185 protein-coding genes, 1 tRNA gene, 1 pseudogene and 1 riboswitch (2 of these 188 running past the window's edge) are annotated in these 230,686 nt (G+C 33.9%); of the genes and pseudogenes, 82 read left to right on the forward strand and 105 right to left on the reverse strand.

The window, feature by feature from the left end; translation table 11 throughout:
- On the forward strand, nucleotides 1-353 hold the final stretch of the coding sequence (gene fmt, locus ACT3CE_RS01405) for a methionyl-tRNA formyltransferase (RefSeq protein WP_444707979.1). The gene continues 604 nt to the left of window position 1, outside the view; only the last 353 of its 957 coding nucleotides appear in the window; its start codon lies off the left edge, out of view; it ends in the stop codon at nucleotides 351-353.
- Nucleotides 354-412: 59 nt separating this feature from the next.
- Here fmt and ACT3CE_RS01410 read toward each other — a convergent pair whose 3' ends face one another.
- Complete coding sequence (locus ACT3CE_RS01410) at nucleotides 413-3,709, reverse strand: WD40/YVTN/BNR-like repeat-containing protein (RefSeq protein ID WP_444707980.1); 3,297 nt, start codon at nucleotides 3,707-3,709, stop codon at nucleotides 413-415.
- A 305-nt stretch (nucleotides 3,710-4,014) separates the two neighbouring features.
- A complete protein-coding gene (locus ACT3CE_RS01415; protein WP_444707981.1) occupies nucleotides 4,015-4,950 on the reverse strand; it encodes a glucosaminidase domain-containing protein in 936 nt (311 codons plus the stop codon).
- Between the two features lie 283 nt (nucleotides 4,951-5,233).
- Here ACT3CE_RS01415 and ACT3CE_RS01420 point away from each other — a divergent pair, with 283 nt between their 5' ends.
- Nucleotides 5,234-5,719: a cytidine deaminase gene (locus ACT3CE_RS01420; protein WP_444707982.1), complete on the forward strand. Its 486-nt coding sequence runs from the start codon at nucleotides 5,234-5,236 to the stop codon at nucleotides 5,717-5,719.
- A 94-nt stretch (nucleotides 5,720-5,813) separates the two neighbouring features.
- Here ACT3CE_RS01420 and ACT3CE_RS01425 read toward each other — a convergent pair whose 3' ends face one another.
- Both ACT3CE_RS01425 and panB read right to left on the reverse strand, forming a co-directional pair.
- Entirely contained in the window at nucleotides 5,814-6,518 is a 705-nt protein-coding gene (locus ACT3CE_RS01425; RefSeq protein WP_444707983.1) for an RluA family pseudouridine synthase, read from the reverse strand.
- 66 nt (nucleotides 6,519-6,584) lie between these two features.
- Entirely contained in the window at nucleotides 6,585-7,403 is an 819-nt protein-coding gene (panB, locus tag ACT3CE_RS01430; RefSeq protein ID WP_444707984.1) for a 3-methyl-2-oxobutanoate hydroxymethyltransferase, read from the reverse strand.
- 453 nt (nucleotides 7,404-7,856) lie between these two features.
- On the opposite strand from panB, the gene dnaK reads away from it, so the two are divergent.
- Nucleotides 7,857-9,767: a molecular chaperone DnaK gene (gene dnaK, locus ACT3CE_RS01435; RefSeq protein WP_444707985.1), complete on the forward strand. Its 1,911-nt coding sequence runs from the start codon at nucleotides 7,857-7,859 to the stop codon at nucleotides 9,765-9,767.
- 530 nt (nucleotides 9,768-10,297) lie between these two features.
- Here dnaK and ACT3CE_RS01440 read toward each other — a convergent pair.
- From ACT3CE_RS01440 to ACT3CE_RS01505, 14 genes are all read right to left on the reverse strand, one after another.
- Nucleotides 10,298-11,068 (reverse strand): hypothetical protein, encoded by a 771-nt coding sequence (locus tag ACT3CE_RS01440; protein WP_444707986.1) that lies wholly within the window; start codon nucleotides 11,066-11,068, stop codon nucleotides 10,298-10,300.
- Between the two features lie 484 nt (nucleotides 11,069-11,552).
- Entirely contained in the window at nucleotides 11,553-12,830 is a 1,278-nt protein-coding gene (locus ACT3CE_RS01445) for a glycoside hydrolase 5 family protein (RefSeq protein WP_444707987.1), read from the reverse strand.
- Between the two features lie 56 nt (nucleotides 12,831-12,886).
- The gene (locus ACT3CE_RS01450) at nucleotides 12,887-15,487 is read right to left on the reverse strand and encodes a beta-mannosidase (protein WP_444707988.1); all 2,601 of its coding nucleotides are present in this window, start codon (nucleotides 15,485-15,487) and stop codon (nucleotides 12,887-12,889) included.
- 38 nt (nucleotides 15,488-15,525) lie between these two features.
- On the reverse strand, nucleotides 15,526-16,767 hold the full coding sequence (locus tag ACT3CE_RS01455) for an AGE family epimerase/isomerase (RefSeq protein ID WP_444707989.1): 1,242 nt from the start codon (nucleotides 16,765-16,767) through the stop codon (nucleotides 15,526-15,528).
- 6 nt (nucleotides 16,768-16,773) lie between these two features.
- On the reverse strand, nucleotides 16,774-18,549 hold the full coding sequence (locus tag ACT3CE_RS01460) for an arylsulfatase (RefSeq protein ID WP_444707990.1): 1,776 nt from the start codon (nucleotides 18,547-18,549) through the stop codon (nucleotides 16,774-16,776).
- Between the two features lie 26 nt (nucleotides 18,550-18,575).
- Nucleotides 18,576-20,408 carry a hypothetical protein gene (locus tag ACT3CE_RS01465; RefSeq protein WP_444707991.1) on the reverse strand — a complete coding sequence of 611 codons (1,833 nt, stop codon included), beginning with the start codon at nucleotides 20,406-20,408 and terminating at the stop codon, nucleotides 18,576-18,578.
- A gap of 736 nt (nucleotides 20,409-21,144) precedes the next feature.
- Entirely contained in the window at nucleotides 21,145-22,521 is a 1,377-nt protein-coding gene (locus ACT3CE_RS01470) for an MFS transporter (protein WP_444707992.1), read from the reverse strand.
- A gap of 5 nt (nucleotides 22,522-22,526) precedes the next feature.
- On the reverse strand, nucleotides 22,527-23,765 hold the full coding sequence (locus ACT3CE_RS01475; RefSeq protein WP_444707993.1) for an AGE family epimerase/isomerase: 1,239 nt from the start codon (nucleotides 23,763-23,765) through the stop codon (nucleotides 22,527-22,529).
- A 5-nt stretch (nucleotides 23,766-23,770) separates the two neighbouring features.
- On the reverse strand, nucleotides 23,771-24,964 hold the full coding sequence (locus tag ACT3CE_RS01480; protein WP_444707994.1) for a glycoside hydrolase family 130 protein: 1,194 nt from the start codon (nucleotides 24,962-24,964) through the stop codon (nucleotides 23,771-23,773).
- An 11-nt stretch (nucleotides 24,965-24,975) separates the two neighbouring features.
- Nucleotides 24,976-26,091, reverse strand: a complete 1,116-nt coding sequence (locus ACT3CE_RS01485) for a glycoside hydrolase family 26 protein (RefSeq protein WP_444707995.1) — start codon at nucleotides 26,089-26,091, stop codon at nucleotides 24,976-24,978.
- 27 nt (nucleotides 26,092-26,118) lie between these two features.
- Entirely contained in the window at nucleotides 26,119-28,056 is a 1,938-nt protein-coding gene (locus ACT3CE_RS01490) for a glycosyl hydrolase (RefSeq protein ID WP_444707996.1), read from the reverse strand.
- Nucleotides 28,057-28,141: 85 nt separating this feature from the next.
- Entirely contained in the window at nucleotides 28,142-29,830 is a 1,689-nt protein-coding gene (locus ACT3CE_RS01495) for a hypothetical protein (protein ID WP_444707997.1), read from the reverse strand.
- 21 nt (nucleotides 29,831-29,851) lie between these two features.
- Complete coding sequence (locus ACT3CE_RS01500; protein ID WP_444707998.1) at nucleotides 29,852-31,444, reverse strand: RagB/SusD family nutrient uptake outer membrane protein; 1,593 nt, start codon at nucleotides 31,442-31,444, stop codon at nucleotides 29,852-29,854.
- A gap of 21 nt (nucleotides 31,445-31,465) precedes the next feature.
- Nucleotides 31,466-34,564, reverse strand: coding sequence for a SusC/RagA family TonB-linked outer membrane protein (locus tag ACT3CE_RS01505; RefSeq protein WP_444707999.1), 3,099 nt, complete (start codon nucleotides 34,562-34,564; stop codon nucleotides 31,466-31,468).
- Between the two features lie 466 nt (nucleotides 34,565-35,030).
- Here ACT3CE_RS01505 and ACT3CE_RS01510 point away from each other — a divergent pair, with 466 nt between their 5' ends.
- Nucleotides 35,031-35,909, forward strand: coding sequence for an AraC family transcriptional regulator (locus ACT3CE_RS01510; protein WP_444708000.1), 879 nt, complete (start codon nucleotides 35,031-35,033; stop codon nucleotides 35,907-35,909).
- A 776-nt stretch (nucleotides 35,910-36,685) separates the two neighbouring features.
- Here the strand turns inward: ACT3CE_RS01510 and ACT3CE_RS01515 are convergent.
- The 6 genes from ACT3CE_RS01515 to ACT3CE_RS01540 form a co-directional block, all read right to left on the reverse strand.
- The gene (locus tag ACT3CE_RS01515) at nucleotides 36,686-37,618 is read right to left on the reverse strand and encodes a CorA family divalent cation transporter (RefSeq protein WP_444708001.1); all 933 of its coding nucleotides are present in this window, start codon (nucleotides 37,616-37,618) and stop codon (nucleotides 36,686-36,688) included.
- 207 nt (nucleotides 37,619-37,825) lie between these two features.
- Nucleotides 37,826-38,014, reverse strand: coding sequence for a hypothetical protein (locus ACT3CE_RS01520; RefSeq protein ID WP_444708002.1), 189 nt, complete (start codon nucleotides 38,012-38,014; stop codon nucleotides 37,826-37,828).
- Between the two features lie 23 nt (nucleotides 38,015-38,037).
- Nucleotides 38,038-39,120, reverse strand: coding sequence for an alanine racemase (locus ACT3CE_RS01525; protein WP_444708003.1), 1,083 nt, complete (start codon nucleotides 39,118-39,120; stop codon nucleotides 38,038-38,040).
- Between the two features lie 7 nt (nucleotides 39,121-39,127).
- A complete protein-coding gene (locus ACT3CE_RS01530; protein ID WP_444708004.1) occupies nucleotides 39,128-39,568 on the reverse strand; it encodes a GNAT family N-acetyltransferase in 441 nt (146 codons plus the stop codon).
- A gap of 869 nt (nucleotides 39,569-40,437) precedes the next feature.
- On the reverse strand, nucleotides 40,438-40,770 hold the full coding sequence (locus tag ACT3CE_RS01535; RefSeq protein WP_444708533.1) for a MarR family winged helix-turn-helix transcriptional regulator: 333 nt from the start codon (nucleotides 40,768-40,770) through the stop codon (nucleotides 40,438-40,440).
- Between the two features lie 78 nt (nucleotides 40,771-40,848).
- On the reverse strand, nucleotides 40,849-41,538 hold the full coding sequence (locus ACT3CE_RS01540) for a hypothetical protein (RefSeq protein WP_444708005.1): 690 nt from the start codon (nucleotides 41,536-41,538) through the stop codon (nucleotides 40,849-40,851).
- A 438-nt stretch (nucleotides 41,539-41,976) separates the two neighbouring features.
- Here ACT3CE_RS01540 and ACT3CE_RS01545 point away from each other — a divergent pair, with 438 nt between their 5' ends.
- Genes ACT3CE_RS01545 through ACT3CE_RS01565 form a run of 5 tightly spaced genes read left to right on the forward strand, consistent with a single transcriptional unit; the run spans nucleotide 41,977 to nucleotide 47,747 of the window.
- Nucleotides 41,977-42,822 carry a toxin-antitoxin system YwqK family antitoxin gene (locus ACT3CE_RS01545; RefSeq protein ID WP_444708006.1) on the forward strand — a complete coding sequence of 282 codons (846 nt, stop codon included), beginning with the start codon at nucleotides 41,977-41,979 and terminating at the stop codon, nucleotides 42,820-42,822.
- Nucleotides 42,823-42,844: 22 nt separating this feature from the next.
- Nucleotides 42,845-44,230 (forward strand): exodeoxyribonuclease VII large subunit, encoded by a 1,386-nt coding sequence (gene xseA / locus ACT3CE_RS01550; protein WP_444708007.1) that lies wholly within the window; start codon nucleotides 42,845-42,847, stop codon nucleotides 44,228-44,230.
- A 6-nt stretch (nucleotides 44,231-44,236) separates the two neighbouring features.
- Nucleotides 44,237-44,437: an exodeoxyribonuclease VII small subunit gene (gene xseB / locus ACT3CE_RS01555; protein WP_444708008.1), complete on the forward strand. Its 201-nt coding sequence runs from the start codon at nucleotides 44,237-44,239 to the stop codon at nucleotides 44,435-44,437.
- Complete coding sequence (gene dacB / locus ACT3CE_RS01560; protein WP_444708009.1) at nucleotides 44,430-45,851, forward strand: D-alanyl-D-alanine carboxypeptidase/D-alanyl-D-alanine endopeptidase; 1,422 nt, start codon at nucleotides 44,430-44,432, stop codon at nucleotides 45,849-45,851. The genes xseB and dacB overlap by 8 nt, the downstream gene beginning before the upstream one ends.
- A gap of 33 nt (nucleotides 45,852-45,884) precedes the next feature.
- Nucleotides 45,885-47,747 carry a sensor histidine kinase gene (locus tag ACT3CE_RS01565; protein ID WP_444708010.1) on the forward strand — a complete coding sequence of 621 codons (1,863 nt, stop codon included), beginning with the start codon at nucleotides 45,885-45,887 and terminating at the stop codon, nucleotides 47,745-47,747.
- A gap of 59 nt (nucleotides 47,748-47,806) precedes the next feature.
- On the opposite strand, the gene ACT3CE_RS01570 is transcribed toward ACT3CE_RS01565, so the two are convergent.
- From ACT3CE_RS01570 to trxA (ACT3CE_RS01595), 6 genes are all read right to left on the reverse strand, one after another.
- The gene (locus ACT3CE_RS01570) at nucleotides 47,807-49,069 is read right to left on the reverse strand and encodes a DcaP family trimeric outer membrane transporter (RefSeq protein ID WP_444708011.1); all 1,263 of its coding nucleotides are present in this window, start codon (nucleotides 49,067-49,069) and stop codon (nucleotides 47,807-47,809) included.
- Nucleotides 49,070-49,180: 111 nt separating this feature from the next.
- Complete coding sequence (locus ACT3CE_RS01575) at nucleotides 49,181-49,798, reverse strand: thiamine diphosphokinase (RefSeq protein WP_444708012.1); 618 nt, start codon at nucleotides 49,796-49,798, stop codon at nucleotides 49,181-49,183.
- 52 nt (nucleotides 49,799-49,850) lie between these two features.
- Entirely contained in the window at nucleotides 49,851-50,447 is a 597-nt protein-coding gene (gene pnuC / locus ACT3CE_RS01580) for a nicotinamide riboside transporter PnuC (protein ID WP_444708013.1), read from the reverse strand.
- Nucleotides 50,448-50,512: 65 nt separating this feature from the next.
- Nucleotides 50,513-52,975 carry a TonB-dependent receptor gene (locus tag ACT3CE_RS01585; RefSeq protein WP_444708014.1) on the reverse strand — a complete coding sequence of 821 codons (2,463 nt, stop codon included), beginning with the start codon at nucleotides 52,973-52,975 and terminating at the stop codon, nucleotides 50,513-50,515.
- 63 nt (nucleotides 52,976-53,038) lie between these two features.
- Nucleotides 53,039-53,133: riboswitch (TPP riboswitch) on the reverse strand.
- A 90-nt stretch (nucleotides 53,134-53,223) separates the two neighbouring features.
- The gene (trxA, locus tag ACT3CE_RS01590; protein WP_444708015.1) at nucleotides 53,224-53,673 is read right to left on the reverse strand and encodes a thioredoxin; all 450 of its coding nucleotides are present in this window, start codon (nucleotides 53,671-53,673) and stop codon (nucleotides 53,224-53,226) included.
- Nucleotides 53,674-53,777: 104 nt separating this feature from the next.
- Nucleotides 53,778-54,140 carry a thioredoxin gene (trxA, locus tag ACT3CE_RS01595; RefSeq protein ID WP_444708016.1) on the reverse strand — a complete coding sequence of 121 codons (363 nt, stop codon included), beginning with the start codon at nucleotides 54,138-54,140 and terminating at the stop codon, nucleotides 53,778-53,780.
- A gap of 163 nt (nucleotides 54,141-54,303) precedes the next feature.
- Here trxA (ACT3CE_RS01595) and ACT3CE_RS01600 point away from each other — a divergent pair, with 163 nt between their 5' ends.
- Both ACT3CE_RS01600 and ACT3CE_RS01605 read left to right on the forward strand, forming a co-directional pair.
- Entirely contained in the window at nucleotides 54,304-55,764 is a 1,461-nt protein-coding gene (locus ACT3CE_RS01600) for a CCA tRNA nucleotidyltransferase (RefSeq protein WP_444708017.1), read from the forward strand.
- Between the two features lie 135 nt (nucleotides 55,765-55,899).
- Nucleotides 55,900-57,354 (forward strand): monomeric [FeFe] hydrogenase, encoded by a 1,455-nt coding sequence (locus tag ACT3CE_RS01605; protein ID WP_444708018.1) that lies wholly within the window; start codon nucleotides 55,900-55,902, stop codon nucleotides 57,352-57,354.
- A 52-nt stretch (nucleotides 57,355-57,406) separates the two neighbouring features.
- Here ACT3CE_RS01605 and ACT3CE_RS01610 read toward each other — a convergent pair whose 3' ends face one another.
- The 9 genes from ACT3CE_RS01610 to ACT3CE_RS01650 all read right to left on the reverse strand — a co-directional run bounded on the left by ACT3CE_RS01610 (nucleotide 57,407) and on the right by ACT3CE_RS01650 (nucleotide 78,741).
- Nucleotides 57,407-58,456: an endonuclease/exonuclease/phosphatase family protein gene (locus tag ACT3CE_RS01610; protein ID WP_444708019.1), complete on the reverse strand. Its 1,050-nt coding sequence runs from the start codon at nucleotides 58,454-58,456 to the stop codon at nucleotides 57,407-57,409.
- A gap of 8 nt (nucleotides 58,457-58,464) precedes the next feature.
- Nucleotides 58,465-59,817: a choice-of-anchor Q domain-containing protein gene (locus tag ACT3CE_RS01615; protein ID WP_444708020.1), complete on the reverse strand. Its 1,353-nt coding sequence runs from the start codon at nucleotides 59,815-59,817 to the stop codon at nucleotides 58,465-58,467.
- A gap of 81 nt (nucleotides 59,818-59,898) precedes the next feature.
- Nucleotides 59,899-60,960, reverse strand: coding sequence for a PorP/SprF family type IX secretion system membrane protein (locus ACT3CE_RS01620; protein WP_444708021.1), 1,062 nt, complete (start codon nucleotides 60,958-60,960; stop codon nucleotides 59,899-59,901).
- Nucleotides 60,961-60,995: 35 nt separating this feature from the next.
- Nucleotides 60,996-70,526, reverse strand: coding sequence for a T9SS type B sorting domain-containing protein (locus ACT3CE_RS01625; protein WP_444708022.1), 9,531 nt, complete (start codon nucleotides 70,524-70,526; stop codon nucleotides 60,996-60,998).
- A 338-nt stretch (nucleotides 70,527-70,864) separates the two neighbouring features.
- Complete coding sequence (locus tag ACT3CE_RS01630) at nucleotides 70,865-72,094, reverse strand: hypothetical protein (protein WP_444708023.1); 1,230 nt, start codon at nucleotides 72,092-72,094, stop codon at nucleotides 70,865-70,867.
- A gap of 393 nt (nucleotides 72,095-72,487) precedes the next feature.
- Nucleotides 72,488-74,917 carry an ABC transporter permease gene (locus tag ACT3CE_RS01635; protein WP_444708024.1) on the reverse strand — a complete coding sequence of 810 codons (2,430 nt, stop codon included), beginning with the start codon at nucleotides 74,915-74,917 and terminating at the stop codon, nucleotides 72,488-72,490.
- A gap of 63 nt (nucleotides 74,918-74,980) precedes the next feature.
- The gene (locus ACT3CE_RS01640; protein ID WP_444708025.1) at nucleotides 74,981-75,664 is read right to left on the reverse strand and encodes an ABC transporter ATP-binding protein; all 684 of its coding nucleotides are present in this window, start codon (nucleotides 75,662-75,664) and stop codon (nucleotides 74,981-74,983) included.
- Between the two features lie 10 nt (nucleotides 75,665-75,674).
- Nucleotides 75,675-78,023 carry an ABC transporter permease gene (locus ACT3CE_RS01645; RefSeq protein WP_444708026.1) on the reverse strand — a complete coding sequence of 783 codons (2,349 nt, stop codon included), beginning with the start codon at nucleotides 78,021-78,023 and terminating at the stop codon, nucleotides 75,675-75,677.
- Between the two features lie 4 nt (nucleotides 78,024-78,027).
- Nucleotides 78,028-78,741 (reverse strand): hypothetical protein, encoded by a 714-nt coding sequence (locus tag ACT3CE_RS01650; protein ID WP_444708027.1) that lies wholly within the window; start codon nucleotides 78,739-78,741, stop codon nucleotides 78,028-78,030.
- A gap of 248 nt (nucleotides 78,742-78,989) precedes the next feature.
- On the opposite strand from ACT3CE_RS01650, the gene ACT3CE_RS01655 reads away from it, so the two are divergent.
- The 3 genes from ACT3CE_RS01655 (at nucleotide 78,990) to ACT3CE_RS01665 (ending at nucleotide 82,068) form a co-directional block, all read left to right on the forward strand.
- Complete coding sequence (locus ACT3CE_RS01655; protein WP_444708028.1) at nucleotides 78,990-80,369, forward strand: sigma-54-dependent transcriptional regulator; 1,380 nt, start codon at nucleotides 78,990-78,992, stop codon at nucleotides 80,367-80,369.
- The gene (locus ACT3CE_RS01660; protein WP_444708029.1) at nucleotides 80,359-81,717 is read left to right on the forward strand and encodes a sensor histidine kinase; all 1,359 of its coding nucleotides are present in this window, start codon (nucleotides 80,359-80,361) and stop codon (nucleotides 81,715-81,717) included. The genes ACT3CE_RS01655 and ACT3CE_RS01660 overlap by 11 nt, the downstream gene beginning before the upstream one ends.
- 102 nt (nucleotides 81,718-81,819) lie before the next feature.
- Complete coding sequence (locus ACT3CE_RS01665) at nucleotides 81,820-82,068, forward strand: DNA-binding protein (RefSeq protein WP_444708030.1); 249 nt, start codon at nucleotides 81,820-81,822, stop codon at nucleotides 82,066-82,068.
- Between the two features lie 81 nt (nucleotides 82,069-82,149).
- Here ACT3CE_RS01665 and ACT3CE_RS01670 read toward each other — a convergent pair whose 3' ends face one another.
- The 3 genes from ACT3CE_RS01670 to ACT3CE_RS01680 all read right to left on the reverse strand — a co-directional run bounded on the left by ACT3CE_RS01670 (nucleotide 82,150) and on the right by ACT3CE_RS01680 (nucleotide 84,374).
- The gene (locus ACT3CE_RS01670; protein WP_444708031.1) at nucleotides 82,150-82,803 is read right to left on the reverse strand and encodes a redox-sensing transcriptional repressor Rex; all 654 of its coding nucleotides are present in this window, start codon (nucleotides 82,801-82,803) and stop codon (nucleotides 82,150-82,152) included.
- A 152-nt stretch (nucleotides 82,804-82,955) separates the two neighbouring features.
- Nucleotides 82,956-83,030 (reverse strand) — tRNA-Val (locus tag ACT3CE_RS01675).
- A 57-nt stretch (nucleotides 83,031-83,087) separates the two neighbouring features.
- The gene (locus ACT3CE_RS01680) at nucleotides 83,088-84,374 is read right to left on the reverse strand and encodes a bifunctional folylpolyglutamate synthase/dihydrofolate synthase (RefSeq protein ID WP_444708032.1); all 1,287 of its coding nucleotides are present in this window, start codon (nucleotides 84,372-84,374) and stop codon (nucleotides 83,088-83,090) included.
- 259 nt (nucleotides 84,375-84,633) lie between these two features.
- On the opposite strand from ACT3CE_RS01680, the gene ACT3CE_RS01685 reads away from it, so the two are divergent.
- The 6 genes from ACT3CE_RS01685 to ACT3CE_RS01710 all read left to right on the forward strand — a co-directional run bounded on the left by ACT3CE_RS01685 (nucleotide 84,634) and on the right by ACT3CE_RS01710 (nucleotide 91,200).
- Nucleotides 84,634-85,962, forward strand: coding sequence for a PhoH family protein (locus ACT3CE_RS01685; protein WP_444708033.1), 1,329 nt, complete (start codon nucleotides 84,634-84,636; stop codon nucleotides 85,960-85,962).
- 95 nt (nucleotides 85,963-86,057) lie between these two features.
- Nucleotides 86,058-86,963 carry a Ppx/GppA phosphatase family protein gene (locus ACT3CE_RS01690; protein WP_444708034.1) on the forward strand — a complete coding sequence of 302 codons (906 nt, stop codon included), beginning with the start codon at nucleotides 86,058-86,060 and terminating at the stop codon, nucleotides 86,961-86,963.
- Between the two features lie 114 nt (nucleotides 86,964-87,077).
- A complete protein-coding gene (gene mtaB, locus ACT3CE_RS01695; protein ID WP_444708035.1) occupies nucleotides 87,078-88,412 on the forward strand; it encodes a tRNA (N(6)-L-threonylcarbamoyladenosine(37)-C(2))-methylthiotransferase MtaB in 1,335 nt (444 codons plus the stop codon).
- Nucleotides 88,381-89,214: an inositol monophosphatase family protein gene (locus tag ACT3CE_RS01700; protein WP_444708036.1), complete on the forward strand. Its 834-nt coding sequence runs from the start codon at nucleotides 88,381-88,383 to the stop codon at nucleotides 89,212-89,214. The genes mtaB and ACT3CE_RS01700 overlap by 32 nt, the downstream gene beginning before the upstream one ends.
- Nucleotides 89,215-89,263: 49 nt before the next feature.
- The gene (locus ACT3CE_RS01705) at nucleotides 89,264-90,139 is read left to right on the forward strand and encodes a lysophospholipid acyltransferase family protein (RefSeq protein WP_444708037.1); all 876 of its coding nucleotides are present in this window, start codon (nucleotides 89,264-89,266) and stop codon (nucleotides 90,137-90,139) included.
- Nucleotides 90,140-90,177: 38 nt separating this feature from the next.
- The gene (locus ACT3CE_RS01710) at nucleotides 90,178-91,200 is read left to right on the forward strand and encodes a glycosyltransferase family 2 protein (protein WP_444708038.1); all 1,023 of its coding nucleotides are present in this window, start codon (nucleotides 90,178-90,180) and stop codon (nucleotides 91,198-91,200) included.
- Here the strand turns inward: ACT3CE_RS01710 and sugE are convergent, their stop codons facing one another.
- The 3 genes from sugE to gldJ form a co-directional block, all read right to left on the reverse strand.
- Complete coding sequence (gene sugE, locus ACT3CE_RS01715; RefSeq protein WP_444708039.1) at nucleotides 91,201-91,527, reverse strand: quaternary ammonium compound efflux SMR transporter SugE; 327 nt, start codon at nucleotides 91,525-91,527, stop codon at nucleotides 91,201-91,203. It lies immediately after the preceding gene.
- Nucleotides 91,528-91,529: 2 nt separating this feature from the next.
- Nucleotides 91,530-92,819: a UDP-N-acetylmuramoyl-tripeptide--D-alanyl-D-alanine ligase gene (locus tag ACT3CE_RS01720; protein ID WP_444708040.1), complete on the reverse strand. Its 1,290-nt coding sequence runs from the start codon at nucleotides 92,817-92,819 to the stop codon at nucleotides 91,530-91,532.
- A 101-nt stretch (nucleotides 92,820-92,920) separates the two neighbouring features.
- Entirely contained in the window at nucleotides 92,921-94,435 is a 1,515-nt protein-coding gene (gene gldJ / locus ACT3CE_RS01725; RefSeq protein ID WP_444708041.1) for a gliding motility lipoprotein GldJ, read from the reverse strand.
- A 339-nt stretch (nucleotides 94,436-94,774) separates the two neighbouring features.
- On the opposite strand from gldJ, the gene porU reads away from it, so the two are divergent.
- The 4 genes from porU to ACT3CE_RS01745 all read left to right on the forward strand — a co-directional run bounded on the left by porU (nucleotide 94,775) and on the right by ACT3CE_RS01745 (nucleotide 100,863).
- Nucleotides 94,775-98,554 carry a type IX secretion system sortase PorU gene (porU, locus tag ACT3CE_RS01730; RefSeq protein WP_444708042.1) on the forward strand — a complete coding sequence of 1,260 codons (3,780 nt, stop codon included), beginning with the start codon at nucleotides 94,775-94,777 and terminating at the stop codon, nucleotides 98,552-98,554.
- A 59-nt stretch (nucleotides 98,555-98,613) separates the two neighbouring features.
- Entirely contained in the window at nucleotides 98,614-99,786 is a 1,173-nt protein-coding gene (gene porV / locus ACT3CE_RS01735; protein WP_444708043.1) for a type IX secretion system outer membrane channel protein PorV, read from the forward strand.
- Nucleotides 99,786-100,262 carry a 2-C-methyl-D-erythritol 2,4-cyclodiphosphate synthase gene (gene ispF, locus ACT3CE_RS01740; RefSeq protein WP_444708044.1) on the forward strand — a complete coding sequence of 159 codons (477 nt, stop codon included), beginning with the start codon at nucleotides 99,786-99,788 and terminating at the stop codon, nucleotides 100,260-100,262. Before porV ends, ispF begins: the two co-directional genes overlap by 1 nt.
- Nucleotides 100,263-100,494: 232 nt before the next feature.
- On the forward strand, nucleotides 100,495-100,863 hold the full coding sequence (locus ACT3CE_RS01745) for a CoA-binding protein (RefSeq protein ID WP_444708045.1): 369 nt from the start codon (nucleotides 100,495-100,497) through the stop codon (nucleotides 100,861-100,863).
- 48 nt (nucleotides 100,864-100,911) lie between these two features.
- Here ACT3CE_RS01745 and ACT3CE_RS01750 read toward each other — a convergent pair whose 3' ends face one another.
- From ACT3CE_RS01750 to ACT3CE_RS01775, 6 genes are all read right to left on the reverse strand, one after another.
- Nucleotides 100,912-101,241, reverse strand: coding sequence for a thioredoxin family protein (locus tag ACT3CE_RS01750; RefSeq protein WP_444708046.1), 330 nt, complete (start codon nucleotides 101,239-101,241; stop codon nucleotides 100,912-100,914).
- Nucleotides 101,242-101,325: 84 nt separating this feature from the next.
- Entirely contained in the window at nucleotides 101,326-103,338 is a 2,013-nt protein-coding gene (locus tag ACT3CE_RS01755; protein ID WP_444708047.1) for a urocanate hydratase, read from the reverse strand.
- Nucleotides 103,339-103,831: 493 nt separating this feature from the next.
- Nucleotides 103,832-104,668 (reverse strand): zinc ribbon domain-containing protein, encoded by an 837-nt coding sequence (locus tag ACT3CE_RS01760; protein WP_444708048.1) that lies wholly within the window; start codon nucleotides 104,666-104,668, stop codon nucleotides 103,832-103,834.
- A gap of 4 nt (nucleotides 104,669-104,672) precedes the next feature.
- The gene (locus ACT3CE_RS01765; RefSeq protein WP_444708049.1) at nucleotides 104,673-105,767 is read right to left on the reverse strand and encodes a Nif3-like dinuclear metal center hexameric protein; all 1,095 of its coding nucleotides are present in this window, start codon (nucleotides 105,765-105,767) and stop codon (nucleotides 104,673-104,675) included.
- A 20-nt stretch (nucleotides 105,768-105,787) separates the two neighbouring features.
- The gene (locus tag ACT3CE_RS01770; RefSeq protein WP_444708050.1) at nucleotides 105,788-106,123 is read right to left on the reverse strand and encodes a MerR family transcriptional regulator; all 336 of its coding nucleotides are present in this window, start codon (nucleotides 106,121-106,123) and stop codon (nucleotides 105,788-105,790) included.
- Between the two features lie 149 nt (nucleotides 106,124-106,272).
- Entirely contained in the window at nucleotides 106,273-107,241 is a 969-nt protein-coding gene (locus tag ACT3CE_RS01775) for a peptidoglycan DD-metalloendopeptidase family protein (RefSeq protein ID WP_444708051.1), read from the reverse strand.
- Between the two features lie 130 nt (nucleotides 107,242-107,371).
- Between ACT3CE_RS01775 and alaS the strand changes: the two genes are divergently transcribed.
- A complete protein-coding gene (gene alaS, locus ACT3CE_RS01780) occupies nucleotides 107,372-110,005 on the forward strand; it encodes an alanine--tRNA ligase (RefSeq protein ID WP_444708052.1) in 2,634 nt (877 codons plus the stop codon).
- 65 nt (nucleotides 110,006-110,070) lie between these two features.
- On the opposite strand, the gene ccsA (ACT3CE_RS01785) is transcribed toward alaS, so the two are convergent.
- From ccsA (ACT3CE_RS01785) to ACT3CE_RS01805, 5 genes are all read right to left on the reverse strand, one after another.
- The gene (ccsA, locus tag ACT3CE_RS01785; RefSeq protein WP_444708053.1) at nucleotides 110,071-110,880 is read right to left on the reverse strand and encodes a cytochrome c biogenesis protein CcsA; all 810 of its coding nucleotides are present in this window, start codon (nucleotides 110,878-110,880) and stop codon (nucleotides 110,071-110,073) included.
- A 15-nt stretch (nucleotides 110,881-110,895) separates the two neighbouring features.
- Nucleotides 110,896-112,131 carry a hypothetical protein gene (locus ACT3CE_RS01790; protein ID WP_444708054.1) on the reverse strand — a complete coding sequence of 412 codons (1,236 nt, stop codon included), beginning with the start codon at nucleotides 112,129-112,131 and terminating at the stop codon, nucleotides 110,896-110,898.
- 248 nt (nucleotides 112,132-112,379) lie between these two features.
- Nucleotides 112,380-113,891 (reverse strand): ammonia-forming cytochrome c nitrite reductase, encoded by a 1,512-nt coding sequence (nrfA, locus tag ACT3CE_RS01795; protein WP_444708055.1) that lies wholly within the window; start codon nucleotides 113,889-113,891, stop codon nucleotides 112,380-112,382.
- A 19-nt stretch (nucleotides 113,892-113,910) separates the two neighbouring features.
- Nucleotides 113,911-114,510, reverse strand: a complete 600-nt coding sequence (gene nrfH, locus ACT3CE_RS01800; RefSeq protein ID WP_320118407.1) for a cytochrome c nitrite reductase small subunit — start codon at nucleotides 114,508-114,510, stop codon at nucleotides 113,911-113,913.
- 32 nt (nucleotides 114,511-114,542) lie between these two features.
- Nucleotides 114,543-115,817 carry an alginate export family protein gene (locus ACT3CE_RS01805; RefSeq protein WP_444708056.1) on the reverse strand — a complete coding sequence of 425 codons (1,275 nt, stop codon included), beginning with the start codon at nucleotides 115,815-115,817 and terminating at the stop codon, nucleotides 114,543-114,545.
- 562 nt (nucleotides 115,818-116,379) lie between these two features.
- Between ACT3CE_RS01805 and ccsA (ACT3CE_RS01810) the strand changes: the two genes are divergently transcribed.
- Nucleotides 116,380-119,445, forward strand: coding sequence for a cytochrome c biogenesis protein CcsA (gene ccsA, locus ACT3CE_RS01810; RefSeq protein ID WP_444708057.1), 3,066 nt, complete (start codon nucleotides 116,380-116,382; stop codon nucleotides 119,443-119,445).
- Nucleotides 119,446-119,526: 81 nt separating this feature from the next.
- Here the strand turns inward: ccsA (ACT3CE_RS01810) and ACT3CE_RS01815 are convergent, their stop codons facing one another.
- The 4 genes from ACT3CE_RS01815 to ACT3CE_RS01830 all read right to left on the reverse strand — a co-directional run bounded on the left by ACT3CE_RS01815 (nucleotide 119,527) and on the right by ACT3CE_RS01830 (nucleotide 122,909).
- Nucleotides 119,527-119,985, reverse strand: a complete 459-nt coding sequence (locus ACT3CE_RS01815; RefSeq protein WP_444708058.1) for a hypothetical protein — start codon at nucleotides 119,983-119,985, stop codon at nucleotides 119,527-119,529.
- Between the two features lie 30 nt (nucleotides 119,986-120,015).
- A complete protein-coding gene (locus ACT3CE_RS01820) occupies nucleotides 120,016-120,495 on the reverse strand; it encodes an FKBP-type peptidyl-prolyl cis-trans isomerase (RefSeq protein WP_444708059.1) in 480 nt (159 codons plus the stop codon).
- 75 nt (nucleotides 120,496-120,570) lie between these two features.
- Nucleotides 120,571-121,428 carry a ChaN family lipoprotein gene (locus ACT3CE_RS01825; protein ID WP_444708060.1) on the reverse strand — a complete coding sequence of 286 codons (858 nt, stop codon included), beginning with the start codon at nucleotides 121,426-121,428 and terminating at the stop codon, nucleotides 120,571-120,573.
- 35 nt (nucleotides 121,429-121,463) lie between these two features.
- Nucleotides 121,464-122,909 carry a sodium:solute symporter gene (locus ACT3CE_RS01830; RefSeq protein WP_444708061.1) on the reverse strand — a complete coding sequence of 482 codons (1,446 nt, stop codon included), beginning with the start codon at nucleotides 122,907-122,909 and terminating at the stop codon, nucleotides 121,464-121,466.
- 145 nt (nucleotides 122,910-123,054) lie between these two features.
- Here ACT3CE_RS01830 and recR point away from each other — a divergent pair, with 145 nt between their 5' ends.
- From recR to ACT3CE_RS01850, 4 genes are all read left to right on the forward strand, one after another.
- Nucleotides 123,055-123,678: a recombination mediator RecR gene (recR, locus tag ACT3CE_RS01835; RefSeq protein ID WP_444708062.1), complete on the forward strand. Its 624-nt coding sequence runs from the start codon at nucleotides 123,055-123,057 to the stop codon at nucleotides 123,676-123,678.
- A 268-nt stretch (nucleotides 123,679-123,946) separates the two neighbouring features.
- On the forward strand, nucleotides 123,947-125,248 hold the full coding sequence (locus ACT3CE_RS01840; RefSeq protein ID WP_444708063.1) for a dihydrolipoamide acetyltransferase family protein: 1,302 nt from the start codon (nucleotides 123,947-123,949) through the stop codon (nucleotides 125,246-125,248).
- Nucleotides 125,249-125,571: 323 nt separating this feature from the next.
- Nucleotides 125,572-128,502, forward strand: coding sequence for a hypothetical protein (locus ACT3CE_RS01845; RefSeq protein WP_444708064.1), 2,931 nt, complete (start codon nucleotides 125,572-125,574; stop codon nucleotides 128,500-128,502).
- 1 nt (nucleotide 128,503) lies between these two features.
- The gene (locus tag ACT3CE_RS01850; RefSeq protein ID WP_444708065.1) at nucleotides 128,504-129,040 is read left to right on the forward strand and encodes a GNAT family N-acetyltransferase; all 537 of its coding nucleotides are present in this window, start codon (nucleotides 128,504-128,506) and stop codon (nucleotides 129,038-129,040) included.
- Here ACT3CE_RS01850 and ACT3CE_RS01855 read toward each other — a convergent pair.
- Entirely contained in the window at nucleotides 129,027-129,485 is a 459-nt protein-coding gene (locus ACT3CE_RS01855) for a type I restriction enzyme HsdR N-terminal domain-containing protein (RefSeq protein ID WP_444708066.1), read from the reverse strand. The two genes, ACT3CE_RS01850 and ACT3CE_RS01855, sit on opposite strands and share 14 nt — an antisense overlap.
- Nucleotides 129,486-129,542: 57 nt before the next feature.
- Here ACT3CE_RS01855 and ACT3CE_RS01860 point away from each other — a divergent pair, with 57 nt between their 5' ends.
- Genes ACT3CE_RS01860 through ACT3CE_RS01895 form a run of 8 tightly spaced genes read left to right on the forward strand, consistent with a single transcriptional unit; the run spans nucleotide 129,543 to nucleotide 137,060 of the window.
- Nucleotides 129,543-130,313 carry an AMP nucleosidase gene (locus tag ACT3CE_RS01860; protein ID WP_444708067.1) on the forward strand — a complete coding sequence of 257 codons (771 nt, stop codon included), beginning with the start codon at nucleotides 129,543-129,545 and terminating at the stop codon, nucleotides 130,311-130,313.
- A 10-nt stretch (nucleotides 130,314-130,323) separates the two neighbouring features.
- Nucleotides 130,324-131,325: a DNA polymerase III subunit delta gene (gene holA / locus ACT3CE_RS01865; RefSeq protein ID WP_444708068.1), complete on the forward strand. Its 1,002-nt coding sequence runs from the start codon at nucleotides 130,324-130,326 to the stop codon at nucleotides 131,323-131,325.
- Nucleotides 131,326-131,375: 50 nt separating this feature from the next.
- The gene (locus ACT3CE_RS01870; protein ID WP_444708069.1) at nucleotides 131,376-132,044 is read left to right on the forward strand and encodes a gliding motility-associated C-terminal domain-containing protein; all 669 of its coding nucleotides are present in this window, start codon (nucleotides 131,376-131,378) and stop codon (nucleotides 132,042-132,044) included.
- 2 nt (nucleotides 132,045-132,046) lie between these two features.
- On the forward strand, nucleotides 132,047-133,000 hold the full coding sequence (locus ACT3CE_RS01875; RefSeq protein ID WP_444708070.1) for a PorP/SprF family type IX secretion system membrane protein: 954 nt from the start codon (nucleotides 132,047-132,049) through the stop codon (nucleotides 132,998-133,000).
- 5 nt (nucleotides 133,001-133,005) lie between these two features.
- Nucleotides 133,006-135,087, forward strand: a complete 2,082-nt coding sequence (locus ACT3CE_RS01880; protein WP_444708071.1) for an OmpA family protein — start codon at nucleotides 133,006-133,008, stop codon at nucleotides 135,085-135,087.
- An 11-nt stretch (nucleotides 135,088-135,098) separates the two neighbouring features.
- A complete protein-coding gene (locus ACT3CE_RS01885) occupies nucleotides 135,099-135,704 on the forward strand; it encodes a rhomboid family intramembrane serine protease (RefSeq protein WP_444708072.1) in 606 nt (201 codons plus the stop codon).
- Nucleotides 135,705-135,707: 3 nt separating this feature from the next.
- The gene (locus ACT3CE_RS01890) at nucleotides 135,708-136,205 is read left to right on the forward strand and encodes a D-glycero-alpha-D-manno-heptose-1,7-bisphosphate 7-phosphatase (protein WP_444708073.1); all 498 of its coding nucleotides are present in this window, start codon (nucleotides 135,708-135,710) and stop codon (nucleotides 136,203-136,205) included.
- Nucleotides 136,206-137,060 carry an aminotransferase class IV gene (locus tag ACT3CE_RS01895; RefSeq protein ID WP_444708074.1) on the forward strand — a complete coding sequence of 285 codons (855 nt, stop codon included), beginning with the start codon at nucleotides 136,206-136,208 and terminating at the stop codon, nucleotides 137,058-137,060.
- A 4-nt stretch (nucleotides 137,061-137,064) separates the two neighbouring features.
- On the opposite strand, the gene ACT3CE_RS01900 is transcribed toward ACT3CE_RS01895, so the two are convergent.
- Nucleotides 137,065-137,682, reverse strand: coding sequence for a YqgE/AlgH family protein (locus tag ACT3CE_RS01900; protein WP_444708075.1), 618 nt, complete (start codon nucleotides 137,680-137,682; stop codon nucleotides 137,065-137,067).
- A 123-nt stretch (nucleotides 137,683-137,805) separates the two neighbouring features.
- Here ACT3CE_RS01900 and ACT3CE_RS01905 point away from each other — a divergent pair, with 123 nt between their 5' ends.
- Nucleotides 137,806-139,752, forward strand: coding sequence for a Na+/H+ antiporter NhaC family protein (locus ACT3CE_RS01905; protein ID WP_444708076.1), 1,947 nt, complete (start codon nucleotides 137,806-137,808; stop codon nucleotides 139,750-139,752).
- A gap of 351 nt (nucleotides 139,753-140,103) precedes the next feature.
- Here the strand turns inward: ACT3CE_RS01905 and ACT3CE_RS01910 are convergent, their stop codons facing one another.
- Together ACT3CE_RS01910 and ACT3CE_RS01915 are read right to left on the reverse strand one after the other, a co-directional pair.
- Nucleotides 140,104-140,586 carry a GNAT family N-acetyltransferase gene (locus ACT3CE_RS01910; protein WP_444708077.1) on the reverse strand — a complete coding sequence of 161 codons (483 nt, stop codon included), beginning with the start codon at nucleotides 140,584-140,586 and terminating at the stop codon, nucleotides 140,104-140,106.
- Between the two features lie 526 nt (nucleotides 140,587-141,112).
- The gene (locus tag ACT3CE_RS01915; protein ID WP_444708078.1) at nucleotides 141,113-143,554 is read right to left on the reverse strand and encodes an alpha-ketoacid dehydrogenase subunit alpha/beta; all 2,442 of its coding nucleotides are present in this window, start codon (nucleotides 143,552-143,554) and stop codon (nucleotides 141,113-141,115) included.
- Between the two features lie 230 nt (nucleotides 143,555-143,784).
- Between ACT3CE_RS01915 and ACT3CE_RS01920 the strand changes: the two genes are divergently transcribed.
- Entirely contained in the window at nucleotides 143,785-144,030 is a 246-nt protein-coding gene (locus ACT3CE_RS01920) for a hypothetical protein (protein ID WP_444708079.1), read from the forward strand.
- 103 nt (nucleotides 144,031-144,133) lie between these two features.
- Nucleotides 144,134-144,301: a hypothetical protein gene (locus ACT3CE_RS01925; protein WP_444708080.1), complete on the forward strand. Its 168-nt coding sequence runs from the start codon at nucleotides 144,134-144,136 to the stop codon at nucleotides 144,299-144,301.
- A gap of 101 nt (nucleotides 144,302-144,402) precedes the next feature.
- Here the strand turns inward: ACT3CE_RS01925 and ACT3CE_RS01930 are convergent, their stop codons facing one another.
- The 7 genes from ACT3CE_RS01930 to ACT3CE_RS01960 form a co-directional block, all read right to left on the reverse strand.
- Nucleotides 144,403-145,407, reverse strand: coding sequence for an FAD:protein FMN transferase (locus tag ACT3CE_RS01930; RefSeq protein ID WP_444708081.1), 1,005 nt, complete (start codon nucleotides 145,405-145,407; stop codon nucleotides 144,403-144,405).
- 123 nt (nucleotides 145,408-145,530) lie between these two features.
- Nucleotides 145,531-146,790 carry an NADH:ubiquinone reductase (Na(+)-transporting) subunit F gene (gene nqrF / locus ACT3CE_RS01935; protein ID WP_444708082.1) on the reverse strand — a complete coding sequence of 420 codons (1,260 nt, stop codon included), beginning with the start codon at nucleotides 146,788-146,790 and terminating at the stop codon, nucleotides 145,531-145,533.
- Nucleotides 146,791-146,900: 110 nt separating this feature from the next.
- Nucleotides 146,901-147,518, reverse strand: a complete 618-nt coding sequence (gene nqrE / locus ACT3CE_RS01940) for an NADH:ubiquinone reductase (Na(+)-transporting) subunit E (RefSeq protein ID WP_444708083.1) — start codon at nucleotides 147,516-147,518, stop codon at nucleotides 146,901-146,903.
- Nucleotides 147,519-147,537: 19 nt separating this feature from the next.
- Nucleotides 147,538-148,182, reverse strand: a complete 645-nt coding sequence (locus ACT3CE_RS01945) for an NADH:ubiquinone reductase (Na(+)-transporting) subunit D (protein WP_444708084.1) — start codon at nucleotides 148,180-148,182, stop codon at nucleotides 147,538-147,540.
- A 7-nt stretch (nucleotides 148,183-148,189) separates the two neighbouring features.
- Complete coding sequence (gene nqrC, locus ACT3CE_RS01950) at nucleotides 148,190-148,894, reverse strand: NADH:ubiquinone reductase (Na(+)-transporting) subunit C (RefSeq protein ID WP_444708085.1); 705 nt, start codon at nucleotides 148,892-148,894, stop codon at nucleotides 148,190-148,192.
- 20 nt (nucleotides 148,895-148,914) lie between these two features.
- The gene (locus ACT3CE_RS01955; protein WP_444708086.1) at nucleotides 148,915-150,105 is read right to left on the reverse strand and encodes an NADH:ubiquinone reductase (Na(+)-transporting) subunit B; all 1,191 of its coding nucleotides are present in this window, start codon (nucleotides 150,103-150,105) and stop codon (nucleotides 148,915-148,917) included.
- 23 nt (nucleotides 150,106-150,128) lie between these two features.
- Nucleotides 150,129-151,484 (reverse strand): Na(+)-translocating NADH-quinone reductase subunit A, encoded by a 1,356-nt coding sequence (locus ACT3CE_RS01960; protein ID WP_444708087.1) that lies wholly within the window; start codon nucleotides 151,482-151,484, stop codon nucleotides 150,129-150,131.
- A gap of 203 nt (nucleotides 151,485-151,687) precedes the next feature.
- Between ACT3CE_RS01960 and ACT3CE_RS01965 the strand changes: the two genes are divergently transcribed.
- From ACT3CE_RS01965 to bioB, 3 genes are all read left to right on the forward strand, one after another.
- A complete protein-coding gene (locus ACT3CE_RS01965; protein ID WP_444708088.1) occupies nucleotides 151,688-152,977 on the forward strand; it encodes a type IX secretion system plug protein in 1,290 nt (429 codons plus the stop codon).
- A gap of 132 nt (nucleotides 152,978-153,109) precedes the next feature.
- Complete coding sequence (locus ACT3CE_RS01970) at nucleotides 153,110-153,469, forward strand: hypothetical protein (RefSeq protein ID WP_444708089.1); 360 nt, start codon at nucleotides 153,110-153,112, stop codon at nucleotides 153,467-153,469.
- An 11-nt stretch (nucleotides 153,470-153,480) separates the two neighbouring features.
- The gene (gene bioB, locus ACT3CE_RS01975) at nucleotides 153,481-154,449 is read left to right on the forward strand and encodes a biotin synthase BioB (protein WP_444708090.1); all 969 of its coding nucleotides are present in this window, start codon (nucleotides 153,481-153,483) and stop codon (nucleotides 154,447-154,449) included.
- A gap of 44 nt (nucleotides 154,450-154,493) precedes the next feature.
- Here the strand turns inward: bioB and ACT3CE_RS01980 are convergent, their stop codons facing one another.
- Genes ACT3CE_RS01980 through ACT3CE_RS01990 form a run of 3 tightly spaced genes read right to left on the reverse strand, consistent with a single transcriptional unit; the run spans nucleotide 154,494 to nucleotide 157,198 of the window.
- Nucleotides 154,494-155,186 (reverse strand): LytR/AlgR family response regulator transcription factor, encoded by a 693-nt coding sequence (locus ACT3CE_RS01980; RefSeq protein ID WP_444708091.1) that lies wholly within the window; start codon nucleotides 155,184-155,186, stop codon nucleotides 154,494-154,496.
- Nucleotides 155,183-156,244 (reverse strand): sensor histidine kinase, encoded by a 1,062-nt coding sequence (locus ACT3CE_RS01985; RefSeq protein WP_444708092.1) that lies wholly within the window; start codon nucleotides 156,242-156,244, stop codon nucleotides 155,183-155,185. The genes ACT3CE_RS01980 and ACT3CE_RS01985 overlap by 4 nt, the downstream gene beginning before the upstream one ends.
- Before the next feature lie 39 nt (nucleotides 156,245-156,283).
- On the reverse strand, nucleotides 156,284-157,198 hold the full coding sequence (locus ACT3CE_RS01990) for a hypothetical protein (protein ID WP_444708093.1): 915 nt from the start codon (nucleotides 157,196-157,198) through the stop codon (nucleotides 156,284-156,286).
- 274 nt (nucleotides 157,199-157,472) lie between these two features.
- Between ACT3CE_RS01990 and pruA the strand changes: the two genes are divergently transcribed.
- Nucleotides 157,473-159,104, forward strand: coding sequence for an L-glutamate gamma-semialdehyde dehydrogenase (gene pruA, locus ACT3CE_RS01995; protein ID WP_444708094.1), 1,632 nt, complete (start codon nucleotides 157,473-157,475; stop codon nucleotides 159,102-159,104).
- A 311-nt stretch (nucleotides 159,105-159,415) separates the two neighbouring features.
- The gene (locus ACT3CE_RS02000) at nucleotides 159,416-159,721 is read left to right on the forward strand and encodes an FtsB family cell division protein (RefSeq protein ID WP_444708095.1); all 306 of its coding nucleotides are present in this window, start codon (nucleotides 159,416-159,418) and stop codon (nucleotides 159,719-159,721) included.
- A 48-nt stretch (nucleotides 159,722-159,769) separates the two neighbouring features.
- Here the strand turns inward: ACT3CE_RS02000 and ACT3CE_RS02005 are convergent, their stop codons facing one another.
- Entirely contained in the window at nucleotides 159,770-161,035 is a 1,266-nt protein-coding gene (locus ACT3CE_RS02005) for a glycosyltransferase (RefSeq protein ID WP_444708096.1), read from the reverse strand.
- Between the two features lie 170 nt (nucleotides 161,036-161,205).
- On the reverse strand, nucleotides 161,206-161,793 hold the full coding sequence (locus tag ACT3CE_RS02010; RefSeq protein WP_444708097.1) for an OmpH family outer membrane protein: 588 nt from the start codon (nucleotides 161,791-161,793) through the stop codon (nucleotides 161,206-161,208).
- A 265-nt stretch (nucleotides 161,794-162,058) separates the two neighbouring features.
- Between ACT3CE_RS02010 and ACT3CE_RS02015 the strand changes: the two genes are divergently transcribed.
- Nucleotides 162,059-162,970: a proline dehydrogenase family protein gene (locus ACT3CE_RS02015; RefSeq protein WP_444708098.1), complete on the forward strand. Its 912-nt coding sequence runs from the start codon at nucleotides 162,059-162,061 to the stop codon at nucleotides 162,968-162,970.
- Between the two features lie 39 nt (nucleotides 162,971-163,009).
- Here the strand turns inward: ACT3CE_RS02015 and ACT3CE_RS02020 are convergent, their stop codons facing one another.
- Nucleotides 163,010-163,726 carry a carboxypeptidase-like regulatory domain-containing protein gene (locus ACT3CE_RS02020; protein ID WP_444708099.1) on the reverse strand — a complete coding sequence of 239 codons (717 nt, stop codon included), beginning with the start codon at nucleotides 163,724-163,726 and terminating at the stop codon, nucleotides 163,010-163,012.
- A gap of 47 nt (nucleotides 163,727-163,773) precedes the next feature.
- The gene (locus tag ACT3CE_RS02025) at nucleotides 163,774-164,346 is read right to left on the reverse strand and encodes a nitroreductase family protein (RefSeq protein WP_444708100.1); all 573 of its coding nucleotides are present in this window, start codon (nucleotides 164,344-164,346) and stop codon (nucleotides 163,774-163,776) included.
- A 267-nt stretch (nucleotides 164,347-164,613) separates the two neighbouring features.
- Between ACT3CE_RS02025 and ACT3CE_RS02030 the strand changes: the two genes are divergently transcribed.
- The 5 genes from ACT3CE_RS02030 (at nucleotide 164,614) to ACT3CE_RS02050 (ending at nucleotide 169,239) form a co-directional block, all read left to right on the forward strand.
- Complete coding sequence (locus tag ACT3CE_RS02030) at nucleotides 164,614-165,615, forward strand: adenylate/guanylate cyclase domain-containing protein (RefSeq protein WP_444708101.1); 1,002 nt, start codon at nucleotides 164,614-164,616, stop codon at nucleotides 165,613-165,615.
- Nucleotides 165,616-165,636: 21 nt separating this feature from the next.
- Complete coding sequence (locus ACT3CE_RS02035; RefSeq protein ID WP_444708102.1) at nucleotides 165,637-166,521, forward strand: DUF6268 family outer membrane beta-barrel protein; 885 nt, start codon at nucleotides 165,637-165,639, stop codon at nucleotides 166,519-166,521.
- Nucleotides 166,522-166,844: 323 nt separating this feature from the next.
- Complete coding sequence (locus ACT3CE_RS02040; RefSeq protein ID WP_444708103.1) at nucleotides 166,845-167,807, forward strand: hypothetical protein; 963 nt, start codon at nucleotides 166,845-166,847, stop codon at nucleotides 167,805-167,807.
- Nucleotides 167,808-167,819: 12 nt separating this feature from the next.
- A complete protein-coding gene (locus tag ACT3CE_RS02045) occupies nucleotides 167,820-168,770 on the forward strand; it encodes a hypothetical protein (protein WP_444708104.1) in 951 nt (316 codons plus the stop codon).
- A 31-nt stretch (nucleotides 168,771-168,801) separates the two neighbouring features.
- On the forward strand, nucleotides 168,802-169,239 hold the full coding sequence (locus ACT3CE_RS02050; RefSeq protein WP_444708105.1) for a GNAT family N-acetyltransferase: 438 nt from the start codon (nucleotides 168,802-168,804) through the stop codon (nucleotides 169,237-169,239).
- 63 nt (nucleotides 169,240-169,302) lie between these two features.
- Here ACT3CE_RS02050 and ACT3CE_RS02055 read toward each other — a convergent pair whose 3' ends face one another.
- Nucleotides 169,303-169,884 (reverse strand): superoxide dismutase, encoded by a 582-nt coding sequence (locus ACT3CE_RS02055; protein WP_444708106.1) that lies wholly within the window; start codon nucleotides 169,882-169,884, stop codon nucleotides 169,303-169,305.
- 388 nt (nucleotides 169,885-170,272) lie between these two features.
- Between ACT3CE_RS02055 and ACT3CE_RS02060 the strand changes: the two genes are divergently transcribed.
- On the forward strand, nucleotides 170,273-171,574 hold the full coding sequence (locus ACT3CE_RS02060; protein ID WP_444708107.1) for an MATE family efflux transporter: 1,302 nt from the start codon (nucleotides 170,273-170,275) through the stop codon (nucleotides 171,572-171,574).
- Here the strand turns inward: ACT3CE_RS02060 and ACT3CE_RS02065 are convergent.
- Nucleotides 171,567-172,214 carry a hypothetical protein gene (locus ACT3CE_RS02065; protein WP_444708108.1) on the reverse strand — a complete coding sequence of 216 codons (648 nt, stop codon included), beginning with the start codon at nucleotides 172,212-172,214 and terminating at the stop codon, nucleotides 171,567-171,569. The genes ACT3CE_RS02060 and ACT3CE_RS02065 overlap by 8 nt on opposite strands.
- Before the next feature lie 158 nt (nucleotides 172,215-172,372).
- Here ACT3CE_RS02065 and folE point away from each other — a divergent pair, with 158 nt between their 5' ends.
- A complete protein-coding gene (gene folE / locus ACT3CE_RS02070) occupies nucleotides 172,373-172,999 on the forward strand; it encodes a GTP cyclohydrolase I FolE (protein WP_444708109.1) in 627 nt (208 codons plus the stop codon).
- A 262-nt stretch (nucleotides 173,000-173,261) separates the two neighbouring features.
- Entirely contained in the window at nucleotides 173,262-174,152 is an 891-nt protein-coding gene (gene fabD, locus ACT3CE_RS02075) for an ACP S-malonyltransferase (RefSeq protein ID WP_444708110.1), read from the forward strand.
- 97 nt (nucleotides 174,153-174,249) lie between these two features.
- Here fabD and ACT3CE_RS02080 read toward each other — a convergent pair whose 3' ends face one another.
- From ACT3CE_RS02080 to ACT3CE_RS02090, 3 genes are all read right to left on the reverse strand, one after another.
- Nucleotides 174,250-177,225, reverse strand: coding sequence for a PEP/pyruvate-binding domain-containing protein (locus ACT3CE_RS02080; protein ID WP_444708111.1), 2,976 nt, complete (start codon nucleotides 177,223-177,225; stop codon nucleotides 174,250-174,252).
- 248 nt (nucleotides 177,226-177,473) lie between these two features.
- Nucleotides 177,474-178,514, reverse strand: coding sequence for a 2-oxoacid:ferredoxin oxidoreductase subunit beta (locus tag ACT3CE_RS02085; RefSeq protein WP_444708112.1), 1,041 nt, complete (start codon nucleotides 178,512-178,514; stop codon nucleotides 177,474-177,476).
- A gap of 2 nt (nucleotides 178,515-178,516) precedes the next feature.
- The gene (locus ACT3CE_RS02090; RefSeq protein ID WP_444708113.1) at nucleotides 178,517-180,361 is read right to left on the reverse strand and encodes a 2-oxoacid:acceptor oxidoreductase subunit alpha; all 1,845 of its coding nucleotides are present in this window, start codon (nucleotides 180,359-180,361) and stop codon (nucleotides 178,517-178,519) included.
- 611 nt (nucleotides 180,362-180,972) lie between these two features.
- Here ACT3CE_RS02090 and ACT3CE_RS02095 point away from each other — a divergent pair.
- The 3 genes and pseudogenes from ACT3CE_RS02095 to ACT3CE_RS02105 all read left to right on the forward strand — a co-directional run bounded on the left by ACT3CE_RS02095 (nucleotide 180,973) and on the right by ACT3CE_RS02105 (nucleotide 183,261).
- Entirely contained in the window at nucleotides 180,973-181,671 is a 699-nt protein-coding gene (locus ACT3CE_RS02095; RefSeq protein ID WP_444708114.1) for a hypothetical protein, read from the forward strand.
- A 343-nt stretch (nucleotides 181,672-182,014) separates the two neighbouring features.
- A complete protein-coding gene (locus ACT3CE_RS02100; RefSeq protein WP_444708115.1) occupies nucleotides 182,015-182,272 on the forward strand; it encodes an ISAon1 family transposase N-terminal region protein in 258 nt (85 codons plus the stop codon).
- 101 nt (nucleotides 182,273-182,373) lie between these two features.
- Nucleotides 182,374-183,261, forward strand: a pseudogene (locus tag ACT3CE_RS02105) (ISAon1 family transposase).
- Between the two features lie 394 nt (nucleotides 183,262-183,655).
- Here the strand turns inward: ACT3CE_RS02105 and ACT3CE_RS02110 are convergent.
- A complete protein-coding gene (locus ACT3CE_RS02110) occupies nucleotides 183,656-185,053 on the reverse strand; it encodes a RagB/SusD family nutrient uptake outer membrane protein (protein WP_444708116.1) in 1,398 nt (465 codons plus the stop codon).
- An 18-nt stretch (nucleotides 185,054-185,071) separates the two neighbouring features.
- A complete protein-coding gene (locus ACT3CE_RS02115) occupies nucleotides 185,072-188,137 on the reverse strand; it encodes a SusC/RagA family TonB-linked outer membrane protein (protein WP_444708117.1) in 3,066 nt (1,021 codons plus the stop codon).
- Between the two features lie 439 nt (nucleotides 188,138-188,576).
- Between ACT3CE_RS02115 and ACT3CE_RS02120 the strand changes: the two genes are divergently transcribed.
- Nucleotides 188,577-189,110 (forward strand): gamma carbonic anhydrase family protein, encoded by a 534-nt coding sequence (locus ACT3CE_RS02120; protein ID WP_444708118.1) that lies wholly within the window; start codon nucleotides 188,577-188,579, stop codon nucleotides 189,108-189,110.
- 54 nt (nucleotides 189,111-189,164) lie between these two features.
- Here ACT3CE_RS02120 and murI read toward each other — a convergent pair whose 3' ends face one another.
- The 8 genes from murI to ACT3CE_RS02160 form a co-directional block, all read right to left on the reverse strand.
- Complete coding sequence (murI, locus tag ACT3CE_RS02125; protein ID WP_444708119.1) at nucleotides 189,165-189,986, reverse strand: glutamate racemase; 822 nt, start codon at nucleotides 189,984-189,986, stop codon at nucleotides 189,165-189,167.
- An 89-nt stretch (nucleotides 189,987-190,075) separates the two neighbouring features.
- Entirely contained in the window at nucleotides 190,076-190,591 is a 516-nt protein-coding gene (locus tag ACT3CE_RS02130; protein WP_444708120.1) for an OmpH family outer membrane protein, read from the reverse strand.
- A 31-nt stretch (nucleotides 190,592-190,622) separates the two neighbouring features.
- On the reverse strand, nucleotides 190,623-191,144 hold the full coding sequence (locus ACT3CE_RS02135) for an OmpH family outer membrane protein (protein ID WP_444708121.1): 522 nt from the start codon (nucleotides 191,142-191,144) through the stop codon (nucleotides 190,623-190,625).
- Between the two features lie 74 nt (nucleotides 191,145-191,218).
- Complete coding sequence (bamA, locus tag ACT3CE_RS02140; RefSeq protein ID WP_444708122.1) at nucleotides 191,219-193,726, reverse strand: outer membrane protein assembly factor BamA; 2,508 nt, start codon at nucleotides 193,724-193,726, stop codon at nucleotides 191,219-191,221.
- Nucleotides 193,727-193,750: 24 nt separating this feature from the next.
- Complete coding sequence (locus ACT3CE_RS02145) at nucleotides 193,751-194,497, reverse strand: isoprenyl transferase (protein WP_444708123.1); 747 nt, start codon at nucleotides 194,495-194,497, stop codon at nucleotides 193,751-193,753.
- A gap of 3 nt (nucleotides 194,498-194,500) precedes the next feature.
- Nucleotides 194,501-195,166: a type IX secretion system protein PorG gene (porG, locus tag ACT3CE_RS02150; protein WP_444708124.1), complete on the reverse strand. Its 666-nt coding sequence runs from the start codon at nucleotides 195,164-195,166 to the stop codon at nucleotides 194,501-194,503.
- 211 nt (nucleotides 195,167-195,377) lie between these two features.
- Complete coding sequence (locus tag ACT3CE_RS02155) at nucleotides 195,378-196,262, reverse strand: NAD kinase (protein ID WP_444708125.1); 885 nt, start codon at nucleotides 196,260-196,262, stop codon at nucleotides 195,378-195,380.
- A gap of 131 nt (nucleotides 196,263-196,393) precedes the next feature.
- A complete protein-coding gene (locus ACT3CE_RS02160) occupies nucleotides 196,394-197,098 on the reverse strand; it encodes a CBS domain-containing protein (RefSeq protein WP_444708126.1) in 705 nt (234 codons plus the stop codon).
- Nucleotides 197,099-197,169: 71 nt separating this feature from the next.
- Here ACT3CE_RS02160 and ACT3CE_RS02165 point away from each other — a divergent pair, with 71 nt between their 5' ends.
- Both ACT3CE_RS02165 and ACT3CE_RS02170 read left to right on the forward strand, forming a co-directional pair.
- Complete coding sequence (locus tag ACT3CE_RS02165) at nucleotides 197,170-197,883, forward strand: pyridoxine 5'-phosphate synthase (RefSeq protein WP_444708127.1); 714 nt, start codon at nucleotides 197,170-197,172, stop codon at nucleotides 197,881-197,883.
- 95 nt (nucleotides 197,884-197,978) lie between these two features.
- On the forward strand, nucleotides 197,979-198,788 hold the full coding sequence (locus ACT3CE_RS02170; protein ID WP_444708128.1) for an alpha/beta fold hydrolase: 810 nt from the start codon (nucleotides 197,979-197,981) through the stop codon (nucleotides 198,786-198,788).
- Between the two features lie 405 nt (nucleotides 198,789-199,193).
- Here the strand turns inward: ACT3CE_RS02170 and ACT3CE_RS02175 are convergent, their stop codons facing one another.
- The 3 genes from ACT3CE_RS02175 to udk all read right to left on the reverse strand — a co-directional run bounded on the left by ACT3CE_RS02175 (nucleotide 199,194) and on the right by udk (nucleotide 201,823).
- Complete coding sequence (locus ACT3CE_RS02175) at nucleotides 199,194-200,297, reverse strand: hypothetical protein (protein WP_444708129.1); 1,104 nt, start codon at nucleotides 200,295-200,297, stop codon at nucleotides 199,194-199,196.
- A 101-nt stretch (nucleotides 200,298-200,398) separates the two neighbouring features.
- Nucleotides 200,399-201,121 carry a 3'-5' exonuclease gene (locus tag ACT3CE_RS02180; RefSeq protein WP_444708130.1) on the reverse strand — a complete coding sequence of 241 codons (723 nt, stop codon included), beginning with the start codon at nucleotides 201,119-201,121 and terminating at the stop codon, nucleotides 200,399-200,401.
- A gap of 84 nt (nucleotides 201,122-201,205) precedes the next feature.
- Nucleotides 201,206-201,823, reverse strand: coding sequence for a uridine kinase (gene udk / locus ACT3CE_RS02185; RefSeq protein ID WP_444708131.1), 618 nt, complete (start codon nucleotides 201,821-201,823; stop codon nucleotides 201,206-201,208).
- Nucleotides 201,824-201,913: 90 nt separating this feature from the next.
- Here udk and ACT3CE_RS02190 point away from each other — a divergent pair, with 90 nt between their 5' ends.
- The 14 genes from ACT3CE_RS02190 to ACT3CE_RS02255 all read left to right on the forward strand — a co-directional run bounded on the left by ACT3CE_RS02190 (nucleotide 201,914) and on the right by ACT3CE_RS02255 (nucleotide 213,540).
- Complete coding sequence (locus ACT3CE_RS02190; protein ID WP_444708132.1) at nucleotides 201,914-202,216, forward strand: Dabb family protein; 303 nt, start codon at nucleotides 201,914-201,916, stop codon at nucleotides 202,214-202,216.
- Between the two features lie 43 nt (nucleotides 202,217-202,259).
- On the forward strand, nucleotides 202,260-203,240 hold the full coding sequence (locus ACT3CE_RS02195) for a type I phosphomannose isomerase catalytic subunit (RefSeq protein WP_444708133.1): 981 nt from the start codon (nucleotides 202,260-202,262) through the stop codon (nucleotides 203,238-203,240).
- A 154-nt stretch (nucleotides 203,241-203,394) separates the two neighbouring features.
- Nucleotides 203,395-203,997, forward strand: coding sequence for a ribosome biogenesis GTP-binding protein YihA/YsxC (gene yihA / locus ACT3CE_RS02200; RefSeq protein ID WP_444708134.1), 603 nt, complete (start codon nucleotides 203,395-203,397; stop codon nucleotides 203,995-203,997).
- Between the two features lie 180 nt (nucleotides 203,998-204,177).
- A complete protein-coding gene (locus ACT3CE_RS02205) occupies nucleotides 204,178-205,110 on the forward strand; it encodes a ribose-phosphate pyrophosphokinase (RefSeq protein ID WP_444708135.1) in 933 nt (310 codons plus the stop codon).
- 116 nt (nucleotides 205,111-205,226) lie between these two features.
- A complete protein-coding gene (locus ACT3CE_RS02210; protein ID WP_444708136.1) occupies nucleotides 205,227-205,805 on the forward strand; it encodes a 50S ribosomal protein L25/general stress protein Ctc in 579 nt (192 codons plus the stop codon).
- A gap of 181 nt (nucleotides 205,806-205,986) precedes the next feature.
- Entirely contained in the window at nucleotides 205,987-206,562 is a 576-nt protein-coding gene (gene pth, locus ACT3CE_RS02215) for an aminoacyl-tRNA hydrolase (RefSeq protein WP_444708137.1), read from the forward strand.
- Nucleotides 206,563-206,580: 18 nt separating this feature from the next.
- Complete coding sequence (locus ACT3CE_RS02220) at nucleotides 206,581-206,955, forward strand: RNA-binding S4 domain-containing protein (protein ID WP_444708138.1); 375 nt, start codon at nucleotides 206,581-206,583, stop codon at nucleotides 206,953-206,955.
- A gap of 59 nt (nucleotides 206,956-207,014) precedes the next feature.
- On the forward strand, nucleotides 207,015-207,554 hold the full coding sequence (locus ACT3CE_RS02225; protein WP_444708139.1) for a DUF4924 family protein: 540 nt from the start codon (nucleotides 207,015-207,017) through the stop codon (nucleotides 207,552-207,554).
- 100 nt (nucleotides 207,555-207,654) lie between these two features.
- Nucleotides 207,655-208,521, forward strand: coding sequence for a DMT family transporter (locus ACT3CE_RS02230; protein WP_444708140.1), 867 nt, complete (start codon nucleotides 207,655-207,657; stop codon nucleotides 208,519-208,521).
- Between the two features lies 1 nt (nucleotide 208,522).
- Nucleotides 208,523-210,028, forward strand: coding sequence for an apolipoprotein N-acyltransferase (lnt, locus tag ACT3CE_RS02235; RefSeq protein ID WP_444708141.1), 1,506 nt, complete (start codon nucleotides 208,523-208,525; stop codon nucleotides 210,026-210,028).
- A gap of 131 nt (nucleotides 210,029-210,159) precedes the next feature.
- Nucleotides 210,160-211,203, forward strand: a complete 1,044-nt coding sequence (locus ACT3CE_RS02240; RefSeq protein ID WP_444708142.1) for a hypothetical protein — start codon at nucleotides 210,160-210,162, stop codon at nucleotides 211,201-211,203.
- A 240-nt stretch (nucleotides 211,204-211,443) separates the two neighbouring features.
- Nucleotides 211,444-212,013, forward strand: coding sequence for a hypothetical protein (locus ACT3CE_RS02245; RefSeq protein WP_444708143.1), 570 nt, complete (start codon nucleotides 211,444-211,446; stop codon nucleotides 212,011-212,013).
- 154 nt (nucleotides 212,014-212,167) lie between these two features.
- Entirely contained in the window at nucleotides 212,168-213,145 is a 978-nt protein-coding gene (locus ACT3CE_RS02250; RefSeq protein WP_444708144.1) for a DUF4269 domain-containing protein, read from the forward strand.
- Between the two features lie 92 nt (nucleotides 213,146-213,237).
- On the forward strand, nucleotides 213,238-213,540 hold the full coding sequence (locus tag ACT3CE_RS02255) for a two-CW domain-containing protein (RefSeq protein WP_444708145.1): 303 nt from the start codon (nucleotides 213,238-213,240) through the stop codon (nucleotides 213,538-213,540).
- A 26-nt stretch (nucleotides 213,541-213,566) separates the two neighbouring features.
- Here ACT3CE_RS02255 and ACT3CE_RS02260 read toward each other — a convergent pair whose 3' ends face one another.
- The 4 genes from ACT3CE_RS02260 to ACT3CE_RS02275 all read right to left on the reverse strand — a co-directional run bounded on the left by ACT3CE_RS02260 (nucleotide 213,567) and on the right by ACT3CE_RS02275 (nucleotide 219,323).
- Entirely contained in the window at nucleotides 213,567-214,958 is a 1,392-nt protein-coding gene (locus ACT3CE_RS02260) for an NAD(P)/FAD-dependent oxidoreductase (protein WP_444708146.1), read from the reverse strand.
- A 179-nt stretch (nucleotides 214,959-215,137) separates the two neighbouring features.
- On the reverse strand, nucleotides 215,138-217,120 hold the full coding sequence (locus ACT3CE_RS02265) for a cytochrome c biogenesis protein CcdA (RefSeq protein WP_444708147.1): 1,983 nt from the start codon (nucleotides 217,118-217,120) through the stop codon (nucleotides 215,138-215,140).
- Between the two features lie 120 nt (nucleotides 217,121-217,240).
- On the reverse strand, nucleotides 217,241-218,794 hold the full coding sequence (locus tag ACT3CE_RS02270; RefSeq protein ID WP_444708148.1) for an Rne/Rng family ribonuclease: 1,554 nt from the start codon (nucleotides 218,792-218,794) through the stop codon (nucleotides 217,241-217,243).
- Nucleotides 218,795-219,038: 244 nt separating this feature from the next.
- On the reverse strand, nucleotides 219,039-219,323 hold the full coding sequence (locus ACT3CE_RS02275; protein WP_054714163.1) for an HU family DNA-binding protein: 285 nt from the start codon (nucleotides 219,321-219,323) through the stop codon (nucleotides 219,039-219,041).
- A 150-nt stretch (nucleotides 219,324-219,473) separates the two neighbouring features.
- Here ACT3CE_RS02275 and mutY point away from each other — a divergent pair, with 150 nt between their 5' ends.
- From mutY to ACT3CE_RS02300, 5 genes are all read left to right on the forward strand, one after another.
- Nucleotides 219,474-220,520 carry an A/G-specific adenine glycosylase gene (gene mutY / locus ACT3CE_RS02280; protein WP_444708149.1) on the forward strand — a complete coding sequence of 349 codons (1,047 nt, stop codon included), beginning with the start codon at nucleotides 219,474-219,476 and terminating at the stop codon, nucleotides 220,518-220,520.
- Between the two features lie 76 nt (nucleotides 220,521-220,596).
- Nucleotides 220,597-221,028, forward strand: coding sequence for a single-stranded DNA-binding protein (locus ACT3CE_RS02285; RefSeq protein ID WP_444708150.1), 432 nt, complete (start codon nucleotides 220,597-220,599; stop codon nucleotides 221,026-221,028).
- Between the two features lie 125 nt (nucleotides 221,029-221,153).
- Nucleotides 221,154-222,392, forward strand: coding sequence for a gliding motility-associated protein GldE (gldE, locus tag ACT3CE_RS02290; protein ID WP_444708151.1), 1,239 nt, complete (start codon nucleotides 221,154-221,156; stop codon nucleotides 222,390-222,392).
- 54 nt (nucleotides 222,393-222,446) lie between these two features.
- Nucleotides 222,447-223,028 (forward strand): gliding motility lipoprotein GldD, encoded by a 582-nt coding sequence (gene gldD / locus ACT3CE_RS02295; protein ID WP_444708152.1) that lies wholly within the window; start codon nucleotides 222,447-222,449, stop codon nucleotides 223,026-223,028.
- 7 nt (nucleotides 223,029-223,035) lie between these two features.
- Nucleotides 223,036-223,665: a 4'-phosphopantetheinyl transferase family protein gene (locus ACT3CE_RS02300; protein ID WP_444708153.1), complete on the forward strand. Its 630-nt coding sequence runs from the start codon at nucleotides 223,036-223,038 to the stop codon at nucleotides 223,663-223,665.
- Between the two features lie 405 nt (nucleotides 223,666-224,070).
- On the opposite strand, the gene ACT3CE_RS02305 is transcribed toward ACT3CE_RS02300, so the two are convergent.
- From ACT3CE_RS02305 to ychF, 4 genes are all read right to left on the reverse strand, one after another.
- Nucleotides 224,071-225,699, reverse strand: a complete 1,629-nt coding sequence (locus ACT3CE_RS02305; RefSeq protein ID WP_444708154.1) for an alkaline phosphatase family protein — start codon at nucleotides 225,697-225,699, stop codon at nucleotides 224,071-224,073.
- A 106-nt stretch (nucleotides 225,700-225,805) separates the two neighbouring features.
- Complete coding sequence (locus tag ACT3CE_RS02310) at nucleotides 225,806-226,156, reverse strand: DUF190 domain-containing protein (protein ID WP_444708155.1); 351 nt, start codon at nucleotides 226,154-226,156, stop codon at nucleotides 225,806-225,808.
- A 45-nt stretch (nucleotides 226,157-226,201) separates the two neighbouring features.
- On the reverse strand, nucleotides 226,202-226,579 hold the full coding sequence (gene crcB, locus ACT3CE_RS02315) for a fluoride efflux transporter CrcB (RefSeq protein ID WP_444708156.1): 378 nt from the start codon (nucleotides 226,577-226,579) through the stop codon (nucleotides 226,202-226,204).
- Between the two features lie 145 nt (nucleotides 226,580-226,724).
- Entirely contained in the window at nucleotides 226,725-227,825 is a 1,101-nt protein-coding gene (gene ychF, locus ACT3CE_RS02320) for a redox-regulated ATPase YchF (RefSeq protein WP_444708157.1), read from the reverse strand.
- Nucleotides 227,826-228,288: 463 nt separating this feature from the next.
- Here ychF and ACT3CE_RS02325 point away from each other — a divergent pair, with 463 nt between their 5' ends.
- Nucleotides 228,289-228,675 carry a hypothetical protein gene (locus tag ACT3CE_RS02325; RefSeq protein ID WP_444708158.1) on the forward strand — a complete coding sequence of 129 codons (387 nt, stop codon included), beginning with the start codon at nucleotides 228,289-228,291 and terminating at the stop codon, nucleotides 228,673-228,675.
- A gap of 364 nt (nucleotides 228,676-229,039) precedes the next feature.
- On the opposite strand, the gene ACT3CE_RS02330 is transcribed toward ACT3CE_RS02325, so the two are convergent.
- On the reverse strand, nucleotides 229,040-229,834 hold the full coding sequence (locus tag ACT3CE_RS02330) for a DUF4412 domain-containing protein (RefSeq protein WP_444708159.1): 795 nt from the start codon (nucleotides 229,832-229,834) through the stop codon (nucleotides 229,040-229,042).
- Nucleotides 229,835-229,975: 141 nt separating this feature from the next.
- Between ACT3CE_RS02330 and ACT3CE_RS02335 the strand changes: the two genes are divergently transcribed.
- On the forward strand, nucleotides 229,976-230,686 hold the 5' portion of the coding sequence (locus ACT3CE_RS02335) for a vWA domain-containing protein (RefSeq protein WP_444708160.1). Its footprint extends 666 nt past the window's final position; 711 of the gene's 1,377 nt are visible here — the first part of the coding sequence; the start codon lies at nucleotides 229,976-229,978; its stop codon lies beyond the right edge, outside the window.

The raw sequence follows: 230,686 nt of genomic DNA on the forward strand, positions 1-230,686 counted from the left end.
TAAAATCGGCTCCAAAAATCTTTAAAGAAGACTGTAAAATTGATTGGACAAAAGATATCGATACAATTCACAATTTAATTCGAGGTTTAAGTCCCTACCCAGCAGCATGGACCGAACTTATTCCTACTACCGAAGGCAAAAAAATTGGTTTAAAAATATTTGCCACAACAAAAGAAAGTGTTTCTCATCAGGAAGATATTGGAAGCCTGCACTCCGATGGTAAAACATACCTAAAAATAGCTGTTAATGGTGGTTTTATATCTGTTAACATGTTACAACAAGCCGGAAAAAAACGAATGAAAGTTGAAGATTTACTTCGCGGATTTCAACAAATATCCAATTATCACTTATAATTCAAACGGGGCAATCAAAATTGATTGCCCCGTTTGAATTTTAAAATCTTTAATTGTCTTTATTCCATCTTATAAGTCGGTACTCTTCCGGGAGTCCAGGGAGCTCCTTCTTTCTCCAACTCAGCTTCAATCGCTTTAATATTGGCAGATAATTGTTTTAATCGCTCTAAAGCTGCAGGAAATTCCACTTTTAGAATCTCGAACTGATCTTTCTGTGTTTTCGTTACCCCCGAAGTACTTGCCCAATGCACACCAACAATATTGTTAATTCGATTAGATATTGGAACCTGAGCAGGAGGAATTTCTTCCCAGCTTGCCCTGGCTTCCACTCCATTAAACAGGAAGTCGATCTCGATTAAATCGCGATACAACTGCTCTGCTTTCTGACTAAGGCCTGCATTAATTCCTGGTGTATTGGTTAGTGCTGTTCTTATGGCTGCCAATTTAGATTTATACGATTCTGTTAATTGCATACTTCCCTGAATGGCTTTCGACATGCGAGCCACTTTTTGTTGGAATGCAACCAATTCGTCTCTGTTTTCAGCAGGAAGCGTTGTATTGTTCAATGGCACAGCCTTAAATTCTAACGGACCAGCCAATTGCCTGTATTCTCCATTGGCAACAATTCCCATTTCCACCTGATACTCTCCCGGCATTACAAACATGCCCGACGAAACCTTAGCTGTAGGCTTAAACTCACTGTTTTTAAGTGGTCGAAGCGATGGAAAACGCAAATCCCAATTGGCTCTGTTAATTCCTTTTTTAGCACTGGTATTAATTCTGCGAATCTCCTCGCCATCCTTATCTTTAATGCTAAAAACCAAATAAGGAGCAAGCTCTTTTGCCTCCTCATCTAAACTTTTCCAACTTGGCTGTGGAATATAGCTACCCGCTTTTGCCAGTTCTTTTTCTTTCTCTTTACGAATTTGCTTGGCTGTTTTTGGTACTTCCTTTAAGTAATAGGTAAAAGTTGCCCCAAACTCAGGATTAGGAGCTGTAAAATAAGTTGCTCCCATACTTCCCTTTCCGCCTTTCTGAATGTACATTAAAGCATCTTTTACAGGAAATAATCTGGCCTCTGATTTTACCATTTCAGCATCCACATCTCTTAAAGGAGAATAATCATCCAAAATAAAAAATCCACGACCAAAACTAGCAGCAACCAAATCGTTTTCACGCTCTTGTATCGTTAAATCGCGAATGGCAATAGTAGGAATTCCTGCTTTTAGCTGCACCCAATTTTCACCATCATCTTTGGTAAAAAAGACTCCAAACTCGGTTCCAACAAATAATAAATCAGGATTGATATGATCCTGCTCAATGGTATGAACAGTTCCATTTTTAGGTAAATTACCGGCAATATTCACCCAGCTTTTACCTTTATCGGTACTCTTTAAAATGTATGGCTTAAAATCATCGCGTTTGCGATTATCAAAAGATGCATACACTACATTTTCGTTGTGCTTAGATGGCAACAAATCGCTCACATAAGTATATTGAGGAACTCCCGGGAAACTCGCCTGTTTACTCCAGCTATTTCCTCCCTTGTCGCTTACCTGAATTAATCCATCGTCGGTTCCAACATACAATACATTCTCGTTTAGCGGAGATTCTGCCAGGGAAACAATAGTTCCAAACTGTGAGGTTGACACATGCTTTTTCACTGCATCAGCGCTCCAGTATTGTCCCATTACTTTAAAGGAATCTCTATCTCTTCCGGTGGTTAAATCTTCGCTAATTACTTCCCAGGAATTTCCCCTATCCTCACTTCGGAACAATTTGTTTGCAGCCACATACAAACGAGTATGCTGGTGTGCCGATACAATCATTGGTGCATTCCAGTTCCACTTATATGCCAACTCATCTTTACGTTCGCGGGGTTTTATGCTTATTTTTTCTCCACTTCTCTTATCGTAACGATACGAATTTCCATACTGATATTCACAATACACAATATTTGGATCTTTAGGGTCTACCTGTGCCCAAAAACCATCTCCTCCTAAAAGTGGTTCCCATTCGGCATTGGTTACGCCTTTTCGGCTGATATTTCTCGAAGGACCGCCCAAACTATTATTATCCTGAGTTCCGCCATATACATTATAAAACGGCTTGGCATTATCGACCTGCACACGGTAAAACTGCGTTACCGAAAGGTTACTTTTAAAAATATAAGTTGCTCCGGCATCGAAACTTTCGTAGATACCGCCATCGCCACCAATCATAAAATGCTTGGTATCGTCAGGATCAATCCAAATTGCATGATCATCAACATGGCGATTTTTTAAGCCCAAACGAGTCCAGGTTTTTCCTCCATCTTCGGTAAAATGAGTAAATGTTTCAACCGAGTACACTTTATCTGCATCAATTGGATCACAATAAATCTCATTATAATATTGGCCGCTACTGGCATGATTACTCATCTTTGTCCAGGACTCTCCTCTGTCGGTTGAGCGGAAAAAACCACTTTTCCCTTCTGCAGCTTCAATAATGGCATACACATAGTTATGATTTACCGGCGAAACAGCAATTCCCATTCCTCCTTTATCAACTGCAGGCAAACCTGATTTTAACTTCCTCCAATTTTCACCTCCATCAGTCGATTTATAAATTGCAGATTCTGGTCCACCATTAATTTTTGCATACACATGTCTGCGTCGTTGTTCCGAAGTGGCATACATCACATCCGGATCAACAGGATCCATAATTACATTGTTAACACCTGTATTTTCACTGATATTCAAAACTTTTTTCCAGCTTTCGCCACCATTTGTAGTTTTGTACAAACCACGATCACCACCCGGTCCCCAGGCCGAACCTTCGGCTGCTACAAACACAATATTTGAATTTCGGGGATCGATAACAATGCCACCAATATGGCGCGATTCTTTCAAGCCCATGTTTTTCCAGCTTTTTCCGCCATCCATGGTTTTGTAAACTCCATCGCCATAGCCTAAAGCTCTCTGGTGATTGTTCTCTCCTGTTCCGGTCCAAACCACATTGCTATTGTTAGGATCCATTTTAACTACACCAATAGAATACGAACCATATTTATCAAATACCGGTTTCCAAGTAGTACCATTGTTTATGGTTTTAAAAATATTACCACTGGCTACACCTACATAATATTCGCTATGATTCTTCGGATTCACTGCAAAATCGGCAATACGTCCCGAGGTTGTAGCTGGACCAATTCCACGGAATTTTAATCCGCTAACTAAGCTTGAATTAATTAAGGAATCTTTTATAGGTTCTGTAGTTTTTTTCTTTGCAGAAGAAATTTGCGGAGTAAATATAATTCCTGCCAAAGCAAGAACACATGCAAATCTCCTCAAGCCAATAGTCAAGGTGTTCATCATGGTTAGTTTTTTAGGGTAATAAAGTTCAGGATCAACACTTCCTGAATTTTAATTTGTGTATAAACTTCTGAATGCTGAATTTACAGGTTTTCAGTTTAAATTCCTAAGCTTGAATGTTGACATTATACTTAAAACAATAAAATACACTTACAAACTACTGCATACTGATCAGCGAAAATCATAAAAATCTTACACAATCTGCGTCTCAATAATTTCAAAAAAAATCCGATTCATTACGAACCGGATTAATCAAATATCCTTTTTATTGGTAACCCGACTTGAAATCAGGATACCAAAAATAAAATCTATCTTTTCTTACGGCGAAGCCAAATACGCTCTCCAACTTCAACTTTATAATCTTTCTTCACACCATTATACTTACAAAGCTTTTTAAGTTTTACTCCATACTCTTGTGAAATTTCATACAATGAATCACCCTCTTTCACACGGTGGAAATTGTATCCGCGGGCAGCTTTGTTACGTTTGTTGTGTAAATACAATCGCTGATCGATTTGCAAAACATAATCTCTCGAAAGATCGTTGTAACGAAGTAATTTTTTCTTCTTTACGCCCAAATTTTTCTCAATACTGTAGAATGTATCTCCCTTTTTTGTGATGATATAATGAACCCCATTGGCCTCTTCTAATCTGGCACCAAACGGATCGATACTTAAATCACCATCGATATCGGCCAACTCGGTAGGATCTGGTTTTTCGATATAAAAATCGCCACCAGCACCTTTCCTATCCAATTTATGAAGTTGTTCGTCTTCAATAATTTTAATCAGCTTATGCGGATATCTAGGATCGGTTGCATAACCTGCTTTTTTAAGCCCATGTGCCCAGCGCTTGTAATCATCGGAACGATACTTAAACAAAAAAGCATAACGCGAACGAGTAGTTAAAAATTTAGAATGATCTTTATATGAATCGTAAGGCCTTGAATATTTACGAAAACACTCCCCCTTTTTATCATCATCAAACTTCATACTCGGACCTACCCAATCGTGACACTTAATCCCAAAATGATTATTCCCCTTACGTGCCAAATCGGAATTCCCATTACGCGATTCCAATATTCCCTGCGCCATTGTAATACTTGCCGGAATTCCTGTTCGCTCCATTTCCCGAACTGCCAAGTCTTTATATCTCTGAATATATTGTTTTCGAGTATAGTTTTTCGCAAAAACATTAGTACTTACTGATATAAAAAGTATGGCGTAAAGAATAATTTTCCTCATAAGCTGAATTATTTGTAAAAATGGGAAATCTATAATTTTATGTCTATATTAGTCTCGATTTCCTAAGCAACCATAAAAATATAACAATCCTGTTATTCATTGTTATTTATTAACAATTTTTTATTCACAGATTATTCCGTTGATAAGCTAACGATGATACTATAGTAGATAGTATCGAAAGTATTGTATATTTATTAAGGGACTAAAAACAATGACCTTTTCATCACTCGTTGCCAGCAGTAACAACAGGTGACTAATCAATTGTTTATTAATGACTATAAAGATGAAACAGACACAAATCATAACAACAGTTTACGAATACGATTCAATAGAAGAACTTTCGCAGGAAGATCAATTACTGGTAAATAGTGCAAAAGAAGCCGCTCATCGTTCGTATGCACCCTATTCTAAATTTAATGTTGGGGCTGCTTTGCAACTGGGAAATGGTGAAATTATTCAGGGAAACAATCAGGAAAACTCAGCTTATCCATCGGGTTTGTGTGCCGAACGCGTTGCTATTTTTTATGCCAATGCACAATATCCGGATATCCCTGTAAAAGCAATTGCAATTACAGCCCGTAGCAATGGATCTTTTTCAGAAAGTCCTATTCCTCCTTGCGGATCGTGTCGCCAGGTTTTACTGGAAACCGAAGATCGATACAAACAACCAATAAAAGTTATTCTTTACGGAGAAAATAGAATTCGAATTGTTGAAAATATCAAACAATTAATGCCTTTGTATTTCGATAAGGATATGCTGGATGAGTAGATATTTATTATCAGCACCCATTAGATGCGCCTGCTCCTGCTGTCGGCAAGCGATAAAACAAAACCGATGAACTAGCATCGGTTTTGTGTATTATTTAAGCGTTAACTAAAGCATCGAGCTCACGCCATAAATTGTCTTTTTGCGGAACAGGAGCTGTTATTTTAATTGGCTCTTGCTTTACCGGATGGATAAATGAAATTTCACGAGCGTGTAATCCAATTCCTCCTCCAGACTTAGAGCGTTGTGCTCCATATTTTAAATCGCCACGAATTGGCACCCCAATTTTCGACAGCTGAGCTCTAATTTGATGATGACGACCGGTATGTAATTTTACTTCGAGCAAAAAATACTTCTGCGAACGAGTTATCAGCTTGTAATCCAACACTGCTTCTTTTGCACCTTTCTTTTGTTTATCGAAAACATTGGTACGATTCTTCTCCTGATTTTTCAGAACATAGTGCGTTAGTCTCTCCTCCTCCAATCTTGGGCAGGTTTGCACAATTGCCCAGTAAATCTTACTGATCTCCTCACCTTTTTCCTGAAACATTTTATTCAGGCGGGTTAGAGCCTTACTTGTTTTTGCAAAAATAACCACACCACTTACCGGACGATCGATTCGGTGAGGTACTCCCAAATAAACATCTCCTGGCTTATCGTACTTTTTCTTGATATAGGCTTTTACCTTTTCGCTTAAAGGTTCGTCGCCCGATTTATCACCCTGTACAATATCGCCACAACGCTTGTTTATTGCAATCAGATGATTGTCTTCAAATAATATTTCTAGTCTTTCTTTTGCCATTTTTCTTTGTCGTTAGTAACTAGTCATATAATTGACCTGTCCACTTTAAACTTTCTACTTTGAACTTTAATACTGCTCTCTCTCGTTCGGGAAATCCTGCGATTTCACATCGCCAATATAGGTTTCAACTGCTCCTTTAATCTCTGCAAAAAGGTTATGATACCTTCGTAAAAATCGAGGTGAAAATTCCTGAGTAATTCCCAACATATCATGAATGACCAACACTTGCCCGTCCACACCATTGCCAGCACCAATACCAATAACCGGAATACTTACACTTACAGCTACTTTTGTTGCCAAACTAGCAGGAATTTTTTCCAAAACAATGGCAAAACATCCGGCTTCTTCCAACATTTTAGCATCTTCCACTAATTTTTGAGCTTCCTCTTCCTCTTTGGCACGAACTGCGTAAGTTCCAAATTTATGAATCGATTGTGGAGTTAAGCCTAAATGCCCCATTACTGGAATTCCTGCCGATAAAATACGAGTTACCGACTCTAACACTTCACGTCCACCCTCCAACTTTACTGCATCAGCACTTGCTTCCTTCATAATACGAATAGAAGAATTTAAAGCTTCTTTCGAATTTCCCTGATAAGTTCCGAAAGGAAGATCAACCACAACCAATGCTCTGTGCACTGCTCTTACCACCGATGCTCCATGATAAATCATATGATCCAAAGTAATTGGCAAGGTTGTCTCATGTCCTGCCATTACATTCGAGGCCGAATCTCCAACAAGAATAACATCTATACCTGCTTTATCAACAATACTTGCCATTGAATAATCGTAGGAAGTAAGCATGGAGATCTTTTCCCCTTTTAATTTCATTTCTGAGAGAACATGCGTGGTTACTCTCTTTACCGATTCTTTATGAATTGACATCTCTATAAAATTTTGGACAATAGTAAAGTAAGGATCAAATTGTCCTAACTATTCTAATTTAATATGCAAAGGTATAAAAAAGGAGAAAGTAACAAGGAGAAAGGAGAAAGTAACAAGTAAAAAGTAAGAAGGAACAAGTAAGAAGGCAAAAGGAACAGGTAAAAAGGAGTAAAGTAAGAAGGAGAAAGTAAAAAGGTAAAAGGAAACAGAACGAGAGTAAATCAATAAGAATAATATGAGTTGTGAATTTGTAATTCTTCATTCGTAATTAATTGTTTCTGTCTTTTTGTCAGCAATTATGTCATGAATTAAAATTATTTTTCTGCTTTCGGTGTCAGATTTGCATTAAGAACCGTAAATTTTCGAATGGCACAGGCTTTGATTACTACCTGACGAATCTGAAAATGATTTGTAAAATTATTGAAAAAATAAGAACATTAAATAAATACTAAAATGGGTAAAATTATTGGAATCGACTTAGGAACTACCAACTCTTGTGTATCTGTAATGGAAGGTAACGAGCCTGTAGTAATTCCTAACAGTGAAGGAAAAAGAACAACTCCATCTATTGTGGCGTTTGTTGAAGGTGGTGAAAGAAAAGTTGGAGATCCTGCAAAACGTCAGGCAATCACAAATCCAACTAAAACTATTTTCTCTATTAAGAGATTTATGGGTGAGAGTCACGATAAAGTTTCCACAGAAATCGGACGTGTTCCTTACAAAGTAATTAAAGGTGATAACAACACTCCTCGTGTTGAAATCGACGACAGAAAATATTCTCCACAAGAAATTTCAGCTATGACACTTCAGAAAATGAAGAAAACTGCTGAAGATTATTTGGGACAAGAAGTAACTGAGGCAGTAATTACTGTTCCTGCTTACTTTAACGATGCACAGCGTCAGGCAACTAAAGAAGCTGGAGAAATCGCTGGTTTAGCTGTTAAGCGTATCATCAACGAACCGACTGCTGCATCATTGGCTTATGGTCTTGATAAAAAAGATAAGGACATGCAAATTGCAGTGTTCGACCTTGGTGGTGGTACTTTCGATATCTCAGTATTAGAATTGGGTGACGGTGTATTCGAAGTAAAATCTACTAATGGTGATACTCACCTTGGTGGTGATGATTTTGATCAGGTAATTATCGATTGGTTAGCTGACGAATTTAACAAAGATGAAGGAATTGACTTGCGTCAGGATCCTATGGCTCTTCAGCGTTTGAAAGAAGCTGCTGAAAAAGCAAAAGTTGAGCTTTCCAGTTCTACTAGCACTGAAATCAACTTGCCATATATTATGCCAGTAAATGGTATTCCAAAACACCTTGTTAAGTCTCTTTCCCGTGCACAATTCGAGCAATTAGCTGATAGATTAATTCAAGCGGTAATCGAGCCATGTAAACTTGCGTTAAAAGATGCTGGTATTTCTACTTCTGATATTGACGAAGTCATCTTAGTAGGAGGATCTACTCGTATTCCTGCTATTCAAAATAAAGTACAGGAATTTTTCGGTAAAGCTCCATCGAAAGGTGTTAACCCTGATGAAGTAGTAGCTGTTGGTGCCGCAATCCAAGGTGGTGTACTAACCGGAGAAGTAAAAGACGTTCTTCTTTTAGATGTTACTCCTCTTTCTTTAGGTATTGAAACCATGGGTGGTGTAATGACTAAATTAATTGAGTCAAATACTACTATTCCAACTAAGAAAACTGAAACATTTACAACTGCTGCCGATAATCAGCCATCTGTAGAAATTCATATCCTACAAGGTGAAAGACCAATGGCTCAGGGAAACAAAACGATTGGTCGTTTCCACTTAGATAGCATTCCACCAGCACCACGTGGTATTCCACAAATCGAGGTGACTTTTGATATCGATGCAAATGGTATTTTGAACGTATCTGCAAAAGATAAAGGAACTGGTAAAGAGCAAAACATTCGTATCGAAGCATCTTCAGGATTATCTGATGCTGAAATCGAAAGAATGCGCGAAGAAGCTAAGGCTAACGAAGATGCTGATAACGCTGCCAAAGAAAAAATCGATACTTTAAACAAGGCTGACGGTATGATTTTCCAGACTGAAAAGCAACTGAAAGAGATCGGTGATAAATTACCAGCTGACAAAAAGCAGCCTATCGAAGATGCTTTAAACAAATTGAAAGAAGCTCACAAAGCTCAAGATGTTGATGCATGTAATAAAGCTATTGAAGAATTAAACACTGTATTCCAGGCAGCTTCTCAAGATATGTATAATGCACAGGCACAAGACCCTCAAGCAGGTCAGCCAGGTCCTGATGCAGGAGCTCAGGCAGGCGGTCAGGCTAAGTCTGATGATGAAGTAACTGATGTTGACTTTGAGGAAGTCAAGTAATCTGACTTCAAATATATAGAAAATGGCGATCGAAATTCGGTCGCCATTTTTTTTATATACTTTAGGGAAACGAAATTAAACAAATCTTGAATGGTAGTGTTGAACACGGTTTGCAAACATCAAAAATTGAAGAAAAGAATAATTTTTTTGATATTGAGATTGTACAAGCAACTCTAAACAATTAATACAGTCTGCAAAAGAAATGTCCAGTTTTTAATAATAAACTAGACATTTTATTTTTTTAAGTAAAACAAACGTGAAAACATCTGAATACATAAGGATTAAGATCGATAAGTTCCTTAAGAGATATGTTTTCACCTACAATTATTTAATCACAGGGGTGAATAAAAAAAAAGCAATCCTAAAAAGCTTAAACAGAATGGCTGCTTCAGGTAAAATAATAAAACAAGCAAAAGGTAAATTTTACAAACCGGAAACAAGTGTATTCGGTACTCTTGCTCCAGATCAGTACCAAATTGCAAAAGATCTACTAGAAAAAAATGATAAACTAATTGGCATTTTATTCTTCTTTATCGAAAGTCTTTTAATGCTTCTTGTACAATTTTCAGATCACTTTCTTCTTTGCGAATAATCTTATTTCTATCATCGTATTCAAAATCAGAATAAGAAATAACAACCAATGAAATTTCATTCTCTGGAAGAACTTTGGCTCTTCTCTCATCATAAATTCTTCGTTGTTCTTCTCTCGACAAGGTCTTTGTGCTTTCCTCATCCTCATCTTCCTCTTCTTGTATTTTTGAAATGGCAAGAGGTCGGTAATTCTGTATTTCTTTGTACTCTACCACTAATTGCAATTCTTCGTAGTAAGCATCTACAGGAAGTAAAGTCTGAGTTTTTCCATTCTTATGAAGATCACCCAATAAAAAATCAAACCTTTTTTGTCGATTTGCTTTCAATCCTAAAACTTTATCACATAAAGAAATCACATAGGTTTCATCGCTATTTAAACGAATGGCGATTGGATCGTTCTCAGGCTTCTTTTTTTCTTGTTTGTAGGGTGTCTCAGGAGCTGATGCGGTAGCTGGAACAAAGTACCAATATGTATGTTCTCCATGTCTTTCAGCATAAAGAGTAGGAATTAAATTCAACTCATTACTTGCATCTAGTTCTCTTAAAACCAGTCGAATTGGCAACCCTTTTTTTATGTCTTTTGTAAATATTCCTGCCTTAATAAAAGCTGGCATCAACGCTTTTACGGGTGCTATTTCAAGTGAAGAATTCTCTTTAAAATATTCCTCAACAACTTTGTTTATCTTTTCTATTTTGGAAAGATCTTTCATAAATTTTATATTTTTGCCATATGTAACTTACCATATAATCATCTCTCAGTGTGTAGAAAGCTTTATACATGGACGTTTCATATTCATGTGACTTAATTGTGTATCTAGTATTTGTGCATATCCTTAAAAAGACATCCACATTATCCATGAACCATAACTTTAGCAGGTATTGAATGGAACTGCAAAGATAGATTTTAATTCACTGATAAAGGCTATCCACTTTTCCTATTGTTAGAATTGTTTTGTTGATAAAGTTTCTTATTTCATCACTGACACCTATCAAAAACACCATTTACTCATTTTACAGATGCCCAAATTGCACATCTTTCTCCATTTTACAGACGTGTTAAATCGCGTCTCTACAGATTTACATGACGAACCAATTTACTAAAAAAAAGAGATGCTTCAAAAACAATGAAGCATCCCTTATCACTAAAACTAACTAATCATTTTCTATAGATCTTTACAGAATAAAAGAATATCATTATAAATTGTATTTTCTTATTATTCCCAAGGTAGAAGAATCGGTATCGTAAACTCCATACCAGCCCTGTAATTCGTGAGGAGGATCACCCAAGAAAGTATCCCCTTGCAACCAGAATTCTCCCGGACGTGGCGGTCTACCTTCTCCAGAATAGGACCAAAAGTTCAATCCTCTCACAACTCCTTTATTCTTAATGGATTCATCGACCTTACTAAATATATATTCGAAAAATTGATCCCGAGAAGTGGTCGTAGTATCCGGAGAAAAAGAAGATGCATCACGAGCAATTCCAAACTCCTCTAAAACCATTGGTTTTTTCAATTTTTTAGCGGCTTGCACATGAACATCCCAATAAGCATTTACCTTTTTCATTGCTTCTTGATAAATCGAATCGCTTTGTCCGGGCTTGTACCAGCCCCAATTTTGCGCCCAAATGTGCATAGTTATGTAGTCAATGTTTGGATCATCATTGTCAATCAGCACATTAACACCAGAATTTACACTGGCGGTATTTCCTTCGGTTCCCAAACAAACCAAATGATTTTCATCCAAGCTTTTGATGTAGGCAGAAGTTGCTCTTGTCCATTTTTGCAATTGTTTTGGCACATCGTAACCGCGTGGTTCGTTCGCCAATTGCCAAGCCATAATAACCGCATCCTCCTTATAAGCTTTTCCGTTCACCGAATTGATTCTTCCTATGGTGGTTTTAATGTGATTCTTCATCATCTGTTGAGCCAAATCGTTGCTATAAAACTGTTTGGAGTAATCGGTAAACTCTTGCCACGAAGTAGGCAGTTCCTGAGGATAAGGAACATCGCCCATACCTGCCCATCGTAAATACTGAGGAAATCCCCCACTCCAGGTCCAGAAATTTCCAAGCACCATAATCGCTTTCATCTCTCTTTTTCCCATTTCGGCAAGTAGGAAATCCAATCCCTGCCAAATATCTTCATTGTACACTCCTGGTGCAATTTGCAAAGCCGGATGAATGCAATAGCGCATTGCCGAATCGGCTTCGCTGGCTGCCAATATGCGTAAATTGGTTATTCCCAATGTTTGCATCTGATCCAATTCCCGAATTAATCGTTCCCGATCTCCCGATTTGGGTGCTCCCAGATTCATGCCCTGCCAATAATTAGCTCCTTTATAATTGTAATCTTTTCCGTTTATCGTAAAAGCCATGTCTTCAACCTTCACAAAATTCGTTTCTTTTTCTTGCTGACAAGATGAAAATATCATACTCGCAAAAAGAATTAGTAATCCTAAAAGTTTATTCATTGTTCAACTATTAAAAGCGACGATAAAAATAAATTCTCATCCTCGCTATGGATTTTTTATTCTGTAATTTGTTGCAAATGCATTAATTGTAAGTCGCTCTGCTTTGGAATATCTGATCCTGACAATTCAAGAGTTCGTCTCTCTCCCGGTAACAAATCAAAATAGTTATCGGAACATCTTAAATCTGAATCTTTAAAATTCAAATACAGATCGCGCACCAATTTATCGGTAGAGACTTCTGCAAAGTACTTACCTTCTTTTTCACTAATCTGCACCTGAATATTTACTTCGGGCAAGAGTAGCTCTTTTGGCTTGGCAAAATAGTAGTTGTTGTCTGCTAGCAAGTCATCTCCTGCTTTCAACTCCATTTGCAAAACAACAGCATTTTTATCGTAATCTCCGAGAAGCGTTTCAATACTCGAATCGTACAAAACACGACTTGTATTGGCTACTAAATCGACAGCTATTTCTTTTGTAAACAACTGCTTACCATCAAAATCAATCAAGCGAAGACTTAAACTTGCATTTTTACTTTCCAGCAAATCGGAAACTCCATATATTTTTAATTGCCCTTCGCTTGCAAAAGCAGACAATAAAACTGGTTGATAGGCTTTACGAACTATATAATGCATGGCTTTCCATTTGTGATAATAATCGGTACTACTCCAACTTGCTACTGGCCAGCAATCGTTTATTTGCCAATAAAGAGTTCCCATACAATAAGGCATTGCTCTTCGATGTGCCTCAATGGCGGCTTTTATTCCTCTTGCTTGCAACACATGACTCATGTATAAAAATTGCTCAAAATCGGCAGGTACTTTGTAATCCCAGCTCATGTATTCTTTAATGCGAAGATTCCCAATACCACTGCGCTGATGCGATGCCATTACTTCCGATTCGATGTTGTAATCTTCCGGCAACGTATACTTCTTTACCGTTTCGAAATCGGGAAAGGATTGAAAACCATATTCACTCATAAAACGAGCTTTGTATTGATCGAAAGCTTCGAAAGGATGCAATCCGTGCCAAACACCCCAATAGTGCATATCGCCACTTGCGGTTTCGTATCCCGCATGTTTTTCCACTTCAAAACCTGCTTGTGGCGACGATGGCCAATAAGCATCCCCATCGGTATATTTACTCACCGCATCGGGTAAAATTCCATGAAAAATATCCATATAGGCTTTCTGAATTTCTTCTCTCTGTTCTTCGGTATACAGCTCTTTCCAACCCCAACCATCTTTCGAAAAATAGCTCCAAGCGGTATTCATTTCGTTATTTCCACACCATAATGCAATAGAAGGATGATTGCGCAAACGAATCACATTATCTTTGGCCTCCTCTTTTATGGAGTTCAACATTTTTTCGTTTCCGGGATACATGGAACAAGCAAACATAAAATCCTGCCAAACCAGAATACCGTTTTTATCACATAAATCATAAAAAATATCATTCTCGTAAATACCACCGCCCCACACTCGAAGCATGTTCATATTGGCATCTTTTGCGTCGGCAATTACTTTTTCGTAATCCGCTTGGCTTACTCGTGGTAAAAAATTATCATTTGGAATGTAATTGGCTCCTTTGGCAAATACAGCCACACCATTCAATTCAAAATAAAACGATTCTCCGGCCTCGTCTTTTTCGCGAATCAATTTTAAGCTTCGCAATCCAGTTGACAACTCATAATTGGCAACAATTTCCTTGTCTTTTATCACCTTAGCTTCAAACTGATACAAGTTTGGTGCTCCCAAACCGTTCGACCACCACAATTTTGGATTTGTAATCGTAAAAGGAATCGAAATTAGATTACTTCCTTTTTCAACATCTACCTGCTTACTCAACATTAGCTTTCCGGTTGATTTATCGGTCAATAGCACCTTTCCCGAAAAGGCCTCATTTGCTTCCAAATTAAAATCAGCCAACAATTGCGCTTCCTCTTTCTTTACAGATTTTTGTTGAATAAAAACATCTTTAATGCGAAGCGCATCCCAAATTTCCAGATTGATTGGTCGCCAAACACCCGAAGTTACAAATCGTGGCCCCCAGTCCCAACCATAATGATAACCGGCCTTACGGGTAAACACAGATACTTTTTGATCGCCTAACTCTCCATTTTCCGATTGATCGTTTACCGCTGGATAAGTATATGGCGATGCTTTGAACAATTCCAATCCTTTGTTAATGGGTGAATGAAAGTAGATACGAAGCTCATTCTCTCCCGCTTTTGCTATGTTTTTAACATCAATTTCCCACTCGCGAAACATGTTATCGGCTTGCAAAACCAAGCTATCGTTCACGTAAACATCGGCATAAGTATCCAAACCTGCACAATGTAGAATGATATTTTGCTTTGCCACTTCCTTTTCGGATAAATGAAATAGAGTAGCGTATTCCCAATCTTCCTTATCAATCCACTGCTGACTCTTTTCATTGATGCGATAAAATGGATCTTCTATTTGCTTGTTGGCCAATAAATCGGTGTGAATCGTTCCTGGCACCGTTGCTGTTCCCGAAATAGATCCATTCACCTGTCGGTAAGTCCAGTTTGCATTCAATTCCCTCGTTTCCATATTTTGGATTTCTTTAGGTTGACATGAGGATAGAAAAGTTGTGGCAACTATCCAAAAAGTTAAATAATACAGGTAGTTTTTCATTCTAGTTCATTTAATTTCAGATACAAGTATCAAGAATTCTATAATCTGATTTTATTCTCATTTAATATTCTTAACATTTCAATATGATGATAAATCGATTTTCCTTTTTGCCCTTTCGCTTCAATAATTGGCTTTCCATTGATATCAATATTCGCAATTTCTCCTCCATTCTTAGCATCTACAAAGGAATCGAAATAGAATTTTTTAAGTAATTCAAATTCATCTGTCAACTCAGGACAAAAAGACAAGGCAATCAGTGCCTCACAATGTTGCCACCAAGAACGATTCTTATCCAACACTTCATTTGTTAATGGATTTATTCCTCCATAAAATCCATTGGCTATGGATTCATCTATCCAAATATCTTTTTTCAATGTTTCTTTAAGAATCCTTTTGCCAAGCTTTACATATTTCTCTTGTTTTTTATTTGAAATAAAAGGCCATTCGGCACTCCTAAGTAGTAGAGTTGCAAACTGAAAATTATGTCCTGGACTTACCCATACTTTTTCTTTGGATTCAATGATCGGATTCCACCTGTCGTCAAACTTTGTATTTACCCAGCCCAAAGAATCGTTCCAAACTTTACTGTAAGCAATAGATAAATGCTCTTTTATGATTTCTTCGTACTCGGAACGATTCTTATCATCTGCTAAGCATAAGTTAGCCATGTAGGCAGTTATAGGATACATTAATGATTGAATGGTTTTAGTTCCTGCAATTCCACCAGAATTACAAGCATATTCGCCATAAAAACCACCATTTTCCTCGTCTTTAAAACGTTCTACGAAGGCCTTACTGAGATGATGAATTTGAGTTAATAATTGTTCATCTGAATTTGAACGATAAAGCTCTGTAAGACCGCACAATCCATAAGCTTGTTGCCAAATATCTAAACGTTCAGACCGTCTAATTTTTCCTTCTCCCACTTCTGGTATAAAGTAGAATCCAAGTGAATCTTCTCCTAACATTTTTGTCAATTGAAACCTAGCCAAATGTTCGGCACGTTTTAAGTTCTCGGGAAAGTATTTTGAAGAGTAGGCTAATCCATAAATTAATCGGCTTAATGCAACTGTATAAACTTTAGAAGAGGTAGTATCTCCGTAAAAATCAAGCTCAGAAAAACACACACCACTTTTGGCATCAAATGCTTTATCGAAAAAAGAAATCGAACTTTTAATGGAAGACTGATATCTATTCTGGTTTTGCTCTTTTGATTCTGCACAGGAAAACAAGATAAAACCAATTAGAAATAACAAGCAATATTTATTTTTTAACATCATATAAACCTATTGAGCTCTATTTTTAATCAAATGAATTTCTTTCAATTCAATCGTTTTTTTACCGGATATATCTAATGCTTGAATCGTAAGATTGTATTTCCCTTCTTTTAGATTCACATTTCCCACATCTAGTTTACCCCAATCCGTTTCCGGTGCTTCCTGCTCTCTCTTCACTCTATCGTAATCTTTTAATTCACTATGAATAAATGCTTTGTCTACTTTAAAAACAACATGCTCATCTCCAATTGTGATTTTTAATTTAGTGCCAACATCCTCATCTGCAAGAGCATAATATATCTCCAATTTATAATTCGCTTCTTCAACAACATCTATTTGCCACTGTGCATAAGCGTCGGTTTTGGTCCAGAAGTCAATCCAATCGTGTGCCCATCCATACAAACTGTGATAAGCAATTCCCGTTTGTCTTCTGTCTTTTCTAAACTCGAAAGGAGGAAATAGGTTTGCTTCATGCGCAGGAAGTTTACAAATAGGATATTCCTTATAACCTACCGGAATGGCTTTGCTTTCTTGCTCCTCAACTGCTAAATCAGCGTACCATTTTTTGTAATCTGCTTGTAAGGAATCAAACAAGTTGGTATGTTGTCTTCGGATATTCACCAGTTGCTCAGGATCTTTCTGAATATCGAAAAGTTCCTCATCAATCATTAAATAAGGATCTGAAAGAACTCGCTTTCTTCCCGACCATTCACCGTACAACTTTCTTTTTTTCAGCTGTGCTTCCTCTTTTAGTAAGCTCGCAAAACTTAGCCCATCCAAAGGCTTTTCAAATTCATACTCCTTACCTATTAGATCCAACAAAGTGGGCAATAAATCGATGTGTGCCAAAGGAGTAGAAATGGTTTTCCCGACAGTGGTTTTTCCTTTCCAACTGATGATGAAAGGAACTCTTACACCTCCCTCATCTTCCATTCCCTTGCGACCTTTTAAACCTTTGTTAAACCGAAAATTTAAAGGCCCATTATCCGATAAAAAAACAATAATGGTATTCTCTTTCAAATCTTGTTCATCCAGTTGTTTTAGCAAACGTCCAACATTATCATCTAAATTCTCGCACATGCCGTAAATACACGCATCGAAATCGTCCAAGCCCTTTTCTTTGTATTTATTAAAATACCGATCGGGAACCTGCAAGGGCGTGTGCGGAGTTTGAAAAGGAAGATAGCAAAAGAAGGATTTCTCTTTCTCTTTACTTTCTGATATAAAACGAATTGCCTCATCGGTTAACACATCTGGCAAATATCCTTTTGTAGGAAAGTCTGCTCCATTTTTCTCGATGGTGGTATCAAAATAATTGCTCCAGTGTCCTGATGTGAAACCAACAAATTCATCGAAGCCTCTGCCTAGTGGGTGATAAGGATAATGCGCTCCATTGTGCCATTTTCCAAATATTCCTGTGGCATAATCAAAAGACTTTAAAACATTAGCCATGGTAGTTTCATCCAAACGCATGTCTTCTCTGCCCCGAGTTACGCCACTAACACCCGTTTTTTGATGATACCTACCTGTTAGTAAACTCGCTCGGGTTGGTGCACAAACCGGACTTACGTAAAAATGATCGGCAAATACTCCTTCCTTTGCCATTTGATCCAAAACTGGAGTTTCCAGATAAGGATTCTCAGTTAAAGACAAATCACCATAAGCCTGATCATCAGCAACTATTAATAAAATATTAGGTGATTGAATACGCGTCTTATTACTACAAGATGAAAAAAAGAGCAAGAAAATTAAAATGAATGAAAAAATTGATTTTATTAGTCTCATATCTATAGCTTATATGTACTGCAAAATTACTTATACATCAACTCAACTCGTCCTATTTGTGCTTTATGATGGTAAGTTATCTTCAAAAATTCATTAGCTCCTGAAAGCTCTGAAACCTGATATTTAATACCATCCCAATAATCATAATCACCTGTACCGGTTCTATTACCAAGAATCTCGGGATCAATATCATTATAGGTCTTACCATCTATAGATACCTGAAGTTTCAAACCGACCTCTTTTTCCTGTTCAAAAGAATATATGTTTAAACTAGAAAGAGTTCCTTGCACATGATAGATAATTTCACTTCCATAGTCGCCTACCATTCGCTCCATATCCTCCTTAAACTTACGATCAAATTCGGTATCAAAAGTGACACCTTTTGCCATGTAAACAGTCATCATATTTCCCATTTTATCAACTAGAGCCTTTTCTTGCACTAATACAGGACCTACTACATTCGATTTAGGAGAAATTCCACTTGCATTGGTCGCCTCTATTCTATAAAAATAAGATTTACCAATTTTTGCTGTTTTATCATTAAACAAATCAAAATACGGAACATCGGCATCCGAAACATGATAAGCAATCTGTTTCCACTCACCATTTTTTGATTCTGCTCTTTCGATATTATAGCCAGATGCACCAACAGAACCTTGCCAGTTAATCTTATAAACCTTATCTATTGGTAATAACTTTGGTGCCTTGGGCTTAGGCAATGCAGGTGGTTCTTCACCATCAATTTTATAAGCCATTTCTCTTATTAATGTCAATAAACCAATTTCATCATACTGATAACCACTTACGAAACCAGGCCAATGATAAGCTTTATACAAATTATGACCAACAGGTTCTGAGTGCCAGTAGAAACCACCTTCCCTTCTGTGAGAACGAATACTCCAATTTAGGGTACCTGCAATGTCTTTATTATCAATTATCATATTGTAAATACGGTTGTGTGCAGTTGTGCTTTCAAACCCCAATTCACCAAGTACGTAAGGCTTTCTACCTTTAATTATATCAAGATTCTTTTGGATATTAACGACCTGTTCAAAAGGGTTTTGCTCATAATGATGTGATGACAAAATATCAATATTGGGATCATTTACAGACTCCTCATATACATATCTAAAATGATCAATAGCATGATAACCATCCATTAAAAGGTGATTTTGATCTAGAGATTTTACGTATGCAGCAATTTCTTTGACCCAACTGTATGGGCAAACCAATTCATTTCCAGTTTCCCAACACATAATAGATTTATCATCTCTATATTTTACACCAGTTAGCGTATTGGTTCTATTAATGGTGAATTCAATGGTTTTCTTAAAGTCTTCTATAAGCTGAGGATCTACCCAAAAATCATCAAATTTTTTGCCTCGAAAACCTGAATACTGAGGAACTCCACCCATCCATTTCCAGTTATTAAGAAATGAAAAAATAATACGAACACCAGTTTCATTTGCTATTTTCAACATTAAATCATTAACCACAAAGGCTTTTTCAACGAACTTACCTGGACCAGTTACAAATGCCGGAACATTATCTGATTCATCAGAACGTTTTACTGGAAGCGTATAAATACGTATTACTTTCCCGCCCATTTGTTTAACAGTTTCAAATGCGTCACGAATTTCAAATTCATTAGGATAACGATATGGATGTTCACGATTAAAAGTCATTTCATCTTCCACATAATTAAGATTGGGTATATTCATAGAAACAAAGCGATAGACCTTATCTCCATCCATTAGATCTTTTCCTTTTGTTGTAACAAAGTTGTCAAACCCCTGTTGTTGAGCTGATATCGTTAATACAATCAGCACCAATGTAAATGTTGCAAATATTTTTTTCATTATACTATTTTAAATATTAAACTCTTATACAATACATAAAGACTTACTTGATTTCAAAAATTTTATAGTTTTTAAAAATTTCTCCTTTTTCTTCATAAGCAGTTACCTCTTCTTTATGGGTTCCTTTTAGTGTATATCCAGATTTTCATCTGTAATATCTCTTTGTACTATATAGAAATCTGCTTTATTTAAGCATATCAATAACACTACCATTCCTAAGGTAAATCAATCGTTGTTCATCTCTAGTTTGAGAATCACCAACTGCTAGTACCTTAAACACTTTGTCTTCATAATTTGGATATAAAGAAAAGTCCAATTATCAGGGAGCTTTTCCTGTTGGTTTTTCGCCTAAATATTTAACGAAGCTCCATTGAAATGATGATGATAATAAAACTTAGGAAAATGCAATAAATACTACTTTAACTGATAGCCTGTAGATTTTATCAGACAATCAAAGGCGATATCCCTCATTAATATGGCATATTCGCCATTAGAATCAGTTGCCACCACATCTTTTTAATTTAATATGGCAACATCTGAAAGTGATTGTCCTTCATTTATATACCCAATCATAATTTTCATCAATAAACACAATGCCATTAACTTTTTTGAGCAACAACATTAGAAATAAACCTATCAATATAAATCACAGAAGAACTCACATGAAAAATATTAAACTTACAACAACTATGATCTACTAAAATTTGAAGAAACTTCACCTTTTCACATAAATAATTTAATCTTTTCTTCTATCAGAAAGCTCGTTAGTGACTTTCACCATATACTTATCTGTAAGTTTATACATAAGCAAGAATACTCCTGATAATGCTGCAGTAATACCTGGGTAAATACTAATCATTAAACGAATACCTTCAAGCGATGTGGCTGTCTGCTCAGTATTAGCTTCAAATCCATAAGATGACAGTATATATAAAGGAAGAACTCCTCCTGCCATCAGTCCTAACTTCTGGGACATTGAAGATGATGAAAAGAGTAGTCCTGTTGCACGACGACCTGTTTTCCATTCCGAATAGTCGGCAATATCTGCATACATAGACCAGACAATTGGCAAAACGATTCCAGCACTTATACCATTAATAATGTTTACAATAAAAATCAGGAATACCTCTTGCGGATTAAGCCAGTAAAGCAAAAAGCTGAGTATAGCCGATAAAAACATCGCTAGAATAAAAGTATATTTCTTTCCAAATCTGTTTGATACAGGAATAGCTAAAAGAACTCCAAGCATATTAGCTACCAACCACATAGTCATATATGCACCAGACAATTTACCCCATGAAACATCTCCAAATAAAGGCAAGCTTTGATCTTGTACAAAATATTTGAAATAATACATGATGCTAGACTCACGAAAAGTTAAAAAGACCAACATTAGTATCCCAGCTCCCAACATTATAAACCATTGGGCATTCTTGGCTAAATCCTTTAAATCTCTCAAGATAGAATTCGTTTCCTTAATGGCCTTCACTCGTTCTTTGGTCCACAGATAAGTCATGACAAAGAAAAAAGCTGCAATTATAGCATAAATGGTAACCATGTATTGATAACTCTTTGCATCATTAGCTCCTGCATTCGTAAAGAAATCAAGAAGATAAGGTGCTGAAGCTGTCATAACAATACCTCCAGAATAAGCTCCAATAAAACGGAAAGAAGCTAATGATGTTCTCTCTTTTGGATTTTCGGTCATCACAGCCATCAATGAACCATAAGGTACGTTAATTGCAGTATATACCATCATCATTAAGGTGTATGTTATATAAGCATATATTAACTTGCCCGAAGGACCAATTTCTGGAACCGAGAAAGTAAGCACACCAATTACACCAAATGGTATCGCTACCCATAGCAAAAATGGGCGAAATTTCCCTTTAGACGTATTGGTACGATCGGCAATTATACCCATCAATGGGTCGTTTAATCCATCCCAAAGACGAACCATAATAAACATCATAGCTACTGATTCAGGTGATAGTTCGACCACATCGGTGTAGAAGAAGGTTAAATACATTGCAAAAATCTTCCAAAACATAGAAGATGCAAAATCACCAAAACCGTAACCAATTTTTTCTTTTAAACCTATTTTATGATCCATGATCTCTACGAAATTTTATCAATACGTTCAATTACCTCCATTAATGCGCGAGTGTTGTGATAAGAACACTTCCAAAAACCTAGCTTATCATCGCTTGTATTAGGCTCTCCATTTTGATCTACCCGCCAAAACCATTCTCCATTTGTTTTATCGATTAAATGCTTTTTAATAAATTCCCAGGTTCGATTTAAACCAATTAAATAATTCGGATTTGTGTCGACCTCCCAAGCATCTATCATTCCAACCATAGCTTCGGCCTGAGGCCACCAATGCTTATCGGTATCCAAGTGATTTTCCTCTTTTTCATAGAATAGTGATCCATCCATATCAGTTCCTTCATTTAAACTGATATCCACCAACTTAAGCGATAACTTCTGAATTTCTTCGATCAGTAAACGATCTTTTAATTCAATTGCTGCCTCATTCAGTAACCAAGCCCCTTCAATATCATGACCAAAAGAAATAATACTCGATTCCACTTTCCATTCCATATCGAAAAACAGATTGAAATGCCCAGTATTCGGATCAATTATTTGATTCTGAAAAATAGTTAAAAGATGACGAATACTCTGCTCTAATTTTAAATCAGGCCAAACTTTTAGAAGATTGGTATATGGCTCTAAAATGTGCAAATGAGTATTCATGGATTTCGGACTGTTGGCATCTTTCTCACTTAATCGCATGTCTTTTTGACTCGTCCAATCACGTTGCAAGGCTTCAATATATCCGCCGTTCTTTTTATCCAAAAACTTATCTTCAAGAATAGAATATAGCTTTTTAGCATAGTCCAAGCTCTGACTATCCTTGCTTATCCTGTAATATTCTGAAAAAGCATATATCCCAAACCCTTGAGCATAAGCTTGTTTTCTTGAATTAAGAATTGTGCCTGAATTGTCTACTGACCAAACCAATCCACCAAAGTCATGATCCCAAAAATATTCAGTTAAATAATGATATGCCCGATCGGCATTCTCCTTGTATTTTTGTTTTTTCGTTACTCGATAAGCAGCCGAAAAAGTCCAAAGTATTCTTGCATTCAATACCGCGCCTTTCGGCGATTGAATATTTTTGACGCCAAAATGATCAATACGACTAATAAAACCTCCATTTTCCAAATCTATAGCTTCAGTACTCCAAAAGTCCAACAGATTCGTTAGTTCTGCAGACATTTCGGACTTGATCGTAAGCAAATCCAAGCCTGCATATCCTTCTGAAGTAAAATCAACCTTTTCTTTTCCTCTCATATAATTCAATCAATCAGATTAGTAGCTTCTTTTATATTTTTATCAATTAATTGATTAATTGTCTCGACAGAAAGATGCGAATGCAATTTATCTTGAGGTGAATTGATACAATAATCGACCAACTGATTAATTGTTGATGTTGCAACATGCATTCTAGTATCGGATGATGCATAATAAATGTATACTGTACCATCTTCATCGGTGATCCATCCATTCGAAAAAACTACATTGGAAACATCCCCCACACGTTCCTCCTTTAAAGGTGCCAAAAAATGACCATGAGGTTTGTAAGTAATCACCCAAGGTTTTTCAAGATCCGTCATGAACATGTATAGTGTGTACCGTAAACCTGCGGCTGTATTTCGAACACCATGCGCCAAATGCAACCATCCATGTGTCGTGCGAATTGGAGCGGGGCCCAAACCATTTTTCACTTCGTAAATGGTGTGATATGTTTTTGCATCTACAATTACTTCCTCTTTTACTTCTGCATTTTCCATAGAATCGGACAAGCCAAAACCAATTCCTCCTCCTTTTCCGGTATCGATAAAACCATCTTGCGGACGAGTGAATAAAGCGTATTTACCTTCTACTAAATGAGGAAATAAAACCACATTGCGTTGCTGACCAGTAGTCGATTTTAAATCCGGCAAACGCTCCCAACTAATTAAGTCTTTTGTTCTGGCAATACCAGCAGCCGCTACGGCACTCGAAGTATCTCCCTCCGGAACATTTGGATCTTTTCTTTCGGTGCAAAATATCCCGTAAATCCAACCATCATCGTGCTTAGTTAAACGCATGTCGTAGACATTTGTATCTGCCTTTTCGGTTTGAGGCATGCTAATTGGACGATCCCAGAATTTGAAATTATCGATTCCATTAGGACTCTCGGCAATTGCAAATATTGATTTTCGATCGTTTCCTTCTACCCGAACCACCAAAAGGTATTTTCCATTTAACTTTATTGCTCCCGAATTTAGAGTTGCATTAAAGCCAATGCGCTCCATAAAAAATGGATTGGTCTCCTCGTTAAAATCAAATCGCCATTGCAAGGGCACATGATCTCTCGTCAAAATTGGATTTTCATATCGATTGTATATTCCATTGGTACTAAACGTCTTTATATTCTTTCTTCTCAACAATTCTTCGTGTCCTTCACTTATCAGCTTCACTCGTTCTGTAAACAGATCCTTCTTCATACCAGAAAGTTTTAATTATTTGTTTTGATGTTTTTTAGTTTGTTAAAATCCTTCAGCAAAAGTATTTCAGGTCGATCTAAAAACCTTTTTGCATCGCTTGCTGCGGGATGATTTTCGTATGGAAAAAAGAAATGAACCTTTGGATCGTTTCTCCACACCATTGCATAACTTAGCTCGTTTCTAACTAAAGAATCGCTAAGCACTTTGCCAAGTTTTTGTGTAAACCACAACGAATCGCTTACATTTTCGAATCCTGTTTCGGTGAGTGCTACTAATTTATTTTTCTCCTTAGCATAGTCTATCAACATGTGCAATTTTTTAACGACTTCCTGTTCACCATTTGGTATTTTAAAATCGTAATAATCGTCTAAACCAATAATATCAATCACATCATCTCCAGGATACCAAGTGAGGTATTCCTCTAAATTTGTAAAATTTCTATCGGGAGAATAGGCAACTAGCATTTGTGTTAAACCTTTTTTATTTTTTAGATAATCAATGGTAAATCGAAAAAGTTCTTTCACTTCAATTGGAGTACAGGCTTTACTTCCCCACCAGAACCAAGTGCCATCCATTTCGTGCCAAGGGCGAAAAATAAATGGAATTGGCGTCGCGTTTTTATCTTTCAAATTTTGAAAAAATGTTGCGAGCTTATCCAACTGATTTTTAAATTGCTCGTGATAAGAACCACCAGGAATCAAATATTTCACTACTTCAGCATCTCCACTCCAAGAGCTAATACTATCAATTGGCGAATACGGATGCCAGCTAAAAGTATTGATATCTCCCATCTCGTATCCTTTCACAGCTAATCGATTCATTTCCTGAAATGGCACGCTATCCAAATTATGAGTGTGATCCAATTCTATTCCACCCAATTCCCAGCCAAACAAGGCAGGATAATCACCAGCTACTCGTTTCACATCCGATTCTCCATCTACGTAGGCCCAATTTACTCCGTAAGCCAAATCATCTTGATGACCAAAGAGAATTCCTTTTCCTTTCACCAAGTCTAATTCTGCAACAATAGGATTTATCGTTTTCTCTATGCTTTTTTGATTCTGTTTGGAAGAACAAGATATCAACATGGCTAGCCCTAAAATGGCTGTTACGTTTACTTTTATCATTCTATTCTATATTTTACGAACTCTTTTTTACTGATAGATATTCAAAGCTTTTGCATCGGTTTGGAAAAGGGTCTGTGCATCTTTTTCAAAAGTGACAAAATCGTCTTTCGACTCCGTTGAACTATTGCTATTGGGAATAAATAAGTCATCTTGAGAAGAAGACCATGGAGCATTGAACCAAGCTAAAACCCATGCAATTCGAACCTCACTTCCTCCTTCTTTAATTGCTGCAAGAACCTTCGATGTCCAAAAGTCAGGATCGTTTGTGGTGTATGCATTACGATCACCCGTCTCTGCTAAAATGGCCACTTTATTGTGCTCGTAAGCAAAATTGCTTAAATCAATTAATTTCGATTTTAAATCTGTTTTAGAAGGCTCATACAAATCGAAACCCACAACATCCACATAAGCATCTCCTGGATAGTAAGATTCATTCACTTGGGCATTTGGTGACCATGCAAACAGTACCAAATTCGTTTTCCCTTTGATGTAATCTGCGGCTAACTGATAAAATTCTTTGTACAATTCGGGTGAATGATTTTTTGTTGAAGTTCCCCACCAAAACCAGTTGCCATCCATTTCATGAAACAATCGAAAAACTACAGGAAAACCCAAATCGTTGTTGATGATGTTTAAAATTTCGTCCAATTCAGCATAGAACCATTCGCGTGTTCCGTTCTTATCATTCACAATGTCGTAAACCAATTCCTTATCGGATTGTGTTGATAAATCGGAAAAATAAATGGAATGATCGGTTCTGCTTTGCTGGTGAAAATCGAAGGTAACCACACTTCCATTTTGGTAAGCATGTTTGGCTTCGTTGATATGCGTTTCTTTTTCCTGATCTGTTTTGTAGAGCATGTAGTGAGGATCTATTCCATAAACTGCAGGATGATCTCCGGTTACCTCTTTACAATCGGAGGTACTTAAATCGTGACGGATACTGCCCAACTGAAAAGAAAGTGGGTGCTCCTGACCAAATAGAAACTGTTCACTATTGGCAATTTTGCCTAAGCTCTTATACAAATTGATTGTTTCTTGCGAAGCATCCGCATCTACCGGTTGATAATTTCCAACCAAACGAACTTCAACTAACAAATCGTCGCTTGCACTTAGTCCTTTACTATCGGTAACTTTTAATTGAATGTTATGAATGCCAATTGCAAATTCATGTTCTACACTTGCTGTGCTGGCAAATATCTCTCCATTTTCCAGCCACTCAAACTTAGCAATATCTCCCTCAATATCAGAAGATAAAGATCCATCTAAAGAAACCATTGCTGTTCCAACGCCCTCTTCTACTAAAACTAATTTATCTGCTCCTGCAATTGCTACTGGTGCATTGTTTGAGGCTTCGGTAATGGTAAGTGTGTACTCCTTTTCACTTTCAGAAGCTCCAATAAGCGTATAATTGAAAGGCTCTTGAAAATTATTTTTACTCTCCCCGGAAACTTGCAATTCCTCTCCTACCAGCAGTCTAGCATTTTCGGTTAAGGAAAATACTGCTGTTAAATCAGACAAATCGGTTCCATTTAATACTTCGCCTTCAATTTTCTGATCAGTAATCGTAAATACCACATTCGGAAGCTCCTGAATTCCAAATGACTTTATTTTTGGATCCTTATAGATGGTCACCGTATAACTTGTTTTGCTTCCATCTTCGGCTTCTACCAAATAAACCACTGGTTTTGTAAAATCATTTTGCGTATAACCCGAAGTTTGTATGGTTGTTCCAACAAATACTCGAGCCTTATCAGAAACTTTAAAAACAGCCTTCAATTTACTTAAATCAAACTCATCTGGAGCCATTGCTTCTACACTATAATCTGCACCAATAATAAAATCAGCAGACAAACCATCGATCGAAAAACTTTCTAATTCTGAAAAATGACTTTTCGCCTCATCTTCACTGCACGAAACACTTAGACTTACAATGAGCAATAAAAAACACATAAACCTGATCATACTCTTGTATTTAAATGGATTCCCTTTTTCTTTCAATTAAAAGACAGGACATGCCACTCTCGTGACAGTCCTGTATTCTTACTTTTTATTCACTATATCTTGGTCCTTCGGTAATTACCATTTCGTCTATACTAACTTCAATAGGATTGTCTCCATTCTTGCCAACAATAATTTCAATTCTATCAATTGCCACATCAGGATTTAATCTTTTTAATGAAGCATAGTGAGCACCCAATTCGGTACTTCCATCGCTCCAGTTTTCCATATCGGTGTTGAATAAGCTAAACTCGAAAGTTGCCCATTTCCCATTTGTATTTGGGAAAAATTTCTGAACTACCACCAAAGCCTCATCGTACTGATACATTCTAACGATTACATATTGTGAGTTTTCTGATGTATTCAATGCAAAAGACAAATAAGGATCATCAAAACTTGTTAGATCCATTGCTTTTGTGTCTTTAGAAATCGTCTGATTCCAATAAGCTCCCCAAGCACCTTGTGAACCATCATCCACGTAAGTGAAAAATTCATTCCCTATAAATGGTTCTATTTCATCTTTTCGGAAATCTAGTGAAGCAATTACATTATCTCCATTCATAAGATCTGGCCATTCACTTTCTACCTCAAAATCCATAACTGTGATTTTTGGTAATTTTGTTGATCCACCAATAGCATCACCAATTTCCTGACTGCCATCAAATTTTCCTTCGGTAATTTTCACGTAAGCAATATCTAAATCTTGATGAACACCAGCATTACCCGCTTTGAATCCTAATTTAGGCATGAAAGAACTACTATTAAATTCTCCGCCTTCCCAGCCTTCTCCTAGAGGTTGCGAAATAATAATCCACTCACCATCAGTATCGAAACCATAACCAAAGTGTCTCCAATTTCCTGCTTGATCTTCCATCTGAAAATAACCTGCGCTTCCCGATGGTGTTCTCACACAGAATGTAAGGTATGGATTCACCAACTTACTTACATCAGGCACTTCAGAAAAGGCCATTTCGCCTGTTAACTTATCCCAGCTATAACCTGGTGCACGCAAGGAAAAGTACTTCTCTTCATTTCCTAAAACATCACCCGTTTCAACACTTGCTGTTCCTTCTCCAACATAAGCGTGCTCACCATTGGAAAAATCCCAAATCACAACTTCCTCGTAGCTGATAAATGGATAAATTACATTCACTTTAGAAACTGCAGGAACTTCGTTTTTCGCTAAACTCTTAAAAGCTACTTCAGCCAATGTGCCTGCTCTTAAGTTAAGACCTGCCACCGACACTACAATTGAATTAATACTACCCGAGATAACTGTCGCTGGATCTCCATTGACTGTAATCTCAGTTAATAAATCAACGTTTTCACCTTCAATGGTAAAAGTCAATTCTGTTTGAATATCACTTACCTTACTCACCGTTGTTGCTGGAATAATAGGCACAAATAATTCAGCCGTTTGATAAGATTGACGGTATTCATTAGTTACCACTATAGGTGCACCATCTACCATCATTTTTCTTGGAACATTTACCGTTAATGATTTTTCATCTGATGCCAACTGAACATTCGTTCCATCCACATCACCAAAATACACCTTATTCACTTTCGTGAAGTTTCCCTCTAAAGTTATGGTACTCGAAATTAGTCCTGAATAGGAGCTAACTTCCGAAATTACCGGAACTGGCCAATCAATGTCGTATTCAGTATCATAATCACAGGATGTAAACATTCCCAGAAATAGAATAGACAGTAATGTATATATGAAATACTTTTTCATCTGTTTTAAATTTATTAATTACTAATAACCTTTGTTCTGCTCTAGTCCAAACGTATTCACATCACCTACAGGTAGAGGTAATAAGCCAGCATGTGCTTCGTAATTCGCCTTTGCTGGCAATAAATCTGTTCTTCCAGTCCTCACCAAATCAAAATAACGAATACCTTCCATAGCCAATTCCATTCTTCTCTCTTTCCAAATAGCACTTAGTAGATCAGCACCAGTATCAGTAATTGGTGCAACAGAAGCTCCAGGATAAACGTCGTAAGTAAAAGCAGTGGTCTGTCCAATAGTAGATCCCAAAGGATAAGTTGAAGATTCAGCACGACTGCGAACCTTGTTCACATAAGTTCTTGCTTCAGCCTCTAAACCTTTATAGTAAGCCGCTTCGGCATGCATTAAAAGAACATCAGCATAACGTATCACCCGTTTGTTGTTTGGCTGATTGTTATGATTTCCATGACGATTTTCAGTAGCCAAAGCATATTTCCGATTCAGTCTGCATGCTGAAACCAAATCTTTTGTGCTTTCGTGCGACAAAGTCCATTCTTGTTTGTCCCAAATTTGTTCAACACCATAAAGAACATTAAATTCCTGTCCGTAAATAGCACATTCTCTTCTAGGATCAGCACTACCAAACGTATTATACAAAGCATCGGTTGGCAAATCAAAACACCATCCCCAATCGTCGCGGTTTCCCATTTGTACAATGGTTGTGTTTCCTACACTTTCGCCCCAATCATTATTTGTTGTTTTGTGCTGAATCTCAAAAATTGATTCCTCATTATTTTCCCCTTCCTCTTCGAAAATAGTTGCAAAATTAGAAGCCAAAGTGTACTCACCCGATTCAATCACATCTTTAGTTAGCTCATAAACTTCATCCCATATTTCGGCTGTACTAACAGGATATCCGCTTACCTCAAGAGCTGAATTGTAATGATACGATGATTCCTGCATCAACACTCGTGCTTTTAAAGCTCTGGCAGCACCTTTAGTGGCACGTCCCAAATCATTTGCAGCATATCTACTCGCCTCAGGCAAAGCCACAATTGCCTCACTCAAATCAGTTTTTATAAATTCATAAATGGCAGCTTCAGAACTACGAGGTTCTACCAAATTATCAACTGAGTAATCCGCTTTCACAAGAGGTACCGGACCAAATAAAGCAACCAACTTAGAGTAAGAATAAGCTCTTAAAAACTTAGCCTCACCAATAATTCGGTTCTTTAGTTCTTCATCGAAAGTTGCTGTAGGCAATGAATTCACAATCTCATTGCAACGAACAATTGCAGTGTACAGTAAAGACCATGTTCCTGAACTTACGCTATTTCCCGAATTGGCGGTAAACATTCTTATGTACTCCCGATCTACCCAATCGAATAAGTCACTACCTCCTTTTAATGCATCATCCGACATAATATCTCCGTATACAAAATATTCATCTTTCGATACTGAAGAATAGCATGCATTTAGTCCGGCTAAGGCATTTTCGGGATCATTAAAATATATTTCCGAAGTCTGAGTTCCCAAATTATCCAGCTCCAAAACACTATCTCCACAAGAACCCATTGCAAAGACAGCTACAACCAGAGACATATACTTGATTAATTTCATATCTTTTATTTTTTGTCTTGTTTAAAATGTAACATTCACCCCAAAATAAATCACTCTAGGTTGTGGGTAATTACCCAAATCAACTCCAACACCTAAACTTGAAGCATCAGAATCTGCATCAAAAGTTAAATCGCCAATTTCTGGATCGTAACCACTATAATCAGTAAAAGTGATCAGATTCTGTCCTGATACATAAACACGAAGTTTATCAATCTTGTATTTTTCGGTCAATGATTTTGGAAATGTATATCCCAGTTGAACATTTTTCAATCTCAAATAAGAACCATCCTCCACATATCGATCAGAAAACTGGGTGTTGTTATTATTATCCGACAAGGTTACTCGTGGTTGAGAACCATTTGGATTGTTTACAGGGTGAAAACGATCCATTCGATTTGAATAAGCATTTGAATAATCTTTCACTTCAAGAGCAAAAATATTCATCCCATTCACGATTTCGCTACCATAAACGCCATACAAATTACCCGAAAAATCGAAACCTTTGTACTCCATACTGAAATTCATTCCATAAACAAAATCAGGAGTTCCCGAACCTAAATAAGCTCTATCATCAGCATCAATAGTTCCGTTTCCATTTCGATCTACAAATTTAACATCACCTACTTTAGCGCTTGGCTGAATCGCTGTACCTGCGACTGAATGTGCATTTAATTCCTCTTCACTTCTAAAAATACCATCTGTTTGATATCCATAAAAATAAGCGATCTCTCTTCCTGCTTCCGTTCTGGTAGTATTCCCCAACTTATCAATGTAACCTCCATCGATAAATGCTTCTGGATCGGAGTTCAGTTTTTTAATTTCATTGGTAATATAGGAGAAGTTTCCACCGATATTAAAACGTACATCGCCAATTGTTTTTCCATAATTCGCTGAAAATTCGAAACCTTCATTTCGCATGGTTCCAATGTTCGCATTAGGTCGATCTTTTGGATAGTAACCAGGCAATGCAACACGTGTAATCATGTCTTTTGTATCTTTAATAAAATAGTCAGCTGTTACATTCAAATCTCCATCAAGGAATCCCATATCCAGACCAAAATTCGAAGTCTCAACAATCTCCCATTTTAAATCAGGAGTCGGAATATTAGTAGTTGTTCCGCCTTTATAAGCGATATCATTAAACACATAATACATTCCATAGTTGCTAATGTTCGCAACATCCGATCCTGCCTGAGCACTTGCTTCATTACCTACACGCCCCCAACCAGCTCTCACTTTTAAATTCGAAAATAGGTTCAAATCTTGAATAAAATCCTCTTCGCTTGCTCTCCACGAAGCACCAACAGATGGGAAAAATCCCCATTTGTTATCTCCAGTAAATTTATTTGATCCATCGTAACGAGCTGTTCCTGTGATCATATACTTATCGGCAAACGAATAAAAAGCTCTGGCAAAAAATGATTCTGTTCCTCCTTCACCCTGATAGGCTCCTAATTGTTCTTTGTATTCTTTTGCAAGATTCAAATATCGAAGAGCTTCCTCTTCTGGAACATTGATTCCTGTTCCACTAAAAGCAGAATTCTCATTAAATGAAGACTCATGTCCTAGAGTCGCAATAACCTTGTGTTTCTCAGAAAATGTTTTGGTATAGTTCAGTAAATTAATCCATGTCCAACTGTACCATTCACCTCTTTGCTCATACAATTCGCTGTCAGTGCGATAAAAATTTTCACTCAAGTAGTAGCTTGGGCGATAGTCTTTATTATGAGTAAATCCTCGCGACATATTAATTGTTGTCTTAAAAGTAAGACCTTCAGTAAGGTTAATATCTAACCATCCTTTTACTCCGTATGAATTGGTTGTATTTTCAGCATATTTCATATGATCGATTGCCAAAGATGGATTTTGTCCAAAAAATGTCTTTGTTGCAATAAAATTACCATCAGCATCAACTCCAGTATCCATAGGGCTTGTTGTTAAAGCCAAAGGAATTGGACCGCTGTAAAGTCCTTGCTGAAAATTGCCATTTTTCTTGCGGAATAAATCCAATTGCACACCAGCTTTAATGCGACTATTGAATTGATATTCTGTTTTAGAATTCAGCATCATTTTATTAAAATCGGTATTCTTCACCACTCCTTTTTCGTCGTAATAAGAACTACTTACCGAATAAGTCAATCTTCTATCAGCTTGATTTTCGGATTGAAAACCACCACGAACACTGAAATTATAATTTTGTTGCACACCAGTTTGAAAAATTTCATCCTGCCAGTCAGTTCCCGTATAGTTGTTAGCTAAAACGTAGTTAATTCTGGTTTCTAAATCAGAAGGAATTGAAATTCCATCGTTTGCAGCTGCTTCCAATATTAATCCACCTTGCTCATTAGCATTTAATAAGTTCACTGGATTAGCAACTTGTCCCACTCCATAATATGAATTAAATGAAAATACCGGTTTATCTGTTAAAGAACCAGATTTGGTAGTTACAATAATAACTCCATTCGCCCCTTTATTTCCATAAATTGCAGTAGCCGAAGCATCTTTTAACACCTCTATACTTTCAATATCTTCAGGTGCAATATGTTCCATATCAGTTCCAGAAGGTATTCCGTCAATAACATAAAGCGGATCGGAATTATTTGTACTACCAACTCCACGAATCCGAACTTTCATGCCAGCTCCTGGATTACCCGAACTTTTTGTAATACTAACACCGGCCACTCGCCCCTGCATGGCTTCCACTGGACGATTTGATGCTGCTTTTTGAAGTGCATCACCAGAAACCGACGCAACAGAACCAGTTAAATCGCTCTTTTTCATGGTACCATAACCAACAACTACCACTTCATCCAATCCAACCATATCTGTTTTTAACACCACATCAATTATCGATTTATCGAGAGCATCAACCTCCTGATCAACAAAACCAATAAATGAGTAGACAAGTACATTTTGGCTCCCCGAGAGAGCAATCTCATATTCTCCATTAATATTTGTTACAGTTCCATTCGTTGTTCCTTTAACAACAACCGTAACACCTACTAATGGCAATTTACTTTCATCAACTACCTTACCGGTAAGCATTCTGCTTTGTCCAAAGACGGTCCAATGGCAGGAAAGAAAGAAAATCAATAAAATAAATCGCAGATTCCTTTTCATAGATTTTAAATTTTAGTTTTAGGCCATTCAATTTTGATCCTTAGAATCGCAACTATTTTTTGTTGAAAGTAAATGATCAAAAACCTCTTTCGCCTATTTTTTTTGTGCATTAGCACTTGTTATTTTTACTAATAGTAAATTTCCGGAAATATTTACACCTCAAAATTATATCGATTGCAAATCTCTAACAAGTATTTTTAGATCGTTGACCGATACTTTTTTATCATTATCACTAAAAAGAACGATTTTTTTCGAAGAGTACACTAACACACTTTCCTACAGTAGCTTTAATAGTGCCTATCTACACAAGCACTACTACAGGCCTTAAAAATAAAGCCAAATAGATTCTTAAAGCTTACAAAATTCACATTATTTAATTCAATTCTTCCCCTTAATTGATACTAATAATCATTCTCTCATTGTACTATTTTATCATTTTGTGTATTATTGTGAAAAATTAGCACCCATGAAAGATCAAATACACAGGGAGATTACACCCTTAAAAGAGAACGATTGTTTTTTAATCTTTGATCGTGAAAGAAACGCATTTACGTTTCCAATTCACTTTCATCCAGAATTTGAGATCAATTATATCTCTAATGCACGAGGAGGTAAACGTATTGTTGGTGATCACATTGAAGAGATCAACGAAAGAGAATTGGTAATGGTTGGCCCTAACTTGTATCATGGTTGGGAAAACTACAAAAACGACAGTAATGAACTCCTGCATGAAATCACAATACAATTTCCCAGGGAATTATTCGACGAGAATACCTTAAACAGAAACATGCTTAAACCAATTCGAGAATTACTCAACAATGCCAATAGAGGTATTTTATTTTCGAAGGAAACTACAAAAATGGTAGAAGCTAAGCTTATTGCTCTTAGTCAGAAAAGAGGTTTTGACAGCTACTTGGCTTTCCAATCATTGTTATATGATCTCGCTATTTCTAGAGAACAAAAATTGCTAACAAATATGTCATTTCACCGTCAGAGTGATTTTCACAATAGTGAAAGAATTGAAACCATTTACAAGTACATACAAGAGAATTACCAACAAAAGATTAAACTTGAAGATGCCGCATCACTCGTAAACATGTCGTCAATATCCTTTAGTCGCTTGATTAAGCAACGAACAGGGAAATCTTTTGTGGAATTTGTAATTGAAATTCGATTGGGCTACGCCACTCGTTTATTAATAGAAAGCAATAAAAGTATTGCTGAAATTTGCTTTGAATGCGGTTTCAACAATATCTCTAACTTCAATCGTATTTTTAAAAAGAAGCAAGCTTGTACTCCTACTGATTTCAGACTAAATTTTAATGGGATAAAAAATGTTTTATAAATCCCATTAAACAATACCACCACGAACTAATTCCCAGCCACTTAACATCAAACCCTGACTCACCCTCTTATTCTACTTAACATGAAGATATTCACCTAATATAAAGATCGTTTTTTTGCATCCAAAAATTTTATGAATTAATCTATCGGAAAACAAGATATAAACAACTAATCACTAAATAAATAAAAGCTATGCGGAAGGACTTAAAATAATATTTGTGGAGCTTCATATTTTCAAATTTGAATATTCAATATTAATTTATAAAATTGATCTAGATAAAACAATATAATAATTGCAATAAGCTGAAAATACCAGCAAAATAGAAATGACTTATTATTAGATAGAATATTAATGCTTATAAAGAACAAACTTTTACTTCGGGATAACCATAAATTTGCAAAAGAGAAGGAATCATACTGCACTATGATTTGTATGGTAATCGTTTGCTGCATCTAAAGAGAAAATCTTATCTATAAATAAAGCAAGTGACTTTTGAATACGAATATATTTCTTAATATATTTGTTCTATAGAAACATTTAAGTAACACAAATTATCACCACATTGTGTTTAAGTTCTCAATCGAACTTTTGAGATGAATTAAATTGTTTGGGTTTGTCATACCTATAAAGCTATCATCAGCATTAAGCCTGCTGATGATAGCTTTCTTTTTATACTTCACTCAGAAAAGAAACAATAAGCTTGATCTCATACTCTTAAATATGAGCACTAAAATTAAATTTATTATTCAAAAAAATAATTGAGCGATTGTAAAGTACTACAACCAACTCTTCCAACGGAAAAATAGGAAAATCAATACAGAAGAAACCAGCATGGCCAAAATGGAATATGGATATCCGTAGGCCATTTTAAGTTCTGGCATTACATCAAAATTCATCCCATAAATACTTGCAATAAGAGCGGGAGGCATAAATATAAGCGTAACAATAGTTAGCATTTTAATTGTCTTATTTTGTTCCATACCAACAAGTCCGATAAAGGTATTTTGCATAAACTCTAAACGATCAAAATTAAAACCAGAATGTTGCAATAAAGACGCAATATCTTTATTCATAACCAGAAATCTTTGTCTATCAAGCGATGGAAAAAAACTACTTTTCAAAATAGAAAAAACAATTCTTTGCTTTTCCATTAGCGTCTCTCGAATCAACACACTTGATTTTCGAACCTCTGATATCTGCAAAAGAAATGAACGTTCAAGCTTTTGCTCTTTAGCTATTTTTCTGTTTAAGGTATTAATATCATCTGTTATTCCTTCAATTAGGTCTGCATCAAAATCAATTCTTGTTTCCAATAAGTTTAAAAACAGATCTACCCCACTAAACAACTTCAATTTATTTATTTTTTCAATGAGCTCAATAAAGCTCTTGTAATCTTTTTCTCTTTGGGTTATTAATACTTTATCAAGCAAAATAAAAGACACTGAAGATTTCTGATAACCATCATCCTCAACACCAACAAAATTCAAGTTAATACCAACCATACTTTCATTCTCGATATATTTTGAACTGGTTTCAATTTCTTTTCTTTCATGCTCTGTAAATAATTTCACCTTCAATTTTTTTTCAAGCTTTTCAGATTCTAAAACATCAGCCTTATAAAGATCTACCCATACCAAAACACTATCATCCCGCCTAAAATCCGATTCACATGAAATTAAATCATTATCCAAATAATAACACTTAATCATAAAATATTCATTAAAATTTGCAATTAACCTTTTGTAAATTAATAATATTTTAATTTAAGTATGCACAATTCAGCACAAAAAAAACACCGCTATAAAAATAGCGGCGGTAAACATTTAAACGGCATATTACTAGCCTTACAAAACAGCTATTCTCTGCTAGCAACACATCTCTTAAAAAAACACTTTTGTGTGAAAATTAATTAGCTTTTACTGTACAACAATCTTTTTACCTGGACTTAAATAGTTGAGTTTATTTTCTTTAATCAGATTAAGAACAACTCTAGCACCAGAGAAATGCGATAAATTTAACCCCGCAAGAATTTCACCTAAGCCCACTGGTTGATTTTCATTAACAAAATCATAAATCTCTTCCCTTAAAACTTCTCTATCTTCCATATAGTATATATATTTATTTAAAATTACGATTGACCATTAAAAACTCGTTTCTCTATATATTTAGAACTCATTATCCGCAACACTCCCATATAGTCGAGATTAAACTCAATCAAACCTCCTACCTTATAATTGCCTTTATTCTCGCCTAAATCAATCACTAACATATCTGAGCTAGCGCCAATTAAATTTATAGAACTATCTTTAGGTATGATATGATTACTATCAACATCCAGTAAGCCTAGATCAATAATTGCCCTATTAGAAGTAGCCCCATGATTTTCCAACTCTACCTCTAATGATTCTCCTTCCAGGTTGGTTCCAAATTCACCTACCGGCACCATTGGCTTTTCAATCAATTCAATAATTTCAGCGTATAATTTAAAAACATCAGTATTTAATCCATTCAAAGGCTTATCATTATAAACATCCGTTCCCATAAAAAGTGATTCACCAATTCTAAAATGATTCACCCCACTAGGAAGAACTTCATTAAAAATTAAAGGAATTGTTACCGAAGATCCGCCAGACACCATTGGAATTTCCTTAGTAAATTTAGCTTCAATCAATTGTCTATAGAGACTTAATTGTATCAATTTATCTTCACTAGGCAGTACTCCGTTCAAACACGTTAGGTTAGTTCCAATACCAACAACTTCAATATTTGGCAGCTCAAAAACCTTCCTATAGAAACTAACAAAATCTTCACGCATCACCCCCTCTCTCAACTCACCTAATTCAATCATAATAATAATTTTGTGAGTTTTATTTTGTTTTAGAGCTTCCTTCGAAAGCCAATTAATGGTTTTTAATTCAGTATTAACACTAATATCCGCAAATTCCACAACATCTTTTACCGATTGTTTAGGAGGAGGTTTAATATAAATTGTTTCAATATTACAATTCAGGGTTTTAATCATTTTTAAATTGGTTACACGAGAATCGCACAAGCTTTTCACTCCTAAACCAACAAGCTTTTCAAGAAACATTTTATTGCCACACAACAATTTTGAAACAACTGACCACCCTATCTTTCTTTCACTTAACAAGTCATCTAAAAATTTAAAATTAGCCTGCAACTTATCAACATCAAGAGTTATATATGCCATGGTAATCTCATTTTTTATATCTCATTTCAAAATACTTATTCTCAAATCCCAATTTTTCATATAAATTTCGTGCAGGATTTTCCGGCTCCACATGTAATGCAATATCCCCTTTACTTAATTTAATTGTCTTCTGCATAAGATGCTTTCCAATACCTTGGCCTCTACACCTTTTATGAGTAGCTATATAAACCAGAATATTTTCAGGAATATATCCCTCCATTCCTGTTCTATTCACTACTACCACCCCAACAGTTTCATTAGCTTTTTTAGCCTCAAGAACAAAACCACCCATCGAGGCACGTTCTTTTAATGCATAAGCAACTGCTTTATCAATATCTTGTTTCTCGTCACCATATTCTTCCAAATTCTTATACAGAAAATCTACAATTTCTTCTCTCTGATAGTTATCTGGTTTTAAAAAAGACGTGAATATTTTACATTCTACCATATTTATTTTTTTAGTTTCTACACGACAAATATAGCAAAGAATACATATTTTACAAACCAACAAACACTACTATATCATATCTAAAACAAGATACAAACACCACTAGGAGCTTATTAGTAGCTACTTACATAAAAACTCCTAAGCGCTGATTTTATTTCTTATTTAAATTGATTTTCTATATTTTTGTCGCATAGAACTTTTTATTCTAACAAAATACATTCAAAATGAGCTATCACTTAGGATTAATATTTAAAGAATATATTGAAAAGAAAGAAAAATCAAATGGCAAACCTCAGAGCAAAAAAAACAACACCTTAACAACATAATATATTATTAATTTGTAATGTTCAAGGATACACCATAAATTCACACACACAATTCCTGAAAAACACCTATTACAATTCACCACATTGGATATTCTTACAAAAAACTATATTTTCGACCTATAATCATGTTTATATTATGAGTTTGATAAATTTTTCAGATCAACTTTAAAACTGTATTTAATTATTATCAACTGCACTCCTATTTTTTATAACACAACATCTTTTTTATTCATATCATTGTAGATAGGCAAAATAAGACTAATAATTATCTTACACCCCCTCTAATAAAACTGATTAAATTTATTTTTAAGTTTCAATAGTATTGATATTAAAATATCAGAAATTGAGCGATCAGAGAAAGAAAAGTTCTATTAGCTTGTAATTCAAAAAAAAAATAGAATTATACATTGAAAAAACGAACTTTTAAAAAACAAAAACCTGGAAATATTAATTACATACAATGAGCTATAGTGAAGACAAATACTAATCAATCAAGAGTTGACTAATCCCCACTTATCTCTTTTTTAATTACATCTTCAGCGGTTAACAGGGAGAAGCATCAATATCCTCGATCTCCAACATTTCAACTAATAAATCCAATGAATCATCAATAATCTGCAATTTATCAGCTGGTATTCTCTTTAGTTTAAGAGCTAATCTTTGCTGCAGAAGATCTGGAGTTGAACTTAGCACTTCATCTCCAATTGAGGTAAGAGTAATCGTAGTAACTCTTCGATCTCCTGATTTAGGGAAACGAGCCAATAATCCTTTCTTTTCCAACCTACTAATGATACTAGTTACTGCACTTGAATTAAGATTCGGATGATCACTTATCCTCTTTTGCGTTGCCTGATAATTTATTGACTTTATTAAAATTTGTGTTGAAACTTATCCTATAAAAACAGTAAATATTAATTAGTATCAGTAAACTTTAAAATATCAGGTAATATATCCTTAGACATCAACAACTGCATCGGATAATGAATACATCCAAAAGGTTTTTACCTTCATTTTAATATAATTTAGTTCGTACTCAACACATTTAGGTGGATCAGTTTTTCTATATAAACTCTGACCAATTTCCATCACATCTTGCAATGTTGCCCAAAGATGATTCAAACATCGGAAAACCTCTTCATTCATCATTCCTCTGGAATTAAGAGAACGATGCAACTCTATTCTATCTAATTTAAGAACCTGATAAATAGAATGAATACCATCAATAATTGATTTTGCGATATCCTCATTTTGCTGTGGTATGTTCAACTCTAATTCTTCTAATAGATTAGGCACCATAGGCAATACTGAACTTAAATTTTTCCTCTCCACAACTTCCAAAATAAAATCAAATTCTTTAATTCTTGCAACCGGAAAATAATCTTGCACCTCAAGTAGTAAGGTATTTAAACTTTCAATTCGTCCAGCAATGCCAATTCTGATATTTTTAATATTCACCCCTTCAGTCCCGCAACAAACGGTATCTTTTGCATTTTTAATTTGTTCTTTAAATCTACTTCTAAAAGCATCATCGAATACGGGGTAAATTTTTGAGAAGTCTTCAATATCTCTTGAAAAACTATCGAAAATAAATTTTGCCGCAATGGGCATTTCATCGAAATTAAAAGGAAAATCCATTGTTTCCATAGTACCAAATTTGTTAGTTATGCTTTTTTATATTTCTCACCATTAATCAGCAAAAATCAAACAATACACTGCTGACATAAAATGTATTATCTAAAAAAGATAAGGCTGTTTCTCACCAAAAACATATAATCTTGTAATCATATTAAACACATCATTACACTCCCCCTTATAATTTTCAATTCATAAAATACGAAATATCAATACGATGAAAAAAATATGAGTAATGATCTACAACATATTTTTTTTAAAAGGACACATAGGCCCTGATTTTTGCAGGAAAAATCCTCTGTTTATTTTTCGGCCTGTATTCTTTTATTAGTTTTGTATACACTCAATAAAAGTCAGTAAATAACTTTCTTAATTATTGATAAAAATGAGTACTACTTGTTCTTAAACTAAGTTGATTTTTAAAATACTTAAAATCCAAAATCTCTTTGTATGTCAGGAATACTCTCAACATTAAAAAATCGAAAAATGACTCAAAAAATTATCCTTCTCATACTTCTTATTCTACCAACTCTTTCTAATGCTCAAAATATCAATAAAGTCGATAAAAATGGGAACAAACAAGGACTTTGGGAAAAACAAGATCCTAAAGGCAGAATCATATACCGGGGAATTTTCAAAGACAATTATCCTATTGGCAAAATGAAGCGTTTTCACAAAAACGGCACTTTAAAAGCAATTCTTTTATTCTCCGATAAGGGTAAAAAAACAAAGGCATCTCTTTATAACGAATCAGGAATTTTAAAGGCCAAAGGAAATTTTATTGACTCAAAAAAAGATAGTATCTGGGATTATTTTGACACCAAAGGAAATCTGAGAATGAGTGAAACTTACCAACTCGGACGTAAACATGGAGAGTGTATTTATAGATTTAAAAATGGAACTATTTCGGAATCGATTAATTACAAAAACGACAAAAAAGAAGGTTTCTGGATTCGTTATTTTCAGAATGGAGAGCCTTATATCGAGGCAACGTATACAAATGGAATTTTACATGGCAATTTTCAGATCCATTATCTTAATGGTATTATTGAATACGGAGGAAAATACCTAAACAATAAAAAAGAAGGCGAATGGAAACACTTTTCTAAGAAAGGAGAACTTCTTTTTATAATAAAATATAAAAACGGAATTGCAAATAATCAGGATGAACTGGATAAGTACCAGCAAGATCAATTGCGAAACATGGAGGCTCAAAAAGATAAATTAATGAATCAGGATCCAGAAAAATTTGTAAATGACCCAGACGCATTTCTACGAACAAAAATGAGACAATAACAGTATAAATTCAGTTTTTTACATGAGTACAAAAGGAATTAGTCTCTTCAACTTAAATACAGGAATCAAAAATATTTTAAAAAATGCTTTTGATTCAAACGTATGGGTAGTGGCCGAAATTAGCGAGTTGCGATATAAACCAAATGGGCATTGCTATTTGGAGTTAATTGAGAAAGATAAAGATACAGACCAAATAATTGCCAAAGCCCGAGCTACAATATGGTCGTACACATTTCGAATGCTAAAGCCCTATTTTGAAACTAGTACGGGTCAGAAATTTACTGCCGGAATAAAAATTTTGATCAATGTAAGTGTCGAGTTTCAGGAGGTTTATTCTTACTCGTTAAACATTAAAGATATTGATCCCACCTATACATTAGGCGATATTGCACGCAAAAGAAAAGAGATTATAACTCGCCTGAATGAGGAAGGAGTTCTGGAAATGAATAAGGAACTTAAATTTCCTGAAATCCCAAAAAATGTAGCGATCATATCCTCTCCCACAGCTGCTGGATTTGAAGATTTTATAAAACAATTGGAAAATAATTCTGCCGGTTACAAATTTCATCACAAACTATTTGCAGCTGTAATGCAAGGAGAAAAAGCCGAAGAATCGATTATTTTAGCTTTAGATCGAATAAATGAATATGAAGATATTTTTGATCTTGTTGTAATAATTAGAGGAGGGGGATCGCAGGCCGATTTAAATTGTTTCGACAACTATTGGCTGGCCTTTAATATTGCACAGTTTCCTTTGCCCGTAATTTCGGGAATTGGCCACGAACGAGATGAAACTATTGTTGATATTGTTGCCAACGTAAGAGTAAAAACTCCTACTGCAGCAGCAGAATTTTTAATTGATTGTTTTGATGAGAGACAAAGTTATCATGAGAATTTACAAGAGGAATTCGTGTCTTCGATTAATGAAATTTTACTAAGCTCGTCAGAAAACTTACAATACTTAAGCAGGCAATTTTCGCCCATGGTTAAACGAATTCTGGAAAGTAAATCGGACCAGTTACTACTGGCAAATGAAAAACTGGTAAGCTCGACAAAACAACTTAACCGGAGTGAAATGTATTTGCTAAATAACTTTAAGAATAGAATAAAGTATACCACAGAACAACATTTAAACCTGGAAGAGCAAAAAGTACAAAATTTGCAGAGTAAAATAAGAATTCGCATGAGACGATTAATGGAAAATCAGCATCATAAAATATCCCTGTTCGAGCAATCAATAAGATATTTGAATCCTGAAAATATACTGCAAAAAGGCTATACTCTGAGTTTGAAAAATGGAAAAATCATTAAAGACATAAAATCATTATCCGAAAAAGATAGAATTGAAACCAGATTTAAAGATGGATCAGTTGAAAGTGAAATTGTAAAGATAAATTCTAAAAAATAAATACAAATGGCTAAAAAGAAAATCAGCTATAAAGATGCTATAAGCGAAATTGAAGAGACAATTGCCTTAATTGAAAACGAAGAACTTGATGTGGATGAATTATCGGACAAAGTAAAACGTGTTTCGGAACTATTGGCAATTTGCAAATCCAAGCTAAATAATACAGAAAAAGAAGTTGAAAAAATTTTAAACGAAATGGATGAATAGATTATTTCTGATATTTATTTTGCTTAGTTTGGGCATATCTTGTTCATCGCAAAAGCCTGCACCCAATAAAATTAAAAAAGCGGTTGCACAGTTTACCGCCGACTCTTGCTTTAAAGCAGCAGGAATTAGCCTGATAATTTCCGATACCAAAAATAATAAAGTATTATCTGAATTTAATTCGGATATGGTTTTAAGCCCGGCTTCCTGTCAAAAGCTAATAACGACTGCTAGTGCATTGGAAATTTTAGGTCCAGATTATAAATTTAAAACGGTAATTTTAATCGATGGAAAAATAGAAAATGGTCTGTTAAACGGTAATTTAATTGTTAAAGCCTACGGCGATCCTAGCTTAAACTCAAAGTATTTTCCCGAGCAAAAAAACATCTGTAAACAAATTTTGGCAAAGCTAAAAACTCATAACATTAAAAGCATTCAGGGTAAAATTATTACGAACACCGATTACTTTACAGCAAGTATCCCTGCAACATGGATATGGGAAGATATAGGAAATTATTACGGCACTGTTCCGCACGCACTTACTTATAACGATAATATGTACAGTCTGTTTTTTGAATCGGGAAAAGCAGGTACACTAACTAAAATAAAAAATAGTAAACCCCTAAGAACAGGTTTAACATTCGAAAATAAAGTACTTAGCTCGAATGTTAATCGCGATTTAGCATATATTTTTGGAGGAAACACCAGCACGAAACGAAGAATTGAAGGAAGCATACCTCAAAATAAGAAAAACTTTAGCGTAAAAGGAGCACTTCAATCGCCCGAAATAAGTTTCTTATCCGATTTACAAGAAGAATTAGAAAAGAATAATATATCAGTACTAAATGCCATACTTAAAACTGAGAAAACTCATGAAATATTCTCTATTCTATCTCCTCCTCTAAAGGACATTATATTCCAAACCAATCAAAAAAGCATAAATCTTTTTGCTGATCATATTTTATTTGAAATTGGACAAAAACAAAATGGAATAGCCAGCTGGAAATCGGGAACAAAAGCAATAAAAGAATATTGGAATCAAAAAAATACTTCTGCAAAATACATTAGCTTGTACGACGGAAGTGGTCTGTCGCATTTTAATTCTGTTTCGGCAGGTTTCTTCAATCAGCTATTGGAATATATGTACAATAGTTCTAATAAAAATACATTTATCCAGTCGCTTCCTGTGGCAGGAAAATCGGGTACTCTAAAATCATTTGGCAAAAATACAGTAATAGAATATAATTGGAAAGCCAAAACTGGATCTATGACAGGAGTAAGATCCTACTGTGGTTATCTAAAAAGTTCTTCAGGTAAAACTTACACAATTAGCCTCATTATTAACAACTACAATTGTTCCTCATCAAACTTAAAGAATAAAGTTCTAAATCTTTTAATTAACATTTATAATTCTTAAATTACTTAAAATCTTAACCTAAAGCCAATATTTATGAGAATTAAGCAAAAACTTATTCTTTTATCTCTTCTGATATTTACTTGTCTTTCGGCTTACTCTGCAAAAAACAAAAACATTCTTGTATTAGTCTCCTATCATAATGGTTTAAGCTGGACCGATTCTGTTGTAAACAGCATTAAAAATGAGTTTCTTCCAGATCACGAATGCTCCGTATATATAGAATATATGGATACCAAAAGATACTTTTCGGAATCCTACTTAACTCAATTAAAAGATCATTATAAAAAGAAATTTCTAAATACTAAATTCGACGTAATTATTTCGACCGATAATAATGCTTACAATTTTTTAAAAGATAACAGAGACGATATTTTCGGACCTGTTCCTGTGCTATTTTCTGGTTTAAATTCTATTATTGATCCTCCTAAAGGCTACAGTGGTGTTTTTGAAAATTTCAGTTTCTGTGCCACCCTTAGTCTAATTAATAATTTTCACCCTAATCATTCCAAAATTGTTGTAATTAGCGATTACAGTACCACAGGAGAAACCCTGATAGATGCTTTAAACAAAGATCTCAAGCAAATGTCGGAACCAATACGTTATGATATTGTTTGCCCAAAAAGCATAGAAGATCTTAAAAATAAAATGTCGAAATTAGATTCCAATTCAGTCGTTTTGTATTTAGTTTACAATCGCGATATTAATGGAAATTACTGTACTTATGAGAGTGGTTTTAAACAAGCAAAACCTTATTGTAAAGTACCCATATATTGTGTATGGGATTTTTACATAGATAAAGGCGCTATTGGTGGATCATTAATAACCGGCCGAATTCACGGAAAGCAAGTTAGCGATATGGCTAAAAAAGTTCTTTCTGGAACCTCTATCGATGATATTCCTCCTCTGAAAGCAGAATACAAATACATTTTCGATTACAAGGAAATGAGTAAATTTGGGATTAAAAAAAGAGATCTTCCTAAAAACTCAAGAATATTAAATGTTCCCTACAGTTTTGTTCGCGAAAATAAAGAAATTGTAGTTTTAACAATTACAGTTTTGGTGCTTCTTACTGTCATAATTATTGTATTAATGATAAATATGCACCTAAGAAAACTAAGAGCACAAAAAGAAAAAGCCCATTTAACTGAAATAAAAGCAAGCAATAAAAAACTAGCTAAAGCAAAAATAATTGCTGAAGAATCAAGTAGGTTAAAATCGGCATTTTTAGCCAATATGTCGCACGAAATACGCACGCCAATGAATGCTATTTTAGGATTTACCGAATTACTTTCCGGCGATAATGTTGAAGATAGTAAAAGGAAAAGATTTATATCTATCATTCAAAAAAATACAAACAGCTTATTACGACTGATAAGTGATATTCTTGATATTTCTAAAATTGAAACCAACCAATTAAAAATAATTATTGATACATATAAAATTTCAGATTTATTTGAATCGATAAAATCGAACTACGAATCAATGCTTGATCAAAATGGAAATAAAAAGCTTGATTTTAAACTTAGCCTTCCCGAAACAAACGAAATCATAGAAATATCTACTGATATAATTCGATTGCAGCAAGTATTTTCTAACCTTCTCGAAAATTCATTAAAATTCACAAACGAAGGCGAAATTGAAATTGGATATACCGTGAAAGGTAAATATTTAGAATTTTTTGTTCGAGATACAGGAATTGGTGTCGAAGAAAATAAACAAGCTATTATTTTCGATAGATTTAGACAAGCCGAATTAGATGCTAATACCCGTAAATATGGAGGTACAGGCTTGGGGCTTGCAATTTGTAAAAGTCTAATCGAATTACTGGGAGGAACAATTAGAATGAAATCGAAATTGAATAAAGGAACAATTTTTTATTTTACAATTCCCATTTAATTGCCAATACATTAAGAATAAAGGCGAGCTTAAAACTCGCCTTTTATTCTGTTACTAAATTAGAACAAATAATACACACCTAAAGAATATCTGGTATTTTCTACCCATTCTGCATCAGCAACTTTAGCTTTTTCGGCAACTCGTCCATAAGCTGCTGCTGTATATTCTGCTTCAAATTCGAATTTTAAATTCTTATATGTTTTACATACTCGAGGAGCGAACCTGTATAGTTTGCCAATATCCTTTCCCCTACTATAGATTAGATCGGGAGAAACAATATGATCATCGGCTCCCATATTTTCTGAATAGCCAGCAAGAAAAGCCCATTGCCAGTTATTTTTCGAATACGACAACTCGGCCCAGCTTGCCAATACCTTTATTCCGGTATAGGAAGCCTCGTTTGTTAATGAATTTATCTCTTTAACGGCATAACCACCCAGCATTAAAACATCTGTAAGATTTGTTCCATAAGTTGTTTGAGCCTTAAAAGTGATCGGCTCCAAGTTCAGCTTAAAATATCCCATTAAGGCCCAGGATGAAATAGTTTCATCATTTTTCCAAATGCGCAAATCGCCCGTTTCTTCAGATCCGGTAGAACTCATTAAGGAGGGTTGAATATTCTTGTACTCACCACTAATTCCCAACAAATGTTTGCCTGCATAATAATGCACCTGAGCTTGTACAATTGGCAATCCGGCATTTCTCAGGTATTTATTGCTTGCGCCATCGGGTCCTGTACTTGTATAATCTCTTTCGGATGCAATTGCAGCTACAAATTTCCAGTCTTTGGTTTTATGTGTACATCTTACCTGCGGATTACGGGCAAATGGTTTAAATGGCAAGCCTGCATTGGCTCCTACGGTTGCCGGAAAAACTTCGGCCACAAATAAAGGCGACCAGGTTTGCCCTATAATTAATGAAGTATTACCCCAATCCAAGTTTATAAAAGCATGACGCAATCGCAAACCATTCACATCCGATTCTCCATTACCAATAAATTCAGCTTCGAGTAATCCCGATGTTTTTGCACCTAAAATTTCGGGTCCTGTCAATTTAGCCTTTACTCTAGACTGAATAACGGCCATATTATAAACAGTTTCTTTGTTAATATCTTTACCCGCGGCATCTATTATTTTATTTTTAGGATAAAGTAGAATATGCCCTTCACGAGCAGATACAGTTTGCCTTGTATCGTAAGTAAACAGAGAATGTACATATCCCCCAAACTTCACCCTGATCGGGGATTCCTTTTTTTGTGCTTTAAGTACTGATATTCCCATTAATACAGCACATAGCAATATCACTAATTTTAGATTTTTCATCGATTTTGTTAGGTTTTATTCGGCTGCAAATATAATCAGCTTTTAAAAATATCGTAAGTTCCTATAGCAAAAGAACCTAAAAATTTATCGAAGAAAAAATACACCAAAAATCTAATATTCCTGATAGATAATCAATGGGCCACCTTCAAATTCTATTCTAAAACTATCTCCCATCGATTCATTTAAGGTTCCTTGCCACATCATATCAAGCTTTTGACTTGTTAATGCATAGCGAAGGTTAGCTGTTGTAATTGAAGTATTAGAATTGGGCGAAAAAATAGAAACTTGTTGGCGAGTATAGCTCTCAAAATTTTTCGATCGAAGTATTGGTGTGAAAATTCCATAACTGGTAAGCATTCTAACTCTTATTTTTTTAGCATACAAAGGCAACAAAAAGATATTCCCAATCATGTGATCATCTCTTTTTCCGGTTGCTCCAACAATTACTACTTCGTTAAAATTATTTTCTAAGCACCAATTTACAGCTTTGGTTAAATCATTATTATCCTGATTCGAAAAGTGGTAAATAATATCGCGATATTTCCATTTTAAATCCGGATCGAGCGAATCTAAATCTCCCACAATAGCATAAGGTTCTATTTTTGCTTCTTCTAAATTGTTAATTGCTCCATCACAGCAAACAATATGTTTTGAATTTTTTAACTCCTTTAAAGGAATTTCGTGAGTAGGAAAGGCTCCATTTGCCAAAATAACCGCTTTTTTTTGCATTCTTTTCGCTTATTTAAAGAGGTGATAATAATGAAATGTCGTACAAAATTAATTAATTGCCCGACATAGCTCTAGAAACAAGCATATCTTTTTTCCATTGTAAATAACCTATGATAGCCAATACGGTATAAAAAAAGAATAATATTGAAGTAGGATAAAGACCTTTATAGATATACAGTCCTAGCGAAACAGCATTTACAATTACCCAAACCAACCATTGCTCCAATATTTTTCGGGCTAGCATCCAGGTAGCAACTATACTTAAAGCTGTTGTAAATGCGTCCCAATAAGGAAGTGAAGCATCGGTAAAATTTACCAAAACGTAAGAAATAACAACATAAATTGCCATACTTACAGTAAATAAAGTAACAAATAATTTACGGCTTAAATGTGTTACGGGTAATTCTTCTTTAATTTGATTTGAACCATGAGACCAAATTATCCATCCGTAAATACTTATGAATACATAATAAAATTGCAGCGACATATCGGCATATAATTTTGCCACAAAAAACACATAGATATACATCACAGAAGTTAACAGTCCGACTGGCCACAACCATTTATTTTGCTTAATTTCCAGATAGAGAAATATTAATCCGGAAAGGGTTCCAATAATCTCTATGATGTTATCAACAATCCAATTCATATACAAATATTATAAAAACACTGGATTTTATGCAAGCTAAAATCCAGTGTTCTATTTTTCAAATATTAAAATCTTACTGTTACGCCTGCCAGAAAATTAATTCCTGCCTGTGGAAAGTAACCATCCATAGCAAAACGCTCACCTCCAATAATATATGAATAAACCCATGCATTCGATTCATATTCAGCATCGAATACATTGTTAACCAAGAAATTAATTTTTAAACTCTCGGCAAAACCAGGTTTAAACTCATACGAAAAATTCATATTCGATACAGTGTAAGCATCTAAACTTCTGTCCTTACTCGAAGAATTATCGATATATTGCTCTCCCACATATTGTGATATAAATTGTACTCCAAAACCTGATTTATCATACGAAAAAATAGAATTCGCAGTCACATTTGGCGAAAAAGCCAAATCAGTGGTTCCCAGGTTCGTAATATTCTGTTCTCCTGTTTCCCAATTATCAACATGCTCAACAAAATTCTTCACCTTATTTTTACTTAATGATAAATTACCTTTCCAGGAAAAATATTTGGTGATATTTGTAGCTGCACTTAACTCAATACCTGCACGGTACGATTTATCAACATTCATCATTACGGCACTACCAACATCATTTATCTCACCAGTTAAAACCAATTGATCTTTGTAGTTCATATAAAACATATTTGCTTCAAATAAGAAATTAGCCTTTGACATTTTATAGGTCAACTCATAATCAAATAAGCGCTCACTTGTTGGAGCTTCTCCTGGTTTAGCATCGGTATAATTACTTCTGTTTGGCTCTCGGTTGGCAATAGAAAAAGAAGCAAAAACACGATGATTTTCATCTATTTCATAATTTAAACCCAGCTTAGGATTGAAAAATAAGAAATCATGCTTTTGGCTCACATCCCTTAAGTCTGAGTCTATTCCTTTAATTTTATAATCAATTCCTCTTAGTTGCATATCGGCATAAAGACCAAATTGCTGATTAAGAGCAATGTTTGCTTTTGTATAAACATTGTACTCTTCCTTTGTTCCGTTATTATCGTAATACTTATCACCTAAGAAAGCATCTCCCGCATTTTTCATCCAACGAATTTCTCCAAAGTGGTCACCATCATATTTGTTCCATCCACCACCTGCAACAAAGTCTACAGAATTCATCTTTTTAGAGAATGAAAATACAGTTCCATAAAAGTCATTATCCAACCATTTACGACGAATAACATCCGTTTTTTCTATGCTTTCACCACCAATTACAATCGGAGCTAAACCATATTTCTTTAGTTTGTCATTTTTCTTGAACTGCTCATAATAACCTTCTCCCTGAGTATAATGAAAAGCCATATTGAACTTTGTATTATCATCAAATAAATGTGTTAAAAACAAGCGATAATGCTTTTGCCAGTAATTATCAGTTTCATTTTTATAAGTATACTGATTGTATGTTCTGCTATCTGAAGCCATCATATGATCTACCACATCTTGGCTCACTAGCCAATGATCTGCATAACGCTGCATACCAGCTTCATCATTTTCCAACCGAACTTTTGGAACACCATTCCATGCCTGATAAGTTTTTTCTTTACCCACAATAATATTGGCCTTTACACTTGTTTTATCGCCATAATATCCTCCCGAAAAATAGGCTGACTGCAAGTTAGAACTTGCTCTGTCAATAAATCCATCCGAAGTAATTTTGGATAAACGAACATCAAAAGCGAATCCTTTTTTCAAGCCAGTACCCAATTTCACTGTATTCTTAAAAGTATTGAAAGAACCGGCTGAACTTGAAATTTCAGCGTACGATTTAGCATTAACATTTTGTGTTTGCATATTTATACTTGCACCAAAAGCTCCTGCTCCACTTGTTGATGTTCCAACTCCACGCTGAATTTGAATATCATCTAATGACGAGGTGAAATCTGGCATATTTACCCAATAAACACCATGCGATTCTGAATCATTCAATGGAATTCCATCAATTGTTACATTGATACGATTTGCATCTGATCCACGAATTCGAAAACCAGTATAACCAACTCCTGCACCTGCATCTGTTGTTGTTACAAATGATGGCGTAATGGATAAAAGAGATGGAATATCTTGTCCTAAATTCCTCTTCGATAACTCTTTGTTACTTACATTGGTAATTACAACCGGAGTTTTTGAATCTGCACGAGTTGCAGCAACTAGCACTTCATCAGCCATTATAGCAGATGCTTCTAAGCTAAAATCAATAGTAGCTGATTTTCTTAGTTGAATTTCTTTTTGAGCAGTTTGATAACCCAAAAATGAGACTACTAAATTGTAATCGCCTTCTTTTAAATTCTGAAACTTGTATTCGCCATTAGAATTAGCTATTGTTCCTAAATAAGTTCCTTTTACTACTATTGTGGCACCCTGAAGTGTTTTTCCTGCTTTATCGGTAATCTTTCCTGTAAGATTAAGTTGAGAGAATCCGATAAAACAAACAAATTGCAATAGCATTAACACGCTTGCTCTGAGCAATACAGAGTTCATCTTTCTTGAAAACATTGTTTAAAAGTTAAAAACGTTAAAAATATATTGCAATGAGGTTTAAATAAGATCAGGTTGGCGAAAAGTTAATTCGCAATTTTCCTACGCCGGCATTACCCGGATCAGGTTTAAGGGTATGATCTCAGCCTGTAATTTTAGGCACCCCACTGTGATTTCGCTGCAAAGGTAATTGGAAAATTAGCAAAAACAAAAAAGCCGGCCAAAAGCCGACTTTTAAAAACCTAAACTATAATTAATATTCAAACCTATTTTAATGATTCAGGTGCTTCTACACCTAAGACATCTTTTATGGCTTTCACCATAGTTTCCTGTGGTAAAGCTCCTTGTGCCATTGTTGGTTTTCCTTTCATAGGAATAAACAATAAACTCGGAATACTTCTAATTCCAAATGCCGCAGAAACTTTAGGTGATTTATCGGTATCCACTTTGTAAATCTGGATATCGTCACCATATTCCTTCTGTAATTTTTTTAATACAGGAGCAATTTTCTTACAAGGTCCACACCAGGTTGCATAAAAGTCAACGATTACAGGTTTATCACCTTTAAATACCCAATCTTTACTATTCTCAAAATCGTAAACCTTTTCCTTAAAACTGGTATCATTCAAATGAATTACATCATAATCGGAACTTGCCTGAGCAAAAATATTAGTACCTACAAACGTGACTAACACAAGTAATATCAACTTCTTCATAACTTTCTTTTTTTGTTGGTAAATTGAATATTGAAAGCCAGTTTCAATATCGTGCTAAAGCTACAAATGATTTAGTTACACAGCTGTTAACGAAAACCTAATTCTTATTTTTTAGCAACTCCTAAAACCTCAGAAAATGCCTGTTCAAATGATTCTTTCGATAATGCTCCCTGAGCCATTTGTGGTTGACCATTCTCTGGAATAAACAACAATGAAGGTATACTTTGAATTCCAAACATAGATGCCAACTCTTGCTCTTGCTCAGTATTTATTTTATAAATGTTAAGATCCTCACCATATTCTGCTTTTAGTTCTTCCAAAATAGGAGCTACCGTTTTACAAGGTCCACACCACTCTGCATAAAAATCTACTAAACAAGGTTTATCTCCTTCAAATTTCCAGTCTTTATTCTTATCAAAATCAAATACTTTAGCTTTAAAAGTCTCTTTTGTTAAATGTTCTACCATAACAACTCCTTAATTAATTTAAAATTCTACTTATCTACAAATATATATATTTTTATTTTACAATTTGTATGCCAAAGCAAATATTCTTAGTTTTTTCAATTTCAGCTTAAATAATTGTAATTTTGTCAGCGAAAGATCCCGTCGATTTGTCATAAATGCGATAATGGGAATTAATAACGACCTATGCGGGTCATCTGACAATATAAAAGTGAAAGAGCATTTAAAACATCCTATATTTTCAATCATATCAGAAATAGTAAGCAAAGAAAATTTGGAAAGCTATGTGATTGGAGGATTTGTAAGAGATATATTTTTACAACGAGAATCGAAAGACATTGATGTTGTAGTAATAGGTAGCGGAATTGAACTTGCCCAGCAAGTTGCTGCAAAAGCAGGTAAGCCTAAGGTTTCTATTTTTAAGAATTTTGGCACAGCCATGCTAAAATTTAAAGATCTTGAAATTGAATTTGTAGGCGCAAGAAAAGAATCGTACAATAGAGATTCAAGAAATCCAATTGTTGAAAATGGCAGTTTGGAAGATGATCAAAAACGAAGAGACTTTACCATTAACGCACTAGCCTTAAGCTTGCATAATGATAATTTTGGGGAACTTCTCGATCCTTTTGGTGGAATTAATGATTTAAACAGCAAAATTATTAAAACGCCCATGGATCCAATGATCACCTTTTCGGATGATCCTTTAAGAATGATGCGGGCAATTCGTTTTGCCACTCAGCTAAATTTTAAAATATCAGACGAGACATTTGCTGCAATAAAAGAAAACCGGGAGCGAATTCATATCATTTCAAAAGAAAGAATTATTGATGAGCTAAATAAAATTGTAATGTCTGAGAAGCCATCAACTGGCTTTAAATTACTGGAAGAATGCGGTTTATTAAAAATAATTTTCCCAGAATTTCAAAAACTAAAAGGCCGGGAAACCAGAAATGGAATAAGTCATAAAGACAATTTCTATCACACACTTGAAGTTCTAGATCAATTGGCTCCAAAATCAGATAAGCTTTGGTTAAGATGGTCTGCTTTGCTTCATGACATTGCCAAACCAAATACAAAGAAATTTGTAAAAGGCATTGGCTGGACTTTTCATGCTCACAATTTTATAGGAGAAAAAATGATTCCCCGCATTTTTAAGAATATGAAATTGCCGCTGAACGAAAAAATGAAATTCGTACAAAAAATGGTTCTTCTTCACATGCGCCCCATAGTATTAGCACAGGAAGAAGTTACCGACTCAGCAATTCGACGTTTGCTTTTCGATGCAGGAGATGATATTGACGATCTTATGAAATTATGCGAGGCCGATATTACCTCGAAAAACGAAGAAAAAGTAAAGCGTTTTCTTGATAATTTTCAGTTGGTGCGCACCAAATTAAAGGAAGTAGAAGAAAAAGATGCAGTTCGCAATTTTCAGCCTCCCATTGATGGTCAGGAAATAATAGAGACATTTAATTTGTCGCCCTGCCGAATGATAGGTGATATTAAAGTAGCCATAAAAGATGCAATTTTAGATGGAATAATTCCTAACGAAAGAGAAGCTGCTTATCAATATATGATAAAAAAAGGAAAAGAACTTGGGCTAAAACCCGTTAAAAACAGCAAATAAAAATAAGCCAGGATAATTCCTGGCTTATTTTTTACACTTGCAAACTTTTGCATGCTGTACAACACATCTCATACCATATCTAATGTATATTTTTGCCGGCTGAAAAACTAACTAACCTATTTAAAATAATATTTAATGGCCTACGTCGACAATACTATGATTATCAGAAGAGATCTGCTATCCAGAATGGCAGAACTTTTTAATGAAGGTAATTTCACGGAACAATTGGATCGAATCCCATTGGAAATGGCTCCTCGCCGCAAACAAGATCTTGATCGTTGTTGTGTTTTTAAAGAACGTGTAATTATTAAAGAAAAAATAATTCCTCTTTTGGGTTTCGATTTAGAAGATGACAGAGACGAATTAAAAACTTTATCTTCCTATGCAAAGGAAGCTCTTGAAAGAAAAAATCCAATAAATAAAATTCTTACTGTTGTAGATGAAGCGTGTACTTCCTGTGTAAAAAATTCCTACATAGTAACCAACCTTTGTAAGGGTTGTGTTGCGCATCCATGTATGATGAACTGCCCGAAAGAAGCCATTAGCTGGAATGCAAATGGTCAAGCTCAAATTAATCCAAAAACCTGTATTAACTGCGGTATTTGTATGAGCATTTGTCCATATCACTCCATAATTTTTATGCCAGTACCTTGCGAAAATGCCTGTCCTGTGGGAGCCATTTCAAAAGACGAATACGGTATTGAGCAAATTGATGAAGAAAAATGTATCGACTGTGGAAAATGTATCACAGCCTGTCCTTTCGGATCGATTATGGAAAATTCACAGATTGTAGATGTGATGAAATCGCTTAAAGATGAAGAAACAGAAATTGTTGCAATAACTGCACCTGCAGTTATTGGGCAGTTTAAATCATCTACCGAATCGGTTCTTGGTGCCATAAAAAAATTAGGTTTTACTGATGTGCTGGAAGTTGCCAAAGGTGCAAACACAACAACCATGAACGAAGCAGACGAATTATTGGAACGATTGGAAAGAAAAGATCCATTCATGACAACTTCGTGCTGCCCTGCATATATTTCTGCCGTTGAAAAACACATTCCGGAAATCGCAAAATATGTGTCGGAAACAAAAAGTCCGATGTATTATTCGGCCGAGCAGGCTCGAGAACAATATCCTAATGCAAAAATTGTATTTATAGGGCCATGTATTGCCAAGCGTCGCGAAGGAATGAAAGATCCAAATGTTGATTACGTAATGACTTTTGAAGAACTTTCTGCTCTTTTTACCGGCTGGAAAGTTGAAGTTACACAAGAGAATCCTATTTCTCTTGATAAATCAATTTTAAATCATGGAAGAGCTTATGCTGCCAGTGGTGGAGTAGCTCAATCAGTGCTTGAGGTAAAACCTTACGTAAACATTAAACCTGTAATTGTTAATGGTTTGGATAAGAAAAAGATTAAAATGCTTAAAGCTTTTGGTAAAACTGGAAAAACCAGTGGTAACTTTATTGAGGTAATGGCTTGCGAAGGTGGCTGTATTGCTGGGCCTAGTTCTAATTTCGATGCTAAAACCGGTAGTAAACTATATGAAAAAAATCTGGCTTCATTGATTGAAAGCCTCGAAGATTAATTAAATTATAAAGCAGGCGGTAATTTTTATTATCGCCTGTTTTTTATCAGTATTATTGGCTCCAAAAATCAAGGATTATTGGCAAATGATCGCTATATCCTCCATGAAACTTATATCCTGTAAAGGTTCTGAATGGTTTTATTCCATAGTAGCTTTCATCCGCTTCCAATAAAAAATCGGGAGCAAAAATACTCATCCCCTCAACATCGCAATATAAAATTGACTTTCTGTTAAGAAGGGTTCCCGATACCATAAATTGATCGAGCATCCCCCATTTCCCCTGATACTTATGACTGGCAATACCTCCTTTATTCTCGAACTGAAAAGCCAGGTTATACAAGTTATTATCAGATAAAATTCCCTCGGGAGCTTCTGCTTTTAATATATTTTTAATGGACACGTTTCCGGGATAATCATTAAAATCGCCCATAATAAGCAAATTGGCTTTGGTATTAGTTTGTAGAATTGAGTCGAGCTTATTTCGCAGCAAACGAGCTGCTGAAATGCGTTTATTTTCCGACTCTAATTGTCCTCCCCAGCGCGAAGGCCAGTGATTTACAAATACATGAATGGTATCGGAAGATCGTAATTTACCTTTCACATATAAAATTTCACGTGTTGTTGATTTATTTTCTCTCCTATAAATTAAGGGTATAAAAGTGGTATCAATAGGACTAAAAACCTCAGGCTGATAAATGAGAGCTACATCAATTCCTCTTCTATCGGGCGATTCTCTATGAATAATCTGATAATCAATATTTTTTAATGGGGTATTTTTAAAAATCCCATTTAATGCAAAGCGATTTTCTATCTCACACAAGCCAATTAAATCGGGAAACTGCCATCCTCCCGCTGCCATTATCACTTTAGCTATTTTATTTGTTTTTTGCTTGTACTTCTTCCAGGTCCAGTTCCTAATCCCATGAGGGAGGAATTCATTGTCTATTTTAAGGCTATCATCGAAACAATCGAAGCAATTCTCTACATTATAAAAAAGAACTCTTAAATCGCCTCTTTTATACTCTTCTGTTCCTTCTAAAATCGATTGAGAAAAAACAAATTGGCTTGATATTACTAAAAACAGAAAAAATAAAAATCTCATGAATTACTTTATTCAGAAAATTCATAGACACCCATATCAGGCGTACTGCTTATTCTTGAAACTCCCAATAAATCTAAAGGGAATAAGTTTCCGTATTCTGATTTTCCTTTGTCTATGCATGGAGATTCAGAAGTGAGAGTAAAATTAAAGTTTTCGGCATCGGTAAAAAGCGGATCTTCATTAAAAATGCAATCTGAAAAAACAGAAGCATAACTGGTAATTTCGGAAGAAGGTAACTTTAGCAGGCTATTCTCAATTTTTAAATCTGAAGAATTTAGCAAACTAATTTCGTTGTTGCGTGTTCCCCAAACAATAGAATTGCCAATTTTAGAACTACTGTCCTCATCATTGGCAATAGTAAAGGACGAATTGGTTCGAACCCCATAGTACCAGGAATTAAATATGGTAGAATGATACAATTCCACATTCCCATTTCCCACAACATGTAAACATTCCTGGCCACAATTAGCCAATATCATATCGTGAGCTACAAGATCGACATTCGTAAGAGAAAGTCCTTTTTGTGTAAAATTCTTAATTACCCCATACTCTAGGTGAAGAGTATTTGCAGACTCACCACTACCTAAATATATCAAACCATTTTTTCCATTTTCGATGGTAAAATGTTTTAAGTCACAATTCTCACTACTTTCCGACACGTAAATACCATCCCACTGCCCGGGCACATTTTTATAAAGATCTTCGAAACGAGAACTTCCAAAATAAACCGGTTTTCCGTAGCTTCCCTCTACTTTTAAATTTCCATTAATATACAAAGCTGCATTTTTTTTGAAATAGATTTTTGCCCCTTCCTCGATACTAAGAGTGCTTTCTTCGGCCACAGAAATACTCTTCTCGATTAAATAGGGCCTTTTTCCCGACAGGTTTCGTGAACTTACTATATCTAAACTCAACAAAATAACATCTTGCGCATAAGTCTCTAAAATGACTCCCTGTAACTTTTCATTAATTTCGAAAACAAGAATATCTTCCAGACTTCTTGGTTCATCAATATCTGCAACTTGCAAATCTACTTCAACAAAAACAAACAAGCTATCGTTTGCCGGGATATCAATATCTACATAATTATTATTGCGAATACCATTTACGTTTAAACGATATGGGGAATTTTCATTGTATAAAAATATTCTGGAAAGCTTAACTTTCGAAGATGACTGATTATAAACTTTAAATTGCTTTGTTGTTGATCCAAATCCGGTAAATAAAGTATCAAAAGAGAGAGTATCTGCAGAAAAGCTAAGTCTAAAATCAGGATCTAAATTATATCCTTCCTCTTTATCGCAGGATACTGATATTACAATAAGTAGTAAAACGATTATATATAATCCGCTTTTTCTCATACAAAAGTTATTTGAGAATTGAAGGTAAAAAAAATCCGGTATTAAATATTATACCGGACTTAAAAAATATGTTTCTATCCATTAAAAGAATATATAACTCTTACTTTGTCTTTTAAAACGTTGGGTTTTTGTTTTGCTAAAATTTCTATCGGCAGCACGTCTTTCACGCAAACGAGATTCCCGTTTCATCTTATTTGGAATATCAAAGTTAATTCCAATCGTAATTTCATGGGTTCCATCGCTACTATCGGCAATCAGGTTATTAGAATAATGATCGTAAGAATATCCAATGTAATATTGATTATAGCTAACTCCAATCATACCCACTATTTGATCGTTGGTACGATAGGATGCCGACATCCAGAAATGGTTAATATACAATTTCATGGAAATATCATAATAAGCATCAGAATCTAGTGTTTTTCGAACAATTACTGAAGGTTCAAGATCCACCAAATCCATTAAATGAAAAGTATAACCAGCTGTGGCATAAAAATGTCGCATCATAAGGTCATCAGCAATATGATTATCGCCCAGTTTTACCGCCGATTGAAACAAGTGTACAGCCGAAACACCTACAAAGTAATCATCGTTATACAAATAAGCTCCAAAATTAGCATCGGGAACGTAAGAAACTTCATCTGTTCCCGTATATAAGGGATCGTTTACCGGAATATCTTTCCCATCGAAACGATATTGATAAAACAATCCACCTAAACCAAAGGATAATTTTGTAGCCGATCGGCCTAGTTTTCGTTTTGTTAGCTGTAAATGGTAGGCATAAGAAAGCTCTAAACCTGTGCGGGAAACAGCTCCATACTTATCGTTAAAAAAGTAACCTCCTATACCTACTCCACGCTGTTTATTCCTTCTTGCCAAAGGATTACCCATTACGTTACAAGTTATACATTTATCGCCAAAGTTCTTATTAAAACTTAAGGCTTGCGTTTCTGGCGCTCCTTCAACTCCCGCCCACTGCTGTCTTATACTTAGGCGTAATGGGGAATACATTCTACTCCCAGCCATTGCTGGATTAAGTAAAAAACCATTCTCCACATATTGACTATACAGTGGCATTTGTTGGGCTTTTCCTTGAGAAAAGACCAATAAGAGGACTCCTAAAACAAGTAATGTTTTTCTCATTAGAATTTATGGCTCAGGTTAAAATGTTGTGTTAATTATCTTAAAATGGTAACTGTACCAATTATTGGTTTCTCTTCATCAGCCGTAACTGCATAATAGTAAGATCCGATTGGTAATTTCTGACTTCCATCCACTCCTGTCCACGGCTCTCCCTTATATTCATTACCAGTACCACTGAACACATAAACAGCTTTCCCCCATCTATCATAAATTATAATTTTAAGATCTTGAATAAATTCGATTCGCTCAATATCCCAGTTATCATTGTATCCATCGGCATTTGGTGTAAAGGCCTTTGGTATCTTTATTCTTCGTTCGAACAGATATTCGAGGGTAATTGTTGAATCCAGAACACAATTATTTTGGTCTGTAATTGTTAGTTCATAAACCCCTCTTTCCAGATCTTCCAGCTTATCACCATTGTAAAAATTAAGATCCTGATCTACCCAATTAATCACATAATCGGGAACACCACCTTCAACCTCTATCGTTAATGCTCCATCTAATGATTCATAAGTTGTTGGTCTAATCGCCTCAACACCCAAATTAAGTGGGTCAGGTTCAAATATCTCCACACTCGAGGTATCTTTACAACCATGAGCATCGGTAACCTTAACTTCGTATCTGCCGGCAAACATGTTCGAAAGCTCTTGTCCATCGTGTCCGTCGGACCATAAAATATCATAATCAGCAGTTCCTCCTGATATATCAACATAGGCACGCCCAGAAGATTCTCCTGCACATTTTACATCTTCATAATCAAGAATTTCTGCTATTAAGCTATCTGGTTCAGTTAGTTCAACTTCATTACTTTCAACACAGCCATTAGCATCAATAATATTATAATGATAAATGCCATCTTCCAATTCATCAATACGCTGAGTAACACTACCATAATTATCCCATTCGACAATATAAGGTTCTGTTCCATTCGAAATATCTAGCTGTATCCAACCATCTTCATCACCATAACAAGTAGGCTCTCCCATACCCGAAGCTGTTACATTTAACTTAGGTGGTTCTGTAATTTCTATATCTATAGGTTCGGAAATACAGCCATTTACATCTGACATATAAACTGAATAAATACCGGGTTCAAGATTATTTTGATCCTCATTAGTAGGCTCAACACCTGTTCCTGTCCAATAAAAACTATAACCAGGCGTTCCTCCTTGTGCCTGAATATTAATATATCCATCAGTCATTCCCGGGCAGGAAATATTCTCGGTATTATAATCAATAGATAACACATCAGGTTCCTCAACAATAACAATAATAGTTTGTTCTTCATATCCGGGATCTCCTCCCGAATCGTACACTGTTAATCGATAGGTTCCAGCTTTTAAATTACTAATATCCTTATCATTACTTCTAAAATAATTATCTGCCTCCCACGAGAAAGATAAATTCGCAGGATCACTCTCATCATCCACACCAATACTTATGGCACCATCGTTGCCACCCGGACATGTTACATGGGTAATACTTGTTGTATATACCAGTAACTTAAGTGGTTCGTGTACTTTTTTAGCATCTTCAATTCTACAACCATTGGCATCAATAACAACAACTTCGTAAATCCCCATTTCTAAACCATCTATAGAAATGCTACCACTAGTATTTCCTTCTTCGGAAAAGGAATAGCCGTTAGGACCAGAAACCAAAACAGTATATGGCGAAGTTCCATCTCCAAAACTGGCACTCAACTCTCCATCACGCTCACCTTCTGTACTAATATCAGTTGGTATTACAGATAAATTAAGTGGCAAAGGCTCTGTAATATTCTGGCTACCAGAAACACTACATCCGGCAACTGTAGTTACAACATAATTATAAGTACCTGGTTCTAAATCTAAGACATGCTTAGCTGATGATAAAAATCCATTGTCACTAGTCCATTCTATGGTATAATCAACATCACCAACATCAACCGAAAGTTCTATTTCACCATCGGCAGCCTGATAACACGAAACATTTTTAACACTATTTACATTAACTATAATTGGATCGGCAGGCAATAAGTCAAAACTAGCGCTTGCTGAATTTCCATCTCCGCTTACTACAACATTATAAGTTCCTGCAGTTAAGCCAGATATACTTTCACCACTACCAGTATAACCTCCTGATCCAGTCCACGAATAAGTATAAGTTCCTGAACCACCACCAACTACAGCTTTAAGTTCACCATCGGCACCTCCAGCACAGCCTACAGGCCTAACCTCTTTAATGTAAGCAAATAAAGAATTTGGTTCTTCTATAATTACTGATTTTTCTACAGTTGCACATCCCGAAATATCAGTTGCAATGATGGTATAAACACCTGCACTTAAATTTTCTATTAAATAATAATTATCTTCAACTAAATCGGGACTACTTACTACACCGGTTGGTCCGTTTAGAGTAAAGGTATATGGAGGTTTTCCTTCGATTAATTCTATGGCCAAAATTCCATCGTTCCCACCTGCCACTTTAACATGTTGTTCCACAACCAAGCCCACCTGAAGAGTCAAACCTAAATCCAAATTAACAGAATCAATTGAAGTACAATTTTTCTTATCTGTAATTTGTAAGGCATATTTACCAGCAAGTAAATTTTCTATATTTTGCTGATAAGATTTATAATCGTTTGGTCCTGTCCAAGTAAATGAATAACCTTCGTTTCCACCATAAGGTGTAATATGAATAATTCCATCTTCATTTTTTTCACAAGAAGGTAAAACTTTATCATCGAGTAAAAATCCTACTTCGTTAGGCTCCGACACTTCAATATCCTTGTCGTATATACACCCATGGGCATCAACGATTCGTAATGCGTAATTCTCAGGGGCTAAACTATCGAATATTCCAGTAATATCTTCCTTACCATCAAGCAGATACCTGTATGGTTGAGTACCCTGTCCTCCCACTACAAATATTTCACCAGTAGACTCACCATGACAATTAGCCGGTTCCACAACTAACTCTGAAGCAATAAGTTCCATTGGCTCTTCGATTTCCTGCTCTCCCAGAGTTGTACAACCAACACTATCGGTAACTGTAAGTTCATACAATCCACCAGATAATCCTGTAAGATTAGAATTGTTTGATGAAAAGCCACCCGGTCCTTTCCATGAATAGGTATAATCTGGAACACCTCCACTTACAATAGGATCTATTTCTCCATTAGTATCACCAAAACATAAAATATTCGATCCACTTAAAGAAAGTTCCATTTCTGGTTCTGAATCAAGAGTTACATCTATAGTATCAGTTTTACAATTATTTTCATCTTGGACATAAACTTTGTAATCTCCGGAATATAATCCACTAATATTTCCATCAACCTGTAATTCCTCATTCAAATAATAAGACAAATTTCCAGTTCCTCCCGAGGCATTAATATTTATTTCCCCTGTTGGAATAGTATAGCAAGTCAAACCTGTAGTATCGATACTATCTATTAACATTTCATAAGCATCGAAAATATTTACTATTGTATCAAACTCACATTTTTTAAAATCGGCAACAGTAACGTAATATTTACCAGGAGCCAGATTGAGAGCAGTACTGGTCCAATTATCAGTATCCCTTGTAATTTTATCAGGAATGTTTCCATCTTCATCTTCCCAGGAAAAAGTAAAATCGGGATAATTTCCATTGGCATTATTTTTAACCTTAGCAATTACACGTCCATTCTCCTGTCCAAAACATTTTACATTATGAGATGTGATTTCCAAAGAAACGGTAGATGGAGTTTCCAAAATAACTTCAACAATTGATTCAATAATACATTCAGTATCGCCAGCATAAATAACTTCTACTTTATAAAAACCATCTTTGGTAACTTCGATTACCGCATTGGTTTCTTCTAACAATTTTTCATAAGTAACACCATCATCATCACTAAAATACCATTGAAAAGTTGTTTTACTATTTATTGGAAACCCCTCAACATTATCAATTACAGCAATATTACTACACCACTCTTGTTTCTCAAAAGTCTCTTTGAAAGCTGGTGGATTTTCATCATCTTCACCATCACCATCGGCATCTTCGGTGAATAATTTGAAACCTGTAGTATTAGAAAAATCGAAATGATATTTAACAGGATGATTGATTGCTCCGGAACCGGTAGATCCCTGAATATCTTCGAAAGAAGCATTGTAAATTTTTCCGAATAGTCCTGTTGGTTTATGAATATATGCAATATCTCCAGGAGTACTTGCTTTCAGAAAAACATAAGAACAACGAACCCCTTCCATTGTTAAGTCGTAGTCAATAGTAATTGTTTTTCCAGATTCTATGGTATTATCTTCATATCCGAGTGTAAACTCGAGATTTGTAAAATCATTGGTTCCAAAAACCTTACCTTGCTCATGAAATTTAACCGCTCCAAAATATCCATGTTCAGAATCGGAATCACTATTAATATTAAGAATACCATTATCATAGAAATCAACAAATCCGAAAGTTACATCTCCATCGGTGGTACAAAAAAGTTCACCCCCATTTTCAAAATCTAGTTGAGTATCGGTAGCAATAAAATCCATTCCCAACGGAGTATTCATTACCATATTCCAGCATTTCTCTTCGGGCGAAGTAATAGAAACCCTGGAACCTGTCATATTAAAATATCGATAATAGCTAGAAGTAGAATTAAATTTGTCTACTGAAAAATTGTATTCATTAGTTGCAACTGATCCTGCTTCGATATTTAAGTTTCCTGAACTGGTAAATCCCGATTCCCATATCCACGACTGAGCGTCTCCGTTAAATATAATATCTCCATCCATTGATTTATCGGCAAAATCAACACTTTTATCTCCACTAATTCCATCGCCTACAAATTCAAGAGTCCCTTTCATATCAAGCTTCATGCTTTCAGCCAAATCCATGAAACCTCCAATTTGTATTTTTTCGTTTACCGAAAAATTTGCTGCGGGATCGATATCATCTTCCCATGTCATATTATGACATTCGGCATCGCTAAGCACTTCGACCAACTTACTACCTAAAAATGAATTAGCTGTAAAAAATACATCGTCGTTAATTGTTGGAACACAACCTTCCTCGCTACCATCGGCAGCCCTACTCCAATTTTCATGATTGTGCCAGCTATCGTCGGCACCGTTTCCTGTCCAGTATAAAGAAATTGGTGCAATTACCTCATCAATATTCCATCCCACAACATTTCCCAAATCTTGAGAATTTGTTGCGGTATAAGTTATTGTTGTATGATCGAGAGCATGAATATCTTTCAACTCCAAAAAGTCACCATTTACATTATTTGCAGATTTAATAAAAGTTTCTTTCCCATCGTCGTTAGAGTGTAAATATATTGGAGCAAAACAGCTACCTTCTACAAGTAAAGAATCCATTTCTATGGTTCTTCCATCTTCGAACTGAAATTCGAATCCTCTAGACAATTCTAATTTTCCGAAACTATTTTTCTTACCATTTATATTACCATTTTCTTTAAATAAAAGATGAGAAGCATAGGTAGCAAGTCCTGAGAATCCAGAATTAAGCCATCCGGTTTGTTCAAATGTTACTTCATTAAAACTAATGGAGTTGGAAGATGTTCCCGACAGAACAATTTTCGCATCATTAGCCTCTAAACGAATTGTACTTCCATCGGCCATTAAATTAAATGTTTGAAATTTTCCATAATTATCAGAAAGATTCAGATAAATGGAACTATCGAATTCATCATCTACACCTGTTAGTACAAGCTCAGAATTTTCAATATTTAATCCTCTTGAATCGGCATCGTCTGTAGGTTCACTGGAAACAACACTTCTACATTCAACATAATTCTCGTTTGCATCAATATTTCCATACCGAATTATTATATCACCCTCTGCAATAAAGTTAGATTGCATTGTCCAAACTCCATCTTTACCATCGAACTCTACAGTATTAGGGAATACATAACCAAATGTATTAATATCCTGATCCTCGGTTGCTCTAAAGTAAAAATCTACAAATGGAGATAAATCTACTGTAAGAGATGAATTTAAAATGAACGAACCATAAATATAAACACCAGAAATATCGGTATCTCCCATTTCTAAATTAGGCCTACTAGCTTCAGAACCTGTCCAATCCATTGTGCGACAACGAATATCACCAGCACCAGTATAAACCACGGGATCAAAAATAGGAAAAGAATTTGCATCGAAATAAACATTGTCCTTAGCTGTTGGCACACATCCATCGGGTGCTCCTCCTGAAGTAGTAGACCAATGGTCTGGATCATCCCAGTATCCTGTTCCGCCAACCCAGTATAAATCATCACCAACAGGTTCATCTTTAAATTTCCAACCCTCTGTATTTCCTAAATCCAATGACTTTTTAGCTACAAATACATTATCAGGTTCGGCATGTATATTTAATAAGTTAACAGAATTAACTTCTATATTACTTACTCCTGTTTTAGCCTGAAAAATTGCAGCATCAGAATCTGATCCTGTAATATCGATGGTTCCTTCGCAGGCACCATTTGCAATTAAACCACCTAAAATATAGGTTTGTCCTGCTTCAAAAACATAAGTTTTACCAACTGCCATTTGAATATTTTCGGCTGTAAAACTAATTTTAGAATCGGTTGGTTTCCGGAAATAAGTATTCCCGGCAAAAACCATATTATTAAAACTTACATTATCAGCAAATACATCAACATAAGCATTCCCATCACTTTCTTCGAAGCTTATATTGTTAAAACTAAGAACTTCATCTCCCTTTGAAATAATAAGATCTTGAGCTTCGGCAAATTGAATTGTAGAGGTTCCTGCATCAAATGTAAACTCATCGGCAGATATTTCCATTCGGTCTACCCTCAAAACTGAAGCACCTAAATTTAGGGTTCGAGCCTGATCGGCACCTCCATAATTAGAATAAAATTCACTTACTTCAATATTATTTCCATTAGTTGTAAGAGCACCATGTTTAAGATCTAGGTCACCAGTTGTTACCAATTCGGAAGTTAAACTCCACGGACCCGCCAACCAAGTTCCATCTTCTTGTTGATTACCAATAAAATTCAGATCGCTTAACAACTGAACATTACCTATTTTAATAGTCGCAGCTTCTTCTGCCTCAAAATTAATTGCTCCAGAGTAGGAATTGCTCCCCACAATCATGCCCGACATATCTAAACTTCCAAAAATATTTATTGGCTGATCTCCTGAGAATGTCATACCTGATGCATTTACCCAAGTCATATTTTTACACTCAGCAATACTTCCTTTTTGTGATATATTTACCTTAGAACTTCCACCACTTGCAATTTTTGAATCATCGAAAAACACATTATCCTTTCGGGTTGGAATACATCCACCTTCCCAGTTCTCTGCTTCGAACCAGTTATCATCTATTTTACCAGTCCAATAAATATCAGCACCAGCTAAATCGTCAGGAAAAACCCAGCCATCGTAACCCGAAACAGCAATAGACTGACTTGCCACCAATCCTCCGTCGGCCGAAGTAAGCACTCCTCCTTTAACATTTACATCTTCAACACGAATTCTAACAATCTTACTCGAACTCACATCACTATCGATAAATGCGATACCTCCATCACCTTTAAAGGTGATATAGTCGGAGCAGGTTCCTTCTGCAATTAATCCATCTGCCGATAATATTTTCTGAGTGCTTCCAGCCTGAAACTGATACTCATTTCCTTTGCTAAAAACTATTTTTGTAAACTGATGATTACCACTGATTTTTGCTCTCCCATTAAAAATAAGTTCATCGAAAACAGGATCAACTACCGGATCATCATTAGTAAGAAATACCAAATCGCCAAGTGAGTTGTCAAAAACTACTTTTCCATAACTTACTCCATCGGATGAATTGTTATAGAATTCGGCCCCCCCAACAAGAGCAATTGTTGAGTTTGTGTGAGTAATGGAAAACCCACCGCCTTGAACATGCCATGCTTTTAGGGTTCCCGTATTGATTTGAACATTAGAATTTGAAATATCGAAAGCACGAGTAGCTGAAGAATTAGATACAAATCGACCGATAGACACATTGTTACCATCAGTTTTTAATGTCCCTTTATTTAGGTATAAAACATTAGCTATACTAAGCTTTGTACTTAAAGTCCAATCTCCTGTTCCATCAACAATTACAGGTCCTGCTAAACTTGCATTAATAGAAATTGTATTACCTGCATTACTTCCTTTAAAATAGGTTTCTCCATTGTAAGTCCAGGTAGAATTTGTGGCAGTTAAGGAAGCATAAACCTCTAAAGTTCCAGAACCATCGAGCGTTGAAGCATCATGAACTGTTAAGGATTTACATTCTGCAGGCTGGTCAATTTCTACAGTATAACCAGCACCAATAATTGCATTGTTATTTCTTGAAGGTACACAACCTTTATCCCAGTTTAAATAGTTAGACCATTTATTATCAGCTCCTGCACCAGTCCATGTATAATCTTCGGAAGAAGGCGGACCAAAACTCCAACCAGAATTACCTCCCAAATCGTAAGAAGTTTTAGCATCGAAATTAACAGCAGAACCGATGGCAGTAATATTATTTACTTTTAGATATTCTAGGTCAACAGTCTCGGCAGAAATAAATCCACCTGAACTAGCTCCATTTATTGTAATAAAAGCATAACATGTACCTTTGGCAGTAAATTTACTGTTCACTTTTTGAATACCATCGCTATCAACAAAATAAGAAAACCCCTGAGTAAATAAGAGTTCCTGAAAGTCGTTTTGTCCTATAAGACTACCATCTTGTTTAAAAGTTAAACTATTAAAAGATGCCAATGGTACTGAAGTAGACACAATTCCAGAATTTCCTTCGAAAATTACATCATAGAATTCAATATTCTTTGATCCTGAAGTTTCAATTGATGAATTAGTAGATAAAATACTGATTTTTGAATCGCCTGCATCAACAAGCAAATGGTCTGTTAAAATTGAAATTACAGCATTCCCACTATCCGATAAATTAATATTAGAAGAATTTAAATCCAGTTCTCTGGTAACCGAATTTTCGGAAATAAACTGTCCACAATTTACTGTGCCTTCAATACTTAATGATCCCTGATTAAAATAAATGTCATTATTTAACAAATCAAGATCGCTGATAATTCTCCAGCCCCCATTATTTTCAAAAATAAGATCTCCATCGAATACATTTCCACCAAAATCGATCTCATTTTCTTTGGTACTTGCTCTAAAATATAAAGGGCGATCCAAATCTAGGATCATATTACTAGTAAAGGTAAGACCTCCGTAAACAACTAAATAGTGAGCATTATTGTCGTCGGAAGTAAATGTTGGCATATTTTTTACATTCCCCCAATGCATATTTGCACAACGAGCAACGCTCGTTATGGTCACACTTGCGCCACCATCAGGAAAAGAATACTCATCGAAGTACACATTATCATCCTTATCAGGCAAGAGAGCCCATGGATTAATTTTACCGCCTGGCTGATCACTCCAATGCTTTATATCATTGAAATTACCAGAACCACCAATCCAATAGAAATCACGTGCTTGAGCAGTAAAACTAACAATATGTATTAATATTAATAAGAGTAAACTTGCTCCATACCTTTTCATAACAAATAGTTTTCAAATCAATCGAACTCACAAACGAATTAGATAAAAACAATCTTTTTATCAACAAAAGAACTTCTTATTTTGACGAGAGAAAAATTAATAAGTTTCAAATTTGCTAATTTTTTTCAACATATTAATATTTACCCCATCAAATTTTACTTCTTTTTTTTTCAAATTCATGTTAAGTTATTAATAGTTTCTGTTTTACAAAAATTAAACCTATTTAATTCAATACAAATCAAATTATTGCAAAAAATAAGTCCAATTAAAACTAGCTTAATTAGACTTAAATTACCCTATAATAATGGTTATTTACAAATGAAATATTGCTTATTTTCTTACATAAATTCAATTAACTTAATATTTATCCATTTTATAGTTTCATATTCATTTTCTCCCTTAAAAACAATAACTCCAGCATTTGAAGAAGATACATCTGTTCGATCTCCTAAATACAAATTCTCCCCTGTATTTAGCTCTATCAAACAATAATCATAAGATTTTGGTTCAATTTTATTAATATTCTTAAATGGAATTGAAAAATCTAAATTATCATTTAAGCCATTTAAAATTTCTGAATCCATTGCCTCATCCAGATCATATACAATTACTCCTTCGTAAACTTCATTTTCTTTGGTGGTAACTTTCCCATACAATCGTTCTGTTTCTTTAAATTCTGAATAACAATTAATCCTTGCTTTAGGTATTGGCAAAAGCTCTAAAGACAAAAAATGCTTCCAGGTAAAATCAATTCGCCCTACACTTGGAATTGTTACAATTACCCCTCTGTTTCCGCTGTTTACATCGTTAGAATTTTTTAATTCGAGCTCCCGTCCCGAAGACAAACTAATAAGGCTTCCATATTTTGTTTTCTGAATTTTTTTAATTCTAGAAAATGGGATATCCAAATCTCCGTCTTTACTTCGCCCATCTAATTTATCTGATAATAACCTTTCGTCATGATCCCATTGAATAAAGCCTTCAAACTCTCCAATAGTACTTGTAATTTTCCCATAAATTGGATCTCCAAAACTTTCAGTAATTTGCTTGTCTGGTGTGAAAAAATTCACAACATCAATCCTATTCCATTCTACTTTTACTAATCCTAACTCATTGTCGAGTATCCATACCTGATTTCCCAAATCGTTTGAGCCTCCAGATAAATTAATAAACTTTCCTGTTTTTAGTTCCAGATTAACTGATTCGTAACCGGTAACCGAAATAGATTTTATATCACCAAAACGACATTCAAATTTTCTAGCATATTTATTTTCCCGAGATGCCTCATCTTCAAACCATCTATTTCTTCCTTTTAAATCGTGTTTAGATCTATCTTTATTTTCGAGATACTTTACATATGGATTTTCTATTTTTTGGGAGTTAAAAATATCTGTTAAAAAAACCTCTTCATCGTTCCAGCGAATAGGCCCCTTATAAATATCTCCATCGACAGTTGTGATGGATCCGTATAAATTACAATTGTAGGTTTGCGCTGATAACCCAAACACCTCGAATAATAGGCTAATAAATAAAAAAAAAGACAATACTATTTTAGATAAATAATCCATGCCAACTTAATTTGATTTTGTTTCGCTGTTATGACGGATAAAACAAAGGAAAGTTACAAGCATAATTAGAAAAACGCCTTACTTTTTTCGAAAAAGTATCTGAATAAATTTATAAGCCTTTAATGGAGCATAAATTTTAATCAACTCCCAATTGTTATCTTAATTGGCGATAGCTTACCTTAAATTTTCAATTAACTTTCACTCTTGGGGTACCCTTTACCATTCTCCCAATCGTTTTTCTACTTCTTCTTTTCCAACAAAAAAATTCAATTCTATATTGTATGCTTCTTTCTTTGCCTTCTATTTTATCTCAATAGCAGCAACATTACTATCATTAGAAAATAGAATTGAAACACAAATATCTTTCACAAATTAAAACGTTAAGAATTTGTTTTATTCATATTTTATAGCTTTTACCGGGTCGGAAGATGCTGCTCGGTATGATTGCCAGGATACGGTAAACAGACCAATAACCAAAGAGACAAAAAGTGTAATTAAAAATATCCACCATGCAATTTCGATGCGGTAAAAGAAATCCTGCAGCCACATATTTATTAGCCAATAAACCAGAGGAACAGCAATTATATTGGCAAATAAAACCAGAAGAAAAAATTCTTTTGTTTGTAAATAAACAAGCTTTTCTACCGATGCTCCCAAAACCTTTCGTATCCCCAACTCTTTTGATCGTTGCTCAGCAATAAAGGAGGATAATCCAAACAAACCGAGCGAAGCAATTAGTATACTTATCAACGAAAAAATAGAAAATATCCAGGTTAAACGCTCTTCAGAGACATACTGTTTTTTCATTCTATCGTCGAGAAAAAAATATGCAAAATTTGTATTTGAATCAAAATCAGACCACACTTGTTTAATATAACTTATTGTTTCTTTCCGATTCTGTGAATTAATTTTTACATGAAGTATTCTGCAGTATTCTGGATTTTCGCTTACAATAAAATTAATTGGCTCAATCTTATTTCGAAGAGGCTGATAATGGAAATCAGACACCACGCCAATAACCTTCCCTTCTATAACCTCATCTCCTTTTTTGAGCTTTACACCTAATTGCAGTCTTTTACCTAAAGCGTTTTCGTACCAATTAAATTTTTCTGCTGCCGATTGATTAATTATAAAAGCATTACTTGTATCTTTTGTAAATTTAGGGTCGAATTTTCGTCCTTGTATGATATTCATTTCCATGAGATCGATATAATCAAAATCAACCACATTAAAATTTAAAGCATACTCCTCCATTCCCTGCTCTCCCTCATACAAATGAATTGATTTAGAAGCATCAAAACCAATTAAACTGCTAGATGTAGCAACTGCTTTTACATTTGGATTTTTCTTTAACTCTATTTTTAAAGGTTTTATTTGTGCCCGAAGCATAGAATCTCTTAACGATACAATTATAATATCTTCTTTATTAAATCCCAGATCTTTATTGTTCATATAATTCCATTGCAGACCCACCATTATTGTACCACTAATCATCATGGCCGAAACTGTAAATTGAGAAATTACAAGAAATTTTCGCAATAAACCTCCTGGATTGCCCAGAATTTTAGATCCTTTCAATACCTTAATTGGGTGAAACGACGACAAATAAAAAGCAGGATAACTACCTGAAACAAAACCAAGAACCAAAGCCAATCCTATACTAAAAAATAAAACTTCGGGAGTTTGCGAAAAACTTAACACTAAATCTTTATCAACAAGACTATTAAACAATGGCAAAATTAATTCAACAGCAATAAGCGCAATTAATAAAGCTAACAAAGAAAGAGATAAACTCTCTAAAATAAACTGCCAAATTAAATCTTCTCTGTAAGCACCAACTACCTTTCTTATACCAACTTCTTTAGCTCTCTTTGAAGATCTGGCAGTAGCCATATTCATATAATTAATTCCTGCTATTGAAAGAATAAAAAATGCAATTATGGATAAAATAAATACATATTTTATACTGCCTGTTGGAGCATCCCATTGCAAATCTGATTTTAAATGTATATCGGCTAGTTTTTGAACCACTAATTGATAATTAACACCTAATTTATCAGCTAATGATTTCATATACTTATTATAGTAAATCGGAAATTTATCTTGAATAATTCCGACATCAACATTTTCTTTAAGTAACAAAAATGTGTAGCAATTAAAATTCCAAAAACGAATCGGTTCCATGCTGTTAAAATCCTCTGAGCCATATAAATGCTCAAGAGTTTTCATTGAATAGAAACCATTAAACTTGAAATGACTGTTCGAAGGAATATCTTTCATTACACCCTTTACAGTAAATGGTTTATTTTCTCCTATCAAAATAATTTTTCCTAAAGGATTTTGATTCCCAAAATATTTATCGGCTAAAGTTTCATTCAGAACAATGCTATTTTCCTGATTTAAACATGTTTTTGGATCTCCCTTTGTGAGTTCAAAACTAAAGACTGAAAATACTGTAGAGTCAACATAAGCAATATCTTCTTCGAAAAAAACTCTGTTTTCATATTTAAACTGCTGTCGCCCCGACCCGAGAAAACGCACAAACTCTTCTATTTGAGGAAATTCAGTTTTAAATGTAGGTCCAAAAGGCAAAGCTGAAGTAGCTCCCCGATCTCGCTTCCCATTGATGGTGAAATCCGATCCCAGACGAATTATTCTCTCATGCTTTACGTTAAACTTATCGTAGGTTAATTCATCCTGCACAAATAAAACAATGAGTATTGCACATAGCAAACCAACAGATAAACCGATAATATTTAAAGTGGTATAGAATTTATTTCGAATAAAATTCCGTGTTATTGTAAGTAAAAAATTTTTAAACATAAACGTTTAATTCATTACAGCCTAAGTGAAAGCTCCCGACAAAAAATCTAATAAAACTCTTATTTACAGCTTTTGCCTCATATTTTCGGTAACAACATGTCCATCGAAAAGTTGTATAATTCTATGGCTTCTATCGGCATCCGAAGGAGAGTGGGTTACCATTACAATGGTTGTACCCTCTTCGTTTAATTGTGTTAACAGATTCATTACCTCTTCTCCATTTGCCGAATCAAGATTTCCAGTGGGCTCATCAGCTAAAATCAATTTCGGATTTGAAATAACTGCCCTGGCAATGGCAACTCTTTGTTGCTGTCCTCCCGATAATTGTTGTGGAAAATGTTTTGCTCTATGAGCGATATTCATTCTCTCCAAAGCTTCATTCACTCTTCTTTTTCTTTCCGATCCAGAAACCTTCATATACAACAAAGGTAGCTCTACATTTTCGAATACTGTTAACTCTTCAATTAAATTAAAACTCTGAAAAACAAACCCAATATTCTCTTTTCGTAAATTAGTTCGTTGGCGTTCTGAATATTTTTCAACCTGAAATTCATTAAAATGCAATTCACCCTCAGTAGGCTTATCGAGCAAGCCAATAATATTTAATAATGTTGATTTTCCACAACCTGAAGGCCCCATAATAGCAACAAACTCACCATTATTTATTTCTAAATTAACATTATAAAGAGCAGTAGTCTCCACCTCATCGGTTCTGAATACTTTAATTAAATTTTTAGTTTTAATCATCTTTTTATTTTTACTCGTATTTTAAAATATCAGAAGGTATCTTAAATGTTAAGTTCGAAATTTGCTTAAACATGGTTAAAAATGCAATTAAGAAGGATAATAATCCTGATAGAATAAAAACACCAATCCCCATATCAATTCGGTAAGCAAAACCTTTTAACCACCATTCCATAACAAAAAATGACAATACCCAGGCAATGGCATTTGCCATCATAATCCACTTGAAAAACTCTTTTAGCAACAATTGATAAACATCTTCTAAATTAGCTCCAAAAACCTTTCGAAGAACCATTTCTTTAGATTTTCGCTCTGTAACAAAAGATACCAGACCGAATAAACCCAAACATGAAATAATAAATGCTACTATTGTAAAGGAAGCAAAAAGTTTCCCCATTCTCGATTCTGCCTGATAAAAATAATCGAAATCTTCTTCTAAAAATCTATAATTAAAAGGTAAATCGGGAACTTTATCTCCCCATTTTTTTCTTATTTCGTTTAATATTAACTGCTTATCATCTCCTATTCTTATTCCGACATATTTAAACGCATCCGGTCTTCGCATCATAATTAAGGGATCAACACCTACCTGTAAGCTATTAAAATTAAAATCTTTAACGATACCAATTACTTCGCCACTATATCCCCACAAGTTTAATTCTTCGCCTATGGTATATACCATATTCATTTTGCTTGCTGCCGATTCGTTAATAATAAATTTAAGGCTGTCTTCGCCAAATTTATTAGAAAATCCTCGTCCTTGAATTACATTCATTTCGAAGGTTTCAATAAAATCAAAGTCAACAAAAGACAACTGAAAAAGTATTTCTCCTGAATATTCTGATTTTCCTTCCCAATCTACATCCCAGGTTGAATTTGAAAAATTAATTGGCATTTGATTGGCTGCTGTAACCCATTCCACACCGCCAATTTTTAATAACTCGTTCTTTAATTCAGGATAATATTCATAGAAATCGTCAACCATTTCCACATAAATAATATTGTCTTTATTAAAACCCACATCCGATTTCTGAAGAAAATTAAGCTGCTTATAAACAATACAAGTACAAATAAATAGAGCAACAGACATGGTAAACTGAATGAGGACTAAGATTTTTCTAAGCATCGCTGGATCTTTACGCGAAATTCCTTTAATAACTTGCAAAGGAGAAAAAGAAGACAAGAAAAATGCAGGATAACTTCCCGACACAAAACCTGTTACTCCTACTATTGCCATTACAACCAATACAAAATTATAATTACCAAGGTTTAAACTTAACGAACGATTTGTTAACTCACCAAATGTTGGCAATAACAATTCCACAAAAACGATAGCTACACCTAATGATATTGTAGTAAACACAATTGATTCACCAATAAATAAAGCAATTAAACCACCGCGCTGTGCTCCAACAACTTTTCGCATGGCAACTTCTTTTGCCCTACGCTCGGAACGGGCAGTGGCCAAATTCATGTAGTTAAAACAAGCAATTAACAAAATTAAAACTGCCACCAGTAAAAAAACCTGAACATACCAAATTGGTCCTGCACGATTCTTACTTATCGAATATAAATGATACCTGCTAAACTCCTGCAATGCTAGATCTACATTTGTTTCAGGAAGACGCAAACGCACATGATTCTTAAGTTGCTTTTCCAAAGCATTTGTATCTGCACCTTTCTTAACTTTTATAAATGTATTAAATGAGTTCGCATTCCAATCGGTTAAATCGTAATCCCATAGTTCTTCAAAAAATTCCACTGGTAATATAAAATCAAATTCAATTGAAGAATTCGATGGAAGATTTTTAATTACTGCACTTACCTGAAAACTATATTGCGAATTAATTTCTATTGTAAGACCTATGGGATCAATATCTCCAAAATATTTTTTTGCAAGTTTTTCTGTTAATACAATCGATTTATTATTCGATAAGACATTTATGCTATCTCCTTTAAGTATAGAAAAGGTGAATATTTTAAAAAAATCTGAATCGACAAGCTTACCTCCTTTTTCAACATAACTATTCCCATTAGCCGATAAAGCCAGCTGCCCCCAGGAGCTTACCATTCTGGTAGAATATTCTATTTCATTATAATCGCTTTTAATTGATTTAGCTAAAGGCGAAGGCGTAGAATATACCGAAAAGATATCTCCATCTGCATATTTTTGATTTTCATAAACACTATAAATCTGCTCAATATCATTGTGATGTTTATCAAACCCCAATTCATACTCAACCCAGATAAGTATTAAAAGAGTACAAGTTACTCCAGTAGCCAGGCCTAAAATATTAATGGCAGAATAGGCTTTCTGTTTGTAAATACCTCTAAAAACAGTATTGAATAAAATCTTAAGCATAATACTATTTTAATAAAAGTTTTTCTGAATCTCCATATAAATCGTAAGAATTTAGCAACACTTTCTCTCCTGGAACTAAACCATCTAATATCTCATAGTATTTAGGGTTTTTACCTCCCATTTTAATCGATCTTTTAATGGCATATTTGCAAGAAGAATCAAGCACAAAAATCCATTGACCATTGGTAGTTTGGCAAAAATCTCCTCTAGGTACAAGCAGTGCTTTTCTTGCTTTATCGAATTCAATTTTTATTTTAAATGCTTGGCCAACACAAATATTCTGCGGCTGTTCCTCAATAAATTTTAATTCAATTTCAAATTGTCCACTTCTAATTTCTGGATAAACTTTCTCAACAACTAAATGATAATCTTTCTTCTTAAAACGAAAAGTTCCTTTTACACCTTCATCTAGTCGATTTATATAAAATGCATCTAGCAATATACTTATCTTAAAATTATTCGTTAAACTTAACGAGCCTGTCTTTTCTCCACTTAACACCACTCGTCCTTCTTCAACAATTCCTCTTTTATAGATATATTCGTGGAAAAAATCAACTTTAACTTCACCAATACAGACTTTATCTTTATTAACAAAAGAGTTTTTTTTCAATGTCAAAAAAAAAGCAGAGTAAAGTAAAATTATTGCAAGTACACTAATAAGTATATACCACTTTTTTCTCTGCTGATACCATGGCTTTTTTGCTATAATTCTATCCATATTTTTGACTTCTTATAATCCTGTTTCTAACATTCATCAAAACAGTATCTACTTTCGTGCCAAAGGCAATTCTCAACTAATTAGCAAGATGTTACACCAAATCAGCTTAATTTAAAAATACTTACTGTGAACGGAAACATAACATCAAGTGTACGCATTCGTACATCGATTTTTTATTTCTAAATTATAAATGATAACTTGAGTCCTGAATTAAAAGAAATACCCGAACCTACAAATTTTCACTTATTATGACTAGTCAAAAAAATGGAAAAATATTAGCCATAGACGACAATGAAGATATATTATTCTCATTAAAACTGCTTTTAAAACAACATGTAGAACTAATTCATACAGAATCTAACCCAGAGATGATTCCAAAGCTCATGAAACAGGATAGCTATGATGTGATTTTGCTTGATATGAATTTCACAAAGGATGCTATTAGTGGTCAGGAAGGATATCATTGGTTAAATAAAATACTCGAAATAGACTCGCGCGCTGTTGTTTTATTTATAACTGCTTATGGCGATATTGAAAAATCGGTTAAAGCAATTAAAGCTGGAGCTACTGATTTTATTTTAAAACCCTGGCAAAACGAAAAATTAGTAGCAACAATATCTTCAGCAATTACACTTCGAAAATCGAAAGAAGAAGTTAGCGAACTAAAAACCAAACAAAAAGAATTAAATGCTGTTCTCGATCAACCATTTAACGACTTTATTGGTACTTCGCCAGAAATGCATCAGGTTTTTTCAACCATTACAAAAGTTGCAAAAACGGACGCTAATGTTTTAATCTTAGGCGAAAATGGAACAGGAAAAGAACTTGTAGCCCGCGCTCTTCATAGAAATTCGAGTAGAAAAGATGAAGTTTTTATTAGTGTTGATTTAGGAGCAATTAATGAAAATCTATTCGAAAGCGAACTTTTTGGTCATGTAAAAGGAGCCTTTACCGATGCCAGAACAGACAGACCCGGAAGATTTGAAATTGCATCGGGTGGAACTCTTTTCCTTGATGAAATTGGAAATTTAAGTCTGCCTATGCAAGCAAAACTACTTACTGTTTTGGAAAGAAGAGAGGTAATTAGAGTTGGTTCAAACAAACCCATTCCTATCGATATCCGCTTAATTTGTGCAACCAATATGCACTTAAAACTTATGGCTTCAGAAGAGAAATATCGTCAAGATTTATTGTATAGAATTAACACTGTAGAAATAAACTTACCACCTCTTCGGGAACGATATGAAGACATTCCTTTACTTGCTAATCACTTTCTGGAAATATATTCAAAAAAATATAAAAAGAGAATCAATGCACTTTCAAAACCATGCGTTAATAAACTATACGACTACGAATGGCCAGGAAATGTAAGAGAATTACAACATCAAATGGAACGTGCAGTAATTATGGCCGATGATAAAAATTTAGAACCTCATGATTTTCAGATCAACACAGAAAAATCTCTTCAGGATGATGTAGAATTTGACTCCTATAATTTAGAAGAAGTAGAAAAAAACATCATTCAAAAAGTACTAAAAACAAATAAAGGAAATATTTCCAAAGCGGCAGGAGAATTAGGCCTGACTCGCACATCTCTATACCGAAGACTTGAAAAATATGGTTTATAAAAGCTTTAGACTGAATTTTATTATTAGAATAATTGTTCTTTCGGCAACAATATTTCTGTTATTCTACCTTGTGGCTAAGAAAAGTCTGTACTTTACCGCAAGCTTAACGTTTATTGCCATAGTTTATCAAATCTATGAGATTATAAAATATGTAGAAAAAACGAACCGTCTGCTTAAAAATTTTCTTGAATCGATCCGTTATTCCGATTTTACAAGAAACTTTCAGGTGCAGGGACTGGGAAGTTCGTTCGATAAACTACAGGAATCTTTTAATGCAGTTATTACTGATTTTCAAAAAATAAGAGCCGAAAAAGAAGAACATTATTTTTATCTGCAATCTGTAATTCAACACATTGGCATTAGTCTAATCGCTTTTCATCGCGATGGTAAAGTTGAAATGATTAACAATGCCTCAAAAAAATTATTTCAGATTAGCAACCTAAAACAAATTCAGGATCTTAACTCCTTTAATCCCGAGCTGGTAACAACTCTTTTAAAGCTAAAGCACGGAGAGAATACTCTAATTAAAATTAATGATAACGAAGATATACTGCAGCTGGCAATTTATGCAACAGAGTTTAAAATTAACAACCGGCAGGTAATTCTAGTTTCTATTAAAAATATCCAATACGAACTTGAAGAACAGGAGATAGAGTCGTGGCAAAAATTAATTCGTGTATTAACTCATGAAATTATGAATTCGATAACTCCTATTTCATCGCTTTCTACCACACTTACAACCATACTAGATGACTTCGGTGAGAACAATACCAATAAGTTTAGAGAAGACGATCTGGAGACGCTTAATGAAGTAAAAATGGCATTGGAAACAATTCACAAGAGAAGCTCAGGACTACTCCACTTTGTTGACACCTATCGTAACCTTACAAAAATCCCTAAACCAAATTTTAGCATATTTCAGGTTCAAAAACTATTCGACAACATTCACAGGTTAATGGTTGAAGAAATTAAAAGAAATAATATCGATTGTGAAATTAGTATTAATCCTAAGTCGATAGAATTATCGGCTGATGAGCAATTAATAGAACAAGTATTAATTAATTTAATTAAGAACTCGATTCATGCGTTAGAGCAGACCGAAAATCCTAAAATAGAACTAAAAGCGTTTATGAATAAACGGGGCAGAATATCTATTCAGGTAAGCGACAACGGACAGGGAATTATTAAAGAAGTTATAGATAAAGTATTCATTCCTTTCTTTACTACCAAACCAAAAGGATCAGGAATTGGTCTTAGCCTCTCAAAACAAATATTACGACTTCATGGTGGAACCATAACAGCTATGTCTGTTCCAAACGAAAAGACAAGTTTTACTTTAACATTTTAGTAAATACTGTAATAATTAACCTTCTAATAATTTTAATTTAAGAAATTCTTTCATAAATTTAAAGGGCAAATAGATTTCTAACCCTTAATAAATTTACAGCATATGACAAAAACAATCACATTTAATGAGCTAAGACGCATTAAGGATCGTTTGCCAGATGGCAGCATGCAAAGGATTGCGAAAGATTTACAATTAAACGTTGAAACAGTTAGAAATTATTTTGGTGGTAGAAACTTTGAGAAAGGCAAAAGTACAGGAATTCATGTTGAACAAGGTCCTAACGGAGGAATTGTTGAATTAGATGATACTACAATTTTAGATTGTGCTTATCGTATTCTAGGGAATGCCTAAATAAGGGATCAACATCAAATAAATAAAAAAAGGGCTATGAATAAATTTTCAAAGCCCTTTTTTAATATCTTAATTTCTTATTTAAGCCTCTTTTCGCTCTTGATGTAACTTGTTAAAGATAATGGCTAAATTAGAGTATAAAGTAGTATTTTGAACAATAATATCCTCAGGAACTTTTATTCGCGCCGGAGTAAAATTCCAAATTGCTTTTATTCCCCAGGCAACCATTAAATCGGCAACTGTTTGAGCATTCTCTGCCGGAACCGTAATAATTCCCATAATCACATTCAACTCCTGTGCTAGGTCCCTAAACTGATCAATATGAAAAACCTCCACATCGTTTATCTTACGACCAATAGTCGAAGAATTAACATCAAAAGCTGCAACAATATTTAAACCAAAATGACTGAGTCCACTATCATGTAACAAAGCTGATCCTAAAGATCCGGCACCTACTAAAAAGGCACTATCCATAACAGTAAAACCTAAAAACTCCGACAGAACATCAACAATGGCTTTTACCTCATAACCAACTCTGGTTTTCCCAACAATAGTTGTACAGGATAAATCCTTCGTTACCTGAGTTGGGTCAATATTCATGTAATTCGCTATTTGGGTCGACGACACAAACTGCTGACCTTTTCTTAATAAGCCTTCTGCAAAAGCTAAATATGATGGCATTCGCCTAATGGTAGGCTCTGGTACTACCTGCATTTTTTTAGAAAATTGAACCATAGTTATTTACTTACACCTAAAATCAAAACAAAAATAAAGAAGTTTTCATTAATGAAAAATTTCTTTAATACTTTTTTCACTTAAATATCAATTTTCGGATTAATGTAGCTAGGAGAAAGAAGGCCAAACACACATTTAACCTTTTGGGATAGTGGGCGATATAGGATTCGAACCTATGACCCCTTGGGTGTAAACCAAGTGCTCTGAACCAACTGAGCTAATCGCCCTTGCGGCTGCAAATATAAGTAGAATATTTTATGCTGCAATAAAAATCAGTTTTTTATTTAAACCACCTCGGCAACAACAAAAGTACTACCCCCTACATAAACCAGATCATCAGCCTCTGAATCGGCAATAGCTGCCTTTAAAGCATCTTTAACTCTACTATAAGAGTTCCCATTCAAGTTAAATTTTGCCCCCTGTAATTTCAACACCTTTTCATCAAGAGCTCTGGGAATATCGGCTTTGGTAAAATAATAAACCGCATTTTTTGGCATCATACTTAAAACCTCTTCCGTATTTTTATCGTCAACCATACCAAATACTACTTTTAAATTTCTGTATTTAGTATTGCTTATTTGCTCAATTATTTCTCTAATACCTGCTGTATTATGCCCCGTATCACAAATAACTCTTGGATTTTGTTGTAAAGTTTGCCAACGCCCTAATAAACCCGTATTACGAACAATATTTGCCAAGCCTCTTTTTATATTTTCTTCAGACAAGCTAATACCTATTTTAAGCAGCTGGTCACAAACACTTAAAACTGTTCTTACATTTTTTATTTGATAATTGCCAAGTAAATCACAATCAATATCTATAACATTCTTACGCTCTGCACTCTTATAACTCAACTTTTGCTTCTCAACATTGCAGTTGGCCGAAACCAATTCATATTTATCCTCAGCAAAACTCAAATTGCTTCCTCTCTCTTTTGCTATCTCCAAAAACAAACTACTAATTTCGCTCTGTTTTTCTCCAATAACTACAGGAACTTCTTTTTTAATGATACCTGCCTTTTCCTTGGCAATATCAGTAATTTCATTTCCCAACAAGGCTGTGTGATCCTTACTAATATTCGTAATTACAGAAAGAAGCGGCGAAATAATATTCGTAGAATCCAGCCTACCCCCTAATCCAACTTCCACAACTGCAATATCAACTTTCTCCTTAGAAAAATACTCAAAAGCCAAAGCCACTGTCATCTCAAAAAAAGAAGGATGCAAAACTTCAAATTTACTTTTATGCTTTTGAATAAAGTCCACTACTTCCAATTCAGGAATCATTTGTCCATTAATCTTAATACGTTCCCGAAAATCTCTCAAATGCGGAGAAGTATACAAACCAACTTTTAAACCAGACTCCTTTAAGACCGACGCCAGCGAGTGCGAAACAGATCCCTTTCCATTAGTTCCGGCAACATGAATGGTTTTAAAAGTTTTGTGTGGATGATTAAAATATTCATCTAAGGCCAAAGTTGTATCCAAATTTGCCTTGTACGCAGCTTTTCCGGTTCTCTGAAACATCGGAAGCTGAGTAAACATATAATTTATTGTTTCCTGGTAATTCATTTTTTTATCGATACTGATATTAATGATTTTGCAAAGAACAATAAAAATTCTTAAAAAATTATTTGAAAGCACACTTTTCCTACATTTTTTGCTAATTTAAGTGTATAAATACTGCCAAAAACTGAACACAAAAAAAACACAAGCTATTTTTAGCAATAAATTTCAGGAAGAAAAGTCTAACCGGTTCAATTAAAGCAGTTTTAATAAACAGGAAATCGACCCTAAGCTTGTCGGTATTAACCTCTAAGACATCCCAGATATGGCTAAACTTAAAAAAATTTTCGTTTTGGATACCAATGTAATCCTTCACGACTTTAATTCCATTTACAATTTTGAAGAAAATGATGTTGTAATTCCTATTACTGTTCTCGAAGAACTAGATAAATTCAAGAAAGGAAATGATCAAATTAATTTTCACGCTCGTGAATTTAGTAGAGAATTAGATAGAATTTCTGGCGATCAACTCTTTAAAAACGGTGTTAATCTTGGAAAAAACCTAGGACATTTATTTATCGAAACAGGAAAAGAATTTTCACCTGCAATGAAAACATCCTTCCATGAAAATATTCCTGACCATAGAATATTGGCCATTGCAGAATATATTTTTAAACAAAACAAGGACAAAAATGTAGTTTTAATATCTAAGGATATCAATTTAAGGATGAAAGCCAAGTCTCTTGGTGTTCCTGCAGAAGACTATAAAAATGATCAGGTTCAGGATTTAGATAATGTACTTAACCTGGGCATTACAACTATTGAAAATGTTGATGATGCAAAAATTTCATCTCTGTATAAATCCAACACAGGAATATCTGAAAATATTTTCAGCGATAGAAAACCCAATGGACATGAATATTATATTTTAAAAGGAGCATCATCGAGTGCTTTAGCGCACTATAATCCTATTGATAAAACAGTAAACAGAGTTGAAAAGCCTAATGCTTATGGAATTTTTCCCCGTAATGCAGAACAAACATTTTCTATGCATGCCCTATTAGATCCAAGCATTTCATTGGTTGCTTTAACAGGTAGAGCCGGAACGGGTAAAACCCTGTTAGCATTAGCTACTGCATTATCTCAAATTGATTTATATGACCAAATATTTTTAGCAAGACCAATTGTTGCTCTAGCAAATAAAGATTTGGGATATTTACCTGGTGATGCCAGCGATAAAATTGGTCCTTATATGCAACCCTTATTCGATAACCTAAGCGTAATTAAACACAAATTTAACGTTCACAGTAAAGAATATCTTAAAATTGACGAATTATTAAAAGAGGAAAAATTACAAATTACACCACTTGCCTACATAAGAGGAAGAAGTCTCTCGAATACCTTTTTTATTGTTGATGAAGCTCAAAATCTAACTCCTCATGAAATAAAAACAATTATCACAAGAGCAGGAGAAGGAACTAAAATGATATTTACGGGCGACATTGAACAAATTGACTCTCCTTACCTGGATAAAAAATCAAACGGATTGGCATATTTATCAGATAGAATGAAAGGCCAGGATGTTTTTGCCCATGTAAATCTTATAAAAGGAGAAAGAAGTCACCTGGCAGAACTAGCAAGTAACCTTCTCTAATAATTTGAGTTGCATTAGTCCTAAATTTACTTTAATTTGAAATATAATATGGAATCATAAATAATACATTCCATTTCAATTAAACTATACCGCGCATGAAAATAAAAAAATTTGCCGCCATAGATATAGGATCCAACGCAATCCGTCTCTTATTTATGAATGTTTTTGAAAAAGGCAGGAATACGTACTTTAAAAAATCATCTTTAATTCGCGTGCCTATCCGATTAGGAACGGACACATTTATCGATAAATTTATATCTCCTGTTAAAGCTGAAAAACTTGTAAAGTCGATGAAAGCTTTCAGTAATCTTATGGAGGTGCACGAAGTTGTTTCGTATAGAGCCTGTGCCACTTCGGCAATGAGAGAAGCTGCAAATGGAGCCGAAATTATCGAACGAATACAAAAAGAGGCAAACATTAAAATTGACATCATAAACGGAAAAGAAGAAGCAAGTATCATATTCGATAATAAAATTGCAGATAAATTAGATCCGAATAAAGACTATTTATATGTTGATGTTGGTGGTGGAAGTACCGAAATAACACTATTTTCCAAAGGAATTTGCACTTTCTCGGCATCTTTCAACGTGGGGACCATTAAAATTCTTAAAAATTGTGTTCCTCCAGGCGAATTTATCAGAATAAAAGAATGTCTTTTAGATATTTGTCCGAATTGTGAGGATATAGAAATTATTGGATCGGGAGGCAATATAAATCGCCTGGTAAAACTATCAGCTCCAAAAAAGGAGAAATATCTTAGTTATAAAGAATTAAATGCAATTTTTTATGATCTCAAGAAATACTCACAAGAAGAATTAATGATTAATTACGATATGAATCCAGACAGGGCCGATGTAATTATTCCTGCAGCAACTATCTTCTTAAGCGTTATGGAATGGTCGAAAGCGGAAAGAATTCATGTCCCTAAAATTGGCGTTACCGATGGAATTGTACACCAGCTTTACAAAGAATATAAGACTAACAAGTCTTTGATTGATTAAAAACCTAATTCTTTTTGTAAGTTTGTATCCTAATTAGTTTAGATAATTTGAACTATTTCAATTCATTTTGAAGTGGTTCTTTTTTTATCAAAAAATCAGCAGAAGGGAAAAGATATGTTGCAAGGAAAAAGAGTTGCATTTTATACACTGGGATGTAAATTAAATTTTTCTGAAACCTCAACCATAGGACGATCTTTTAAAGAAATGGGATTCGAAACGGTTAAGATTACAGAAAAAGCTGATATATATGTTATCAACACTTGCTCGGTTACCGATCATGCCGACAAAAAATGCCGACAAGCCATTAAAAAAGCTATAAAAACCAACCCAAATGCATTTATTGCAGTTATTGGTTGTTATGCACAGCTTAAACCTGAGGAAATTGTTAAAATACCAGGTGTAGATTTAGTTTTGGGAGCAAATGAAAAGTTCAATATCCACAAATACATCGATCATCTGGAGAAAAAAGGAACAGGCGAGATGCATCCTTGCGAGGTAGGATCGGTAAAAGATTTTCACACCTCATACTCTATGGGTGACAGAACCCGGTGTTTTTTAAAAATACAAGACGGATGCGATTATTTTTGTACCTATTGTACAATACCTTATGCTCGCGGAAGAAGTAGAAACAATAGTATCGCCGATACAGTTAGGCAAGCAGAAAAAGTAGCAGAAAAAGGTGCAAAAGAAATAATATTAACCGGTGTTAATATTGGAGATTTTGGCCGTAGCACAAACGAATCGCTTATCGATCTAATAAAAGAACTAGACAAAGTAAAGGGAATTGAACGATATCGAATATCCTCGATAGAACCAAATTTATTAAGCAACGAAATTATTGAATACGTTGCGAACTCTAAGAAATTTGTGAACCATTTTCATATTCCGTTACAGGCTGGATCGAATAAGGTACTTAAACTAATGAAAAGAAGATACAACCGGGAATTATTTGCCCAGCGTATCGAAAAAATAAAATCTCTCGTTCCTGATGCATTTATTGGTGTTGATGTAATAGCAGGTACCCGAGGAGAAAGTGAAGATGACTTTAATGATGCCTATAAATTCGTAAACGAACTACCAATTAGTCAGCTTCATGTTTTTCCTTACTCGGAAAGACAAGGCACTAAGGCTCTTGAAATAAAGGAATCTGTTCCTGTTGAGGAAAGAAAACGAAGAGCTAAAATGTTTCAAATATTATCTAATAAAAAACTAAGGGTATTTTATCAGGAATATCTGGGCGAAACGCTTGAAGTACTTTTTGAAGGATATAACGACCACGGAAAAATGTACGGATTTACAAAAAACTACATTAAAGTTGAGATTCCTTACAATGTTAATTTAAGCAACCAACTAACAATGGTTAAACTTTTGCAAATTAACGACAAAGGTCATATCGATGCTGAATTAATTAACAAAAATGAATTTAATTTTAAACCAATTATTCAATAAAATGAATGAACTTGAAAACTTGTGTTTAAAAACTCAAAATATAGCCAAAAAAGCTGGAGCCTTTATTAAAGAACAGCAAAGTAAAATAAAAGTAGATGTAGTTGAAAGCAAAGGCTTACACGATTTTGTAACTTATGTTGATAAAACTGCCGAAGAAATGATCGTTAAAGAGCTTAAACAAGTTCTTCCTGATGCGGGTTTTATTGCCGAAGAAGGTACCGAAACCTTTCAATCGGATCGCTACAATTGGATTATTGATCCTCTTGACGGAACTACAAATTATATTCATGGACTTTCGCCTTTTGCCGTTAGCATTGCTTTACAAGACAAAAATGAAATTGTTCTTGGTGTTGTCTACGAAATTAGTTTAAACGAATGCTTTTACTCCTGGAAAGGCGCTGGGAATGCATTTCTTAATTCTAATCCTATTCATGTTTCAGAAGCAGAAACTATTGATGCTTCTCTAATTGCAACTGGCTTTCCGTATTACGACTACGATCAGCTAAAAAACTTTATGGCAAGCCTGGAACATTTTATTATTAATTCGCAAGGAGTTCGCCGCCTAGGATCAGCTGCCACCGATTTGGCTTATGTTGCTTGCGGTAGATTCGAAGCCTTTTATGAATATAGTTTACAAGCCTGGGATGTGGCAGCAGGTTCGTTTTTAGTACAACAAGCTGGTGGCGAGGTTTGTGATTTTAAAGGCAATACGAATTATATTTTTGGTAAAGAAATTATTGCTAGTAATTCTCTGATTCACAACGAATTTAAAAATATTGTAAACAAGTACATGATAAAATAAAATCATTCATTTTTAGTACTTTAAACAAATATTTAGCCCCTTAATTTAAATGATAAAACTACTTTCATACATAGTGTACGGTTTGGTTCGATTAATAAGTTATCTTCCATTACCTGTACTTTATTTTTTCTCTGATATTGTATATCTTTTTGTTTATTATATTTTTCGATACCGTAGAAAAGTAGTTACAGAAAATCTTAAAAATTCTTTTCCCGAAAAATCTGATAAGGAAATTAAAAAAATCAGAAAAGAATTTTACAGTCATTTCTGCGATACTTTTATCGAAACCATTAAACAATGGACAATTAGTGATGAAGAAATTAAAAAGAGATGTAAATTTCTGAATCCTGAAATATTCGATATTTATCAGGAGCAGAACAAAAGTATTATTGCAATATTAGGACATTACGGCAACTGGGAATGGTTATCTTCATTTGCAATTTGGAAAAATATCTACGTCTTACCAATATATAAACCTTTGCATAACAAAGTATTTGATAAAATGTTTCTTAAAATCAGAAAACGATTTGGGGCTATTCCTTTGGCTAAAGACGATACTTTGCGAACAATGATTAAATATCGTAACGAAAAGAAACACACAACAACAGTATTTATTGGAGATCAAACACCAAAGAAAAATAGTATTCATTACTGGACCAAGTTTTTAAACCAGGATACCCCTATTTTAATTGGCACAGAAAGAATTGCCAAAAAATTAGATCAGGTAATTGTATTTATTAAAATGAACAAAATAAAAAGAGGATACTACGAAGTAGAATTTATTCCTCTTTTCGACAATCCCCGTGAGACTAAAGAATTTGAAATATCCGAGAAACATACTCGTATTTTAGAAAATATTATTAAAGAAAATCCCGCTTATTGGTTGTGGTCGCACAAGCGTTGGAAACACAAAAAACAAGACTAAAGTAAAATTAGCTGTAAATTCAATATTTAAAACTATTCATGAATCGTATTGGCATTGTAATATTAAACTGGAATGGGAAAGATTTATTGGAAAAATTTCTTCCCTCAGTGGTATCTTATTCAAAGCGCGATTGGGCGGAAATTATTGTTGCCGACAACGCCTCCAACGACGATTCTATTGCTTTTTTAGAAAAAAACTATCCCGAGATAAATTTAATTAAGCTCGATAAAAATTATGGATTTGCAGAAGGCTATAATCGTGCACTGGCACAACTTTCTCACTCCTATTTTGTATTACTTAACTCCGATGTGGAGGTAAGTGAAAACTGGCTAGATTCTATTTATCAACAATTCGAATCGAATCCGGATATTGCTGCAGCTCAACCTAAAATAAAAGCTTATCACAAAAAAACAGATTTTGAATATGCAGGAGCAGCTGGTGGTTTTATCGATTATCTGGCTTATCCTTTTTGTAGAGGCCGAATTTTTGATAATATAGAAGAAGATAGATCACAATTCAATAAAAACATCGATATTTTCTGGGCCAGTGGAGCTGCTCTTTTTATTCGATCCGAAATTTACAATAAAATTGGAGGTTTAGATTCCGATTTCTTTGCTCACATGGAAGAAATAGATCTTTGCTGGAGGATTAAGAATCAGGGGTATCGCATTATCTGCGATACAAATTCTACTGTTTACCATGTTGGTGGAGCCACTTTACCCAATAATAGCTCGAGAAAGTTATTTCTAAATTTTAGAAACAACTTACTAATGTTATATAAAAATTTACCTGCCAATAATTTTATTTTCACCTTGCTAATAAGAATGTGTTTAGATGGTGTTGCAGCATTAAAATTCCTGCTAAGTGGTGAATTTGCTAATTTCTTTGCTGTTTTTAGAGCTCATCTATCCTTCTACTCATTACTAAATAAATTCCGACAAAAAAGAAAAGTGCTTGTAGCCAAAACTACCTGCAAAAATCACAAAGAAATCTATAAAAAAAGTATCGTTATTGATTACTACTTAAGAAAGAAAAAAAGCTTTTCCTCCCTGGATTTTTAATTAAGCATTTGCTGTAAATTTTAAACCTACAATTGCAATTAAAAGCAATAGCATAAAAAATATTCTAGAAAAGTGAACAGGTTCACCAAATAGGATAATTCCTAAAATTGCAGTCGTTAAGGCTCCTATACCTGTCCAAACAGCATAAGCCGTTCCCACAGGAAGATTTTTTACTGCCAGAGCTAAGAAATAAACACTAATAGCCATAGCAACAACTGTTATTACACTTGGCCATAATTTCGTAAACCCATGCGCATACTTTAAACCAATTGCCCAAACGGCTTCAAAAAGACCAGCTATAATTAAATAAATCCATGCAGTTGTCATAATTATAATTTCTCCACTATTTGCTCCAGTTTAATTCCTCTCGAGCCTTTTATAAGTATATAATAATTTTTTATTTCTTCTAATTCTAACTTTTCAACCAGAGTTTTGGTTTCAGGAAAAGTTTCGAACTTACTATTGGTATTTACTTTAGTAAAATTTTTCCCAACCAAACAGACTTTATCCAGAGCATTTTCCTCGAGTAATTCAAGTAAAATCCGATGCTCTTTATCAGAATCATCTCCAAGCTCTAACATGTCGCCTAATATCACTAATTTATTTTTCGATTTAAGATTTGCGAAATTATTAATGGCAACATTCATACTACTAGGATTTGCATTATAAGCATCTAAAAACAAAATATTATTTTTAGTTTTTTTAAGCTGAGACCTGTTATTTTTAGGCTCATACAATTCCAAAGCATCTTTTATATCAGTCTCGTTTATATCAAAAAAACGACCAATTGTTACAGCAGCTAAAGCATTTTCGAAATTGTAAGCGCCAATTAATTTGGTTTTTATATAAAGCTTTCCAATTTGTGCCGACCTAAGCTCTAAAACCAAATAAGGATCTGCTTGCAGAAATCGGGCTTTGCTATCTGCACTTTCCGAATTTCCGTAAGTACAAACATCCTGGTCGTTTAACATTGTCATTAAATGCTCATTATCACTATTTACAAAAACTTTACCCTTAGCTTGTAAATAATCATATAACTCTTTTTTCGTCTTTTTAACTCCTTCGAACGAACCAAAGCCCTCCAAATGCGCTTTCCCTACATTGGTAATAATTCCATAATTTGGTTCAGCAATATCGCATAAAAAAGCAATTTCATCAGGATGATTCGCTCCCATTTCGACAATTCCAAATTCGGTTTCTTTTGTCATCGATAACAAAGTAAGCGGAACACCAATGTGATTATTCAGATTTCCCTGAGTTGCATATGTAGTAAATTTCTTTTTTAATACTTCAAATGTTAATTCTTTGGTCGTAGTTTTCCCATTGGTACCCGTAATGGCTAAAATGGGCAAAGCTAACCTTCTACGATGTTCTCTTGATAAATCCTGTAAACAGCTTAAAACATCATCTACAAGAATATAGGAATCATTCTTTACATATTTTTTTTCATCAACAATAGCATATACACAACCTTTCTGTAATGCCAGTTCGGCAAATTCATTTCCATTAAAATTTTCACCTTTTAATGCAAAAAAGATTGAATCCGGAACAACTTTTCTTGTATCAGTTACAACAACAGGATACTTCTCGAAAAAATTATAAATAGTAGATAGTGACATAGGATTTCTTCTATAAAAATTCAATAACGAAATTAGTAAATTCCATTAAAAAACCCCATTCTGTATTGAATGGGGTTGAAATATTTTGAAAACTACTTCATTTATTTTTGTGTTGGTCTACCTACACGCGTCATGGCACAACGGAAACCAATATCATCTCTGGCTTCTTTCTGCTCCATAAATCTTCTTGCACTTGGAGCCAGCCAGAAAGCTCTATCCTTCCATGAGCCTCCTTTATAAACCCTGGAATTGTCGGTAATCATAGAACTAAAATCACTATCATCTTGTCCTCTACCTTGAACGTACATACGACTCGAACCATCTTGCTGATGTTCCGGATTATTCCATTCATAATCATCTACAATACTCGATGAAACATCACCATCTTTATAATTACGGTTATCCGCAGTTTTATAATTATCTCTTCCTACCAACTCTTCATCTCTTTGATTTCTGTATCTAATACGTCCTAAACTATCCTTTTCAGCAATATTCCCCTCCTCATCGCGAACAGGAGTTTTAAAAACATTACCTCTATATGGATTAAATTCAGCAATATCTTCAGGAGACATTGGTCGATAAACATCAGCAACCCATTCGCTAACATTACCTGCCATGCAATACAAACCAAAATCATTAGGCCAAAATGAATTTACCGGAACTGTAATATCTCCAGCATCATTTAATGCGCCTGCTGTACCCATATAATCACCACGCCCACGAGCAAAATTGGCCATCATCTGTCCACGTACTTTTTTATTTTCGTTTCTTACCCAGTGGCCATTCCATGGAAAAATCTTTTTATCTGTAATTCTCTCCTCTTCAGAGTTCCCAATTAATGCAGTAGCAGCATATTCCCACTCAGCTTCGGAAGGTAAACGATACTTAGGAAGTAGAATTCCATCAGTCCAACGAACCGATCTTTCTTCATTATCGGGATCTAAATCTGGTAAATTCTTATTAACAGAACCATCGTACTGTCCAGCTAAATAAGCTTCTGTATTAAAGTTATTGTCATCTCTTTGTTCGGTATCATCGTTTAAAATTCCCTTGTTAATAAGAATACGTTCATTAACACGATCGGTACGCCATTCACAATAATCAACTGCTTGTTCCCAGGAAACACCTACCACTGGATACTCAGCATAAGCCGGATGACGCAAGTAGTTATTTACATAAGGTTCGTTGTATGCTAATTCATTACGCCATACCAACGTATCAGGTAAAGCTTTTCTGTAAACCTCAGGATAAGAAACAAACACACGTTTAATCCAGTGTAAATACTCCAGATAATCCACATTACGAACTTCTGTTTCATCGATATAAAAAGAAGGTACTGTGACTCTTCTAGGCGTATTATTCCAGTCGTACATTACATCTTGCTGAGTTCTTCCCATTGTAAAAGTACCACCTTGAACAAATTTAAGACCTGGCCCCGTTTCTTGTTCATAACCGCTGTGATATTCAAAACCTCCATTTTCTGGATCATTGTACGCCCATCCGGTAGTACTTGATTTCTCTTCTTTACCCACAAGTGACTTAATCTTCGAACAAGATGGGAAGATCATTAAACCTGCGGCAAAAACAGCAATAACTATGCTAGATTTTAGTTTCATAATAGACTGAATGTAGTTTATCTTCAAAAATACTTTACTCAACAAATATAACTAAAACTGTATTAAATTTATTGTATTCGATTTTAGTTTTTACACTAAATATTTAACATTTTTAATATTTCTCAAAACAAAGCCTATACTTTAAACCAAAATTATAAGTTAAACAAGGCAACTGCAATACACCAACTACCTATAACATATAGATTTAACAAAACACAAGCAAAAAAAATAATTTTTAAATGCTGTATTTTACATCATTAGCTTATTAATCGTCATTGTTTAAAGTTTTGCTTATTTTGCAATTATTCAATTCCTAATTCTAAAATTATAATTTCTGATATGCGTATTTTATTTTTTCTTCTTATCATAGTAATTGGTTTCAACTCATTTGGACAATCAAACCAAGAATTCAAATTATCCTGGGAAGAAACAAGCATATACTCTAATACAGGTGAAAAAATTACTTCACTGTATTTCTCAGGAGCTTCCTTAAATGAAAAAAACAATTGGTTACCAGAGTTTTCAGAACTTAAAGAAATCGGTTCGAACAGAGAAATATTCTCTGTTGAATTATTTGATACGCAATTTGAACAGTTAAGTTCCATTGAAGAGCGAATTTTACGAAATAAATCTTTTTCTCCATTCATAATCCCCAAAATAAATTCTCTTAGCATACGAAAAAAAATATTTCAACAAGTACAATTTATTCCGATTCGAACAAATCCGGCAACGGGTAAAATAGAAAAACTAATCAGCTTTAAACTAAGATATTTAAAAGAAAGTATGACTAAAACCATAAGTAAAACAAAATCATACACAAGTACTTCTGTTCTTACTTCGGGCAAGTGGATGAAAATTTCCGTGGATACAACAGCTGTACATAAAATTAGCTACGACCAATTAAACAATATGGGAATTGACAATCCTTCTCAAATAAGAATTTACGGATATGGCGGTGGCATGCTCCCAAAAACAAACTTAGAAACTGTAATTGACGACCTACCTCTGATTCCTGTTTATTTAAACACCGGAAGCGATGGAGTTTTTAATTCGGGAGATTATCTGCTTTTTTATGCCAAAGGACCTGTTTCCTGGAAATACGATGAGTCTAAATCTGAATTTATTCATGAAAATCATCTGTACTCCGATAAGGCCTATTATTTTCTATGCTCCGATAAAGGTAATCCATCTATTATTCCAACAATAAATTCAGAGAACTCTTACAATAATACGGTTAGCGATTTTGATGATTATCGTGTTATAGATGTGGATGAAACCAACCTACTAGAATCGGGCAGACTTTGGCTTGGACAAGAATTTGATGTTAGCACCGAATTCGACTATAATTTTAAGTTTCCAAACTTAAAAGCAAACACTCCCATAAAACTAAGTGCTAGTTTGGCAGCAAGATCTTCTTCATCAACAAAATTTGAGTTAAGCTCATCGAATACGGCTATCGGAAACATAAACATATCTGCAGTAAATACAGGAAGTTACACATCAAACTATGCCCTTTTAAGCGAACAAACTTTTTCGAACTTTATTCCCGAATCCGACAATTTCAAGATTACCTTAAGTTATCAGAAAAGCTCTGCATCATCCATCGGGTGGCTAAATTTTTTAAGAATAAATGCACGAAGAAATTTAATTTTTGAAAATTCACAAATGTCTTTTCGCGATAAAGAATCAGTCGGCACAGGAAATATTTCAAAATTCGAAATTCAGAATTGCAATTCTTCGTCAATGATTTGGGATGTTACCAATCCTTTATCTGTAAAGCAAATACCACTTTCATTAAACGGCAATACTGGTACTTTTAACACTTCAACATTTTCTCTTAAAGAATTTATCGTTCTTAATTCCGATGGCAATTTCCCAACACCAGAACTTGTGGAAAATATTCAAAATCAGAATTTGCATGGCTTAAGTCAAGCAGATATGTTAATTATCAGTAATCCTGCTTTTATGAGTTATGCCGGACAAATAGCCGAATACCACCGAAATAACGACAACTTAAAAGTTAGTGTGGTCAGTCAAAATTCAATATTCAACGAATTTTCATCTGGAAATCCTGATGTTTCCGCAATCCGAAACTTTGTTAAAATGTTCTATGATCGTGCAACTTCCGAAACAGATATGATCAAATATCTTCTGCTTTTTGGTGATGGATCATTCGATAATAAATTAGAAAGTACCAGCAACACAAATAAAATTCTTACTTATCAATCGGAAAACTCTATTAGCCCAACCCAATCGTTCGTTACTGATGATTTTTATGGATTACTCGATAATAACGAAGGAGAAGCATCGGGAATGGTAGATATAGGTATAGGAAGACTTCCGGTCAATACCACCGAAGAAGCTCAAATTGTTACCCATAAAATCCTAAATTACAACAATGCCGCAAAAGGCGACTGGCAAACCTCTATTTGTTTTATTGGCGACGACGAAGACAATAACACTCACATGCGAGATGCCAACAAATTAGCCATTCAAATTGAAGATAATTATCCCCAATACAGAACACAACGAATCTTTTTAGACGACTATGAACAAATTACCAGTTCAGCCGGACAAGAATATCCAGATGTAAATCTGGATATTAACGAAAGTATTAACTCGGGACGTTTGATCGTTAATTATACAGGCCACGGAAACGAAAATGGCTTAGCTCACGAACACATATTAATGCTCGATGATATTGAAGCATGGAAAAACCCAGATAAGTTACCTCTATTTATGACTGCTACATGCGAGTTTAGCAGATTTGATAATTACAAAAAATTATCCGCAGGAGAAATGATATTTTTAAGAGCAAATGGTGGCGGCATCGGACTTTTTACAACAACACGCTTGGTATACTCTTCTCCTAACTTTAGTTTAAATCAAAACTTTTACAATTATGTATTCGCGCAAGATTCTAATAAAGAAAACTATCGCCTAGGAGATATAATGAGGAAAACAAAAAATGCAAGCTCAACAGGCATTAATAAAAGAAACTTTACCCTATTAGGCGACCCAGCATTAAAACTAAACTACCCTAAGCACAATGCAATAACCACCAAAATTAACGATATCGAGATAACACAAGCAAAGGACACCTTAAAAGCAATGAGTGAAATTAAAATATCGGGAAAAATACTGAGCGCAACAGGTAATAATTCAGATAATTTTAATGGCACAATTTATCCTACTATTTTCGACAAAGTAAGTAGCAAAACAACACGAGGAAACGATGGAGATCCTTTTGAATACTCGGAACAATCTAATGTAATCTATAAAGGGAAGGCAAGCGTTAAAAGTGGCAATTTCGAATTTAGTTTCTTTGTTCCCAAAGATATCAATTACAAATATGGCCCAGGAAAAATATCCTATTATGCTGCTAGCGAAACCACTGATGCTGCAGGATATACCCATTCAATAATTATTGGCGGGACAAATTCTAATGCCATTAACGACGACATAGGTCCTGATATTGATTTATTTATGGACGATGAACAGTTTACACCAGGAGGAATAACAGATTCAGACCCACTTTTTTTAGCAATCGTTCAGGATTCCAGTGGAATAAATACGCTTGGCACTTCAATTGGACACACGCTTGTTGCAACTCTCGATCAAAACACAGATAAGCAGATAGAATTAAATGATTTTTATGAATCAGAACTCGACAACTACAAAAAAGGTAAAATTACTTACCAACTAAGTGAATTAGAAGAAGGAGAACATGAAATACAATTAAAAGTTTGGGATAATGTAAATAACTCTTCAGAAGGAAATCTCGAATTTATTGTTGCCGAAAATGCCGATCTTGTGCTAAAGCACGTTCTCAATTACCCTAATCCATTTACCACAAATACCGGATTTTATTTTGAACACAATAAAGCCTCCAGCGAACTCGATATTCTAATCCAAATTCTTAGCATATCAGGAAAGTTGATTAAAACAATTGAAACAAGTGTTAGTTCATCGGGAAATCGTGTTGGTCCAATACAATGGGATGGCAAAGATGACTTTGGAAACTCAATTGGTCGTGGAGTTTACTTCTATCGTGTAAAAGTTAGAGCCGATAATGGAAAAACAGTTAATAAATTCGAAAAATTAGTCATCCTCAAATAATAAAAAAGAATAATTATAGTTATTTGAATTATATTTGCAGATTATTATATACAAATCTTATGAATTATAAACTAACGCTAATCACAAGCCTGCTAAGCCTTTTGTTTCTAGTAAACACAAGCACTCTTTCAGCTCAGACTTCAACATCTGGAGCAAATTACATTTCAACAGCCGTTTCGTTTTTAACTATTACTCCCGACTCGAGAGCCGGAGCAATGGGTGATGCTGGTGTTGCTACATCTCCCGACGTAAATTCTATGCATTGGAATCCTGCCAAATTCGCAATGATAGATGGAAACTATGGTGTCTCGGCATCATATACTCCCTGGTTAAGAGATTTAGTTGACGATATGAGTATTGCTTACCTTACCGGATATTACCGCATAGACAAAAATCAGGTAATTGGAACTTCTCTTCGCTATTTTTCGCTGGGAGAAATTGCATTTATGGAAAGAGCTACAGATATTCCAATTGCAAAAAATCCTAACGAATGGGCCTTTGATGTTTCTTATTCAAGAAAATTATCAGATCAATTATCTGGAGGTATTGCCTTTCGCTACATTAGATCGGATTTAACCCAATCGCAATATGTTGCAGGTATCGAAACTCAGGCTGGGAATGCTTTTGCTGCTGATATTTCTGTTTACTACCAAAACGAGTTTAAAAGAAATCGGAGAGATATGGTATGGTCTTGGGGTGTTAACATCTCTAATATAGGATCTAAAATAAGCTATACTAATGATGATGAAAAAGAATTCATACCAACTAATTTACGATTAGGATCGGCACTAAAAATGGAACTTGACAATTACAATAGTATTACTTTTGCTGTAGATATGAATAAGTTGTTAGTACCTACCCCTGCAAATGGTAGCCTTGAAGATGAAGATGGAACTGTTCTTGTTGGAGCAAATAGCTCCGACGAATCGGTTGTAAGCGGTATTTTTAGTTCCTTTTCCGATGCTCCTGATGGAATGAGTGAAGAATTTAAGGAAATTGCATGGTCGCTAGGTATCGAATATTGGTATCAGGATCAGTTTGCTCTACGTACAGGTTATTATTACGAACATGAAGAAAAAGGAAATCGTAAATATTTTACCGCTGGTTTAGGTGTAAAATTAAACATGTTCGATTTAGATTTTTCTTACCTGATTCCAACAACTCAAAATAATCCTTTAAAAAATACATTGAGATTTAGTTTAACAGCTAATCTTGATAAAATCATTAAATAATGAAAATTAGAGTTGGATTTGGATACGATGTTCATCAACTAGCCGAAGGAGAAGAGTTTTGGCTTGGTGGAATTAAAATAGAACATAAAAAAGGTTGTATTGCTCACTCCGATGGAGATGTATTAATACATGCCATTTGCGATGCCTTACTTGGTGCTGCTAATATGAGGGATATCGGTTATCATTTTCCTGATAACTCGGAAGATTTTAAAGGAATTGACAGTAAAATATTATTAAAAAAGACAATATCAATAATTGCAGAAAAGGGTTATAAAGTTGGCAATATAGATTCTACAATTGCTTTACAAAAACCAAAAATAAAACCATTAATACCGCATATGCAGGAAACTCTTGCCAATGTAATGAACATTGATATTGATGATATCGCTATTAAAGCTACCACTACCGAGAAACTAGGTTTTGTTGGCACTGAAGATGGAATTTCAGCTTACGCTACGGTTCTTATTGAAAAATAGTATTCAGATAAAATTTAGAGAAAGCCTTTTGAACCAATGTTTGAAAGGCTTTTTTATTTTCGAAATAACTATCATTAAGCAATTTTATTATCTTTGTTGTATATAGATATATAAATAATTAATACCGATTAGTATTTAAAGTTACTCTCTAATTTAAATCTATTTATTTATTGAGTTTTAAATATCTATCGGCATTATACGGTGTGCAATTCAACACCTAAAATCGTATAAGATGCAAAATACAGGAAAAACACTTGTTATTGGTGCAAGTACAAAGGAGGATCGCTACTCAAACCAATGTGTAAAATTACTTCGAGAACACAATATAGAGACTATTGCTTTAGGAAACAAAGCGGGTATTATTGAAGATGTAGAAGTTCAAACAGGAAGACCTGCAGAAGCTAATGTGCAAACTGTTGCCATCTATCTTTCTGCAAAAAATCTTGAATCGTACGAAGAATATATCATTAACTTAAAACCAGAAAGAGTTTTATTTCCTCCAGGGACGGAAAATCCTGCTTTTTACGAAAAAGCAAAATCTTGCGGTATAGCAACCGAAGAAGCTTGTCCTTTGGTTATGCTTAAAACAGGAGTATATTAAAAAATATAAAACTACAAAAATGCCGGATATCAAGATGTCCGGCATTTTTTATTCATCGAACAGCATGTTATAATATCTTTCCAAAGAACTTTCCACCTCATCTACACCAATCGCTCTGCTTCTTCTTAACACCTCCTGTCCGTTCATAAACACCAGCAAGGATGGATTGGTATATAAACCAGATTGAGCGGCTAATTCGGGCTGATTCGCAGTATCTACATGATAGGCAATTAGCTTAGGAAACTGCTTAATGAACATTTCTTCAATTTTTGGCCTTAATATCTGACAAACACCACAATTTGGTGCCGAAAAATAAATAAAAAATGATTCCTGTTTATCTTTAAGATCCTGAAATAGATCTAAAGTAAGTTTTTTCATGCTATTACTATTTACACCTACAATTCTAAGAAAAAAAGGAGACCTAAAAAGCCTCCTTTTTAAGCATTCTATATTTTTCAAGAACTAGAAAGCTCCATCAATTAATTTATCATCTGCAAAATTAGGAATGGTAACTTTTAAATCCGGGTTTAATGCCATTGCACGCTTAATTGCAAAAACAGCACCTTCGTTTCGTGCCCAGCTTCTGCGCGAAATACCATTGTTCACATCCCAGTAGAGCATCGATCTAAGTCTTCTATCAGTATCAGCAGAACCATCCAGTAACATACCAAATCCTCCATTGATTACTTCACCCCAACCTACTCCACCACCATTGTGAATAGAAACCCAGGTTGCACCTCGAAATGAATCTCCAATTACATTCTGAATAGCCATATCTGCTGTAAAACTCGAGCCATCGTAAATATTAGACGTTTCGCGGAATGGTGAATCTGTTCCTGATACATCATGATGATCGCGACCTAAGACAACCGGACCAATCTTACCAGCAGCAATGGCTTTATTAAATGCATCAGCAATCTTAATACGACCTTCGGCATCGGCATAAAGAATTCTGGCTTCGGAACCAACCACTAATTTATTTTCCTGTGCTCCTTTAATCCAACGAATATTATCGGCCATTTGCTGCTGAATTTCTTCGGGTGAATTTTTACGAATTTCTTCTAAAACTTCAGTCGCAATTCTATCTGTTTCGGCCAAATCTTCGGACTTACCACTGGTACAAACCCAACGGAATGGTCCAAATCCATAATCGAAACACATTGGTCCCATAATATCCTGAACGTAAGAATTATATTTAAACTTACCATCTTCTTTCATAATATCAGCACCTGCACGACTCGATTCCAGTAGGAAAGCATTTCCATAATCGAAAAAATAAGTTCCAAATTTATCAACACACTTATTAATTGCAGCAACATGACGACGTAATGACTCCTGAACTTTCTCTTTAAATAATTTAGGATTATTAGACATCATCTCCTTGGCAACTTCAAAATCAACATCAGCAGGATAATAACCACCAGCCCATGGGTTGTGTAATGAAGTTTGGTCAGATCCAAGATCAACTTTAATATCTTCTTCTGCAAAACGCTCCCAAACATCAACAATATTCCCCTGATATCCGATTGATACAACTTCCTTAGCTGCTTTCGCCTTTCGAACTCTGCTGATTAATTCATCAAGATTATCAATTTTCTCATCCACCCAAGCTTGAGAATATCGAGTATCTATTGCTTTAGGATTTATTTCGGCTGTAATACTTATACATCCGGCAATATTAGCTGCCTTAGGTTGTGCTCCCGACATCCCACCTAAACCAGCAGTAATAAATAATTTTCCTTCTAAACCTTCTCCGTTTTCACTGATTTTTCTACCAGCATTTAAAACCGTAATTGTTGTTCCGTGTACAATTCCCTGAGGTCCGATATACATATACGATCCCGCAGTCATCTGACCATACTGAGAAACGCCCATAGCATTCATTTTTTCCCAATCATCAGGTTTACTGTAATTAGGAATTACCATACCATTAGTTACAACAACACGTGGAGCATCTTTATGCGAAGGATACAATCCCATTGGATGACCCGAATACATAACCAAAGTTTGCTCATCAGTCATTTCAGCCAAATATTTCATGCACAAACGATACTGAGCCCAGTTTTGAAAAACCGCACCATTTCCTCCATAGGTAATTAACTCGTGTGGATGTTGAGCCACAGCATAATCCAAATTATTCTGAATCATCAGCATAATTGCCTTAGCCTGGTCACATTTACCTGGATACTCATGAATAGCGCGTGCTTTCATTTCATAGCCAGGACGTAAACGATACATATAAATTCTACCGTAAGTTTCCAGTTCATTAACAAATTCGGGAATTAACTCGGCGTGATCTTTAGAATCGAAATAACGTAATGCATTTCTCAATGCAAGCTTTTTCTCCTCGGCATTTAAAATTTCCTTGCGCTTGGGAGCATGATTTATTTCTGTGTCATACTTCTGTGGAGCTGGCAATTGCTCAGGAATTCCTTCCAGAATCATTTGCTGAAATTCACTTGTTATTGTTGTCATGATAGTATTATGTGTTTAAATATTTGTGAATTAAAAATACGATTTTAAACAAAAAAACGAATTAATTAATTGCTTTTAAACCGCTATTATTAATAGTTTGGAGTATTAGTAATACCATAAAATTAGCTGATACATCAAATTTGTTTTCAGGAATACTGAAAAAGTAACAAATTTATTACTTGTACTCTGCAACTATTCTAATGGTAATTTATCTACTAATATGCTGCTTACTCTAAATTTTGGAATAATAAGAAAAGCTAAGTAAAGGCATCACTTAACCGTAGATGTTAAATTTACATCCGTAAAGAATTCATGGGTATCTTTTTCTTAATTCTTTCTTGAATCTCATTTCAAACTAAGGGCTTGAATTTGTGTGCGCAATATAGGAAATATTTTTAAAATCGAAACTTAGAAATTTGCACATTTTTGGTCTGCATACAAAAAGAGGCCATCTCGAATGAGACAGCCTCTTATAATATATTTTGAAATCGTACTATTCTTTTTTACGAGTTCTTCTTTTTGGCTTAGCAGCGGCAGCAGCTTTATCTGCTTCCTCAAGGCTATGATCGTAATCGACAATATATTTGTCAACCAAAATACGTCCGCAATACTCACAAACGATAATTTTTTTACGAGAACGAATATCCATCTGACGCTGAGGTGGAATTTTATTAAAACAACCTCCACAGGCATCACGCTCAACAGTTACTACAGCTAATCCGTTTCTTGCATTAGAACGAATTCTTGAATATGCAGTAAGCAATCTCTCTTCAATTTTACCCTGGAATGATTCAGACTTAGCAATCAACTTATCCTCTTCTTTTTGAGTTTCAGATACAATCTCATCTAATTCTCCTTTTTTAGATTCCAAGTCTACTTTCTTATCTTCAAAAATTCCTTGTGAATTTTCAATCAAAGCTTTTTTGTTATTCATCTCCGCAGTAAACTCCTTGATACGTTTTTCGCACAATTCGATTTCAAGGTTTTGGAATTCGATTTCTTTAGAAATAGAGTCGAACTCACGGTTATTACGAACATTCATTTGTTGAGCTTCGTACTTCTTAATAAGTAAACCTGCTTCTTTTATCTCTTGCTTTTTCTTAGCAATCGTTTCAACAAGCTCTTTTACCTCGTTATTTAGATTCGCGATTCTAGTATCAAGTCCAGCAATCTCATCTTCCAAGTCCTGTACTTCTAACGGAAGCTCTCCTCTAAGCGTTCTAATTTGGTCTACCTCAGAATCAACAGACTGCATTTCATACAGTGTGCGCAATTTTTCTTCAACTGAAATATCCTTAAAATCTGAAGCTTTTGGATCTTTTGTTGTCATATGTTTACAAATAATTTATTGGATTCGAATTTATCTCAGAAATATGAACCGCAAAGTTAGGGAATTTTTTTGTAACTATCTCATAAAAAATATCCCGAGTAAATTGTTCACTTTCATAATGTCCGATATCAGCAATTATTATCTTTCCTTCGGCATCGAAAAACTCGTGATATTTAAAGTCTCCAGTAATAAATATGTCTGCTTTAGCAGATAATGCTTTTTGCAATAAAAAGCTTCCACTACCACCACAAACTGCAACTTTTTTTAATTCTTTTTTAATAATTTTAGTATGTCTTACGCAGCCAGAACGAAAGATTTTCTTAATTCGCTTTAAAAAGTCGACCGAATTTTCTGAAATTTCCAAATCCCCAATCATTCCAAAACCTGCTTCGAAATTACTATTTTCTATTGGGTAAATATCGTAAGCAACTTCTTCGTAAGGATGACTATCTAAAAGAGCTCCGATTACTTTCCCCTTAAGATGCTTTGGAAATATGGTTTCAATACGGTGTTCATTTTCAAAATGTATCTTTCCTTTTTCACCAACAAAAGGATTTGTATTTTCCCCAGCTTTAAAACTACCTGTTCCTTCGGCACTAAAACTGCAAGAGTCGTAATTTCCAATGCTACCTGCTCCTGCGCTAAACAAAGCTTCTTTTACTTTATCGGCATGTTCAGCAGGAACAAAGCTTACCAGTTTCTTTAAATCATCTTTAACAGGAGAAAGAATTTTCTTGTTTTTTAGTCCAATTAAATCACAAATTCTTTCACTTACACCTCCTCTTACCGAATCAATATTAGTATGAGCGGCATAAATTGCAATATCATTTTTAATAGCCAACATAAGTGTTCTTTCCACATAGTTATTGCCATTAAATCTTTTTAATCCCTTAAAAACAATCGGATGGTGGGCAATAATCAGGTTAACACCTTTGCTTATGGCCTCTTCAACTACAGTTTCAATAACATCTAGGCAAATTAACACTCCACTTACCTCCTTATTGTAATCGCCCACAATTAATCCGGAATTATCATACGATTCCTGATAAGACACGGGAGCTAACTGCTCTATAGATGATACAATCTCTTTTATTCTCAATTTCGATAAAATTTATATGATTATAGTGCTTCTTTTATTTCCAGCAAAAGATCTTTAATTTCCTGTAAACGAGTTACCACAGTAAAATTATTCTCAGTATCTCCCTTATTCTCTTTCAACTTCAGCTTAGCACCCTTTAAAGTCATTCCTCTTTCTTTCACCAGATGAAAAATTAGGTGAAAATTTTCAATATCTACCTGTGTAAAAAAGCGATTTCCTTTTTTATTTTTTTTAGGTTTAATAATATCAAATTCTTTTTCCCAAAAACGAATCAAAGAAGTATTTACATCAAACATAGTTGCAACTTCTCCAATGGAATAATAAAGTTTCTCTATTTTTTGTTCTTTATAAGGCACCCGAATTGATTTTATTGATTCTTAATCCCTTCGTAAAGGGATAATATAAATATATTGGAATTAAATATTAACTAAAGTAATAAATAAAATGGCACAGAATATGATTTTCTGCGCCATTTTTTATGTTCTCTTATTTTTTACGGGTAAAACTAATCCATTGTTTGACCGGTATTTTCTGCATAAGCTACCATACTATCGTACTCATCAGAAGTTATATCATTAAAATAGTAATTTATCGGATTTAATGTTTTTCGATTTTTTCTTACTTCATAGTGCAGGTGAGGTCCGGTTGAAATACCAGTATTACCAAGTTCACCAATAATTTCACCTCTTTTTACTTTTTGTCCTTTTTTAACTCTGTAACTACTTAGGTGAGCATATAAAGTAGTATATCCATAACCATGATCAATAACAATTTTTTTTCCATAGCCTCTTTCTTTTCTTGCTTGTTTTACAACTCCATCGCCGGTTGCATAAATAGGAGTACCAATTTTTCCGGTAAAATCCATCCCATCATGAAACTTCTTTGTTTTATAAATTGGGTGAATTCTCCAACCATAACCAGCCGATATACGTCCAAAATCTTTAATTGCCAAAGGCATTATTGCTGGAATAGCCGATAACATTTTAAACTTATTCTTAACCATTATTTCTACATCGTCGTAGGATTTACTTTGAACATATAATGATTTTGCTACCTGATCAAGTTTTTTTGCCGTAGAAATTACCAAGTCTGAATTTTCCATATCCTCGAGTTGCTTGTAGCGATTCACCCCTCCAACACCCGCTTTTCGAATATTAGAATGAATAGGTTCAGCCTCGAATATTACACGATAAAGATTATCATCACGTTGTTCCAAATCTGTAAGTACAGTATGAATTTGTTCTAACTCCGCATTTAAACGCTCGTATTGAGTAATAAGCTTTTGATTCTCGCGTTGCAAAGATCGTTCTTTTGGAGATCCAAAAAAATAAAACAAAACCACAACCATAGCAATAGCCAATACTGAACTGGAAGCCATGTGTTTAAGGGCATTAATAAAACGAGTCTTTATATTAACTTCTACCTTCTCGTAGCTAATAGACTCAGGATTAAACTGATACTTCGTCTTCGCCATGCAATGTTTTTAAGTTAATTTTATAGAAAAAGGCTAATTTTTTGCTCATTTAAGTCAACAAAATTAAGGAATTAATCTAACTTTGCAAGCTAAGTATCCAAATCTCATCTGTTTAAAACATAATAGACTCATGAATTCAAGCGAAATCAGACAAGCATTTCTGGATTTTTTTAATTCAAAGCAACATAAAATAGTATCATCGGCACCGATGGTTATTAAAGATGATCCTACATTAATGTTTACCAATGCAGGAATGAATCAGTTCAAGGACATTTTTCTTGGAAATTCTCCAATTAAATATAGTCGAATTACCAACTCTCAGAAATGCCTGCGTGTTTCGGGTAAACATAACGATTTAGAAGAGGTAGGTCATGATACCTATCACCACACCATGTTCGAAATGTTAGGGAACTGGTCTTTTGGCGATTACTTTAAGAAAGATGCCATTAATTGGGCCTGGGAACTTTTAACCGAAGTATATAAACTTCCTGTTGACAGATTGTATGCCTCTGTTTTTGAAGGCTGTAAAGATGACAATTTAGATCGTGATAATGAAGCTGCCGGTTATTGGTTAAAACATCTTCCCGAAGATCACATTATCAATGGAAATAAAAAAGATAATTTTTGGGAAATGGGAGAAACAGGGCCTTGTGGACCATGTTCTGAAATCCATATTGACTTAAGAAGCGATGAAGAAAGAAAAATTACTGCCGGTAAAGATCTAATTAATATGGATCATCCTCAGGTAATTGAGATTTGGAATCTTGTGTTTATGCAATTTAACCGCAAAGCAGATAGTTCATTAGAAGAGCTTCCTCATCAGCATGTAGATACAGGAATGGGCTTTGAGCGATTGTGCATGGCTATGCAGGGAAAAACATCGAACTACGATACTGATGTTTTTCAGCCAATTATACAGGAAATTGCTAAAATGGGAGGCAAAACTTATGGCGAAAATGAGGAAATTGATATTGCCCTTCGTGTTATCTCCGACCATATTAGAACAATTGCATTTGCAATTACCGACGGACAATTACCTTCGAATAACAAAGCAGGATATGTAATTAGAAGAATTCTTCGCAGAGCTGTTCGTTACGGATATACTTTCTTAGGATTTAGAGATCCATTTATGTACCGATTAATTCCGGTAATGATTGAAGTAATGGGACAACATTTTCCTGAGCTTATTAAACAACAAAACTTAATTGAAAAAGTTGTTAAGGAAGAAGAAAACTCTTTCTTAAGAACTTTGGAAAATGGTATTCGTTTGCTTGATCAGATTATTGAAAAAACAAAAGCAGACAATTATAAGGTGATTCCGGGTAAACTGGCTTTTGAACTTTACGATACTTATGGTTTTCCTTTAGATTTAACCGAATTGATTTTAAAGGAACAAGATTTGGTCGTAAACCGTAAAGAGTTTAATACCGAAATGGAAGCTCAAAAAAGTCGTTCCCGTTCTGCAACATCTATAGATACAGGCGACTGGGTTGAAATATTAAAAGACGATGTAGAAGAATTTGTTGGATACGATTACACTACAACCGATGTTAGAATTACCCGATACAGAAAAATAACAAGTAAAGGAAAAGACTTGTTTCAATTGGTATTCAACATCACTCCTTTTTATGGAGAAAGTGGTGGACAAGTTGGAGATACCGGTTTTTTGGAAGCAAATGGAGAAAAAATCTCTATTATAGATACCAAAAAAGAGAATGGATTAATTGTTCACATTACAAAAGAGTTGCCTAAAGATCCAACAGCAAATTTTAAAGCCGTTGTTAGTTTCAGCAAAAGAACTTTAACTGCAAATAATCACACGGCTACTCACTTAATGCATCATGCACTTCGCGAAATTTTAGGCGAACATGTTGAGCAAAAAGGTTCATTGGTTAATCCTGATCATTTGCGTTTTGACTTTTCTCACTTTCAGAAAGTTAGCGAAGAGGAAATTGCAAAAATAGAATCCATCGTAAATAAAAAGATAAGAGAGAATATTGCCATTGAAATAAAAAACAACATACCAATGGCCGAGGCGGTTAATATGGGCGCAATGGCATTGTTTGGTGAAAAATATGGCGATCTGGTTCGTGTAATCAAATTTAACGATTCTGTTGAGTTATGTGGTGGTACTCACGTAAAAGCAACCGGACAAATTGGCTTGTTTAAAATCATTTCGGAAGGAGCAATTTCGGCTGGTGTTAGGCGAATTGAAGCTATTACAGCTGATAAAGCTGAACAATATATTAACGATAAGCTAAATACTTTACGCGAGATTGAAAGAATTTTTAAAACAAATAAAAATCTGATTAAGAATATCTCCGATTTAATTTCTGAAAATTCTGATATTAAAAAAGATTTAGAGGTTTTCAGAAAAGATCAGCTAAAAATTGCCAAGAATAGTTTGAAAGGAAACATCTCGGTAATTAAAGATGTGAATTTTATTACAGAAGCACTCGACGTTCAAAATGCCTCTGATTTAAAAGATATAGCTTTTCAGTTGAAAGGTGAAGTTGAGAATTTAGTATTTATTTCGGGAGCAGATTTAGGTGGTAAAGCAAATCTTACCATTATGATTTCTGATAATCTGGTAAAAGAATACGATTTAAATGCTGGAGCAATTGTTCGGGAAGCTGCCAAAGAGATAAAAGGTGGAGGCGGTGGTCAGGCTTTCTTTGCATCGGCCGGAGGTAAAGATCCGAAAGGACTGGAGCAGGCAATTGATAAAGCCAAAAAAATGATACTTCATAAGATAGAAGAATAACATTTTAGCTACTAACATAAAAAACGCCGTTTCGAACTGAAACGGCGTTTTTCATATCCTTTTATTTATGGCTGCTGATTATAAGTATGAACACTAAATTGTGCCGATGGTAGATAATTTACTCCGAACCAGCATATCAATAGTATCACGAAAGCAAATGCCAATATCCATAAAGAAGAAATGTATTTAGATGGCATCTGGTACCTTCTGTGTATGTAAACTAAGTAACCCATCCATGTAATAAAGGCCCAGGTTTCTTTCGGATCCCAGGTCCAATAATGTCCCCAGGCCTCTTTCGCCCACAAAGCGCCAAAAAGTAGTCCGAGCGTTAAAAATGCAAAACCCAAATAAACTAAATTATCGGCTACAAACATTAAATTCTTATCGAACTTGTCTTTTTTAAGTTGATATAATCCGTAAATAGCAACCAAAGTTGATGCCGCCAAAAACGCATAAGAAATAATATAAACTACCACATGAGGAACAAACCATGGACTTTGCAGCGCAGGCATTAATGTCTTAGAAAAATTATCAGGACTTAGATAATTCACAAACAAAAATAAGAGCGACATTAATAAGCAATAATACAACATCCATAAGTATCGCCAACGATAATAGGTTATTAATCCAATAATGGATATAAATAAAGAATACCACAATCGGGTTTCGCCAAGGGTTCTCATTGGTGGACGCTCTAAAACTGTCCACAAAAAACCAATAAAAAACGCAATGCTTACTATCCCAACTACAACCAATATATTTCTTAATAATTCCTTTTTAGGAAGTAAAGCTGCCGTTAACCAACTTACCGAGCTAAGTGCTGCAGCTAGCAAAAAATAATTCCAAATCATCATACTCAATTTATAGTTACCCATTAACAGTTATTAATATTACTTACTGCTAATTTTTACTTTGTTTCCTCTCCAAAACATATAAACAGCACCTATCATCATCATAAAAATCCCGATGTACACATATATTTGCCATGGATCTTTTACAGCTTCAACAACACTTAAAGTAGAGTATTTACCCATTGTCTCATTGTAGCTTAATTGATAAATTTTCCATCCATTAACCGAGTGTGGCTTATTTACTTCTAAAACGAGATCTTCTTTCGATCCGTCGGGCGTAAATATGGTTACCTCCGATGAGAACTTTTGGGGTTCAGGAACAGTCATTAATAAAGAATATTCATCGTTTAGCTTTAACGATTCATGAGGACGATTAAAACTACCACATGATATCCATCCGGATATGGTATCTTTTAAACTTGTAACCCTAACTTTTGCCGCCGGAGCTGCTCCTAAATCGTGCAAAGAATAGTATCTATCTCCTGCTCTTCCCGAGGATAAAATAAACTCCTTAATTTGTATTGTCCAGCTATGCAACTTACAAGTCAAACTATCTTCTATCATTATCATCGATGGCTTGCTTGCTTCATAAAGCTTGCCCGATACATTTTCTACCACTGCCAATTTAGGGTGGAATTCCTCAATCTGAAAATCGTTAAGCTTAATTGCTAATGGAAGCTCGTAATAATGTCCTTTCTCATCATAGGCTTTCCACTCCGTTTTATTCTCATACAAATCCATTTTAAGACGAATCAAATCTCCAGAACCCATGCCGGCCGCAAATACAGTAATCCATAATCCTAAATGACTACATATCAAACCCCAGTTTTTTATTTTAAATGGAAAACTTTTACGCAAAATTACAAGCGCTAATACCAGTAACAAATAAAAATTTACCAACAAAAAAGGCCAGGATGTAGTTAACTTATTTAAGCTTAATTTTGTAATAAAATTTTCATCTTGCATTGATACCTGTGGCGTAAGACCCATTATTATAACCAAAAATGTAAGCACAGACATTGCAGCAAGTGATGCCGGAATACCCGATAAAAAAAGAAATACTTTTTTCTTTCGTATGAAAAAATAAAGCAAAACAATACAAATCAAAAATCCAGCACCTAAATTCACATTCAGTGGATATCGAATTTGAACAGCAGACGATGATTGGATAGTTAACTCTAGAAGGAATCCAATAAACAATAAGCCAAAAGCAATTAGAAAAGCTTCGACATATCCCCAGGGTGTATGCCAGAGCGGTTTAGTGGTTTTATTCATTTAATTATAATTTGTTTTTGTAAGATGCGAATGAAAATTTAACATGAGTTTATTTAGGATCTAAAGTATTCAGGATAAATTTAAAAATCACTCTTTTCCGGTACTATTAAAATTGCAACACTTTTTCTGAATTCAAACAATGAATCATGATTATTTAAATTCAAACACTTTTAAATAATTTTGTTAGTAAAAAATATGCCGTCCAATATGGACGGCACATTTGAACCTATAATTTAAACTCTAATAAATTACAATTTTACCTGATAAGTTGCTTCACGTTCTTTCGCTTTTTTCTCCCACTCAGGAATAAGATTTTTCTTAAATTCTTCTTTCTCCTGATTTAATTTATCCATGTCCAGACCAATAAATTTCTGAGCTTTTGCCTTAGTTGCAATATCTGGATAAACTACTTCTTCGTTAAAGCCATACTTCGCAAATATTCTAGCTAAAGAAATTCTTGCCTCTTGAGCACTAACGATACCTGTAGAAATTACACGTCCAATTTCTGTAGGCGCGTGAAACGATCCACCATGAGAAGCCGCCGCATAATCCCAACGCCATTGTCCGTGACGAATACCCATTAACACAGGCTTCATTTCATCTTCTGTAGCTCCTAAATCCCAAGCTTTCTTAGCCTCAACATGAGCACGCACTAGTAATTCCTCTAACTTATCACGATTTTCGATAATCTGATCCTGACGAGTATAAACGTTCTGAATTAACTTATCAGTCTCTTCGCGGTGACAAACCTGACATGAATTAGAAACGTTATTCAAAGGAGACTGAATGTGATGATCCGTAAATTTCTGTCCACCTTCCGATTTATAAGGCATGTGACAATCGGCACAAGAAACACCACGATCGGCATGAATTCCTTTCATATAAATTTCGTAACCTGGATGTTGAGCTTTTAACATTGGAGCCTTACTTAATTTATGAGTCCAGTCGCTAAACTCAATTTCATCGTAATATTCTTCCATTGCCTCAACAGTAGTTCCTTTGTCCCAAGGTAAAGTTAAATAGTTAGCTCCTTCAACACGTTTTTTATCAAAATAATACTCAACATGACACTGAGCACATACCAAAGAGCGCATTTCCTGATGAGTTGCTTTACTAATATCTTTTCCCTGACGCTCGAATGCTTCGATTAAGGCCGGACGAGAAATTCTTAAATTCATGGTTTCAGCATCATGACAATCAGCACATCCAATAGGATTTACAATTTCATGACCTTTTCCAGCCCATTTTCCTTTATAAAATTCAGCCACTCCAATTTCATTCATCAAGCGTGGCACATCAGGACCTTTACAAGTCCAACATGTTGATGGCATTGGTCCGTCATTTTCATTTGTAGGTCCACCGGTGCGTAAGATATTTCTTACATCTTCAACTGCATAATAATGACCTCGCCCTTGATTATATTCTTTTGAAAAACCATACCCAGCCCAAAGAACAACCAGACGAGGATCAACCTCTAGCATATCAATCATTCCACTACCGTTATACTTACTATAAAAAGAAGTATCCGCAGTTTGATAATAAGATTGATATTCTCTTGGGAAATTTTCACCCCAAACTTCATTACGCGGCTCCCATTGGTCATATTTCACTTCCGGAATATATGCGTATACCGACTCTGCGCGGCGCTCCATAATCGATGAAGCTAACAAGCCAAGCAGAAAAACAACCACCAAGGTAATAAGGAAGATTGCCCACCCCAACATTGGTTTTTTGCCTATAGATTCTTGTATTGGTTTCATAGTATATTTAGTTTAAGTTTTATTCGTTTTCTACTTTAGATTCTTTCATGTATTCCTGCAGCCACTCTGGTACAGGGCTTTCGGGAAGAGGAACTCTTGCGTTTGGAACACTCGATAAACTGTTAACTCTACCATGAGGAACTTCTCTATGGCACTCCCAACATACTCTATCCTGAGTACTATGAGCATGGTTTGGCACTCTTGATGCCAGTTTTGGGTCTGTTAATTGCTGACTGTGACAACGGACGCAGTTATTATGAACTACCTCTTTGCCTTCCTCCAGAATGAAGATTACCTCAGGCTCCATTCTTAACGCAAACATACTAGCATGACGCAATCCGTCTTTAGCCTTAAAATAATATTTATTGAAGACATTATTGTGCGGTACATGGCAATCGTTACATGTTGCAACTTCGCGATGCGAACTATGGCCCCAGGTAGCATACTGAGGAGCCATAACATGACAATTTACACAGGTTTCGGGAGCATCGGAAAGGTAAGACGCTGCTTTAGATAAATAAAGTACGTAAAATCCCAATCCAAAGAAAATCCCAAGCGCTACATAAACCGGAAATTTCCATTTAGGAGGTGGTGTTAATAATTTGAATAGTTTTCTCATTAGCCAAAGTTTAGATGTGTGGGATTTGCTTATTATTTTAAGAAGTTAGGTTTAAATACAAGCATTACCCATCCCCAGTTTTGAGTTTCGCTGCTATCGCCTCCTTTTAATGCTTCCATAGAATCGTTAGCAAACATATGCGAGTAGCCAGCTTTAAGCAATACACTTTTTGAGTAATTGTATCCAACCGATAAATCTATTTCTGTACCTAAATAATTATCTTGTTTTTCAACGCCTGTGTATAAATCTGCTGCAGTTGCGAAATAATGAATTGCCGAAGCAAACGACCATTTCCCTTTAGAATGGTTCAGTCCTCCATAAATATCTGTAAGGCCAGCACTACCAACATGATTTCCAACAAAGAAATAATCCATGTGACCATTAAATTTGTGGTTGGTTCCAAAAAGTGGAGTAAACGAATCATTACCAGAACTTATACGAGATTTAGAAACCCCATCGTAATCTGAACCTGAAAGCATCTCCACTCCAACATTACCTTTCCAGTTTTCGGCAACAGGAAATTTCATTCCTAAATTGAACATGTAAGCACTTAAATCATTATTCCCATCATCTTTTCCTGATTGTGCATATAACGAACCGGTAAATAAAACTTTACCTGGGCGATAATTCATATATGTACCAAAAGTTTGACTGTATCTGGTATCACGATCTTCATTTTCAGTAATATCTGCATCTCTCTCCTGTCCAACATTCATAAATAACAAGCTAAAATCAAATTTATCTGATTTTCTGTTGTACCATGCAAACTGCATGCTTTTATAATTGGTAGTATATAATTGTCTTGATAATGATTCAGAATCATTATTAACAGCAAACCCAACATGAAATTTTCCTTTTTCGTCGGTTTTAAATTTTAACAATGCCAAATCGTGACTTCTGGCTTGCTGTGCCCATCCAACATTACCTAATATTCTTGAATCGTCATAAACCAATTCCTGACGACCAACTTTTAATGAAATATTTTCATTAAAAATTAACTCTCCCCAAGCTTCATGAAGCATCAATTGATTTTTATCAGACATGTTTAATTGCTTAACATCACCCCAAGTACGAACATCCTGAACAGATAAACCTACACGAAATTTTTCTTCGGCATATCCTAAATTTAAACGAGTTCGCTGCGAAGTAGCAAAGGCAGCATCGTCGGTAGAATTAAAAAGTGATTTTAGACCATGCCGATATTCGGTTCGAGGTCTGATTTCTCCTGTAAAAGTAAGCTGAGCCACAACTAATGTTGGCACCAAGCCTAAAAACAGGACAAATAGTAAGCGGAATAGTTTTTTCATAGGTAGATTAGATTTTAGTTTAAAAATCTGTTATTCAATCCAATAATTGATACAGAACAATACAATACTAGACCATTTATTGAATTAATTCAAGATTAATAGATAATTTAAATTTATTATATTTAAATTTTAATACCTTTTTATCCTTTTCTATACTTGGTTCTCAGCCGATTCATTCGCATTAAACAATGCATGAAAGACTTGTAATTTATTTCTGATCTTAATAAAAATACCATTTAAACTCTTTGATTTTTAAAAATTGATACGCGAAATCGGAATTTTGAACTGAAACACCTAAATATTATCCCCAAAATCATTAATATGTAATAAGTTACATTTTATCGACTTAAAACACAACAAAATTTACAATGAGAATAAGAATAATTTGCCCATTTTTAATTTATAAAGAAAAGCGTATCTTGAACTCCAATTTACAATAAAGCTGTTTACATAAACCGCATTATAACACAAATTACTCACACAACACCATTTAAATTGTTGATATGGGCAGGACAAAATAAGGCTTGCTTTTCTTCAAAAAGTGGACATAAATTAATAACAGATGAATAAGTTTTTAAAATTCGTTTTCTCGATGCAAACAATGGGAGTTCTCATCATACTATTTGCTTTCTCCATTGGAATTGCAACCTTTATTGAAAATGACTTTGGAACTCCTGCTGCAAAAGCCCTTGTGTACAATGCACTTTGGTTTGAAATTATGCTATCGATAATTGTAGCCAATTTAATTGCCAACATTATTAAATATAAACTTTACAAAAGGGAAAAATGGTCTGTTTTCTTATTTCACGCAGCCTTTATTATAATTTTTATTGGATCAGCAGTTACTCGTTATATTGGCTACGAGGGAAACATGCATATTCGTGAAGGACAAACAAGCAATCAAATTACTAGTTCTGAATCGTTTATTGATGTGATTCTTGAAAAAAATGGGAAACATATCCGCGAAAGCGAGCAAATTGCATTTACGACAGTAACAGAAACAAAATATAATGAAGAACTCGCTATTGGAGATAGTAAGGTAGAAATTAATCTTAAGACTTTTATTCCGAATGCAAAAACTACATTGATGCAGTCGGCTGGTGGAGCTCCTGTTTTAGAAATGGTATCGGTGGGAAACTCGGGTATGAGTGGCATGCTTAACTTCACAATGGAATACAATGGAATGCGCGTACTTGGAAATCAAATGTTAGCTTTTGGGAATAATTCCAATTCTAAAGCTATCGTTTTTGATTATACCGATAGCTTACGAATGAAAAGTCCAGTACCGGTGCAGGAAATTAGCATGATGGGAGGAAATCCTATTGCAATGGAAGCAAATGAATGGCATGTAGTTTCATCACAAAAACTATACGATACAGGCGACATTAAACTTGTAATCAAAAACTTTTATCCTTCAGCAGTTTTTAAATACATGCAGGGTGAAGATGAAAATGCACCGAGCATATTGGTATTCGACGTAAAAAAAGACAATACTCATAAAGAGTTAATTGTTAAAGGACAGAATAACTATGTGGGTGATGCCAACACAGTAAGTTTTGGTGATGTGAATGTATCTATTGCCTATGGATCTAAGATTATCGACCTTCCTTTCTCGATTAAATTGAACGATTTCCAATTGGAACGATATCCTGGATCAAATAGTCCATCTTCGTTTGCCAGTGAAGTAACATTATACGACACTGAAAAATCGTTAGAAAAAGATTATCGCATTTACATGAATAATATTCTTAAGCATAATGGATTTCGTTTTTTTCAGGCATCTTATGATACCGACGAAAAAGGAACTATCCTTTCTGTTAATCATGATTACTGGGGCATGATGACTACTTATTTTGGTTATGCCATAATGATGTTAGGAATGGCCTGGTCGCTATTTAATAAAAATAGCCGTTTTAAACTTTTAGGCAAACAGTCGAGAAAGATAAAAACCTTAACTGTTTTGGCCTGTTTAATAGGTTCAGGTATTTTTTCTGCATCAGCGCAAGATTTTAAGCTTGTTCCCTTAAAACAAGCCAAAAACTTTGGAGAAATTATCGTGCAAGATAAAGGAGGCCGATTTGAACCTATGAATACACTTGCCAGCGATGTAATAAGAAAAATTACAAAAAAAGGAAGTTTTCATGGCTACCCTTCCGAACAAATTTTTCTGAGTATGGTTACCAATCCTCAGGAATGGCAAAGAGTACCCATAATAAAAGTTGGCGATAAACAATTAGCTAACGAATTAGGTATTTCGGGTAAATATGCTTCGTTCATGGACTTTTTAACTGATCAAAGTCAATACAAACTAAGCAAGAAAGTACAAGACTCTTATTCAAAAAAACCTGTACATAGAACAAAATACGACAAAGAAATTATTTTAGTCGATGAGCGAGTAAATATCTCCTACATGGTATTTACAGGTGACTTTCTTAAAATTTTCCCAAACCCTAACGATAATCTGGGAGAATGGTTAGCTCCTACTACAGAAATTAACTTTACCGGTGCCGATTCTCTTTTTATAAAAAAATCGGTAATTATGCTTGGTCAGGCTTTGTATAAAAACGACTTAAGCGATGCCGACAACTATATCACAGGCATTAAACAATATCAGAAAAAATTTGGTAGTGAAGTTATGCCGTCGGAAGGGAGACAAAAAATTGAGATTCTGTACTACGATATCAATATTTTTAAACGTCTGTTTCCCTATTATCTTGCAATAGGATTCTTTTTAGTCATATTTTTAATCGTACACATTTTAAAGCCAGCATTTCCTATTCGCTGGATTGTAAGAATTGCTATTGTTGTTTTAGCAGCGGGTTTCATTCTTCACACCGGTGGTCTTGCTGCGCGCTGGTACATTTCGGGACATGCTCCCTGGAGTAATGGATTCGAAACTATGACTTTTATTGCCTGGGGATGTCTGCTTGCAGGGTTTATTTTTGCAAAAATATCCGATTTAGCTTTGGCGGCAACGGCAATACTGGCAGGTTTAGCTCTATTCGTAGCTCACTTAAGCTGGATGAGTCCTGAAGTTACCAACCTGGTTCCTGTTTTAAAATCGTACTGGCTAACAATACATGTTGCCATTATAACATCGAGCTATTCGTTTTTGGCATTAGCTACAATTTTAGGATTAATTAATCTTATACTATTTAGCCTACAAAACAAGGACAATAAAAATAGATTAAAAGTAAACATTAACAATTTAACCCGCATTAGCGAAATGACTATGACCATAGGATTATATTTCCTTACCATAGGAACTTTTCTTGGTGGAATATGGGCCAACGAATCGTGGGGACGCTATTGGGGCTGGGATCCTAAAGAAACCTGGGCATTGGTAAGTATTCTGGTTTACAGTTTTGTTTTGCACATGCGTTTTATTCCTGGATTAAAATCGATTTACACTTTTAATATTGCGTCGGTATGGTGTTATAGTACAATTTTAATGACCTACTTTGGTGTAAACTATTATTTGGCAGGAATGCACTCTTATGCCAAAGGCGATCCGGTACCAATACCTATTTGGGTATATTACAGTATTGCAATTGTATTAGCACTTAGCCTTATGGCCTATTATAATTATAAAAAATACAATATAGAAAGCAAAGAGATAGAGGCGTAATAAATACGCTAAATTGAAAAAACTACACTACACAAAGAAAGGAACCTACAAAGGTTCCTTTCTTTGTAGGTAGTAAATTTGTTAAGCCATATTGGTTGTTATCACAAATATAATAAGAGGTTCGTTACTGGTATTTTGTACCGAATGAAAACCATCATTACTAATTCCAGTAATATTTCCTTTCTTAATTTTATGTGTTCTTACTTCTCCATTTTCTCCATCTTTATCGGAATATTCTCCCTGTCCATGCATCACTACATAAACTTCTTCCTCACCTCTTGGACCATGATTATGAAATCCGGCCTGATCGTTTTTATTTAAAAAAACCATAAAACAACCAATTCGATTATTAATCAATTCATCCTCATCGAACATTTGTAAAAGATAAACAATTCCATTACCACCATACATTGGATTTCTCGTATCTACACGAACAACAGAACGCTTATCTTGTCTATATGGAATAACCGAAAGATCGATATACTTCGAAACAATATCTATTACCTGATTAGCTTCAAGTGCGTGATTTAAGTCTTTCATCTGGTTAATGTTTTAAAAAGTAGTTTAATATTATTCATTTACAGAGATTAACTCTATATCAAAAACAAGAACAGAACCTCCTGGAATTGTATAATAATCGTAATTACCATATCCTAAATGAGCAGGAATTAATAAGGTTCCTTTTCCTCCTTCTTTAAAATAAGCAATCCCCTCGGTCCAACCCGCAATTACTTTATTCAAATAAAAGTCAACACCATTGGTTCCACTCTCGTCAAACTTTGATCCATCTAAATAATATCCTGTATAAGAAACTGTTACATTCGATGTTGATATTGGTTGTTCTCCGGTTCCTTCCTCATCAATTACATAATACAAACCCGATTCACTGCGCGTTGCATTTAAGTTATTTTCTTTAACGTAAGCAGCTATAGCTGCTTCGTTCTGCTCTGTGAAATCATAATCAACTTCCTCTGATTCATAAGTATCATTACTACTAATATCACACGACACAAAAAAGGCAAATAGTAGGATTAAAAAACTATACTTCATATTTTATTAGCTTTAAGTTAAGAGCAACAAATATAACAAAATACAGAAATGTAGCCAGTATTAATCAAATTACAATTAATAAGTCTTCGTCATATCATCACGCACCACAATTGTATATGTATTGGAAGCTTTTAGATCCTTGCTCACTCTTCTAATTTTATCGGCACTTGCAGTATAAATTGTCGCAATTTCTAAATTCGGATCCTTTTGTTTCAGATACCAAACAATTCCTTCGTAATTATTCGAATGATAAGCTCCATTGTAATGAATAAATTGCTGTCCCTTCTTAAAATTAGCAAGAATAAAATGCGCCATAGTAACATCTTTTATCGCTTGTGCTTTAGGAAAATTATCCAGTTTTTCAGAGCTCAAATGCATTCCCATTTTTTTCATCGATTTATATCCCGACAATTCTGCATTGTAAGCAATAGGTTGAGGAGCAATTAAAGATTTTTCTCTCAGACTAAGGCTGTCTAGAACTTCGAACCCCCCTTTAAAAACTTTTGAAGCATACCTTCGCGGAATATTACTAGCTACAAAATGCAATTCTTTCTGTTTTGCAAAATCGACCAACGGCTTATAATCGGTTTGGTAATTGTGCCATAATCGAGCCGAATCGGTAAACATTTTATTGTCAATTTTACCTTTTAAATAAGCAGTTAGTAATTTCTGATTATCGCTTTCAAACATCTCAGCACCCAGCACTAAATTCTCTCTTTTTATTTCATACAAATCTTTAGTGATTTGCAATTCCAGCCAATGTGATATGGGATTATTATGCAATTCACCAAATAAAATAATATCAGCATTGGCAATCTGCTTTATCATTTTCTGATATTTAATTGGCTTTCCATTTTCCTTGAAAATTCGGTACACCGGATTTCCATTCGAAAAGGCAAAGAATATAATAGATAAAAGTAGAAATTTTTTCATTTGATATTTTTTTTATAAACACCCATCTAAGATATTCATTTTTTCTTCCTTTTACTTATTAAAAATAACCCCAAAAAGGTTAAAGCTCCATTTATCATCAACAATTCAAACCCTATAGAAATACCAAACCAAGCCAATGAATTATCTTTTAACACATAACAAATAACTGGCGCAAGAATGGCTACATAAGGCACCCGTTTGTCCTTTACCTGATATTTTGTAAACATACCAAATGCATACAAACCAAGCAGCGGGCCATAGGTATATCCGGCAACGGTAAATATAGCTGCAATTACCGAATCGTCGTTTATCACTCTAAAAATCATGATTACAATTAAAAGCAAAAACGAAAATAAAATATGCGAGTGCCGGCGTAATTTTTTGGTTCTTAGTTCATCGTTCTCATCAGCCCCTAAAATATCTACCGTAAACGACGTAGTTAAAGAGGTTAAAGCCGAATCGGCACTGGAATAAGCTGCAGCCATTAGTCCAACCAGAAAAAATAAACTAACAACAGGACCTAAATGCTGAGTTGCTAACAATGGAAACAAATCGTCGCCACGTTCGGGAATTGCAATTCCCTCGTGCTGAGCAAAAAGTAATAATAATGCTCCAAGAATTAAAAACAATAAATTAGCAGGAATAAAGGCAAATCCATACCAGTACATATTCTTTTTAGCTTCGCCCAAATTTTTACAGCTGAGATTTTTTTGCATCATATCCTGATCTAATCCTGTCATTACGATAGTAATAAATGCACCCGTAAAAAACTGCTTAAAGAAATTCTGCTTACTTTTCCAATCATCAAATTCAAACACCTGCGAGTAATCACTTTTACTTATCATTTCGCTTAAACCCGATATATCTAAATGTAGCTTATCCATTATTAAATAGATACTAACACCAACAGCCAACAACATAAATAGTGTTTGCAAAGTATCGGTCCAAACAATGGTTTTTATTCCTCCCTTAAAAGTATACAACCAAATCAGCAAAATTGTGATAATTACTGTCACAGCAAATGGAATTCCCCAAGCGTCGAAAACAGTTATTTGCAATACATTTGCCATTAAAAACAACCTAAAAGATGCACCAATGGTACGCGAAAGCAAGAAAAACAAGGCTCCGGTTTTATAGGATATTCTGCCAAATCTACCATCTAAATAAGAATATATAGAGGTAAGGTTTAATTTATAATAAAGGGGCAATAATAAGTTGGCAACCACAATATATCCAAGCATATATCCAAAAACCATTTGCATATAGGTAAAATCAATCGACTTTACCCAACCTGGCACCGATATAAAAGTAACACCCGAAAGCGAGGCTCCTACCATACCAAAAGCTACCACATACCATGGCGATTGTTTATTTCCAACGAAAAACCCACTATTATTAGCCTTACGACCAGTAAAATAAGATATTAATAATAATAGTACGAAATAGCCACAAACAACAAGAAGTATCGTAATTGGAGTCACTGTATTTATGTTTTTAAATGAAAATCAAAAATAAGTAAAGCGTTTGGTTAATCAAACTCACCCGTAAAAGCATCGAAAATAGAGCCAAACAATTCTATTCTCGCATAAATTATTACTTTTGGACATACAATTGAATTGATTACAGATGAGCTATACCAACTTTCCTTCTAAACTTCTTGAAAATGCCGTTTCTGAGTTCTCAAAGCTACCAGGAATTGGCAGAAAAACGGCATTGCGATTGGTTTTGCATTTATTAAATCAGCCAAAAGAGGATGTTAATAAATTCGGCTCATCAATTATTCAACTGCGCAACGAAATTAAGCATTGCTCTTCTTGCTACAATATTTCAGATACCGAAGTTTGCGATATCTGTTCGAACCCAAAGCGCGACCATGAAACCATTTGTGTAGTAGAAAGTATTAGAGACGTAATGTCGATTGAAAGAACTCAGCAATACAATGGAATTTATCATGTATTAGGAGGAATTATATCTCCCATGGACGGAATTGGTCCCAGTGATTTACAAATTGATCCGCTAGTAGCCAAGGCAAAAGAAGGAAAAATGAAAGAAGTAATCCTGGCTCTTAGCACAACTATGGAAGGTGATACAACTAATTTTTTCCTTTTTAAAAAACTACATAAATTCGATATTAATATTACAACAATTGCCAGAGGAGTTTCCATTGGCGATGAACTGGAATATACCGATGAAATTACACTCGGCCGATCGATTCTCCTCAGAACTCCCTTCGATCAAAACCTACAGTAAACGCCTTGCAGTTAACATAGTTTTAGAAAACCATCTTAACATTTAGCATATTTTTATTATTTTGATAATTCTGTGTAATCAATAAATTGCCATTTACAAATTACAGACACGTTTGTCTTTTTATCTATTTTTAGTAAATTCGCATAGTATTTAGACTAAATAAAAACAACAAACAATATTAACATTGATTCATATTTAGATTGATTTTCAATTTTAAATATCCATCAGCTTTACCTATCTTAATGGGTATCAATAAAAACAATCACACATGGCTAAAATAGAAATTATGATTCCTGCTATGGGGGAAGGAATCACAGAAGCAAACATTACTCAATTTTTAAAAAAAGAAGGCGATTTTGTAGAGGAAGAAGAATCGATTCTAGAAATTGCAACCGATAAAGTAGACTCCGAAATACCTGCTCCACAAAGTGGGAAAATTGCTAAACTTCTTTTTTCGGAAGGAGAAACAGCTCAGGTTGGTGATGTAGTTGCCATACTTCTTACCGAAGAAGAAGAATTAAGCGAGGAACCAAGCGCAGAACCTTTAGATGCCATACCTGAAGTTAAAAAGCAAATTCCAAAAAAAATAGCAAAAGAAATTTCTGTAGAACTTACACCTAACAATAAAACCGAAAGTGGAGCTTTTATTTCTCCATTGGTTCGAACGATAGCACAAAAAGAAAATATTAGCTCTGAAGAATTAAGTTTAATAAAAGGTTCAGGAGAAAATAAAAGAATCACAAAAAAAGACATTCTTAAATACATCGAGAATAAAAAATCTGAACCAACAATACAAACAATCTCTGCAAGTCCAAAAATCTCAACACCTATTTCTCCTATTCAAGCTTCATATAGTGGCGATAATGTTGAAATTATCGAGATGGATCGTATGCGCAAGTTAATTGCTAACTACATGCTAAGCTCCAAACAAATATCCCCACATGTTACCTCATTTATTGATGTGGATGTTACTGCATTAGTACAATGGAGAAATAAAATAAAAGATGAATTCTTAAAAAAAGAAGGTCAAAAACTAACTTTTACTCCGATTTTTGTTGAGGCTGTAAGCAAGGCACTTAAAGATTATCCTATGGTAAACGTTTCGGTTGATGGAGATAAAATTATCCGCAAAAAATTTATTAACATAGGAATGGCAACAGCTTTGCCAAGTGGCAATCTAATTGTTCCGGTTATTAAATCGGCCGATGAAAAAAATTTAGTCGGAATAACCAAAACAGTTAACGATTTGGCAAACCGAGCAAGACAAAATAAACTTACTCCTAATGAGATACAGGGAAGTACTTTTACAATAACAAATTTAGGTGCTTTTGGGAGTACAACCGGAACACCAATTATTAATCAGCCCGAAGTAGCAATTTTAGCAATTGGAGCAATTAAAAAGAAACCGGCAGTAATCGAAATTCCACATGGCGATACCATTGGAATTCGTAATATCATGGTGCTATCTCTTTCTTATGACCATAGAGTTGTAGATGGTGCTTTGGGCGGAATGTTTCTAAAAAGAATTGCTGAAAATCTTGAGAACTTTGATACAAATAGAAATATTTGATCAGAAATAAAACATAAAAAAAGCCATTGAATACTCTTCAATGGCTTTTTATTGTATATTAGTAAACATTTACTCAAAAAAAATAAAATTTTATTCAAGATTAGACCAAAAGTACTTTTATGATGATTACTTTTATGAGGTTTTTAAAGTAAATGATAAATAATACCTTTTTTTATCAACAAATTGGTATTTTTTGTTGAATCTCTATTGATATTTAAGCTGTATCTATTATATTTAAGTTATTGTTAATTAATTTAAAACATATTAACTGCCCAACAGACCCTAAATTAAAAAAGAGTCCTTCATTTCTAAAGGTCTTCTTTTTGGTTACATTCTCTATTCTAATAGGGGTGTGTAATGCCTACACTCTTAACGCAAGTCCAAAAAAGCAAAAAATAAGCAATAAAAAACAATATCATATTGCCGAAAATCTTCTTGCCAACCGAAATTTTACTAAAGCTGCTCAAATTTATAAAGAGCTATTAGATCAATCACCCCGAAATACAAATTTAAATTTCAAATTAGGAGTTTGTTATTTAAATATTATCTCCGAAAAAGGAAAATCGGTTGCTCTGCTTGAAAAAGCAATACAGTATACAAGTTCAAAAAATAACGTTCCCATAGATGTTTACTTTAATTTGGGAAAAGCCTATCATACCAACTATCAATTTAGAGAAGCTTTAAAAGTTTTTAAAGATTTATTACAGATTATCTCTCCTCAAAATATTGATTTTAGAAACGAAATTCAGAGAGAAGTAAAAATGTGCAAAAATGGATTGGAGTTAGTAAAAAAGCCAATCGACATTTCAATTGTTAATTTAGGTAATAAAATTAATTCTGAGTTTGCAGAACACAGCCCTGGAGTAACTGCCGATGAAAGTACAATGGTATTTACATCAAGAAGAAATGGCACAGGAAGTAAATTAGATAGTGATGGTCAGTATTTTGAAGACATTTACATTACACATTTAGTTAATGATTCATGGTCGACACCCAAAGGCATTGCTGAACTTAATACGAACGATCACGATGCATCCATATCAATTTCGGCTGACGGACAAGAATTATACATATACAAAGCTGGCTTTATTGATCGAAAAGATTCAGAAGGTGGAGATATCTATGTTAGTAAATTAGAAGGAAATAACTGGTCTGAACCTAAAAAATTAGGTTCAAATATCAATTCAAAAAGTAAGGAAAGTCACATTTCAATTTCGGCCGACAAAAGAACCATGTTTTTCTCAAGCGATCGTCCGGGAGGATATGGTGGAATGGATATTTATACCGTTACGCTTCTTCCAAACGGCAAATGGGGAAAAGCACGAAATTTAGGACCTGCAATAAATACAGAATACGACGACGATGCACCTTTTATTCATCCTGATGGAAAAACACTTTACTTTAGTTCGGCAGGACATAAAACAATGGGTGGCTTAGATATATTTAAAAGTATAAACAGTAAAGGAAGATGGACAAGCCCAATAAACATTGGTTATCCGATTAATTCAACTGATGATGATATTTACTACACCCCCACTCCCGATGGAAGAAGAGCTTACTTTGCGTCTCATAGGAAGGGAAGTTTAGGAAGAACAGATATATTCCTGATTAAAACACCAAACTCCGAACAAGCTGGTTTATTCGTTTTAAAAGGAAAAATTATTACTACCAATGGTGATCCAGTAGGAAATGCTAAAATTACTGTAAGCCATAATAAGCAAACTATAGGTATTTATACACCCAACACTGCAAATGGAAAATTTTTATTTATAATTGAAGCAGGCAAAAAATACAATCTGGAAATTGTAGCCGAAGGATACAGAACTTTGCGCACAATTTTAAATATTCCGGTTAATTATGCCAACAAAGAAAATCATAGTGTAATTACATTGCTTCCGCTTACTTTGCGTTCAAAAGATGAGCCCGATTATCCTCAAACTATTGAATTAATTGATTTTGAAAAAAGTAAATTAAATGAAGTAAGTGGTTTATCATCAGAAACAGATTCAATTCCTGATAATAAAGAATTTATTGATTCTTTGGCTAAAGATAGTATCCTTACTGAACCTGCAAATAAAACTATCGATAAGATTATTAATGAAATGAGTAAAGACAGTCTTGTTCTGAATACTAAGCCTGTAATTGCCAAACCAGAGGAAAAACAAGCAATTGTTAAGAATACAATAACACCTGTTACTAAAACAGTTACCAAACCAAAGACAACTAAAGAAACAGCTTCCGAAAAAATAAATACAAAAGTTGAAGCAATAGCAACAGGCGATTTAGCTTTTACTCTAGATTTGGGTAATTTCACTTCACCTCAAGAAAAATTATTCGATAATCTGGATGGTGTTATAGAAACAAAAGGTCCGGATAAGAATTACCATTATACCTACGGAAAATTTAAAAATTACAAAGAAGCTTCCAAAGCACAAAAACAACTGCTTGCAAAAGGAGTTAAAACATCTACCATTCGAATTTTATCAGAAAACAATTTGGTAAAAGAAAAATCGGGAGGCGAAACCTACTATACCATACAGATAATGGCACTAAATCTGCCAATCGAAGCTGAATTTTTCGATAATCTGGATAATGTAAAAGTCTTTAATGGAACCGATGGATTTACCCGATATACGTATCGAAAATTTAAATCCTATCGCGAAGCGGTTAAGGAAATGAATAGACTCATTCGCATGGGATATTGGGATGCATTCATAAGAACCGTTATAAACGATCAATTACTATATTCAGGTATGAAATATCAGGAATCATCGACTTATACGATACAGGTAATGGCCTTAAGAAATCCTCGCCCACTTGCTTATTTTAGCGATTTAGGAAAAGTTAATATGTATGCCGATAAAACAGGTTTATACCGATATACCTACAAAACTTATTCTTCAAAACACAAAGCTATCCGCGATTTAGGCAGTGTTCTAAAAAATGGATACTGGGATGCTTTTGTACGAAGATCCTTGCATGGAGAAGCAATACTGCATAACAATAAGGGTACTAAAAACAATAGCTTCTATACCATTCAGGTAATGGCATTAAGAAATTCCCGTCCCCTAAATTATTTTAGTAATCTGGGCGAAGATAATTTATCTTTATACAAAGGTAATGATGGATTATCGAGGTATACGTTTCAAAAATTCAATTCTCTTTCGAAAGCACAAAGTAGTTTGCCAGAGGTAACTAAAAAAGGATACTTCGATGCATTTACCCGTGAAATAAAATGGTATAGCGAAAACTAAAATGCAAATCCTGGAAAACAAAAATATTAGATTGCGCGCCCTTGAACCAACCGACTTAAAGTTGCTTTACGAGTGGGAAAATAATTCTACAATATGGGAAGTAAGCAATACACTAAAACCATTTTCACTCTTTGTTTTAAAACAATATTTAGAAAGTTCACATTTAGATATTTTTGAGACAAAACAATTACGTCTTGTAATAGAACTAAAGGATACCAGCAAAGCGGTGGGCTTAATCGACCTATTCGATTTTGATCCCTTTCATCGTCATGCCGGCGTGGGAGTTTTAATTCACAACAAAGAAAACCAACAAAAAGGTTACGCAAGCGAAGCATTACAAAGCTTATGCAACTATGCATTTTCAGTGCTTAAATTACATCAGTTGTATTGCAATATAACCTCCGATAATGAAAGCAGTTTGCACTTGTTTAAAAATCAGGGATTCGAAATTTCCGGATTAAAAAAAGACTGGATTAATACAGCTAATGGCTGGAAAGATGAATATCTTTTGCAAAAAATAAACGTTACAAATTTTTAATTTCCTGATAATTGGGAATATCTTCCATAAACTGGAAACTCTGTTTCTCATAATCCATATAACAACAAAAATGCCTTAAACCATTAGTCACCACTAAAAAAGGGACTCTAAGCTTCATATTATATCTGGCAATCTGATTAAATACTTCTTGCGTAATTTTAATTTTAGTGGATTTACACTCCACAATAATTACAGGATTAGCATTTTTATTGTAAAAAACAATATCGCTGCGTTGTGGTAAAAGATTAACATCTACCTTTTTCTCTACAGCAATTAAAGAATCGGGATATCCTTTTTCTTCAACCAGGTATCGAATAAAATTCTGACGAACCCATTCTTCTGGTGTTAATACCACATACTTCTTTCGTATACTGTCAAAAATTAGTTTTCTTTGCAGATCAAATTTTAATTTGAAAGAATAAGTTGGTAAATTTAAATTTTCCATAAAAAAAGCTTAACAGCTCAAATATACAAGTTTATTCCTATATAAAATCTCCAATTAATGAAGACCAAAGAAGAAATCGTAAAAAACTGGCTTAGCAGATATACCGGCAGAGAACTAACCGATTTTACTCCATATATATTACTTACCAATTTTAATCATTATGTAGAGTTATTTGCAAAATGGCACAATTGTGAAATTGTTGGTGAAGACAAAGCAATGCCAAACGCTTCGGCCGATGGTGTTACCATTATAAATTTTGGCATGGGTAGTCCTAATGCTGCTACTGTACTTGATTTGTTAAGTGCAATTAGCCCCAAAGGGGTACTTTTTTTAGGCAAATGCGGTGGTTTAAAAAGAAAGAACAAACTGGGAGATCTTATTCTGCCAATTGCCGCCATTAGAAGCGAAGGAACATCGAATGACTATTTACCACCCGAAGTTCCAGCATTGCCTGCATTCAGTCTTCAAATGGCCGTATCGAAGGTTATTTCGGATAGAAATAAAGAATATTACACCGGCACAGTGTTAACCACAAATAAACGAGTGTGGGAATACGATGTTCGATTTAAAAAATATCTTGGCAAAACCAGAGCAATGGCTATTGATATGGAAACTGCAACAATTTTTACCGTAGGGTTTTATAATGAAATTCCTGTTGGCGCTCTCCTGTTAGTATCCGATCAACCAATGATTTCGGAAGGTGTAAAAACCGACAAAAGTGATGCTGCGGTAACCAATCAGTTTGTAAAAGAACACTTAGAAGTAGGAATTGAGGCTTTAAAAGAAATTATGCACAACCGCCAATCAGTAAAACATTTAAGATTTTAAGATCAGCAAAATGACTTACGAAGAAATATTACGCAGTCTGAAAAAGAAAGAATACGCTCCTGTTTACTTTTTAATGGGAGATGAAAGATTTTTTATTGATAAGATTACCGATTATATTATAGATACTGCTATTTCTGAATCGGAACGCGATTTTAATCAAACTATTCTTTATGGTAAAGATACTGATATAGGAACTATTGTAACTACAGCCAGAAGATTTCCTATGATGTCGGAAAGACAAATTGTAATTGTTCGTGAAGCTCAAAATATAAAAAATATAGATCAGCTTTTATCTTATGTAAAAACGCCATTAAAATCTACTATTCTGGTAATAAACTACAAATACAAATCGCTCGATAAGAGAAAAAGCTTTACAAAAGAAATTGCAAAAAATGGAGTTTTATTCGAATCTAAAAAAATCTATGATAATCAAGTTCCAGATTGGATTAAAAAATATGCCAGTCGTTTAAAATATAAAATCGATAATAAAGCAGCTTTTCTACTGGCCGAATTTTTAGGTAATGATTTAGGTAAAATTACAAATGCCCTCGAAAAACTTAGCATAAATATCAACAAAAGTAATACAATCACACCCGATGATATTGAAAAAAACATAGGAATATCAAAAGATTACAACAACTTTGAATTACAAAATGCTCTGGGCAAAAAAGACGTTCTAAAAGCCAATCAGATTATAAACTACTTTTCTACAAATGAAAAAAATAATCCAATGGTTGTAACCATTGCACTCTTGCACTCGTATTTCTCAAAAGTTCTTAAGTATTATTTTATTAAAAATAAAGTAAACGAAAAAGCTGTTGCCTCAAGCTTAAACATTAATCCTTTTTTTGTAAAGGACTATAAACAAGCTTCTCTCAATTATAATCCCAAGAAATTGGTTTCAATTATTGAATTATTGAGAGAATTTGATCTAAAATCAAAAGGATATGGTGACATAAGCACAAAGCATGGAGATTTATTAAAAGAACTGATCTTTAAAATCCTCCACTAAGAACAGTATAAAATTTATAACTTAAGTTGTACGCAATACACTAATCTAATATGAGATTAAATCTATCCATTCTACTACTACTTGGACTTCTGCTATGTGCAAAAGCTGGTTTTGGCCAAACACCTATTGCAAAAAACGATACAGTTTCTATCACAAACCAAAGTTCCAATAACGATGTGATATACATTGAAGTTGATTTCCTTAAAAATGATCAAATATCATCGATTGATGATATCGAATCATCAATAATCAAACAAACAGATCAATTTGGAAAAGCCTACCTAATCGAAGACAATACTTTAATGGTCTATTACCCTTACGATTTAAGTTACGGTACAGATACTATTTATTATGAAATTTGTTCGAATACAAATTTATGTGACAAAGCCCTTGTCTTGGTAAATGTATTAGATCCAAATCAGGTAGAGCTATTTATACCTTCCTCATTTTCACCAAACAACGATAATATCAATGACAAATTTTATATTAAAGGCATTGAAAATTATCCTGAAAACGAATTTATTGTATTCTCTCGCTGGGGTACTAAAGTTTTTGAACAAAAAAACTATACGAATCAGGAAGCCTGGGATGGAGGATACAATAGTACTGGAGTAAAACTCGGCCCAGGAGACAAATTACCTAAGGGTACTTACTTCTTTAAGCTAATAATTAAAGATAAAGAGTATGTAAAAAGTGGCTATATCGTTGTTAAGTACTAAATATGGAGAAAACTATAAAAGCTATCATATTTTTCGGATGTTTTCTGTTATGTGCTATGCAATCTGTAGCGCAGGAAGACATCCGTTTTTCTAATTATTCTTACAACCGGCTTTTTTACAATCCGGCTTATGCAGGTAGTAGTCGATTTATGGAGGCCGTTCTTGCCTACCGAAATCAATGGGTTGATGTTGAAGGTTCTCCTCAAACAGCTGTACTATCGGTACAAGCTCCTGTAAACTATGCAAAATTTGGATTGGGAGCTGTTGTTTACAATAACCAATTCGGAATACAAAAAGACAATGCAGTATTCTTAAATTATGCCTATCATTTGCAAGTAAGTTACAAAGGAACATTATCAATGGGTATACAGGCTGGCTTTATAAACAAACAAATTAAATGGACTGAGTTAACAACTTATGATCCAAACTTTACTTCGCCCGATGATCCAGCTTTCCCAGATAGTGATGTATCAACATGGGTACCAAATTTTGGAATCGGATTTTATTATTACACCCCCAAATATTACATTGGTTTTTCAGCTCCAAGACTGTTATCGAACGATCAGCCGTCCTCAGAAGGCTTTTCTAATAACATGAAATTTAAAGCCGGAAACATACCTCTCTATATTGGTGCAGGAACAAAAACAGACCTTAGCTCTGAGATTAAATTTGCACCTTCTATATTATTGGTTAAATCGTATTCTGCAGATGTAACAGCCAATATCAATTTAGATTTTATTCATGATAGCGGCGTATCAATAGGAGCCGGATATAGGTCGGACAATTCATGGGCCGGACTAGTAGGGTATCAATTAAGCCAAAAGCTAAGGTTTTCATATTCCTATGAAAGATATTTTGGAAAATACCAAGCAAAGGGTTTTACCAATCATGAAATAATATTAAATTACAATCTCTCTTTAAAAAAGAGCCGAATTACTTCACCGCGATATTTTTAAGGACTATGAACAGTAAACAGGTATTCAGAATTATATTTGCATTACTACTAATTATAACGGGAAGCATATCTTTATCTGCCCAAAATAATCAATTAGTGAAGGGAAATCGTTTATTCGAAAATGAAGAATATTCCGATGCTCAATACTACTACGAGAAATATTTACTGAATTCGGAGGATATTAAAATCAAAAGAAAATTAGCTTATTGTTATACCCAAACTCAAAAAGACAATAAAGCTCTTTACTTAATGGAAAATATTGTTGCCAGCAATGAAGTTATACCCGAAGATTATCTTCAGTATGCAGAGCTCTTAAAAAGAACAAGAAACTATATCAAAGCAATAAATTGGTACAAAAAATATGCTAAATTTTATCCCGATCACAAAAACATAACAAATCTGATTTTATCCTGTAATTTAATAAATGAACTGGAAGACAAACAGCTATATACTGTCACACCTCTAGGTATTAATACAGCTCAATCCGATTTTGTATCTGCACTTTATAAAAATGGAATTTTATTTGTATCGGGACGCCCAAATAAAACCTCGAGAGCTACTGATGGTAGAACAGGAGAATATTATCTGGACCTTTATTATGCAGAAAAAAGCGGATCTAAATTTCTTTCACCAAAGCCTTTTAATAATCTTTTTAATTCAAAATATCACGAAGGACCAGCTTGCTTTAGTCCTAACGAAAAATTTATTTATTTCACCAGAAATAAGGGAAATCTAAATTTAGAAGGGAAATCCGAGTTAAACATATACACTTCACGATTTAATGGAAAATCATGGGATAAACCAGAATTATTCCTTTTCTCAGGAAAAAATTATTCAATCGGTCATCCAAGTATATCTCCAGACGGAAGGTTTCTTTATTTTATTTCGAACATGGATGGTGGATATGGTGGTACCGATATTTATTTATGTCGTAAACAGGGCTTTGCATGGAGTAAACCAATAAACCTTGGTCCTACAGTAAATACTGCCGGCAACGAAATGTTCCCTTTTATAGCTGCTGATAACTATCTTTATTTTTCTTCAAACGGACATATTGGCTTTGGAGGATTAGATATCTTTAAAACAACTTTTGAACAGAACCAATGGACATATCCCGTAAATCTGGGCCCACCATTCAATTCAGAAAAAGATGATTTTGGATTTCTAATAGCTAAAAATAAAGAAATAGGATATTTTTCGTCGAACCGAAGAGGCAACGATGATATGTTCTCATTTGAAGCCAATAAAGACAAGATTATTACTTTAAAAGGCCGCATTACCGAAGCAAAAACAAAATTCTCTTTAGATAGTGTCCAGGTAGTACTTATGGATAATTTATCGAAAGAAAAAATTAGCTATACCAAGAATAAAGGGCTGTTTAATCTAGATATTTTTGATGGAAAAAACTACAGCTTAATTGTTAGTAAACCTGGCTACAAAACCAAACGAATTCTTTATTTTGCCAATAGTAAAAAAACAAACAATCAGCTTAACATTGTAATGGAAAAAACTCCCTGGGTAGAATTTAAAGGTAACATTATCGATCAACATTCGGGTCGTTCCATAGAAAATACAAGCATCGAAATCATTAATCAAACTTATAAAATTAATAGCTTTTGCGAATCGGATGAATATGGTGATTTTATAAAAGAAATCGACCCTTCAAAATCTTATGATATTATTATCAATAAGGATGGATATTTTACAAAAGTTTTAACTAATTATGAATACTTTTCTGATAAGTACGAACAAATTGTATTGGAAGAATTTAATCATAATAAGCAAATGGAATTGTTTGGAGTGGAATATGATAAAAATTCTTCGGAATTAAAGGAACCTACTATTTCGGAATTAAATAATTTAACTGGTTTGCTTAAAGTTAATCCAAACATTGCAATTGAAATAATTGGATTTACAAATATCGATCAAAGCAAAAAAGACAATAAATTACTTAGTCTGGAGAGAGCAAAAAAAGCTGCCAACTATATTATTTCAAAAGGAATTACAAGCAACCGTATTCAATACAAAGCAGGAGGATATAATTCTGATAAATCAGCTCTTACAGTAAAACTTATTGAAGCATTTTAAGAATAAATTACATGACCTTAATTATAATTGCCATAACAGCTTTAGTTTCTATAGCGGCATTTAAAAATGATAAATTATTATATAAATATCAGTTTAATGCGTATCAGGTTTTAAAAAGAAATCAATGGTACAGAATGATTACTTATGGTTTTATACATGCAAATTGGGACCATTTGCTCGTAAATATGATTGTATTATATTTTTTCGGTGATTCTCTGGAGTACTACTTCTCTGATTATTTTGACTCATTGGGAATTTTTTACTTCGTAATTTTATATTTAAGTGCGATTGTAATTTCAACTTTAGTTGACTTAAGAAAACATCGCGAACACTATCATTACAACGCAGTGGGCGCTTCAGGAGCAACCTCGGCCGTTGTATTTGCAACTATATTTTTCGCGCCATTAAATTCCATCTACCTATTTTTCGTAATTCCAATTCCAGGAATAATTTTTGCTACTGCTTACTTATATTATTCTTACTATATGAGCAAAAAAAACGTCGATAATATTGGGCATAGCGCACATCTTTCGGGCGCTCTTTTTGGATTTCTATTTCCGATGATAATTAAACCACAATTATTCTCTGTATTTTTGCACGAGATTCTCAAATTTTAAATCATGCAAAAAGCAATTTTCCTGGATCGTGACGGACTTATCAATTCCGACATTGGACATTATTATATTTATCGTGTTAAAGATTTTGTAATTAACGAAGGCATAATTTCTTCACTAAAAAAATTTTCAGAAGCTGGTTATCTTCTAATTATTGTTACCAATCAGGGAGGAGTAGCTAAAGGTTTATATACCGAAGAAGATGTAAATAAAGTTCATAACTACATGCTGTCGATATTCAAAAAGGAAAATATTAAAATTGAGAAAATTTATTTCTGTCCTCATCACGATAGCATTGGGCCTTGCGAATGTCGAAAACCAAGCCCTTATTTCTTTAATAAAGCAATTAAAGAGTTTAATATCGATACAAAACAATCATATATGATTGGCGATAGCGAGAGAGATGTGCAAGCTTCTCAAGCTGCAGGAATAAAAGGAATAAAAGTAAATTCCAATGAAAATATCAGTTCATGTTGTGAAAAAATATTAAAAGGAGAAATTTAAATGAACACTGTGGAGTATATTAGTCTTAACGGAGAATTATTTCTGAAAGATGAAGCAATTTTTGGAGCTTCAAACAGAGCTTTCCGTTATGGAGATTCACTTTTCGAGACCATTCATGCCAACGGAACCGAAATTCAGTTTCTGAAAGATCATCTTAACCGACTAAGTAAAGGCATTAAAACATTGGGAATGATTATTCCGAATAATTTTAATGAAAAAATCCGTAAAGATATTACTTACCTTATTAATAAAAATAAGGCTTTTAGTGGTACCAGAATTCGTTTAAGCGTATTTAGAAACGATGGAGGCTTATACACTCCTGCCAACAATAATATATCTTACTTAATCGAAACTTCTCCTCTTAAATCTGATAAATACCAACTTAATAAGAAGGGATTAAAAATTGGAATTTATACAGATATCAAAAAAAGCTCAAGCTTACTTTCTCAATTTAAAACCGGAAATTCTCTGCTATTTATAATGGCTGCAAATCATAAATTAAAAATGAATTTAGATGATTGTTTGCTAATTAACGAAAGAGGAAATATCGTAGAAAGCACAAGCTCAAATGTATTTATTGTAAAGAATAATGTCCTTATGACTCCCGGAATAGATTGTGGAGCCGTTGCAGGAATTATGAGAGAGCAACTAATTAAAGCTGCCCTAAACTTAAATCTTACAATTTATGAAGATTGTGATTTATCCATAAAAGATATTTACGAAGCCGATGAAATATTCCTAAGTAATGCAATAACCGGAATTAAATGGGTGGTAGCTTTTGAAGACAGGCGCTTTTTTAATAAAACAGCCAAAATACTAATCGAAGAACTTAATAAAAATACTTTTAAGTTTTAGCTTATTAGTTCATACTTGGATTTTCGGGAAAATTAGACCAAAGTCGATATTTACCACCTAATTTGCGCAGGCTTTTTTCCCATAAATTCGAGAGATTTAAACTCATAATACTTTTAACATCAATCTTGCTTACCAACCAGGAATTTTCTTTGATTTCCTCCTCGAGTTGGCCGGCACTCCAACCAGAATATCCTGCAAAGAAACGAACCTGATGTGGCAATACCTTCTTCTGCTCAATTAAATCTTTTAAGACATTAAAATCGCCTCCCCAATAAAGCTGATCTGAAATATGAATGCTATTGGGAATTAACTCGGGAATAGTGTGTATGTAATAAATTCTGTTGGTATCAACTGGTCCTCCCATATAAACATCACCATCAAAATGTGCGATATTAATTAATACCTCATCCAATGATATGTTTATTGGTTTATTTAACACAAAACCAACAGCTCCATTTTCATTAAACTCTGCCAATAAAATTATGGAGCGTTTAAAATAACGTCCTTCCAAAAAAGGCTCAGCTATTAATACTTTTCCTTTTTCCGGGTTAATGTTGTTATTTTCTATTCTAAACAAATCTGAAGTCTCGTCCACATCAACTAAATTAATTATAACGTACAAAATAATCAATTTTAGGAAAAAAAAAGAATTAAATTAATGAGATATCGCGCGTAGTACAGACAATCCGTTAGTATAGTATAATCTAAATCTGTATATTTATTGCTTCCATAAATTCCTATTCCAATGCATAAATACCTTTTAAATCTGCTATTATTATCTTTTTTAGTATGTGATTTTTCACCTGTGCTTTCATCTACAAATCAACATATAAAAAGTAACTCGACCTTTAAAATAGAATTACCTAAAATTATTGTTGCCGATATAAAATCGCAACTTAATATTACTCTTAATAAAGATTGGCCACAAACCAATGATAGCATAAGTTTACTGCTAAACACAAAAAAAATTACTGTAAAACCTAGTAAAAATAGCATTACTCTTCCCTATGTATATAAGGGCAAGCAAAAAATAACTGTACAAATAGGAAACCATCACCAAAGTAAACTATACTCAGCAATTCCTTTGTGGATGTCTATTCTGCCTCCTCTTATTGCAATAGTAATGGCATTGCTTTTTAAGGAAGTATTTTCTGCTCTTTTTGTTGGCTTATTCTCGGGAACATTAATCATTTTTTCTTTTCAGGATATATCCATCTTTTCAGCTTTTTTTAAGGCAATTTTTGCAATATCAGATACATATATTATACAATCACTAGCTGATACCGGACATATTTCCATTATTGTATTTTCGATGTTAATTGGAGCTATGGTTAAGCTAATTACGCAAAATGGTGGTATGCAGGGAGTTGTAAATAAACTCTCTAAATTCGCCCAAAGCCCAAGATCAGGACAATTTGTAACCTGGCTATTAGGCGTACTTATTTTTTTCGACGATTATGCAAATACTTTGGTGGTTGGAAATACCATGCGTCCGGTAAGTGACCGACTAAAAATATCGCGTGAAAAATTAGCCTATATTGTTGATTCTACAGCTGCTCCGGTTGCATCAATTGCAATGATAACAACCTGGATTGGAATAGAATTAAGCTATATTCAATCGGCAACAGTTCAAATAAATGTTGACGAAAGTCCGTATAGTATTTTTTTAAATTCGCTACCCACTCGCTTTTATCCATTTTTCACCCTATTCTTTATTTTAATGCTGATAGTAATGAAAAAGGACTTTGGTCCAATGTATAAAGCCGAATTACGAAGCAGAAACAAAGAACAACACATATCTACAAACACTGAACCTGCTAAACTAAACGGATCAGAAGAAATTGAAATTCCTAAAAATATACCTACTAGATGGTACAATGCCGGAATTCCTGTTTTAGTAGTAATTTTTGGCACTTTTGCAGGTTTAGTATTTACCGGATGGGATACCAGTATCTGGAATGACAGTAATATTTCATTTGGCAGTAAACTTTCTCATATAATTGGTGCTTCTGATTCTTATTTAGCCTTACTGTGGTCTTCCTTATCTGCAGTTTTAATAGCTGCATTTTTAAGTATAAGTCAACGAATTTTAAGTCTTAAAACAACTATTGATGCATTGGTAAGTGGCTTTAAAACCATGCTTACCGCAATATTAATTCTTATATTGGCCTGGGCCTTAGCCGATATTACCAAAGACATGCATACCGCAGATTTTATTTCTAATATACTAATTGCAACCGAAGTTCCACCGCAATTTTTACCTGCATTTACTTTCCTATTGTCAGCCTTAATAGCTTTCTCAACAGGTTCATCGTGGGGAACAATGGCAATTTTATATCCTCTCATTTTACCAGCTTCGTGGGCTCTTTGTCATTCTGCCGGAATGAATAATCTGGAAAGCATGAACATATTCTACATAACGGTTTCGGCCATTCTTGCTGGTTCGGTTCTTGGCGATCATTGTTCTCCAATATCCGACACCACAATATTAAGCTCCTTGGCCAGCTCCTGTAATCATATAGAACATGTACGAACCCAATTACCCTATGCGCTAACAGTAGGTATGGTTTCAATAGTTGCTGGATTATTACCAGCTGCCTATGGTGTTTCGTCCTGGTTATTAATTCCTGCAGGATTTTTAACTCTTTATTTTATAGTAAAATTTGCTGGTAAAAAAACTGATATCTTATAAAGAAACTCCTGTTAACTATGAGTCAGAGAGGCTTTTAGCTTATTTAAAATTTACTTTTTAAACTCGACGCTATCGCTTACTACTGTTTTTATTCGATACAAATACTAAGACACAAAAAACCCGGTAAACTATGAAAAATATTTACCGGGATAATTTTTTCGTTGATTTAACAATTATCTGCTTCGATAATTTACCACTAACCACAATGATTTAAATCAACACTAACTAAAAGCCTATATATTAAAGACGTATTTAAAAGAAAAAAGGTGAAAAGATCAGCCTTTATTTTTCAATATTTAACATTCTTTAACATTTAAGCTGAAAATCATATCAATTACTTTATTGCTATAATTACAACAACAGCTCCCAGTAGCCAATATCTAACCATTTATCGAATTTAAAACCTACTTCCCTAAATTCTCCTATTTTTCTGAATCCAAATTTTTCGTGCAGAGCTACACTTGCTTTATTAGGTATGGTTATACAACCAATTGCAGCATGATAATCGGTAGTCTTTAAATCATCAAGTAATTTTTTATATAAAAGTGCACCAATTCCCACTCCACCAAAATCCGGATGCAAGTAAACTGTTGTTTCTACTGCAAATCGATATGAATATCGCGATTTCCACTCTCCTGCATAAGCATAACCAATAATATTTCCTTGGTGCAAATAAACCAGCCACAAATACTTTAAACAAATATCATTAATCCTCTTTTCCATTTGCTTTACGGAAAGTTCTTCTTCTTCAAAAGTTACACAGGTATCGGTAATATAATAATTGTAGATATCGCAAATTTCTTTTGCGTCGGAGGGTTTTACAGGTCTTATCATCTAAATACTTTACTTATAAATAATTCTCAGACAAAATTAGGCAAAAAAAAGCAGTCATCCCCCTATGAATGACTGCTTATTGCTACAAAATATAGCATTTTAGAATTGTGCCCTTACGTGTTATTTGTTTGCATCACCTAATTACATCGACACTTTCATACTAAAAAGTATTCGAGACAAGACCCCTATTTCTCATCTTGAACAATACTATAACAGGCATACTAAAAAAAGGGGTGACAAAGGAGTAAATAAAATATACTTTTTCTTTCGAGATACAATTTTCATATACTAAAAACAGCCACATCAATTAGAGGTGACTGTTTTTAAATATTTTGCTTTTCATTTTTTAAGTTGATAAGAATTACCACATTGCATTCAACTATTACTAACTAAAAAGCTTCTGCGAATATTCTCAATAAAAACTCGCACATTAGTAAGACAGTTAAATTCTTAAATGGGGTGAACAGAAATCATTAAATAAATGCAATTGTTTATAAAAGCCGCTTTTTATTATTTAAACGATAATTTATTTAATATAAATAGATTTGAATTTATCCGGATTCGATTCTCTCATCATTTCGTAAATCAGTTCAAATACATCTTCTGCATTGGGATTTGAAAAATAATCACCATCTGTACCATAGGCAGGACGATGATCTTTTGCTGTAATTGTCCGAGGTTCGGAATCCAAATAAAAATATGCTTTTTGATCCTCTAAAACTTTCTGCATCATAAATGCTGTAGCTCCTCCAGGTACATCCTCATCGAAAAATACAACTCGGCTTGTTTTTTTAATCGATTTTAAAATAATACCATTCACATCGAAAGGCAACAAAGTTTGAACATCAATTAACTCAACAGAAATATCAAAATCTTTTAATTGCTTAACGGCATCTTCGGCTATTCGAACACAAGAACCATAAGTCACCAAAGTAATATCTGTTCCTTCAGACAAAATTTCGGGTATACCCAAAGGTGTATTAAATTCTCCTAAATTATCAGGGCGCTTCTCTTTTAGTCGATATCCATTTAATGGCTCAATAACCAAAGCAGGCTCGTCGGACTCTAAAAGGGTATTATAAAAGCCCGCAGCAACAGTCATGTTTCTAGGCACACAAACATGTACACCCCTAATCGAATTAATAACCATACTTAAAGGCGAACCTGAATGCCATATCCCTTCTAACCTGTGTCCACGGGTTCGAATAATTAAGGGTGCCTTTTGACCTCCCTTGGTACGATATTGCATGGTTGCCAAGTCATCGCTCATGGTTTGTAAAGCATACAGTAAATAATCAAAATATTGAATTTCTGCAATTGGCCGCAACCCCCTCAGAGCCATACCAATTCCCTGACCTATAATACTCGCTTCACGAATTCCTGTATCGGTTACGCGCAGCTCTCCAAACTTTTGCTGCATTCCTTCTAAACTTTGATTAACCCCGCCAATAAAGCCAGTATCTTCTCCAAAAGTTAATAGTAATGGATATTTTGTAAAAAGCAATTCAAAATTATCCCGAAGAACCTCCCTGCCGTTAACCATTTTTGAATTTTCGCTATAAACAGGAGCTATAGAAACAATATTCCGTACACCAAGACTTGTTTCACTATAAAGATGACTACTATACCTTGCATAATTTTGGTCAAGAGAATTCTTCAGCCACTCTTGCAATTGCGATTTTAGTGGTTTATAATTTTCGCAAGTAGAACAAATATACCTCAGTATTTTTTTTGCTGCACTAAAATTATCTTTCCTTACTGGATGAATTATTTTCTTTAAACTATTTGTTATGGCATCAATTCTATCTGTTTTTTTGCAGTGACATCCGGCATTTTGTACCAAATAAATTAATTCTTCTCGCTCTTTCTTTATGGGTTCAATAAAATGGTTCCAGGCAATTCTTCTTGCCTCCTTCACTTTATCAATGGCTTTAGATTCTATTTGAGACAGCTGTTCCTCATCGGATATTTTATTTGAAAGAATCCACTCCCTCATTTTCTTTATCGGATCATATTCTTTTTCCCAATTTAATCGTTCTTCAGATTTGTATCTCTCATGCGATCCTGAAGTTGAATGACCTAAAGGCTGAGTCATTTCCGAAATATGAAATAAAGTTGGAACATGATTTTTACGGCATAACTCAACTCCTTCAGCATATAGCTTACATAAACCTTCATAATCCCAACCTTTGGCCTTATAAATCAAATATCCATCCCCATTCTCATCCAACTCAAACCCCTTCAAAACTTCCGAAATATTCGATTTTGTAGTTTGATATTTATTGGGCACAGAAATTCCCCATCCATCGTCCCAAACACTCATAGCCATGGGCACTTTTAACACACCGGCCGCATTAATGGCTTCCCAAAAATGCCCCTCCGAAGTACTCGAGTCACCTATGGTCCCAAAAGCAACTTCATTTCCTTTATTCGAAAATCCTTTAAATTGATGCAAATCCTTATTCTCTCTAAATAATTTCGAAGCATAAGCTAAGCCAAGTAAACGTGGCATTTGTCCAGCTGTTGGAGAAATATCAGCCGATGAATTTTTCTGAGTAGTTAAATCCTTCCATGAACCATCATCATTTAAGCTACGAGATGCATAATGATTGTTCATTAAACGCCCTCCATTTGCCGGATTTTTCGAGAGTTGTGTTTCTCCGAATAATTGAGCAAAAAACTCTTCAGGCGTCAACATACCTGACGCAAGCATAAAAGTTTGATCGCGATAATATCCCGAACGCCAATCTCCTGTTTTAAAAGATTTAGCCATGGCTATTTGTGCAATTTCTTTTCCGTCTCCAAAAATTCCAAATTTTGCCTTTCCTGTAAGTACTTCTTTTCTTCCTAAAATACTTAACTGCCTACTAATATTGGCAATATAATAATCGTTTACTATTTCTTCGGAATTAGTAAAAGCGGTATTTTTCTTCTTTAATTTCTTGTTTTCCTTTATTATTTCTGACATATTTTTGTATTTAATGGACTAGAAAAAGTCTCCCCCCTTATTCCAAAATCCAAAGTATGTTAGTGTGTTTGTTTAACAGGATTTCTTACTTTTTATGAATTCAAATTTACTAAGAATTATTCTAAATAAGAAGGATCGAACTAAGTATTTAAGACTTTAAAGTCTTATTTAGTTTGGTCATACAATGCCTAAATATTATCTTTGCCCTTAAATTATTAATAATTATTCAGATGATAGTAAAAGTATTGCTCTTAAGTATTGTATTGATGGCCTTTGTTTTTCTGGGATTTGCAATTTCTATTCTTTTAAAAAAGAATGGCAAATTTCCTGAAATACATATTGGAAAGAATAAGGCATTAAAAGAGCGAGGAATTGGTTGTGCAACCACACAAGATAAAATGGAGCACACAAAAACAAGAAATGCTATTCAATTTAAAAAATTAAGCTTACTTGATAAAGAGTTAGAGTCCTTATAGACTTGTTCTTTAAAAGTTAAAAAAGTCTTACTATCTAAATAAACAAAACATTACAGAATATAAAATCGTAATTTAATGTAGCATAATCTTAAAAATTAGAACAATGGCAATTTTTATAAAAATTTTGTTGCTTTCGATTTTCTTACTTATTCTTGCGTTTGCAGGATTTGGAATTAAGCTACTTTTTGACAAAAATGCTAAATTTACGGGAGGTGGATGTGGTTCCTGTGCATGTAGTAAAGAAGATTCCGAGAGTTGTGATGTAAAATAGAACTAGTTTTACCGGTTTTCTATTTCCCTTTGTTTATATATAGTATAACAACTACACTTTTTCAGACTTAGGAAAATAGAAAATCGGTACCTTGCTTGTGCTTATTGTAAAATCAAATCTTTTAAACCTTCGGTAATATAAGTTTTAAGATTACCGTCCTGATCAGAATAAATAAAGTAAGCCTCAAGCTGATTATCTTTTTGAACAATTTCGATACTTTTTTCCAAACCCAGAACCATAAAACTAGTTGCGTAGGCATCTGCAGTCATACAGTCGTCAGCAACAACCGAGGAAGACAATAAACTATGCTGCACAGGATATCCCAAACGAGGATCAATTGTATGTGCATATTTTTTACCATCTTTCACATAAAACTGGCGATAATTTCCCGATGTTGCCAAGGCTCCATTCTCTAACTCAATAACATCCTGAATTTGTCTCGATAAACTCGAGGGATCATCGATAGGTTTATCAATCCCTACCCGCCAAACTCTATTCTTATTACTTTTTCCTTTGGCCCGAATTTCTCCACCAATCTCGACAAGATAGTTTGTTACACCTTTTGATTCCAAAAAATCGGCCACAACATCTACTCCATAACCTTTTGCAATGGCACTAGCATCAAACATTATTCTAGAATCCTTTTTAATGACTTTTCCCTGCTTTAAACAGACTTTATCATATCCAACTATATTTAACAAGCTATCAACGGGTATTTCGGATGGTTCGAGTTTATTTTTAAAGCCAAATCCCCAAGCATTCACCAAAGGTGCAACAGTCCAATCGAAAGCTCCATTGGTAATTTTAGCAATTTCTTCACTTTTTTTAAAACAGTGAATAAAGTACTTGTCCAATACAACACTCGAATCATTTTGATTTACAAGCGAAATAACCGATTCTGCATTGTAAGTAGATAAGGAATAATCAAACTCCTCTAGCTTTTTTAATATATCACTTTGTAATCCCACTTCTTTGGGATATTGATAGGTAATATGGTAAAAAGTCCCAAAAACCTTACCTTCGTTAAAGTGATACTTCGCCTTCTGCTTACAAGAAACAGCCATAAAGCTTAGCAAAAGCAAAATGGTAAACTTATACGTGTGCATTATATAAAATTAGGTGTGAATAATTATACAAATTACTAATAAAAGAGAATTCTTTCTCCTGAACAAATTTTAAAAGCTATTAAAACAAACAAGCCTCGGAAAATCCGAGGCTTATTATATGTGTTACGATCCAAAATCGTCAAATGCGATCATTTCGTCTGGTACTCCTAATTCGTACAACATGTTGTTAATTGCTGAATTCATCATTGGAGGTCCACATAGATAGTATTCGATATCTTCCGGCTCATCATGTTTGCATAGGTAGTTATCGTAAATTACCTGGTGAATAAAACCTGTCGGTCCTTCCCAATTATCTTCAGGTAAAGGCTCAGAAAGTGCCAAGTGCCATTCGAAGTTAGGAAATTTAGCTGCAATAGCATCAAACTGGTCTTGATAGAATACCTCTTTCATAGAACGAGCACCGTACCAGAAAGTAGCCTTACGACCAGTTTTCACTGTATGGAACATGTGGAAAATGTGAGAACGCATTGGAGCCATACCAGCACCCCCACCAATAAACATCATTTCGTTATTGGTTTCTTTAATAAAGAACTCACCATAAGGACCCGAAACTGTTACTTTATCGCCAGGCTTGCGAGAGAAAATAAATGAAGAACAAATTCCTGGGTTTACATTCATCCAACCACCATTTACTCTGTCGAAAGGAGGGGTTGCAATACGAATGTTCAGCATTACAATATTTCCTTCGGCAGGATGGTTAGCCATTGAATAAGCACGATATGTAGGTTCAGGATTCTTCATCTTAAGATCAAACATATTGAACTTGACCCAATCCTCGCGATACTCTTCTTCAATATCCATATCCTTAAAATCAACATCGATTTTAGGAACATCAATTTGAATATATCCACCTGATTTAAAATCAAGAGTCTCTCCTTCAGGAAGTTTTACAACAAATTCTTTAATGAAAGTTGCAACGTTGCCATTAGATACAACTTCGCATTCCCACTTTTTAATTCCCATAATTTCCTGAGGAATGGACATAGTCATATCCTCTTTTACTTTAACCTGACAAGCTAAACGCCAATCGGTTAGTGCCTCTTTTCTGGTAAAAAATCCTGTTTCGGTTGGTAGAATTGTTCCTGCCCCGGAATGAACCTGGCATTTGCACATTCCACAAGTACCACCACCACCACATGCTGATGGTAAAAATATTTTTGCCTCACCCAAAGTTCCTAACAAGGTATTTCCAGGCTCAACAACCAATTTTTTGTCTCCATCGTTAATATCAATAGTAACCTCTCCCGATGGAGTAAGTTTCTTTTTGGCATACAATAGGATAGAAACCAGTACCAGTATCACAAGTAAAAATATCACAATACTTGTGGCAATTACTGCTCCCTGTGTTGTTAATAATATCATCTCTATTCTAATTTAGAATTATGAATTAGGATTTATAAATAATGAATTCTCTCATTTTCTATTTTCCAATAATTCTTAATTCATCATTTATAAATCTTGTTAATTTGAGTTTAAAGTTTAATACCCATAAAACTCATAAAAGCAATTCCCATTAATCCGGTTACAATAAATGTAATTCCTAATCCTCGTAAAGGAGCTGGAATATTTGAGTAACGGATTTTTTCACGAATTGCAGCAATTCCTACAATGGCAAGTAACCAACCAATTCCTGAACCTAATCCAAAAGATGTAGCTTCGGCAAGGGTGTTGTAGTCTCTTTCCTGCATGAATAGAGATCCTCCCAAAATTGCACAGTTTACTGCAATAAGTGGCAAGAAAATACCTAATGAAGAATAAAGTGTTGGCGCAAATTTCTCAACAATCATCTCCACCAATTGTACCATAGAGGCAATTACAGCAATAAACATGATAAAGCTTAAGAAGCTTAAATCAACATCCGCCAAAGAAGCGTCTAACCACACAAGAGCTCCCTCTGCCAATATGTATTTGTTTAGCATGTAATTCATAGGAACGGTAATTCCCAAAACGAAGATTACTGCCAAACCTAATCCCATAGAAGTTTTAACAGTTTTAGAAACTGCAAGGTATGAACACATTCCAAAGAAGAATGCGAACACCATGTTGTCGATAAAAATCGACTTGATAAATATATTAATCAGATTTTCCATGTTTCGATTTTTCTTTCAATTAGTTCGACTCAATTAAAGACTTATCCTTAGATCTTTGAACCCAGATAATGATACCTACTGTTACCAATGCCATTGGAGGAAGGATCATTAAACCGTTGTTTTGATATCCCATATCGTAAACCGCTTGCGGAATTACCTTAAATCCGTAAAGGGTTCCTGAACCCAATAACTCACGGAAAAAGGCTACAATAATAAGGATTAGACCGTATCCCGCAGCATTTCCAATACCATCAAGGAATGCAGGCCAAGGCTTATTACCTAGTGCAAAAGCCTCTAATCGTCCCATAATAATACAGTTTGTAATAATAAGACCTACAAATACTGAAAGTTGTTTACTTACGTCGTAAGCAAAAGCTTTCAAAATCTGGTCTACTAAAATTACCAAAGCTGCAACAATTACAAGTTGAACAATGATACGGATTCGTGAAGGAATCGTATTTCTAATTAGTGAAACTATAACATTAGCAAGTGCCAATACAGCCATAACTGAAATGGTCATTACCACTGCTGGTTCTAATTTAGCAGTTACAGCTAGTGCCGAACAAATTCCCAATACCTGAATGGTAATTGGATTATCGCTTAACAATGGATTTGTAAGCAACTTTCGGTTCTTAGCTGAGAATAATGGTTCTTTATCGCTCATCTCGTGCTTATTTTGAAGATTTTAAAAACTTTTCATAACTGCTAAGGTTATCCTGAAGCATTGCTTCTAAACCTTTTGATGTAACAGTACCACCCGATACTGCATCGAATTGGTGAGGATGTCCTTTAGCGGTTCCTTTTACCAATGCTAAAGAAGTAAATTTTCCAATTTCGTCGAAAATTTGCTTACCTGTAAATGGTTTTTGGAATTCGGCCTTAGATATCTCTGCACCCAAACCTGGAGTTTCTCCCTGATGATCGAAGGTAGCACCAAAAATGGTTTTACCATCTTGCTCCATAGAAATGTATCCCCAAATAGGTCCCCACATTCCTTTTCCGCGAACAGGAAGTATCATTTTTTCTCCAACTCCTTCTTTGTTAAAAACAAAAACAGGAAGTTGTCTTTTAGCAAGATCTACTTTAGCCTCTTTTTTAAGGTCAACTTTAAAAGCTTCAGCTTTATCTTCCGAGGTAATGCTACCTTCTGCGTTAACAACCAAAGCTTTCACGATAAATTTATCGTACAACTTTTCAGCATCAGCAGGAGTAGAAGCAACACCGACAGCTTTTAGAATGTCTTGCTTTTTCTCGATTTCTTTATTCTTTGCCTGACGAGGTTTTAATTGTAATGCAGTAAAAGAAAGAACTGCAGCCACAACCAATACCATGCCGGAAGCATAAAGAAAAGTATATGTATTACTATTAGTATTCATGTCTTAATTTGATTATTTGATTAAGCTTTAACCTTAACTCGTTTCAATCTTCTTTTGATGTTCCCCTGAACTACATAATGATCGATCAATGGAGCAAATGTGTTCATTAAAAGAATAGCCAACATCATTGCTTCTGGGAAACCTGCATTTACAACACGGATTAATACAGCCAATAAACCTATTAAAAATCCATAAATGTATTTTCCACGAGCAGTTTGAGATCCTGAAACCGGATCGGTAGCCATAAATACAGCTCCAAAAGCAAATCCACCCATAATCAAGTGTTGCCATGCTGGAATATCAGTCATGTAAGCATTAGAACCAATTAAGTTAAAAATTGTTCCCATTACAAAACCACCTGCAAATACCGATAGCATAATTCTCCAACTTGCAATTCCGGTTGCTAATAAAATTACAGCTCCAATAAGAATTGCCAGTGTTGACGTTTCTCCGATTGATCCTGGTATTAAACCAATAAACATATCGTAAGCATTACTTAGATGCTGCTCGATTACGGACTTGGCCATTTCCGAGCCTCCTTCAAAGTCGGCTAGAGTTGCTGCATGAGCTAATGGAGTTGCACCTGAAAAGCTATCTGCTTTTTCAGCAATCCAAACTGCGTCGCCCGACATTTTTGATGGGTAAGCGAAAAAGAAGAATGCACGAGCTATAAGAGCTGGATTCCAAATATTCATTCCTGTTCCACCAAATACTTCTTTACCAATAATTACAGCAAATGCTGTAGATACAGCTACCATCCATAAAGGGGCTCCTATTGGCATTATTAGTGGAATTAACATTCCTGAGACCAAAAATCCTTCGTTTATTTGGTGTCCACGCATTTGTGCAACGGCAAATTCTATTCCCAAACCAACTACGTAGGATACTACAATAACCGGAAGAATTTTAATTAAACCGTAAACAAACATATCAACCAATCCGGTAGTCGCTAATTCGCCAATGGAAAGGAAATGTTGATATCCAATGTTGTACATACCAAACAATAAAGATGGAATTAAAGCCATAACTACGATAGACATGGTACGCTTTAAATCAATTGCATCTTTTATGTGAGATCCAGACTTAGAAGTAACATCAGGAACATACAAAAAAGTTTCAAATCCCTCGAAAGTAGATTGCAACTTCTCGTATTTCCCTCCCTTTAAAAACAAGGGTTTCTTTTTATCAAGAAATTTTCTTAGTGCTTTCATTATATAATATTATCCGTTTTTTCTTAGCTCATTTCCTTAATCATCAAATCAAGTCCTTTACGAACAATGTCTTGTACTTCAATTTTTGATGTACAAACAAAATCGCAAAGAGCAAAATCTTCTGGAGCCACTTCATAAATTCCCAATTGTTCCATTAAATCTACATCTTCAACCAAAATAGATTTGATTAGATGTACAGGAAGGATGTCCATTGGAAAGACTTTATCATATTCGCCTGACACAACAAAAGCGCGATGCTCTCCATGAAGGTTAGCATCTAGTCGGTACTCACGATTTGGAGTTAGCCAGGAAAAGAAAGTTTTCGACATGGAAAATTTCTTTAATCCTGGAAGAGCCCAACCGAAAAATTCGAATTGATCACCTTCTGGAATTACTGTGATTTGAGAATCGTACATTCCCAAATAACCATCTTCGGCAATATGTGTACCGGTTAAAACATTACCCGAAATTACTCGAATTTTCTCATCATCTTTCAATTTCCCTTTTAGAATATTGCGAACAGAAGTTCCAGTAATTGTTTCGAAATAGCAAGGTGTTTTTACCTCTGATCCACAAAGAGCAACTTTACGACTCACATCGTAAATACCTTTATTAAATAAGCGGCCAATGAATACAACTTCCTGTGGTCGAACAACCCAAACTACTTCTCCTTTATTAATAGGATCAAGATGATGAATTTGAACACCTACATTCCCTGCTGGATGAGCTCCTGTAAATTTATTAATACTAACATTTTTTAAATCAGAAACCACTTTCGATTCATTCATGTTAGGATTCACATTTAAATGAACTTTTCCATCGGTTAATTTTGCTAATGCATCGATACCTGCTTGAAAAGTTTTTGCTTCTCCTTCCAAAAGAAAATCAACATCTGCAGCCAGAGGAGCAGTATCAAATGCTGAAATAAAAATTGCTTTAGGTGTTTCCTGAGGGTTCGCAATTACATCGTAAGGACGTTGACGAACAAATGCCCATAAACCACTTTCCAGCAATTCTGCTTTAACTTCTTCGCGCGAAAGACCATTTGGATCAGCTTTTTTAAACTCTTCGTATTGGGTTTCTGCGTCGGCTTGAATTACTACTTCCAAAATCTTTCTTCGTTCTCCTCTGTTTACGGCTATAACCTTACCACTTACCGGAGACGCAAAATTAATTTCAGGGCAATATTTATCGAAGAATAAAGGACTCCCGGCCTTTACTTCGGTATCAACCTTAACTTTTAATTTTGGTGTTAATCCTGGAAAATCGGTAGGTTTAATTGCGTATGTCTCAGAACGATCAGCTTTTTCAAGTACTTTGTCAGCCTTTCCTATCAGCTTAATATCTAAGCCTCTTTTGATCTTTGTAACTTCAGACATGTTAAACTATTTGATTTTATTAATTTCTCAAAATTACTAAATTAAACTCTAATTCATAATAGAACAAGTATACCTACCTGTTCTAAAACGATCGAGTACATGTTATATAATACATGTAAAAATTTCGACCACAAATATATAAAGCAATTTCTACTTTTTTAAAGAATTTGGTTTATTTTTAACCAGTATACATACATAAAACTATGCGTAATATTATATTTATATCTTTAATTATCTGTCTTTTTACCAAGCCTATCGTATTAATTGGGGCAATTCAGGACGAAGATTTCATATACACAAATGAAATTAAGAAGAACAGCATTCACACGGTACAAATTTTTCCGATAGGAGGAGAATTATTAAAACCAATTATTGAATTGAATGGAGATAATCAACTTCTTTTTTCTTTCGATGAAATTAACGAAGACATTCAGGATTATTCCTATAGAATTATTCATTGCGATAAAAACTGGTACTCTTCGCAATTAAGCGAATTCGACTATATTGATGGTTTCACTGAAAATCAAATCAGTAATTACGAACATTCCTTTAATACAAATGTAAACTACGTGCATTATGAGTTAAAAATTCCGAACAATGACATACAACTTAAATTATCGGGAAATTATGCAATAGAAATCTATGAAGATTTTGATCCTGAAAAGGTAATTCTAAGACAACGCTTCATGATTTTAGATACTAAAGTTGAACTGATAGGTGAAATTAAGCACCCCATTGCAATTGATAAAAGAGAAACTCATCAGGAAGTAGACTTTAGTATTCTTCATTCAAATTTTAATATCGATAATCCTCATCTTGATTTACATGTAATTTTAAGTCAGAATGACCGGTTAGATGGAAGCGAGAGAATATTAAAACCGATATTTATTCGTAAAAATGAACTGGTTTTCGATTATGAATCAGAAAATGTTTTTCCCGGGGGAAATGAATTTCGAAACTTTGATTTGAAGAGTTTTAGATATCAAACCCGCTTTATCAGAGAAATATCAAATGTAAATGATACAACAAATGTTCTGCTATCGCCAGGAAATAATCGCCATTTTAAGCAATATATTTTCGATCAGGATATTAATGGTAATTACCTTATTGAAGTACAGGAAAGAGACGAACCAAGCACCGAAGCCGATTATGCTTATATTACTTTTACACTTCCGTTTGATAACGAATTAAAACATGGAGATTTTTACGTGCACGGAAAATTTAATAACTGGCAGTGCAATAATCGCAATAAAATGCACTATGATTTTGATAAAGGTGCCTACATTGCCCGTATATTTTTAAAACAAGGATACTACAATTATCAGTTTGCATTACTTGAGCACAATAACAAAATTCCCGATACAGGATATATTGAAGGCAACCACTGGGAAACCGAAAACAATTATGTGATTTACGTTTACTACCACGATATTGCCTTAAATTACGACATGCTAATAGGTGTTAAAACTTTAAATTCTACTAAGAATTTTTAGAATATCAATTCCTTCTTAATCCTATTTACTAATACAATTCTCAAAAATTGTATTGTAAGACATATATGCCCTTGAATTATTCCCAAAAAGAAATAATATTTTTGAGTCTGAAATATTATTAAATAAATCATTATGACGTCTGCACTAAAAATCAGCAATAAAAAACTGGATTTACAGGTGTTCAAAAGATGGAGCAGGAAATCGTACGCAGCCTTTGCGAGTATGAATAAAGAGATTAAAATCTCCTGCATTAATGCAAGCTATAACTTGCTGATACCATCTAATGAATGCAGTTTTTCCGGATTTTGTTATTTGCCTGAAAACGGACGGGATAAGAATGAAACAGATGAACTGGAAGCTCTGTGTTTCGAGTTTATTGCAATGCTAGCAGTACAAAACGCAAGCAAAAGTGCAATTGGTCGAATAGAATTCTCTAAAAAAGTTAGTAAGGTTCTTTCGACTCATTTTTATTCCCAAAAATTTAAAAATTAAAGAAGCTTATTATGACTGACATTAGAAACAACTGGACCTACGAAGAAGTAAAAAAGATTTATGCCCTTCCACTTTTAGATTTGGTAAATCGCGCATCGAACATTCATCGCAAATACCACGATTCTACAAAAATGAATATGAACACTTTGATTTCGGTTCGCACCGGAGCATGTTCGCAGGATTGTAAATATTGTGCCCAATCATCGCACTATCAAACAGGTGTGAAACCCAAAAAATTAAGCTTAGAAGAAGTTTTAGAAGAAGCTAAATCTGCCAAAGAAAATGGTGTTAAACGTGTATGCCTAAGTTCTTCCGGCAGAGATGGAAATCGCAACGATCGTTTCGACGAGATGGCTAAAATGATTACCGAAGTAAAGAAAATGGGCTTAGAGGTGTGCTGCACCATGGGAATGATTAATAAAGAAAAAGCCAGAAAATTAGCCGATTTGGGAGTTACTGCTGTAAATCACAACTTGGATACTTCGGAAAAATATTATCCAAATATTACCACTACACGCACCTATGCCGAAAGACTAGAAACTCTTGCTAATTTGCAGGAAGCTGGTATTTCCTATTGTTCGGGTGGTATTTTAGGAATGGGAGAAAACGACAACGATAGAATTGAAATGCTTCGTACTTTATCGAACCAGAAAATCCATCCTTATAATGTACCTTTAAACTCATTGGTTCCTGTTAAAGGAACTCCATTTTACGGAAAAGAGACCATTGGTATTTTTGAAATGGTTCGTGCGGTTGCAACAGCTCGTATCCTGATGCCTAAAACCGTAATTGCCTTTGCTGCGGGCAGAACTCATTACAGTCAGGAAGGTCAGGCGCTTTGTTTTCTTGCTGGTGCCAACTCAATTTTCTTTGGTGACAAACTCCTTACCGTTGATAATATGAAAATTAACGAAGATGAGTATCTGTTGAATCAACTGGGATTAACACCGACTGTTTATAAGGAGTTAACTACTTTATAGAAAATAAAATTTTATAAAAGAGATGTACATTGTATATCTCTTTTTTACTTTTCAATTGCACTTTTTAATTCATCGCGATAGCTATTTGCAACAGGAATCATTTTCTGATTTACACAAACCTGATTATTTTCGATATAAGCAATTTTAGAAATATTAATAATAAATGATCGGTGAACACGCAAAAACTCTGAGTCCGAAAGTTTCATCCTGAAACTCTTTAGCGTATCGTGAACAACAATACAATCCTCATCGCGATACAATTTTAAATAATCACCATCCGATTCTATATAATTTAGTTCGCTCGTTTTTATTATATAGCTTTTCTTATTTGATTTTACCACAAGAGTTTTATTTGTTATGGGTTTTTGTAAAGACAAAAATTTATTCACTGCTTTTAAAAATCGATTAAAAGAAAATGGTTTCAAAAGATAATCCAAAACATTAAGATTAAATCCTTCAACGGCATACTCGGGATAGGCTGTTGTAAAAATTACTTTGGGCAGTTCATCTAAACTTTTAAGCCACTCAACACCATTTAATTTTGGCATATTGATATCCAAAAATATAAGATCAATTTTTTTATCGAGCAAAATGGTATTTGCCTCAATGGCATCTTTACAAATATCTATTAATATTAACTGCGGACAATCCTTAATATAAGATTCCAAAATTTCCTGCGATAAGGGTTCATCTTCAACAATCAGACAGGTATAAGTATTTTCCTTAATGGTGTTCATTTTAGATTTAGGTTTAGTTTCAGACTTACGCTAAATTCCTCTTTGTTTTGGCTAAGATCTAAACTGTATTGATCCTGGTAAAACAATTGAAGTCGACTCTTTACATTCTCAATTCCGAATCCTCCCATTCCGCCAATTTCCCTTCCTGCTTTAATTGGGATGGAATTTTTCAATTGCATTTCTAAACTCTCCTCTTCAATTTTTATCGATAAATCGATGATATTTGTATCGTTTTGATTCATTCCTCCATGCTTAAAACTATTTTCGATAAAGGGAATTAAAAGAAAAGGAACAATCTGATGAGAATTTAACTCTCCCCTAATTTCATATTTAATCCTGGTAGTTTTATCGCATCGCAATTTTTGCAATTCCAGGTAATTCACAATATAATCCAATTCCTTATTTAAGGGTACCAATTTATCTTTGGTATCGTAAATCATATATCGCATTAATGCTGATAACTTTAGAATGTATTCGGGTGTTTCATCGGCTTTTTTTCTTGCCAATCCGTAAAGCGAAGTCAAATTATTAAACAAAAAATGTGGATTGATATTCGATTTTAATGCTTTAAGTTCGGTCTCGGCTTGTGCCCGCTTTAAAGTTTCCAGTTCTTTTTCGGTTTCTAAAACCTGAAACCACGATTTCGAGAGTTTCAGCAATGTACTTAATGCAATATACACAAGACTGAACTTAAGTAAATCATCTATTTCATACGAGGATATAAAAAAATAATCGGGCACAATTATATCACTCAGTTTCTCGAAAGTAAATTGATTAATTATCGCTGTAACATACCACAGCACAATTAATCCAATAAAATACAAAACATACTTTTCTTTTTTTAGGAATAATTGAATCAATACAGCAGTATTTAAGTAAACACCAAATACTAAACTGATATGAAAAAGCAATGTGTATACAATATCTATATCCGATATTTCATCCTCAAAAGCAAAGAATTGAACCAAGACATAGAAAGAAGTCATCCAAAACAAAATATGCTGTAATATTCTGTTTTGAATAAACTTACTAATGCTATTTTTAATTCGATCGATCATTTATTTCTTTTATTGAGAATCAGACTTTAAATCGGAATCTTATTTTTCCTCTCTTTTCAATATTAAGGCCTCATCAGGATCGTTAAACATCTTTGTATCGGCAAACTTGATCAGGAATTTTTGAATGTCCCGGGTTTTTGCGGTAATAATAATTTCATTATCCCTTTCTACATGTTCAATCCTAATTTTTTTATTTTTCATTAAATCCTCGAAATCATCATACTCAATTGCATTAACTTTTAACTCATCTTCACTTAAATCTAGTTTTAAAAAACCATGCGCACGAATAGTTAAACCTCTAATATAACTTTCGAGACGCTTTTCTAATGCTTTCTCATTAGGAATTACATCTAAAAAATAATGACCATCGAGTTTTGATAATCTTCCATCCATAATACAAGTATCCCTCTTGGTAATCATTTTAATCTGATAATGCTTTCTCAATTGAGGATTAAAAAAATAACGTTCCTCTTTGTTCATTTGATCCTTATCTTTACAACTATTTCTATCGCCTCCTTCAAAAAATGCATTCTCCTCATCTGTTGTTATTTTCTTCTTTTTACCACCTACTCCATTAAAGAATGCTTCCTCTTTGCTCATTTGCTCTTTATCTTCACTGCTACTTTTATTGTTTCCTTCAAAAAATTCTTCTTCCTTTAATTTTGAGTTATGCTTAATTGCATACTTAATTTCTTTTAAATCAACTTTATCTGAACCAAATTTATCAGTGGAGTTAAGTACGATATTTTCATTCTCTAATGAATCAACAATTGTTGTAATTTCATATCGCTCATTATCTTTACTTATCCACATTCCATCCAATTCATCCAAATGTACTCTATCATTATCGGTATACAAAGGATATAAAGAACTCACCACACAAGATTGAGTAACAAAGAGAATTAGTAGAAACAAACAACTTAGCTTAAAAATTTTATTATGCTTTGTTTTCATGATAGTTTAATTTTAGTAAATATAGATTTTTAAATCCGCGGAGATCTTTATTATCTGTTATCAAAATAAGAAAAAGCAAAAATCATTTTCAAATTCTTTCGATGTTTACATCTTAAATATCGGTAGAAAACTTCGATATTTCGATTTCCCAGATATCGCGTATCAATAAAAATTAAAGCATGATAATCCTCATAAATCAATCGCTCTTTTTTTTATAAATTTGTTGAGAGTGTAAAAAAAATCAATAAAAATTAACCCTTAAACATATATTATCATGCCAAAAGGTATATACAATGTTCCGGTTGCAAGTAACGAGCCAATTTTCTCGTATGCACCAGGAAGTCCGGAGAGAGCTGAATTACAAGCTACCATTAAAAAAATGCGTGCTGAAGAAATTGATGTACCAATGTACATCGGTAGCGAAGAAGTAAGAACAGGCGATAAAAGATCAATGAATCCCCCTCACGATCATAAGCATTTATTAGGATATTATCACCAGGGTGGTAAAGAACACGTTCAAATGGCTATTGATGCTGCTTTAGCAGCTAAACCTGCATGGGAAAACCTTGCATGGGAGCATCGTGCTTCTATCTTTTTAAAAGCTGCTGAATTAATTTCTGGTCCTTACCGCATGAAAATTAATGCTGCTACTATGTTGGGACAATCGAAAAATGCATTTCAGGCCGAAATCGATTCTGCTTGCGAAATTGCTGATTTCCTACGTTTCAATGTTCAGTACATGACTGAAATTTACAAACAACAACCTGTTTCTTCGAAAGGTGTTTGGAACCGAGTTGAACAGCGTCCTTTAGAAGGATTTATCTTTGCATTAACTCCTTTCAACTTTACTGCCATTGCTGGTAACCTTCCTTCTGCTCCTGCCATGATGGGAAATACTGTTGTTTGGAAACCATCGAAAACTGCAGTTTATTCGGCTCAGGTTTTAATGGAAATTTTCAAAAAAGCTGGTGTTCCTGATGGAGTAATCAATCTGGTTTATGTATCGGGACCCGATGCTGCTGATGTCATTTTTAACTCTCCTGATTTTGCTGGTATTCACTTTACTGGTTCAACCGGAGTATTCCAAAATATCTGGAAAACCATTGGTAACAACATTCACAAATACAAAACTTACCCACGTATTGTAGGTGAGACAGGTGGTAAAGATTACATTTTCATGCATCCAACTGCTAATGCAGTTGATGTAGCTACCGGAATTGTTCGTGGTGCTTTCGAATTTCAGGGACAAAAATGTTCTGCTGCTTCGAGAGCTTATGTTCCTGCCAGCAAGTGGGATGAGGTATTGAAGTTAGTTCAGGAAGATTTAGCTGAGATTAAAATGGGTGGAACCGAAGATTTTACAAACTTCCACAATGCAGTTATCGACGAAACTTCTTTCGATAAATTAGCTGCTGCAATCGAAGATGCAAAAGCTTCTGCTGATGCTGAAATTGTAGCGGGTGGTACTTATGACAAATCAGTTGGATACTTTATTGCCCCAACAGTAATTCGTGCGAAAAAAGCCAATTACATTAGCATGGAAGAAGAGCTATTCGGCCCGATAATCACCATCTTTGTTTACGACGACGATAAAGTAGATGAAACTTTGGATATTTTGGATCAAACTTCGATGTATGCATTAACAGGTGGTATTTTTGCCAACGATCGTTATGCTATTGAAAAATTAGTAAAACGCTTAACTCATACTGCTGGTAACTTCTATATTAACGACAAGCCAACTGGTGCTGTTGTTGGTCAACAGCCTTTCGGCGGATCAAGAGGTTCTGGTACTAATGATAAAGCTGGATCAATGATTAACCTACTTCGCTGGGTTTCTCCACGAACAATTAAAGAAACATTTGTTCCTCCAGTTGATTATATGTATCCAAACTTTTTGGAAGATTAAAATTATAGATGTGAGGTAGGAGATATAGATAAAAGATGCAAAATAATATCGATTACCTCACGTTTTTATAGTTTATTTTGAATAAGCAACGATCGTAAAATTCTACGGTCGTTTTTTTATTTTTAGACACAGATTTATATGATATTTATGATTCTCGCAGATTTCTAATTGCTAAATAACTTTGCGACTATGTATCTTAGCATTTAATTACTTGAGAAAATTTAAAATCAGTAATAATTCTAATTTACACAATCACCAATTAACTTTTTACTGTTATTCTTTATTTGTAATTTAGCGCGAAAGACGAAACAATGATTCTTAAACTGGCAAAAAAATATATCCCCAAATTAATCAGGAGTAAATACACAATTACCTTCCTAATTTTTTTTGTATGGTTACTTTTCTTCGACCATCATTCGATTGTAGATAGAAAAATAAATCAATCAAAAATTGAATCATTAGAAAAAGAAAAAGCCTACTTTATCAAGAAAATTGAAACTGATAGCAAGAAAATTCACGAGCTTAAAACCAACCGTAAAAACCTGGAGAAATTTGCTCGCGAACAATACCTTATGAAAAAGAAAAATGAGGATATTTTTATCGTGATTGAAAAATAAGTTATCTTGTTTTTACATACTGTAAAAATTAGTCTCTCATTTATTAATTTATTTTTTCTCGTAATCTCTGTAGATCTCTAACAATTCTTTAGCTGTATAGATTCCTTTGGTATCTATTCCTAAATCGCTTAACAACTGTTTTGAACACATCACAATACTTTCTTCATCGATAAATTGTTCGTGAACATTATTCAGATATTTTAAGACTTTAAAGGCATTAAAGGCAGCAAAAAATTTCTTTCTGAAAGTTTCTATCGAAGCACAATTCTTATTTATTTCGTTTAAAGATTCGAAAAAATTATCTTCTTTCAGATAACTACGAACCGAACCAGGAAGTTTCACCAGTAATTCATGCAAATAGGTATCATAATCGACACCAAAGAAATCATCGATTTTATCGAAAAAAGCCTTTAAATCTTTAAAAGCAGAATAATTATAGGTTTGATAATCTGTAATTCCCTCATCAATAAAAACAGAAACTGCTTTTCCAGTACCAAAAGGAACACGATCCGAAATTCGGGGCGAGGGAATCACTCTTGTGGTTTTAATTTCGTAAAATTTACCCAGCGGAATTATTTTTTGCAGAAAATAGAAATCTTCACCAGCCTGCCGGCGATTCATACCACCTTGTTTAATATATGCACTGGCCGAAACGGCAAAGCTGGAACCTACTGTATGAAATGCATGCGGATGACCAGCATAACGCATGGCCAACATGTAATATCTTAGATACAGCTCGTACTGCGCAATTGCATCGTATATTTCACTATCGAACTCATCTCCTTCCAATGGATGCTCGTAGAAAATATTAGCACCATTTGCTTTCGGATACTTTTTAAATAACTTTTCAATTTCGATCAGGTAATTGGCATCGCAAGCCGAATCGGCATCAAAACCAGTAATAATTCCATTAGCCTTGTCAATTTTATTAAATCGGCTTACCGCCTCATCCATTGCAATTTTTCTTGCAAAACCAACTCCTGCAAATTTCTTAGGCAAGTTGGCCTGATGTATTAAATAAAATTTTAAAATTTCATCCTGATGCTCTCTTATCCAAGCCTTTGCGTCGCTAATTGTTTTCTTATTTTGATCGAGAGCTTTCTGTGGTGTTTGCTCTCCCGAATTCACAATAACAATTACCTCAACCTCATTAGCTGGACGATCACAATTCCACAGTGCCTCTAAACTTGGTATTAAATCAGGTTCATCGTAACAGGGAATGGTTATAATCATATTAAGTTTCTCAGAAACCGGATCCGAAATATATTCAGGATACATTCGTTGTTTCTTAAGATATTTATCTGCAAAAGCCATTTTTCTTATTTACTATGAGGTATAAAATTTTGAACTGAGACACACAATTAGATTAGAATAATCTACAAATATTATGTCTGACATCTCAAATCATTTAAAAAAACAAATATATAAAAAAGGGCAGATAGCTAGTTATGCTTATCTGCCCAAATATTATTAAGATCTCCTGCTTATTTAGCTTCCGGAGTATATCTTGCGTTTAAACCATCAAGAACTTCTTTGGTAATATCTAATCCATCTTTCGATAATAATACATTACCCCCTTTGGTAGTACTTAAAATTAAGCTATAGTTATGAGTTGAATTGTACTCTATTAAATAATTGGTTACGCTATCGAATAAACGCTTACTATTCGCATTTTGCTCACCCATTAATTCAGCGCTTAACTCTCGATCTAACTGCTGTAAATTTTGTTGCTTGGCAATTAATTTTTGCTGTGCTTCTTCTGCTCTCTTGCGAGTTAGGAAACCATTGTTCTGAACTTTACGCTGAAACTCCATAGCTTCTTTCTCTAATTTCTGAGCTTTAAAGTTAAAATCGGTTCTCGAGTCTTCTTGTTTTTTTAGAAATTTCTCGTTTAAATCGCGAGAAAAGTTATAGTTATTAAGCAATGAATCTGTGTTGATGTACACTACAGCACCTTCGCCTGCTACCGATTTAACTTCTTGAGAATCATTATTGCCAGAGAATTGTACAAAGTAAAGAATAGCAACAGCAACAACCAAGACTGCATTTAATGCAATAGATAAATTTTTCATAGGTATTTTAGAATTTAATTTTCATGTTTTATTAAGATATCAGTAATTATTTGCCAATATCACGACTTTTTGATTTTGCCTAACAAATATAGTTTTAAAAAGGAGACAAAAAAATACTTCTTCAAGCAAAATTAAAATCTATCAAATGCACAGCCTACCTAAACAAGGTAAATTTTATATGCTGATAAACATCATTCTTTTTTTTCTTAATACTGATTACATTGTCATCAGGAAATAAAACCATAACCCTTTAAAACTATAACCAATGTTCAACAAATTAATAGCGGCAAGCCTCCCATATATGCCAAAAAAATTAGTTTGGATGTTTTCCAAACGATACATTGCAGGAGAAACAATAGACGATGCAGTAAGAGAATCGAAAAAATTAAACGATCAAGGCATTAAAGTTACTGTTGACTTATTAGGTGAATTTATTACCAATTTAGATGAAGCCACCGAAAATAAAGAATCATACCTAAAAATTATAGAAACGTTTGAAACCAATAAAATAGATGGTAATTTTTCTGTAAAACCCACTTTCTTTGGTTTATTAATAGATGAAGAAGCCTGCTACCAAAATATAAGAACTATTGTAGCTAAAGCTGCAGAATACAACAATTTTATTCGTGTGGACATGGAGGATTCTCCCTGCGTTGATCAGGAAATAAAAATTTTTAGAAGACTGAAAGCAGAATTTCCTAAAAATGTTGGACTGGTTGTTCAAGCTTATTTAAAAAGAACATATAGTGATTTGCAAAATATGATGGATTTACAAAATGGTTCCTCAAATTTAAATTATCGCTTGTGCAAAGGTATTTATGTTGAATCTCCTGAAGTTGCATATAAAAAATATGAGGAAATTAACGATAACTATGTGAAAGATCTGGATTTTATTTTCCAAAATAAAGTTTATCCTGGGATTGCAACTCACGATAAGCCCTTAGTTGAAAGTGCTTATAAATTAATTGAAAAATATAATGTCCCTAAAGATCAATACGAATTTCAGATGCTTTACGGGGTAACTCCCGACCTAAGAAAATCGATTGTAGATAAAGGTCATACCATGAGAGTTTACGTTCCTTTTGGTAAAGACTGGTTTGGATACTCTACCCGAAGATTAAAGGAGAATCCAAAAATGGCTTCCTTAATTATTAAAGCTCTTTTTAAAAGAGGCTAATAAAAAAGCGGTGAACATTCACCGCTTTTTTATATCTCTTTAATTTTCAGAATCTTTAATTCCGTATCTATACATCTGTTTTAGTGTAGTAATTTCTTTATCGGTAATCAGGTTATCAGGAATTTTAAGTTGTCTTTTTCTTTTCATTCGTCTTACTTCAGGTAATGTTCTTGTCGTACTTACCCCAACAATCATTTCCTGGGGAACCATTGTTTTATGCTGATTCTCGATTACGTGCTGATTAATTAGCATATCGGTATTCGCTTTAGCATCCATTTTATCTGGGCTAGTCGTTAAAGCTTGATAAGTAGCCGAATTAACATTATTTTTTGCTCTTACATATTCTGGGGTGTTAACTTTTGCATTAATAAAGGCCTCCTTAAAGTTACCAAAACGCGGCAAAATTAAGACTTCCTGCAAAGCAACAGTATCCTTTGCCATAAACACTCCAAACAAATAAGTTTCCTGTTTTAAACTATCGTTGATAACCACGCGCACATCATGATACCCTACATAAGAATAGTTTATTGTATCGCCGGCATTTACCCAAAACGAAAACCTCCCAAAGGCATTCGAAGTTCCTGCTTTCTCCTTATTTACCCTAAAATGCGTATATGGTAAAGGAGTTAACTCCTTCTGATCCATTACCGCTCCGGTAAAAAATATCGAGTCTGTTCTTAATTTCTGTGCCGAAACAAAATTGGAAATTAATAACAGACAAACTACGGTAAAACAGCAAACACCAATTTTTTTCATCTGATAATATTTTAATGAACCTACTATACAAACTTCGGAATATTTAATTACAATTCTTCCAATATTATTTCATCAAGACTTCTTTTAGGAACATAATGCACTCCTTTTTCATCTCTCCAATATTTAATATCTCCCTGCTTCATTTCTGTAATAACAACTTTTTCTTTTGGTTTTCCCAAAGCAATAACCTGTATTATTTTGTGGCCCTCTTTTATTTTTAAAATATCTCGTAACTTTTTATCGTTAAAAGCACGCAAAATACAGCCACCAAAACCACTTTCAACAGCTCCCAATAGTAAACTTTGAGCTGCGATTCCATCGTCGCTAAAGTAGTTTTTACCTAACTCCTCATCATTTAACATGATTACATAAGCAGCAGGTCTTTCTCCTTTAACCGGTCCATCCCATTCTTTTAAATATCCTGCCCAGGCAAGAGTTTCAAAAACTTCGTTCCTTTTATCTTCTGATAATACAATTTTGTATTTTAAAGTCTGAGCATTTCTACCCGAAGCACTTAATCGAGCAAAATTAATCCATTCCTTAAGTTCTAACACTGAAATTTTTTGATCTTCAAAAAATCTTCGATAGCTACGATTATTTACGAATAAATCTTTTAACATTATTTAATATTAAATATAACTTTAACATGTTTTATTTGTACACCAAACCAGGGATACACTACAGCTTAAAATAATTGATTTTTCTTTATTCATCAAAGAAATTAACAATTCTATTTTATATTTATTTTAAATACACTTTTAAATCTAACCCTAACGTCTGTTTATCAAATGATTAATCTTAAAAAATCTACAAAAGATAAAATAAAAAGTTTTCTTAGAATTAATGCAATTTGGATTATTTTCATATATCTATGGAGCTTTTTACAGATGAATCCGGAAATAGATATACCAGTTGAACTTCAAGATCCAATTAAAGATAGAATGAAAGGTTTAAATCTTTTATTGGCAGGTCTTTTAATGGGTACCATATTTAGCCTGCTTAATATGAGAATTCAGAAAAAGCAGGATAAATTACGTAAACAATCTTATGGTAGAATTATTATATCTTATAGTATTACACATATATTACTTACCATTTTTAGTGTTTTTTCAATAGGTTTACTTTCTCAATATATTTTTGCTGGAGAAATAACTCAACTCGACATATTAAAGATTAAGGCATTTGTTAAATCCGGTAACTTCGTTAAAATTTTAATTTATACTTACTTAATAAGTTCTGGTATTATTTTAATGCAAATTATCGATCAAAAATTTGGTCCGGGAGTACTAATCGACTTACTATTAGGAAAGTTTCGCAACCCAAAAGAAACCAAGCTGGTATTTTTATTTATGGACCTAAAATCATCAACTACTTATGCCGAGAAACTAGGTCATAAAAAATACAGCCAGTTAATTCAAGATTGTTTTACCGATTTAACAAATGCAGTAAAAGAATACGATGCAACTATTTATCAATACATTGGCGATGAGGTGGTATTAATGTGGCCATATAAGGAAGGAATAAAAAATCTAAACTGCGTTAAAGTATTTTATCGATTTAAAGAACTTATTGAAAAAAAATCGGACTACTATAAAAATACTTATGGTTTTACACCAAAATTTAAAGCCGGTTTAAATGGTGGTACACTTATGGCTGCAGAAGTTGGAGTTGTTAAACGTTCCATAGCTTTCCATGGCGACGTAATTAATACTGCTTCGAGAATTCAGGGTTTGTGTAATTCATTTGAGGAAGAATTTTTAGCCTCAAAATTAATTGTTAGCGATTTAGAAAATCAAAACACATTCAAGTATCAATTTATCGATAACATTCAGTTAAAAGGTAAAAAAGAAAAGGTAAATATCTTTAAAATAAACAAATCCCACTCGTAATTGTTTATATAAATTTTATACATGGTAAAAAAAGTAATTGTTTTATTCATCGTTTTACTCAACATCTGTTACATTACAAAAGCTCAACTGAATAAAGAGAAATTTGGTGCCGATTATACATTCATCGGAAAAGGAAGTTCAAATAAAGGAGGCGATGTCTCTTTTGAAAAATATGACTTTCGCATTAGTTTTCCTAAAAAACTATCGAAATCGAGAACATTGATATTTCACAAATTAGAATATGCAAAAACAAATATTGACTACGGAACTACATTAAAAACAAATAACGAAATAGAAAATTTCCATTCTGTTTCCTATACTTTAGGATTTTCAAAACCAATAAAAAAAGATTGGTTTCTTACTGCATTCATAAGTCCTAGCATAGCATCGAACTTCGAATCATCTATAAATTTTGATGAATTAAACCTTTTTGGAATGGTATTACTAAGCAAACCCATAAATAAAAAGAAGAATTTGATTTTAAGTTTGGGAGCACTTTATTCTAACACATTAGGTTTTCCGGCACCCATTCCTGTTGCAAGCTTAATGTGGAAAGCAAACAAAAAATGGACTCTCAGCCTTGGGTTTCCAAGATTCGATATCAATTATAAAGCTAGTAAATTAACAGCTTTGGGAATAAATTTGATAATGGCAGGTGAAAACTTTACATTAAGCAAGGATATTGCTTACGATAACACAAACAAAAAATTTGATAACATAAGAATAAGAAATATTGGAGGCGCATTATATCTCAATCAAAAAATTTCTAAAATGATTATGCTTAAAGTAAATTCTGGATATACTTTTAGTAGAAATTTTGAATTTAATGATGGTTCAGATTCAGTTATCGATTTTGATTTAGATAACAACATCTATATTAAAGCCGGCATCTCAATTGGCATCTAAAACTTTTAGTTTAATAAAAATTAGAATCTCCAATATATCTCTTGATTATTGGAGATTTTTTTATCAAATAAGTTTAAGATTACCTAATAATCAAGATATTCCATTCATTTTATATTTTGCCTGTGTTCTTTTTTTTATCTAAATTAATACAAATAAGCACCAATAATTATTCTGTAGCTGGTAATTTAAATTTTATCTTAGGTATAAATATCAAATAAATTAAGAACAAAAATTCATAGCTGGCTATTTAATTTTATTACAGATATAGTTCACAAATACTATTGTTTAAACATCGTTTTTTTAGGGTATAAAATGTTTTCAGAATGTTTAAATGGAAAAAACTAGGACGAATTTTTAATCCAACAAACGTAAAAAATGTTTATTGGATAAATGAGTTTGCGCAGGCTCCTTCTGTATTAATTTTTAAAGATTTTATTCGTATCTACTTCTCATCTCGTCCAAAACCAAACAATAAAAAGCAGTACCTAAGCTATACCGGATTTCTCGATTTAAATAAAAACAACTTATTCGATATAATTAATATTGCAAGTCACCCAATTTTACCTTTGGGACATAAAGGAAGCTTCGATGAATTTGGTATTTATCCTACATCAGTAATTCAAAATAATGATGAAATAATAGCCTATTATGCTGGTTGGACCAGATGTGAATCGGTTCCCTTCAATGTAGCCATAGGAATGGCAAAAAGTACAAATGGAGGAAAAACATTCACAAAAATAGGCAACGGACCCGTTTTATCTTACAGTTTAAATGAACCTTTTGTTTTAAGCGGCCCAAAAATCAGACGATTTAACAATCAATGGTATCTTTTCTATATTGCCGGATGCAAGTGGATTCCGAACAAGGGAAAACCTGAACCTGTTTATAAAATTCGGATGGCAAGATCTGCCGACGGAATTAACTGGATAAAAGAAAATCGGGATCTCATCGAAAATAAAATTGAAGAAAATGAAGCACAGGCAAGTCCTGATGTGTTTTTTTACGATAACAAATATCACATGTTCTTTTGTTATCGCAACAGCTTAAATTTCAGAGGTAAAAATGGCGGATACAGAATTGGTTATGCTTCTTCCAATGATTTACTGCACTGGACCCGGAACGACAATAAAGCTGGAATTACAATCTCCGAGCAGGGATGGGATTCGGAAATGATAGCTTACCCTCATGTATTTGAACTGGATGAAAAAATATATATGCTATACCTTGGAAACTCGGTAGGAAAATATGGATTTGGAATAGCAGAACTGGAAGAATACTCAAAATAACAGGTAGAACGTATGAAATGGAAAAAACTAGGAAAAATATTCGACCCCAGAGATCATAAACTACCCAATAATTGCAAAGAGTTTGCTCAATCTCCTCAGGCTTTGGTTTTTGATAATTTTGTGCGCATCTATTTCTCATGCCGCGAAAAAGATTGGAATGGCAAATTCATAAGTCATATTGCATTTGTCGATTTTGATAAAGATTTCAAGAATATTATTGCTGTTTCTAAGCAAAAAGTTATCGACAGAGGAAAACTTGGATGTTACGATGAACATGGTATTTTCCCTCTTAATATCTTTCGCGATAAGGATAAAATATTCGGCTACATTGGTGGCTGGACCAGAAGAGTTTCCGTTTCTGTTGATACTTCAATTGGCATTTCGGAGAGTAAGGACAATGGATTAACATTTAAACGATTAGGAGATGGACCTGTAGTAAGTTCATCCCTACACGAGCCTTTCCTTGTTGGAGATCCCTTTGTTGCAAAATTCGACAATCTTTATTATCTCTGGTATATTTATGGTGAAAAATGGATAGATGGAGACAGCGAACATGCCGAACGAATTTACAAAATAGCTTATGCCACTTCAAAAGACACCATAAATTGGGAAAAACAACATAAAAAGCTTATAACAGATCGCTTAAACAATAACGAATGTCAGGCCTTACCAAGTGTTATTTTTCACAAAAACAGATATCACATGATATTTTGTTATCGCCAGGCCATCGATTTTAGAAATAACCATAAAAATGCTTATCGCTTAGGATATGCTTACTCTAAAGATTTAAAAAACTGGATTAGAGATGATGAAAATTTAGGAATTGATGTATCGAAAAATGGCTGGGATTCTGAAATGATGGCCTACCCAAATATTTTTCACTGTAACAACAAAGTATACCTGCTTTATAATGGTAATAATTTTGGGCGTTTCGGTTTTGGCATCGCTGTGCTGGAAGAATAATTTATTTTAGTAAAAAAATATTAATTTAATCATGATAGAATATAAAACAAAAACTGCCAATAGTACAGATATTTTAGCACATCTAGATACATGTAAAAATCTTTTTATACCTCCTCTTGATCAAACAGTTAATCTCGAAGAATATTCCGATAAAATTTACAAAAACTCAATTACTTTTGAAGCCTGGCACAATAAAATATTAGTTGGACTAATAGCCACTTACTTTAACGATAAACAAAAAATAAACTCATTTATCACCAATGTCAGTGTACTCAAAAAATTTAATGGCCGAGGAATAGCCGGGGAATTAATGAAGGCTTGCATGGCCTATGCTCAAAAAGAATCTTTTAAAGAAATACAACTTGAAGTGAATAAGAACGCAATAGAAGCAATTCATATTTATGAAAAATTTGGCTTACAGAAACATTGCATAAAAAATCAGAATATCATAATGAAATACAATTTTTAAAAATTTAGGCCTTAAAAAAGCCAGTACTAAAAAATTAATACTGGCTTTTATTCATACCGGGCTTTACGCCTCAAATCGTTTCTCTACAATATCCCAATTAATTACGTTCCAGAAATTCTCAATGTATTTCGGACGAGCATTTTGGGTATCCAAATAGTAAGCATGTTCCCACACATCCATTGTTAAAATTGGCTTAAAACCATCTCTTAAAGGATTACCTGCATTTGATGTTTTCATGATAACCAATTTTCCACCTGCATCAATAGCTAACCAAGCCCATCCCGAACCAAAAAGAGTAGCTCCAGCTTTCGCAAATTCATCTTTAAAAGCTTCGAATGATCCAAAAGTTGAAAGCAAAGCTTCCTTTAATTTGCCTTTAGGTTCTCCGCCTCCATTGGGTTTTAATGCCTCAAAATAAAAGGTATGATTATAGGTTTGAGCACCATTATTAAAAATTCCACCTTCAGAATTCTTTACGATATCGTCGAGACTCGCATTTTCAAAGGCTGTTCCTTTAATAAGATTATTAAGATTATTAATATATGCCTGATGATGTTTCCCATAGTGGAACTCCAATGTTTTCTGGCTTATATACGGTTCTAACTCATTTAATTTGTACGGTAATACTGGTAGTTTGTGTTCCATAATTTTACTTTTTTATTTAAGCTTTAATTTCACAATAAAAATTCAGAAATTCAATTAAAAAGCAAAAAAAAGCCGATCCTAAATTTAGAATCGGCTTCAAAATCAAAAAAACAATAAACAAAACTAATCCTGAAAGCGTTTTATCGCTTTCTCCCAATTAATCACTTCTCGAAAATGAGATGCAATCAAAATTTCTATTCAAATAATAATAAAGTAAGATATCTGCTAATACTAAAATTATTTGCGTTTTCAACAAAACTAATTTTTATCTGGATTAAATCCAATTAATTTAAAGACTTTTTTGTCTTTTATTTTTAACTATAATTTTTAAGCTCGATATAACCAAGATTTTTAGCTACTTTCGTGCTCTTATAAAAGCGATTTAAAAGTGAATAAGAAAATTCTAAACATAGCCTTACCCAATATTATAAGCAATATTACCATTCCTTTACTGGGAATTGTTGATTTGGCATTAATGGGTCATCTGGGTAAAGTAGATTTTATTGGAGCCATTGCTCTTGGAGGAACAATTTTTAATTTTCTTTACTGGGGTTTTGCCTTTCTTAGAATGGGAACTACAGGAATAACCGCTCAAGCCTACGGAGCAAGAAATTTAAGCGAAAGCATACTCTCTCTGTCCAGAGCTTTAGCCGTTGCACTGGCAGGAAGTACAATTATAATTCTTCTTCAGCACCCAATTGCAAGTCTAAGCTTTTACCTAATCGATAGTGAAAATTCTGTAGAAACAATTGCAAAATCATATTTTTACATTAGAATTTGGGCTGCTCCTGCAACAATTGGTTTATATGCTCTTACGGGCTGGTTTATTGGAATGCAGAACTCTAAAATTCCAATGATAATTGCCATTACAAGTAATATTTTAAATATTTGTCTTTCGAGTTATTTTGTTTACGGATTAAATTTAGATGCCAGAGGAGTAGCCTTAGGAACTGTGATTGCTCAATATTGTAGTTTATTATTATCCTTATTTTTTATATTTAAATATTATCGCCGCCTATTTAAATATTGGAGTGCAAAGGGCATGATGAAACTTGCCGAACTAAAAAACTTCTTTACTATTAATAAGGATATATTTATCAGAACTCTTTGCATAATATTTGTCTTTACTTTTTTCACTACCGAATCGGCTGGAGTAAACAAAGATATATTAGCCGTTAACTCATTACTACTACAATTTCTATTTATATTTTCTTACTTTATGGATGGATTTGCCTTTGCTGCCGAAGCTTTGGTGGGTAAATTTATTGGTGCCAACAACTCTAAAAATTTAGCTCAGGTAATACGTCTTTTATTTATTTGGGGAATAAGCATAAGTGTTTTATTTACTATTTTTTATGCTTTATTTGGAATCGATATTCTAGCAATGCTTACCAATGTCGACTCAACAATATCTATGGCAAAGAATTATTTAAAATGGATAATACTACTACCAATTATTAGTTTTGCATCCTTCCTTATGGATGGCATTTTTATTGGAGCTACCGCCTCGGCCTACATGCGTAAAACAATGATGGCGGCAACCTTACTGGTATTTATTCCGCTTTACTATTTATTAAATGGAATACTGGAAAATCATGGCCTTTGGATTGCCATGCTGGGCTTTATGTTTGCAAGGGGTTTATTTCAGGCTATCTACTACAAAAAAGCAGTTCTTGTCCACTTTAATTAATTTTTAACAATGGCAATTCGAGTAAAAATGCCTCTAAATTTAAAATTATAGCATCACTCATTTCGTCGGAAAATTTATTGTTATAATTTAAATTTTCTACTCTATCCAATACGTAATATAACTGTATAATTTTCACTTTTTCTTTTAGACAGACATATAGTAAATTCGCTGCCTCACGACTTATTACATCAGGATGATTCTTTAGATAGGAATTTGAAATATCCTGTAAATTTAAAGGAATACTATTGCAGGTAATTCCGCTTACCTTTTTAATATCCTGAAACAGTTCAGAAAAAATAAGGTCATTTTCCAATGTTTCTTCTTTAAATGGAATTTCATTCTTAGAGCGCAAGTTAAGATCAAATATCGATGTAAAATCGTTGGCGTTACCAAATCCTAAATCACCAAAATAATCGTCAATTATACAAACTAATTGATTTTTTTCCGGATGATCCTTCAATGCATAGCATCTGCCATACTGCAAAACCAAATCATACTTATGCGAATTTAGCACTTTAGTTAATTCGTAAGTAGCCATTCCACTTCCTATGCCATATATCAAAATATCAATTGATAAATTCTCATAGCTAAACCGGGCATAATTCACTCCCAGGTTTTCTACCAAAATCAATTTTTTCATGAATTTTTTAAGGCACTCAAAATCATCTGTAGTAATCAAAATATCCATCATTGCAAGAACTTAGCTAAAACAAAGCATGTAAAAGTTTGTATTATCGGTAAAATTTATATTTATTTTGCATATCGAAAGATCGACTTAAATTAAAACACAAAGTACGAATGGAATTTTCAATCAACGGACAAGAAAATAAAGGATTCACAAAAATAGAAAAATACGATCAGGAAACCATAGAGGAACTGATGTATCACTATAAAAAAGTATTGGAATTACTTGGTGAAGATCCGGAGCGTGAAGGTTTAATAAAAACACCTTTGCGTGTTGCAAAAGCCATGCAATTTTTAACTCAGGGCTATAATCAGAAACCTGAAGATATTTTGCGATCGGCGATGTTTAAGGAAGACTATAAACAAATGGTTATTGTAAAAGACATTGAAGTATACTCAATGTGCGAACACCATATGTTACCATTTGTTGGAAGAGCTCACGTTGCATATATTCCAAACGGAACCATTACCGGACTTAGTAAAATTGCCCGAGTAGTTGAGGCTTTTGCTCGTCGTTTACAGGTTCAGGAACGATTAACTACACAAATTAAAGATTGCATTCAACAAACATTAAATCCTTTAGGAGTTGCTGTTGTTATCGAAGCTCAACACATGTGTATGTCGATGCGCGGTGTGCAAAAACAAAATGCAATAACTACGACATCAGACTTTACCGGAGCTTTTGAAAAAGTAGCTACCCGTGAAGAGTTTATTCGTTTGATTTCGGCAAAAACAATCTAAAAAACAAGACTTTAGAAAATAAATCAAGACCTAATTTGTTGGCATAAAGCGAGCGATAATTGCACATTGCAAACAGATTAGGTATCTTTGCGCCCTTATAATTTAAAACTTAACCTGATGATTGATCCAATTTTTCGGATCAAACATTTTAATTAAGAATGATTTGAACTCATAATCAATTTTAGTCATTCTAAAAATGATTTGGCTGATATGAGTTGCTGAATGTATTTTTTTGCATTCAGAAATCTAAAAATTAAAAAAGATGAAAGCATATGTATTTCCGGGACAAGGTGCCCAATTTGTAGGTATGGGAAAAGACCTATACGAGAATTCGGAACTTGCCAAGGAACTTTTCGAAAAAGCTAATGATATTCTGGGTTTCCGCATTACCGATTTGATGTTTGACGGAACCGATGAAGATTTAAGACAAACAAAAGTAACCCAACCGGCAATTTTCTTACACTCGGTTATTCTTGCTAAAACTTTAGGCGATGATTTTAAACCTGAAATGGTAGCAGGTCACTCTTTAGGTGAATTTTCGGCATTAGTAGCCAACGGAGCTCTTTCTTTCGAAGATGGTCTTAAATTGGTTTCTCAGCGTGCTATGGCAATGCAAAAAGCTTGCGAACTAGAGCCATCAACAATGGCAGCTATTATTGGTTTAGACGATGAAACAGTTGAGAATGTTTGTGCTGAAATTAGCGAAGTGGTTGTTCCTGCAAACTTTAACTGCCCGGGTCAGCTGGTAATTTCAGGTAGCATGAAAGGAATCGAAATTGCTTGTGAGAAATTAAAAGAAGCTGGTGCAAAAAGAGCTTTACCTCTAAAAGTAGGTGGTGCTTTTCACTCTCCTTTAATGGAACCTGCTCGTGTTGAACTGGAAGCTGCTATTGAAAGTACAACTTTTGCGACTCCAACATGTGCTGTTTACCAAAATGTAAATGCTAAACCTGTTACCAATCCTACCGAGATTAAAAAGAACCTTGTTGCACAATTAACTGCTCCGGTTCGCTTTACTCAAACAATGGTAAATATGATTGCTGACGGTGCTTCTTCCTTTACCGAAATTGGTCCGGGGAAAGTAATTCAGGGATTAGTAAAAAAAGTTGACCGTAAAATGGAAACTGCTGGTGTTGATTCTTTTCAAGGATAATACCTCAAAATAAATACGAAAGCTCGTCTTTACAGGCGAGCTTTTCTTTTGTAATCAATTTTAAGAATAAAAAGGAGGCCTCTAGCCTCCTTTCTTATTATTTATAACTTATTACACTGGTTTGTTTCTTACCATCCATTAAAACCTCTAAAGGTTCCTTAAACCTCACATGTTTAAAATAATGAACTTGCTCTATTTTTTCTTGTTTATCTAATATTTCTATGTTAACAAAGTTCTGCTCAGTATTATTTTTAATCGAAAAATAACCTACATTCATAGAAGTAACATTATGGAAAAAATGAGATCCTAAAGAAGCATCTAACGGAAAATCTTCTAATCCCTGTTCTACAATTACTTTGGCATTGGAAATTTGTGACCAAAGAACTGGTATTCCTGTAAATTTATCGCGGGTTCCCCAACGTCCGGGACCAAATAAAACATACTGTCGATCCTGTTCTTTCATTTTTTGATTTAACAGTGCCATTTCTTCAGCCATTTCCTCGGTTTTGGTTCTGTCAAATTTACTCAAATCCATATAAATAACATCACGAATATGATCTACCTTACCATTCCCCATTCCTTTATTGGCAATCATTACCAATTTATCTTTCACAACCTTCGACATATCAATATCGATACTCATTTCCTGACGAATTAATGGCTTAATCTGCAACAAATGAAATGTAGGATTACCATCTTTTCCTTTCGATAGATCAACAGCAAATTCTATTTCGACAGGAGCACCCATTGCCTGCTTAAAGATATTTAACAATACACTTAATGCATTTGCTACCGGAACCTGATTGTATTTTAAAATATTAGCAAAATCAACTACTCTAGGGCCTCTTAATGATAAATCCGGCTCTATTCTATCATTCTGAAAATCGTATACCGAAGCACAATGAAGAAGGTTTCCATCCTTTTCGGCCTCCGACAATTCATATTTTATGGTTACTGCATCTTCTCCATCTTTAATTAAATCGATATTCTCTTTTTTCATGTCTATTGCATAAAAATACTTTTGAGAATCTTTCATTTGATCTTCGATGGATGCCAATTGTAATTTTGGATGCTCAGGACAAAAACGATGTGTTTTTTCTCCTCCCACAACATATTTTCCCAAACCAATGGCTATTACCGCAAAACCATCTTCGGGTTTCATGTATGAGAATGGATAATAATTGTACGATTGAGCAACTCCACTAATATTTGGATAAAACTTACCATTGTACTCCTGACCTACCACTTCCTGTATGATCACTGCCATTTTTTCTTCCTCAATTTTATAATCGACAGCACTAAAATAGGATTGTGCCTCTGGAGTAAAAATAGAGGCATAAATTAATTTAATGGCAGTAATCAGTTGCTGGTATCTTACTTCGATATCAGAATCGTTATTCGGCAATAAATAAGTGGCATATACTCCTGCAAAAGGCTGCATTAACGAATCTTCGAATAAACCAGAAGAACGCACAGCAATAGGTTTTTTCATTTCTTCGAGATACAAACGGAGTTTTTTGCTCAATTTCTCAGGAATTTCACCTTTCAGGAATAAATCTTTAACTTTTTTATAATTTTTATCGATATAGATTTTATCATACAAATCATTTTTTTCGATAAAATTATCATATTCATCAACCCCAATAATTGCGGTTTGGGGAATAGAAATATTAATGTCCTTAATCAACTTTTTAAAGTAAATATTCTCGATAAAATTACTTAAAAAGGCCAATCCTCTACCTTTTCCTCCTAAAGAACCTCTTCCTAATCGAACAACGTAATTATTAGAATTTAATATATTAGGTCTGAATCGAATAATACGACCACGCAATTGTTTAATTCTAGAAGCTTCGAATACATCTAAACAAAATTTTCTAAGATCTTTTACCGATTTAAAATCTTCGATTTGATATCTTCTTAATTTTTTGGCCACATTAATTTCACCACGAGCCATTAGCCAGGTCGAAATACCATTTCGCTTCGAATGAAACAACAAAGATTCATCGGGTATGTATTTTAATTTTTCTTCGAACTCTTCCATCGATTTGGCAATAGCCACCCTTGTTCCGCTTTGGTTTCGAAATACAAAGTCTCCAAATCCTAGTTTTGTATAAATAAAATTATAAATATCCAATGCCAATGTATCACTGTTTTTATTTATAAAATCAGCATCAACCTGCATTGCTCTTATAGCATTATCGGTATCGTGCGATTGCATTAAACATGGAATTTTCATATTTTTTGCCTGCACATATTTTATTAAATCAACACCTGAATCATCGTCGAGTTTTCCATCTCGGGCAAATCTAACATCAGAAATTACGCACAAAAGATTTTCAAGATATTTATCTACAACCTCAACAGCATCTTCGAAAGTACTTACCAAAATTACTTTTGGTCTGGCGCGCATTTTTAGAATTTTATGCAATTCGTCAATATCTCCTTCATCCGAAATTACTTTCTGAGTTTGAGTCATTATCGAAGTATACAGCAAAGGTAAATACCTGGAATAATATTTCACTGAATCTTCGGCAAGTAGTATAACCCGAACATCACCACTTTTTGTATCTGGTTCAAGATTCATTTTATCCTCGATATATTTGGTCATTGCCATAAATATCTTGGTGGAGCCATTCCAAACAAACACACGATCGATATTATTTTTTATTTTGTCGGCTGCCCGATCGAAATAAGCCAAATCGCTATTGTTATTTACCAGTACCAATACGGGAATATCCGGATTCACAGTTTTTATCTGTTTACTCAATTCCAGCGGAGACTCCTTATCTAATCCAGCCATTAAAATTACCATATCATAATGGCGGGTTTCGAGAGCTTCTGCGGCTTCTTCACTAGTGGCAACACTTGTAAACCTGGGAGCTGCATATAAATTTAACTGCAAATATTCTCCTACAATCTTATCGGAAAATTGTCCTTCTCTAACAATGGTATATGCATCATAGTAAGTGGCAATCAAAAGAATCTCTTTTACCTTATAAGGCATCAATTCCTGAAATATATCCCGATCGTTCTTCTTTCTCTTATAAATTTTAGAAATCGAAATCTCTTCCATAGGTGTTGTTTATATTTTGTGTTTGTATGTTTTTTCTTATCAAAATTATCAATACAAAATACTAATAAAATTAATGTATTCCATCTGTTTTACTGATACATTAAAATGTTGTTGCGCATAAATAATTAAGCTTGATAATCAATCTCATTTATCTAAAAAAAGGTTGGCGAAAATAGGGATTTTTTTTCGTAAAAAACAAAGAGGAAACTCATTGTTTCCTCTTGCTTATAATCTTTATATAATTTTAACTATTCTACTTCCCAGGTATCACCACTATTTAAAAGATCATCCATACATTTAATTGTTGCATTTGCCTGAACATCTTTAATTTGCTGAACCAATTTCTCTTCATAAGAAAGTGCAGCTACATCGCGAATAACGCCTAAGGCAACAGGATATTCGGGTGCTGCCATATTGGATAAAAGCCAGTGCATGTGTGGATCCGGAGTATGCGCATCGTGGATTAGAATATCCTGTTCGGTTATGCCATGTTCGCCAATTGTTACAACAACCAACTTACCATTGCCTCCCATTACCAATCCTTTATTGCGCTGCTTACCAAATATCATACGTTCACCATGTTTCAATACCAATTGGTAATCGTCTTTCTTTTCTTTATTGGTAATTAAAGAGTGAGCACCATCGTTATAAATTACACAATTCTGAAGAATTTCAACAATAGAAGTTCCCTTATGTTTCGATGCCGAAAGTAAAATTTCAGTTGTCAATTTTATATTGGTATCAATCGAACGGGCATAATACTTCGATTGAGCTCCCAATGCGAGTTCTGCCGGATGAAAAGGTTGCTCGATTGTTCCGTAAGGAGAGGTTTTAGTTATCATCCCCTGCTTAGAAGTTGGAGAATACTGCCCTTTAGTAAGACCATAAATCTCGTTGTTAAAAAGAAGAATGGTCATATCAATATTTCTGCGAATAGCATGAATAAAATGATTTCCTCCAATAGCTAAAGCATCTCCATCGCCTGAAATCTGAAGAATTTCCAAATCGGGATTTGCTGATTTTACTCCTGATGCAATAGCTGCTGCTCGTCCATGAATCGAATGAAATCCGTAAGTATTCATATAATATGGAAAACGAGAAGAGCATCCGATACCAGAGATTACGGCAAATTTTTCTTTCGGAATTTCCAAAGCTGCCATGGCTTTCTGAACCGAGTTTAATACTCCGTGGTCTCCACATCCGGGACACCATCTAACTTCCTGATCACTTTTAAAATCTTTTGGAGTCAATTTTTCAGGAGCTTGCTGTTTTAATAATGAATCTGCCATGATTATTTCTCCTCCAATAATTGATTAAACTTTTGTTTTAATTCCAAAACTGTAAATGGTAAGCCTTGTAGTTTATTGTATTGCTTAAAATCTATGTGCTGAAACTGACTTCTTAGGTACTCTGCGAATTGACCATTGTTTAATTCACAAACAATAATTTTCTTATATCTGCTAAATACCTCTTCGGTATTTTTAGGCAATGGAAAAATATAGTGAAAATGAGCTAATGCAATATCTTTACCTTCTGCAATCAATTCTCTTACAGCAGTTGTTAAATGTCCATAAGTACCACCCCAACCTACTACCAATACATCGGCATCATCATTACCTTTTACGGGTACATCAGGAATGAAATTGGCAATTTTTTGAATTCTCTTAGCTCGAATATCACTCATTACCTGGTGGTTCTCCGGCACATAAGAAACCTCACCTGTAACATCCATTTTTTCAAGGCCTCCAATTCTATGCTCCAACCCTTTAGTTCCCGGAACTGCCCATTTTCTTGCCAATTTTTCTTCATCACGCGCGTAAGGCTGATATTCTTCTCCTTCTTTAGCTATTGGCACATTAATATCTGAAAGATCTGCCATTTTAGGAATACGCCATGGTTCCGCTCCGTTGGCAATAAAACCATCGGATAGCAAAATAACAGGGGTCATGTGTTCCAAGGCAATCTTACCAGCACGAAAAGCATACTCAAAACAATTAGATGATGTGCTAGCTGCAATTACAGGCAAAGGACATTCTCCACTTCGCCCGTGTAAGGCTTGCATTAAATCCGATTGTTCTGTTTTTGTAGGAAGTCCGGTAGATGGTCCTCCACGCTGAACATTTACAATTACCAAAGGCAATTCGGTCATAACTGCTAATCCTGCTGCTTCGGTTTTTAATGCCAAACCAGGTCCTGAAGTAGTAGTTACCGCAAAATTACCAGCAAAACTAGCACCGATAGCAGTACAAATACCTGCAATTTCATCTTCAGCTTGAAAAGTTTTTACGCCCAAATCTTTTCGGGCAGCCAATTCCTGAAAAATTTCTGTTGCCGGAGTAATTGGATACGATCCACAAAATAATTCCAGACCCGCCTTCTCGGCAACAGCAATTAGTCCCCAGGCTGTTGCCTTATTTCCGGTAATATTTCGATAGGTACCTTTTTTGATATTAGCTGGCGCAACACTAAAATTATATGCCAGAGCTTCTATGGTTTTTGCAAAATTAAAACCTGCCCGCAATACTTTTTTATTTGCCTCAACAACTAATGGGTGTTTTTTAAATTTATTTTCGATAAATTCTTCAGTATGCTCTAATGGACGATCAAACATCCAGTAAACCATTCCCAAAGTAAACATATTCTTACTTCGAATAATACTTTTCTGATCCAGTCCTGAATCTTTTAAACACTCTTTGGTTAGTGTTGTAACTTTTGCTTTTATAAGATTATAATCGGCTAATTTATCGTCCTGTAAAGGGTCCGAATCATATCCTGCTTTTTCAAGATTCCGATCGGTAAAACTATCTTCGTTAACAATTATGGTTCCGCTTGGCTTTATCCACCTAAGATTCGCTTTAAGTGCAGCTGGATTCATTGCTACCAATACATCGGCAAAATCTCCTGGTGTATTCACTTCGCTGTGTCCAAAATGTAACTGAAATCCGGATACTCCTCCTACTGTTCCTTGTGGAGCTCTGATCTCTGCAGGATAATCGGGAAATGTAGCTACATCGTTTCCAAACAATGCCGAAGTATCGGAAAACTGCGTTCCCGTTAGCTGCATGCCATCTCCGGAATCTCCCGAAAATCGAATTACAACTTCTTCCTTTTCAATGACTTTTGTCTTTTGACTCATGACTGTTAGATTTAATCTCAGACTAAATTCTTCTATTTTCTTAAGTTTATTGATTCTTTATTTGCTTAACAACAAAATTGAGTTCTTAATGTTGTTAAACATAGATAAAGGTAGCGTTTCCCATATTTTAGACAAGAAAAGAAAGGAAAATTTACTCACTTTTTGCAAACGTTTGTTTGATAAAAGGTTAGAGTGGAATTATGTTCAGTAAATAAACTGAATTTCAAACTATTTCATGTAAAAAAAGTAAAAAGAAAGAAATAAGGAGTATTTTATTGGGCAAACAGAATAGTAACTTTTCATAGATAGCCATATAATATTCAACTAAACTTCAATAAAAAAAATTATATCTTAAAATATTCTTTTCTGTATTACAATTAAAAGTAAATTTTAAAATTATTTCATACACAAAATAAAAACTATAAGTGTATAAAATAAAGACATAATATAGTTATATTTGATATTAAGTATCAAAATAATAATAATTTTAAGTCAAAATAGTAAGTATTAATTTAATTCAGCATACTCTAACAAATTTAGAATCATAAAAATCTAAACAAATGATTATAGTAACATATTAAGTAATATCTGATTAATAAAATTATAAACACATGATGAAAATATTAGGATTAATAATTGGAGTTTGTTTATTCTCAACTGTTTTTGGACAGGGAAGAACAGCTGAAGAAAGATTTCTTTTAGACATTAACAGTTTTAGCTCTGAAGTCAGAATTTCCCAACTGGAACACCTCAACAATTTAAAAGTTAATTATGATGGATCACCTTTTTTTACAGAAAATTGGGAAACTGGTAAAGTAATCTTCACCAATGAACAATCAGTAGATTATAAATTACATTACAATATATATACTCAAGAATTTTGGATCAAAAATGACAAAAATGAAATAAGAAAACTTAAACAAACCAAAGACATATCACGTATAACAATCCTAAATTCAAATTTTAAATTTATAAATTATTACGAAGATAATAAACCTAAGAGTTCAATAATGGAATCTCTTGTAGACAAACCAGTTGGACTACTTAAAATGTATCACTGTAAACTAATTCCCGGAGATAAAAATGTTAATACATACTCTGGTCCAACAAAAAGCAGATTTTCAAAAAAAACAGATTATTATTATATCGAAAATGAGAATATTAAACTCCTACCAACTAAGAAAAAGGAATTCTTGGAATATTTCAGGAATGATCAACAAAAAATTACCCGTTATATAAAGCAGCATAAGTTAAAACTAAAAAAAGAAAAAGACTTAATCAAAATATTTGAATTTTACAATCAAAAATAATCCTACAAGTCTAATATAAACTCAAAAGTAACTAACTCAAGAATTGATTATTAAGCGAAACAAGTAAAAACATAATAAATTAATAAAAGCAGTAAAAAGTCGTTTCTTACATCTATTTACTGCTTTCTTTATGTCTCTTTTTCATAAAAAAAATTGTTAAATTCGGATCAATTCAAATTTTAGGTGGATTAAAAATGACTGCAGATATTTATACACCTAAAATGATTGATAAAAATGAGCACAACAAATTCATCTTACCATATATTATTGCAGTAGCTTTTACCTAAGGAATTATTTCGAGATCATCTCTGTAAAGGTCGATGAACATCAAATTCTTGTACTTTTGGATGAGTGTAATATTTATCCTGAAAACTATAAAAGTAATACTTTGCAGTCAAAAGGATTTCCTCCGGCCACTATCGCACAGGATTTTCCAATACGTAATAAGGCAGTTTATCTTCATATTCGACGACGAAAATGCCTGGTAAAAGAGACCAGTCAAATTATCAGCAACACTTGGGATTTAACCTGCAAAGGAACTAAGCATACTAAAGAATTTGCTGATTTTTTAAAAGAGTTATTTGGATCAATATCCAATTAGTGCCAATAGTTTAGAAAAACATTATCATATCAATGGGGCATTATTTTCTCAACTGTATAAAGATCAGCTGAGTGCCTTTAATGATTGGGAACAGAAAAATCATGCTAAACAGTGGATTTTATATCACAAAAAATATTGGTTCTCATTTGAGTATTGATGAAACAGCTCTTTCCAATGGCGAATTATATACGATCCTAACCAACAAAGCTGCCAAAGGTAGAAAGGGATGTTTGGTAACTATAATTGAAGGCACGGAATCTGATAAGATTATCAATATCCTAAAGCAAATCGATAAGAGAAAAAGAGATATAGTTCTTGAGGTTACTTTAGATATGGATGGTAGTATGAATCGGATTGTGAAATCTTGCTTTGTAAAGGCAAACTTTTGGATTGATCGTTTTCATGTTCAAAAACTTGCTTTTGACGCATTGCAAGAGATTAGAATATCGCACCGATGGAATACCATCCAGGAAGAAGCAGATGCCCGACATCTGGCAAAACAAACCAAAGACAAATATATTGCTGATTTATTAGCCAATGGAGATACTAAAAAGCAATTACTGGCCAGAAGTCGCTATTTGTTGTTTAAGTAAGGAAATTGTTGGTCTCCAAAACAAAAACAACGAGCTCAGATCCTATTCAAAATGTATCCCGATATCAAACAAGCTTATGGTTTGACTCATGCTTTAAGAATGCTATTTTCTAAAAGCAAAAATAAGAATGTAATGCGTTTAAATATGGAAAAATGGTCTTATAAAGTGGAAAAGGTAAGATTTAAATCCTTTAATACAATTGCATCTACATTTTATACTCATTATCCGAAAATCTTAAACTTTTTCGAGAACAGAAGTACCCATGCTTCTGCCGAATCTTTTAATGCCAAGCTAAAAGCTTTTAGAGCTCAATTTAGAAGTGTTAACGATATAAGTTTTTCCTGTTTAGGGTATGTAAAATTTATGCATAAAATCCTAAATTCACCTAGATTATGAATAGATCCTTAAATTCACATCAAATCCTCCCTACCTATAAAAAATATTTTTGACTCTATCGATAAACATTAATATCTATAACTCCGTATCGATGTTCTTAACCGTTTAAATAGTTAGACAGGTTTTATAAGGCATAAACAAAATAGTTATGACAGAAGATATATTGAATTAAGCATTAAAATTCCTCTAAATACTCCGTATACTAGTTCATCATCCATCAAGTTAAGATATCATTTTATAAGTTCTTTATAGATAAAATTAATAAGGGATATTTATTTTTTCGTTCTAACACATTTACAATTAAACTCGAATACGAAATAAAAAAAATCAGGGGTTGGAAAATCCAACCCCTGATAATTATAATATTAACAAAATGTAATTTTCTTACAATTTATTACTGTGGTAAATTTGCATCCCAATTTTCATTAGGTTCACATTGGAATCCAGAATTAATCTCAGAAGATGGTATTGGAAAAACGAATTTTGCAACATCAAAATTAGTAAACAAATCACCTTTAGCATTGATCAATTCACCTGTTCTACGGGCATCATACCAACGATGACCTTCACAGAAAAACTCTCTTTTGCGTTCCTTAGCTATAAATGCTAATAATCCAGCCTGATCAGCAGGTAAATCATCAACGGTAACAATAGCAGTATTACGTTTAGCAGTGAACAACAAAGCTGTTCTTGCTGCAGCAAGATCTGGGGTTGTACCACTAGCTTTAGCTTCAGCTAAATTTAAATACATTTCTGAAACTCTAAACTGAGGAATGTTACTTGTAGCAGCAGAAGAAGCAATACCATCGAATTTCTTTGGATGCGTACCCTTAATTAAACCAAGACGGATATCAGTAGCTTCAAAATCAGAAATTAAAGATTGAGTAACTGCACCACCATAAGAACCATATAAAGTATTTAACGAATTAGCACTTAGATTATCATCACTTGTTTTTGCGATAGTAAAGATATCCTCATTACTTAAGGAAATACTTTTCCACATTTCGAGATATTGAGCATTATCAACAGGAGTACCATTTCTTTCATCAATAGCCATTTGAGCATATTCTGCACAAGCCTTATAGTCTTTCATGAACAAATTAACTCTAGATGCTAATGCATATACAGCAGCCTTGTTGAAATAATATTCATTTACTGAGGCAGAAGTTTCACCATAAGCAGCTAATGCAGCATCAATATCCTTAAGAATCAAGGTATAAGTTTGCTCAACAGTACTACGAGAAACAGGAGTTTCAACAGGAATTGGAGTCTCATCCATAAGAACTAAACCTCCGTTTGCAACTGATGTTCCATAAGGAAGACCATATATATTAACAAGTAAAAAATACGAGTATGCTCTCAAAGCGTGAGCTTGAGCTTCGTAAAGTTTTATATCTTCAAGCTCTGCTGGATATGCTTCAGATAAAGCATCAACATTACTTATTAAATCAGTAGCACCACTAATGATTTTATATCCAACTTCCCACATATCAGAAATTTCACCAGTATAATCTGCGAAAGTATAGTCATTAATAGATACAAAGTGACCAGAAGAACCATCTGCTTTTGCAATATCAGAAGCAAAATCGCCAATTGCAATAGCATAATTACCCGCAAAATAATAACTCCCCATACGATAGTACAAACCATTAATGGCAGCATTTGCATCCGAAACCTTTGCAAACGCAACATCAGAATCTATTTGCTGCTCCGGAGTCGTTTCAAGGAAGGAATCACATCCTCCAAACATTAGTGTCAAAGAAAACAATAATGTATATAATATATTTTTCATATTTTATTATATTTTATATTAAAAGTTAACATTTAACCCAAACAAAAATTTTCTTGCTGCTGGATAATTCCACCACTGAACTCCGTTTGGACCTATACCTGCAGGATCGAAACCTCTGTAATTAGATGCTGCAAAAGTATACAAGTTAGTTGCACTTGCATAAACTCTAACTCCACCTATTTTCATTTTATTAGTAATTGATTTTGGAAGAGTATATCCAACTACAACATTCTGAATTTTCAAATAATCACCATCCATTAAATATCTAGATGAATGACTATTAGTTCCATTACCACCCCATACAAATTTAGGCACATCAGTTATCTGACCAGGTGTTGTCCAACGATTATCATATACGTAATTAGTAGTAGTATTATTATATGAATTACCTGTTCCTTCATCATAACGTAAATTATTACCATAGATTTGTCCACCTAAAGAATAATTAAGTTGGAAAGAGAAATCAAAGTTTTTATATTTCATATTACTAGAGAAACTACCTGAAAAGTCAGGTGAAGAAGAACCTAAATAACGCTTAGCTGCAGCATTATAGTTACTAGTTGTTTCGTCTCCTGTTTCATTAAGATACCAAAGACCAGAACCATCATCAGGATTAACTCCTGCCCATTCTTTCATTTTGAAAGTATAGATATCTTTACCTGGCTCAACAATTGTATAAGTTCCTTCGATAGGGTAATCAGTACTTAACTTTTTAATTTTATTCTCATTTTTAGAACCTACTAATGTTACATCCCAAGAAAAATCTTCAGTATTAAGTACACGAGCATTAATAGATACTTCAATACCTTTATTCTCTAGTTCACCAATATTTTTTGGTAATGAACCCATACCTGAAGTATAAGACAATGGCATATCAAATACCATATCCTTAGTATTGTGAACATAGTAATCTAAAGTTAAAGAAAATCTATTCAAGAATCTAGCATCGATACCAACATTAAATTTCTCGATTTGTTCCCACTTTAAATCAGGATTACCAACTTGTTCTCTAGAGCTACCACCGTTAGAATTATAGTTATAACCATATCCATATAAAGATCTGGCAGCATACCATCCATCACCAACAGATTGGTTACCAGAAGTACCAAAACTTGAACGAACAGTTAAATCATCTAACCAATCACTTGTACTAGACATAAAATCTTCCTGAGTTAATCTATATTTTGCTCCAACAGACCAGAAACCTGCCCATTGATTCTCAGAACCAAATCTTGAAGAAGCATCATAACGATAACTACCTGATAAATAATATTTATTCTGGAAATCGTACTGAACACTTGAAAAGAAAGAAGCTAATTTCAAATCATATTCTGATGTAGATGCAGAACCTGGTGTAGCTGCTAAAGATACATTATTTTTATCAGGTACTGGATAATTAGATCCAGAAAGATAAGTACTATACTGATGAGTTTTTTGAACCTCTTGACCAAGTAATAAATTAAGATGATGATCTTCGTTTATTGTCTTAATATAATTCATGGTATTAGTTAAAGTCACCATAGATTGTCTGGTAACTCCATCTTCTCCCATACCTCTCATGTCATTACCTTGAGGTTGTAAAAATGACCAATATCCAAATTCATCTAAATACAAAAGATCCAAACCACCTCTAGAAGTAAAAGATAGTTCTGGAGTTAAATTAACAGTTACAAAAGGAGATATAATTGCACGGTAGTTTTTTGCATTAGACTTATCTCCCAAGCTACTTCTTTGAGCAACTGGATTATATCCATTAACAGTATTAAAGTTCCAATCTCCATTAGCATCTTTAACAGGTGTAATAGGTGCTTGCATATAAGCCTGAGTTACAGGATCTGAAAAGTATCCTCCACTAGCTCCCATATTAGTCTGAGTATATGATAATGATGTATTAACACCATATTTTAACCAACTAATTGGCTTTTGATCAATATTTAGACGGAAAGAATATTTCTCAAAATCTTTCCCTTTCATCATAGCTTCATTATCTAAATATCCTATTGATAAATAATACTTAGGAGCTTTTTCATCTTTACCTGAACTTTGAATACTAAGATTATATTCTTGAATTTTACCAGATCTAGTAACTTCATCTAACCAATTTACATCAGCTTGATTCTCTTTGGTAATTCCCAAATCATAAGCTGTCAAACCAGAAACAGAGCTATTATAAAATATATCCTCAGCATCTGCAGGAGTAATGTCACCCCACCATCCAGTATTAACAATACCTTCCTTCTGTAACTCAATATATTTATCAGCATTTACAGTCTTATAATCATCTGTAAACGATGGCATCTCTTCCCAACCAGCTTTAACACTTAAAGTCACTTTTGTTTTAGCACCTGCTTTAGCAGATTTAGTATTAATAACGATAACACCGTTAGCAGCTCTAGCTCCATAAATAGAGGTTGCTGTAGCATCTTTAAGAACTGTTATAGACTCAATATCAGCAGGATTTAAACTTGCCAAAGGAGAAGACTCAGCACCTTCGTCTGAACGCATACCCAATGTTCCTGACTCCATTGGTACACCATCAATTACATATAATGGTTGAGTACCTGAATTAAGAGAACCACGACCACGAACAAAAATTGTAGATGGAGCACCTGGCTGTCCTGAATCGGTAGATAATTGCAAACCTGCAACTGTACCTTCAAGAGCCTTAATAGGGTTAGGATCTGTTTTTTCAGCAATCTTCTCCTGACTTACAGTAGTTGCTGCTCCAGTAAAAGCTGCTTTTTTAGAAACACCATAACCAGTTACAACAACTTCATCCATGCCAATAGACTCAGATTCCATTACAACGTTTAAAGTTGAACCAGTAATTGCCAACTCTTGAGTAGTCATTCCAACAAATGAAAATACCAAAGTATTTTCTCCTTGAGGAACATTTAAAGAGTATTTACCATCGAGATTGGTTGTGGTACCAATGGTTGTACCTTTAATAATAACGGAAACTCCGGGGATCGACAGCCCATCTTCAGCTGAAGTAACAACCCCTGAAACTTCTCGACCTTGGGCTAAAACACCCTGTAATCCTATAAAAAACAGGATTAGCATCGAAACTAAACTTTTTTTCATAAATTTTTAGTTAGTGGTTAATTAAAAATTAATACACATCTATTTATACACTAAAATCTAAATAGATTTTAGAAAGAGTATACTTTTAAAATACTTTTCATTCCAAAATAGTAATACCTGTACCCCTACCTTATTACTACTTATCTTGAAAACTCTTTAGTATTACTATTGTCTCTTAAAGTTCAAAAGTGTGAAAAAATCTTAAATAATCAAACCTTTTTTTTTCGTAAACCTTTTAAATTTAAATAAAAACAATGAAAGCATCTTACAATTTTCATAAAAAATTAAGTATCTAATTTCAATTTAACAGCGAACTACAATACTGATTTTCAGTTTCGTTTACGGTAACGTTTGCGTAACTTCTTCACAACATATTTTGAATTTTTCGCTCAGATTTATTTTTAATTATCTTTGTATTTATAATCAAACTAAATAAAAAATGGCTATTGTTAGAAATTTGAATGGAAACTCGCCAAAATTTGGTGAAAATTGCTTCTTAGCTGAAAATGCTGCTATAATAGGCAATGTAGAAATGGGAGACGATTGCAGTATTTGGTACAGTGCTGTATTAAGAGGCGATGTTCACTATATTAAACTAGGAAATAATGTAAATGTGCAAGATAATGCAACCATACATGCTACTTATAAAAAATCGCCAACTAATATTGGAAATAATGTTTCAATAGCTCACAATGCTGTTGTTCATGGTTGTACCATAAAAGATAATGTTTTAATAGGAATGGGAGCTGTAGTACTCGATAATGCAATTATTGAAAGTAATGCTATTATTGCGGCTGGTTCTGTGGTTACTAAAGGTACTCACGTTGAATCGGGAAGTGTATATGCGGGATCACCAGCAAAAAAAATAAAAGAATTGAGTCCTGAATTACTAGAGGGTGAAATTAACCGAATTGCAAATAGTTATGCAATGTATGCCAGCTGGTACGAGAAAGATGAAAAACCTGTAGAGTAATTTGCATCTGCAATATAGTAAAGCCCATACTGATACCTGTATGGGCTATTTTTTTTAGTAACTTATATGCTTTGCCTGTAGATTCGAGTTTAAAAAACGACTCGCTTTCTCCTCAAAACTATCTACAAATTCTGTAGTTAAATATTCACGCTCACCATTTTTAGAACAACGAATATCCATTTCTGGGTGGCGAAATAGATAATTATGAAGACTTTTTGCTACTATCTCACCTTGCGAAACTAAATTAACTCTCTCTGGAAGATAGTTTAGTATTTCTTTCTTTAGTAAAGGATAATGAGTGCAGCCTAAAATTATTGTATCAATTAATGGATCTTTCTCCAACAAATTATCGATATTTTTTTTAATAAAAAATTGTCCCCCATCGGTTTCGAACTCGTTATTCTCAACCAAAGGTACCCACATAGGACAGGCCTCCTGAACTACACTAATATCTGGATAAAGCTTATTAATTTCGAGAGGATATGAGTTAGAACGTACCGTACCTACAGTGCCTAAAATACCAACATGCTTTGTTGTTGTTAAGCGATCTACCTCTTCTACACTTGGCCGGATAACTCCCAAAACACGTTTATTTGGATTGATTTTAGGTAGATCCTTTTGCTGAATACTTCTTAAAGCCTTGGCTGATGCAGTATTGCAGGCCAATATTACCAGTTCACAGCCCATAGAAAAAAGTTGTTCTACGGCTTCTAAAGTGTAGTCATAGACAACATCAAAAGATCTTGTACCATAAGGACTTCGTGCATTATCACCTAAATAAATAAAATCATATTCAGGCAATTCATTTACTAATTCATTCAGTATGGTTAAACCTCCATATCCCGAATCGAATACACCAATAGGCTGCTTATTCATGTTTCTTAAAATATTAAATGTTAAGACTTACATAAAAGTAAAAAAGGTGGTATTAAAAATACCACCTTTTTTACTTTATATTAGAACGTTTATTGAATTCCTAATTTTGCTTTTACCAATGGCATAACATCAACACTATTTTCAGAATTGTATAGAATTACACCTGTACTAATATCAAAGATATAAGTAAATCCGTTTTCTGCACCAACATCTTTAATAGCTTTTGAAGCTTTATCAAAAATTGGTTTTAACAATTCGTTTTGGGTTTTCTGAAGTTCCTGCTGAGCAAAACCATCGAAAGTTTGCATACGATTTTGCAAATCCTGAATTTCCTTTTCTTTAGTTGCTTTCATAGCATCAGAAAGAGTTTCTCTTTTTTCAACGTAAGCATTTACTAGAGTTTGATACTCTTCTCTCATCTCCTTAACTTGCTTATCGTATTCTGCTGCTTTTGCTTGAATTTGTGTTTGAGCCGCTGCTTTCTCAGGCATAATTGATAACAATTGGTTTGAATCAACGTGTCCGAATTTTGCAGTTTGAGCAAAAATGTTAGCTCCCATTAAAAGGAAAGTGGCTACTAATGTTACTTTTAAAAACTGTCTCATAGTATACTCAGTTAGTTTTTTATTTGAAATTTTAATTAGTTCTTATACCTAACTTATACAGTACTTTATCGCTTAAATCGAATTTTGCATTACTGTATATTATTGTTGGCCCATTAGCACGATCAATAATCATACCATAACTTCCAGATTTTGCTATCTCCTTGATTGCCTCATATATATCATCCTGAATTGGTTTCATTAATTCCTGACGTTTCTTATAAAGCTCTCCATTTCGCCCAAAATAAGATTGTTGAAGTTTCTGTGCCTTTACTTCTTTATTATGTATTTCTTTTTCTCTTTTTTCTCTCATTTCTGCGGAAAGAAAAACTTCATCAGCTCTGTATTTAGCTTGTAAAGTTTTAATGTCTGCGGCAATCGTTTCAATTTCGTTTTGCCATTGCTGCGAAACCTTATCCAATTGCTCCTGAGCATTTTTATAGTCAGGCATTTTATTTAAAATATACTCCGTATCAACAAAACCATAACGTTGTTGTGAAAATAAACTTCCACAACAAACACCTATTACAACTATTAATAAAAGTATACGTTTCATAATAATACCTTTTTAAACAAACTCTAAAATAACTTAAATTAATTCAGCTCCCAAGAGTCGACACTTAAAATATGTTAAAATTGTTGACCAATTACAAAGTGGAATTGACCACCATTCTGTCCTGATTGATTAGCTTCGTCAAATCCATATCCATAGTCGATTCCTAACAATCCAAACATAGGAAGGAAAATTCTAAGACCAACCCCTGCTGAACGTTTTAGGTTAAACGGCTGAAAATCTTCAAAATCGTACCAGGCATTACCAGCCTCGGCAAAAGCCAAAGCATAAATTGTTGCCGATTGGCTCAATGATAATGGATAACGCAGTTCGGCAGTAAATTTACTATATACATTACCTCCCAATCGTCTGCCATCAGTTGTTACGGGAGTTAATGATCCATTTTCGTAACCTCTTAAACCAATATTATCACTTCCGTACATGCTATATCCCGACATTCCGTCACCACCCACTTCAAAACCTTCAAAAGGTGATCGTTTGTCTTTATCGTAATATCCTAGATATCCAAATTCAGCACCAGTATATAAAACCAGCTTGTCATTCTTAGCTAACAAACCATTGTACATTTTTCCTTTAAATGTCCATTTATGATACTCCACCCATTTGTAAAGTTCATCCTCATCGGCTCTGGCGTAATCCAAATCCTCGAACCAGGAATACGGAGGAGTGAATTTTAAACTTAAAGAGAATGATGATCCTCTACGGGTATATAACGGATTATCGATCGAACTTCTTGAAAGTGTAGTAGTAAAACTAAAGTTATTTGAAGTACCATCTGAGATCAGATAATATTGCCAATTATGCAAATTATAGTTTTGATAACTTACTTCGTTGTATAATGAAAAATAATCATCAGGCCATTTTAAACGGCGGGCTAACCCTACACTAGCACCAAAAATTTTCTGACTCTGATCTGAATCATTCCCATAAGTTGTATAATAATTATAACTACGACTATAACCTGATTGCTGAGAATAGTAAATAGAAGTACTTAAAGATGTTGGTTTTTTACCCCCTAACCATGGCTCGGTGAAAGATATACTATACGAATTATAGTAAGATCCATTGGTTTGAGCACGAATACTTAAAGTTTGACCATCACCCGTAGGTAGCGGACTCCAAGCCTCTTTGTTAAAAATGTTACGAATAGAAAAATTCGAAAATTTTAAACCCACGGTTCCAATAATCATACCAGCACCCCAACCTCCTGAAAGTTCAATTTGGTCGTTTGCTTTTTCTTCTAACTCATAAGTAATATCAACTGTACCACTTTCTGGGTGAGGTTTAATGTCTGGATTAATCGCTTCAGGATCGAAATGTCCTAACTGAGCAAGCTCTCGCACACTACGAATAATATCCGATTTACTAAACAACTCTCCTGGATAAGTGTACAATTCTCTTCGGGCAACATGCTCGTGAGTTTTAGTATTTCCAACAATATTAACACGATCTATAGTAGCTTGCTTACCCTCAATCATTCTCATTTCAAGATTAATTGAATCTTTACCAACAACTTTCTCAACCGGATTTACATTGAAAAACAGATAACCCTTATCCAGATATAGATTACTTACCGCATCATCATCAGTACTTAATCTTTCATCCAAATAGGTTTGATTGTAAACATCACCTTTTTTAATTTTAAGAACTCTCTCTAAATCAAAAGCCGTATATACAGTATTACCTACCCAGGTAATATCATTAAAGAAATACTGATTTCCTTCTTTCAATTTAAGGTATAAATTAACTCTATCTTCAGATACTTGTTCAATACTATCAGATAAAATAATCGCATCTCGATATCCCTCTTCGTTATACTTATCTATTAAACTAATTTTATCCTCTTTCCACTTTCCTTCAATGTATTTTGCTGATTTAAAAAAGTTTTTAATTCTTTTTTCTTTCGACCCTTTAATAGCCTTTTTAACTTTTTTATCGCTGAGAGCAGTGTTACCTTCAATAAAGATATTCTTAATCTTTATTTTATTATTTCTATTCATATTGATATCGATAATGACACTATTCTCTTCTGTTGGATCATCTCGTTGTAAAACACTTACATCAATATTAAAGAAACCTTTCTCCTTAAAATAATTTTCTACAATTGTTTGAGTATTTGCAATTAAAAAATCGGTAACCTGACTTCCTTTTTGCAACTTTAACTTCTCTTTTAACTTATTTGTTTCACTCTTAGAAGTACCATTATACGTAACATCTGATAATCGAGGACGTTCCTGAAGATTAATATTCAAATAAATCTTTTTATCGATAAGTTTAGTCGCTGTAATCTGAATATCGGAGAATAATCCCTGCTTATACAATTTTTTAATTGCTTTAGTCACTTTTTCTCCAGGCACTTCGATATCGGAACCTACTCGTAAACCAGATATCTGAACAAGCACGTTACTCTCCAAATGTTTTACACCACTTACTGTTATCCCACCCAGCTCAAATTTTTTGGGCGAAGAATAATGCAATGTAGGATTATAAATTGTATCAGTTTCCTGCGCTAAGGCAGTGATACTTAAAAATAGAGTAAATATAAAAGTTAATCGTTTAATCATTACTTAAGTTATAATGGTTAATTCTTAATTGTCATTTAATTGTTCACTAGTTTTACCAAATCTTCGTTCTCGGTTCTGGTAATTTAAAAGTGCCTTATATAATTCTTCTTTTGTAAAATCGGGCCAAAATAGTTCGGTAAAATACAATTCTGAATAAGCAATTTGCCAAAGCAAAAAATTACTGATTCTATTTTCACCGCTGGTTCGAATTAAAAGTTCAGGATCAGGTATCCCCTTTGTTGTAAGGTGATTCTCGAAAACAGCATTAGAGATTTGATCTGGAGATAATTCTCCTTTAGCAATTTCTCCTGCAATATTTTTTACTGCATTTACAATTTCCCATCTTGAACTATAGCTTAGTGCTAAAACCAGAGTTAAACCCGAATTGCTTGCTGTTGTCGAAATGGTACCATTTAATTTAGCTCTCACCTCCTCTGGTAAACTGCCTAAATCGCCAATAGCTTGTAATCGAACATTATTCTTCATTAAAGTAGGGGTTTCATTTTCAATTGCTTCCACAAGCAAAGACATTAAACCCATTACTTCATCTTTAGGACGATTCCAATTTTCTGTTGAAAAAGCATAGAGTGTAAGATAGGATATTCCTAATTCTGCAGCACCTTCAACAGTTTGTTTTACTGCCTCAACGCCATTCTGATGTCCTATAATTCGGTGTTCGCCGCGCATTTTTGCCCAACGTCCATTTCCATCCATAATAATTGCCAGGTGATTAGGCAATTTTTCTTTTATGATTTTATCCTTGAATGACATATTCTATTTTACAAATCTATCGTATGAATGACAAGCTTCATTATCTGGAAATAGCTTATAGCTAAGCATAATTCCGAAAAAAGAGGCCCAATCATTATTGTGCATTAAATTGCTTTCATTAAAATTGTTTGGGTCATCTAAATGATCCAAATCATCGGTAAATGTTTTTCTAAAACTCCACTCCAGAGCCGCTGTCCACCTACCACCAAGATTATACTTAAATCCCGCACCCATAGGTATTGTAAATGACGATTCGGTACTGCTTGGAGCTATATAACCAATCCCTGCCGTAACATAAGGAACAAGTCGTTTTGTTTTTGTTTTTCCAGGTGCCCAAAATGGTTGAAAATTAAATTCAGCCTGTAATGACAAATCAACCACATCAGTATCAAATGAAGCTCCTCTATTTTGCTGATAATAATTCTTAGCATCGAGGTCTTCGCCACTTAATCCGGAAAATATCATACTTGCTCTAAGAGAATATCGGGAGTTAAAATTATATCGATAAATTCCCCCTATTGCAACTGAACTTGAGTAAAAGTGATTAGTTGGATTAATGTCTCCCATATAGTAGGAAACTCCTCCAAAAAAACCTAACTCAGCTTTGGTTTGCGAAAATGCCGAATTACTAACGACAAAAAACAGTATCCCAAAAATCAGTTTATACATGAAAAACAAGTTTGTATTTTTTCTCCTCACAAACGAATATTAACCTAATGAATACCCTATAATCATTGATATGATTAAGGCACAAGCAACCTAAATTCATTCACAAGCTACAAAAGTAACATATAATCTTAAAAAACCTTATTCAGCAAGAAAAATAAAACGATTGTCTCGTTAAATTTTGTTAAAATAAAAAGTATTGTTCCTGAGATTATTAATTACGTTTATCAACACCCCACATTAGCTTGTTTCGCAAGGTTCCGTAGAAACTATGTGTTTTTAGTTTTAAGACCTTTATTTGAAAATTAGCTCTTTTAATTTTAAGCTCAATTGATGAATCGAAGGTACACGAACGAGAATCAAGAGAAGCCATATATGCCTTACTCCTACCTTCTACTCTTAATGTAATTTCGTGATGATTAGGAACTACAATTGGGCGTACGGTAAGGTTATGAGGAGAAATGGGTGAAATCACAAAATTTTGAGTATTCGGAATTAATATGGGCCCACCTGCACTTAAGGAATATGCTGTTGAGCCTGTTGGTGTGGATATAATAAGCCCATCGGCCCAATAAGAATTCAGGTATTCATTATTAAGATAAGTATGAATGGTGATCATTGAAGCCGAGTCGGTTTTGTGAACAGTAAATTCGTTTAGTGCATAATTGAATTCTTCAAATAATCCATTTTTTGAGGTTTCCAACTGAAGTAGACTTCTCTCCTCGATGGTAAACTCACCTGCAATAATATCTGCCAAAGCCTGTGGTATTTCATCCTGAGCTATATCGGCCATAAAACCTAAACGACCACTGTTAATTCCTACAATTGGAATACCTGAATCACGAACAACACGAACAGCGTCCAAAAAGGTTCCGTCTCCTCCAATGGAGAAAACATACTTTACATCCTTATCCAAATCTTCGTATCCTGAAAAGTATCCCCCCACAGGAGGCTTAAAATTTATTTCCCGAATCAAAAAATCATACAAAGGCTCATAAATGAATATCTCCACATTGTGCTTTGTGAAAACTTCAAACATCATTTTAAAGCTATCAGTAAAATTTTCGTTAAATAATTTACCAAACAGGGCTATTTTCATTGTATTGCAGTTTGATTGTAAAAGTTGCTACTCCATATTTTTTAAATGGAAAATTCGGAATAAGCTTGTGACAAATATAAATGATTCTGCAAATCTTCAAACCCCAGCTTACATAAAATTGTAAATTACTTTTATATATTTAAAAAGCGCATAAAAGAATTGTAGCGATCCTCCAGCACATCTTTCATATCATCTTCACGTACATAAGTAGTTTTAATGGTATAATCGTATCGCAAAAAAGTTTGAATTATTGAAGTAAGATTACTGTGATTTACTTTAATTGTCAACTCTATTTTTCGGGAATCGGTAGAAGATTTCACATAAAGACTTAAAATTTTAGCATCGTTACTTTCAACAATACGAGATATTTCGCTTAATGAGTAATCTACAGAATTTAATTCTAGAACAATTATTCCTCCTGGTTCTCTAACAGAAAATATCCTTTCTATGTATTGCATTAAATCGTTTAGCGTAATTAGGCCAAAATAAGTTTTTTCATCTTCTAAAACAGGAATTACCGTTAACTTTAAGCGTGACACAATTTCAATAATATCATAGATGTGCTGATTTGCTGACACATAAGGACTAAACAATGACAACTTCTGTCCTCCAATTGGATCTTCTGCCTTATTTAAATCATAGATATCATTATCAGAAATTAATCCCAAAAATTCATCGCCCTTCACAATTGGCAAATGTGAAACCCTAAATATTTCCATCCAATTAAGAGCTTGTATTCCTGTATCTGTTTCGCGCAATACCGGAACAACATCAGAAATTAAATCTTTTGCTATCATATTTACCTGTTTTCTAGGAATTACTTTTAATTTTGCCAAGAGGTAATATCAGTTTTAAACAATATAACTCCACATACCCGTCATTCTTTTTAATTTAAGATTTCATAAAAATGACTAGACTTAGTGTAAATATAAACAAAATTGCGACATTAAGAAATGCCCGCGGAGGTAATACTCCTAATGTTTGCGAAGCCGCAACAAACTGTGAACGGTTTGGTGCTGAAGGAATTACCGTACATCCTCGACCAGATGAAAGACACATTCGTTATCAGGATGTTAAAGACTTGAATCCTCTGGTAACTACTGAATTTAACATTGAAGGTTATCCTTCGAGTGATTTTATTGATTTAGTTTTAAAAACCAAGCCCGATCAAGTAACACTTGTTCCTGATCCTCCCGAAGCAATAACTTCAAATGCAGGATGGGATACTGTAAAAAATAAAGATCTATTAATCGGGATTATTTCAAAATTTAAGGCCGAAGGTATTCGAACATCTATATTTGTTGATACTAATTTAGCTAATATTGAAGGGGCACTGGCTACCGGAACCGATCGAATTGAATTGTATACCGAACCTTACGCTACAAATTATCCTATTAACAAACAAGAAGCTATACGTCCTTTTGTAATCGCTGCTAAAAAAGCAAGCGAGCTGGGTTTAAAAATTAATGCAGGTCACGATTTAAGCCTGGAGAATTTGAACTATTTTTATAAAAACATTCCAAATTTGGCCGAAGTATCAATTGGTCATGCTTTAATTTCTGATGCTTTGTATTTTGGACTTGAAAATACCATTCAGATGTATCGAAAGTGTTTAAAATAAATATTTCGAACTAAAAAAATATCAGCGAGGATGTCTTATTAAAAAAGACATCCTTTCTTTTTTTATTTTAAAGCTCTAATTATATCTTTATTTACATGAAATTAAATTATAGAAAATTTGGGGAAGGACATCCTCTTATAATTGCACATGGCTTATATGGCTCGTCGGATAATTGGGTAAGCATTGCCAAAGAGCTTGCTACTAATTTTGAGGTATTTTTAATCGACCAAAGAAACCATGGGGCTTCTCCTCATACAAATTCTCATACTTATCAGGATTTAAAAGAAGATTTGCTGGAATTTATGGACGACCATCACATTGAAAAAGCAACCCTTTTAGGACACTCGATGGGTGGAAAGACGGTTATGTTTTTTGCGGCCGAGTATCCCGAAAGAGTTAGTAATTTATTGGTAGCAGATATCGCTCCAAAAAATTATTCAGAAATTTCAGCTGGCTCAAGTCAAAATATCGACCATAAAAATATTGTTTCGGCAATGTTAAATTTTAAATTCGACAACTTTAAATCAAGAACCGAAATAGATCAAAAATTATCGGAAGATATTAAGAGCAAGCGAGTACGCCAGTTTCTATTAAAAAATTTAAAGAGAGATGGTGAGAAAAAATTTAGCTGGAAATTAAATATTGAGACCATTAGTAAATTTCTTCCTCAGATAATGGATGGAATGAACAAAAATGATTTTATACATGGAAAAGGAATAAGCGGTTTTCCTGTTCTTTTTATGCGAGGTGCCAATTCGAATTACATTACTGATGATGATCACAATTTAATTCGTACCATATTCCCTTATGCCGAAATAACTACTATTCCTAAAGCAGGCCATTGGTTACATGCCGAACAACCAAAGTTACTGGTAAAAACAATTGAGTATTTCGTATTAGATTAATTACCTGAGTTCTGATAAAATAATCAACACAAAGAGTCATTTTTGTTCAAAATCTAATTTAAACTCCTATCAAATTGCCGTGGTATCTTAAAGAATTGATGCGTAAAGTTTGGATGAAGATTATCCAACAATAAGCCGTAAGCAATAAATGACAACTAATTACATAAATAATGTAATCTAATCTCATTTTTGTAGATTATACCACTAATAATATAGATTCTAATCGCGAAAATTATGAATCTATTTCATATTTAATAGATTATATTATCGTTTATATGGATTTTTTTAATGTTTTTAATGATTAAAAACACTAAAATGCTAATTCATTACACAATAAGGCAAGAGCATAAAACAAAAAAACTCCGCCAAAAGCGGAGTTTTTTTATTGTTATATCTCAAGTAAGTTTACCATTCACCACCTAATTTTATGAATTGCGATCGTGCCTGAATATTAAAAGAATGAATATCTCCCTGATAAGGCTCAATATCTTCTTCGTACAAATAAGCCACAACTTTCACATAAAAGGTATCGCCTAAAGCGAGACCAAAATCGCCGGCATTCTCTTCTTCAAGAATAATACTCTCCATATCACCACCAGAAGCTGGTTGCCAATTTGATGTGTATAAAGGATTATTTTCATCTTTCTCAGAATTTAAAATTTCGATATAATAAAATGCATCGGCATTATTAATAGCCTTCCATTCTACACGTAAAGACAAAGCTCCTTCTCCAGCATTATGATCAGGGTCGATCGATTGATAATTTAAAGCTTCAATATCCTCATTATAAATTTCATCAACAAGCTTATACTCTTCTCCTGATGTCATTTTCACATAAAACTTAACTGTTTCGGCACCACTAAAATTTTCGAAATATTCATTAGCGTCTATTTCCTGTAAACGCCATACGGTTTCGCCTGTCGAACTTTGTGCTTCAATTAAATCGTAAGTTTTATTTTCAAGAATTACTTTAGCCTCTTCAACATTATTTCCCTTAACTTCAAACTCGTAACGATACATACTCTCATAGGCTCCATTACTCAAAATAACTTCCTTTACAAGAACGGCATCTGCAGTTAAATCTTCCAATTCGGGTATTGAGGAATAAAAATCCCAGTTGCCCAAAGAACTTTTTAAGAATAAATGATTTGCTGTTGAAGATTTATCGATTGTATATTCCCTTATATTTCCAATAGTTTCATCATCTATTGTAAGTACATTATCATCAGATAAAGTCCAGAAACCCGCCTCATCATTATCTCTTCTGCCACTAAAATCCTGCTTTACCAAATCTCCACCACCATTAAATCGATACACCAAAATAGCATCGTCGGTAAAGTAATTTTGATTTTGATACGGATTAGCATACCAATATTTATTTTTTAAATCGCTGGTTTGAAATTCAAATTCTTCCTCATCACCTCCTCCACTGCTTCCGCAGGATGATAGAAACATACTCCCCATAATTAGGGCCGCAAATGATAGTTTTTTATATAATGAACAATTCATTTCTATATTTTTTAATTTAAAATTAGGATTTATTTAATGCAATAAAATTATCAATAGGCTTAACACGAAAAAACTCAATTTATTGTACAATATCAAGTGTATTACAATAATATTCTTTCAAAATTTTCGGCAGAAATTAACTTCTGTCCCTGATAGCGCAAAAACAGCTGAGCTGTGGCCAATATATCTTTTTCGCAGTAAATGGCTATTCGTTCTAAATCTCTTTCTTTCCAGTAAACTTCTCCTACCATTGAACCATCAATATCATCTTTCGGAGTTGGAATATTAAAAACTTCGCACAATAAAGCCAAGGAGGTATAATGTTTATAATCTCCAAATTTCCATAATTCCATTGTATCAACAAACTGCACTTCCCAGGGCTTTTTACCTGCAACATCGAGTACCTCCGGTAATTTTAGTCCATTAATTAATATTCGTCGGGCGATATAAGGAAAATCAAACTCTTTGCTATTATGTCCGCATAAATTTCTGTTTGGTTTTTCACAAAACCGATTTAGCATTTCAGAAAAATCTGCAAGTAATTTTTTTTCATCGTCACCAAAAAATGATTTTGCAACAAACTTTCTATTTCCATTTTTATGCAAAATCATCCCAGTCGAAATACAAACAATTTTACCAAATTCGGCATAAATACCTGCTCGTTGATATACATCTGCAGCACTTTCATTATCTTTTCTAAAATAGTTCGATTTTTTCTCCCATAGTTCCTGTAGCTTTGGAGATAATGCTTCAAAAGAATGATTTCCAGAAACGGTTTCAATATCGATAAACAGTAAACTCTCAGCTTTAATTTTATCCAGCATACCTATAACTTATCATAAATAAAATGAAAAGTTATAAAAAAAGGAGACATGAACAAAGTCTCCACAATATATTTTATCAACAGCTTAAATTTGCACTTTTAAATTTTTCTTGATGTAATGTGTTAATATATCAATCGCAACAATATTATTTCCACCCTGCGGAACTATAATATCAGCATAGCGCTTTGTTGGTTCTATAAACTGTAAATGCATTGGTTTTACGGTTTTTTCATAACGATCCAAAACTTTATTTACAGATCTTCCCCGTTCAACAATATCTCTTTTAATCACTCTGTTTAACCGATCGTCAGCATCGCAATCAACAAAAACTTTAATATCCATTAAATCTCGCAAATCGCATTGTGTTAATGCCAAAATTCCTTCTACAATAACAACTTCTTTTGGCTCAACTTTAATGGTTTCTTCAGAACGTAAACACGTTAAATATGAGTATATTGGTTGATTAATGGCTTTTCCTTCCTTCAGCTGTTTAAGATGTTTCACCAAAAGCTCAAACTCTACAGAATTTGGATGATCAAAATTCATTTCCTGTCTTTCTTCCAAAGTTAGGTGTGAATTATCGCGATAATAGGAATCCTGAGGCAAAACAGCAACTTCTCCTTGCGGTAGTCTCTCAATTATTTTTCTAACTACAGTAGTTTTCCCGGAACCGGTTCCTCCGGCAATTCCAATAATCAACATGTTGTATGATATTTAGGTGTTTGGTTCAAAAATGATAATTTTGCATTAAATTAGGCCGGAAAGTTAATAATAATTTAAAAAAGAATTAAAATGATTAAGCACATAGCAATGTTTAAATTCAAGGCTTTTGGGTCGGAAGAAGAAAAGAAAAACTTTTGCAGCAGATTGACTGAAGCCTTCGACGGATTAGATAAGATTATTCCTGAAATTAAATTTTTACAAATTGGATTTGATGAATTACACACCGATGCTTCATACGATTTTGCTGTTAATGTTGATATTGAAAGTCTAGACGATTTATCAGTTTATGCCAATCATCCCGAACACGTAAAAGCGGTTACGGTAATTAAAGAAATGGCGATAGATCGTAAAGTTATCGATTACGAATTTTAAGTATCCAAAGCCATAAACATCAAATTAATTAATTGCATAAAAAATGAGTTTGTATCCGTTAAAATTTCAACCTATCCTAAAAGATAAAATTTGGGGAGGAAACAAATTAAAAACAGTTTTGAACAAAGATTTTTCTCCACTACCAAATGCTGGTGAAAGTTGGGAAATATCTGGTGTAGAAGGAGACATTTCGGTTGTTAGCAACGGTAAACTTGCTGGCAACAATCTGGAAGAGCTTATCGAAGTTTACATGGGCGACCTGGTTGGTGATCATGTGTATGAAAATTTTGGAATGGAATTTCCATTGCTGATAAAATTTATCGATGCCAACGATGTGCTGTCAATTCAGGTTCATCCCGACGATGAAATGTCAAAAGAAAGACACAATGCATTCGGAAAAACCGAAATGTGGTATGTAATTGAAGCTGATAAAGGATCGGAATTAATTGTAGGTTTTAATCAGCAAGTTGACAAAGAAAAATACGTTGCCAAATTAAACGAAGGTAAACTAGAAGAAATCCTAAATAATGAACCTGTACAAAAAGGAAGTTGCTTTTATATTCCTGCAGGAAGAGTTCATGCCATTGGAAAAGGAATTTTACTAGCTGAAATCCAACAAACATCGGATGTTACCTATCGCATGTATGATTGGAACAGAACCGACGACAAAGGCAATCCTCGTGAGCTACATACCGAACTTGCACTTGATGCAATTGATTATAGTTTTGAAAAAAAATACAAAACCGATTACGAAACCAAAATTAATGAGTCTTCTGAATTGGTTCGCTGTCCATATTTTACTACTAATATATTGGAATTCGACAAGGCAATCGAAACAAATTATCATGACTTAGATTCCTTTGTGATTTATATGTGTATGGAAGGTCAGTTTGTTATTGAAACTGAAGGAACAGCAAAAGCCTTAGTTAAAAAGGGCGAAACAGTTTTAATTCCTGCTTCGATAGATACAGTTACACTTTGTCCCGATGAAAAAACGAAGGTTTTAGAAGTTTACATTAAATAATAAAATCTATTTTTAGAATAAGAATAAAAAACCTCTTAGTAAAGAGGTTTTTTTTATTTCCATTCTAAAAAACAATCCCGGTAAATTTAATTTCAATTGAATTTCGTATAATTTAAGAATCTGTATACCTTTGCCCATGAAAATATAGAGCAAAATGAATATTACTACAGCCGAATTTATGATGTCCAACTCGGACGTGAAAAAATGTCCCAAGCCCAATAAGCCTGAATTTGCATTTATTGGACGATCGAACGTTGGAAAATCATCCTTAATTAATATGCTCACAAAGCATAAAAATTTGGCTAAAATATCAGCTAAACCAGGAAAAACGCAACTGGTAAATCATTTTCTTATCAACAAAGAATGGTTCTTAGTCGACTTACCAGGCTATGGTTTTGCTAAAGTGGCAAAATCAACGCGACAAAGATTTTCGAAATTAATTTTTAATTATATAGAAAGCAGACCCAACTTAATTAACCTTTTTGTTTTAGTGGATTCGAGACACGAACCTCAGGCAAAAGATACTGAGTTTATGGAATGGCTAGGAATTAATGGCATCGCATTCTCTATTATATTTACTAAAGCCGATAAACTTACTAAACGCAAATTATCGGAAAATTTAAAAGTCTACGAAAAAAAGATGCTGCAATCATGGGAAGAAATGCCTCCATATATTGTTAGCTCTTCATCATCGGAACAAGGAAAAGAAGAAATATTAGCCTATATCGATGAAAACATGAAAATGGCACAAGAATAAATAACTGAAAAGAAGATCTCTGTAAAAGAAATCTTCTTTTTATTTTAAATACAAATTAAAACTGAAGAATTCAGTTGGTCAAAATATTTGCGACAAAGAAATATATTTCATTCATTTGCCGCAAATATTCATAAATTTGCACAGTAAAACATATCTGATTTATAAACAAATAATACTTTAATGAAAGCCCCGATTAAAATCTTTGCCGGTTCAAACAGCGAGCATTTGGCAGGTAAAATTGCAGAAGCTGCAGGATTAAATGTTGGAGAGTCGAGCATTGTTAGATTTAGCGACGGAGAATTTGAAACCTGCTATGAGGAGACAGTTCGTGGATGTCACGTTTTTATTATTCAGTCAACTTACCCACCAACGGATAATTTGATGGAATTGTTATTAATGATTGATGCTGCAAAAAGAGCTTCGGCCTATAAAGTTTGTGCGGTAATCCCTTATTTTGGTTTTGCTCGTCAAGACAGAAAAGATCGCCCAAGAGTTGCCATTGGTGCAAAATTAGTAGCTAATCTTTTAATGGCTGCTGGTGTTGATCGAGTTATGACTATGGATTTACACGCTGATCAAATTCAGGGATTCTTCGATATTCCAGTAGATCACCTTTATGGATCATCTGTTCTTCTTCCCTATTTAGAAAGTTTAAATTTAGAAGATTTGGTTATTGCATCACCAGACATGGGAGGTAGCAAAAGAGCTAATGCCTATTCAAAATATTTGAATGCTGGACTAGCTATTTGCCACAAATCAAGAGAAAAAGCTAATGTTGTTGGAGAAATGACTGCCATTGGTAAAGTTCGTGATAAAAATGTTGTAATCATAGATGATATGATTGACACAGCAGGAACAATTACCAAAGCAGCCGATATGCTAAAAGAAAAAGGAGCTAAGAGTGTCAGAGCAATTGCATCGCACGCAGTTCTTTCTGGTCCTGCTTACGAAAGAATCGAAGAATCGGCACTTGAGGAAGTTGTTTTTACAAACTCGATTCCATTAAAGCAAGAAGCTTCTAAAATTAAAGAATTAACTATTGCAGATATTTTTGCGAAAACAATTATGAATGTTTACAATTGCGAATCAATTAGTTCCAATTTCATTTTATAATTTATATCTTTGCGCGGATTTTAGGTAAAAAAATTATAAACGTGTGATGGGATGTTAGCCGAACCTTTTTTACCGGGTATTGAAGATAGCATTGAGTAGCACAAAATTCATATCAAATGAAAACTTTAGAATTAAAAGGTTCTTTAAGAACTGACTTAGGAAAAAAAGCGACTAAAGCTTTACGTAAAGAAGAAATGGTTCCTTGTGAATTGTATGGTGGTGGCGAAAACATTCACTTTGCTGTAAACGAGAAAGACTTAAACAAATTGCTTTATACTCCAGAAACTTTTATCGTAAAATTCGATATCGAAGGGAAAGAGTTTACTGCAGTAATGAGAGAAGTTCAATTTCACGCTACTACTGACAAAGCTATTCACGCTGACTTTTTCCAGGTATTCGAAGACAAAGCTTTCGAAGTTGAGATTCCAATTAAAGTTGAAGGATTCGCAAAAGGTGTTCAAGCTGGTGGTAAATTAGCTGTAAACTTGAGAAAACTTAAAGTTAAAGCTTTAATGAAAGATCTTCCTGAATTCTTGCCTATCGATGTTACTGAACTAGGTCTTAGTAAAAGTACTCAGATTAAAGAGCTTGATTTCGAAAACCTTGAATTGCTTAATGCTAAAAACGCCGTTGTTGTACAAGTTAAGCTTACAAGAGCTGCTCGTGCTGCTGCTATGTCTACTACAGAAGAGTAATCTCTTTTTTAGCAAAAAATATAACCTCCCGAGCCATTGGCATGGGAGGTTTTTTACTATCAGCAAATAACAGTTTACGGTTTTAAACAAATATTCTACCTTTGATTCTGTTATGATTCGATTCTTAAAAAATCTATTCGGAATAAATTTATCCCCGAAAAAGGAAATAAATAATAATTACATGAAATATTTGGTTGTGGGCTTAGGTAATATTGGTGCTGAATATCACAATACCCGACACAATATTGGTTTTAATATACTTGATGCTCTTGCCGAAACGGCTAAAATTGAATTTAAAGATGCCAGATATGGAGCAATGGCAGAGTATAAATTTAAAGGTCGCACTTATGTACTGGTAAAACCTAGTACCTACATGAATTTAAGCGGTAAAGCAGTTAACTACTGGCTTCAGAAAGAAAAAATACAAGTTGAAAATATGATGATCTTAGTTGATGACCTTGCTCTTCCTTTTGGAACTTTACGACTTCGTCAAAAAGGTAGTGATGCTGGACATAATGGTTTAAAGCACATTAACGAAACTCTGGGACACCAAAACTATGCTCGACTTCGTTTTGGCATTGGTAACGATTTTAACAAAGGTCAACAAATAGATTATGTTCTTGGCAAATGGAGTCCCGAGGAAACAGAAAAGTTACCAGAACTATACAAAATCTGTATCAACATGATAAAAGGCATGAGTACCATTGGAATTCAACGTACCATGACTGCCTACAATACAAAAAAAAATAGCAAATAAATTTCTTAAGCACATTACATGGACGATAAGGTAAGAGTTGACAAGTGGATGTGGGCAGTTCGGATTTTTAAAACCCGAAGCATGGCAGCCGAAGCTTGCAAAAAAGGAAAAGTAAGTATGAATGGGCTTACAATTAAACCTTCGAGAGAAATTCGAATTGATGATAAAATTGACATTCGCTTTCCTCCTATAATTCGAAGCTACCGGGTTAAGGCAATATCAGGAAAACGAATGTCGGCCAAACTTGCGGTTGATTTTATGGAAGATATTACCGCTCAAGATCAACTGGATTTATTAAATGCCACAAAATCGTATGGCTTTGAACACAGACAAAGAGGTGCGGGTCGTCCTACCAAGCTGGAAAGAAGATTAATTGATAAACTTAAGCAATAAACAGTTAGCTGCAAACAGTAAAAAGCTGTAAGAGATAACAAACAAATGAGAACTGAAATATGATTATAGCACAAGAAAAAAAGAAAAGCAATTTAGCCGAGTATATCTTATATATGTGGCAGGTAGAAGATATAATCAGAGCCTGTAAATTTGATATTAATCTTATTGATAAAAACATTATTTCTCAGTTTAAACAAGATGCAGAAACTCATCAGAAAATTCGCGACTGGTACGAAAATTTAATGGAAATGATGAAAATTGAGAAAGTTGAAGAAACGGGTCATCTTCAAATTCTTAAGAATAATGTAAACGAATTATACGATTTTCATTTGTTCTTGCTAAACAAAGCAAAAGACGTTGCTTATACAGGATTTTTTCAGCAAGCCAGTGGTAATATCAACGAATTTCGCCAAAAATCGCAGGCTAAAGAGGAGAATAACGATATCGAGGTTTGCCTTACCGCCTTATATGGAATTTTAATGCTAAAACTTCAGCAAAAAGAAATCTCAAAAGAAACTATTGCTGCTGTAACCACTTTTAGCCAGTTAATTTCCGATTTAACTGTTAAGTACAAAGCATTCGAAGAGGAACAAGAATAATTCCAACACTATAAATTACAAAACACAATATTTAATAGGTTGTCAAATATTTTAGATTTTTGTCTCTATTATTTTAACTCATAAAAAACGCTTACTCCCAATGAACATTTCAAGCAAATACAACAACTGGTTATTACTATTATTGGTGTCGTTTATTTGGGGAAGCCCTTATATTTTAAGAGAAATTGCATTGGAAAGCTTTAGCCACAATCAGGTGGCAGCTTTTCAGGTTTTTATGTCCTTTGTGTTGTTTCTCCCCTTAATTTTTAAGAACATAAAAAAACTATCGAAAGATAATATCCTGCCTCTGCTTCTGTCCGGAGTAGCCGGAAATATTGGTCCCTCCTATTTTTTTGCGAAAGCTCAAACTCAAATTAGCTCTTCGGTTGCTGGCATGCTTAATGCAATGCTACCCATGATTACATTGCTAATTGCCATTCTTTTATTTAAATCGAGAACCAATAAAAAAGTAATTGGTGGTATCGTTCTTGGTTTTGCTGGAACACTTATAATAAGTTTCTCGGGGCAAACAAATGGAGAATCTTATTTCTGGGGCGTTTTTTACGTTTTTCTTGCTATTCTATCGGTAGCCATAAGTATTAATATTGTAAGCTTTTCACTCCCAAAACTTACGGGCACCGAAATTGCTTCTCTTGCCTTTCTTTTTGTAGGTCCTATGGCTGGATGCTATTTGGCGTTCACCGATTTAAGTGCTCCTCTGGCATCCGAAAGCTTTAGTAAAAGTGCTTTAATGCTTTCCCTACTTGCACTGTTAACTTTTGCAGGAGTAATTTGCTACAATCGTCTTATTAAACAATCCTCGCATGTTTTTGCTGCCTCCATTGCATATATTATTCCAATAGTGGCAATATTTTGGGGTATTGTAATTGGCGGCGATACAATTACTTTGGCACAAATTGCCTCAATAATCATTATATTAGTAGGTGTTAACTTAACGCACCGATAAAGTGAACAAAAATGTTATCTATTCAATTATCTCAGGAACTTTATTAGGAGCACCATTTTGTATTCCTCAACTTTCTTTCCTGATATTTTTTGCATGGATTCCATTACTTTGGATTGAAGATAAAACAAGAAATCACAACAATACTTACCTGCTTTTTAATTATGCATTTGTAAGCTTTTTAATATGGAATTCCCTTGCTTATTGGTGGGTTTCGCAGGCTCAATTACTTGGTGTTATCCTTATTATTATCATCAATTCAATGTTGCAGGCGCTCATTTTCTGGTTAATTAGTAAATCACGACAAGTTTTAAAAATCTCAATTTTATTTCCTTTCCTAATTATTTGGTTGGGATTTGAATATTTCCACACCCAATGGGATTTGGCCTGGCCCTGGCTTAATCTGGGTAACTCTTTTGCATCGCAAACTCAGTGGATACAATGGTATGAATTTACAGGAACTCGTGGTGGTAGCTTATGGATTATCCTTATCAACTTTAGTTTATTTAGAATGATTAGCAAAAACAAAAAAAGTGCTTACCAACAAATTATATTTTTATTAATATTAATTGCAGTCCCTCTTTTATATTCTTCCATTTTACTAGATACAAAAGAAAATACCCTAGGAAATAAAACTTTTGCCTGCATTCAACCCAATCTCGACCCTTACAATGAAAAATTTATTCCCGAAAAAGAACTCAAACATTTCGAAGATTTTATTAGTACAGCCGATTCTATTTGCTCAAAACTAAACCCCGATTTTCTCTTTGGGCCCGAAACATTAATTCTGCAATCAATTAATGAAAACACCCCAAAGGCTTCCTTATTTTATCAGGAAATACTAAAACTAAAACATAAATATCCTAAAACAACTATTCTGATTGGTGTACACAGTAACAAGGAAAATGAGTCGTACAATTCGGCATTTTTCCTATCGGATACCATTCCCCAATTTTACCACAAAACTAAACTGGTTCCTTTATTCGAGAGAATACCATTCGACAAATATTTCCATTTCCTCACAAAATACCCTCTCGAAATTGGAGGATACCATGGTACCTATTCCAGTAAGAACGATGTAAATTACTTTTTATCAGACTGCACAGCAATTGTTCCAATTGTTTGCTTCGAATCTGTATTTGGTGACTATTGTGCACAACGTGTTCCTGATCAATCAGGATTTATTTGCATGATAACCAACGATGGCTGGTGGAAAAACACACCGGGTTATCGTTATCATTTTAATTTTAGCCGCATAAGAGCTATTGAATCGCGCCGACATTATATACGAGTTGCAAACAATGGAATTTCGGCTCATATAAATTCTAAAGGCACAATTATTACACAAACAAAATGGTGGACAAAAACAATACTTACAGGAAAAATAAGTTTACTAAATGGTAATACATTTTATTCTTTACATGGCGATTATATTGGCCGAGTTTGCATGTTTTTTGGTATCCTTTTATTAATGTTTGTTAAAATTCGCACCTATACATCAAGATTGTAGAGAATATAAACAGAAAAAAATTATTTTTAAATAATATTTATCAGTGGTAATTTATTTACTAGCTATCGGCTTTATCATTAAAAGAATTTTATTTTTTAATGATTTAAAAACGTTATAAAAACACATGTAATATGAATCGATTATTATTTACACTACTAGCTTTTTGTCTGATCTCTTTATCAGCCAATGCAGCCAAAAATAAAGAAATTGAAAAAAAATTTAAATCTATCGATAATCTTAAAATCGAAGCCCACTACGGAAAAGTTCAGATTAAAACTTGGGATAAAAACGAGGTTAGTTTCAAAATATTAATTGTTGTTGACGGTTCGAAAGAAGAAAAAAATCAAACCATGCTCGATAATATTAATATCGATTTTACCGAAGGAGACCAACAATTAATTGCACAAACTGTACTTGGTGATTTTTTTTCGCTCAAAAAATTAACAAACTCTCTTTTTAATAAAGGAAAAATTAAAATTACCTATACTGTTCAAATGCCCGCCAATACTAACCTGGAAATAATTCAGAAAAATGGCGATGTAATTATGGATAACACTAATGCCCAATTTAGTCTAGACCATACCAATGGAAATTTTACTGCAACAGAACTGAATGGAGAAAACAGAGTGAAATTATCGAATGTTCAGTTCAGTGTTAAAGTACTTAACAATACCGAACTGGCAGCTGCCAGTTCCAATTTAAAAATTGAAAATGCAAATAAATTATCGGGAGAAAGTCGCGATTCAGACTATAACATTCAAGTTATTGATAATTTAAATATAAAATCGTCGCGCGATAAATTCGACATTAAAGAAATTGAGTATTTATATGGAACTTCAAATTTCTCGAAATTTGAAATTGCGCAAATGGGTGGTGAAATTGATTATGATCTAAAATTTGGTCATATTAACATATTTAATGTGAATAATATGTTTTCATTTATTAAATTAGATTCAAAGTATGCAAATATTGGATTGAGTTTTATGGAAGGTTGTAACCTTGAATATGAAATTAATCATAAATCGGTTAAGTTTGATAACTCTAACGATTTTACATTAAAAAATAAAGAAACAGCCGATAACAAAACATTTGTAGCTAAAGGAAAAATTGGCAATAAGAAAACATTCTCCAAAGTAAATATTCGAGCCAACAATTGTAAAATGCGCTTACAGTAAAAATATAATTTTATATACCAAACACGTCCTTTAAATATATTAATCACACATTTAAAGGGCGTTTTTATTTGTGAATGAGTGAACTTACAATCGTATAAAACCTCAAGCCCAGGTTCTTTATATACTATAGTCAAGCAAAATCAATCGTAAATTAATTTCCAGATTAATAAGTTTTAACAGATTTTAAACAGATCGACTTAATGCTTTTTATTATCTTCCTCTGAATTTAAATTTACGATAATGAAGAAAATAAGCATTCTAATCATACTAAGCTTACTTATAACGACCGGATTTAGTCAGAAAAAATTAAAACAACATTTCCAAAAAGATATAATACGCTACACAACAGCTTTTAACAACAAACAATGGAATGTACTTACTGAGATGATGTATCCTCGTATTTTTGAAATGATGAGCAAAGAAAATATGGTGATGATACTGGAAGGAATGGATAATATGGGGGTTAAGATGACCACCGATTTTAAATCAATCGATAAAATTTCGGATGTCGTTAAATCTAAAAATGAAAAATATTGCAAAATTCATTATTATGGAATCATTAAAGTAAGACTTTCGGGTTTAATGTCGCAAGGAGCTAGTTTAGTACAAGCCAAATTTGAAAATGAATTTGGAAAAGAAAATGTAAACTATCATCAGGAGAGTAATTCGTTTACAATACATGCACATCGTTCTATGGTCGCGGTTGCTAATAAAAATGCTGATACCTGGAAATATATAGATATTAATTCACCTCAAGCCCGAGGTCTTCAGCAACTAATTCCTACAGATGTAAAAAATCAATTGAATTAATTCTTTTGTTCAAGAAACATTACTAATGATTTTATTTTTAAAGACATTTTTAGTGTTGGAAGAAAAGGAGAAATCAATTATCTTAGAAAAACAACACAGCCCATAATAGCATTCCTTATAAATTAGGGAGTTTAGGGAATAACAACAAAATACTATGAAGATATACTTTGCAGGATCAATAAGAGGAGGACAGCAAGATGCTGAACTATATCAGGAATTAATAAGCGATTTAAAACAATATGGTACTGTTTTAACAGAACACATTGGCTGGCAAGCACAAAAAGAAAGTTTAAGCGACGAAGAAATTCACAAACGCGATTTACACTGGGTACTGGAATCGGATGTAATAGTGGCTGAAGTTACGACTCCATCATTAGGAGTTGGATACGAAATTGGCAGAGCTATAGAACAAAAAAAACCAGTAATCTGCCTTTTCCGCAATCAAGATAATAACAATATATCAGCCATGATTCGTGGTTGTACCCAAATTAAATATTTTGAATACTCAAACCTAAACGAAGCTAAAACTATTCTTAACGAGCAATTCAATGCTATTAATATGAACTGGAAAGATATTTCTTATTTAAGGAAAGGCTCTTTGGCTCAGCAATCTGCTTATAAGTGCTTAAACAATTTACAAATTTTCGATTCCTTAATTGAATATAATCCGGTTTTAACAGGCACTATTCCCATTGATATTGCAATAGAAAATAGCGACTTAGATGTTGTTTGCTATTATCTCGATGCAGACCAATTTGAGAAAAAAGTAGAAGATTTATTCGGAAAACAAAAAAACTTTAAAATTGAGCAAAAAGAAAAAGATGGCTACTGGGTTGTTGTCGCTAATTTTATTTTTATGGATTATGAAATAGAAATTTACGGTTCTCTTTTCCCTGTTGCAAGTCAAAATTCATATCGACACATGATTATTGAAGATCGCGTATTAAAGTTGCTGGGAGAAGAATTTAAACAACAAATTATTAAATTAAAAAAAGAAGGACTAAAAACCGAACCTGCTTTTGCAAAACTTCTACAACTATCGGGAAATCCATATTCTGAGCTTTTAAAATTGGAATTATTCTCCGACAGCAAGATCAAAGAGATATATAAATCTGCCATCAGTCAGTCTTGATGATAGTTTAAACAAAAGTTTGAAACGATTCGACAAAGATATTTTACAGATACAGAGAATACTCTATTTTTACAGAGAATTGAAAATTATAAATGGTGCAGAATTGTTGGGAATATTTCGAGTGTGGCAGAGAAATTGGTGGAACTAATACGAAAGAAATGGGTATTTGTCCGGCCAGTACCAGGATGGATTTAAATAATATTAATGAAGGCAAATCGGCAGGCAGATATTGTTGGACCATTGCAGGCACCCTATGCAATGATTTAGAGCAAGGTAAGCTCGATGAAAAATTGCTGGATTGTATTAATTGCAGCTTTTTAAAAAAAGTGAACAATGAACAAGGCCGCGAATTTGTTTTACTTAGTGAGGAAACTTTAAAAAAGGTTGATTATTGAAATAATCAACCTTTTATATTCTTGTTTTAAAGCTGTTTCAATAACTCTCTGGCAATAACAACTCCGTTTACCGAAGCTTGCATCAAACCTCTTGTGATTCCTGCACCATCGCCACCAAGATATAAATTTTTAACCGATGTAGATTGAAAACCTTTATCTACCTTAGTAATATTACTATAAAATTTAACCTCAACTCCATATAATAACGTTTCGTCCGAAGCTAAACCTGGAGTAACTTTATCCAGTGCTAAAATCATCTCTTCAATATCCTTCAAAATTCTATGCGGTAAAACCAGACTTAAATCTCCAGGTACAGCATCTTTTAGTGTTGGAATAATATTGTTTCTATATAATCTTTTTGAGGTAGTTCTGCGTCCGCGAACTAGATCCCCAAATCGCTGAACCAAAATCTGGTTATTCGTTAACATATTTGCCAAACGAGCTATGTGCTTACCATATTCTATTGGAGCATTAAATGGCTCAGTAAATTTTTGCGAAACCAAAAGGGCAAAATTAGTATTATCACTTTTTAAGTCTTTAAAACTATGGCCGTTCACAACTGCAAGGTTACCATCGTAATATTCTGAAGATACAAATCCTCCAGGATTACTACAAAAAGTCCGTACTTTATCGTCGAAAGTTTGAGTGTAATGAATTAATTTTGCCTCGTAAAAATTATCATTTATGTCCTGCATAATTTCATTTCTACACTCCAATCGAACTCCTATGTCAACAACACCAACCTCAGTAGAAATACTCTCTTTACTACATTCTTGCATTAACCAATCAGCACCATCTCTACCAACGGATACCATTACTAAATCGCTGTAATAGTTACCTTTTCCATTCTTAACTCCTATAATTCTATCCTCTTCTAAAATTAAACTCTCTACAGCACAATTAAAACGGACTTCGACCCCTTTACTTGTAACAAAATCATATAGTTTACGGTACAAATCCTGCGCTTTTTCTGTTCCAAGATGTCGAACCGGACAATGAACCAATTTTAGGTTAGATTCAATTGCCTTTCGGCGGATAGATTCCATCTCAGCAGTTAATTTTTCACCATGAATATCGGTAGCAGCACCAAATTTTAAATATATATCATCTGTATAGGAAATTAATTTAATGGTTTCTTCAATGCCTATATAGTCTGGTAAAGTTCCACCTACTTCGTGCGACAAGGATAATTTTCCATCGGAGTAGGCACCAGCTCCAGCCCATCCTGTAGTTATACTACAAGGTTTACAGTGGACACAAGTTCCTCCATTGGTATGTTTCGGACAATTTCTTTTGTCCATCCCTCTTCCCTTTTCAAGAATTAGAATATTTAAATCACTTCTGCTTTTGACCAATTCATAAGCACAAAATATACCGGCAGGACCAGCTCCAACAATAATCACATCGTATTTTTCCATACGTAATTTCTATTTTTAAAAGATTAATGCGGCCTGCCCTTTTTTCAGGCAAACTTTTAAAAATAGGAATTATAATTCAGAAATACACCTAATAGGTATTTATAAATATTTTAAATATCAGGTAAAAAAAAGAGTCAGAAAATACATTTTTCCGACTCTTTTATACTTATTGTCAACTATTATTTTTCAAAAGCTTTTTTCCCATTCTCAAGAAATTTTATGAATGCATCCACATCCAAATCGTAAGCTCTGGGTTCAACTAATTTATTTTCATCTAAATCCATTAATACATAATAAGGCTGAGCATTTACACCAAATCGGGCAATCTGAAAATCAGCATATTTTTTACCTAGAGTCTTTTTAACTTTTCCATCATAAGAAGAGGTTACCCAATCCGACTCTGGAAGCTCCTGTTTATCATCTACATAAAGAGCAATAATCACATAATCTTCACGCAATATTTTTTGTACTCGAGCATCAGACCATACACTAGCTTCCATTTCTCTACAATTAACACAACCATGACCGGTAAAATCAATAAATATAGGTTTGTTTTGTTTTTTTGCACAAGCTAAGCCCTGTTCGAAATCAAAATATCCATGCAAACCATGTGGCAAATGTAATTTATCACCATATTTTGGTTCCTCACAAATGCCCTGAGCTTCATTTTTAAAAGATGCCCCAGATTGATCACGAACAATAGCTGCAATATCAAAATCCTGAGTACTTTGAGGTGGTAAATATCCCGACAGAGCTTTTAGAGGTGCTCCAAACATTCCTGGAATCATATAAACCACAAAAGAAAAAGATACTATAGCAAACATTAAACGTGGAACCGAGATAAATTTCACATCGCTATCGTGACTAAACTTTAACTTGCCTAATAAATAAAAACCTAGTAAAGTAAAAATTACAATCCAAAGTCCTAAATATATTTCACGATCTAAAATTCCCCAGTGATAAGTCTGATCAGCAATACTTAAAAATTTTAAGCCCAAAGCCAATTCAATAAATCCCAAAACAACTTTCACAGAATTTAACCATCCACCAGATTTGGGCAAATTATTTAACCAGGAAGGAAAAATAGCAAATAATGTAAATGGTAGCGCAAATGCCAAAGAGAAGCCTAGCATTCCTATAATTGGCTCTAAAACTTCACCACCAGCCGATTGCACAAGAATGGAACCTACAATTGGACCAGTACACGAAAAAGATACCAACACCAATGTAAAAGCCATAAAAAATGATCCGGCAACTCCACCTTTATCTTCATTTGCTACCGATTTATTAACCAACCAGCTAGGCATGGTAATTTCAAACATTCCGAAAAACGAAAATGCAAAAATTATAAATACTGCAAAAAACAGAACATTCGGAACCCAGTGAGTACTCAGCCAGTTGGCAAAATCAGCACCTAAGGTTATGGCTACAACTGTACCTATAATAGTATAAATACCAATTATAGAAATACCATAAAAAATTGCATTGAAAATTGCTTTACGTCTGTTTTCAGAACTATGCATGAAAAAAGAAACCGTCATCGGAATCATAGGAAAAACACAGGGAGTAAGCAAAGCTATTAATCCAAATGCAAAAGCAGCTATAAATAAAGTCCAAAGAGAGGCATATTTTTCTTTCGATTTTTGTGGAGGCGTAAGGTTTTCTTTTTCAAAACTGGTCTCCTTTACAAGTGCGCTCTTGCCTTCGTTAATCTTAAACTCAAAATCAGGAGTAAATAAAACACACTCTCCTTCCCTACAGGTTTGGTATTCCATTTCTCCGGTAAGCGAAAAAGCTTTATCGTTTAATACTTTTATCTTTTGCTTAAGGATAGCTTCTCCTTCAAAATATTGAATATTCATTTCAAATATTTCGTCGAATTCCTCTTTAGCTTTGGTAATTTCATTAAGCTCTCCTAATCTTTCATAGTTAGAAGATTCATTAAACGCAACACTAAGCCGAATAGGACCACCATCTTCGAAATGCTGAGAATATAAATGCCAGTCTTTTTCTATTGTTGCTTTAAATACGAGGTTTACTTCGGTATCATTAATTTTTTCAGTTGAAAAATCCCATGATACGGTTTGCAAGATCTGTGCTTGACTTAAGCCAATACCATTTAAGAATATAGCTAAATATAATACGATAAACTTTAGTTTCATATAGTATAATTTTGTTGCATATAAGACAAACAAAATTAACACTATATAGCACCTATACAAAACAAGAACAACCTCTTAACATATCTTTAAGAAGTTGCACAATATATTATGTATCGAATTTTACAAATCTATTTCACAATTATTCTGATCGAAAAATTTGTATCCTAACAAATCGTAAGATGGTATTGCAATAATACTAAGCTTAATATTCAGCTGAGATTGCCATTGTCTTCGCAAAGTTTTCCATAAACCTTTGTTGATATATGCTGCCACAAAAGGATGTACTTTCAATGTAATTTTTTTATCCTTCTGTTGAGCCACAACAAGTTTTAATTTGTCTTCTATCTGATCGGTCAGCAATACGGAAGGTTCTATTTTTCCCGATCCCATACAGGTTGGACATGTTTCCTGAATTTCGACGTTCATTTCAGGACGAACACGTTGACGAGTAATTTGCATTAAACCAAACTTACTAAGAGGTAAGATATTGTGTTTGGTTCTATCAGTACTCATAATCTCTTTCATTCTATCGAATAACTTTTGACGGTTTTCGGCAGAATGCATATCAATAAAATCGACTACAATAATACCACCCATATCTCGCAAACGAAGTTGACGAGCTATTTCATCAGCTGCAGCCAGATTAACCTCTAATGCATTTGTTTCCTGATCGTTTCCTGCTTTAGATCGGTTTCCACTATTAACATCAATAACATGAAAAGCTTCGGTATGCTCTATAATAAGATATGCTCCATTTTTAAATGAAACCGTTTTCCCGAAGGATGATTTTATTTGCTTATCAATTCCTAATTGGTCAAAAATAGGTAATTCACCACTTACATGCTTTACAATTTTTGCCTTATCAGGAGCTATTCCTGCAATATAATTTTTAATATCCTTGGCAGCACTTGCATCATTTACATAGATATTTTCGAAAGATGAATTCAAAATATCCCGCAAAATAGCAGTAGTCCTATCCATTTCTCCCAAGACAAGTTTTGGTGGATTCATTTCACGAATGTGCAAAAAACTATCCTCCCACTTTTCGACCAAAGATCTTAATTCCTGATCTAATTCGGCAACACGTTTCCCTTCGGCAACGGTACGCACAATAATCCCGTAATTTTTAGGCTTAATACTCTGAAGCAATTGTTTCAGACGATTCTTTTCTTCGGCAGACTTAATTTTCTGAGAAATAGATACTTTATCTGAAAAAGGCATCAGAACAATATTTCGTCCTGCAATGGAAATTTCAGAGCAAAGTCTCGGTCCTTTTGTAGATATTGGTTCTTTTGCAACTTGAACAAGAATATACTGACCCGATTTAATAACATCAGCTATTTTACCGTTTTTGTCAATATCCTGTTCCAATCTCATTTTCGAGATTGACATATTGCGTCCTTTTCTTGCAAGGGCTTGTTGTAAGAATTTATTTAATGAACGAAACTGATGTCCCAAATCCAAATAATGAAGGAAAGCATCCTTCTCATACCCAACGTCAACAAAAGCTGCGTTTAATCCAGGCATAATTTTCTTTACTTTTCCTAAATATATATCTCCTACCGCAAACTGAAGATTACTTTTTTCTCTAGTTAATTGAACCAACTGTCTGTTGCTTAAAAGAGCAATTACAATTTCATTAGGATTTACATCAATTACAAGCTCGTTACTCACTATTAAATTCTTCTTATTTTTGTTAAAGGTAATCAGTTCTTACAAATAGATAAACCTAAAGTACTAAAAAGTTCTTTAGGTTTATTTATTTTGTTCTTACAAACAAGCAATTAAGAATTATTTCTTCTTCTTATGACGATTTTTTCTTAATCTTTTTTTACGCTTGTGCGTAGCCATTTTATGTCTTTTTCTTTTCTTTCCGCTAGGCATAACTAGAATATTTTAATTAATTAATATCTTAAAACTACTTTACGTTAGTTTTCACTTTACTCACAAAAGTTTTAGCTGGCTTAAATGCCGGAATAAAGTGCTCAGGGATAATAATTGTGGTGTTTTTAGAAATGTTTCTTGCAGTTTTCTCTGCTCTTTTCTTAACGATAAAACTACCGAAACCTCTTAAATACACATTTTTACCTTTCACCAATGAACCCTTAATTGTATCCATAAAAGCTTCAACAGTCTTCTGTACTGTAATTTTCTCAATTCCTGTGTTTTTAGAAATCTCGTTAACAATATCTGCTTTAGTCATCTCTTAAAAAATCTTTAATTATCAATTATTTACAACATCATTTCCTCAAATCAGATTGCAAATATATAAGATTTCCAGTTATTAATGAAATCGAAAACAAATATTTTTACGCAAATTTGAAAAAAAATTCTAACATTCAATTTTTTCGAGATGCTTAATAACCAAATCATAAACTGGTATTCCAAAAATAAAAGGGATCTTCCCTGGAGAAAAACCAAAGATCCGTATTTAATTTGGATTTCAGAAATCATGCTTCAACAAACCCGAGTTGCTACTGCAATTGATTATTATAATAGGTTTATTGAACGCTTCCCTACGCTTTCTTGTCTGGCAAAAGCTAAAGAACAAGAAGTTTTAAATCTTTGGCAGGGACTAGGATATTATTCGCGAGCCAGAAATCTACACTATGCAGCAAAAACAGTTCAACAAGAATATGATGGTGTATTTCCTGCTACTTATAAAGAAATAATACAATTAAAAGGAATTGGCACTTATACTGCAGCGGCAATATCTTCATTTGCTTTTAATTTACCTCATGCGGTACTCGATGGTAATGTATTTCGTGTTTTATCACGCTTATTTGGAATTGAAACACCCATTGATACAACAATAGGGAAAAAATTATTTCAAAAACTGGCAAACGAAACCCTAGCCGATGCGTCTCCCGAAATATACAATCAGGCAATTATTGAATTTGGAGCATTACAGTGTACTCCAAAGTCTCCGGATTGCGAAAACTGTCCTCTATTGGCAAATTGTTATGCATATAGTAATCAGATGATAGAAATATTACCCAAAAAGAGCAAACAAATTAGACTGAAAGATCGATATTTTTACTATTTGTTCCTATATTGTCCGGATCGATTTGCTATTGAAAAAAGAGAAGGAAAAGATATTTGGCAAAATATGTATCAGTATCCTCTTATTGAAAGCGCTACGCCTTTAAAAAACGAACAGTTAATTGAGAGCCGTAAATGGAAAAATTATTTGAATGATTGTAATGCTGTAATTAAATTTCAATCTAAGCCAATAATCCATAAACTAAGTCATCAAAATATTCATGCTTGCTTTCTTCATATAGAAATTAACAAGAATTTTAGCTCAAAGAATAAGAATGTTTTTTTCATTAAAAATGAGGATATGGATAAATACCCATTCCCTAAATTAATTGAAAATCACCTATCAAGACTAAAATAACAAAACAAGCTATTAATAATTATGATACAATATTTTTTTTGTATCTTTAATTTATTTAATAAAAAACTTAATAAAAATGGCAGTTAATAAAGTAATCCTCGTTGGAAACGTAGGTAAAGATCCAGAAGTAAAATACTTCGATAACGACGTAAGTGTATGTAATTTTCCTTTAGCAACAAGTGAAACTTACACAAAAAATGGTGAGAAAGTTACACAAACAGAGTGGCATAATATTGTACTGTGGCGTGGCTTGGCTAAAGTAGCAGAAAACTACGTTAAAAAAGGCATGCAATTATACATTGAAGGTAGTCTGCGAACACGTTCATGGGACGATCAGGATGGTAATAAAAAATACATTACAGAGGTAATGGCCAATAATATGCAAATGCTGGGAAGAAAAGGTGACAACGAAGGACCTGCAGCTCAGGTTAGTTCTGACACTGCACAAAGCACAAAACCAGCTAACGAGTCGGTAGCAGAAGAAGAAACTGATGATCTTCCATTCTAATTATCCTATTGCAAACTAATTTTACACAAAAATTGGAAACTGATAGTTTTTCAACTCTTTTTTTAAACAATTCAGATATTGTTTTTTACTCATTAAGCATAAGTACCATTATAAGTCTGCTTATTATGGTACTTCTTTTATTTTGTTCGGCCCTAATATCGGGTTCGGAAGTTGCTTTATTTTCTCTTTCGCCGCAACAGGTAAACGATATTGAGTCGGAAGAAAATCCTAAAAATAAGCGATTACTTAAATTACTTCGACTACCAGAACAACTATTAGCCACCATACTTATAGGCAATAATTTTGTTAATGTAGGCATTGTAATTTTATCGAGCTATATTACCAATTCGCTGGTCGATTTTTCGCATGCTCCTACAATTGGTTTTTTGGTACAAGTCGTAATTATTACATTTTTATTACTCCTATTTGGCGAAATAATTCCCAAAGTATACGCTACACAAACTTCGGTTCGTTTCTCTAAATTCATGGCTTTCCCATTGTATTATATGGAGAAAATTTTTCGTCCACTTTCTGTGATATTAATAAAATCTACTTCCATCGTAAATAAACGAATTTCTAAAAAGCAAAATATTTCAATGGGAGACCTCTCACAAGCCCTTGAACTTACTGCCGATGAAATTACCGATGAAATGGAAATTCTGGAAGGAATCGTGAATTTTGGTAATATTAATGTTGAGGAAATAATGAAATCGAGAGTAGATGTTATTGCTTTAGACGTAAGAGCGGCTTTTGGGAAAGTAAAAGCAACCATTATCGATTCGGGATATTCCAGAATTCCCGTTTACGACGGCACTTTCGACAATGTGCGTGGTATATTATATGTAAAAGATCTTTTACCTCATCATCACAAACCCAATACTTTTCGCTGGCAATCTATTATTCGTCCACCTTATTATGTACCCGAAACAAAAAAGATTAATGATCTTTTAGAAGAATTTCAAACTCAAAAAAATCACATGGCAATTGTTGTTGATGAGTATGGCGGTACTTCGGGCATAATAACTATGGAAGATATTTTGGAAGAAATTATTGGTGATATTACCGACGAATCGGACGAAGAAAAGGAAACTTATACTCTTGAAAAAGATGGATCGTATTTATTCGAAGGAAAAACTTTATTGAATGATTTCTTTAAAATTGTAGATCTTGATTCTGAAACATTCGAAAATATAAAAGGCGATGCCGATACCTTAGCCGGATTATTACTTGAAATTAAAGGTGATATTCCTCAAAAGAAAGAAGCATTTAAATATAAGACTTACCAATTTATAGTAGAGGCCGTTGACAATCGAAGAATAAAGAAAATTCGTTTTCTTCCTCCAAAAATCGAAACGAAAAAGTAATTTCGTACAAAATTAGTATTGTGATTCATTTTTTCTACTCTCAATTATCAGCTTATGAAATTGAATAAAATTTTCTTACTAATTACTCTTGTCTGTCTTATGGCAACTCAGATATCCTGTAAGAAAAAATATACTCCAAAACCTAAAGGATTTTTCAGAATCGATTTACCTGAAAAAGAATATCAAAATATAGGAATTGATTACCCATGTACTTTCGATATTTTAAAAACTGTTCAAGTTAAACATGATCGGTCAAAAGGAGCAGAACCTTTCTGGCTAAACCTCAAGTATCCGGCTTATAAAGCTACCATTCACTTAAGCTATAAGAATGTAGAGAATAATATAGAGGAATATCTCGAAGACTCTAGAAAAATGGCTTACAAACATAGCATTAAAGCCGATGCTATTGGCGAACAAACCTACTTTAATAGTAAGGATAAAGTTTATGCATTAATTTATCGTATTAAAGGAAATGCGGCCTCATCGATACAATTTGTAGCCACCGATAGTACAAAACATTTTCTTCGTGGGGCATTATATTTTAAGGAACATCCAAATCAGGATTCTTTAGCTCCTGTAATTAATTACATCGACAAAGATGTAGTTCAATTAATAGAATCTCTTAAATGGAAATAAGCTAAGAATGCCACTTTACAAGCACATACAAAACAATTCTGATTCTGATCTTTACATTTGGAAAATTACCGAATCAGTAGGAGAGCTCTTGCAAATGGTAAATCTTTGTGATAATGATTTTAAAAGATTCGACAAATTTGGTAGTGAGTCCCGAAAAAAAGAATTTCTAACTACTCGAATCTTAATTCAACAATGTCTGGGTTCACATATTCAGATTTGCAACAACCAACACGGAAAACCATATCTCATTAACAGCAATTTAAATCTTAGCATTACTCATACCAAATCGTACGTGGCTATTTTGCTTAGCGGAAAACACACTCCTGCTCTTGATATGGAATATTTATCAAAACGGGTTCATAGAATTGCCAGTCGATTTCTCTCAAAACATGAGTTGGAAAACATTTCTCAAACAGATAAAACTTTGCATCTGTATCAGCACTGGTGTGCAAAAGAATGTCTCATTAAACTCTATGGTAAAAAAGATGTTCACTTAATTGATGAGTTAAAAATCCATACTTTTCAACCCAACGATAAATATTTTACAGGTGAAGTTTGCAGATCCGATTTTGCAAAAAAGTACAGATTTGAGTATTTACGCTTCGATGAATATTTATTGGTTTATGCGGTAAATTAATATCCTATTGAAATTATGAATTTACTCTACTTCTATTTAAATCGAATTAATTTTAGACTATTTTTCTATTTCATAATTCCATTTAGTAATACTTCGCTTGCAATTTATATTATCTCAGAAGAAAAAATAATTATCCTTAGTAATTCAATAGCTACATTTTTTTCTGTACTAATTAGCCCATATATCATTGGTGCACTTTGGATATTCCTGTTTACTGCATTTAAAAATTTAAGCAAACAACAAAATATTGAAAAAACAGAAACCCTTACACCAAGGATAAACTTTTTTGATTTTCTCGATTTCGAACATATAACATTCAAAGAATATCAAAAATGGACAGTTATAGCCTGGATTATTCAACTTTTTTTTCTGATACTTGAACCTAATTTATTATAAATTAACTCTTCACTGAGTTAGTTCTTCAATTGGATTCCCATCACAACCCGCTGGAATCGAAATATTCAGAAAATTTGAGATCGTAGGTACAATATCTTCCACCTGAACAGAACGGGTTATTGTTGATCTCTTAATTTTCCAACCAAACCAAAATAAAGGAACCTGATTGGTATAGCTATATTGTGCAATCTCGTCACTCTCATCTTTAATTTTGTGCATCCATCCAGGCTCGAGGGTTATCATTACATCGCCCGAGCGCTTTTGATTAAAGGAACGCTGTACTTTTTGCATGATACCGTGTGTATAATTTGCTTTAATAAGACTATTGGCCGGAATTGTATTGGCTACTCCGGTAAATTGTATTAAAAAGTTCGCAGCTTTCACCTGCATATCTTCAAGAGATAGTTTCGAATCCTCTATTAACTGACGATTTAAATACACCTGTTGCGAATCGTATCCCAGAATCCACTCCCCATTTCCATACATTACATTTAAATACGACTTTAATAAAGCCATTGCATTGTAAGAACTAAAGTATCCATTAGGAATATTTTGTGCTTGTAAATTTTCGGGTGTATAATTTGCCGACTGATCGGCAGTTAAAAATACCAACACATTCTCCATACCTATTTGCTCATCTAAAAAATTAAGAAAATGTTCTATTTCTCTATCTAATCTAATAAAGTTATCGACCATTTCGGGAGCAAAAGGAGAAAGTTCTCTGTGCTTATAATCCAAACATGAAAAGGTTAATGCTAAAAAATCAGAATCGTCATCGCGACCTAAATTTTCATTGATAATAGATGCAATTGCAAAATCTTTTACCAGCATATTTCCAAAAGGAGTTGCCTTAATTGCTTTATATCCGTAAGTTCTTTTTTCTTTGTTTAAATCGTAGTAGAATTCATTATTCAAGCCTACTTTTCCAAGAATTTTATCAGAAACTGTTGGCTTATTTTCTCCATCATAAGGTGTCCAGATTCGATCCATGTAGAAATCAGCGAATTTCTTTTCATTAAATTCATTTACCCAATTGTAAATAGTATCCTGATAATAAGATGAGGTAATAAACTTTCCAGATAAATCGTCCATCCAATAAGCACCATCAGCAGCATGTCCAGAAGAAAATAATGTAGCTTCAGAATTTAAGCCAATACCAATTACCCGTGAATGATCGTTAAATAATTTTATTTCGTCGCCAATAGTTGGAGCCAATAAATTTTTAGGCGATTTTCCTTTTTCTTCTGATTCAACTCCTACCAATTTACTGTTTGCATCATTTTTTGCCAGATTTAATTCGCCCGATAAACGATTGTACCAGCCACTAGAAATAATTCCATGATATGCGGGTGGCGTTCCCGTAAAAATAGTGGCATGATCGGGACCTGTTTGTGAATACAAATAGCTAAACTTTGTATTTTTACAGTAAGTTCCCTGATTCATTAAACGTTTAAATCCACCATCGCCAATTAAATTCGAATATCTAAAATAGTAATCGGGTCGCAAATGATCTACTACAATTCCAACAACCAGTTTAGGTTTCTCTGATGGAATTTTACGAGTCCCTTGAGCATTAGCAAATATGGAATTTAATATCAGAAATGATATCAACAATAAGTTTTTGATGGAATTGTTCATACTATATATGTTGGCAGATTTTTATTTTCAGCAACAAATATAATTGATTCACCCTAAATTATACTGGTAAAATTAGTAAATGCGAATTAGAAGGTATCAATTTTTTCTATTTGGCTTTGGCCTGATATCGGATTACATCAACTTGTTCCATCGTAACGATACCTCCACCACCCGATTTCTCGATAAGTAATTCAAGAATATGAAGAAATCCCTCTATTTTTTCTGTAGAATCTATGATCTCGATAATTATAGGAAGATCGTCGGATAAAGTAAATATTTTTGAAGTGTGAATTCTGGAGCTGGCACCGTACGACATAATTCCCCGATGAACGGTTGCACCCGCTAATCCGTATTTTTTAGCCCCATAAACAATAACCTCATATAATGGGCGTTGGTAAACTTTGTCGGCTTCACCAACAAAAACACGTAATAATTTTACTTTTCCTTCTAACTTCATAAAATTGATTCTTTATCAAGATAATAGAAAAGTTATTTCTCTTATCTAAAAAAGTTTATGAATAACAGTTCCAAAATAAACAGCTAAAAGTCCCAAAAACACACTTCCAGCCATGTATATAGAAAGATACAAAAATCCATTGTCTTTTAAAAGGTTAAGTTGATCGAAAGCAAATGATGAAAAAGTAGTAAATCCTCCACAAAATCCTACGGCAAGAAACATTCTCATTTCCGGATTAATTAAATTATCGCGTTCGGCTAACGAGTAAACTACTCCAATGATAAAACTTCCTACAATATTTACAGTCATTGTTCCAATGGGAAAAATAGTATCGAAAAAACGGTGAAGTCCTTGTCCTACCAAAAAGCGGGAAACACTACCCAAAAAACCACCCATTCCTATCAGCAATAATGTACGAAACATACAATCCTTATTAATTATGAATAATTAGCAATGAAAATTTATAATCATTACCGATGACAAATATACTAATCTTGATTTATTTAAATCAACAAAAAAAATAGCCATTCAATTAAGAACGGCTATTGTTATTTATTTAGATATAAGATTATACATTAAAACGGAAGTGCATAATATCACCATCCTGAACAACATATTCTTTTCCTTCTACATTCATTTTTCCTGCTTCTTTACAAGCATTCTCAGAGCCTAATTCCGAGAAGTCTTTGTACTTAATTACTTCGGCACGAATAAAACCTTTTTCAAAATCGGTGTGAATAACTCCTGCAGCCTGTGGTGCTTTTGCTCCTTTAGGATATGTCCAGGAACGAACCTCCTTAACTCCTGCAGTAAAGTAGGTTTCTAAATTAAGAAGTCGGAAAGCTGCTTTTATTAATTTATTAACACCAGGCTCGGCCAATCCTAAATCTTCCAAAAACATTTGCTTCTCTTCGTAAGTTTCGAGCTCTGCAATATCCGATTCAATTCCAGCACCCACCACTAATACTTCTGCATTTTCGTCTTTTACTGCTTCTTTTACTGCATCAACATGTTTGTTGCCATCTTTTACCGAAGCCTCATCAACATTACAAACATAAAGAATTGGCTTAGTGGTTAATAAATGAAGATCTGTGGTTACTTTCTCTTCTGCTTCGCTCAACTCAACTACACGAGCCGACTTTCCTTGTTCCAAAGCTTCTTTGTATCTTTCCAGAACTTCGGCTAAACGTTTTGCTTCAGGATTTTTTCCAATTTTAGCCAACTTAGCAGCTTTTTGAAGTCTTGCTTCAACAGTTTCCAAATCCTTTAACTGCAATTCAATATCAATTGTTTCTTTATCACGAATCGGATCAACAGAACCATCAACATGAACAATATTATCGTTCTCGAAGCAACGTAAAACGTGGATAATAGCATTTGTTTCACGAATATTAGATAAGAATTTATTCCCTAATCCTTCACCTTTACTCGCACCTTTTACCAAACCAGCAATATCAACAATTTCCATTACCGAAGGCTGAACACGTTCCGGCTTCACCAAATCCGACAATCTTATTAAACGATCATCGGGAATCGTGATAACTCCAACATTTGGTTCTATTGTACAAAAAGGAAAATTAGCCGATTGTGCTTTTGCATTCGACAAACAATTAAACAAGGTTGATTTACCCACATTTGGTAATCCTACAATTCCACACTGTAATGCCATGGCAATTCTATATTATTTTGATTTGCAACTATTCAATTTTTAAAAATCTGTGCAAAAGTACATTTAAATTTTCGTTGTGCCAATTTTCCTGATTCTTCTCCTAAAAATTTGTTAATAAACTCAAAACAAAGCGTAATTTATTATAATCCATTTTATTTAGTTTTATAGATAAGTAAAACTATATATTACTAAACCATTTATTTTTAGACTCGTTTTTTTCTTGCTACAATAAATTATTTGCAGGCCCAAAATCCTAATTTCGGAACTTCCCTTTTGATAAATCGACAGATAAGAAACACGCCTAATAACGTATGTAATAACTTAATAGATCTTCATTCTTCTCTGATTTCCGGGGCCATTTCACAAGAGGAAGAAAGTTCAGGCTTTCTATTTTTGGATTATATCGAATATATAATATAAAGATCAGGTAGAATTAATGTACGATTCGAAAGTTCAATTCTATATGGGCTCAAATAATTGTTCGTCTCCGGCATGTGTTCTCAGAAAAATACAAGCTGTCTGTGAAAGTTTCTCCACATTATTTCAGTTGTTCTGTAATTATTCCGGATACGAATCTTATTCCATTAACGCATATATTTCTAAAAATGGCAATTTACAAGATAGAGCTCCCCATTCTTGGAATGTTTCAAAAATAAATCAACAATGGCGTATTTTTTATTTAAGTTGGTCTAGTGCAATTCTTTATCACTGGGGCATTAAAAATAATACAAATAAATTTTTCATGCTTGCACCAGAAAAATTTGTACTCTCACATCTCGCTATTATTCCAATGTGGCAATTTCTTAAAACACCTGTATCAATTCATGTTTTTAATCGTAGCGATAAGTAAATTCAAAAATACCTGAATAAAAGTCCAGCAAGTTACAACTTCACAGATACTCTAAATTATTTTAATTCTTTATCCAATAAAATAAAGAGACTAAAAACAACAGAAGAAATTCTAAAAACAAATTCGGGAAATAAATTTAATATTGCCATGGAATACTATCAATACGCAAGAATTGTGTTAAATTTTGAAAGCGAAATAAGTTCCCTTCAATATTATTATTTTATTACGTCAAAGAAAAAATTGAATGAAGCAATTTGTCTTCTTACATCATCATCATCAGATCTTTCTTCGAAAAGTATGCTGCTTAAAATTATCCAAAGACTCATTGATTCAGAAAAATAAAATCTAATCTATGTAAAGTAATTTATTGCAGCAAATTTACAATCTCGCTATATTCAAAATCGTCGGGAATTGTAAAAACCGAATCATCAATTTTCTTTTTAATAAGATTTTCTACTTTAGTTTTAGTAGGAGTTTCATCGCCAAATATAATAATTTCCATTGGAAAACCATTTTCAACAATCTTCATGAAAGATTCCATATGATCATACAATTTCGAATCGTTATGCTGAAGTAAACTCTCCATATAATCGCGATACAAATCTAAATTTAAATCGTAATTTAAATAATTTTTCAAATTGCCAGCTATCCAAACTTCTTCTACAACAATATTATTTTGTACAATTAAAAATTTACGACAAGCATAACCTGCTATCGATTTATAATTTGGACTTTCCTGAATTTCTACATCTTTACTCTCATTTATCTTTTCACTAAAAATTTCTTGACCATCTCTTTCTAAAGTTTTTTCTTGCTTTGTATTTAATTGTTTCTGATAATCTTTATTCATTAACATATACTTAGAACTTGAGAATAATCGAATTTCAAATAATGATTGATTAAAATCATTTCGACTTCCTTTCCAGTATTTTTTCTTTTTTATATCAGCAAAGCATAAATTCCCTTCCGAAAAAATAATCACCCTATTTCCAGTTACAACCTTAAACTTATCTTTCTTTAAGTAATATACATTACTATATTCTCTACTGTTTTTATTAACACGAATTTTCACAATTAAACCAGAAGGTTCGGAAAATAAAAACCAAAAAATAAGCAAACAAAATATCGAAAACACAGTATACAATACCGATTTATTCATACAATAAAATATATTTTAAAAGAGTTTATCTACATCAATAAATTAAATTTAAAAATAACTATTGATAATTTACCTTCTTGTTTATTTTAATTTTACTTTACTATAAGTATATTTATACAGTTAACAATTAAAAAGAGACTTTTGATACGCAATTTTACTTTCATTATTATTTTACTGAGCATATTATTCTCTAATAAAGTTACTGCTCATAATAAGCTGAATGCTGAAAAAGAAAAAACTCAAATTCTTTTTATTTTTGACGCTTCCCAAAGTATGAATGGTTATTGGGATAAGTCAAAAAAGATTGATATTGCACGTAAGTTTCTAATTCGCATGGTTGATAGCCTTGAATGTGAAAGTAATGTTGAAATGGCTTTACGGGTTTATGGTCATCAAAGCGTTGTTCCTCCCCAAGATTGTAATGATACAAAATTAGAAGTGCCCTTTATGTCTAACAATGCAGGCAAAATTCGGCAAACATTAAGATTTCTTGTTCCGAAAGGCACTACTCCTATCGCTCACTCCTTAGAACTTGCAGCTAATGATTTTCCTGCCAATAAACCCGGTGTAAGAAATGTTGTAATTTTAATTACCGATGGCGTTGAAGCCTGTGATGGAGATCCTTGTGAAGTATCTTTAAAATTACAAAAAGCAGGTATTTTCTTAAAACCTTTTATTATTGGTATTGGTTTAGATGTTAACTTTAAAAGTAGTTTCGAATGCATAGGAAATTATTTGCAAGTTGAAAAAGAACAAAAATTTGGTGGAGCTCTCGAATATGTTATCTCACAAGTACTAAACAAAACATCAACTCAGGTAAATTTAATTGATGCCAATGGTTCTCCAAGCGAA

The organism is Marinifilum sp. RC60d5, from assembly GCF_052400665.1.
In the GTDB taxonomy this organism is placed as follows: Bacteria; Bacteroidota; Bacteroidia; order Bacteroidales; family Marinifilaceae; genus JBQTGK01.

What these genes read in the sequence shown, in the direction of transcription:
- ACT3CE_RS02005 (WP_444708096.1), bottom strand. Translation starts at nt 161,035, where the DNA reads ATGGCTTTTGCAGATAAATATCTTAAGAAACAACGAATGTATCCTGAA.
- ACT3CE_RS02080 (WP_444708111.1), bottom strand. Translation starts at nt 177,225, where the DNA reads ATGGAAGAGATTTCGATTTCTAAAATTTATAAGAGAAAGAAGAACGAT.
- ACT3CE_RS01525 (WP_444708003.1), bottom strand. Translation starts at nt 39,120, where the DNA reads ATGGCATATATAACTCTTGATGTTGATAAGTTGCAGGCTAATTTTAAA.
- ACT3CE_RS02170 (WP_444708128.1), top strand. Translation starts at nt 197,979, where the DNA reads ATGAAATTAAATTATAGAAAATTTGGGGAAGGACATCCTCTTATAATT.
- ACT3CE_RS02260 (WP_444708146.1), bottom strand. Translation starts at nt 214,958, where the DNA reads ATGGAAAAATACGATGTGATTATTGTTGGAGCTGGTCCTGCCGGTATA.
- ACT3CE_RS01465 (WP_444707991.1), bottom strand. Translation starts at nt 20,408, where the DNA reads ATGAAAAAAATATTTGCAACATTTACATTGGTGCTGATTGTATTAACG.
- ACT3CE_RS01930 (WP_444708081.1), bottom strand. Translation starts at nt 145,407, where the DNA reads ATGCACACGTATAAGTTTACCATTTTGCTTTTGCTAAGCTTTATGGCT.
- recR (WP_444708062.1), top strand. Translation starts at nt 123,055, where the DNA reads ATGAGCTATACCAACTTTCCTTCTAAACTTCTTGAAAATGCCGTTTCT.
- ACT3CE_RS01575 (WP_444708012.1), bottom strand. Translation starts at nt 49,798, where the DNA reads ATGCAAAAAAAAGCGGTTATTTTGGCAAATGGAGCCTTTCCTACTCAC.
- crcB (WP_444708156.1), bottom strand. Translation starts at nt 226,579, where the DNA reads ATGTTTCGTACATTATTGCTGATAGGAATGGGTGGTTTTTTGGGTAGT.
- dnaK (WP_444707985.1), top strand. Translation starts at nt 7,857, where the DNA reads ATGGGTAAAATTATTGGAATCGACTTAGGAACTACCAACTCTTGTGTA.
- ACT3CE_RS01605 (WP_444708018.1), top strand. Translation starts at nt 55,900, where the DNA reads ATGGCCTACGTCGACAATACTATGATTATCAGAAGAGATCTGCTATCC.
- ACT3CE_RS01670 (WP_444708031.1), bottom strand. Translation starts at nt 82,803, where the DNA reads ATGGTTCAATTTTCTAAAAAAATGCAGGTAGTACCAGAGCCTACCATT.
- ACT3CE_RS01515 (WP_444708001.1), bottom strand. Translation starts at nt 37,618, where the DNA reads ATGATTAAGTGTTATTATTTGGATAATGATTTAATTTCATGTGAATCG.
- ACT3CE_RS01500 (WP_444707998.1), bottom strand. Translation starts at nt 31,444, where the DNA reads ATGAAATTAATCAAGTATATGTCTCTGGTTGTAGCTGTCTTTGCAATG.
- ACT3CE_RS01920 (WP_444708079.1), top strand. Translation starts at nt 143,785, where the DNA reads ATGATAGTAAAAGTATTGCTCTTAAGTATTGTATTGATGGCCTTTGTT.
- ACT3CE_RS02220 (WP_444708138.1), top strand. Translation starts at nt 206,581, where the DNA reads ATGGACGATAAGGTAAGAGTTGACAAGTGGATGTGGGCAGTTCGGATT.
- ACT3CE_RS02325 (WP_444708158.1), top strand. Translation starts at nt 228,289, where the DNA reads ATGGGCTCAAATAATTGTTCGTCTCCGGCATGTGTTCTCAGAAAAATA.
- mutY (WP_444708149.1), top strand. Translation starts at nt 219,474, where the DNA reads ATGCTTAATAACCAAATCATAAACTGGTATTCCAAAAATAAAAGGGAT.
- ACT3CE_RS01890 (WP_444708073.1), top strand. Translation starts at nt 135,708, where the DNA reads ATGCAAAAAGCAATTTTCCTGGATCGTGACGGACTTATCAATTCCGAC.
- ACT3CE_RS01565 (WP_444708010.1), top strand. Translation starts at nt 45,885, where the DNA reads ATGAGAATTAAGCAAAAACTTATTCTTTTATCTCTTCTGATATTTACT.
- ACT3CE_RS01705 (WP_444708037.1), top strand. Translation starts at nt 89,264, where the DNA reads ATGATAAAACTACTTTCATACATAGTGTACGGTTTGGTTCGATTAATA.
- ACT3CE_RS01450 (WP_444707988.1), bottom strand. Translation starts at nt 15,487, where the DNA reads ATGAAAAACTACCTGTATTATTTAACTTTTTGGATAGTTGCCACAACT.
- ACT3CE_RS01820 (WP_444708059.1), bottom strand. Translation starts at nt 120,495, where the DNA reads ATGAAGTATAGTTTTTTAATCCTACTATTTGCCTTTTTTGTGTCGTGT.
- ACT3CE_RS01955 (WP_444708086.1), bottom strand. Translation starts at nt 150,105, where the DNA reads ATGAAAGCACTAAGAAAATTTCTTGATAAAAAGAAACCCTTGTTTTTA.
- ACT3CE_RS02310 (WP_444708155.1), bottom strand. Translation starts at nt 226,156, where the DNA reads ATGAAGTTAGAAGGAAAAGTAAAATTATTACGTGTTTTTGTTGGTGAA.
- ACT3CE_RS01610 (WP_444708019.1), bottom strand. Translation starts at nt 58,456, where the DNA reads ATGAGATTTTTATTTTTTCTGTTTTTAGTAATATCAAGCCAATTTGTT.
- ACT3CE_RS02165 (WP_444708127.1), top strand. Translation starts at nt 197,170, where the DNA reads ATGACTAGACTTAGTGTAAATATAAACAAAATTGCGACATTAAGAAAT.
- pnuC (WP_444708013.1), bottom strand. Translation starts at nt 50,447, where the DNA reads ATGAATTGGATTGTTGATAACATCATAGAGATTATTGGAACCCTTTCC.
- nqrF (WP_444708082.1), bottom strand. Translation starts at nt 146,790, where the DNA reads ATGATATTATTAACAACACAGGGAGCAGTAATTGCCACAAGTATTGTG.
- ACT3CE_RS02050 (WP_444708105.1), top strand. Translation starts at nt 168,802, where the DNA reads ATGATAGAATATAAAACAAAAACTGCCAATAGTACAGATATTTTAGCA.
- ACT3CE_RS02330 (WP_444708159.1), bottom strand. Translation starts at nt 229,834, where the DNA reads ATGAATAAATCGGTATTGTATACTGTGTTTTCGATATTTTGTTTGCTT.
- ccsA (WP_444708053.1), bottom strand. Translation starts at nt 110,880, where the DNA reads ATGGGTAACTATAAATTGAGTATGATGATTTGGAATTATTTTTTGCTA.
- trxA (WP_444708015.1), bottom strand. Translation starts at nt 53,673, where the DNA reads ATGAAGAAGTTGATATTACTTGTGTTAGTCACGTTTGTAGGTACTAAT.
- ACT3CE_RS01990 (WP_444708093.1), bottom strand. Translation starts at nt 157,198, where the DNA reads ATGAAAACAAAGCATAATAAAATTTTTAAGCTAAGTTGTTTGTTTCTA.
- ACT3CE_RS02145 (WP_444708123.1), bottom strand. Translation starts at nt 194,497, where the DNA reads ATGTCATTCAAGGATAAAATCATAAAAGAAAAATTGCCTAATCACCTG.
- ACT3CE_RS01645 (WP_444708026.1), bottom strand. Translation starts at nt 78,023, where the DNA reads ATGCTTAAGATTTTATTCAATACTGTTTTTAGAGGTATTTACAAACAG.
- ychF (WP_444708157.1), bottom strand. Translation starts at nt 227,825, where the DNA reads ATGGCATTACAGTGTGGAATTGTAGGATTACCAAATGTGGGTAAATCA.
- pruA (WP_444708094.1), top strand. Translation starts at nt 157,473, where the DNA reads ATGCCAAAAGGTATATACAATGTTCCGGTTGCAAGTAACGAGCCAATT.
- ACT3CE_RS01745 (WP_444708045.1), top strand. Translation starts at nt 100,495, where the DNA reads ATGCAAAATACAGGAAAAACACTTGTTATTGGTGCAAGTACAAAGGAG.
- trxA (WP_444708016.1), bottom strand. Translation starts at nt 54,140, where the DNA reads ATGGTAGAACATTTAACAAAAGAGACTTTTAAAGCTAAAGTATTTGAT.
- ACT3CE_RS01815 (WP_444708058.1), bottom strand. Translation starts at nt 119,985, where the DNA reads ATGAAAGACTTAAATCACGCACTTGAAGCTAATCAGGTAATAGATATT.
- ACT3CE_RS01540 (WP_444708005.1), bottom strand. Translation starts at nt 41,538, where the DNA reads ATGGAAACAATGGATTTTCCTTTTAATTTCGATGAAATGCCCATTGCG.
- ACT3CE_RS01415 (WP_444707981.1), bottom strand. Translation starts at nt 4,950, where the DNA reads ATGAGGAAAATTATTCTTTACGCCATACTTTTTATATCAGTAAGTACT.
- ACT3CE_RS01490 (WP_444707996.1), bottom strand. Translation starts at nt 28,056, where the DNA reads ATGATCAGGTTTATGTGTTTTTTATTGCTCATTGTAAGTCTAAGTGTT.
- dacB (WP_444708009.1), top strand. Translation starts at nt 44,430, where the DNA reads ATGAATAGATTATTTCTGATATTTATTTTGCTTAGTTTGGGCATATCT.
- xseA (WP_444708007.1), top strand. Translation starts at nt 42,845, where the DNA reads ATGAGTACAAAAGGAATTAGTCTCTTCAACTTAAATACAGGAATCAAA.
- ACT3CE_RS01440 (WP_444707986.1), bottom strand. Translation starts at nt 11,068, where the DNA reads ATGAAAGATCTTTCCAAAATAGAAAAGATAAACAAAGTTGTTGAGGAA.
- ACT3CE_RS01985 (WP_444708092.1), bottom strand. Translation starts at nt 156,244, where the DNA reads ATGATCGATCGAATTAAAAATAGCATTAGTAAGTTTATTCAAAACAGA.
- ACT3CE_RS01615 (WP_444708020.1), bottom strand. Translation starts at nt 59,817, where the DNA reads ATGAGAAAAAGCGGATTATATATAATCGTTTTACTACTTATTGTAATA.
- ispF (WP_444708044.1), top strand. Translation starts at nt 99,786, where the DNA reads ATGAAAATTAGAGTTGGATTTGGATACGATGTTCATCAACTAGCCGAA.
- gldJ (WP_444708041.1), bottom strand. Translation starts at nt 94,435, where the DNA reads ATGAAACTAAAATCTAGCATAGTTATTGCTGTTTTTGCCGCAGGTTTA.
- gldE (WP_444708151.1), top strand. Translation starts at nt 221,154, where the DNA reads ATGGTACTTCTTTTATTTTGTTCGGCCCTAATATCGGGTTCGGAAGTT.
- bamA (WP_444708122.1), bottom strand. Translation starts at nt 193,726, where the DNA reads ATGATTAAACGATTAACTTTTATATTTACTCTATTTTTAAGTATCACT.
- ACT3CE_RS02275 (WP_054714163.1), bottom strand. Translation starts at nt 219,323, where the DNA reads ATGACTAAAGCAGATATTGTTAACGAGATTTCTAAAAACACAGGAATT.
- ACT3CE_RS01570 (WP_444708011.1), bottom strand. Translation starts at nt 49,069, where the DNA reads ATGAAAAATCTAAAATTAGTGATATTGCTATGTGCTGTATTAATGGGA.
- holA (WP_444708068.1), top strand. Translation starts at nt 130,324, where the DNA reads ATGACTTACGAAGAAATATTACGCAGTCTGAAAAAGAAAGAATACGCT.
- ACT3CE_RS01655 (WP_444708028.1), top strand. Translation starts at nt 78,990, where the DNA reads ATGACTAGTCAAAAAAATGGAAAAATATTAGCCATAGACGACAATGAA.
- ACT3CE_RS01665 (WP_444708030.1), top strand. Translation starts at nt 81,820, where the DNA reads ATGACAAAAACAATCACATTTAATGAGCTAAGACGCATTAAGGATCGT.
- ACT3CE_RS01760 (WP_444708048.1), bottom strand. Translation starts at nt 104,668, where the DNA reads ATGACAACAAAAGATCCAAAAGCTTCAGATTTTAAGGATATTTCAGTT.
- ACT3CE_RS01460 (WP_444707990.1), bottom strand. Translation starts at nt 18,549, where the DNA reads ATGAGACTAATAAAATCAATTTTTTCATTCATTTTAATTTTCTTGCTC.
- ACT3CE_RS01520 (WP_444708002.1), bottom strand. Translation starts at nt 38,014, where the DNA reads ATGGAAGATAGAGAAGTTTTAAGGGAAGAGATTTATGATTTTGTTAAT.
- ACT3CE_RS01545 (WP_444708006.1), top strand. Translation starts at nt 41,977, where the DNA reads ATGTCAGGAATACTCTCAACATTAAAAAATCGAAAAATGACTCAAAAA.
- ACT3CE_RS02135 (WP_444708121.1), bottom strand. Translation starts at nt 191,144, where the DNA reads ATGAAACGTATACTTTTATTAATAGTTGTAATAGGTGTTTGTTGTGGA.
- ACT3CE_RS01825 (WP_444708060.1), bottom strand. Translation starts at nt 121,428, where the DNA reads ATGAAAAAATTTCTACTTTTATCTATTATATTCTTTGCCTTTTCGAAT.
- ACT3CE_RS02130 (WP_444708120.1), bottom strand. Translation starts at nt 190,591, where the DNA reads ATGAGACAGTTTTTAAAAGTAACATTAGTAGCCACTTTCCTTTTAATG.
- udk (WP_444708131.1), bottom strand. Translation starts at nt 201,823, where the DNA reads ATGTTGATTATTGGAATTGCCGGAGGAACCGGTTCCGGGAAAACTACT.
- ACT3CE_RS02010 (WP_444708097.1), bottom strand. Translation starts at nt 161,793, where the DNA reads ATGAAAAATTTATCTATTGCATTAAATGCAGTCTTGGTTGTTGCTGTT.
- ACT3CE_RS02210 (WP_444708136.1), top strand. Translation starts at nt 205,227, where the DNA reads ATGAAAACTTTAGAATTAAAAGGTTCTTTAAGAACTGACTTAGGAAAA.
- ACT3CE_RS02285 (WP_444708150.1), top strand. Translation starts at nt 220,597, where the DNA reads ATGGCAGTTAATAAAGTAATCCTCGTTGGAAACGTAGGTAAAGATCCA.
- ACT3CE_RS01720 (WP_444708040.1), bottom strand. Translation starts at nt 92,819, where the DNA reads ATGTCACTATCTACTATTTATAATTTTTTCGAGAAGTATCCTGTTGTT.
- ACT3CE_RS02120 (WP_444708118.1), top strand. Translation starts at nt 188,577, where the DNA reads ATGGCTATTGTTAGAAATTTGAATGGAAACTCGCCAAAATTTGGTGAA.
- ACT3CE_RS01775 (WP_444708051.1), bottom strand. Translation starts at nt 107,241, where the DNA reads ATGGCGAAGACGAAGTATCAGTTTAATCCTGAGTCTATTAGCTACGAG.
- ACT3CE_RS01855 (WP_444708066.1), bottom strand. Translation starts at nt 129,485, where the DNA reads ATGGAAAATTTAAATTTACCAACTTATTCTTTCAAATTAAAATTTGAT.
- ACT3CE_RS01620 (WP_444708021.1), bottom strand. Translation starts at nt 60,960, where the DNA reads ATGAGAAAAACATTACTTGTTTTAGGAGTCCTCTTATTGGTCTTTTCT.
- ACT3CE_RS01910 (WP_444708077.1), bottom strand. Translation starts at nt 140,586, where the DNA reads ATGATAAGACCTGTAAAACCCTCCGACGCAAAAGAAATTTGCGATATC.
- ACT3CE_RS02250 (WP_444708144.1), top strand. Translation starts at nt 212,168, where the DNA reads ATGAAGATATACTTTGCAGGATCAATAAGAGGAGGACAGCAAGATGCT.
- ACT3CE_RS01915 (WP_444708078.1), bottom strand. Translation starts at nt 143,554, where the DNA reads ATGTCAGAAATAATAAAGGAAAACAAGAAATTAAAGAAGAAAAATACC.
- ACT3CE_RS02240 (WP_444708142.1), top strand. Translation starts at nt 210,160, where the DNA reads ATGAATCGATTATTATTTACACTACTAGCTTTTTGTCTGATCTCTTTA.
- ACT3CE_RS01425 (WP_444707983.1), bottom strand. Translation starts at nt 6,518, where the DNA reads ATGGCAAAAGAAAGACTAGAAATATTATTTGAAGACAATCATCTGATT.
- ACT3CE_RS02195 (WP_444708133.1), top strand. Translation starts at nt 202,260, where the DNA reads ATGAGTTTGTATCCGTTAAAATTTCAACCTATCCTAAAAGATAAAATT.
- ACT3CE_RS02085 (WP_444708112.1), bottom strand. Translation starts at nt 178,514, where the DNA reads ATGGCAGATTCATTATTAAAACAGCAAGCTCCTGAAAAATTGACTCCA.
- ACT3CE_RS01850 (WP_444708065.1), top strand. Translation starts at nt 128,504, where the DNA reads ATGCAAATCCTGGAAAACAAAAATATTAGATTGCGCGCCCTTGAACCA.
- yihA (WP_444708134.1), top strand. Translation starts at nt 203,395, where the DNA reads ATGAATATTACTACAGCCGAATTTATGATGTCCAACTCGGACGTGAAA.
- ACT3CE_RS02045 (WP_444708104.1), top strand. Translation starts at nt 167,820, where the DNA reads ATGAAATGGAAAAAACTAGGAAAAATATTCGACCCCAGAGATCATAAA.
- ACT3CE_RS01750 (WP_444708046.1), bottom strand. Translation starts at nt 101,241, where the DNA reads ATGAAAAAACTTACTTTAGATCTATTTCAGGATCTTAAAGATAAACAG.
- bioB (WP_444708090.1), top strand. Translation starts at nt 153,481, where the DNA reads ATGACTGACATTAGAAACAACTGGACCTACGAAGAAGTAAAAAAGATT.
- ACT3CE_RS01470 (WP_444707992.1), bottom strand. Translation starts at nt 22,521, where the DNA reads ATGGATCATAAAATAGGTTTAAAAGAAAAAATTGGTTACGGTTTTGGT.
- ACT3CE_RS01420 (WP_444707982.1), top strand. Translation starts at nt 5,234, where the DNA reads ATGAAACAGACACAAATCATAACAACAGTTTACGAATACGATTCAATA.
- ACT3CE_RS01625 (WP_444708022.1), bottom strand. Translation starts at nt 70,526, where the DNA reads ATGAAAAGGTATGGAGCAAGTTTACTCTTATTAATATTAATACATATT.
- ACT3CE_RS01660 (WP_444708029.1), top strand. Translation starts at nt 80,359, where the DNA reads ATGGTTTATAAAAGCTTTAGACTGAATTTTATTATTAGAATAATTGTT.
- ACT3CE_RS02065 (WP_444708108.1), bottom strand. Translation starts at nt 172,214, where the DNA reads ATGAAAAAATTGATTTTGGTAGAAAACCTGGGAGTGAATTATGCCCGG.
- ACT3CE_RS01790 (WP_444708054.1), bottom strand. Translation starts at nt 112,131, where the DNA reads ATGAATAAAACCACTAAACCGCTCTGGCATACACCCTGGGGATATGTC.
- ACT3CE_RS02000 (WP_444708095.1), top strand. Translation starts at nt 159,416, where the DNA reads ATGATTCTTAAACTGGCAAAAAAATATATCCCCAAATTAATCAGGAGT.
- ACT3CE_RS01410 (WP_444707980.1), bottom strand. Translation starts at nt 3,709, where the DNA reads ATGATGAACACCTTGACTATTGGCTTGAGGAGATTTGCATGTGTTCTT.
- ACT3CE_RS02055 (WP_444708106.1), bottom strand. Translation starts at nt 169,884, where the DNA reads ATGGAACACAAACTACCAGTATTACCGTACAAATTAAATGAGTTAGAA.
- gldD (WP_444708152.1), top strand. Translation starts at nt 222,447, where the DNA reads ATGAAATTGAATAAAATTTTCTTACTAATTACTCTTGTCTGTCTTATG.
- ACT3CE_RS01700 (WP_444708036.1), top strand. Translation starts at nt 88,381, where the DNA reads ATGAATTTAATTTTAAACCAATTATTCAATAAAATGAATGAACTTGAA.
- mtaB (WP_444708035.1), top strand. Translation starts at nt 87,078, where the DNA reads ATGTTGCAAGGAAAAAGAGTTGCATTTTATACACTGGGATGTAAATTA.
- nrfH (WP_320118407.1), bottom strand. Translation starts at nt 114,510, where the DNA reads ATGAGAAAACTATTCAAATTATTAACACCACCTCCTAAATGGAAATTT.
- ccsA (WP_444708057.1), top strand. Translation starts at nt 116,380, where the DNA reads ATGAATAAGTTTTTAAAATTCGTTTTCTCGATGCAAACAATGGGAGTT.
- ACT3CE_RS01485 (WP_444707995.1), bottom strand. Translation starts at nt 26,091, where the DNA reads ATGATAAAAGTAAACGTAACAGCCATTTTAGGGCTAGCCATGTTGATA.
- ACT3CE_RS02190 (WP_444708132.1), top strand. Translation starts at nt 201,914, where the DNA reads ATGATTAAGCACATAGCAATGTTTAAATTCAAGGCTTTTGGGTCGGAA.
- ACT3CE_RS02255 (WP_444708145.1), top strand. Translation starts at nt 213,238, where the DNA reads ATGGTGCAGAATTGTTGGGAATATTTCGAGTGTGGCAGAGAAATTGGT.
- ACT3CE_RS02030 (WP_444708101.1), top strand. Translation starts at nt 164,614, where the DNA reads ATGAATCCGGAAATAGATATACCAGTTGAACTTCAAGATCCAATTAAA.
- xseB (WP_444708008.1), top strand. Translation starts at nt 44,237, where the DNA reads ATGGCTAAAAAGAAAATCAGCTATAAAGATGCTATAAGCGAAATTGAA.
- panB (WP_444707984.1), bottom strand. Translation starts at nt 7,403, where the DNA reads ATGTCAATTCATAAAGAATCGGTAAAGAGAGTAACCACGCATGTTCTC.
- ACT3CE_RS01475 (WP_444707993.1), bottom strand. Translation starts at nt 23,765, where the DNA reads ATGAGAGGAAAAGAAAAGGTTGATTTTACTTCAGAAGGATATGCAGGC.
- nqrE (WP_444708083.1), bottom strand. Translation starts at nt 147,518, where the DNA reads ATGGAAAATCTGATTAATATATTTATCAAGTCGATTTTTATCGACAAC.
- ACT3CE_RS02230 (WP_444708140.1), top strand. Translation starts at nt 207,655, where the DNA reads ATGAACATTTCAAGCAAATACAACAACTGGTTATTACTATTATTGGTG.
- ACT3CE_RS01885 (WP_444708072.1), top strand. Translation starts at nt 135,099, where the DNA reads ATGACCTTAATTATAATTGCCATAACAGCTTTAGTTTCTATAGCGGCA.
- ACT3CE_RS01530 (WP_444708004.1), bottom strand. Translation starts at nt 39,568, where the DNA reads ATGGTAGAATGTAAAATATTCACGTCTTTTTTAAAACCAGATAACTAT.
- ACT3CE_RS01870 (WP_444708069.1), top strand. Translation starts at nt 131,376, where the DNA reads ATGAGATTAAATCTATCCATTCTACTACTACTTGGACTTCTGCTATGT.
- alaS (WP_444708052.1), top strand. Translation starts at nt 107,372, where the DNA reads ATGAATTCAAGCGAAATCAGACAAGCATTTCTGGATTTTTTTAATTCA.
- ACT3CE_RS02155 (WP_444708125.1), bottom strand. Translation starts at nt 196,262, where the DNA reads ATGAAAATAGCCCTGTTTGGTAAATTATTTAACGAAAATTTTACTGAT.
- ACT3CE_RS01710 (WP_444708038.1), top strand. Translation starts at nt 90,178, where the DNA reads ATGAATCGTATTGGCATTGTAATATTAAACTGGAATGGGAAAGATTTA.
- ACT3CE_RS01755 (WP_444708047.1), bottom strand. Translation starts at nt 103,338, where the DNA reads ATGACAACAATAACAAGTGAATTTCAGCAAATGATTCTGGAAGGAATT.
- ACT3CE_RS02245 (WP_444708143.1), top strand. Translation starts at nt 211,444, where the DNA reads ATGAAGAAAATAAGCATTCTAATCATACTAAGCTTACTTATAACGACC.
- folE (WP_444708109.1), top strand. Translation starts at nt 172,373, where the DNA reads ATGGAATTTTCAATCAACGGACAAGAAAATAAAGGATTCACAAAAATA.
- ACT3CE_RS01980 (WP_444708091.1), bottom strand. Translation starts at nt 155,186, where the DNA reads ATGAACACCATTAAGGAAAATACTTATACCTGTCTGATTGTTGAAGAT.
- ACT3CE_RS02095 (WP_444708114.1), top strand. Translation starts at nt 180,973, where the DNA reads ATGATGAAAATATTAGGATTAATAATTGGAGTTTGTTTATTCTCAACT.
- porU (WP_444708042.1), top strand. Translation starts at nt 94,775, where the DNA reads ATGCGTATTTTATTTTTTCTTCTTATCATAGTAATTGGTTTCAACTCA.
- ACT3CE_RS01970 (WP_444708089.1), top strand. Translation starts at nt 153,110, where the DNA reads ATGACGTCTGCACTAAAAATCAGCAATAAAAAACTGGATTTACAGGTG.
- ACT3CE_RS02015 (WP_444708098.1), top strand. Translation starts at nt 162,059, where the DNA reads ATGTTCAACAAATTAATAGCGGCAAGCCTCCCATATATGCCAAAAAAA.
- fabD (WP_444708110.1), top strand. Translation starts at nt 173,262, where the DNA reads ATGAAAGCATATGTATTTCCGGGACAAGGTGCCCAATTTGTAGGTATG.
- ACT3CE_RS02115 (WP_444708117.1), bottom strand. Translation starts at nt 188,137, where the DNA reads ATGAAAAAAAGTTTAGTTTCGATGCTAATCCTGTTTTTTATAGGATTA.
- ACT3CE_RS02225 (WP_444708139.1), top strand. Translation starts at nt 207,015, where the DNA reads ATGATTATAGCACAAGAAAAAAAGAAAAGCAATTTAGCCGAGTATATC.
- ACT3CE_RS01585 (WP_444708014.1), bottom strand. Translation starts at nt 52,975, where the DNA reads ATGTTTTCAAGAAAGATGAACTCTGTATTGCTCAGAGCAAGCGTGTTA.
- ACT3CE_RS01965 (WP_444708088.1), top strand. Translation starts at nt 151,688, where the DNA reads ATGCGTAATATTATATTTATATCTTTAATTATCTGTCTTTTTACCAAG.
- ACT3CE_RS02205 (WP_444708135.1), top strand. Translation starts at nt 204,178, where the DNA reads ATGAAAGCCCCGATTAAAATCTTTGCCGGTTCAAACAGCGAGCATTTG.
- ACT3CE_RS01600 (WP_444708017.1), top strand. Translation starts at nt 54,304, where the DNA reads ATGGGAATTAATAACGACCTATGCGGGTCATCTGACAATATAAAAGTG.
- ACT3CE_RS02175 (WP_444708129.1), bottom strand. Translation starts at nt 200,297, where the DNA reads ATGAATTGTTCATTATATAAAAAACTATCATTTGCGGCCCTAATTATG.
- ACT3CE_RS02110 (WP_444708116.1), bottom strand. Translation starts at nt 185,053, where the DNA reads ATGAAAAATATATTATATACATTATTGTTTTCTTTGACACTAATGTTT.
- ACT3CE_RS01905 (WP_444708076.1), top strand. Translation starts at nt 137,806, where the DNA reads ATGCATAAATACCTTTTAAATCTGCTATTATTATCTTTTTTAGTATGT.
- porV (WP_444708043.1), top strand. Translation starts at nt 98,614, where the DNA reads ATGAATTATAAACTAACGCTAATCACAAGCCTGCTAAGCCTTTTGTTT.
- ACT3CE_RS01640 (WP_444708025.1), bottom strand. Translation starts at nt 75,664, where the DNA reads ATGATTAAAACTAAAAATTTAATTAAAGTATTCAGAACCGATGAGGTG.
- ACT3CE_RS01510 (WP_444708000.1), top strand. Translation starts at nt 35,031, where the DNA reads ATGAAAGATCAAATACACAGGGAGATTACACCCTTAAAAGAGAACGAT.
- ACT3CE_RS01650 (WP_444708027.1), bottom strand. Translation starts at nt 78,741, where the DNA reads ATGGATAGAATTATAGCAAAAAAGCCATGGTATCAGCAGAGAAAAAAG.
- nqrC (WP_444708085.1), bottom strand. Translation starts at nt 148,894, where the DNA reads ATGAATACTAATAGTAATACATATACTTTTCTTTATGCTTCCGGCATG.
- ACT3CE_RS01505 (WP_444707999.1), bottom strand. Translation starts at nt 34,564, where the DNA reads ATGAAAAGGAATCTGCGATTTATTTTATTGATTTTCTTTCTTTCCTGC.
- nrfA (WP_444708055.1), bottom strand. Translation starts at nt 113,891, where the DNA reads ATGAAACCAATACAAGAATCTATAGGCAAAAAACCAATGTTGGGGTGG.
- ACT3CE_RS01840 (WP_444708063.1), top strand. Translation starts at nt 123,947, where the DNA reads ATGGCTAAAATAGAAATTATGATTCCTGCTATGGGGGAAGGAATCACA.
- ACT3CE_RS01925 (WP_444708080.1), top strand. Translation starts at nt 144,134, where the DNA reads ATGGCAATTTTTATAAAAATTTTGTTGCTTTCGATTTTCTTACTTATT.
- ACT3CE_RS01880 (WP_444708071.1), top strand. Translation starts at nt 133,006, where the DNA reads ATGAACAGTAAACAGGTATTCAGAATTATATTTGCATTACTACTAATT.
- ACT3CE_RS01455 (WP_444707989.1), bottom strand. Translation starts at nt 16,767, where the DNA reads ATGATGTTAAAAAATAAATATTGCTTGTTATTTCTAATTGGTTTTATC.
- ACT3CE_RS02300 (WP_444708153.1), top strand. Translation starts at nt 223,036, where the DNA reads ATGCCACTTTACAAGCACATACAAAACAATTCTGATTCTGATCTTTAC.
- ACT3CE_RS01945 (WP_444708084.1), bottom strand. Translation starts at nt 148,182, where the DNA reads ATGAGCGATAAAGAACCATTATTCTCAGCTAAGAACCGAAAGTTGCTT.
- pth (WP_444708137.1), top strand. Translation starts at nt 205,987, where the DNA reads ATGAAATATTTGGTTGTGGGCTTAGGTAATATTGGTGCTGAATATCAC.
- ACT3CE_RS01805 (WP_444708056.1), bottom strand. Translation starts at nt 115,817, where the DNA reads ATGAAAAAACTATTCCGCTTACTATTTGTCCTGTTTTTAGGCTTGGTG.
- ACT3CE_RS02180 (WP_444708130.1), bottom strand. Translation starts at nt 201,121, where the DNA reads ATGCTGGATAAAATTAAAGCTGAGAGTTTACTGTTTATCGATATTGAA.
- ACT3CE_RS01895 (WP_444708074.1), top strand. Translation starts at nt 136,206, where the DNA reads ATGAACACTGTGGAGTATATTAGTCTTAACGGAGAATTATTTCTGAAA.
- ACT3CE_RS02035 (WP_444708102.1), top strand. Translation starts at nt 165,637, where the DNA reads ATGGTAAAAAAAGTAATTGTTTTATTCATCGTTTTACTCAACATCTGT.
- ACT3CE_RS01875 (WP_444708070.1), top strand. Translation starts at nt 132,047, where the DNA reads ATGGAGAAAACTATAAAAGCTATCATATTTTTCGGATGTTTTCTGTTA.
- ACT3CE_RS01860 (WP_444708067.1), top strand. Translation starts at nt 129,543, where the DNA reads ATGAAGACCAAAGAAGAAATCGTAAAAAACTGGCTTAGCAGATATACC.
- murI (WP_444708119.1), bottom strand. Translation starts at nt 189,986, where the DNA reads ATGAATAAGCAGCCTATTGGTGTATTCGATTCGGGATATGGAGGTTTA.
- ACT3CE_RS02025 (WP_444708100.1), bottom strand. Translation starts at nt 164,346, where the DNA reads ATGTTAAAAGATTTATTCGTAAATAATCGTAGCTATCGAAGATTTTTT.
- ACT3CE_RS02305 (WP_444708154.1), bottom strand. Translation starts at nt 225,699, where the DNA reads ATGAACAATTCCATCAAAAACTTATTGTTGATATCATTTCTGATATTA.
- ACT3CE_RS02090 (WP_444708113.1), bottom strand. Translation starts at nt 180,361, where the DNA reads ATGAGTCAAAAGACAAAAGTCATTGAAAAGGAAGAAGTTGTAATTCGA.
- ACT3CE_RS02040 (WP_444708103.1), top strand. Translation starts at nt 166,845, where the DNA reads ATGTTTAAATGGAAAAAACTAGGACGAATTTTTAATCCAACAAACGTA.
- ACT3CE_RS01630 (WP_444708023.1), bottom strand. Translation starts at nt 72,094, where the DNA reads ATGGATTATTTATCTAAAATAGTATTGTCTTTTTTTTTATTTATTAGC.
- ACT3CE_RS01680 (WP_444708032.1), bottom strand. Translation starts at nt 84,374, where the DNA reads ATGAATTACCAGGAAACAATAAATTATATGTTTACTCAGCTTCCGATG.
- ACT3CE_RS01690 (WP_444708034.1), top strand. Translation starts at nt 86,058, where the DNA reads ATGAAAATAAAAAAATTTGCCGCCATAGATATAGGATCCAACGCAATC.
- ACT3CE_RS02265 (WP_444708147.1), bottom strand. Translation starts at nt 217,120, where the DNA reads ATGAAACTAAAGTTTATCGTATTATATTTAGCTATATTCTTAAATGGT.
- porG (WP_444708124.1), bottom strand. Translation starts at nt 195,166, where the DNA reads ATGTATAAACTGATTTTTGGGATACTGTTTTTTGTCGTTAGTAATTCG.
- sugE (WP_444708039.1), bottom strand. Translation starts at nt 91,527, where the DNA reads ATGACAACTGCATGGATTTATTTAATTATAGCTGGTCTTTTTGAAGCC.
- ACT3CE_RS01635 (WP_444708024.1), bottom strand. Translation starts at nt 74,917, where the DNA reads ATGTTTAAAAATTTTTTACTTACAATAACACGGAATTTTATTCGAAAT.
- ACT3CE_RS01685 (WP_444708033.1), top strand. Translation starts at nt 84,634, where the DNA reads ATGGCTAAACTTAAAAAAATTTTCGTTTTGGATACCAATGTAATCCTT.
- ACT3CE_RS02020 (WP_444708099.1), bottom strand. Translation starts at nt 163,726, where the DNA reads ATGAAAAAAATTGGTGTTTGCTGTTTTACCGTAGTTTGTCTGTTATTA.
- ACT3CE_RS01495 (WP_444707997.1), bottom strand. Translation starts at nt 29,830, where the DNA reads ATGAAAAAGTATTTCATATATACATTACTGTCTATTCTATTTCTGGGA.
- ACT3CE_RS01960 (WP_444708087.1), bottom strand. Translation starts at nt 151,484, where the DNA reads ATGTCTGAAGTTACAAAGATCAAAAGAGGCTTAGATATTAAGCTGATA.
- ACT3CE_RS01480 (WP_444707994.1), bottom strand. Translation starts at nt 24,964, where the DNA reads ATGAAGAAGGATCTGTTTACAGAACGAGTGAAGCTGATAAGTGAAGGA.
- ACT3CE_RS01445 (WP_444707987.1), bottom strand. Translation starts at nt 12,830, where the DNA reads ATGAATAAACTTTTAGGATTACTAATTCTTTTTGCGAGTATGATATTT.